We start from the raw sequence: 230,686 nt of genomic DNA on the forward strand, positions 1-230,686 counted from the left end.
GGCGGGGCGTCGCTGCCCTGCGCCACGCCCAGCAGCGCGCCGAAACCCAGTTCCTCCATGGCGGCGCGGTCCAGCACCTCGACCGTCACACCCAGATCGCGCAGGGCGAGGATACGCTGCTCGAATTCGGGCGGGCGGAGTTTGTTGGCCGGTTCGGACACCAGATCGCGGCACAGGTAGATACCCCGCGCCACCGCGCCCAGCGGCGTCCATGCCGCCCGCGCCGCCGCCGGATCGGTGGTGGCGACGCCCAGCGCCGTGAGTCGCTCCGGCTCCCCCTTGCGCGGCTCGGTGCGATACGAATCGAAGCGGTACGCCCCCAGCACCGCCCCCAGCGCCACATGGGCGGCCAGTTCCGGCGCAAGGGCGTCGGCCACGATCACACCCGTGGTCCCCCCGGCGGCCAGCGCGCGCGCCGCCGCCACGCCCGCCTTTTCAGCCACGGTGGCGTCAAGCGCCTGCGCATCGCCCAGCCCCACCAGGACCACGCGGTCATACCCCGCGCCCGGCGCCAGGACGACGCAGGTCTTCGACGCCTCGAAATCGAATCTGGCGGCCTTCGCCGCACGCTCCAGCGCCCCGTCCAGCGTGGTGTTCACGGTGGCGAACAGGCCGGCGGGGGATGTGCCGGATGTGGCAAGAATGGCGATCGCGCCGCCGTGGGGCGCAGTGGCGTCGGAAAAGGCGATGTCGAGCATATGGATCACGGGGCTCCGCTACGAAGGTTTTGGACGGACAGGATAAATTCCCTTGCCAGCCAGGCATGGCCATGACCGGAATATCCGTATCCGGAGCCATCATGACCGATAAGGGCATGACGGCGCGGCATGAGTAAGCTAATGCGAACAGCATGAATACACCATCCATACCCGTATATGAGGACGGATTCCTTCTGGATCTGGCCCTGCGCCTGGCCGATGAGGCCGCCGAGCTGATCCGCGCCATCCGCGCACGCGGGTTCGAGACCCGGATCAAGACCGACAGTTCCCCCGTGACGGAAGCCGACCACGCGGCGGAGGTTCATATCCTCAAGGGCCTGCGCGCCCACGCCCCGGCCATACCCGTGGTGGCGGAGGAGGAAATGGCCGCCGGCATCCACATTGATACGGGTAGCGAGTTCTGGCTGGTGGACCCGCTGGATGGCACACGCGAATTCGCCGCCGGGCGCGATGATTTTACCGTCAATATCGGCCTGGTGCGCCATGGCCGCCCGGTTCTGGGCGCGGTGGCGCTGCCCGCCTACCACCAGCTTTACGGCGCGGGCGCGGGGCGCGGGGCGGTACGCATCGACGCCAGCGGCGAACAGGCCATCCATGTCCGCCGCCCCCCGGCGGAAGGGCTGACGGTACTGGCCTCGCGCCATCATGCCGATGACGCGCGCCTGCGGGACTTCCTGGGTGGGCACGCGATCGCGCATCTGGGCAATATCGGCTCGGCCGCCAAGTTCATTCGCGTGGCCGAGGGCGTGGCCGACCTCTACCCCCGCCTTGGCCCCACCATGGAATGGGACACCGCCGCCCCGCAGGCGATCGTGGAAGCCGCCGGTGGCAGCATTACCACCATGGATGGCGCGCCGCTGGGCTATGGCAAGCCGGGCTGGCGCAACCCGCATTTCCTGTGTCGCGGCGCGACATAACCGCCCGGTCCCATGAACACACAACTGCTGCACGACGACCCGCAGGGTATCGAGACCGCCGCCGCCATCCTGCGCGCGGGCGGCCTCGTCGCGTTCGGGACGGAAACGGTGTACGGGCTGGGGGCGGATGCAGGCAATGACCGGGCGGTCAGCGCGATCTACACCGCCAAGGGCCGGCCGGGCATCAACCCGCTGATCAGCCATTTCGCCAGCGCGGATGCCGCCTTTACGCAGGTGGTGGCCACCCCGCTGGCCCACGCGCTGGCCGAACGGTTCTGGCCCGGCCCGCTCACACTTGTCCTGCCGCGCGCGCCTGCGTGCACCATTTCCCCCATCGCCACGGCGGGGCTGGCCACCGCGGCGGTGCGCGTGCCCGCAGGGCGCACCATCCATGCCCTGCTCGCGGCCTGCGGCTTTCCGGTGGTTGCCCCTTCGGCCAATCCATCGGGGGGGGTCAGCCCGTCGGACGCGGGGCATGTGCTGGCGGGGCTGGACGGGCGCATTGACGCCGTGCTGGATTGCGGGCCGTGCACTGTCGGAGTGGAAAGCACCATACTGGATCTGGGCGGCGCGCGCCCGGTGCTGCTGCGCCCCGGCGGCATCACGCTTGAAATGCTTGAAGATGCCTGCGGCATGCCGATCACCGCCATGGCGGGCAGCGATGATGCCCGCCCCAGCGCGCCGGGGCAGCTTTCCTCGCACTACGCGCCGGGGCTGCCGGTCCGGCTGGATGCGCAGACGGTCGCCGCCGATGAGGCGCTGCTGGCCTTCGGCCCCGAACTGGCGGGCAGCGGGCTGGTGTGGAACCTGAGCCCGCGCGGCGATTTGCACGAAGCGGCGGCGCGCCTCTTCGCGGGGCTGCGGTTTCTTGATATGGAGGGACACCGCCGGGGGCTGGTCAGGATCGCAGTACAGCATGTGCCCGGGCACGGGCTGGGCCGCGCGATCCGTGACCGGCTGATCCGCGCCGCCAGTCCGCGTTCCTAATGGTTATAACCGCATGATCCGACCCCGGTGCCATACATGAGCAACACAATCGATCCCAAGGAACTGAAAATCCTGTCGGATATCCTTGCACTTGTGCTGGAGGACCATGCGGGCCAGTCGGAAAACGCGCTGGCGGCCATTCGCGCGCGGGCCAGGAAAAACCAGGTCACGGGCGGGGCGCTGAAAAACCTGTTCTCCGCCATAGCCCCCAACCCGCCGCCCAAGGCGGCACCCAAGCCACGCGCGCCGCGCACCACCCGGACCAGCACGGCGGCGGCCAAGGAAATACAGGACTCGCACGCCCGCATTTCCATGCTGACGGACAGCATCCGCAAGCTCGACCTGGAACTGCGCGACAGCCGCGCCCATAACGCGGCCCTGCGTTCGGAACTGTACCAGACGCAGCAGGCCCGCGCCGAAACGCAGGTCGCGCTGTCCATCGTGCAGAAACAGACCCGCCAGCCCACACGCCGTTCGGGCCTGCTGGTGGCGATCGCGCTGGGGCTGCTGACCGGCGTCGCCCTGACCGAAGCATGGCACACGCTTGTATCGAGCAGCCCGGCGCAGGCCAGCGCCGCCTACCCGCCAGTGCACCATGGCGGGCAGGCGTGGCTCCTGCCCCCGCCCCATTCCCCCCATCATTCCGGAAATATGCTGTCATGACCGCATCCCCCTCACCCACACTGGCACGGCATGACCTGATCGCCCGCTTTACGGACATAGTGGGGCCGACCGGCATCCTGACCGAAGCAGTGGATACGGCCCCCTTCTGCACCGACTGGCGCGACCTGTACCATGGCCGCGTGCTGGCCGTGCTGCGCCCCGCCGATACCGAGGCGCTGGCCCGGATCGTGCGCCTGTGCGTGGAACACGACGTGCCCATGGTGCCGCAGGGCGGCAATACCAGCATGGTGGGAGGGGCGACACCCGACGGCAGCGGGCGCGAGGTTGTCATCTGCCTGTCGCGCATGAACCGTATCCGCAACATCGACCCCCATGACCTGACCATGGAGGTGGAAGCCGGCGTTACGCTGAAGGCGGCGCAGGAAGCCGCGTGGGAGGCAGGATTCATGCTGCCGCTGTCCATCTCGTCCGAAGGGTCGGCGCAGATCGGGGGCGTGCTGGCCACCAATGCGGGGGGCAACAACACGCTGCGCTACGGCAATGCGCGGGAACTGGTTCTCGGCCTTGAGGCGGTCATGCCCGATGGCGGCGTGTTCCACGGGCTGCGCCGCCTGCGCAAGGACAATACCGGCTACGCGCTGCGGCAGTTGCTGGTGGGTTCGGAGGGGACGCTCGGCTTCATCACCACCGCGATCATGCAGCTCTACCCCCAGCCGCGCGAAATCGTGGCCACCCTGTGCGCGGTGGAGGACGCCAGCGCGGCGCTGAAGCTGCTGGGCCTGCTGCGCGGGCGCGACCCCGCGCTGGTGCAGGCGTTCGAGTTCATGTCCGGCACGGGCATGGATCTGGTGACCAGCCTCATTCCCGCAGCCCCCCTGCCGCTGGAGGAACGCGCCCCCGCCTACGTGCTGGTCGAGCTGGCCACGCCGCGCCCGGATGCGGAACTGCGCGAATACGCGGAGGACCTGCTGGGCACCGCGCTGGAGGACGGACTCATCACCGACGCCGTCATCGCCGAAAGCGAGGGCCAGCGCGCGGGGCTGTGGAAACTGCGCGAGGAACATGCCGAAGCCCAGCGCCGCGCGGGCGCGAGCGTGAAGAACGACGTGTCCGTGCCCGTCAGCCACGTGCCCGAACTGATCACGCGCGCGACGGCCGCGTGCGAGGCGCTGATACCGGGCATCCGCCCCGCGCCGTTCGGCCATATGGGCGATGGCAACATCCACTTCAACCTCGTACAGCCCGAAGGCATGGCGCCGGAGGCCTTTCTGGCCCGCAGCCATGACATCATGGACACCGTGGCCGCGATCGTGAAGGAACTGGATGGCTCCTTCTCCGCCGAGCACGGGGTGGGCCAGCTCAAGCCCTACATGATGCCCGCATGGCGCGGCGGCGCGGAACTGGCCGCCATGCGCCACATCAAGGCCGCGCTTGACCCGCGCAACCTCATGAACCCCGGCAAGGTCCTGCCCCCCGCCACACAGGACGCATGACGCCACGGGCCGTGGCATGTAACGGACTGTTTGCACACCCATGCGCGGGGGGATCACCCCTTTTGCCCCGGCGGGAACGGGGCTAGACAGGGGCATGCCTGTCGTCCGCCCCGTTCCTGACCGCCTTGCGCCACGCCTGTCGATTCTGGACCGCTATGTCCTGCGCCAGCTCCTGCTGGCGCTTGTGGCCAGCACCGGCGCGCTGGCGACCCTGATCTGGCTGACCCAGTCCCTGCATTTCGTGTCGCTGGTGGTGGGCCGGGGGCTTTCGCTGCGTGTGTTCCTGGAACTGACCAGCCTGCTGATTCCCTCCTTCGTCGCGGTCATCCTGCCGATCACGACCTTCGTGGTGGTGCAGTTCATCTACCAGCGCCTCGGCACGGACCGGGAACTGACCGTGATGCAGGCGGCCGGGCTGTCCCCGCTCATGATGGCGCGGCCGGGGCTGTTATGCGCGACCATCGCCACGGGGCTGTGCCTGGTCCTGAATGTCTGGATCGTGCCGGTTTCCTACCATGCCTTCCGGCAGTACGAATTCCAGATCCGCAACCGCATGGCCGCCTTCCTGATACAGGACGGGGTCTTTACGCAGGTTTCGGACAACATGACCGTCTATATCCGCGACCGCGCCAAGGACGGCACGCTGCGCGGCATCATGGTGGAAGATGACTGCACCCCCGGCGCCGAAGCCACCATACTGGCGGAAGAAGGCAATCTGGTCATAAACGACGAACAGCCCCATGTGGTCCTGTTCAACGGTTCACGACAGGAGATCGACAGCCATACCGGGCGGCTCAACGTGCTGACCTTCGCACGCAACACCATCGACCTGTCCAGCCCGCACGGGTCGCATACCCGCCTGCCCGACGCCAACGAACTGTCGATCGCGCAGCTTCTGCACCCGGACATGCGCCAGTATTCCCGCCGCGATGAAAGCAAGATGTTCATCGAGGCCTGGCGCAGGCTCAGCACGCCGTTCTGCGCGTTTTCCTTCGCCATGATCGGACTGGTGGGGGCGATGGGCGGCAACTATTCCCGGCAGGCCAGCATCCTGCGCCCCGTGCTGGCCATACTGGCCATCGTGGCCGTGCAGGCGCTGACGCTGCTGGTGCAGAACCTGGCGTCGCGCAACCTGCACCTCATGCCGCTTATGTGGATCTGCACGCTGGGGCCGGGCATGATCTGCGCCTTTTTCCTGTTCGTGCCCGAATTCCGCGCGGACCGGGAGCCCCTGTCCCGCGTGGGCAGTCCGCGCGCATGAGGCCCGCCTTCACCCTGTCGGTCTATATCGCCCGGCAGTTCACCTTCGCCACGCTGGCCGTGATCTCCTTCCTGACCGGGCTGATCACGATGTTCGACTTCATCGACCTGCTGCGTCGTGTCTCGACCCGGCCCAACGTGCCCACGTCGCTGGTCAGCCAGATCGCGCTGCTGCACGTGCCCTTCGCCTGTCTTGAAATCCTGCCCTTTGGCGTGCTGCTGGGCGGTATCATCTGCTTCTGGCGGCTTGCGCGCTCATCCGAACTGGTGGTGGCGCGGGCGGCGGGCATCTCGGCATGGCAGTTCCTGGCGGGGCCGGTGATCTGCGCGGTGCTGATCGGGGCGACGGCGACGACGTGCATCTCGCCCCTGTCCTCCGTCATGTACCGCCGGGCGGAGGCGCTGGACCGGCAGTACCTGCGCGATAACAACGGCAAGTCGCTCAACCTGAGTGGGGGCACCCTGTGGCTGCGGCAGGGCGATAACGGGCTGGTGGACCATGGGGTGGACATCATCCATGCCCGGCGGGTCAGGCTTAGCGGGGGCGTGCTGCGCCTTGGCGCCATCACCATCTTCCGCATGGGCCCCGATGACGGGCTGATTACCCGGCTGGAGGCCGAAAACGGCTATCTGGGCAAGGGGCGGTGGATCCTGAACGCGACGCGCCAGCTCCGCCCCGACGAACTGCCCGAGGACATGGGACACGTCACCCTGCCCGCCGACCTGACGCTGGCGGGGGTGGAGGAGAGTTTCGCTTCGCCTGATACGCTGTCGGTCTGGGCGCTGCCGGGGTTCATCCGCCAGCTCAACCGCTCCGGCTTTTCCACCATCCGCCACCGGCTGCATTTCCAGACCCTGCTGACCCTGCCGGTGCTGTCGGGCACCATGGCGCTGGTGGCGGCGGGATTTTCCATGCGGCCCGCCCGGCGGGGCGGGGTCATACGCATGATCAGCTTTGGCGTGGCGGCCGGTTTCGCGCTGTTCGCCATATCCAAGATCGCGGCGCAGTTTGGTGAAACCGGGGCCCTTCCCCCCCTTCTGGCCGCGTGGGCCCCGACGGGGGCCGGGCTTTGTCTTGCGGTCACGCTACTTCTTCATCTAGAGGACGGTTAATGTCCCGTCCCCGTCCCCTCCCGCGCGCGCCGTCACCGCTACGGCCCAGCGCCGCCACGCGGCGGCTTCCGCGCGGGATGCTGCTTTGCGCGACCATGTGGGGCGGGATCGTGCTGGGGCTGGGGGCGCAGCTCCAGTCGGCCCGCGCGGACGCGCCAAAACGCAGCATGCCCATCCATGCCCCCAAAAGCCAGCCACAGGCGCCAGTACTGTTTTCGGGCACGGTGTCCAATACCGACCCGATGACCTTTCAGGCCGATCATGTTTCCTATGACAGCAGGAACGGCATCGCGACATGGACCGGCAATGTCCAGATCTGGCAGAATGACCAGATCATGCGGGCGGACAAGGTCATATACGACCGCAACACCGGCATTGCTTCCGCCCGTGGCAACGTGGCGATGGTGGAGCCGGACGGGACCGTGCTGTTCACGGATTATGCCGAACTGAGCAACGGCATGCGCGACGGCATCATGACGCGCATGTACGCCCAGATGTACGATAACGCCCGGCTGGCGGCGAACGGCGTGCGCCGCACGGGCGGCAAGGTGAGCGACCTGACCCGCGTGGTCTATACCGCGTGCGAGATCTGCGCCCGCCACCCCGAGCGCGCGCCCTTCTGGCAGATACGCGCCTATGACGCCACGCATGACATGCAGCACAAGCGTCTGGAATTCCGGGATGCGTTCGTGGATTTCTTCGGGGTGCCGATCTTCTACCTGCCCACCTTCTCCATGACCGACCCGTCCGTACGGCGGCAGAGCGGCTTTCTCACTCCCGGCTTCACGCCCCATAACCGTTACCTGGGCACGTATGTCACCATTCCCTATTACTGGGTGCTGGACAAACAGTCGGACATTACGCTGGAGGGATTGTTCTCCACCCGCACCGGCCCGCAGCTAAGCGCGAACTACCGCCGCTATTTCCGCAATGCGCGCCTCAACATCAACGCCGGCATCGCGTATGACACGCATCATGACATAAGCTACACCAACACCTTCGGCCAGCAGGTCGAAAGTGCGGACAACCATGGCGTGCAGGGCTATTTCTTCGGGAACGGCCAGGTCTCGCTCAACAAGACATGGCGCGCGGGCGCGAACATACGCTGGGCCAGTTCGCCCAACTACATGCGCGACTACCGCGTGACCGGCTACGGGCAGGACACGCTCAATTCCAACATCTACCTGGAAGGCTTCGGCACGGGCTCGTATTCGCGCATCGATGGCGAGGCGTATCAGGGCCTCAATCAGGGCGTCATCCACAACCATGACCTGCCATGGGTCCTGCCACGCTATACCTACAGCTATTTCGGCAGGCCCGACGCCTGGGGCGGGCGGTTCAGTCTGGATACGACGGACTTTTATGTCTACCGCAACAATGGCACGTCTGACCAGCGCGGGCAGCTCTCGCTCAACTGGGACCGGCCGTTCCATAACAAGCTGGGCCAGATCTGGGATCTGACGCTGCATGTCGAATCCGCCATTCACCGCGCCACCGAACTCAACCAGCAGCCCAATTACGCCGGCACCACGCGCACGCAGGTGGAAGGCCAGGTCCTGCCCACCATCGGGATGAAAATGAACTGGCCGTTCCTGCGCAGCTTCAACCACAATACCGGCACCCAGATCCTTGAACCGATCGTGCAGTTCCTGGCGGCCCCCAACACGGGCAACAGTTCATCCAGCAACATCCCCAACGAAGACAGCCTGACCTACGAATTCACGGACTCGACGCTGTTCGCCATCAACCGCTATCCGGGCACCGACCGGCTTGACGGGGGGCTGCGCGCCAATGTCGGCCTGCACAACAACTGGACATGGAACGGCCACCAGATCGACATGCTGATTGGCGAGAGCTTTCAGGAGCATGTCGATCATAACCGCATCCCCTATTCCGGCCTGAGCCATCACCTGTCGGATGTGGTGATGGGCACGCACATGGTGCCCAACCAGTTCTTCGACTTCGACGGCAAGATGCGGCTCGACCCCTATGCGGGCAAGGTTGACTTCGGCGATGCGCTGGGCAGCGCGGGGTTCCGGCATTTCCGCGTGACGGGTGGCTACCTGTTCGAGCCGGTGACGCCATATTACTATTATGCCGAAAGGTCATATTCCAACACGCCGCCCGCCATCTATTACAAGCCTGTCAGCGAACTGACGGTGGGCGCCGCCTCCAACTGGGACCACTGGCATCTGGCGGCCTATCTGCGCCGGAGCCTGTCGCGTAATGAAAGCGTATCGGTTGGTGGCGACGCCGGATTCCAGAATGACTGCTTCGGGCTGGATGTCATGTACCTCAAACAGTACACCACGATTGGTGGCCAACAGAGCAATTCGACCGTAATGTTCTCCCTTACGTTCAAAACCATCGGTACATTTGGTATGAATGGCTGACCTGATGCGTGAAAGACCGAGCCGGATGTCCTTCTTCCCCGCCACCCGTGGCGTCACCCCCCTTCCCGCACCGCGCCGTGGCCGCGCGCTGGCGCTCGCCCTGCTGGCAGGGATGGCGCTGGCGGGGCATGGAACGGATGCCGCCGCCCGCACGCCCCGCTCCATTGCCGAGCAGGCGCAGGCGGCGGAAGATCAGGACGCCATCATCGCCACCGTCAACGGTTCGGTGCTGACCAAGCGCGATGTCGATACGCGCGGGCGCCTGTTCGCCCTGTCGTCGGGCCTTGATGTCAGCGATGACATCATGCAGCGCCTGCGCCCGCAGATCGTGCGCCAGTTGATCGACGAACGGCTGCGCATGCAGGAAATGCTCGACCGCCACATCAACGTGCCGATCAAGCAGATCGCGGATGCCATATCCGGCATCGAACAGCGCAACGGCATGCCGGAAAACACGCTGCGCAACAAGCTGGCGGAAGATGGCGTGTCCCTGACCACGCTGATCGACCAGATCCGCGTGCAGCTTGGCTGGACGCAGGTACTCCGGCAGGAAACGGGCGAGCGCGGCCGCATTACCGCAGCCGAGATCGAACAGCGCGCGGCGGCGCTGAAGCGCGAGGACGGCAAGCCGGAATACATGATCAGCGAAATATTCGTGCCCGTTGAAGACCCGCGCCATACGGAAAACGAACTGAAATTCACCGAAACCATCATTCAGGAACTGCGTGAGGGCGCGCCGTTCCCCATCGTGGCCGCGCAGTTCTCACAGGGGCAGAGCGCGCTGGATGGCGGCATGATGGGCTGGATGCAGGAAGACGGGCTGGACCCGCAGGTTGTCGAAGTGGCGCGGCAGATGCCTGATGGCGCCATTTCCAACCCCATCCGCGTGGCGGGTGGCTACGTGATCGCCACCATCGCCGAACGGCGCACGGTGGGCCACCAGATGGCCACCATCATCTCCATGCGGCAGGCTTTCTTCCCCTTCGACGTTCCGCTCGATCCCGAAAACCCGACGGACCAGCAGAAGGCGGCGCTCGATCAGGCCACAAGCTTTTCCACCACCGTCAAGACCTGCGACCAGATGGAAGAGCAGAACAAGAAGCTGGGGGAAAAACACCCGAGCGACCCGGGCGAGCTGATGCTGAACCGGCTCAACCCCCGCATGCGTGAGGTCATCGAACCCCTCGCCCCCGGCCAGGCCAGCCACCCGCTGGTGTCACAGGACGGGATCGTGCTGCTGATGGTCTGCACGCGGGAAGAACGCAACATCGCCATCCAGACCCCCAGCGAAATTGCCGATCACCTGCTGAACGAACGTGTGGAACAGACATCGCGGCAGCTCAACCGTGACCTCAAGCGCCGCGCGATCATCGACATGCGTTCAAAGTCCTGATCCGGGCATGACCATACCGGAACGGCCGCAGGGCCTTGAACCACTGCGCGAGACCATTGCGCGGCACGGGCTGGACGCGCGCAAGGCGCTGGGCCAGCATTTCCTTCTCGATCCGGGCATTACCGCACGCATCGCCTCCCTTGCGGGTGACCTGTCCGGGCAGCATGTGGTGGAAGTCGGCCCCGGACCGGGGGGGCTGACCCGCGCGCTGCTGGATACGGACGCCACCAGCATCATCGCGGTGGAGGTGGACACAAGGGCCGTCGCCGTCATTTCGGAACTGGCGGCGCAGGCTCCCAACCGGCTGCGCGTGATCGAGGCCGACGCCATGCGCCGTGACCTGAGCACGCTATGCCCCCCGCCACGGCAGATCATCGCGAACCTGCCCTACAATGTCGGCACGCCGCTGCTTGTGGGCTGGCTGCGGCAGGCCAGCGCGTGGACGCGGCTGACACTCATGTTCCAGCAGGAAGTGGCCGAACGCATATGCGCGGCCCCCGGTTCCAGCCATTACGGGCGGCTGGGCGTGCTGGCGCAGTGGACCTGCCGCTGTGGCATGCTCATGCATATTCCGCCGGGGGCGTTTTCCCCCCCGCCCAAGGTCCATTCGGCCGTGGTGGGGCTGATCCCCCATGCCGAACAGCCCGATGCGGCCCTGTTCCGCGCGATGGAGCGGATTACGGCGGCGGCCTTTGGCCAACGGCGCAAGATGCTGCGCGGCGCGCTGAAATCCGTGGGGGGCGAGGCCCTGCTGTCCGAAGCCGGGATCGAGGGCAGCCGCCGGGCGGAAACACTGGAAATTGCGGAATTCGATCGTCTGGCCCGCATTCATGCCCATAATGCGGCCGCCCCGTAAAACGCGCTGGCTGCGCTGTCGCGGCGTGGGGTGGGCATGGGCTGCTGGCCCATCATGTAGTCGCGCGTCAGCGGCACGGCATCGATCTCACGCGTAAGCTGCAACTGGAAGTTCAGGTGCCCCTGCACGCGAAAGGCCAGTTCGGACACCACCAGATAGAACTCGAACATACGGCAGAAACGCGCATCATAAAGCCGGGCGATCAGATCCCGCCGCGCCGCGAACCGGCTGCGCCAGTGGGCGATGGTCCGGGCGTAATGCAGCCGCCAGATCTCGCAATCCGTCATCCATAATCCGGCGCGTTCCACAGCACCTACCGCCTCGCTCACCGCCGGGGAATAGCCACCGGGAAAGATGTAGCGGTCAATCCATGGATTGGTCACGCCCGGCCCCTCCACCCGCCCGATGGAATGCAGCACCATGACGCCCCCGGGCTTCAGGGCCTGGCGCATGGCGTCAAAGAACAGTCCGTAATGGGCTACGCCCACATGCTCGAACATGCCGATGGAAATGATCCGGTCGTACTGCCCCGCCACCGCGCGGTAATCCAGCAGGTCGAAGTTGACCCGTCCCTCCAGCCCGGCTTCCCGCGCGCGCTGGCGTGCGATGTGCAACTGCTCCACCGACAGGGTGATGCCGGTCACCCGCGCCCCGTAATCGCGCGCCAGTGTCAGGGCCATGCCCCCCCACCCGCACCCGATATCCAGAACGCTCATGCCGGGATGTATCAGGTGCAGCTTGGCGGCAAGATGATGTTTCTTGGCGGATTGCGCCTGTTCCAGCGTTTCATTACCCGTGGGAAAGTAACCGCAGGAATACTGCATGTCCTCATCAAGAAAAAGCCGGTAAAGTCCGCTGTCCAGATCGTAATGATGCGCGACGTTGCGTTGCGCGCGCCGCAGGGTGTTATTCTGCAGCCATGCCCGCGCCATATAGCGCAGGGAGGAGAAAAAACGCTCCCCCGCCGGGCTGCGCTCCATCACATTGAGCATGAGTACATGCAGCAGGTCATAAAGCGTGCAGTCCACCGGCTGGAGGTCGCCCGCCATATAGGCTTCCCCCACCTTTAGCGCCGGGTCGAGCAGCAGGGCGCGGGCGGTGGCGGGGCTGGCGATCCACATGGCGGCGCGGGGACCGGCCCGGCCGGTATAGACCCGCCTGTCACCACCTGGATAATAGACCTCCAGCCGCCCCATGGTAATGAAATGCATGAAGGCCCGGTCCAGCAGTACAGATGCCATTGACCTTCTCCCCTTGCCCGACCCCTCCACAGGCGCAACGCACCAGCCCCGAAAACGGCGAAAGCCCGGAAGAGTTTCCTCTTCCGGGCTTCCGTACCCCCGTCCGCCCCTGCGGGCGGCGTATCTGATCGCTCAGACGGCGGGCGCTTCCTCAATGGCGGTTTCTTCCGAAACCTCACCTTCGGTCACGACACCTTCATCGGCCACGGTCGGTTCATCGTCACGCTCGGCGCCGATTTCCTCACCGCGGGCCTGACGCTCCGCTTCTTCCTCGGAACGGGCGACATTCACGGTCACCTGCATCGCCACTTCCGGGTGCAGGGCGACGCGCACGTCATACAGGCCAAGCTGCTTGATCGGCTCGGGCAGGATGACCTGGTTGCGGGTAATGGTCAGACCCGCCTTGGTCGCCGCCTCGGCAATGTCACGGGTGGTGACGGAGCCATACAGGCTGCCGCTGTCGCCGGCCTGACGGATCAGGATGACGGACAGGCCGTGCATCCGCTCGGACAGGCGCTCGGCCTCCTCGCGGTTCTTGAGGTTCTGGGCCTCAAGCTGCACGCGCTCACGCTCGAAACGCTCGCGGTTATGTGCGTTGGCGCGGATCGCCTTGCCCTGGGGCAGCAGGAAGTTACGGGCATAACCCGGCTTCACCGTGACGATCTCGCCCATCTGGCCCAGCTTCTCGACGCGCTGGAGCAGAATGAGTTCTACTGCGGACATATTCCTGCCTCCCTCAGCTTACAATGTAGGGCAGCAAGGCCAGGAAACGGGCGCGCTTGATGGCCTGGGCCAGTTCGCGCTGCTTCTTGGCGGAGACTGCCGTGATGCGGCTGGGAACGATCTTGCCACGCTCGGACAGGAAGCGGCTCAGCAGGCGCACGTCCTTGTAGTCGATCTTCGGCGCGTTGGGGCCGGAGAACGGGCAGGACTTGCGACGACGGTAGAAGGGACGACGCGCGCCAACCGCAACGCGGCGGGCGGCGGGATTGATCTCGGTAGATTCGGACATCAGCTCTTACTCCGCTTCGGCGCTGACGCGCTGCTGTTCTTCACGCTCGTTACGGGCGCGGAACTCCTCGCGGTCATCGAAACTGCGGCGGGGACGGCCGCTTTCGAACCGGCCCGTGGGCTTGGGCCCACGGAAGCCACGCTCACGCTCATCGCCCTTGCGCGACAGGATGACGGACGGCGCCTCGTCAATCTCGTCCACACGCAGGGTCAGCACGCGCAGCACGTCTTCGTTCAGGCCGAGCTGGCGCTCGATTTCCTTGATGGCGGCGGGAGACGCGTCAAGACCCAGAAGCATGTAATGCCCCTTGCGGTTCTTCTTGATACGGTAGGCCAGCGTGCGCAGGCCCCAGTATTCGCGCTTCTTTACGGAGCCGGACTCCGCCTCAAGCTGGGTCGCGATGCCATCGGCAACGGCTTCGACCTGCTGCTGCGACACGTCATTACGTGCGATCAGCACGATTTCATACAACGGCATTGGTACTCCCTTCGGATCACTTCAACCCCGCATGCACGGACACGGTCCGCCATGTTGCCCCAAGGGCGCGGGTATAGCCGGGTATGATGCCACACACCCGGCAGGGAAGGAGCGGGTTGAACCACAAACCCGGCCATTAGACAAGGAAAAAGTACACACCCCACCCATCGGCCCGCGCGGGTTCAGGCCACCCGCAGCCGGGCGGGCAGCGGCAGGCCCAGCGTATCGGGGATGGCCCAGATCTCATTGATGGTCCGGACCTTGCGAAAGCCCGCGCGCAGATAGGTCGGCAGCGCGCGCGGATGGTCGGCCGAACAGGTATTGACCCGTACCGCCGCGGGCCGGGCCTGCCAGGCGCGCGCGACCATCTGGTGCAGGAAGACACGCCCGATCCCGCGCCCGATCCATGCGGGCAGCAGGCCGAAATAGGCGATGTTCACATCCGGCCCGTGCCGGCTGTCCAGTTCGCAGAACCCGGCGGGCACGCTGCCATCATAGAGTACATGCACGCCAATGCCGGGGCTGGACAGCAGGCCGGCAAGCTGCGTGTCCGGCATGACCCGGCGCAGCCACCAGCAGTAATCCCGACCGACCGCATCATACAGCCCACGATACCAGCCCACATCGGGCCGCGTGACCTGCCGGATCCCATAACCCACTGGCAGGGCGGGTGGCTGCGCGGGCGGCGGGCGGTCCATGCACAGGAACGTAATCTCCACCCCGATCCGTGTTCCACCGCCGTCCGGTTCATCCCGTACGGCGGCACATGGAACCTCAGTTATCATCAAGGAACGAGCGCAGCTTGCGGCTTCGGCTGGGGTGCTTGAGCTTGCGCAGCGCCTTGGCCTCGATCTGGCGGATACGTTCACGGGTCACGTTGAACTGCTGGCCGACTTCCTCAAGCGTATGGTCGGTATTCATGCCGATGCCAAAGCGCATGCGCAGCACGCGTTCCTCACGCGGGGTAAGGGACGACAGCACCCGCGTCGTGGCTTCGCGCAGGTTGGTCTGGATGGCGGCGTCAAGCGGGATGACCGCCGTCTTGTCCTCGATGAAATCACCAAGATGGCTGTCTTCCTCATCCCCGATCGGGGTTTCGAGGGAGATCGGCTCCTTGGCGATCTTGAGTACCTTGCGCACCTTTTCCAGCGGCATGCCCAGCTTTTCGGCCAGTTCCTCTGGCGCGGGTTCGCGCCCGATCTCATGCAGCATCTGGCGCGAGGTGCGGACCAGCTTGTTGATCGTCTCGATCATGTGGACCGGAATGCGGATGGTCCGCGCCTGATCCGCGATGGAACGGGTAATGGCCTGGCGGATCCACCATGTGGCGTAGGTGGAGAATTTGTAGCCACGGCGATATTCGAATTTGTCCACCGCCTTCATCAGGCCGATATTGCCTTCCTGAATCAGGTCAAGGAACTGAAGGCCGCGATTGGTGTATTTCTTGGCGATCGAGATCACCAGCCGCAGGTTGGCCTCGATCATTTCCTTCTTGGCGCGCGCCGAATCACGCTCCCCGCGCGATACGGTGGCATAGACGCGACGGAACTCACCCACCGGCAGGCCGGTTTCCTGTGTCAGTTCGGCAACCTGGTTGCGCAGGCGCACCACGGTCTCGCCATGCTTGGCGATGAAGTTCTTCCACGACTTGCCGGGCAGGGCGGAGGCCATGTCCATCCAGCCGGGATCGAGTTCGCGGCCGCGATATTTCAGCAGGAAGTCATCGCGCGAGACGCGCGTGCTTTCCGCCAGCCGCAGCATGCGCCCTTCCAGCCCGTTCAGGCGCTGGAATATCTCCTTCAGGTGCTCGACCAGCACCTCGATCCGGGCATTATGCAGATGAACCTGCTGCACCTTACCCACCAGTTCCAGGCGGAGCTGCTCGTAGCGGCTTTCATCCTCGGCGGAGATATCCGCGCCGGCGGTGAATTTTTCCAGCCGTTCGGCCTGCACCTTGTGCAGCGCCGCGTACAGGGCCTCGACTTCCTGGAACTGCTCAAGGATTTCAGGCTTCAGCTTTTCTTCCAGCGCGGACAGCGACAGGCCGGCGCCTTCGCCCTCCCCTTCGCCCTCGCCATCGGTTTCCTCAGGCTCGTCGTTTTCGGCGCTCTCCCCGCCATCAAAGGCGTCCTCGCCCTCGGTGGATTCAGCGGGGTCGTTGCCGCCGGACTGCATGGCCTCCAGATCGACGATGTCGCGCAACAGCATCTCACCGGCCTTGAGCCGTTCATGCCACGAAATGATGGCGCGGAAGGTCAGCGGGCTTTCGCACAGGCCGCCGATCATCTCGTCGCGACCGGCCTCGATGCGCTTGGCGATCGCGATCTCGCCCTCACGCGAGAGCAGTTCGACCGAGCCCATTTCGCGCAGGTACATCCGCACCGGGTCATCGGTCCGGCCCAGGCTTTCGGTATCGACATTACCGGCGGAGGCTTCCTCGGTCTCGCTTTCCTCCTCCTCGGTGCTGTCCTCGCTTTTGGCTTCGGCGGCGGGGGCGGCCTCGGTGTCGTCGTTATCCTCGTTCTCGACAACCTGCATGCCCATTTCCGACAGCGCGGCCATCACGTCCTCGATCTGCTCGGAAGACATCTGATCCTGCGGCAGGACGGCGTTCAGTTCGTCAAAAGTGATGTAACCGCGTTCCTTGCCGCGGGCGATCAGTTTCTTGACGGCGCCGGACCGGGTGTCCAGCAGGGTTGTATCGTTGTCCTGATCCCCTGAAGCCGTGTCCGTACCCGTGGCTGTCTTTGTCGCCATGCCCGATCAATCCCCACCAGCAAATCCGTTTACGCGCGCGTGCCCAACCTGCCCGCACACAGTTGGCGCCACCTTTTCACCTGTTGGTAAACAGGAGAACAGGATGCTGCCAATTATACCGTTTTCATCTGCATTTGTCTGGTGCAGGTGGTCGATAACATGGCCGAAGTCAAGGGCAGGCGCGGCGCATTTCGTGCAATCCACCTAAATTTTCCGCGCTATCCATCCTCTTCATTTCCACCCCGGCGCAGGGTATCGAGCGCCAGAAGGCGGGTACGCAGGCTCTGCCACGCCGCCTCGTTCACCTGCCCCGCGCACAGGCGTTCGGTATCGGCGCGGACTTCGGCGGCGAAGCGTTCGACATTGAGCAGCGCGTAGAAATGCCACCATTCATGGCGGGAATCGGTGCCGAAAACATCATCATCCGCCTGCCCCCGCGTGCGCCGCCCGCGCGTGGTGCGCACGCGCTGGCACACATCATCCAGCCCGGCGGCGGACAGGCTGGCCGCCAGTTCATCGGGGGCGGGCAGGCCGCCGCGCGCGTCGTACATCTCCAGCAGTTCCTCACGCAGGGCGGCAAGGTCGGCGGGCAGTTCAAGGCGGCAATAGGCGTCCTGCACCTCGGCCAGCACGGCGGGCTGTTCGAGTATGATGGCGCTGAGAATGCACTGGCGCTGCAGGTCGGCGTCCATCGCCGCCACCGGCGTGGTCGCGACCGGTCGGGCCGCATTCCCCCCGCGCGGGCCCGAGCGGCGGAATGTCTGGAAAAAACTGTCCAGCAGGGTGGAGCGGTATTCGGATGCCAGCGCCTTGTCCGGGATCAGGGCCGCGACCTCCACCAGCCTGCGGCGCAGGGCGGCGCGCTGTTCGGGGCCGGGATTACGCACGCCCTCGCTCAGCAGGCCGAACAGTACCTGCCCCATCGGGCACGCGCCCGCCACAAGCGCCGCCATGGACTCCGGGCCGTTGCGGCGCACGAGGCTGTCCGGATCCTCCCCTTCGGGCAGGACGCAAAAACGCAGCGTCCGGTCCACGGCCAGCAGGGGCAGCGCGGTTTCCGCCGCCTTCACCGCCGCGCGCTGGCCCGCGGCATCGCCATCGAAACACAGCACCGGGGCGGGGGCGAGATGCCACAGCGCCTCCATCTGCTCGGCCGTCAGGGCCGTGCCAAGGGGGGCCACCGCGCCGCCGAACCCGGCCTGGTGCAGGGCGATCACGTCCATGTACCCCTCGACCACCAGCAGTTCGGCGGCGGGGCCCCTGCCCCGCACGCCTTCGCGCGCGCGGTCGAGGCCGAACAGCACCCGGCGCTTGGAAAACAGGGCGGTCTCGGGGCCATTGAGGTATTTGGGCTGGCCATCCCCCAGAATACGCCCGCCAAAGGAAACCAGCCTGCCGCGCCGGTCGCGGATGGGAAAGGTCACACGGTTGAAGAACAGTTCACGCTGCGGGGCGCCGTTTTCATCCGCACGCATCACGCCCGCGTCGCGCAGCATGGCGGGCGTGATGTCCTGCGCCGCCATTTCCGCCACCAGCGCGCCGCGCCCCTCCCCCGACCAGCCAAGGCCGAAGGCCGCTATGGTCTCGTCCGTCAGGCCGCGGTTGCGCAGGTAGGCCAGCCCTTCGCGCCCCTCGGGCTGGTAGAGCCTGCGCTGCCATGACTGCTGCACCGCCTCCAGCACGTCCCCCAGCGTGCGCGCGCGTTCGGCCTGCTCGCGTCGCACGGGGTCGGGTTTTGGCATTTCCATGCCGGCGGCGGTGGCCAGTTCCTCCACCGCTTCGGGGAAGGAGCGGCCCTCGCTCTGCATGACGAAGGTGATGACATCCCCATGCGCCTGGCAGCCGAAGCAGTGATAATGGTCGTCATAGACATAGAACGAGGGCGTCTTTTCCCCATGGAAGGGGCAGCATCCCTTCCAGTTCCGTCCCGAACGCACCAGCTTCGTCCGCCGCCCGATAACCGGGGCGATGGGCGTGCGGGCACGCAGTTCGTCAAGGAACGCGGGGTCAAGCGCCATCGGCCAGTCTCTCCGGTGTCAGTTATACCGAAAGCTGCGCACGCACGACAGCACTTGCGCGCGACGGGTCGAGTGCCGCGCCAAACTGTTCCTTCAGCGCGGCCATGACCTTGCCCATATCCTTCATGGAGGTGGCGTCCGTACGGGTGATCGCCTCACGCACCGCGGCCTCGATGGTGGCGTCATCCAGGTCGGGGGGAAGATAGTCACGGATGATGGCGATTTCGGCCTCTTCCTTCTGCGCCAGTTCGGGGCGGCCGCCCTTGAGGTACAGCGCCGCCGATTCCGCACGCGACTTGACCATGCCGCGCAGCATGGAAATCACGGCTTCGTCGCTGACCTGATCGTCACCCCTGGCCCGCCCGGCGATATCGACATCCTTCAGTTTCGCGGTGATCATGCGGATGGTGCCGACCTTTTCGCTCTGGCCTGCCTTCATGGCGGTTTTCAGGTCATCCGTGAAACGTGCGCGCAGGGACATGACTGTCAACTCCTCTGCCCGGCGGGGGCACAACGCCCCTTCATGCCGGGAATAATTTTCCCATGGTCCTGATGTGCCGATGTGTGGGAATTTTCTTCCCAATCGGGCAGGACGCTGTTAGGCAATACTCCCGGAAGGGACATCATCCAATGCCGATGACGATAGAAAGTATTATCGAACGCCTCGGCGGCGCCGAACAGGCCGCGCGCCTGACCGGCGTCAGCACCGAGGCCATTCGCAAATGGCGGCAGGCGCGCGCCATACCGCCCAAGCACTGGACAACCGTGCTGCGCGCGACCGGCCTGTCACTGTCCGACCTGCAACCCGCCACAGAATCCGACCGACCGGAGCCCCCGATGAGCACGCCAAACCCGCCCGCACCGGCCGACAGGCCCAAAGCCGCGACAGCCGCCCTGATCCTGGCCGATGGCACCGTCCTGTGGGGGCGCGGATTCGGCGCGTATGGCACGGATGCGGCCATTGGCGAAATCTGTTTTTCCACCGGCATGACCGGCTATCAGGAAACCCTGACCGATCCGTCATTCGCGGGGCAGATCATCACCTTCACCTTCCCCCATGTCGGCAATACCGGCACCACGCCGGAAGATGATGAAGCCGCCCGCGTGCAGGCCCGCGCACTGGTGGTGAAGGAAGACCTGACCGCGCCCGCCAACTGGCGCGCTACCGAGTCGCTCGATACGTGGCTCAAGGCGCGCGGCATTCCAGGCATATGCGGCATCGACACCCGCGCCATCACCCGCCGCATCCGTGAGGGCGGACCGCAGACGGCGGTCATCGCCTACCCCGAGGACGGCAGCTTCGACCTGCCCGCCCTCCAGGCCCGCGCCCGCCAGTGGCCGGGGCTGGAAGGCATGGACCTTGCCCGCGAAGTCACCTGCCCCGCCCCCTATGCGTGGAACGAGGGCATATGGAAGTGGCCGCACGGCACCGAACCCCTGCCCGCGAAGCGGCGCAGGGTGGTGGCGGTCGATTACGGGGCCAAGCGCAACATCCTGCGCTGCCTTGCCAACGCCGGCTGCGACGTGACCGTCGTGCCCGCCACCGCCACGGCGGAGGAGATCCTCGCCCTCGACCCCGCGGGCGTGTTCCTGTCCAACGGGCCGGGCGACCCGGCGGCGACGGCCGAATACGCGGTGCCCGCCATCCGTGGCGTGCTGGAGGCGGGCAAGCCGCTGTTCGGCATCTGCCTGGGCCACCAGCTTCTGGCGCTGGCGCTGGGGGCGAGCACCTACAAGCTGGCGCGCGGCCACCGGGGGGCCAACCAGCCGGTCAAGGATCTGGTCACGGGCAAGGTGGAGATCACCAGTCAGAACCACGGCTTCGCGGTGGATGAAAAATCCCTGCCCGCCGATGTGCGCGCCACCCATGTCAGCCTGTTCGACGGGTCGAATGAAGGGATCACCACCAGCCGCTACCCGGCATTTTCGGTGCAGTACCACCCCGAGGCCAGCCCCGGCCCGTCCGACAGCCATTACCTGTTCCGCCGCTTTGTCGATCTGATCGACACCACAACCAAAGCCGCCTGAAAGCCGACCCGACATGCCAAAACGGACAGACATCAGCTCCATCCTGATTATCGGCGCCGGCCCGATCGTGATCGGCCAGGCGTGCGAATTCGACTATTCCGGCGCGCAGGCCTGCAAGGCCCTGAAGGAAGAGGGCTACCGCGTCATTCTGGTCAACTCCAACCCCGCCACGATCATGACCGATCCGGGGCTGGCGGATGCGACCTATATCGAGCCGATCACCCCGGAATTCGTCGAGCGCATCATCGAACGTGAAAAGCCCGACGCCGTGCTGCCCACCATGGGCGGCCAGACCGCGCTGAACACGGCCATGGCGCTGGACAAGTCGGGATTCCTGAAAAAGCACGGCGTCGAACTGATCGGCGCCAACGCCGAGGTGATCGACCGGGCCGAGGACAGGCAGAAATTCCGCGAGGCCATGGACGCCATCGGCATCGAAAGCCCGCGCAGCCTGATCGCCCACACGCTGGAGGAAGCCCGCGCCGCGCTGGAAAACGTGGGCCTGCCCGCGGTCATCCGCCCGTCCTTCACCATGGGCGGCTCGGGTGGCGGCATCGCCTATAACCGCGAGGAATTCGACCGTATCGTCACCTCCGGCCTCGACGCCTCCCCCACCACGGAAGTCCTGATCGAGGAATCCGTGCTGGGCTGGAAGGAGTACGAGATGGAGGTCGTGCGCGACACCGCGGACAACTGCATCATCATCTGCTCCATCGAGAATATCGACCCGATGGGCGTGCATACCGGTGATTCCATCACCGTGGCCCCGGCCCTGACCCTGACGGACAAGGAATACCAGCGCCTGCGCGACATGTCGCTGGCCTGCCTGCGCAAGATCGGGGTGGAAACGGGGGGCTCGAACGTGCAGTTCGGCATCAACCCCGTCGATGGCCGCGTGGTGGTGATCGAGATGAACCCGCGCGTGTCACGCTCCTCGGCCCTTGCATCGAAGGCGACGGGTTTTCCTATCGCCAAGGTCGCGGCCAAGCTGGCGGTGGGCTACACGCTCGATGAACTGACCAATGACATTACCGGCAGCACGCCGGCATCGTTCGAGCCGACGATCGATTATGTCGTGGTCAAGATCCCGCGCTTCACGTTCGAGAAATTCCCCGGCACGCCCGCCCTGCTGTCCACCAGCATGAAATCGGTGGGCGAGGCGATGGCCATTGGCCGCTCCTTCCCCGAGGCATTGCAGAAGGGCCTGCGCTCGATGGAAATCGGGCTGGCGGGCCTGGACCCGGTCGAAGTGCCTGGCGATGGCGGCCCCGACGCCTTCCGCGCCGCACTTTCGCAGCCCCGGCCCGAGCGTATCCTCATGGCCGCGCAGGCCCTGCGCGCCGGGCTGAGCGTGGAGGACATCCACGACACCTGCCGCTTCGAGCCATGGTTCCTGCGCGAACTGGCCAGGATTGTCGCGGCCGAACACACGATCATGCGCGACGGCCTGCCCGAGGACGCCGACAGCCTGCGCGCGCTCAAGGCCATGGGCTTTTCGGACATCCAGCTTGCCCGCCTGTCCGGCACCAGCACGGACGAGATCGCCCGCCTGCGCGAAAGCCGGGGCGTGCTGCCGGTCTACAAGCGCATCGACACCTGCGCGGGTGAGTTCGCATCCCCCACGCCGTACATGTATTCCACCTTTGAGGGCGGATACGGCGTGCCGGAGTGCGAAAGCAGGCCGACCGACCGCAGGAAGATCGTCATCCTGGGTGGCGGGCCGAACCGCATCGGCCAGGGGATCGAGTTCGATTACTGCTGCGTCCATGCCGCCTACGCCCTGCGTGAGGCCGGTTTCGAGACGATCATGGTCAACTGCAACCCCGAGACCGTCTCCACCGATTACGACACCTCGGACCGGCTGTATTTCGAGCCGCTGACGGCCGAGGACGTGATCGCCCTGATCCGGCGCGAGCAGGAAAACGGCACGGTGCTGGGCTGCATCGTGCAGTATGGCGGCCAGACGCCGCTCAAGCTGTCGCACGCGCTGGAGGCGGCGGACATCGCGCTGCTCGGCACGCCCGCCGATGCGATCGACCGGGCCGAGGACCGCGAACGCTTCCAGGCCATGCTGCACAGGCTGGGCCTGCGCCAGCCCGCCAACGGCATCGCCCGCAGCCCGACCGAAGCCGAGGACGTGGCCGAACGGATCGGCTACCCCGTGGTTGTCCGCCCGTCCTACGTGCTGGGTGGCCGCGCCATGGAAATCGTGCATGACCGCGCGAGCCTGCAGCGGTACATGCGCGTGGCCCTTCAGCTTGCCGGGCATGACATCGCCTCCGGCCCGGTGCTGATCGACCATTACCTCAACGACGCGATCGAGGCGGATGTGGACTGCATCGCCGATGGTGACGAGGTGTACGTGGCCGGCGTGATGGAACATATCGAGGAAGCGGGCATCCACTCCGGCGACAGCGCGTGTTCGCTCCCGCCCTACACGCTTTCCCCCGCCATCGTGACCGAACTCAAGGCCCAGACCGAAGCCATGGCGCGCGAGCTGGGCATTGTCGGCCTCATGAACGTGCAGTACGCGATCAAGGGGCAGGAAATCTTCGTGCTGGAGGTCAATCCGCGCGCCTCGCGCACCGTGCCGTTCGTGGCCAAGGCGACGGGCGTGCCGGTCGCGAAGATCGGGGCACGGGTCATGGCGGGGGCCAAGCTGGGCGAATTCCGGCTCGATGACCGCGCCGTCGCCCCGCATGTGGCGGTGAAGGAAGCGGTCTTCCCGTTCAACCGCTTCCCCAACGTGGACACCATCCTCGGCCCCGAAATGCGCTCCACGGGCGAAGTGATGGGCCTTGACGCCTCGTTCGAGCGCGCCTTCGCCAAGTCACAGCTTGCCGCGGGCGTGAAGCTGCCGCTGTCGGGCACGATCTTCCTGTCCGTGCGCGACAGCGACAAGGCGGCGGTGAAGTCGCTGGGCCGCCGCCTGTCGGACATGGGCTTCACCATCATGGCCACGCGCGGCACCGCCGCCTGCCTGCGCGAGGCCGGGGTGAACGTGCGCGTGGTCAACAAGGTGCTGGAAGGGCGGCCGAACTGCGTGGACGCCATCCGCTCGGGCGAAATCCAGATGGTCATCAACACGGCCCAGGGCGCGCAGGCGGTGACCGACAGCTTCGACATCCGCCGTTCGGCGCTGACGCATGGCGTTCCCCACTACACCACCATCGCCGGCGCGCGGGCGGCGACGCACGCCATTTCGGCCATGCGTGAGGGGGTTCTTGAAGTCGCGCCACTTCAATCCTATTTTAAAGGATCATTCTGAGCGTATCGCACTTGCGCGGGTACCCTGCCGGTCTGCACGCCGGTGGGGTGCCCGTGCGGGACCGCATGCGATATGCCGGGTACGGCAACCAACAGTCAGTTATGGAAACTGACCTTCACCTCGGGGACAAATCTTGCAGAAATTTCCGATGACAGGCCCCGGCCTGCAACGGCTTGAAGACGAACTGCGCAAGCTCAAGAGTGAAGAACGCCCCGCGATCATACGCGCGATTGCCGAGGCACGCAGCCACGGCGACCTGTCGGAAAACGCGGAATATCACGCAGCCCGCGAACGCCAGTCCTTTACCGAAGGCCGCATTCAGGAACTGGAGGAAATCGTCTCCTCCGCCGAGGTGATCGACCCGGCCAGCCTGTCGGGCGACCAGGTGAAATTCGGCGCCCGCGTCAAGCTGGTGGATGAAGAGACCGACAAGGAAGCCACCTACCAGATCGTGGGCGTGTACGAAGCCGACATCAAGCAGGGACTGCTGTCCATTTCCTCGCCATTGGCCAAGTCGCTGATCGGCAAGAGCATTGGTGACAGCGTGTCCGTGCCCGCCCCCGGCGGCGACCGGACTTACGAAATCCTGGAAGTCACCTACGGCTAGGCATACACCGTGATCACGTTTGATGATATCACCGCCGCCGCACGGCGGATAAAGGGGCGCGTACTCCATACGCCCACCGTCCCGTGCCAGACCCTTTCGCGCGCGACCGGCGCGGATATCGTGCTCAAGCTCGATAACCTCCAGGCCGTGGGCTCGTTCAAGGAGCGTGGGGCGGCCAACAAGCTGGCCCTCCTCACCCCGCGCGAGCGTGAACGCGGGGTCATTACCGTCTCGGCGGGCAACCACGCGCAGGGTGTCGCGCGCCATGCCTCGCTGCTGGGTATTGACGCGGTGATCGTCATGCCGCGCTTCACCCCCGTCGCCAAGGTCACGCGCACCGCCGCGTGGGGCGCGCGCGTGGTGCTGGAGGGCGACAGCTTCGCCGAGGCCACGGCCCATGCCAACGCCCTGTGCCAGCGCGAAGGCCGCGTGTTCGTCCACCCCTATGACGACCCCGAGGTCATGGCCGGACAGGGCACGTTCGCGCTTGAACTGTTCGAGGACGCGGGCCCGCTGGATACGTTCGTATGCCCCATCGGCGGGGGCGGCCTGCTGTCCGGCTGCGCCGTGGCCGCGCGCGCGCTGCGCCCGGAGATGGACATCATCGGGGTGCAGGTGGAAAATTTCTCGTCCCTGTCCGGCTTTCCGGGCGATGAGGTGATGCCGCCGGGTGGCGCTACCATCGCGGAAGGGATTGCGGTGCTCCAGATCGGCCGCCAGCCGCTGGAGGTCATTCGCGGCCATGTGTCCAACGTGCTGGTAGTGCCCGAAAGCGCGATCGAGACCGCGATCACCATGCTGGCCGAAGGGGCGAAACAGGTCAGTGAAGGGGCCGGGGCCACGGCGCTGGCGGCGGTGCTGACCTATCCCGAACTGTTCCGGGGCAAGCGCGTGGCGCTGCCGGTCACGGGCGGGAATATCGACAGCCGCATCCTGGCCAATACCCTGCTGCGCTCGCTTCTGCGCGACGGGCGGCTTTTGTGCCTGAAAATGGAAATACCCGACCGCCCCGGCGTGCTGGCCGATATTTCACGCAAGATCGGTGATGAAGGCGGCAATATCATCGAGGTCTCGCACCAGCGCCTGTTCACCACCCCCAGCGTGCAGGCCGCCGAACTGGAAGTGATGATCGAGGCGCGCGACCCCGAACACGCCCGCACGCTGGAAGCGGAACTGGCCAAGACCTACATCGTGCGCCGCGCCTGAACGGCGCGGACGCGGCGACCGCTTGCCCGCCTATCTGGTGCCGAACAGGCGGTCGCCCGCATCGCCCAGGCCGGGGCGGATATAGCCATGTTCATCCAGCCCGCGATCGATGGCGCAGGTCACGATCCGCACATCGGGGTGCGCCTTGCGCAGGCAGGCCACGCCCTCGGGCGCGGCAAGCAGGCAGACGAAGACCAGATGACCGCAGCCCGCCTGCTTGAGCCGGTCAATGGCCGCGACCGCGCTGTGCCCCGTCGCCAGCATGGGATCGACCACAAGGCAGACACGGTTATCCAGCTCATCGGGCAGCTTGAGGTAATATTCAACCGGCTCCAGCGTTTCGGGGTCGCGGTACAGCCCGACATACCCCACGCGCGCCGAGGGTACCAGATCCAGCAACCCGTCCAGAATCCCGTTCCCCGCCCGCAGGATGGAAATCAGGCACAGTTTCTTGCCCGCGAGACGGCGGGCCTGCATGTGTTCCAGCGGCGTGTCGATCTCCACCGTTTCCAGCGGCAGGTCACGCATGGCCTCATAACCGATCAGCAGGCTCAGCTCCCGCGCAAGATGGCGGAACACGCCTGTCGGGGTCTCACGCTCGCGCATGAGGGTCAGCTTGTGCTGGACCAGCGGGTGGGTGACGACAACAACACCATCGTCATGCACGCTTGCGGGTTCGGTCATATCGGTTCCTTGTCCTGGTAGGGAATACGGCGTTCAGCTTCCGCCATCGCGGGGGACGAAGCGCAGGGCCAGCCCGTTCATGCAGTAGCGCAGGCCGGTGGGGGGCGGCCCGTCGGGAAAGACATGGCCCAGATGGCCGTTGCACTGCGCGCAATGGACCTCCGTGCGGGTCATGCCATGGCTTGTGTCGGTCGTGGTGCCCAGCGCGCCGGGTATGGCATCGAAAAACGAAGGCCAGCCGCTGCCGCTCTCATATTTCGTGCCGGAGCGGAATAACGACGCGCCGCACCCGGCGCAACGATATTCACCGGCACGCTTTTCATCATTCAGCGGGCTTGAGCCGGGGCGCTCGGTGCCATGTTCGCGCAGGATGCGCACCTGTTCCGGGGTCAGGCTGCCGCACTGGGTGGCGCCTGACCGGGTGGCGCCTGTATCGACTGGATCGGACATGGATATTTTTCCTCCGTCACACGTGCATTTTACGCTGACCGCTTTTAGGGCATCATGCCATATAAAATAAAACAGGGAGATCCTACCCCATGAGCGACCATGAAACAGTGAACAAGGCGCGCCGCCCCGTGATGCTGGCGGTGCTGGATGGCTTTGGCTGGCGGGAAGACCCGTCCGACAATGCCGTGCGCGACGCCGATACGCCAGCCTTCGACCGGCTGTGGCGTTCGGGGCCGCACGCCTTTCTCAAAACCTGTGGGGAGGATGTCGGCCTGCCGCAAGGGCAGATGGGCAATTCGGAGGTCGGTCATCTCAATATCGGCGCGGGCCGGGTGGTCATGCAGGAACTGCCGCGCATTTCCACCGCGCTGCGGGATGGCTCGGTCGCGCGCAGCACGGTGATGGCGGACTTCATCGCCGCGCTGAAGGCCAGCGGGGGCACCTGTCACCTCATGGGTCTCGTCTCCCCCGGCGGGGTGCATGCCCATCAGGATCATGCCGTGGCCCTGGCCCATATCCTGCGCACGGCCGGCATTCCCGTCACCTTCCATATCTTTACCGATGGGCGCGACACCGCCCCGCAATCCGGGCACGGCTATGTCAGCCAGCTTCTTTCCGCCCTGCCCGAGGGGGTGAGGATCGGCACGGTTTCGGGTCGCTATTACGCCATGGACCGCGACCGCCGGTGGGACCGGGTGGAGAAGACCTATAACGCCATCGTCGCCGGTCAGGGCGAACAGGCGGGCGATGCGCTGCATGTGCTGGACAAGGCTTATGCCGCCGGGATCACGGACGAATTCATCGTGCCCACCGTGATTGGTGAATATGGCGGCATGCATGATGGTGATGGCGTGTTGAGCTTCAACTTCCGCGCCGACCGGATCCGCCAGTTGCTCGATGCGCTACTTGAGCCGGAATTCGATGGCTTCACCCGCATCCGGCTCGTCAGGTTCGCCGCCGTCATGGGCATGACACGCTATAGCGACCGGCTGGCCGAACGGATCACGGTGCTGTTCCCGCCCGAGGAACTGCATGACCTACTGGGCGATGTGGTCAGCGCCGCCGGGCTGAAGCAGATCCGCATGGCGGAGACCGAGAAATATCCGCACGTCACCTATTTCCTCAATGGCGGGCGCGAACGCCAGCTCCCCGGCGAGGACCGGGCCATGATCCCGTCCCCCAAGGTCGCGACCTACGACCTGCAACCCGAAATGTCGGCCCCCGAACTGACCCAGCGCGCGGTGGAAGCCATTGACAGTGGCAAATACGACCTGATCGTACTGAACTTCGCCAATGCGGACATGGTGGGCCATACCGGCGTGCTGCCTGCCGCGATCAAGGCTGTCGAGGCGGTGGATCGCGGCCTGGGCCGGATCGCGGACGCCATTGAGCGCGCGGGCGGCGTGCTGCTGGTCACCGCCGACCACGGCAACGCGGAAACCATGTTCGACCCGCAGACCAACGGCCCGCATACCGCCCACACGCTCAACGTGGTGCCCGTGGTGCTGAGCGGGGTCGGGAATGTCAGCCTGCATGACGGCCGGCTGGCCGACATCGCGCCGACCCTGCTGCAGATCATGGGCCTGCCCCAGCCCGCGGCCATGACCGGACATTCCCTTATCGACGGGTCCACGCCATCCTGACAGCACGCCCGAACCACCGGGCGGGCGCGCGGGCGGGCGGGCCTGTGCTCCCATGGTGCCTGGCATTTCTGGCATGGGGGCCGGTGGCCCATGCCCAGGCCCCGGATCCCGCGCCTGTCCACCATCACGCCATGACGGATGAGAGGCACATCCGCCAGCAGCTCGAGGCCGCCCGCACCGCGCATGAAAACCTGCTGGCGCGCGAGCAGCAGCAGGCCCGTGATCTGGCCGAGCGTCGCAAGGTGGAACAGGCCGCGCGCGAGCAGGCCCGCCTTGACGCGGAAAAGGCCGCCGCCCTGTCCGCCGCCACGGTGGACGCCACGGCCCGCCTGCAACGCACCGAGCAGCAGGCCGCCGACCTGGACAGCCGAATTGCCGACCTGCATACCGAACAGGCCGCCCTGCGCCCCCAACTGGCGCGCGAGGTCGCCCGCCTGTCCCCCCTGCTGCCGCTGGCCGAACGCCTGTCGCTTTACCCGGCGGATACGTTGCTGGCCGTTCCCCTGCCCGCCGACCGCGCGGTGACGGGGCTGCTGGTCGTGCATGGCATGATGGCCGACATCGCCAGCCAGACCCGCATCATCCATGACCGCCGCGCGCGCCTGCTCCAGCTTGATGACGAACTGGCCCAGCAGCAGCAGCAGATGCGCCATGTGGTGAACGAACGCGAAAGCCAGCGCGATACGGTCAACCGCGCCGCCCATGCGGCACTTGAGGCCCAGCAGCGCTCCAACGCCGCCGCCGCCAGCGCCACGCAGGCCGTGGAGGACGCGGCCCGCCGCGCGTCGAGCGTGCAGGACGCCATCACCCGCATCGAGGAAACCGAACAGCAGGCGGAAAAAAACCTGGAGGAAGCGGCCCGTGCCGCCGAACGCGCGCATAACATGCGCGAAGCCACCGCCGCCCGCCGCCAGGCGCAGGAAATGGCGACAGGCGCCGGCCCCGGCATTACACCCGCCAACAGCAGCGCGGGCGCTCCGGTGGCGGGCACGGTGCTGACCACATGGGGCCAGCAGACCGAAAGCGGGGCCGCGACGGGGCTGACCTACGCCCCGCCCTCACGCGCCAGCGTGCGCGCGCCATGCACGGGACGTATTGATTTTGCCGGCCCGTTTCGCACATACGGACAGATGATGATCCTTGATTGCGGCAAACATTACCGCTTCGTGCTGGCGGGCCTGGGTGAAATCGCGGTCGCGGCGGGCCAGCAGGTCAGCCACGGCGCGGCGGTGGGCCAGATGCCGCAATGGACAGGCGGGGGCAGCAGGCCGACGCTGTTCGTGCAGTTGCGCCACGGCGGCAGCGCCGTCAATCCGACCCCCTATCTCTAGATGTGGCGCGAGACGGTTTTATCCCCATGCAAGTTCGGTATATGCTGCCAGCCCGTGACGGATGGGGCGGACCACGCTACAACGCAACGCGAAGAATACATGCAGGCCAGCCGGACCAGGTCGGCGGGCATCCAGGAGACAACGACGCATGAAGTTCCGTAATGGCTTGCTGATCGGTTGCGCCTTTCTTGCAGGGCTCGCGGCGGCCCCGCAGATCGCTCACTACTCGGCAGGCAGGGGGGGAGCATTCGCCCCCATGGCCCATGCGGCGGATATTGTCCCCAAGGATGACAACACCCCGCGCGAGATCGAACAGCTCATGTTCCTGTTCGGCTATGTGCTGGAAAAGGTGAAGGCCAATTATGTCGAGCCCGTATCGACCCGTGACCTGATCACCAATTCCCTCAATGGCATGCTGAGCGGTCTGGACCCGCACAGTTCGTACATGACGGAAAAGCAGTTCTCCGACCTGCAGGTCCAGACCAAGGGCTCGTTCGGCGGGCTGGGGCTGGAAGTACAGGGCGAGGACGGGCATGTCCGCGTGGTCTCGCCCATCGACGACACCCCGGCCGCGCGCGCGGGAATCAAGCCCGGTGACTTCATTGTCGCGATCGACGGCAAGAACATCGACGGCCAGCCGCTGGACCAGGTGGTCACGCGCATGCGCGGCAAGCCCGATACCCGCATCACGCTGACGCTGATCCGTGAAAAAACGCCCAAGCCCGTTATCGTAACGCTGACGCGCGCGATCATTCCGCTCCAGGTGATCAAATCTTCGCTGTACGACACCATCGGCTATATCCGAATCGCGCAGTTCAACGAAGAAACGCAGTCCGGCCTGCTCTCCGCCTACAAGAAGCTGCAGGCCCAGACCCATAACAGGATGGCGGGCCTGATCATCGACCTGCGCTCCGATCCGGGCGGGCTGCTGACACAGGCCATCGATGTCGGTTCGGACTTCATCCGCAGTGGTGAAATCGTCTCCACCCGCGCGCGCCACCCGCAGGACAGCCAGCGATGGGACGCCCATAATACCGACATCACCGGCGGCTTACCCGTTGTGGTACTGATCAATGGCGGCTCCGCCTCCGCCAGCGAGATCGTGGCCGGTGCGCTCCAGGACCACCAGCGCGCCGTACTGCTGGGGGAAAAGACCTTTGGCAAGGGGTCGGTGCAGACCATCCTGCCCATCCCGGGCGAAGGCGCGATCCGCCTGACCACGGCGCGCTACTATACGCCGTCGGGCCGCTCCATCCAGGGGCTGGGCATCGTGCCAGACATTACCGTGCGCGAAGCGCGTGATGACCCCGCCTACAGCATTCATGAAGCCGACCTGGCCCATATCATCAAGAACCGGGGCGGCAACACGGCACAGCCGCCGTCGCGCACCGATCTGCCCGCCATAGCGAAGTCCATTCCCGCCCAGCCGCCCGCGAACTGGCCGGAATTCGACCCGCAGAAGCCCACAACCGATTTCCAGTTGCAAGAAGGGCTGAAGGTCGTGCGCGCGATGGCGGGCCTGCCCGTTGCGGCCGAGCCGCCCGCACCAACAGAGAAGACGCCTCCGGCCCCCGTCACCGCCGCCACGACGCCCACGCCGCCCAAGGCGGCCGAGCCCCCCACCCCGTCCATCCCGGCGGAAAAGCAGGCCGCGCCCGAAAGCCCACCGGCCGCGCCCGCACCGGCCACTCCCGCACCGGCCACATCCGCGCCCCCTGCCCCCGCGGCGCCTGCGGTACCCGCCACCCCACCGGCCCAGCCCTGACCCCACGGAACCCCGCGCGCATGACCGACCAGCCCGCCCTTCCCTATCGCCCCAATGTCGGGGCGCTCCTGTTCAACCGGCAGGGCATGGTGCTGGTCGCGCGCCGCACGGACATGCCCGGCGCGGGCGGCCCGCCGGACCAGGGCGTGTGGCAATGCCCACAGGGCGGCATTGATGAAGGGGAAACGCCCGAAACCGCTGTTCTACGCGAACTGGGTGAAGAAATCGGGACCGATGCCGCGCAGATCATCGCCGCCTACCCGCAATGGCTCAGCTACGACCTGCCTGCCCACCTGATTGGCAGGGCGCTGGGCGGGCGCTATCGCGGGCAGCGGCAGCAGTGGTTCGCCCTGCGCTTTACCGGGCAGGATACGGATATCCGGCTGGATACGCACCAGCCAGCCGAATTCGACCTGTGGAAATGGGTCGGCCTGGCGCAGCTTCCGCTGCTCAATGTCGGGATAAAGAAAGAAATCTACACCACGCTGGCCACTTACTTCGCCCCTTACGCCACGGCGGCCTGAGGCGGCATAAGCCCCGCCGCCACAAGGGCGGTGAGCGTGCGGCCCCGCAGCAGGGGGGCCAGCGTCAGCACGGGCAGGTCAGCCACCGTAAGCCAGCGCAGTTCGGCAATTTCGGCCGCCGCGACGGGCGTGCCGGTCAACCGGGCCACCCAGATGCGGGCCTGGACGGTATGGCCCGGCTCATTGGCGGCGGGCGCCGTGAAATCCCCCGCCAGTTCCGCATCCAGTGTCAGGCCGCAGCCCAGTTCCTCACGTATTTCGCGGTGCAGGGCCTGCTGCGGGGTTTCACCCGGCTCGGGCTTGCCGCCGGGCAGCATGAAGGCCGCCGTATTGCGCTTGCGCACGACCAGTACCTGCTCACGCACGATCACCGCCGCGCAGACAACCGTGATAAGACCCGCCATACCCTGTACCTTTGCTATTTATGGCCACCCTTGAGGGGTGACATGAGAAAACAGAAAGGTACGACAAGCAGCGAACCAACACCAAGGATCATGAAGACCTCGTTATAGGCCAGAATGGCGATCTGCCTCTGGAATTCCCTGTACAGCCGCCCCACCGCCACGTTGTTGACCGCCGTTTCGGCATATCCCCGCGCAATCGCCACCGCGCGGCTCTGGGCCAGATATTCCCTGAACGGCTGGTGGTAGGGCGTCATCCAGTGGACCATCTGGTTCTGGTGCGCCTGGCGTATTTCGGTCACCATCGCCGTCGCACCCGAAATGCTGAGCGAGCCGAGCACGTTACGCGCCATGCTGAACAGGGCCGAACCATCGGGGTTCAGTTCACGCGGTAATGTGGCATAGGTAATGGTCGAGATCGGCACGAACAGGAAGGCCAGCGTGGCCGTCTGGCTCATGCGGAACATTACCAGATGCCGGAAATCAAGCTGCGGCACCAGTTGCGCCGACCAGAACATGCTTGTTCCCATCAGGAAGAAACCGCATGCGATGATATAGCGTAGCTGCACGAACTTCATGGAGATGCCGACCAGCGGGATCAGCACGATCACCGCCAGCCCGCCGGGCGAAAGGATCAGCCCCGACAGCGTGGCCGTATAGCCCATGACCTGCTGGGAAAACTGCGGCACGATAATGGCGGAGGAATAGAGCAGCGCCCCCACGGCCCCCATGAGCCCGGTGCCCACGGCAAAGTTCCGGTCCCTGAACACCCGCAGGTCCACCGCCGGATGCTTGCACCGCAGCAGCCAGATGACCGCCCCCCCGATGCCCAGAACCGCGAGGATGGCCATGATCACGATAATGCGTGAACCGAACCAGTCCTCGTCCTCGCCCCGGTCGACCGCCACTTCAAGGCAGCCGAAACCGATGGTGATGAGGCCGATGCCGATAAAGTCGAGCGGCGCGCTCTGCTTGCGGGCCCATGGCGGGTCATCCACCACCATCGAGACCGCGATGGTGGCCAGGATGCCAACCGGCACGTTGATGAAGAATACCCAGCGCCACGAATAGTTATCCGTGATCCACCCCCCCAGCGACGGGCCGAGAACCGGGGCGACCACGGTTGCGATAGCCGTCAGGCCAAAGGCCGCCGCGCGCTTGCTGGGCGGGAATGTGTCCAGGATGATGGATTGCTGGTTGGGCTGCAATCCGCCGCCAAAAAACCCCTGCATCAGCCGGAACACGATCAGTTCGGGCAGGCTGGCCGAAACGCCGCACAGAAAGGACGAGAGCGAGAACATGGCGATGCAGATCAGGAAGTAGCGCTTGCGCCCGAACAGCTTGCCAAGCCAGCCCGAGATCGTCAGCACGATCCCGTTGGCCACGAGGTAGGAAGTCAGCGTCCATGTCGCATCGTCATAGGTGGAGGACAGGCTCCCCGCGATATGCGGCAGCGCCACGTTGACGATGGTGGTATCCAGAATTTCCATGAAGGCGGCCACCGTCACGATCACGGCGATCAGCCACGGATTGTGCTTCGGCTTCCAGTCCGCCCCATCAGCCGGAGCGGACGCTGCGGCGGACGCGCTCATTCTGTGTGGACCGTCGGCTCGACCGACAGGCCGAGCGACAGCGGCACGTCCTGGCGCAGCCCTTCGTCAATCAGGATCTTGACCGGCACGCGCTGGACGATCTTCACGTAATTCCCGGTCGCGTTCTCGGGCGGGAAGGCGCTGAAGGTGGCCCCGGTGCCAAGCTGGAGCGAATCCACATGCCCCTTCAGCCGCAGGAACGGATAGGCGTCCACCGCGATCTCCACCTTCTGGCCGGGGCGCATGTGGGTGAGCTGGGTTTCCTTGTAGTTGGCCACGACCCAGACTTCCGGCTCGACAATGGACAGCATGGTCTGGCCCGTGGAGACATAGGTGCCGCGCTCGATATTGCGCTGCGAGACCCATCCATCATGCGGGGCGCGGATGACGGTCCATTCCATGTTCAGTTCCGCCTCGCGCAGTTTCGCCTCGGCCTGCATCACCTGCGCTTCCTGCTGTGAGACGCGGGTGGCGGTGCTGGAAATGTTGGGAATGACCGGCAGCGCGATTTCAAGGTTACCCTGCGCCTGAAGCACCTGCGCCTTCGCCGCGTTCAGGGCGGCGGTGGCGTAGTCGATGTTCTGCTGGGATGTCGCCTCACGGGTGACGCCATGCTGGCGGCGGTAGTCGGTCTCCGCCCTGAACTGCTGCGCCTGTGCGGCCTGAAGCTGGCCCTGCGCCACCATGAGACGACCGGGGAAATCCTTCTTCGCCACTTCCAGCAAAAGCGTGGCGTTGCTTGCCTGCGCGCGTGCGATCTGGAGTGCCGCCGCCGCCTGGTCACGCTGGGCGCGCCAGTCCCGGTCATCGATACGGGCCAGGACATCGCCCGCATGCACGAACTGGTTGTCGTTCACCAGCAGTTCGGTCACGTAGCCATGCACATGCGCCGCCACGGGCACGGCGCGACCGGCGGTAAAGGCGTCGTCCGTTTCCACCTCGTTACGGTGCAGGAACCAGTAAATCCCGCCCAGCAGCAGGACCAGCACCACGCCGCCGATCAGGATCAGCTTGCGCCGGGGAGAGACCGCTTCCTTCTTTTCCTGTCCGCCATCGTGCGCGGCATGTCCGTCTTCGGGCGCCTTACCTTCGTCCACGGCCATCTGGTTCCCTCATCCTCACGTTGGTTGCAGCCCCTGATCCCGTCATGCCACATATTGACCGAACGGGTCGGTCAACCCATGGCACGAAGCCTGCCATACTTCAACCGCCATTACCGCCTTATCCGCACATTCCGCGTGGCTTAAAGCGTAAAGGCCTGGTTATGGACCATACGGGTATACAGGCCGTTTTCACGCATCAGGGCCTCATGCGTGCCGCATTCCACGGCACTCCCCTCCGCCATGACCACCACGAGATCGGCTGAACGCACGGTGGACAGGCGGTGCGCCACCACGATGGTGGTGCGACGATGGCGCAGGCGGGCCAGCGCCTGCTGTATGATGACCTCGCTCTCGCTATCGAGCGCACTGGTCGCCTCATCAAGCAGCAGCACGCGCGGGTTGCGCAACAGGGCGCGCGCCAGCGCCACGCGCTGCCTCTGGCCGCCCGAAAGCCGTCGCCCACCGGGGCCGACCCGCGTGGCGTATCCCTGCGGCAGTGCCTCGATGAACGTATCGGCGGCGGCGGCGCGGGCGGCATCGCGTACCTGCGCGTCGGTCGCCCGCGGGTCGCCCATGCGGATGTTGTCCATGACCGGCAGGTCGAACAGCAGCGTATCCTGGCTGACATAGGCGATCGCATCGCGCAGTTCGGCCACGATCAGGTGCCGCAGGTCCACGCCATCAAGCATGATCCGCCCGCCTGATACGTCATGCAGGCGCGGGATCAGGGACAGCGCGGTGGACTTGCCCGCCCCCGACGGGCCGACAAGGGCCACGGTCAGGCCGGAATGGGCCACGAAATCCAGCCCGTTCAGGCCCATCCGCCCATCAGGGTAGCGAAAGACCACTTTCTCGAAGCAGAGGTTACCCCCGCCAGGGGGAAGCGCGACCGCATCGGGCGCCTGCGCCACGGTGACGGGTTCATCAATCACGTCAAAGACCCGTTGCAGCCCCCCCAGACCTTCCTGCAGGGCGATATTGAGCGTGCCGAGCGCGCGCAGCGGGCGCGCGGCCAGCAGCAGCGCGGCCACGAAGCCGGAAAAGTCGCCCAGCGTCGCCCCCCCCTGCGTCGCGCGCCACCCGGCAAAACCCAGCACGGCGGCCACGGCGGCGCCGCCCAGCACCTCCAGCATCGGGTCCACGCGGGCGCGGCCCCGGGCGATACGCAGCAGGCGGTCATGCAATATGTCCAGAACCGTGGCCGCGCGCGCCTGTTCGGCGTGTTCCAGCCGATAGACACGGATGGTGCGTGACTGGCTGAAGCTTTCCGTCAGCATGGCGCTGGTCTCGCCAATCTGTTCATGCACGCCGCCGGATTCCCGCCGCAGGCGCTTGCCCAGCCTGCGCACCGGCATGGCGGCGAGCGGGTACAGCACGGCGGCGATCAGGCTGAGTTCCCAGTCCATGTACAGCATGGACGCGATCAGCCCCACCACCGTCACCGCGTCGCCCAGTGCGTTGGTGGCGCGGATCAGGGCCTCGCGAATCGATACGGCATCGGTGGTGAAGCGCGCCGCGATCTGGGCCGGGGCCTCCGTCTCGATACGGGAAATATCGGCCTGCACCAGATGGTGGAACATCCGCCCCTGCAACCCGCGAATGACCACCAGCACCAGCGACTGCACGGCAATCGACTGCCCGTACTGCGATACGGCCTTGGCCAGCGTGATCGCCACCACAAGGATCGGAACCTGGTACAGGATGCGCGGGTCATGATCGGCGAACATGTCCAGCGCGCGCTGGATCACCAGCGGGTACAGCGCGCTGAATACAGCCATGAGCGCCGTCAGCACCCCGACCGCCAGTATGCGCAGCTTGTGGCCCGACAGTTCATCGCGCCACAGCCGCCGTATCAGGCGGCGCGACGGCTCCATTCCCTCCGGCGTGGCGTGCCTGTCGGCCCCAGACGTTTGAATTACGTTCATCAGTCGGCCTATAGCCGCATGGCCGCGTAAAACAAAGCGTTACCACATATTGTTACAAATTATGTCGCTCGTGTTGCAAAATGGCCTGCATCCGCCCGATGCAGGCGGCATGACCGGCCGTACACCCCCCCTCCAGCCACCACTGCCGGACCTGCCCCAGCACGCGGCCCACGCTCACGCCGGGGCTGCATCCCGCCGCCACCAGATCGCGCCCCGTCAGCGGGAAGACGGGTTTTTCCATCCCGTCGAGTCTGGCGCGCAGGGCCGTCCACGCGGGATCGGGCGCGCCGGGACCGTCGGCCTGACACAGCCATGTACGCCACAGCAGGTCGCGCCGGTCATGGTCAGCCAGCATGGGGGCGAGCATGCCCGCATCCATGCCGGGCATGGGCATGACCGTGCCGCGTGTCTGCGCCAGCGCCGTACTGTCGGCGCGGGAAAGCCTGAGGCGCCGCGCCACCGCCCGCGTATCCCCCGCCACCAGCGCCGCCAGACGCAGCACGGCGTCCGCCGGCGCATCGCAGGCCAGCAGGCGCTCCAGCCGGGCGATGTCGCAGCCTTCGGGCAGGACATGCCCCAGCACGCCACAGCCGCGCATCTGCTCCAGTGTCGCCACCACCTGCGGGCCGACAAGGATACGCTTCAGTTCCAGCCATATCCGCTCGACCGAAAGGCGTTCGATCATACCGGCCAGCGCGGTTATGGCCGCTATCGCCTCTCCATCCGCCGCACCGCGCCCGTACCGGGCCTGAAAGCGGAAGAACCGCAGGATGCGCAGCGCATCTTCCGTAATGCGCAGGCGGGCGTTCCCCACGAAGCGCACCCGCCCCGCCGCCAGATCGGCCTGCCCGTTGAAATAATCATGCACCCTGCCCGTCCGGTCACAGGACATGGCGTTGATGGTGAAATCCCGGCGGGCCGCGTCCTCCCGCCAGTCATGGGTCCATGCCACGGTGGCGTGGCGGCCATCGGTTTGCTCATCACGGCGCAGGGTCGTGATCTCGAAGGGGCGCCCCTCCAGCACGGCCGTGACCGTGCCGTGCGAAAGGCCGGTCGGCACCACCCGTATCCCGGCGTGGCGGAGCCGCTCCATAACGGATTCGGGCGCATGCGGGCTAGCCAGATCCATGTCCGTCACCCTGCCCCCAAGCAGCAGGTCACGCACCGCGCCCCCCACCAGGCGGGCATCGGGCAGGATGGTCCACAGCATGTCGAGCTGCGCCATCACATCGGGCATGTCGCGGCGCAGGCGCGCCAGCGGCGGGTCAGTCGCGATCATGCACAGCCGTCATCGGGCATGGTGGACAGGGGGAAAAACACATTCCGGCTCCATACCCCCAGGCAGGGCACGCCCTGGTGGTGCCCCGCCACCGCCAGCGCCGCCAGTTCGTAATAGACCGCGCGCGCGATCCGCGCCTCGATCGGCCATGCGCCATCCCCGTCACGTATATGCAGGTAGGGCACCGGCCCCGTGCCGCAGCCATCGCAGGGCACATCCCATGCGCAGCGAATCGGATGCTCCGGCCCCGCGCAGATCACCTCATCGACATTGGTGCGAAAGGACAGCACCTGCGCGCGCCCGCAGCCGTGCCATTCCAGTTCGGTGGCGACGAAGGGGGCGTCCTCCACCTCGATCGTGCCCTGTTCGACCGGCGTCTGGAGCCGGTAGCCGCCCTGCGCGTCGCGCCGCAGGGTGGATGCGAACAGGCAGACCATCGGCTTGCGGCGGATGGGACTGCCGCGATACAGCCATGTTCCATCCCGCCTGATGACGAAGGGCAGCGCGCCGCATGTGGCCGCTGGCTTCAGGGCTGGGGGCGGCAGGGTCTCGCCTGCCTCGAAATCATCCATCAATTGCGTTAACCCGACACTATGGAAGCTGCTTGACTTGATATAGGGATCAACACCGGCTTGATGAAACCCCCGGACGTGTCAGACTGTTGGAATGATGACCATGGATGATAACTCTCCCCTCCATGCAGCGCCGCAGGCGGGCATGACATCCCCCCCCGCCCCGACGGGCGAGCAGATCGCCGCGCAGGCCGAAGCCATGAGCCAGCGCCTGGCCCGCGTGCGCACGGAAATCGGTCGTGTCATCCTGGGGCAGGACCGGGTGGTGGATCTGGTGCTGACCAGCCTGCTGGCGGGGGGGCACGCGCTGCTGGTCGGCGCGCCGGGGCTGGGCAAGACGCTGCTGGTCACGACGCTGGGCCGCGTCATGGGCATGGATGCGCGCCGTGTGCAGTTCACGCCCGACCTCATGCCATCGGACATTCTGGGCAGTGAAATCCTTGATGAGGATGAAAGCGGCCGCCGCAGCTTCCGCTTCGTGGCGGGGCCGGTCTTCTGCCAATTGCTGATGGCCGATGAGATCAACCGCGCCAGCCCGCGCACCCAGTCCGCCCTGCTTCAGGCCATGCAGGAGCGTGAAGTCGCCATTGCGGGCACCAACCATCTCCTGCCGCGCCCCTTCCATGTGCTGGCCACCCAGAACCCGATCGAGCAGGAAGGCACCTACCCCCTGCCCGAAGCCCAGCTTGACCGTTTCCTCATGCAGGTCACGCTGGATTTCCCCGATGCCGATGCCGAACGCAGCATGCTGCTGGCCACCACCGGCACCACCACGGCCACCGCCCAACCCGTGCTTACGGCAGGCGACGTCATGCAGGCGCAGGCCCTGGTGCGCGCCCTGCCGGTGGGCGAACAGGTAGTGGATGCGATCGTGCGCCTTGTGCGCGCTGCCCGCCCCGAAACCACGGATGACCCCGCCATCCGTGAAGCCGTGGCCTGGGGGCCGGGGCCACGGGCGGCGCAGGCGCTGATGCTGGCGACCCGGGCGCGCGCGCTGCTTGATGGTCGCCTTTCCCCCTCCATCGAGGACGTGGCCGCCCTCGCCCATCCCATCCTGCTCCACCGCATGGCGCTGTCCTTTACCGCGCGGGCGGAAAATATCCGCCTGCCCGCGCTGGTCGATACGCTGGTCGGGCGGATCGGCTGACATTGCCTTTTCCCCGATCCCTCCTCTCACGCCTGTCCGGCAGCGCGCGGCGGGTCGCGGGCCGGGCGGCGTCCGCGCCGGATGTGGCGCAGACCGCCTTCCTGCCCCGCAACGCGGTGGCCGCGACGGCGCTGGCGGATTCACTGGCCAGCAGGCTGCCCGCGCTGGTCGCCACCGCGCGCCGGATCGCGGAAAACATGGGACAGGGCACCCACCCCCGCCGCAAGGCCGGACAGGGTGACGAATTCTGGCAATACCGCCCCGCTGGCGCGGGCGAACCGGCCAGCCAGATCGACTGGCGACAATCCGCGCGGGGGGACCGCGCCTTCGTGCGGGAGCGGGAGGCGCAGACCCCCCACACCATCTGCATCTGGTGCGATAACAGCGCCTCCATGCGCTGGCATTCAGAGGAAAGCCTGCCGCTGAAGGCCGAACGCGCCTTCCTGCTTGCGCTGGCCTGCGCCGCGATGCTGTTGCGCCAGGGCGAGCATGTCCGGCTGCTCATGACCGATGGCGCGCCACCGCTGCGGCTGTACGGCCACCGCGCGCTGGAGCAGATGGCCCACAGCCTGATCGCCGCCCTGCGCGCGACCTCCGATACGCCCGGCCTGCCTCAGCCCGCCCCCATCCCCGCCCGCAGCCGCGTGCTGCTGTTTGGCGACGGGCTTTATGCACCGGGCGAACTGGCCGCTTTCCTGCGCGCGCTCACCGCCCGGCAGGCCACCTGCGTACTGGTGGAAACCGTGGACCCGGCGGAAACACGCCTGCCCTATGAGGGGCATGTACGCTTCACCGGGCTGGAGAACGAAGCGCCGCTGCTCCTGACCGGAAGCGCCGGATTGCGGCAAGATTATACCGCGATCTGGAAGCGCCATCAGGACGAACTGCGCGCCCTGTGCCAGGCGGCGGGAAGCCCGCCGGTGCTGCATATGACCGACCAGCCCCCACAAAGCGCCCTGCTGGCGCTGCACGCCCTGCCGGGCATGGGGGGCAGGCCATGATCCTGCTTGCGCCATGGATGCTGCTGGGGCTGCTGGCCCTGCCCGTGGTATGGTGGCTGCTGCATGCGCTGCCGCCCGCCCCGCGCGCGCAATCCTTTCCGCCCGTCACGCTGCTGGCCACCCTTGACACGCCACCGCCGGATGCGACCTCCGCCCCGCTATGGCGGCTGCTGTTGCGCTGCCTTGCGGTGCTGCTGCTGGTCCTGGGGCTGGCGCAGCCCATCTTTCCGCGCGGGCAGGCGGGCATGGCGGATGCCGACTGCCTGATCGTGCTGGATAATGGCTGGGCCGCCGCCGCCACGTGGCCTCAGCGCCTGCGCGCGCTGGACAGCGTGCTCGATCACCTTTCACGCGGGGGGCATACCGCCCGGCTGCTGCTGACAGCCCGCAATGACGCGCTGGATACCATTGCGGTCCAGCCCGCGCGGCAGGCAGGCATGCTGCGGGGCGTCATCGATCCCATGCTGCCACGCCCCTGGCCCGTGGACCGTGCGGCGGCGGGCCGCGCGCTGGCGCAACTGGCCGGGCAGAACTGGCACGGTCCCGTCATCTACATTGCCGACGGGCTGGCCACTCCCGCCGATGCCGCCTTTGACGCGGCACTGGCAAAAATCGGCCCCGTGCATGAAATGCTCCTGCCGGACGCGAACATTACCCTCCTCTCCCCCACCCCGGCGGGAGAGGGTGGGCTTGCCACCCGCCTGCGCGCGGTGCCACGCGCCGTTCCGCGTACATGGCAGCTACGCCTTGAAACCCCGACCGGCGGCACGCTGGGCCTGCTGCCGCTGGCCCTGCCCGCCGGTGCGGACCATGTGGATGTCACGCCCGACCTGCCGGCGGAGCTGCGCAACAAGGTCGATCACCTGTCGCTGGACGGTGTGGCCGGTCCCGCCGGCCTGCGGCTTCTTGATGAGCGTGAGCGCCAGCGCCCGGTGGGGCTGATTGCCGGGTCCACATCCGATACGCCGCTCATGGGCAGCCTGTTCTATCTGCGCCGCGCACTCCAGCCCACCGCCGAACTGCGTGAGGGGGATCTGGACACGCTGCTTTCCCGCCCGCTTTCGGTCATCATCGCCCCTGATGGCACGCTGGGCAGCCCTGACAGCCGCAAGAAGGTCGAGGCATGGATACGCGCGGGCGGCACGCTGATCCGCTTTGCGGGCCCCCTGCTCATTCAGGGGCCCGAAAAGAGTGTCGGCCAGGATCATGCCCCCGCCGATGCGCTCCTGCCTGTCCCGCTCATGGGGGGGGAGCGCGTGCTGGGGGGCGCCATGTCATGGAGCCGGCCGGAACGTCTGGCGGCCTTCCCGGCGGCCTCGCCGTTTCATGACCTTGATGTTCCCGCCGATGTCACTGTCTCACGGCAGGTGCTGGCGCAGCCTTCCACGGATCTGGAGGCGCATAGCTGGGCGCGGCTGACCGATGGCACGCCGCTCGTCACCCATGCCGCACTGGGCCGGGGGCAGGTCGTCCTGTTTCATGTCACCAGCACGGCGGAATGGTCGAACCTGCCGCTTTCGGGGCTGTTCGTGGGCATGTTGCAGCATCTGATCGACCAGGCATCGGGGATCGACACACCCGCGGGGACTACGTTGCTGGCCCCCTACATGGTGCTGGACGGGGATGGGACGCTGGTCTCCCCCCCCGCCGGGGCGCAGGCGCTGCGGGCCGACGCCTTTGGCCTGACCGCGCCCTCCGCCGAGCATCCGCCGGGACTGTACGGGCCACGCAACAGCCGCCGCGCGCTCAATCCGGGCGATGATCCCGCCCCGCTCGCCCCGCAGGCCACCATGGGCACGGTGTCGGATCTGGGCGGTCAGGTGGGCGATATCACCATCGGGCCGCTGCTCATGGTGCTTTCGGCCCTGCTGCTGCTGGTGGATGGCGTGGTGACGGTTCTCCAGCGCGGACGGAAATGGGCGCGCCGCCTGGCCGTCGGGCTGGTCGTATGCGCCTGCGCCCCGCATGGCCCGGCCCATGCGGCGGAACTGCCCGCCGACGTACCCGCCGCGGCCCTTGAAACCCGGCTGGCCTATATCGACACCGGCCATGCCGAAACCGACACCGTATCGCGCGAGGGGCTTCAGGGCCTGTCCGATTATGTCAACGCCCGGACATCCGCCGTGCTGGGCCACCCCGATGGCGTGGTGCCGGAGCGTGACGACCTGTCCTATTACCCGCTCATCTACTGGCCGGTCACGGCCGACGCCACGACCAGCCCCGCCCGCACGGCGGCGCTGAACACCTACATGCGCCATGGCGGCATCCTGCTGATCGACACGCAGGGGCAGGATCCCGCCACCGCGCCGGACACGGCCGATGGCTATACCGGCTCGGCCCCCGGCACGGCGGCGGCCCTGCGGCGGATGACGGCCGGGCTGGACATCCCGCCCCTGGCGCGGCTCGACAATCATCATGTGCTGGCCCATACCTTCTACCTGCTGCATGACTTTCCCGGCCGGTACGACGGCATGCCGGTATGGGTGGCGCAGGAAAGCGACAGCACGAACGATGGCGTCAGCCCCGTCATTATCGGCAGCAATGACTGGGCCCATGCCTGGGCCGTGGACGGTAGCGGCAATACCCCTTACGCCCCGGTGCCCGATGGCGCGGAGCAGCGGGTCACGGCCTACCGTTTCGGGGTCAACGCCGTCATTTACGCACTGACGGGTAACTACAAGGCGGATCAGGTGCATGTGCCCGCCCTGCTGAAACGGCTGGGGGAGTGATGGACATGCCCGACCTGTCACGCCACATGATGGCATTCAGCCCCCTCGTGCCCGTCTGGTGCCTTTACCTGCTGCTGGCCGCGGCCCTCCTGCTGGCGGTGCTTGGCCTGCTGCGCCGGGTGCGCGGCGGCATCTGGCGGCTGCTTGCGCTCATGGCGGTTACCGCATGGCTCCTGAACCCCCAGCGCATTACCGAAACATGGCGCCCCCTGCCCCAGACCGCGCTGATCGTGGTGGACCAGTCAGCCTCCATGTCCGAACGCGACCGGGCCGACATGGCCCGCAACGCGGCCGAGCGCGTGCAGGCGGAAATGGACCGCGTGCCGGGGCTGGTGCCCCGCATCGTGACCCTGCGCGAGGCCCATCATGGCGGCACGCGGCTGTTCGAGGCGCTCCAGCAGGCGGCGGCGGACATTCCGCCATCCCGCCTCGCGGGGGCGGTCATGATTACGGATGGCGAGGACCATGACGTCCCGGCCAGCGTGCCCGACATGCTCAACCCCGATGACGGGCACGGCCATCGCACCGCCCTGCCGCTGCATGTGCTGCTGACCGGCCGGGGGGAGGAAACCGACCGCCACCTGCGCGTGCTCCAGGCCCCGCCATTTGCCATCGTGGGCAAGGACGTGACCATCCGCGTGGAGATTGACGACCAGGGCGCGCCCCCCACCCCCGGCGCGACCACGCAGCTTACGCTTACGCAGGGAGATGGCGCCAGTTTCTCCCGCCCCGTCCGGATCGGCCAGCCGCAGGACATCACCCTGCCCGTCACCCATCCGGGTGAAATGCTGGTGGGCCTTTCCGCCCCGGAACTGCCGGGGGAAGTCTCGACGCGCAACAACCATGACGTCATCCGCATCAACGGCGTGCGCGACCGGCTGCGCGTCCTGCTGGTGTCCGGCACGCCGAACCAGGGCGAGCGCGTGTGGCGGCGGCTGCTGAAGGCCGACCCATCGGTCGATCTGGTACATTTCACCATCCTGCGGCCACCCGACCGCGATGACGGCACGCCGCTGTCCGATCTCGCGCTGATCGCCTTTCCGGTGAATGAACTGTTCCAGCAGAAGATCGGCCAGTTCGACCTCATCATTCTGGACGGGTTCGAGAACCGTGGCATCCTGCCTGAATCCTATCTGCGCAACATCGTCAACCATATCCGCGCGGGCGGCGGGCTGCTGCTGATCGGCGGGCCGGAATTCCTCACCCCCGGCTCGCTTCAGGATACGGCGCTGTCCGATGTTCTGCCCGCCCATGTCGCAACGGACGGGGGCATGGCCGTGCGCCGCTTCCGGCCTGACCTGACCGAGACCGGCCAGCGCCACCCCGTGACCTCCGGCCTGCCCGGCGCACCCGAACATGCGGGTGCGACGCCGGGATGGGGCCCGTGGTACCGCAGCCTGCGCACGGACGCCGTACGCGGCGAGGTGCTGATGACCGGACCGGACCACCAGCCCCTGCTGGTGCTTGACCATGCGGAAAAGGGGCGCGTCGCCTTCCTGCTGTCAGATCAGGCATGGCTGTGGTCGCATGGCGAAGGCGGCGGCGGCCCGCAGTCCGAACTGCTGCGGCGCATCTCGCACTGGCTGATGAAGGAGCCGGAACTGGAGGAAAACCAGCTTGAGGCCACCATCTCGGCCGGGCAGATGACGATCACCCGCCGCGCCATCACCGCCGGGCCGCCGCCGGTGATGCATGTGATCGCGCCCGATGGCACGACGCAGTCGGTCACGCTGGAGCCCGCGGGCAATACCGGCCTGACCCGCGCCCGCCTGCCCGCGCGGCAGGACGGGATATGGACCGTGCGCGATGACGCGGGCCATGAAGCCTTTGCCGCCCCCCGCGCGGAAGACCCGGTCGAATCCGCCGACCTGCGGGCGACCGCCTCCGTGCTTGCCCCGATCGTGGCCGCCACGGGCGGCGGCATGCACTGGCTGGGCGATGACGCCCGGCATCCCTCCCTGCCGCAGTTCGTGGTGGACAGCGGCGGGCATGCCTCCTCCGCCACGCGGTTCGCCTTTCCCGCGCGCGGCGCGCACAGCGTATCGGGCCAGCAGGCGCGCACGCTGCTGCCCGCGTGGGGCGTGGGGCTGTTCGTGATCCTCATGCTGCTTGTGGCATGGTGGCGGGAAAGCCGTTCATGACGCGGGGATGATTAGATATCGCATCCGCCGCCATTTTGCGCTAATCATCAGGCCAGTCTGGCAGCGTGGCGGTTGTCGCGCGCGGCGGGCCGAACGTTCACTCTCGGGACAGGACATGATTTCCAGATCCGGTATATATCTTCTTGTCACCGCCCTGTTCGCGGGTGTGCCCACCGTGTGCGTGCCCTTCCAGATGGCCCAGGCGCAGGAAGCCGAAGATGGCGAGGCGGAAGCCGAGGCCGCTGACGCCGCCAAGAAAGCCGAGGCCCGCCGCGCGGCGAAGGCAGCCGCCCCGCCCGCCGCCCTGCCCGGTGCTGAATCGCGCGAAGAAGAACACGGCCACGCCAATACCGACATGAACCCGACGGACGCGCTGTTCGACGCCATCAACCGTGGCAGTCTCGGCGCGGCGAAGGAAGCCCTGAACCGGGGCGCGGACATGACCGGCCATAACGTGCTGGGCCAGTCGCCGCTGGATATGGCGATCGACCTGAACCGCAACGACATCACCTTCCTGCTGCTGTCCATGCGCACGTTTTCTGATTCGGATCCGCATTTCGCCTCCAACAGCCTGGAGGAAGGGGGCGATGACATGCCGCCGCTCACCATGCCCCGGCACGGCTCGACCAACGCTTCCATCGACCGGCGCTACGATGCCTCGGGCGGGCATGCCGAACCCTCCATCGGGTTTCTGGGCTTCGGCGGCAGCTAGTCCGGCTGTGGGGCCGGGGGGTTCAGGCCGGCCTCGATGGTGGTGATTTCGTGCATGATTTCATCCACCCCCCGCGTGGCGGCGCGCCGGGTGTTGGTAAGCAGGATGAATTCGACCGTCATCGGACGGGGGGAATAACGCTGGCTGCTGACGCGATAGCGCTTGTAGCCACGCGTAAAGACCCTTACGTCGCCCCGCTCACAATTGGTGCGGATCATGTCCGCAAGCGGAATGAAGCCGTCCGTGCTGTAGCTGGTCGCGATCCAGCATGTGGGAAGCAGGGATAGCAGGCTGCGGTATGCCGCCAGCGCCTGCCTGCGGTAATTGTAGGGGCTGCGGCGCTGCGTGCGCCAGTCCTGCCTTATGGCCGCCTTGTCCCGCCCGGTAATCTTGGGGGGCGAGTTCCGGCCCGTCCCACAGGGCGATCGTGTTGAGTACGTGGTAGTTCGCGCCATATGGATGCTGGTTATAGGGGGGGTCGACATAGGCGATGGCGGCCTCCCCCACATAATCCGTCAGCTTCGCGGCCAGTTCCTGTGCATCCATGCGCAGGACGGGGTTGTCGCGCCCGTTATCGAGGAAGCAGGCCGGGCGCAGGCTCAGTTCAGCCGCGATACGGTAAAGCGCGGTGCCTGTCCGGCCACCCCAGCCCCGATGGAATCCCTTGAACAGGCCGCTGGTGTTGCTGTTGTAGCTGGCGCTGTACAATAACGGGGCCAGCAGGCAGGCTTTCCGCCCCGCATCGAGCAGGCCGTCATGTTCCCATTGCGCGATCCGGTCGCGGATGGCGTCGATGCGCATGCCGTTCTTGCGCATGTAGAACATGCGGTCGCGCGCCGTGTCGTAATGCACATCGTCATCAGGGCAGAGATGCCGCGTCACCCACCCCGCCACGGGCGGCAGGGCATTGAGTTCGGCAATAACCTGCCCATAACCGCGTCCGCCATGGAAAACCGGGGCGGACTGCATGCCCACATGGCAGCGGTTCAGCACTTCGCTATAGGGTTCCCAGTCATTGGACACCACGCGGAAGCCAAGGCTCTTGGCCAAGCGGGAGACGACACCCGTGCCGGCGAACAGATCCACGAAATCGGTCCGGTGCGGCACCGCGCCCGTCGCCGCGATGGCCTGCGCGATCAGGCCCAGCAGTTTGCGCTTGTTACCGATATAGGGGATGAGCTGGCTGAACAGATAGTCATCCGTCACCACGGCGGAATGCCGCGCGGCATTCCATTGCGTTGCGGGCATTTCGTACGGTCCGGCGGTTTCAGCCAGTCGCTTCATGCTGTCAGCCCCACCGGCCCCTTTTCCATGAGCCGCGATTACGCCATCAGGATGCGACGGCTGACTGCTCCGCCCGGATCTCGCCGCGCAGTTCGTCAAGCTGCACCATCGCGCCCCCGCGCTCGAAATACCAGAACGTCCACCCATTGCACGATGGCGCATTGGTCAATGTCGCGCCCATCTTGTGAATGGAGCCCCGGTTGCGCCCGCTGACCAGCGTGCCATCGGGCGAAACGGTGGCGCGCACGCGCTTCTGCCGGTCCATGAGCACCGTGCCCGCGGGCACCATCCCGCGTTCGACCAGCAGGCCAAAGGGCACGCGCGGGCTTTCACGCCGGGCCGGGGTGGTCAGCACGCTGTCCAGCGGCACGGGCTTTTCGCGCCGGGCGCGGCCGATCGCGGCCTCGGCATAGTCCGGGTGGCGCTCGATCCCGATAAAGCGCCGCCGCAGCCTGCGCGCCATGGCGGTGGTGGTGCCGGTGCCGGTAAAGGGATCCAGCACCACGTCATCCACATTGGTCGAGGCGACAAGCACGCGGTGCAGCAGGCTTTCGGGCTTCTGGGTCGGGTGCAGCTTCAGCCCATGCTCGTTACGCAGCCGTTCGCCGCCGGTGCATAGCGGCAGGTACCAGTCGGAGCGCATCTGCACGTCGTCATTGAGCGCCTTCATCGCCTGGTAATTGAAGCGGTAGCGGCTGTCCGGCCCACGCGCGGCCCAGATCAGCGTCTCATGCGCATTGGTAAACCGGCGGCCCCGGAAATTGGGCATCGGGTTGGATTTGCGCCAGATGACATCATTGAGGATCCAGAACCCCAGGTCCTGAAGGATCGCGCCGATACGGAAAATGTTATGGTAGGATCCGATCACCCATATCGTGCCGTCCTTGCGCAGCACGCGCCGGGCCTCGGTCAGCCAGGCGCGGGTGAAGGCGTCATACGCCTTGAGATCGGCGAACTTGTCCCAGTCGTCATCCACGCCGTCGACCACGCTGTCATCGGGGCGGCGCAGTTCGCCCCTGAGCTGAAGGTTATAGGGCGGATCGGCGAACACGCAGTCGATCGAGGCGGCGGGGAGCGTGCGCATCATCTCCACGCAGTCCCCCCGCAGCACCTGGTCCAGAGGCAATTCCATCATAACCGCACCGCTCATGATCTGTTCAGCATGATGGCTGCTCCGCGCTTGGGGGTGAAAACCGGGGAACGGAGGCCTGCACGATGCGGCGCACCGTACCGAAGGCGAGGCGATGATGCGGGCTGACCCCATCCACCTCCAGCGCCGCGCGGTGTATGGCGGTGCCATAGCCCGCGTTGCGTTCCCAGCCATAGGTGGGCCAGCGCCGTGAAAGCCGCGTCATCAGCCGGTCACGCACAACCTTGGCCACGACGGACGCGGCCGAGATGGACAGGCTGATCGCATCGCCGCCCACGACGCATTGCGCCGGACACCCGAAGCGGGGTGCGGCGTTTCCATCAACCAGGACCAGTTCGGGGCGGCGTGGCAGGCGCGCGACGGCGCGCTGCATGGCGATCCATGACGCGCGCAGGATATTATGCCGTTCGATTTCCGTAACCGAGGCAGCACCCACCCCGATCAGGATATCGGGCGTCTGGAGCAGGATATCGTAAAGCTGCTGGCGCGTGGCGGGTTTCAGTTTTTTTGAATCATCCAGCCGCTCGGCCAGTACGTCGGGCATGCCGGAGGAAAACATGACCGCCGCCGCGACGACGGGGCCAGCCAGCGGGCCGCGACCGACCTCGTCCACCCCGGCGACCAGCCCCCCATGCGCATGCTCAAGCGTATAATCCGGCATCCATTCCTTCCCGCCCAGATGCGAATCGAACCGTAAGTGCCCGATTCGCATCTGATTTCCGTTCTGAAAGGATGGAAACCATTTTTATGCGGGGTTGCGCAAGATGCTGAGGACTCTTCGAGTCCCTTAAAATGAAAAAAAACGACTCGGAGCCGTTTCAGCCCTTGCGGCGGGGAATGAAAATAAGCCCCAGAATGGTCCCGAGCCCGGCCGCGATCCCCAGCGAGAACAGCGGGCGTTCGCGCACGAAGGTCATGGCGCGCTCGATCCGGCCCTCGCCTTCCTCATACAGATCGGCGAATTCCTGGCGCGCCATACCGGCAAGCTGGTCAACCTTTCCTTCCGCCTGCAGCCCGGCATCGCCCGTCAGCCCGCCCGCGGCGTCCTTCAGCCGACCCACGCCCTGATCCACGGCGCCCGTGGCCTTTGTCTCGATTGTCTTGAGGTTGTCGTCCGACATTGTTCGCCTCCATGATAGCGTAGGTTTGTAACGTCGCCTTATAACGCGGCGATGGCGCATACGGTTCCGTACCGCCTATCATGCACCATCATGCCCCCCCCTGACGACCGCCTCCACCGCATTGCCCCAGCCCCCTGCGGGCATGCCCCTCCTGTCATCGCGGCACAAACGGCTCATGGCGCTGATCGTGGCCAGCCTCATGATGATGGAACAGATCGACGGGACCGCGCTGGTCACGGCGCTGCCCGCCATGGCGCGCGACTTCCATGTCGACATTCCACAGACCAGCATCGCCCTTACGGTGTACATGCTCGGGCTGGCCGCCCTCATTCCCGCCTCGGGCCATATGGCGGAACGGTTCGGCAGCCGGACGACGCTGCGCTGCGCCATCGTGCTGTTCCTGTCGGGGTCGCTGCTGTGCGCGTGGGCGCCCAGCCTGACGGTGCTGGCGCTGGCGCGCATGGTGCAGGGGGCGGGCGGCGCCATGATGGTGCCGGTCGGGCGGCTGGTCATCCTGCGCACCGTGCCCAAATCGGAACTGCTGTCCGTCATGGCATGGGTCATGCTGCCCGCCACGATCGGGCCCATGTCCGGGCCGGTGCTGGGGGGCATCCTGACCACGTGGCTGTCATGGCGGTGGATTTTCTACATCAACCTGCCGCTTGGCCTGCTGGCCATCGGGCTGGCGGGGCGCTTCATTCCGCAATCACGGACCCGTCGGCCACCGCCTTTCGACCTGAAGGGCAACATCCTGTCCGCCACCGCGCTGGCGGGGCTGATATTCGGCATGGAACTGCTCACCCATCCGGGCTTCGCGCGCCCGCTGGCGCTGGGGCTGCTGGGGCTGGCCCCCGTCTGCGCCGCGGCCTATCTACGCCACGCGCGCGGGCTGGCCCACCCGGTTCTCGACCTGGCGCTGCTCGGGATTCCGACCTTCCGCGTCTCGGTTCTGGCCGGGGGGCTGACGCGCATCGCCACCGCCGGGGTGATCTTTCTCCTGCCTTCCCTGCTCCAGACCCGGTTCGGGGCCAGCGCGGCGCAGAGCGGGCTGATCACCTTCATCGCGCCGGTAGGGGCGATCGTCATGCGCTCCGCCGCACCGGGCATCTATCGTGGCCGGGGGTTCCGCGCGGTGATGTGCGCCGCAAGCCTTGTGCTGCCGTGCATATGCGGGCTGCTGGCCCTGTTTCACCCCGGCGTGGGCATGGCGTGGCTACTGCTGCTGCTTGGCGTGAACGGGATGGGGCAGACGCTCCTGTTCACCGGCTACAATACCGTCGCCTATGCCGACATGCCCCCTGCCCGGATGAGTGCGGCCACCAGCCTGTATTCCACCTGCCAGCAGGTGATGCTGACGCTGGGCATATGCGTCGCGGCGGGCGCGCTGGCCATTTTCCACCTTGTCCTGCCCGTGCCGGAGCAGGCGCGTGATTACAGCCTGACATTCGTGATCTGCGGCGTGGTCGCGCTTCTGGCCCTGCCCATACTGCGCGGGCTTTCCGCCAATGCGGGCGCAGCCGTAAGCGGGCATGACATGACCGATACCCGAAAGGACGGGGACTGAAACATCAGGCGGATTTTCACTTACGTCCGGGGGCGGGAGTGTTACATTCATTAACCCAGTCCATCCACCGCCCATGGTAATACTATGGCAGAGTCGATCCGTGACCCTATTTTCGTGATGGCCCGGCCCTTCATACAGCAGGCAGAAAACCGACCGCATGGATACACCTTCCTCCCCGTCCCGCCCCCCGGCCAACGGCGCGCCCCCCGCCAGCCGCCCACCCCACAGGCGGCGCGTGCTCTATATCGTGGCCGGCATTCTGGCGGTTGTCCTGGCTGTCGCTTTTCTCCGCCCCCATACCCGCACGAACAAACATGCCCGCAGCGGCGACCAGCCCGTCGCGGTCGCGACGGTGGGCCGGGGCGACATGCCCGTGATCCTGACGGAACTGGGCACGGTTGTGCCCATCACCAACGTAACCGTGCAGTCGCGTATCGACGGCTATCTCATGCAGGTGCTGTTCACTGAAGGCCAGCATGTACACAAGGGCGACCTGCTGGCCCTGATCGACACCCGCCCCTATGACGTGCTGCTGGCGCAGTACCAGGGCCAGCTTGAACAGGATCAGGCCCAGCTTGCCGCCGCCCGCGTGGACAATGCCCGCTACCAGCGCCTGATCCGCCAGAACAGCGTGGCCGCCATGACGGCGAAGGACCAGCAGTACAAGGTCGAGCAGCTTGAAGGCACGGTCAAGTCCGACCAGGCGCTGGTCGATAATGAGAAACTCCAGATCACCTACTGCCACATCCTGGCCCCGGTGGATGGCCGCGTGGGCATCCGCCAGGTGGACATGGGCAACTACATCACCGCGGGCCAGACCAACGGGCTGGTGATCCTGACGCAGATGCAGCCGATCTCGGTCATCTTCACCCTGCCTGAAAACGACATTGGCCCGGTGGCCGAGCGCCTGCGCCAGGGCACGCCGCTGCCGGTGGAAGCATGGGACAGCGCCAACCTCAACAAAATCGCGACCGGGCAGGTCAGCGTGCTGGACAGCCAGATCGACACCTCCACCGGCACGGTGCGCATGCGCGCGATCTTCGCCAACACGCAGGAAGAACTTTTCCCCAACCAGTTCGTCAATGCGCGCCTGCTGGTCAGTACCGACCATAACGCCCTGCTGGTGCCCACCAATGCGCTCCAGACCGGGCCGAATGGCCAGTTCGTCTATGTCGTGAAGGCAGACAGCACGGTAGAGGTACGCAACGTCAAGGTCGGGCACGCCAATGACACCATGACCGTGCTGAGCGATGGCGTGAAGGAAGGCGAGCGCGTGGTGACCGATGGCGTCGATCACCTGCGCGACGGGGTGAAGGTCAGCATCCCGCAGGCGACCGGCAACGTGAATGGCAACGCGACCGATAACGCGGGTCGCACCCCGCAGGGGCGCAAGGGCTAGACGTGCGCGCCGCCACGCCCGCCCCCCCGCCTGACAACACGCCCCGCCCCCCGCCGGAGATTGCCGCGTGAACCCATCCCGCCTGTTCATTCACCGCCCGGTCGCCACCACGCTGCTCATGCTGGCCATCCTGCTGGCGGGACTTCTGGGCTACCACTTCCTGCCGGTCTCTGCCCTGCCGGAAGTGGAATACCCCACCATAACGGTGCAGACCTTCTACCCCGGCGCCAGCCCGGATGTGATGGCCACCTCCGTCACCGCGCCGCTGGAAACCCAGCTTGGCGAAATGTCGGGGCTGGAGCAGATGACCTCCCGCTCATCGGGCGGGGCGTCGGTCATTACGCTGCGCTTCGGCCTGGACATGACCATGGACATCGCCGAGCAGGAGGTGCAGGCCGCGATCAACCAGGCCAATTCCCTGCTGCCCACCGACCTGCCCGCCCCCCCGGTCTATGCCAAGGTCAACCCGGCCGACACGCCGGTCATGACGCTGGGCATTTCGTCGGCCACCATGCCGCTGACGGAGGTGGAGGATTACGTTGACACCCGCCTTGCCGAAAAGATCAGCCAGATTTCGGGCGTGGGGCTGGTGACGCTGTCCGGCGGCAACCGCAAGGCGCTGCGCGTGCGGGTGAACATTCCCAAGCTGACCTCGTTCGGCATCGACCTCGATACGCTGCGCACGACGATCGGCAATGTGAACGTCAATTCCCCCACCGGCACGTTCGATGGCCCCAAACGCGCGACCACCCTGCGCATCGACGGGCAGATCTCCGGCCCCGAACAGTTGCTCAACCAGGTCATCGCCTACCAGAACAACGGCCCCGTGCGCATCCGCGATATCGGCACGGTGGTGGAAGGCCCGGAGAACACCGAACTGGCCGCCTGGGCCAACCGCACGCCCGCGCTGGTCATGAACGTGCAGCGCCAGCCCGGCGCCAATGTCATCTCGGTGGTGGACAACATCAAATACGCCCTGCCGCGCCTGCAGCAGGCGCTGCCGCCGGGCATCACCATCACGCCGCTTACCGACCGGACCACGACCATCCGCGCCTCGGTCGAGGATGTGGAGTTCGAACTGGGGCTCGCCCTGGTCCTGGTGGTGGGGGTGATTTTCGTGTTCCTGCGCAATGTGCCGGCAACGCTCATCCCCAGCCTGTCGGTGCCGCTTTCGCTGGTGGGCACGCTGGCGGTCATGTACCTGCTGGGCTTTTCGCTCGACAACCTCTCGCTCATGTCACTGACCATCGCCACCGGCTTCGTGGTGGATGACGCCATCGTCATGATCGAGAACATCGCCCGCTACATCGAAATGGGCGACAGCCGCATGGAGGCGGCACTCAAGGGCGCGGGCGAGATCGGGTTCACCATCATCTCGCTCACCGTCTCGCTCATCGCGGTGCTGATCCCGCTGCTGTTCATGGGCGATGTGGTGGGCCGCCTGTTCCATGAATTCGCGATGACGCTGGCGGTGACGATCATCCTGTCCGCCGTGGTCTCGCTGACGCTGGTGCCGATGATGTGCGCCCGCCTGCTGCATGAACGCAGCGACGGCCAGGACGAACCGGCATGGTCGCGCGCCGTGGAACGGTGGACCAAGGCGACCATCGCGGGGTATGGCCGCGCGCTGGACGTGGTGCTGCGCCACCAGCGGCTGACGCTGGCGGTATTCGCCATGACCCTGGTGCTGACCGGCGTGATGGCAGTGATCATCCCCAAGGGCTTCTTTCCCGTGCAGGATACCGGCGTGATCCAGGGCATCTCGGTCACGGCGCAGTCAACATCCTTTGCCGCCATGAAGCGCCACCAGCAGGAACTGGCCGATCGTATCCTGCACGATCCCGATGTGAGCAGCCTGTCCTCCTTCGTGGGGGTGGACGGGCAGAACGTCACCCTCAACCAGGGGCGGTTCCTCATCAATCTCAGGCCACTAGGCACGCGCACCGCCACGGCGCGGCAGGTCGCCGACCGGCTGCGCGCGGAAACGGCCGACATCGCCGGGGCGGAGCTGTATGTCCAGCCGGTGCAGGATCTCTCGCTCGACACCTCGGTCGCGGCCACGCAGTACCAGTTCCTGCTGGAAAACCCGGACTACAACCAGTTCATTACATGGGTGCCGAAATTCATCGCCCGCCTGCAGCAGGAGCCTGCCCTGTCGGATGTGACTTCCGACCTGCAGGCGGCGGGACTGGTGGCGCATGTCGATCTCGACCGTACGACGGGCGCGCGGTATTCCATCACGCCGCAGACCATCGACAACGTCCTGTATGACAGTTTCGGCCAGCGCCAGATCTCGACCATCTTCACGCAGTCCAACCAGTACCGCGTGATTCTGGAGGCCGATCCCGCCTTCCAGCACGACATGGGCTCGCTCAACCAGATCTACCTGCCCGGTATCAGCGGCAATGCGGGGGAAAGCACCTCCGGGCCGACACGCGCACCAACATCGGGGCTGGTGCCGCTGGCCGCCGTCACCAGCGTCACGCGCGATACCGCGCCGCTGCTGATCACGCATGTGGGACAGTTCCCGGCCACCACGGTCTCGTTCAACGTAAAACCGGGTTACGCGCTGGGCGATGCGACGGACGAGATCGAGCAGGCGGCGGCGGACATTCACCTGCCCGCCAGTTTCCAGACCGCGTTCCAGGGCACGGCGGCGGCTTTCCGCAGTTCGCTTTCCAACGAGGCATGGCTGGTGCTGGCGGCGCTGGTGGCGGTCTATATCGTGCTGGGCATCCTGTATGAAAGCTTCGTCCATCCCATCACCATCCTGTCCACCCTGCCCTCGGCCGGGATTGGTGCGTTGCTGGCGCTGTGGATGACCGGGGCGGGGCTGGATGTCATGGGCATCATCGGCCTTGTGCTGCTGATCGGCATTGTCAAGAAAAACGCCATCATGATGATCGACTTCGCACTGGAGGCCGAACGGGTCGAAGGGATGTCGCCCATCGCCTCCATCCGCCATGCCGCCCTGCTGCGCTTCCGGCCCATCCTCATGACCACGCTGGCCGCCATGCTGGCGGCGGTGCCCATGGTCATTGGAACCGGCACCGGCTCGGAACTGCGCCGCCCGCTGGGCATCGCCATTGTGGGGGGGTTGCTGGTCAGCCAGTTGCTGACGCTGTTCACCACGCCGGTCATCTACCTGCTCATGGACGGGATCAGCCAGAAGCTGCGCGCAAGGTTCATCGGGGCGGATGGTGACCACACCGATGGCCTGCCCGGGCCGCAGGCCCCTGCATGAACATGAACCCGCTCGCCCTGTTCGTACGCAGGCCGGTGGCCACGATCCTGCTGACGGTGGCGCTGCTGCTGGGGGGCGTGATCGGCTTTGTCACGCTGCCGGTGGCCGACCTGCCCAATATCGACTTCCCGGTCATACAGGTGCAGGCGCGGCAGGCCGGCGGCTCGCCCGAGGAAATCGCAAGCTCGGTCGCCGCCCCGCTGGAGCGCCATCTGGGTGCGATCGCGGGGCTGACGGAAATGACGTCCCAGTCCTCCGCCAACCAGGCGCGGATCACGTTACAGTTCTCGCTGGACCGCGACATCAATGGCGCGGCCCGCGACGTGGAAGCCGCCCTTCAGGCCGCGCATGCCGACCTGCCCACATCGCTGCGGCAGAATCCCAGCTACTTCAAGGCCAACCCCAACGGCGCGCCGGTCATGATCCTGGCGCTGACATCCCGGACGCGCACGGCCCCGCAGTTATACGATCTGGCGTCGAACGTGCTGCAACAGCATCTCTCACAGATACAGGGGGTGGGGCAGGTCGAAATCGGCGGCAGTTCGCTGCCGGCGGTGCGGGTGGAAATGAACCCGCTGGCGCTGTACAAATTCGGCATCGGGTTCGAGGATATCCGCGCGGCCCTCGCCTCGGCCAACGCGCATACGCCCAAGGGCTTCATCGACCAGGGCGACAGCCGCTTCATACTCGCCACCAATGACCAGGTGCATAACGCGCAGGCCTACCGCGACCTGATCGTGGCCTACCATGACAGCCGCCCCGTGCGGCTGGCGGATGTGGCCTATGTGCGCGACAGCGTGGAGGACGTGCGCAACGCCGGGTATGTCGATGGCAAGCCCGCTGTCCTGGCCATCATCTTCGCGCAGGCCGGGGCCAACATCATCAGCACCAACGACCAGATCCGCGCCAAGCTGCCCACCCTGCGCGCGGCGCTGCCGGGGGATGTGGATCTTGGCGATCTCATGGACCGCTCCACCACCATCCGCGCGGCCCTGGCCGACACGCAGTTCACGCTTGTCCTGTCCGTCGTGCTGGTGGTGCTGGTAGTGCTGGTGTTCCTGCGTTCACCGCGTGTCACCATCATCCCGGCCATCGTGGTGCCGACCTCCATCATCACCACCTTTGGCGCCATGAAACTGATGGGGTATTCGCTCGATAACCTGTCGCTCATGGCGTTGACCATTTCCACGGGGTTCGTGGTGGATGACGCCATTGTGGTGGTGGAAAACATCAGCCGCCACATGGAGGCGGGCATGGACCGCCTGCAGGCCACGCTGCTGGGCGCGCGTGAAGTCGCGTTCACGGTCATGTCCATTACCGTATCGCTGATCGCGGTGTTCCTGCCCATCCTGCTGCTCAGCGGTGTGGCGGGGCGGCTGTTCCATGAATTCGCCATGACGATGTCCATCACCATCGTCATCTCCATGGTGCTGTCGCTCTCGCTGACCCCCATGATGACATCGCGCCTGCTGCGCCGCCATGAGGCCACGCCATCAAAGGGAATCATGGGGCGAATCGGGCGGTTGCTGGAGCATGCGCTCCATGCCGCCCAGCAGGGCTACGCGCAGTCGCTGGAATGGGCGATCACGCACCGGCGGCTGACCATCCTGTCGCTGCCGGTGACCATCGCCATCATGGTCGGCCTGTTCATCAAGATGCCCAAGGGCCTGTTTCCCGAATCCGATACGGGCATGCTGATGGGACACCTGCAGGGTGACCAGTCGATCTCGTTCCAGGCCATGCAGGGCAAGATCGCCACCGTGCAGAAGGCCATCATGGCCGACCGGGACGTGTCGCGCGTCATGGGGTTCATGGGCGGGCGCGGCACGTCCAACCAGGCCAACCTGTTCGTGGTGCTCAAGGACAAGTCCCTGCGCACCGACCCGCCCGCACTCACCATCGCGCGCATCTCGCGCCGATTGCGTGCGATGGTGGGCGCGCAGTTCTACGCCTCGGCGCCGGGGCAACTGCGCATCGGGGGGCGGCAGAGCAACGCGGCCTACCAGTATTCGCTCCAGTCCGATTCATCGCAGGATCTGTACAAATGGACCCCGCAGCTTGTCACCGCGCTCCAGAAACACCGTGAACTGTCCGACATCTCATCGGACGTGCTCCAGGGTGGATCGGCGCTGGACGTGGTGGTGGACCGCGATACGGCCAGCCGCCTCAACATCACGCCGCAGCTTGTGTCCAATACCCTGTTCGACGCCTATGGCCAGCGCGCGGCCTCGGTCATCTACAACCCGCTCAACCAGTACCGCGTGGTGATGGAGGTCGAACCCCGTTTCTGGCAGGATCCGGGAACGCTCAAGCAGGTCTGGGTCAGTGTGGCGGGGGGATCGGCCGGGGGGGGCACGCAGTCCAACACCATCCGGGTGCGTCCCGACACCGGCACCACCGCATCCCAGCTCAGCGCGCAGTCGTTTCGCAACCAGATCGCCAATACGCTGGCGGGCGGCAACAGCACCTCCAGCGGGTCAGCCGTTTCAACCAGTTCGGAAGGGATGGTGCCGCTGACGCTGGTCTCGGTCCTCAGGCCCGCGCTGACGGCGCTCAGCGTCAACCATGCGGGGCAGTCCGTTTCCAGCACCATCTCGTTCAACCTGGCCAATGGCGTCTCGCTCAGTCAGGCGGTGCAGATCATCAACGAGGAGGCCGTGCGCCTGCACATGCCCGCCAATATCCAGGGCAGCTTTGCCGGGAACGCCGCGCAGTTCCAGAAATCGGTCAATAATGAACCGTTACTGATCCTGGCGGCGCTGGCGGCGGTGTACATGACGCTGGGCATCCTGTATGAAAGCTATGTCCACCCGCTGACCATCCTGTCCACCCTGCCCTCGGCCGGGGTGGGGGCGCTGCTGGCCCTGCAGGTCTTTGGCGAGGAATTCTCGCTCATCGCCATGATCGGGGTGATCCTGCTGATCGGCATCGTCAAGAAAAACGCGATCATGCTGGTAGATTTCGCCCTGACCGCCGAACGCGATGAAGGGCATACGCCGCTCGACGCCATCCGCACCGCCTGCCTGCTGCGCTTCCGCCCGATCATGATGACCACCTTCGCCGCCGCCCTGGGGGCGCTGCCGCTCATTTTCGGCCACGGCTATGGTTCGGAACTGCGCCGCCCGCTGGGAATCGCGATCGTGGGGGGGCTGCTCGTCAGTCAGGCGCTGACACTTTATACAACGCCGGTGGTCTATCTTTACCTCGACCGGCTCGCGATTGTCTGCCGCACACGTTTCAACCGGCTGTACGGGCGGCTGTCCCGGCGCCATCGTCTCTCCCCCCAGCAGGATTCCTGAACCGGATGACCCCTTCCACGCCATCCCGCAGCCATGCCCGCATCCGCCCGCCCCACGCCCCGCGCGGGTCATGCCGCCTTGTGCTGGCGGCCCTGCCGCTCGTGGCACTGGCCGGCTGCATGGTCGGGCCGAAATACCACCGTCCTGCCGCGATCGTTTCCACCCATTTCAAGGAACTGCACCCCGAACCCGGCTGGGAAAAGGCGGACCCGCAGATGGCCGCCCTGCCCAAGCATGACTGGTGGACCATCTATAACGACCCCATACTCAACGGTCTGGAGGCGCAGGTCGCGATTTCCAACCAGAACATCAAGCAGTACGAAGCCAACTACCGCAACGCGCGCGCCATGATCGACAGCGTGCGCGCCCAGCTTTTCCCCACCATAAGCGGCAGCCTGGGCTTCAACCGCAACGGGCACGGGGCGGGATCGCTGTCCTCCTCCGGCAGCAACTACGCCCGGGCGGGCACCACCTACAACACCTATGACATCGGCCCGAGCGCGAGCTGGGACATTGACGTATGGGGCCGGATCCGCCGCCAGATACAGGAACAGGTTACCGCGGCGCAGGCCAGCGCGGCCGATCTGGCCAATGCCACCCTGTCCTATCAGGCGCAGCTCGCCACGGCCTATTTCAACCTGCGCTACCAGGACAGCCTGACCGACCTGTTGCAGCGTTACGTCCATTTCAACGAGCAGGCACTCGAGATCACCCAGAACCAGTTCGACGCCGGCACGGCGGACCCGACCGCCGTGCTTCAGGCCCGTACCACGCTGGAGCAGAACCGGGCCTCGCTGGTGCAGGCGGGCATCAACCGCGCGCAGTACGAACATGCGATCGCCGTGCTGATCGGCAAGCCTCCTGCCGATCTCACGCTTGCGCCCGCCGAACTGTCGCGCACCATTCCACCCATTCCGGTTACGGTCCCGGCCGACCTGCTGCAACGCCGCCCGGACATCGCGGCGGCGGAACGCGCGATGGAGGAATACAACGCCATGATCGGCGCGGACATGGCGGCGTTCTATCCGGACATCACCATCAACGCCAGCTATTCACAAAGCGGGGGCGACCCGGTGACATCGCTCATGCAGGCGATGAACCGCGTCTGGGCGCTGGGCGCATCCGCCACCGAAATCCTGTTTGAAGGCGGCTCGCGCACCGCCGCCGTGCATGAAGCCAACGCCCAGTATGACAGCGCCGTCGCCGCCTACCGCCAGACGGTGCTGACGGCATTGCAGAATACGGAAGACCAGCTTTCCAACCTGCGCATTCTGGCCCAGCAGGCGGTGCAGCAGGAAAAGGCGCTGGATTTCGCCAACCGCACGGTCGAGGTTTCGCTCAACCAGTACATGGCGGGCACCGAAATCTATACAACCGTCATCACCAACGAGAATTCCGCCCTGAGCGATGCCGAAACCCTGCTGGGCATCCAGCAGCAGCGCATGGTGGACAGCGTGGGCCTGGTGCAGGCGCTGGGGGGGGGATGGGAAGCCTCGCGCCTGCCATCCAAGAATTCACTTCAGAAGGACAATCCCCTGCTCCCGTCCTTCATCCAGAAGGACACCAACCAGTAGGCATGAAAAAACCCCCTGCGGCGTGGCCACAGGGGGTTCCGGCATGACCCGCCGCTAATTGAATAGCGACCTGGCCGAAAACAGGATGATCAACGCCACGATCACAAACGCCACAATGGCGATGAAGAACAGTATTTTTGCGATCCCGGCCGACGCGGCGGAAATACCACTGAAACCGAACAGCCCGGCCAGTAGCGAAACAATCAAAAAAAACAGCGCCAGTTTCAGCATGGCATTTTTCCCCGCAAATCACTCAAGACATTACCAACAACGCAACAGTACCAGTTACGTTGCCTTTAACGCCGCCGCCGGGAGATGAGGGTCAAGACAAAGCCCACGAACGAAGCCCCCAGCAGGGCGAATAGCGGGCGGTCGGCGGTAAAATCACGCACGGTGTCGCAAATCTCGCCCAGCCCCTGCTGCGCCAGCCCGCCGGCGTTACGCATACGGCCCGATAGCGGGGTGCCGGACTCCCCCGCAAAGCCATCCAGACCGTCCTGAAGGCGACCGATACCCGCCTCAAGATGTGCTTCAAGATTGGGGGGATTCGTCATGCTCTGTATTCCCTTGCTTGCCACCGGGGAAGAGAGACAGCCAGCCTTCCCCTTCCTACTCCCGTGCCTTCAGGCCCGCACGTGGCGGGTCAGGCCCTGGGGCAGACTTATCATATCTCGGATGCCTGCCAATAGGCCGCAACCACGCCCGGGTCCGCTTCCCCCGCGATGAGCATCTTCATCCGCTCGCCCATGGCGCGCATGGGCGGCGCGGAATGATCGCGCGGGCGGGGACCAACGGGAAAATCCCCGCGCACACCAGCCGGGCGCCCTTCAAGAATGATGATCCGGTCAGCCAGGGTCAGCGCTTCCTCAAGGTCATGGGTGACAAACAGCACGGTCGCCTGCGTGCGCTCATGGATACGCAGCAGTTCAAGCTGCAACGCGCTGCGGGTGATCGCATCCAGCGCGCCAAAGGGCTCATCCATAAGCAGCAGGTCCGGCTCCACCGTCAGGGCGCGGGCCACACCCACGCGCTGGCGCTGGCCACCGGAAAGCTGGCGGGGCCACCTGCCCGCCATATCCGCCAGGCCGACAAGCTCCAGCGCCGCCATGGCGCGCGCACGGCGCCGGGCTGCCGCCAGACCCAGCCCCTCCAGGCCCAGTTCCACATTACGCACCACGCTGCGCCACGGCATGAGCTTGGCATCCTGAAACACCATGGCCGTGGGCCGGTGCGCGGTGGCGGCGGGGGAGTTCAGGATGACCTGCCCCTCGCCCGGCGGTACGAGCCCCATGATGACGCGCAGCAATGTGGATTTGCCCACACCGGACGGGCCAAGCAGGGCCACGAATTCGCCGCGCCGTATTTCCAGGTTCACGTGGCGCAGGATAAAGCTGCGCCCCCCGTCATGCGACAGGCCGATATCATCCAGCCGCACGACGACATCCGCCTCCCGACCCGCTTGCGCGGTGGGGTCCGTCATGACCGTATTCATCCCTGCCAGCCCATCAACCGTTTGCGCACCATCATGAACAGCGTATCGGTCAGGGCGTATAGCAGGGCCATGGTCAGCATGTAGACCACCACCAGATCGGTCGCCAGCAGGCTGGAGGCCTGCATCATGCGCGCCCCGATACCCGGCACGCCAAACAGTTCCGCCGCCACGACCGACATCCACGCCTGCCCCAGCCCCGTGCGCAGCCCCGCCAGCAGGCCGGGGGCCGAGCCGGGGACCACCACGGTCCGCATCCGCGCCCAGAACCCGCCATGACCGAACGAGGCCGCCACCTCGTACAATTCCGGGTCGATGGCATGGACGGCCCCGTAGGCCGCATAGAAATTGATCCAGAAGACCGAAATGGCGATGACAAACGTGGCGCCCGCGGTATTCAGCCCGAACCACAGGATGGCGAAGGGCACCCATGCCAGCCCCGGAATGGGGCGCAATACCCGCACCACCCCCGAGAGCAGCGCATCGAGCACCGGCATCGCCCCGCAGAGCAGCCCGATCACCGCGCCCAGCACGGATCCGATCACCAGCCCGCTCAGGTAATGCGTCAGACTATCCCTGATCGCCTGTAGCCACGCCCCGTTACGCACCTCCTCCAGCCAGGCCGGGCCCAGGGTGGAGGGGGCAGGCAACAGCCCGAACGGCACCCATCCAAGCCGGATCGCGGCCTCCCAGCCCCCGAACAGCAGTATCAGGCCAACCGCCCCCAGCAGGGGGCGCAGCAGGACGGATCCCTTCAGGCTCACTGCGGGATCTGCCGGTAACTGTCCAGATCAAACAGGGCCGCGACCGGTTCCGCCTTGCGCAGCACGCCCATCTGGACCTGAAAATCCTGCAACTGGCCCACGGCGGTAACAATGGCGGCGGGATCGGACACGTAACCCGATGCGGATGCCTTCAGCGCCTCGATAATGATTTCGCGTGGCAGCATGCCACCGCCCAGCGCCTGCTGCACATAAGGCTCGACCTGCTCCGGATCAGTGGCCAGCAGATGCGTCGCCTTGACGAAACTGGCTATGAACGGGCCTTTCCACGCGGCCCGGTCGGGCGCGTTTTCATTCACGATCGCCAGCACGGAGCCGGGCTGGCCGGGCATCAGGTCATGGCCGGTCGCCAGCACCCGCATGCCCGGAATCCGGTGGCGGATAATGGTCAGCGCCGGTTCACGCAGGATCGCACCATCCACGGCGCCCGCCAAGAATGCCTGCTGGGCCGCATCGATATCAATCCCAATGATGTTGGCCACCCGCGCCGGGTCGAGTCCGTTGCGCGCCTTCAGCCAGTAGCGCAGCAGGGTATCGGGCACCGAGCCCTGCGGCTGGGCGGCAATCTTGGGCGTGCGGTCCGTTACGGACGCAAAATCGGCAAAGCGCTGCCGGAGGGCTTCCGGCGTCAGCGCCCTGGGCTGTTCGGGCAACCCCGAAGCCAGCGCGCCACGCGCCACGACCTCCAGCTCCTCGATCGCGGCGCTGGCCACGACCTTGACATTCACCCCATGCGCCCGCGCCTGCAAAAGCGGCAGGACCCCCGCCACGTACGCATCAATCTGGCCCGAAACCAGCGCCTGCACCGCCTGCGGCCCGGACTGGAAGCGGACCAGTTGCAGGTCGATACCCGCATCATGCGCCCAGTTCTTGCCCTGCATGACAAAAAGCGGCGCCGAACCGATGACGGGGATGTAACCCACCCGCACCGTTGCGGCCTGCGCGCCCCCACCCAGTCCAATCATGGCCACAAGAGCATAAAAGCCGCGACGGAATGCACGCCTGAAATTCGGTCCTGTCATGAATAAAGCCCTGTCGGAAATGCAGGATACGCCCTGCGTATTGATGCCCTTTTTAAACATACACAATATGGATTGAATATCTATATAACGATAGAAAAATGTTAGATTAAAAATGAACACAAAAAAACCCGGCCAAAGCCGGGCTTTTCAGGGAAAGACAATGTCTCTCAGGCAGCCAGATCAGCTTCCTGCGCCGTTTCCGGGCGCGGGCCGCTATCCTGCCCCTTGGCCGAGACATCGCGATCCACCAGTTCGATCACCGCCATATCGGCAGCGTCACCATGGCGCATGCCGGCACGCAGCACGCGGGTGTAACCACCCGAGCGCGTCTTGTACCGATCCGCCACCGTGGCGAACAGCTTGGACACGATCTTGTCGTCACGCAGCTGGGCGAAAGCCTGGCGGCGGGCATGCAGATCACCACGCTTGCCCAGCGTGATCAGCTTTTCCACAACCGGGCGCAGTTCCTTCGCCTTGGGCAGGGTGGTGGTGATCTGTTCGTGCTTGATCAGGGCGACAGCCATGTTGCGAAACATGGCCAGTCGATGGGACGAGGTAACGCCGAGCTTACGGCCGGCAACACCGTGACGCATGATGTAATTTCCTGTTTTTCCGGTTCAGAGGATCAGAACGGCTCGTCGAGCCTCTTTGCCAGATCTTCGATATTTTCCGGCGGCCAGGCCGGGACATTCATACCCAGTGAAAGCCCCATGGCGGTCAGGACTTCCTTGATCTCGTTCAGCGACTTGCGGCCGAAGTTCGGGGTGCGCAGCATCTCCTGCTCGGTCTTCTGAACCAGATCACCGATATAGACGATGTTGTCGTTCTTCAGGCAGTTCGCGCTACGGACCGACAGTTCAAGCTCATCAACCTTGCGCAGCAGGTTCCGGTTGAACGGCAGGTCATCCTGCGGTTCTTCCGTACGGACCGTGCGCGGTTCGTCGAAGTTGATGAAGAGCTGGAGCTGATCCTGCAGGATACGCGCGGCAAGCGCCACGGCATCTTCAGGCGTCACCGCGCCGTTCGTCTCAACCGTAAGCAGCAGACGGTCATAATCCGTCACCTGCCCCACGCGGGTCTGTTCGACCTTGTAGGACACACGCCGCACGGGTGAATAGATGGCGTCAACCGGGATCAGGCCAATCGGCGCATCTTCCGGGCGGTTCGCCGCAGCCGGAACATAGCCCTTGCCCATGTTCACGGTGAATTCCATCCCGAACTTCACCCCTTCATCAAGGGTGCAGATCACCAGGTCGGGGTTCATGACCTCGATGTCATGGCCGGTCTGGATCTGGCCCGCACGCACTTCGCCCGGCCCCGTGGCCGTCAGCACCATGCGCTTGGGTCCCTCACCATGCATGCGCAGGGCAAGCTGCTTGATGTTCAGGACGATATCGGTCACGTCTTCACGAACACCCGCCACCGACGAGAATTCATGCAGCACGCCGTCAATCTGGATTGCCGTAACCGCAGCCCCCTGCAGGGACGACAGCAGAACCCGACGGATCGCATTGCCCAGCGTCATGCCAAAGCCGCGTTCCAGCGGCTCGGCCACGACGGTGGCAACACGTGAAGGTTCCGCCCCCGGTTCGACTTCCAGCTTTTCCGGCTTGATCAGGGATTGCCAGTTTTTCTGGAGGACCAAGGTAATGGCCTTTCAAGACTGATCTGCCGCCCGCGAGGGCGACAGATGGTACCCCACATGGAGATACCGGAATGACAATCTTCCCCCGCATGCGGGGGAATACGACTTACAGATTGCGGATCAGACGCGACGGCGCTTGCGCGGACGGCAGCCGTTATGCGGGACTGGCGTCATGTCACGAATGGCCGTGATCGAAAAACCGACAGCCTGCAGGGCGCGCAGTGCGCTCTCACGCCCCGAACCCGGACCGGACACCTCGATTTCCAGCGTCTCCATGCCGTGCTCACGCGCCTTGCGGCCCGCGTCTTCCGCGGCAACCTGCGCCGCGTACGGCGTGGACTTGCGCGAACCCTTGAAGCCCTGGGCACCAGCGGAGGACCAGGCAATCGCATTGCCCTGGGCGTCCGAGATGGTGATCATGGTGTTGTTGAAGGTGGACAGCACATGCGCCACCCCGGAAATGATGTTTTTCCGCTCTTTCTTGCGAATACGCGGAGCCGCAGCTTTCGCCATAGTTTTCTCGATCCTGTCAGTTCAAACGGTGCATGGGACGCATACCGCCCCATGCATACCGGGCAATCCGCTGATTAGCGGGTAGCCTTCTTCTTGCCCGCAATAGCCACGGCCTTACCCTTGCGGGTACGGGCGTTGGTATGTGTCCGCTGACCATGGACAGGCAGCCCACGCCGATGACGCAGACCACGATAGCAACCCAGGTCCATCAGACGCTTGATGTTCATCGCCACTTCACGGCGAAGATCACCTTCAACGCGATACTCGCTGTCGATGAGTTCACGGATCTTGCCGATCTCGTCATCCGACAGTTCGTTCACGCGGCGCTCGGCCGGGATCGCCAGCTGATCGCAGATCGCCTGGGCCTTGGTAGCCCCGATACCATAGATATAGCGCAGGCCAATTGTAACCCGCTTGTTGGTTGGGATGTTCACGCCGGCAATACGCGCCACGCCACTTACTCCTCGTCCGCCCTTTCGGGGCACTAACATTCAGGCAGGGCTGCTTCACACCACCTGCCCTATCTGGCAGGAGCGCCGTGAACATACCGGCTTGAAACCGGCCAACCCCATCATCATTCATTCAGGCCGCACCTGCCGTGTCATCGTGACCGACTCATGCGACGCTCATACCTTGAGGGCGCGCAATATACCGGCGCCCCCTTCCGAGTCAATTATTTTGCATCACTTTTTAGTGATACGATCGATAACACCAAAGACTTCCCGGGTCACCGCATCAATATCCGCCATGCCATCCACACGGTACAGACGCTTCTCCGCCTCGTAATAAGGCAGGATCGGCGCCGTCTGTTCGCGGTAGGCCCGCAGCCTTGCGGCCACGGTATCGCGCCGGTCGTCCTCACGGCGGATGAATTCGTGGCCCCCGCACACATCGCAGGTACCGGCCACCTTCGGCCGCTTGAACAGGTCGTTGTACCCGGCGCCACACTTGGCGCAGGTATAGCGGCCCGCAATCCGGTCAGCGAGGGCGTTTTCATCCACGTCCAGCAGCAGCACGGCGTCGATATGCCGCCCGCTGCGTGCCAGCATGGTGTCCAGCGCCTCCGCCTGCGCCCGCGTGCGCGGGAAGCCATCCAGAATGAACCCGTGGGCACAGTCCGGCTGCTGGATGCGGCTCTCGATCATCGCAATGATCAGGTCGTCGGGCACCAGCCCGCCTTCCGCCATGATGCTCTTGACCTTCTGCCCCAGCGGGCTTCCCGCCGCGACTTCGGCCCGAAGCATGTCGCCCGTCGAAATCTGGGCGATTCCATACCGTTCTTCCAACCGCTTGGCCTGGGTGCCCTTTCCGGCGCCCGGCGGTCCAAGAAAAATAATATTCAACGCATTCTGCCCTTTCTGCCCCGTCCCCTGCGCATGAGTCCCTGATACTGGTGCGCGACGAGGTGAGACTGCACCTGGGTCACCGTATCGATCGTCACGGTCACGATAATGATCAGACTGGTGCCACCAAAATAGAATGGCACGTTGTAATGGCTGATCAGGATCTGCGGCAACAGGCAGACAGCGACAAGATACAGCGCGCCGATGGTGGTGATGCGCGTGAGAATCCTGTCAAAGAAGGTGGCCGTATTCGCACCCGGACGGATACCCGGCACGAACCCCCCCTGCTTGCGCAGGTTCTCCGCCGTTTCCTGCGGGTTGAAGGTCACCGCCGCATAGAAGTAGGAGAAGAATACGATCATCCCCGCATAGAACAGCATGTAAAGCGGCTGTCCCTGCCCCAGTTCCTGCCCCAGGAAGGACAGCCATCCCGGCAGCGAACTGTTATTCATGAAGCCGGAAATCGTGACCGGAATCAGCAGGACGGACGACGCGAAGATCGGTGGAATCGAGCCCGCCGTATTGACCTTCAGCGGCATGTGGGTCGAATCGCCACCGAACATCCGCTGGCCGACCTGCCGCTTGGGGTACTGGATGACCACGCGCCGCTGCGCCAGTTCCATGAAGACGATAAACGCAATGGTGACGGCGGCCAACACCAGAAAGACCATTACGAAGAAGGGCGAAAGCGCCCCGGTATAGCCAAGCTGGAAAAGGCTCACCATCGCATTGGGAAGATTGGCCACGATACCGGCGAAGATGATCAGCGAAATGCCGTTCCCCACCCCGCGAGACGTGATCTGCTCACCCAGCCACATCAGGAACATGGTCCCGCCCACAAGGGTCAGCACACACGAAACGATGAAGAATATGCCGGGCGACACGACGGCCGATCCAGCTTCCGTATGCATGTTCTCAAGCCCGATCGCGATACCGTAGGCCTGGAACAGCGCGATGATCACGGTCAGGTAGCGCGTATATTCATTCAGCTTGCGCCGACCGCCCTCACCTTCCTTTTTCAGCGCCTCAAGCGAGGGAATCGCCGCCGACATCAGCTGCACGATGATCGAGGCGCTGATGTAGGGCATGATATTCAACGCGAACACGGTCATGCGCCCCAGCGCACCACCCGTGAACATGTCGAACATGCCAAGTATGCCGCCCTGGTGCCGGGCCAGAAGCTGCCCCATGACCGTCGCATCGACGCCAGGAACGGGAATATAGGTGCCGATCCGATACACGATCAGCGCACCCAGCGTGAACCAGATGCGCTTCTTCAGTTCCGTCGCGTTGGCAAAGGAGCTGAAATTCAGATTGGCAGCCAACTGTTCGGCCGCGGAGGCCATGCGCCCATCCTTTCACAAGAACAGCGTCACCGCTGGAAACGGGACGCTGTCATGATAAAAAAAACCGCAGAAAGTAATAAAGCGATGCGCCCGCCAAGTGCAAGCAGCATCGCTTTTATTATGCTTCGGGGACAGAACGCGTCTGTGCCCGGAAACGGTCATTCTGCGGCAGGAGCCTGCTGCTTCTGCGCCTTGACCTGCACCTTGCCGCCCGCTTTTTCAACGGCGGCCACGGCACCGGCCGAAGCTCCAGCCACTTCGATCGTGACGGCATGGTTCAGTTCGCCATCCGCCAGAAGACGGATACCGGCAAAACGACCGGAGCCAACCAGACCCGCCTTGGCCAGGACTTCCTCGGTCACGAGGGCCTTGGCATCGAGCTTGCCCGCAGCAATCGCCTTGTCCAGCGCGCCCAGATTCACGACGGCATATTCCTTGCGGAAGATGTTCTTGAATCCACGCTTGGGCAGACGCCGGTAGATCGGCAGCTGACCGCCTTCAAAACCGTTCAGCGACACGCCGGAACGCGCCTTCTGGCCCTTCACGCCCTTGCCGGACGTCTTGCCCTTGCCGGAGCCGATACCACGACCAAGGCGCTTCTTGCTGTAACGCGCGCCTTCGTTGTCACGGAGTTCGTTCAGGTTCATTTCAATCCTCCACCCTGATCAGGTGGGACACCTTGCGGATCATGCCGCGAACTGAAGGCGTATCCTCCAGTTCACGCGTCCGACCGATCTTGTTCAGGCCGAGACCAACCAGCGTAGCCTGCTGGCCCGGCTTGCGCCCGTTCCCGGAATGCACCTGGGTGACGCGAACAGTAGCCTTGGTATCAGACATCAGCCGAAGCCTCCGTCGCTACCGCCGCCTCGCGACGCCCCAGAATGTCCGAAACCTTCTTGCCACGGCGGTTGGCGACCGAACGCGGGCTGGCGCAACGCTCCAGCGCGGCGAATGTCGCCTTGACCATGTTGTGCGGGTTACGGGTTCCAAGGGACTTGGCCACCACGTCGTTGATGCCCAGGCTCTCGAACACCGCGCGCATCGGACCACCGGCAATGATGCCCGTGCCCGCATCCGCGGACCGCAGCACGACCTTGCCCGCCCCGAAATGACCGGCCACATCGTGATGCAGCGTACGGCCTTCCTTCATCGGAACGCGGATCATCGCGCGCTTCGCACGGTCGGTTGCCTTGCGGATCGCTTCGGGAACCTCACGGGCCTTGCCCGCGCCAAACCCGACGCGTCCCTTCTGGTCACCAACCACGACCAGTGCCGCGAATGCAAAGCGACGACCGCCCTTTACAACCTTCGCAACACGATTGATCGTGACCAGCTTGTCGACCAGATCATCGCCCTCGCGGTCGCGATCGCGACCACCCCGGCCGCCTTCTCTCGGTTCACGTGCCATTATGCGTGACCCTTTCGTCAGAACGAGAGACCGCCCTCACGGGCAGCCTCCGCCAGGGCCTTGATACGCCCATGATAGAGATAAGCGCCGCGGTCGAAAACGACCTTCGACACACCGGCAGCCACCGCGCGTTCCGCCAGAAGCTTGCCAACCGCACCCGCCGCCTTGACGTCCGTGCCACCCGACAGGGTGGAGCGCAGATCCTTGTCCAGCGACGATGCCGCGGCCAGTGTACGGCCGGCAGCGTCGTCGATCACCTGGGCGTAGATGTTCTTGCCCGAACGGAACACCGACAGACGCGGACGGCCACCGCTCTTGCGGCGAAGCTGGAAACGGAGACGCTGGCGCCGCCGTTCCCGCAGATCCTTCTGCGTGCTCATTATTTCTTCTTGCCTTCCTTGCGACGGATGGTTTCCGTTTCATAACGGACACCCTTGCCCTTGTAGGGCTCGGGCTTGCGGAAGCTACGGATGTCAAGCGCAACCTGCCCGACACGCTGCTTGTCGATGCCTTCGACAGTGACAGCGGTCGGACGCGGCGTCGTGATCTTGATCCCTTCGGGAATCGCATAGACGATGTCATGCGAATAGCCGAGGTTCATGACCAGGTTCTTGCCCTGCACCGCCGCGCGATAACCCGTTCCGGTGATTTCCAGCGTCTTGGAAAACCCTTCGGACACGCCCTTGACCATTCCCGCGATCAGGGAACGGGTCGTTCCCCACATCATACGGGCCTGAGCCGCGGTATCGTTCGGCTTGACCGCGACCTTGCCGTCCGCAACGTCGACCGCAACATGACGGGACAGCGGCAGCTTGAGTTCGCCCAGCTTGCCCTTTGCCGTCAGCACGCCATCAGCAATGGAAACCTGCACACCCGACGGAACTTCGACGGGATATTTGCCCACTCGCGACATTTATCCCTCCTCAGAACACACGACAGAGGACTTCACCGCCAACATTGGCAGCGCGGGCCTCCGCATCGGACAGGACACCGCGCGGGGTCGACAGGATCGACACACCCAGCCCGGCATAGACACGCGGCAGTTCCTTGATCTTGGAATAGACGCGGCGCCCCGGCTTGGACACACGGTGGATTTCTTTAATGACCGGCTCGCCATCGAGATACTTCAGCTCGATACGCAGCTGGGCTACGCCCTTGCGCAGTTCCTCACGGGAGAAACCACGGATATATCCCTCACGGCGCAGGGCCTCCAGGACACTGGCGCGCAGCTTGGAAGCCGGCGCGACGCATGCGGCATGCCGTGCACGCTGCGCATTGCGGATCCGGGTGAGCAGATCACCCAAAGGATCAGAAAGTGACATCGTTCCCTGCCCTTACCAGCTCGATTTGACCATACCCGGGATCTGACCATTGGAGGCCAGGTCGCGCAGGGCGATACGGCAGAGTTCGAACTTTCTGTAATTGGCGCGCGGACGCCCCGTCAACTTGCAGCGCAGGCGCACGCGCACGCGCGACCCATTGCGAGGAAGTTCAGCAAGCTTGAGCGATGCATCGAAACGATCTTCAACCGGCAAAGACCGATCCATGATGATGTTCTTTAATGCTGTCCGCTTAGCCCGGTCCCGGGTTGCCATGCGCTCGCGCTTGACATTCCGGTTAACGGCGGAAATTTTGGCCATACCTTGTTTTACCCTCCGGAACCTGTCGGGCCATTCCCAACGGTTTTCCAAACAACGTGTCTATTAGGTCTTCTGGACTTCAGACGGAAGCCCTTTCGCTACATTTTTATGCAGCGAAGGGCAGATCAAACGCCTTGAGCAGAGCCTTTGCTTCCGCATCCGTCTTCGCGGTGGTCACGAAGATGATGTCCATGCCCCGGATTTCGTCTACCTTGTCGTATTCGATTTCCGGAAAGACGATCTGTTCCTTCAGGCCCATGGCGAAGTTGCCACGGCCGTCAAAACCCTTGTTCGCCGGCAGCCCACGGAAATCACGCACGCGCGGCAGGGCGATCGTGACAAAGCGGTCGAGGAATTCGAACATCTGCGTACGACGCAGCGTCACCTTGCACCCGATCGGCAGACCCTCGCGGATCTTGAACCCGGCAATCGCCTTCTTGGCAACCGTCTTGACCGGCTTCTGCCCTGCGATCAGGGTCATTTCCTTGACGGCGGCATCCAGCTTCTTCTGGTCGCCGGCGGCTTCGCCCACGCCCATGTTCAGGACGATCTTTTCGAGACGCGGAATCTGCATCTCGTTTTCGTACCCGAATTCCTCGCGCAGCTTCGCGCGCAGCTCGTTCCTGTAACGCTGCTGCATGCGCGGCGCAGGGCGGGCCTCTTTCACTTCAGACATACCCGCCTCCTCAGCCTTCGATAATTTCGCCAGTCGCCTTGGCGACGCGAACCTTGCGACCATCTTCCAGAACCCGGAAACCCACCTTGGTCGGGTCACCGCTCTTGGGATCGATCAGCTTCAGGTTGGACAGGTGCACGGGCATTTCCTTCTGGATAATGCCCCCCTGCTCACCCATGCGGGACGGACGGGTATGCCGCTTGGCGATTGCCACGCCACGGACGACAGCCTTGTTGGCCGCCGACAGGACTGTAACAACCTCGCCACGGATTCCCTTGGAACCACCAGTGGTGACCAGAACCTGGTCACCCTTCTTGATACGAGCAGCCATTACAGCACCTCCGGTGCCAGCGAGATGATCTTCATGAACTTGCGTGCACGCAGTTCGCGCACGACCGGGCCAAAGATACGCGTGCCAATCGGCTCCTGCTGCTTGTTGATCAGCACGGCCGCGTTGCGGTCAAACCGGATGGCGCTGCCATCCGCACGGCGCACGGGGTAGGAAGTACGGACGATCACCGCCTGGTGAACGTCGCCCTTCTTTACCTTCCCGCGGGGAATGGCCTCTTTGACGGACACGACAATCACGTCGCCGACCGAGGCAGTCTTCCGCTTGGAACCGCCCAGCACCTTGATGCACTGCACCTGACGGGCACCGGAATTGTCGGCCACGTCAAGGTTGGTCTCGGGATGGATCATGGTCTATGCCCTTCTTTACGCCTGCGTACCAGACGCGGCACCGGCGGCAGCCGCGAGCGGCTGACCATTCCGGACAACGACAGTCCAGGTCTTGCGGCGGGAAATCGGCCGGCATTCTTCAATGCGCACCATGTCCCCCACCTTGCATTCATTCAAGCCGTCATGCGCCGCGTATTTCTTCGAGCGACGAATGAACTTCTTATACAACGGATGGATAACGCGACGATCGACAAGAACCGTTACGGTCTTGTCCATCTTGTCGCTGGTTACCCTTCCGGTCAGGACGCGCCTTGGCATCGCCCGTCTCCCTTCAGGACTTTACTGCCGGCGCCTGGCCAGCGGAACTCTTCTTCACAACTTCGGTCGCAATCGTCTTCACACGCGCGATGTCACGACGGACCTCACGCATGCGGGACTGCCCCTCGGTCTGGCCGGTCGCGTGCTGAAACCGAAGATTGAACTGCTCGCGCTTCAGATCGACGAGAAGCGTATCCAGTTCTTCAACAGTCTTGGCACGCAGATCGGCCGGCTTTGTTGCCTTCGCCATCTCACGCCTCTCCGATACGGGTCACGAACTTTGTCTTGATCGGCAGCTTCGCCGCGCCCAGAGCCAGCGCTTCACGCGCGACTTCCGGCGGCACACCTTCGATCTCGAACAGAATTCGACCCGGCTTCACACGAGCCACCCAATATTCGGGCGACCCCTTGCCGGACCCCATACGCACTTCTGCGGGCTTTGTCGAGACCGGAAGATCAGGGAAGATCCGAATCCAGACACGACCCGCTCTTTTCATGGCGCGGGTAATGGCGCGACGGGCAGCTTCGATCTGGCGGGCCGTGATCCGTTCAGGCTGGAGAGCCTTCAGGCCAAAAGCCCCGAAATTCAGGGTTGTGCCACCCTTGGCCAACCCATGAATGCGCCCTTTGTGGGCCTTGCGGTACTTTGTCCGCTTGGGAGAAAGCATTTTCTAAATCCTCACGCGCCGCCTGGCGCATCTAGGTCCATTTGACCGCGCAGATCAGCGCTGCGGGGCCTGTTCGGCGGCGCGACGGTCCTGCGCCAGCGGATCATGGGCAAGAATCTCGCCCTTGAAGATCCAGACCTTCACACCACAGGTGCCATAGGTCGTCTTGGCGGTCGCCACACCATAATCGATGTCCGCACGCAGCGTATGCAGCGGCACCCGACCTTCGCGATACCACTCGATACGCGCGATTTCCGCGCCGCCCAGACGGCCCGAGCAGTTGATCCGGATACCCTGCGCGCCAAGGCGCATGGCGGACTGCACGGCGCGCTTCATGGCGCGACGGAACGCAACGCGACGTTCGAGCTGCTGCGCGATGTTCTCGGCCACGAGGGTCGCATCGATTTCCGGCTTGCGGATTTCGACGATGTTCAGCGCGACATCGGTCTTGGCCATACGGGCCAGATCCTTGCGCAGCACGTCGATATCCTGCCCCTTCTTGCCGATCACCACACCCGGACGGGCCGCGTAGATGGTGACGCGGGGCTTCTTGGCCGGACGCTCGATAACCACACGGGACACACCCGCACCAGACAGCTTGCGGCGCAGGTACGCGCGCAGCTTCAGGTCATCATGCAGCAGGCGCGCATAATCGGCATCAGCGTACCAGCGGCTGTCCCATGTCCGGTTAATACCGAGCCGCAGCCCGATCGGATTAACTTTATGTCCCATGGATCAGGCTGCCTTTTTTTCGGTTTCAGCTTCGGACTTCTTTTCAGCCACAACGATGGTCAGGTGGCTGAAAAACTTCTCGATGCGGGCCGAACGGCCACGACCACGTGCGTGGAAACGACGCATCACGATCGACTTGCCCACTTCTGCACGGGCCACAACCAGCTGGTCAACGTCCAGCTGATGGTTGTTCTCGGCGTTGGCGATCGCACTTTCCAGGGTCTTCTTAACCTGCTGGGCAATGCGCCGCTTGGAGAAAGTGAGCGTGGCGATCGCCTGCCCGGCCGGCTTGTTGCGGATCAGACCCGCAACAAGGTTCAGCTTGCGCGGGCTGATGCGGATGTTCCGCGTCATGGCCTGCGCTTCGGTTTCCGCGAGCGTGCGCGGATGCTTAGGCTTGCTCATGATCAGCCCCGCTTCGCTTTCTTGTCCGAAGAATGACCCGTGAAGGTACGGGTCGGCGAAAATTCACCGAACTTGTGCCCCACCATGTTCTCGGAGACCTGCACGGGCAGGAATTTGTGCCCGTTATAGACGCCGAACGTCAGCCCGACGAACTGCGGCAGGATGGTGGATCGACGCGACCAGATCTTGATCACTTCGTTACGGCCCGATGCGCGCGATGCATCGGCTTTGTTCAGCAGATACCCGTCCACGAACGGGCCCTTCCAGACGGAACGTGCCATCTTAAATGCCCCTTACTTGCCGGTCTTCCGGCGACGGATGATCAGACTGTCCGTACGCTTGTTGACCCTGGTCTTGTAACCCTTAGTCGGCTTGCCCCATGGCGTAACCGGATGACGCCCGCCCGAGGTGCGTCCCTCACCACCGCCATGCGGATGGTCAACCGGGTTCATGACAACACCACGGTTATGCGGACGGCGGCCCAGCCAGCGGCTGCGGCCGGCCTTGCCCATATGCTGGTTCATGTTGTCCGGGTTGGACACGGCGCCAATGGTCGCCATGCATTCCGCGCGGACAACACGCAGCTCACCGGACTGCAGCTTGATCTGGGCGTAACCCATATCCTTGCCGACCAGCTGAGCATAGGTGCCAGCGGAACGTGCGATCTTGCCACCACCACCGGCCTTGAGCTCGATGTTGTGGATGATCGTGCCCACCGGAACCGCGGACAGCGGCATCGCGTTGCCCGGCTTGATGTCGGCGCGCGCACCCGCGACAACCTGGTCACCCGCCTTCAGGCGCTGCGGCGCGATGATATAGGCCAGTTCACCGTCTTCATACTTGATGAGCGCGATGAACGCCGTACGGTTCGGATCATATTCCAGACGCTCCACCGTGCCGACCACGTCGAACTTGCGACGCTTGAAGTCAACATAGCGATAGGACTGCTTGTGTCCGCCACCGATGAAACGCGAGGTGGTGCGGCCGTGGTTGTTACGGCCGCCGCTCTTGTTCTTCCCCTCGGTCAGGCCCTTTACGGGCTTGCCCTTCCACAGCTCCTTGCGGTCGATCAGAACCGTTCCGCGCAGGCTGGGGGTAACTGGATTAAAGTGCTTCAATGCCATTTCTTGTCACCCCGCGTCAGACCAGCTTCGCGGTCAGGTCGATGGACTGACCTTCTGCAAGCTGGACAAACGCCTTCTTCACATCCGAACGCTGGCCGGGACGTCCCTTGAAGCGCTTGGCCTTCCCCTTCTGGATGAGTGTGTTCACACCCAGAACCTTCACACCGAACAGCGTCTCGACCGCTACCTTGATCTCCAGCTTCGTCGCGGTGATCGCGACCTTAAAACCGACCTGATTTTTCTCGGACAGGGCTGTCGCCTTTTCCGTGATCAGGGGGGAGCGGATGATGTCGTACATCGCTTCCCGGGACATACGCTCCGCCTTCTTGCGGATTGCCAGGATGTTGGTCATGCCAGACGCTCCTTCAGGCCTTCAACCCCGGCGCGGGTGATCGCCAGCACCTCGTGGTTGAGGATGTCATAGACATTCGCGCCCACTGTCGGAAGAATGTCGATCTTCGGCAGGTTGCGCGCGGCGCGGCCAAAGTTCTCTTCAACCGCCGCATCCACGATCAGCGCGGATGTCCAGCCCAGAACCTTCAGCTTCTTGGCCAGTTCAGCAGACTTGCCCGACGCGGTCGCCGCCTCGAGCACGACCAGCTTTCCTTCCGCCGCCTTCTGCGACAGGGCGGAAATCAGGCCCAGACGACGCACCTTCTTGGGCAGATCATAGCCATGGTCGCGCACGACCGGGCCATGGACCGCACCACCGGTACGATACTGCGGCGAACGCAGCGAGCCCTGACGGGCGCTACCCGTGCCCTTCTGGCGGTAGGGCTTCTTGGTCGTGCCGGAGACTTCCCCCATGCCCTTGACCTTGTGCGTCCCTGCCCGGCGCTTGGCCAGCTGCCAATGCACCACACGCGCCATGATATCCGTGCGCGGCGTTGCGGCGAAAATCTCGTCCGGAAGGCTGGCGGTACCTGCGCTCCCGTTATCGAGGGTTTTGATTTCGTAATCCATTGCCCTCTATCCTCAGCCCGCAGCCTCAACCAGGGCCGCCGGATACGGCGCCTCGGCATGACGGGCCTTCTTGATCGCATCACGAACCAGAACCACTTCATTCTTTCCGCCCGGCACGGAGCCACGGATCATGATGAGGTTCTTTTCGGCGTCGACAGCCGCTACCTCAAGGTTCAGCGTGGTCACACGCTCGGAACCGAGATGGCCAGCCATCTTCTTGTTCTTGAAGACCTTACCCGGATCCTGACGGTTACCCGTCGAACCGTGTGAACGGTGACTGATCGAGACACCGTGGGTGGCTTCGAGACCGGCAAAGTTCCAGCGCTTCATCGCGCCAGCGAAACCCTTACCTTTGCTTGTGCCGGTAACGTCCACCTTCTGCCCCGCCACGAAATGGGCGGCGGACAGAGAAGCCCCGACTTCCAGGACGGCGTCATCCGCAACGCGGAATTCAGCCAGCTTCTTCTTGGGCTCGACCTTGGCCGTGGCAAAATGGCCGCGGTTCGGCTTCGACACATTCTTGACCTTGGCCTTGCCCGCACCCAGCTGCACGGCCGTGTAGCCGTCGCGTTCGGTGGTACGGACATCAACCACCTGCAGATCATCAATCTGCAGGACAGTCACCGGCACATGTGTGCCGTCTTCCTTGAACAGCCGGGTCATACCCAGCTTTTTTGCGATCAATCCGGTGCGCATCGTCTGGACCTTAGAGTTTAATCTCGACGTCCACGCCAGCGGCGAGGTCGAGTTTCATGAGAGCGTCCACGGTCTGCGGGGTCGGCTCGACAATGTCGAGCAGCCGGCGATGGGTCCGAATTTCGAACTGCTCGCGGCTTTTCTTGTCCACGTGGGGGGAGCGGTTTACGGTAAACCGTTCAATATGCGTCGGCAGCGGGATAGGACCCCGAACCCGCGCACCCGTACGCTTCGCCGTATTGACGATCTCCTTCGTGCTGTTGTCTAGCACCCGATGATCGTACGCCTTCAGGCGAATGCGGATGTTCTGGTTGTCCATCTTTCTGTTTCAGTCCAACTTTACCTGATTCGGGGGAACCCGATCCGCAATGGAAACCCGGCCGGATTGCTCCGACCGGGATGCCACAGTTCAGCTACGTCCGATCACGCCGTGATGGAAGCAACAACACCTGCACCAACGGTACGGCCACCTTCGCGGATAGCGAAGCGCAGGCCTTCGTCCATGGCGATCGGAGCGATCAGCTCCACATCCATGGCGACGTTATCGCCCGGCATGACCATTTCCGTGCCTTCGGGCAGGTGCACAACACCCGTCACGTCGGTCGTGCGGAAATAGAACTGCGGACGATAGTTGGTGAAGAACGGCGTGTGACGGCCACCCTCTTCCTTCGTCAGGATGTAGGCTTCCGCCTTGAACTTGGTGTGCGGGGTGATCGAGCCCGGCTTCGCCAGCACCTGGCCACGCTCAACGTCTTCACGCTTCGTGCCACGCAGCAGCGCGCCGATGTTGTCACCCGCTTCACCGCGATCAAGCAGCTTGCGGAACATTTCAACGCCGGTCACGGTCGTCTTCTGCGTCGGACGCAGACCAACGATCTCGATTTCGTCGCCAACGTTCACCGCGCCACGCTCGACACGGCCCGTCACCACGGTGCCACGACCGGAGATCGAGAACACGTCTTCGATCGGCATCAGGAACGGACGGTCGATCGGGCGTTCCGGCTGCGGGATGTATTCGTCAACAGCGTTCATCAGGTCGAGAACGCGGTTTTCACCCACTTCCGGATCACCGTCTTCCAGCGTCACCAGGGCGGAACCCTTGATGATGGGGATATCGTCGCCGGGGAACTGGTAGGCGGACAGAAGCTCACGCACTTCCATCTCGACGAGTTCCAGCAGTTCCGGATCGTCAACCTGGTCAACCTTGTTCAGGAACACGACCAGGGCCGGCACGCCGACCTGACGGGCAAGCAGGATGTGCTCGCGGGTCTGGGGCATCGGGCCGTCGGCGGCGGACACAACCAGGATCGCACCGTCCATCTGCGCGGCGCCGGTGATCATGTTCTTCACATAGTCAGCATGGCCGGGGCAGTCGACATGCGCATAGTGACGCTTCGCAGTCTCGTACTCGACGTGGGCGGTCGAGATCGTGATGCCACGGGCGCGCTCTTCCGGCGCCGCGTCGATCATGTCATACGCCTTGAACTCGGCGCCGCCGGACTTGGCCAGCGTCTTGGTGATAGCAGCGGTCAGCGATGTCTTGCCATGATCGACGTGGCCGATCGTGCCAATGTTACAATGCGGCTTGTTCCGCTCAAATTTAGCCTTTGCCATCGTTTTCTCCGTTAACTCAGCCTCATGCCGAGAGTCGGGTTGGAAAGTTCCGTTTCGGAAGTCGAGCCGGTAGATAGACCGGCCAGACCGCCTTTACCAGCGGTAATGACTGAATGCCTTGTTGGCTTCCGCCATGCGGTGCGTGTCTTCGCGCTTCTTGACCGCGGCGCCACGATTGTTGACGGCGTCAAGAAGTTCGTTGGACAGGCGCTCCTGCATGGTGTTCTCGCCCCGCTTGCGCGAAGCGTCGATCAGCCAGCGGATGGCCAGCGCCTGACGGCGCTCGGCCCGGACTTCGACCGGAACCTGGTATGTCGCGCCGCCAACACGGCGGGAACGCACCTCGACAGCCGGCTTGACGTTGTCCAGCGCACCGTGGAACATCACCACAGGGTCCGCAGCTGCGCCACCCCGGCGACGCAGCACCTCAAGGGCGCCATAGACGATCCCTTCGGCAGTGGACTTCTTGCCGTCGTACATCAGGGCGTTCATGAAACGCGTAATGACGACGTCACCAAATTTCGGATCGGGAAGAATCTCACGCTTGACTGCGCGATGACGGCGACTCATGCCTCGTTATTCCTTTTACTTAGGACGCTTCGCGCCATAGAGCGAGCGACGCTGACGACGCTTGGCGATACCCTGGGTGTCCAGAACGCCGCGCAGGATGTGATAACGCACGCCAGGAAGATCCTTAACGCGACCACCACGGATCAGGACGACACTATGTTCCTGGAGGTTATGCCCCTCACCCGGAATATAGCTCACAACCTCATAACCGTTGGTCAGGCGTACTTTTGCCACCTTACGCAGAGCCGAGTTCGGCTTCTTCGGTGTGGTTGTGTAAACACGAGTACAAACGCCACGCTTCTGCGGACAGCCCTGCAGGGCAGGTACCTTGTTGCGTTTGGCTGCGGGCTCGCGACCTTTCGCGATCAACTGGTTGATGGTCGGCATACGCCTTTCCCGATCCTTACAAAATTCGGCCGGCCAACCGCATATCCGGTTACCGACTGTCGTTCACAACAAAACCCCAACGAATGACAACCATCCGTTCGGGCATCATATTTACATCCGGCCTTGGCAGCCCGATTCCCGGACTGCGGCACCGCATGCCTGCATGCTGCATTCGACGGCCAACAACGTCTTTCAGACAGGGCTAGCCGAGGGCGCGGAACCTACGGGCATAATGACAGAAAGTCAAGCCTTACGCAGGATTCGCTCTGGTCTGACGCAACGAATCCGTTCCGTCAGTCTGGAACACCATTCCGTCCGGCAGGAGATAGCGCCGGAATCGGATGGTGACAATAGTGCAGCACCGAATCATTCCGGATACCAGCTTCCCGGTATCCGGAGATGTGGTTCGTATGGTTACTCGGCAGCCTTGGTCGGGGGCACCGCAGCGCGGGCCTGAGCCAGACGCTGCTTGTCCTCCCCGGCCGCGACCGCACGGAGCTTGTTCATGACGCTACCCGTCCCCGCGGGGATCAGGCGACCGACAATCACGTTCTCCTTCAGGCCGTTCAGGGTATCCTTCTTCCCGGCCGTCGCGGCTTCCGTCAGGACACGTGTCGTCTCCTGGAAGGATGCGGCCGAGATGAAGGACTGCGTCTGGAGCGACGCCTTGGTGATGCCCTGCAGCACCGGCATGGCCACGGCCGGACGTTCACCCATGTTCAGCCGCTTGGTGTTTTCTTCCTCGTACTCGATGCGGTCCACCGTCTCACCGATCAGGTAGGTCGTATCACCGGGTTCAAGGATCTCCACCTTCTGCAGCATCTGCCGGACAATGACCTCGATGTGCTTGTCATTGATCTTCACGCCCTGCAGTCGATACACGTCCTGGATCTCGTTGACGAGATAGTCGGACAGCGCCTCGACGCCCAGAACCTTCAGGATGTCATGCGGCACGCGGGGTCCATCGACCAGCGGATCCCCGACCTGGACAAAGTCACCTTCCTGCACGGAAACATGCTTGCCCTTGGGGATCAGGTAATCCGTCTCCTCGCCCGTCTCGTCGTTCTTCACGATGACACGGCGCTTGGACTTGTAGTCCTTGCCGAACTCCACGCGTCCCTCGGTTTCCGAGATGATGGCGTGATCCTTCGGGCGACGGGCCTCGAACAGTTCGGCCACACGCGGCAGACCACCGGTAATGTCACGTGTCTTGGAACCTTCGCGCGGGATACGGGCCAGCACGTCACCCGCATTGACCTGCGCGCCGTTTTCCACCGACAGCAGCGAATCCGGGGAGAGGAAGTAACGGGCGTCGTTCCCGTTAGCCAGCTTCACCACATCGCCCTTGGCGTCCTTGAGCTGCAGACGGGGCCGCAGGTCAATCCCCTTGGAGGCCTGCTTGTAGTCCACAACCACCTTGGAGGTCAGGCCGGTCACCTCATCCATCCGCTCGACCAGCGTGATGGAGTCGATCAGGTCAAGGTATTCGACCTTACCGGGCTGCTCGGTGATGATCGGCAGGGTGTACGGATCCCACTCGGCCATTTTCTGGCCACGCGTCACCTCGGCGCCGTCCTCGACCAGCAGGCGTGCGCCATAGGGCACACGGAAGCGGGCGCGTTCGGTTCCCCGGTCGTCCGTCAGCAGGATTTCGCAGTTACGCGACATGACGATCGGCACGTTCTGGCTGTTCTGCACGACGTTCTTGTTACGGATCGTCACCTTGCCGTCGCGCGAGGCCTCGACCATCGACTGCTCCGCGCCACGCTGCGCTGCGCCACCGATATGGAAGGTACGCATGGTCAACTGCGTGCCCGGTTCACCGATGGACTGGGCGGCGATCACGCCGACCGCCTCGCCGATATTGACCGGTGTGCCGCGCGCCAGGTCACGCCCATAGCAGTGACCGCACACGCCAACGCGGCTGTCACAGGTCAGAACCGAGCGGATCAGCAGGCTTTCGACACCTGCCTTCTCGATCTGTTCGGCCTGGGCTTCCTCGATCAGCGTATTGCGCGGGAACAGGAGCTTGCCCGTGGCGGGGTCGATCACATCGGCCGCCAGCGTGCGCCCCAGCATCCGCTCGGACAGGGAGGCGATGACTTCGCCGCCATCCATGACCGCGCGCACGGTCAGGCCACGTTCGGTCCCGCAGTCTTCCTCGACGATGATGCTGTCCTGCGCCACGTCCACCAGGCGGCGGGTCAGGTAACCCGAGTTCGCCGTCTTGAGCGCGGTATCGGCCAGGCCCTTACGCGCGCCGTGGCTGGAGGTGAAGTAATCGAGAACCGACAGCCCTTCCTTGAAGTTGGCGATGATCGGCTGCTCGATGATCTCGCCCGACGGCTTGGCCATCAGGCCACGCATGCCGGCAAGCTGCTTCATCTGCGCTGGCGACCCACGGGCACCGGAATGGCTCATCATCCACACCGAGTTGGTCGGCTTGCCGATTTCCTGCTTGGAAATCTCCTTCATCATCGCCGCCTGGACTTCGTCCGTGCAGCGTGACCAGGCATCGACCACCTTGTTGTAGCGTTCGCCCGCGGTGATCAGGCCGTCCTGATATTGCTGCTCGAACTCCTTCACCTCGCCCGCGGTGCGATCGACCAGTTCCTTCTTCTCGACCGGGACGATCATGTCGTCCTTGCCAAACGAGATGCCGGACTTCGCGGCGTGACGGAAACCAAGCCCCATCAGCCGGTCACAGAAGATCACGCATTCCTTCTGGCCGCAGTGACGGTACACCGCGTCGATCACGTCGGACACGATCTTCTTGGTCAGCTGGCGGTTGATGAGCGAGAACGGCAGAGCCGCGTTGCGTGGCAGGATCTGGGACACGAGCATGCGGCCCGGTGTCGTCACGACCGTCGCCCGCGTGACCTTGCCATCGGCATCGAGGTTCTCGATACGCGCGCGGATCTTGTCATGCAGCTTCACCGCACCCGTGCTGAGCGCGTATTCCACTTCCCCCACGCTGGCGAAGGACGGTGCGCCCTCAACCGTGACCTGACCCTTGTCATCATAGCTGTTCTGGTCAGGTGTCGCGCGGAATTCCGGCGTTTCAAGGCTGAGATAGTACAGCCCCAGCACGATATCCTGTGACGGCACGATAATCGGCTTGCCGTTGGCCGGGCTGAGGATGTTGTTGGTGGACATCATCAGCACGCGCGCTTCCAGCTGCGCCTCGAGGCTCAGCGGCACGTGCACGGCCATCTGGTCACCGTCGAAGTCCGCGTTGAACGCGGTGCAGACCAGCGGGTGAAGCTGAATGGCCTTGCCTTCGATCAGGACCGGCTCGAACGCCTGGATGCCAAGGCGATGCAGCGTCGGCGCGCGGTTGAGCATAACCGGATGCTCACGGATCACTTCTTCCAGGATGTCCCAGACTTCGGGACGTTCCTTTTCCACCATCCGCTTGGCGGCCTTGATGGTGGTGGCGTGACCGTATTTTTCCAGCTTGGAATAGATGAACGGCTTGAACAGTTCGAGCGCCATCTTCTTCGGCAGGCCGCACTGGTGCAGCTTGAGTTCCGGACCCACGACGATGACCGAACGGCCGGAATAATCGACGCGCTTGCCCAGCAGGTTCTGACGGAAGCGGCCCTGCTTGCCCTTGAGCATGTCGGACAGCGACTTCAGCGGACGCTTGTTCGCACCCGTGATGGCGCGGCCACGGCGGCCGTTATCGAACAGCGCATCGACCGATTCCTGCAGCATGCGCTTTTCGTTGCGGACGATGATGTCCGGCGCACGCAGTTCGATCAGCCGCTTGAGGCGGTTGTTACGGTTGATGACGCGGCGGTACAGGTCGTTCAGGTCGGACGTGGCGAAACGGCCACCATCCAGCGGCACGAGCGGGCGCAGTTCCGGCGGGATGACCGGCACCAGGTCCAGGATCATCCATTCGGGGCGGGATTCGCTATCCGCGAACGCCTCGACCAGCTTCAGGCGCTTGACCAGCTTCTTGCGCTTGGCTTCGGACGTGGAGTCCTTCAGTTCCTGGCGCAGTTCTTCCTTTTCGAGCTTGCAGTCGATGCGCTCGAGAATCTTCTTGATTGCTTCCGCACCAATGCCGACCTCGATCCCCTCGTCGCCATGCTCGTCCATGACGTCAAGGTACTGGTCTTCCGTCAGCAGGCTGTACTGCTTGAGCGGCGACGTGCCGGGCTCAAGAACCACATAGCTTTCGAAATACAGGATCTTTTCCAGATCCTTCAGCGTCATGTCCACCATCAGGCCGATACGGCTGGGCAGTGACTTCAGGAACCAGATATGGGCGACGGGGCTGGCAAGCTCGATATGACCCATCCGCTCGCGGCGGACCTTGGCCAGCGTGACCTCGACACCGCATTTTTCACAGATGATGCCGCGGAACTTCATCCGCTTGTACTTGCCGCACAGACATTCGTAATCCTTGATCGGACCAAATATCCGCGCGCAGAACAGGCCATCACGTTCCGGTTTGAAGGTCCGGTAGTTGATGGTCTCGGGCTTCTTGATCTCGCCATATGACCACGACCGGATCTGCTCGGCCGAAGCGAGCTGGATCTTGATCTGGTCAAAAGTCATGGCCTGGCCGCCCTGACCAAGGATCTTCATGAGTTCATTCATGCGCCGCAAACCCCCTGAGGGAATGAAGCGGAAGCAGGCGCGTCACCTGCTTCCACTCCTGAAAGAAAAACGTATGGACTGATGTGCACCATGGGGCCGGGATCAGGAGCCGCTCTGTTCAAGGTCCACATTCAGCCCAAGGGACTTCAGTTCCTTGATCAGGACGTTGAAGCTTTCCGGAATACCGGCCTCGAAGTCATCCTGCTCGCGCACGATCGCCTCATACACCTTGGTACGACCGGAGACGTCATCCGACTTGACCGTCAGCATCTCCTGAAGCGTGTAGGCGGCGCCGTAAGCTTCCAGCGCCCACACTTCCATCTCACCAAAACGCTGCCCGCCGAACTGCGCCTTGCCGCCCAGCGGCTGCTGGGTCACCAGCGAATACGGACCGATGGAGCGGGCATGGATCTTGTCATCGACAAGATGATGCAGCTTGAGCATGTAGATGTAACCGACCGTGGTCCTGCGCTCGAAGGGTTCGCCCGTGCGTCCGTCGATCAGCTGCGACTGACCGGACTTGTTCACGCCCGCCTTCTGCAGCATCGCCTCGATATCGGGGATGGAGGCCCCATCGAACACGGGGGTCGCGATCGGCACGCCCTTGCGCAGGTTACCGCACAGTTCCACCAGCTGCGCATCCGTCATGTCACCGATCTGGTCATCATAGACCTTGTCGCCATAGACGGATTTCAGCTCATCGAGCAGTTCCTGCCGCTTCTCGCCATTGCGCTGATATTCATCGGCAAGCTGGCCGATCTGCCGCCCGATATTCGCGCAGGCCCAGCCAAGGTGCGTTTCCAGGATCTGGCCCACATTCATGCGCGACGGCACGCCCAGCGGGTTCAGCACCAGGTCAACGGATGTGCCATCCTCAAGGAACGGCATGTCCTCGACCGGCACCACGCGGGAAACCACACCCTTGTTCCCGTGGCGGCCGGCCATCTTGTCGCCCGGCTGGAGCTTGCGCTTCACCGCGACGAAGACCTTGACCATCTTCATCACGCCCGGGGGCAGTTCGTCGCCGCGCTGGAGCTTTTCCACCTTGTTGTCGAAGCGGGCCTGAATCCGGGCCACGGCGGTATCGAACTCGCGCCGCAGGGTCTCAAGCTCGGCCATGACCTCATCGGACATGACCGTCACGTTGCGCCATGCGCCGCGCGGATGCTCGGACAGGACCTCATCGGTGATGACCGTGCCCGAACGGATGCCCTTGAAGCCCGTGCCCGCCGTCCGCCCGATCAGGTGCTCGCGCAGGCGGTTGTAGAACGAACGCTCCTGAATGGCGCGCTCATCGTCGCGGTCCTTCGCAAGGCGTTCGATCTCGGCGCGCTCGATGGCCATCGCGCGCTCGTCCTTGTCCACGCCACGGCGGGAGAACACCCGCACGTCAACAATGGTGCCCGACGTGCCCGGCGGCAGCTTGAGCGAGGTGTCGCGAACGTCGGACGCCTTCTCACCGAAGATGGCGCGCAGGAGTTTTTCTTCCGGCGTCATCGGGCTTTCGCCCTTCGGCGTGACCTTGCCGATCAGGATATCACCCGGGTTCACTTCCGCGCCGACATAGACGATACCGGCTTCGTCGAGGTTGCGCAGGGCTTCCTCGCCGACATTGGGAATGTCGCGCGTGATTTCTTCCTGACCCAGCTTGGTGTCGCGGGCCATGACCTCGAATTCCTCGATATGGATCGAGGTGAACACGTCATCGCGCGCGATCCGTTCGGAAATCAGGATCGAGTCTTCGAAGTTGTAACCGTTCCAGGGCATGAACGCGACGAGCACGTTGCGGCCCAGCGCCAGTTCACCCAGTTCGGTGGACGGACCATCCGCGATGATCTCACCCGCGCGGACCTGATCGCCCACCCGGACCAGCGGACGCTGGTTGATGCAGGTGGACTGGTTGGAGCGCATGTACTTGCGCAGCCGGTAGATATCCACGCCCTGCGTCGCGCCACCTTCGTCCGTCGCACGGACAACGATACGCGCACCGTCGATCTGGTCCACGACGCCATGGCGGCGCGCCACGATCGCCGCACCCGAATCATGGGCCACGGCCGCTTCCATGCCGGTGCCGACCAGCGGTGCGTCGGAGCGCACCAGCGGCACGGCCTGACGCTGCATGTTCGAGCCCATCAGCGCGCGGTTCGCGTCATCGTTCTCAAGGAACGGAATGAGCGCCGCCGCGACGGAGACAAGCTGCTTGGGCGAAACGTCGCAGGCCGTCACTTCGGTAGGGGGAACCTGACGGAAGTCACCGCCACGACGCACCGAGACCAGTTCGTCTGTCAGGTGGCCCTGCGCGTCCTGCTTGGCGTCGGCCTGCGCGACGATCAGCTTTTCCTCTTCCATGGCGGAGAGGTATTTCCAGCCGTCCTGCAGGATGCCGTTCTCGACCATGCGGTACGGGGTTTCGATGAACCCGTACTTGTTCACCTTGGCATAGGTGGCGAGCGAGTTGATCAGGCCAATATTCGGGCCTTCCGGCGTCTCGATCGGGCAGATACGGCCATAATGCGTCGGATGCACGTCACGGACTTCAAAGCCCGCGCGCTCACGCGTCAGGCCGCCCGGGCCAAGCGCCGAGAGGCGACGCTTGTGGGTCACTTCCGAAAGCGGGTTGGTCTGGTCCATGAACTGGCTGAGCTGGGACGAGCCGAAGAACTCGCGCACCGCGGCCGCGGCCGGCTTGGCATTGATCAGGTCATGCGGCATGACCGTATCGATATCGACCGAGCCCATGCGCTCACGGATGGCGCGCTCCATGCGCAGCAGACCGACGCGATACTGGTTTTCCATCAGCTCGCCAACCGAGCGGACGCGACGGTTACCCAGATTGTCGATGTCGTCGATCGTGCCTCGGCCGTCCTTCAGCTCGCACATGATCTTGACGGTGCGCAGGATGTCTTCCTTGCGCAGCACGCGCACCGTATCGGGCACGTCCACGCCCAGGCGCATGTTCATCTTCACACGGCCAACGGCGGACAGGTCGTAGCGGTCCGGATCGAAGAACAGGCCGGAGAACATGGCTTCCGCCGTTTCCGGCGTCGGCGGCTCACCGGGGCGCATGACACGGTAGATGTCGGTCAGCGCATCCTCGCGGGAGGTGTTCTTGTCCACCGCCAGCGTATTGCGGATCCATGGGCCGTTCGTGGCGTCGATCGCCAGCGTGGTCAGCGTGGTCAGGCCATCGGCGTCGAGTTCCTCGAGCTTCTGCTCCGTCAGTTCGTCACCCGCCTCGGCATAGATCTCGCCGGTGTTTTCATTGACCATGTCGGACGCGATGAAACGCCCGATCAGGCCAGCCGGACCGACCAGCACTTCCTTGGTGGTTTCAGCGATCTTGCGCACCATGCGGGCGGTCAGCTTCGCATCGGCGGGGGCCACTTCCTCGCCCGTCTGGGCGTCGATCAGCGGTTCGAGCAGCTTCTGGCCACGGAAGGCTTCCGCGTCGAAGCGACGGGCCCAGCCCTTGGGCGTCTTGTTGAACTCGACCTTGTCGTAGAAGTAGCTCAGGATCTCGTCGGGATCCATGCCATGGATTTCCATGGCTTCCACATCCCCGCCCTCGGCGGCCTTGGCGGCGCGCGCGGCTTCGGATGCAGCGCCTTCCAGCGCGTACAGCAGCGTGGTGACCGGCAGCTTGCGCTTGCGGTCGATACGGACGTAGATCAGGTCCTTGCTGTCGAATTCGAAATCGAGCCAGGAACCACGATAGGGGATGACGCGCGCGGCGAACAGGAACTTGCCCGAGGAATGGGTCTTGCCCTTGTCATGATCGAAGAACACGCCCGGGCTGCGATGCATCTGGCTGACGATGACGCGCTCGGTGCCGTTGATGACGAAGGTGCCGTTATCGGTCATGAGCGGCATGTCGCCCATGTAAACCGGCTGTTCCTTGATGTCACGGATCGAGCGTGAGCCGGTATCCTCGTCCACGTCCCATACGATCAGGCGCAGGATCACCTTCAGCGGCGCGGCGAAAGTCAGGCCGCGCTGGATGCATTCCTCAACGTCGTATTTCGGTTCTTCCAGTTCGTAGCTGACGAATTCCAGTCGCCCGCGCCCGGCAAAATCATTGATCGGGAAGACGGAACGGAACACTTCCTGCAGGCCCGTTGACGTCCGGCTGTCGGGCGCCACATTCATCTGGAGGAATGTTTCGTAGCTGGCCCGCTGCACATCGATCAGATTGGGCATCGGAGCGACCTCGGGTATATGCCCGAAGCTCTTGCGGATGCGTTTGCGTCCCGTGAACGATTTTGTAACCGCGTTCATCGCCTATCCTGCCCCCATCCACACAGGTCCGCACGGTCATGACACGAATGTCACGTGGACTGCGCGGCCCTTGAAAATCCTTGGCGGGCCAGACCCGGCTTGCAACCGGCCCGACCCTATCTACCACCGAAGGCGCCCGAAGCCTCGCGGCCAGGGCGCCTGTAACGGCCAAGGGGGCGGAAACCTGATGGTTTCCACCCTCACCTGAATATCTCAACCCGGCTACGCCACCATGGACGCATCCAGATGGGCCGATTTATTTAACTTCGACAGAAGCACCGTTGTCTTCAAGGGTCTTCTTGATCTTTTCGGCTTCATCCTTGCTGGCGCCTTCCTTGATGGTCTTGGGCGCACCCTCGACCAGGTCCTTGGCTTCCTTCAGGCCCAGACCCGTGATCGCGCGGATTTCCTTGATCACGTTGATCTTCTTGTCGCCCGCCTTGGTCAGGACGACGTCGAATTCGGTCTTCTCTTCGGCCGGAGCAGCGGCAGCCGCACCCGGAGCAGCAGCAACGGCAACCGGAGCGGCGGCGGAAACGCCCCACTTCTCTTCCAGCAGCTTGGACAGTTCAGCAGCTTCCAGAACGGTCAGAGCGGACAGGTCTTCGACAATCTTGTTCAGATCGGCCATAATTCAGTCTTCCTAATTTATACACTGGTTGGCACAGCACAATCCCGTTTTTTCGGGAAAATGCCATTTTGTTGATGACCCGGCGGGCCGGGCCATGGGGTCTCAGGCGGCTTCGCCCGTCTTGGCATAGGCACCAAAAACCCGTGCAAGCTGTCCGGCCGGCGCCTGGAGCACGCCCGCGACGCGCGTTGCCGGCGTGGAGATCATCCCCACCAGCTTCGCCCGCAGGGCATCCAGCGACGGCAGTTCCGCAAGGGCCTTGACGCTATCGACATCGAGCGTCTGGGCACCAAGCGATCCACCGAGCAGAACAAGCTTGTCATTGGTTTTGGCGAACTCGACCAGCACCTTCGCCACGGCCACGGGTTCATCCGCCCACGACAACGCGGTCGGCCCCTTCAGCAGCGGCTTGATGCCTTCGAACTGGGTCCCTGCCAGGGCGAGAGAGGCCAGCCGGTTCTTCGCGACCTTGTGTGTAGCTCCAGCCGCACGCACGCGACGCCGAAGATCTGTCACATCGGCCACGCTCAGCCCGTCGTTACGGGTGACAATGACCATGGACGTCTCAGCGAACACGGCTGCGAGGGAGGCAACAAACTCCCGCTTCTCCGTACGGTCCAAATCCCGTCTCCATCATCATCCACCGGCATGAACCGGCGGATAGGGTTTACCCTTGGGGCGCCACGGCAGGCCGATGGCATCCCGGTTCGCCTGTCCTTTCAAACGGAACAACCAGTGTGGGCTTTCGCCCCGATCCGGCAATCCCCGTCTCCCGGTTGCAGCCCGCACGGGCAATCAAGGCTTTCGCCACATCCGGTCATGGACAGGTTCGGAAGATGGAAGGCGAGCCTCCCATCCCCTGTCCCCCACCCCTTGCGGGGCGAGGTCATTCTTCAGCCGATGTCAGCCCGCCGTGAAGGCGGACACATCAACCGTAACACCCGGCCCCATGGTGGAGGACAGGGCGATCTTCTTCACATACGTGCCCTTCGCACCCGTCGGGCGGGCCTTCTGGACGGCGTCCACGAACGCACGGATGTTCTCGGCCAGCTTGGATCCGTCAAACGAAGCCTTGCCAACGCCCGCATGCACGATACCGGCCTTCTCGGCGCGGTACTCGACCTGGCCGGACTTGGCGGCGGAAACCGCGCCCTTCACGTCCATGGTCACGGTGCCCAGCTTGGGGTTGGGCATGAGGCCACGCGGGCCGAGGATCTTGCCCAGACGACCGACCAGCGCCATCATGTCCGGCGTCGCGATGCAGCGGTCGAACGCGATTTCGCCAGCCTGCACCTTTTCGGCCAGGTCTTCGGCACCGACCACATCGGCACCGGCGGCCTTCGCTTCCTCGGCCTTGGGGCCACGGGCGAACACGCCAACGCGCAGGGTCTTGCCCGTGCCGTTGGGCAGGGACAGCAGGCCACGGACCATCTGGTCGGCATGACGCGGGTCGATGCCCAGGTTCATGGAGATCTCGACCGTCTCGTCGAACTTCGCCTTGGCGTTGTTCTTGACCAGGGTGATGGCCTCATCAAGGCCGTACTGCTTGCTGGTATCGACAGCGGCGCGGGCTGCGGTCAGACGCTTGTTCTTTGCCATTGTAATCAGCCCTCCACCACGTCGAGGCCCATGGAGCGGGCGGAACCCGCCAGCATGCGCACGGCACCGTCGATATCGTTGGCGTTCATGTCTTTCTGCTTCTGTTCCGCGATCTCGCGCAGCTGCGACAGCGTGACCTTGCCGACGGACGCGGCCTTGCCCACGGTGGAGCTACCCTTGGAGACCTTGGCCGCCTTCATCAGGAAGTATGTGTTCGGCGGGGTCTTGGTAATGAAGCTGAAGGTACGGTCGGCATACGCGGTGATGACGACGGGAATCGGCATACCGGGTTCGAGACCCTGTGTCTTTGCGTTGAACTCCTTGCAGAACTGCATGATGTTCAGGCCGCGCTGACCCAGTGCCGGACCAACCGGCGGGGACGGATTCGCCTTGCCGGCGGGGATTTGCAGCTTGATGTAGCCAACGATTTTTTTGGCCATATCCGGGGCTCCTGACTGTTTCACCCGGACCGCGGTTCTGGTGGCCGGCCCACGCCCCGGTGGGGCGCGGCGCGCGACCTCCCGCGTTCCGATAAGAGGCGCGCACCTACCGCTGTTTAGGGGTGCCTGTCAAGTCCCCGTCATGAAATCCCTTGCCCGACAGGTCACGGGATTCGGGTCCGTTATCCACGCTGACGCTCTTGACCGGCGTCGGCATGGACAGATGGGTGTACTGTAGCGGCGAGAACGGGCGGATCTGTTTGTTGTTCGGCAGTTGCGCCGTGGTCCAGCCCCCGCCGAGCGAGCGGATAAGCTCCACCTGCGCCTGCATGTAGCGGGTTTCCACCTGCACCTCGGCAATGCGGGCCTGAAGGGCGGCCACCTGCGCCACCACCACATCGAGGTAATTGGTCAGGCCGCCGGTATAGAGCTGCATGGTCATGTTCTGCGTGCGCATGGAGGCCTGCACCGCCTCGGCCTGCTGGCCTGCCTCCACGTCAAGGCCGCGCGTCATGCTCAGCCCGTCCTCCACGTCCTTGAAGGCATCGAGCACGGTGGCGCGGTACTGATCTTCCGACTGGCGGTACTGTGACCAGTTGCGTTGCAGTTCCGCGCGCCGCAACCCGCCCTGGAACAGGGGCAGGACCGCCTGCGCGGCATAATTGTACATGCCATTCGCGATTTTATCGAGCGTGAAGCCGTTATCCATGAAACCGGCTGTCGCGCTGAAGGTTACATGCGGATAGAAGGCCGCGCGTGAGACGCCGATGGCCCGGTTGGCCGCCGCCATGTGCCGCTCCGCGCTGGCGATGTCCGGGCGGCGTTCGAGCAGGGTGGAGGGAATGCCCACCGGAATCCTGACCTTGGGGAAGCTGATCTGTGACCGGGGCGTGATATGGAAGTCAGCCGGGGATACATTGACCAGAATGGCGATGGCATGCTCCATCACCGCGCGCCGGGCCTGAAGGTCGGTATCCGCCGCCTGGGTGGAGAAAAGCTGGGTCTGCGCGCGCGAGACGTCGATTCCCGCCGCGATCGCGCCTGCCTGCCGCATTTTCGTGATCTGCACCGCCGTCTCGTAATAATGGATCGAGTCGAGATAGACGGCATGCTGCGCGTCCATGCCGCGCAGTTGCATGTAGTCATTGGCCAGTTCGGACTGGATGCTCAGCCGCGCGGTCGCGAAATCAGCCGCCGCCGCCTGCGCCATGCGCTGCTGCACGCGCCTGCGGTTGCGGATGGAGGACCAGAAATCCGGTTCCCAGCGCGCGGTGGCGCTGTACTGCTCGGACGACATGTAGGTCGGCCCCTGCGACCCCGCGCCACGCCACAGCCGGTGCTGGGACGCCTGGTTCTGCGATGCCGATGACCCGCCGGTGATCTGCGGGTAGAGGTTGGACTGCGCCTCCGCCGCGATGTCGCGCGCCTGGGTGAAGGTTTCCGCATCCGCCTGCAGGTTGGGGTTCAGGCGGCTGGCGCGCTCTTCAAGTTCATCGAGGGTGGGATCATTGAACACGGCCCACCAGTCCCCCCTTGGCGCGGCGTCGCTGGGGTTGCCGTACTGCATGAGGCCATCGCCCTTCCAGTCATCGGACAGCAGGTAATGCTGGTGGCGATATCTGGGGGCAAGGTCCACGCACCCGCCAAGGCTGCCGGCCAGAACGGCGCAGCCAGCAAGCGAAACCATGCGACGGGACAAAGGGAGCAAGAACCGGCTACGCGGTGCTGCATTCATTGACGCACCCCCGCGTCATTCGCATTACTGTCTCCCGCTGGCATGGCCCGCACGTCGTCTCCCTTCTCGACACCGGGGGAGGCCGTGGCCCCGGCGTCGTTATATCCCGGCGTGGCCCCGACCAGATAGACCTTCTGGCCTTCCAGCAGCCCCGCTGACGGGTTGTTCACAATCCGGTCCTTCGGCCCGATCCCGGCCAGAATCTGCACCTTCGTACCCAGGTTGGTGCCCACCGTCACATTACGCAGGCGGATGCGGTTGTCCTCGTCCACCACAGCCACCTGCATGCCCTGCGCGCGGAACACCAGCGCGCCTTCGGGAACTATCAGGATATCCGGGTCTCCGGGTGCGACAAAATGTATATTGGCATAGGAATCCGGCCACAGCTCATGCTTGTCGTTATCCACCACCAGTTCGGTGGTCACGGTGCGGGTGCCCGCGTTGAACGCCCGCGCGGTGGCCAGGAACTTGGCCTGGAATATCCTGCCCGGATACTGCGGCACCGACACATCACCCGTCAGCTTGGGGCTGATGATGTCCGCGTAATCCTGCGGGATGGACACGAAGATACGCATGCGATGCACGTCGGCCACGCTGAACAGCTCGGTCGCCGTCCCGCGCGAAGACACATCCCCCCCGCCCGCGTTCACGTAATCGCCCACATCGGCCAGACGGGACGTGACCACCCCGTCGAATGGCGCGACAAGCTGCTTGAACCCGATCAGGGCGGCGTAGCGCGAGACCTCATGCCGCGCGGCCTCGACTTCCGCTTCCCTGACCTCGGCATCGGCGACCTGCACGTCCACTTCCTGCTGCGACACGGCCTGCGTGCCCTGCAACGCGCGCCAGCGCCGGGCCGTGATCTGGGCCAGGCGGTAGCGGGCCATGGCGACATCGAAATTCGCCTTCGACGCCGCGTACTGCGCATCCAGCCCCGGCGTGTCGATGGTGGCGAGGATTTCACCCGCCTTCACCTTGGCCCCGATATCCTTGTACCACATCTGCACATAACCGGAGACCTGCGCGTAAATGGGCGCCTGGTACCATGCGGAGATATTGCCCGGCAGGTCCAGCGTGCGGGTCTTCGGCCCCCTTTCGGGCATGATGACCTGCACACGGGGTATGGCCGCGTCCTGCGCCGCCGCCTTCAGGTGGGCAACATGGACCCGGCGCTCCACGATCCCGCCCACCACCACAGCGGCCAGTACAATCCCGCCAACAGCGACGTACAGCCGCCCACGCCCGGAGCGGCGCGGCGTCTGGTTTTCCCCTGAGGCGGTCATGCATGCTCTCCTTCACGGATGGCGGTCTTCTTGGATTTTCGGGAATGGATCAGCGCGAACACGCAGGGCACGAACAAAAGCGTGGCGCAGGTCGCCACCAGCAGCCCCCCCATGACGGCCCGGCCCAGCGGCGCGTTCTGCGAATTGCTCAGGGACATGGGCAGCATGCCGATGATCATGGCCGAGGCCGTCATCAGCACCGGGCGGATACGTTCGTAGCCCGCCTCCATCGCGGCGCGGACGGCGTCGCCATGCACATCCATCCGCTCACGCGCGAAGGAGACGACCAGGATCGAGTTGGCCGTCGCCGTGCCCATGCACATGATCGCCCCCGTCAGGGCCGGCACCGACAGGGCGGTATGCGTCAGGAACAGGCTCCATGCGATCCCGGCCAGCGCGCCGGGCAGCGCGGTGATGATGATGAAGGGGTCCATCCATGACTGAAAGTTGACCACGATGATGAGGTACACGAGCAGGATCGACATGGCGAGACCGCCGATAAGCTGCGCATAGGCCCCGTTCATGGTCGCGGCCTGCCCCTGCACCGCCAGGCTGGAACCCGCGGGCAGTTCCTTGCTGGCCGCATTGACCACGCGGTTGACCTCACGCGAGACCGCGCCGAGATCAAGCCCCTCGTTCGAGGCATAGATGTTGAATACCGGCATGATGTTGTAATGCGAGACCTCGCCCGGCGTGCCGGTCTGCACGATCTGGCTCAGCCCGCCCAGAATCTGGGGCGGCCGGTCGCCGGGGTTGCCATCCCCCTTGTCGATGGGAATGGTCTCCAGGTCGTTCATGGTCTGGAGGAACTGGAGCGGGGTCTGGATATCCACCAGATGCGAAACCCCCGTCTTGGGGTCCAGCCAGTAGGTGGGCGCCACCTGCCCGCTGCCCGACAGCACGGCCAGCGCGTTGTTCGCCACATCCGCTTCGGTCAGGCCGGTGCCCAGCGCGTAGGTACGCCGGGCGTTGACGCGCAGCGTGGGCGTGTTCAGCGGTTCCTGCACCGACACATCCGCGATGCCGGTCACGTGGCGCAGCTTTTCCGCCAGTTTCTGGGCAAAGTCGAAATTGGCGTACAGGTTGCGGCCCGAGACCTGTATGTCGAGCGGCGCGGGCAGGCCGAAATTCAGGATCTTCGCCGTCAGGTCGGCGGGCATGAAGGTGATTTCGGTGCCGGGGAACTTCTGGGCCAGACCCTTGCGCAGGATGCCACGGAACTCGGCCACCGGGGCTTCGTCATTCTTCAGCGTGACTGTCAGGTCGCAATCCTGCGCGCCGACGGTCGGCGTGGGAATGAAGGCCTGATTGAGCGGGCTGAACGGCAGGCCGCAGTTATTGACGATCCCCTCGACCTGGTTGGGCAGCAGGCGCTCGATCTCGTCATTCACCAGCATGGCGATCTTGCCTGCCTCGGCGATCTTGGTGCCCATGGGCGCGCGCATGTGGATGGCCAGCGCGTTGGAATTGATCTCGGGAAAGAAGTCCTGCCCGGCAAAGACCAGCAGCCCGAGCGAGCAGAACGCCGCCAGCGCGAAAACCGGCACGAAATGCCTGCGGATGGACAGCAGGTGCTCAAGCAGGGCGCGGTAGCGATTGCGGAACGTGACGAACCTGCTCTCGAATCCCTGCTGGAAGCGACCGAAGATGTTGCGCGGGGCGTGATGGCCGCCCTCCGCCTTTTCGCGGGCATGGGCCGCCACCTGGGCCGCGAGCATGTATTTCGCCATGGTGGGCACCAGCGTGCGCGACAGGATGAACGACGCGATCATGGCGAAGATGATGGCCTCGGCCATCGGCATGAACAGCCAGCCCGCGACGCCGGTCAACTGGAACAGCGGCATCCACACGATACAGATGCACAGCGTGGAGACGAAGGTGGGAATGACGATCTGGTTGGCGGCGTCGATGATGGCCGTTTCCAGATCCTTCTCCATTTCCAGATGCGCGTCGATATTCTCGATCATGACGGTCGCGTCATCGACCAGGATACCCACCGCCAGCGCCAGCCCGCCCAGCGTCATGACGTTGATGGTCTGCCCCGCCGCCCCCAGCCCGATGACCGAGCACAGCATGGCCAGCGGGATGGAGGTGGCGATGATGACGGTCGATCGCCATGACCCCAGGAACAGCAGCACCACCAGGCTGGTCAGCAGGGCGGCGGTGCCCATTTCCTGCACCACGTCGCGCACCGCCTCCTTCACGAAGGTCGAGGCGTCGCCCAGCACGGTGATGTCGACCCCCGGCGGCAGCGTCCTGACAATGGAGGGCAGCAGCCCCTTGATCCCGCTGACCACCGACAGCGTGGAGGCGTCGCCGCTTTTCATGATGACGATCAGGACCGCCTGATGCCCCTTGACCAGCACCATGTTGGTCTGTGGTGGCCCGCCGGCATGCACCCATGCCACATCGCGCAGATAGACGACGGAATTGCCTTCCTGCTTGATGGGCATGTTGTTGAACGTGTCGATCTCATCGGGCGAGGCATTGGTCTGGACCATCCAGTCGAACGCGCCGATCTGCTGGTCGCCCGCGGGCAGCACGATGTTCTGCTTGCCCAGCGCATTGCCGATATCGGTGGCCGAAAGCCCATGGGCCAGCAGCTTGCTCTGGTCCAGGTCCACCATGATATTGCCCGGCTGCCCCCCGTACGGATTGGGAATGGCCGCCCCCGCGACCGACACCAGCGCCGGACGGATCAGGTTGGAGGACATGTCGTAAATCTGTGACGCCGTCATGGAATCGGACGAGACCTGCAAGGTCAGCACCGGCACGGAGGAGGCGTTGTACGTCAGCACCAGCGGCGGCGTCATGCCCGCGGGCATCTGCTTGATGACGGTCTGGGAGACGGAGGTGATCTGGGTCTGCGCCACGGCGGTGTCGGTGCCGGGCTGGAAGAACACCTTGACGATGCCACGCCCGTAATAGGACTGGCTCTCGATATGTTCGATGTTGTTCACCGTGGCGGTGAGCGCGCGTTCGTAATAATAGACCACGCGGCCGGACATGTCCTCGGGCATGAGGCCGGTATAGGTCCAGCAGATCGCGACCACGGGGATGTTGATGCTGGGGAACACGTCCGTCGGCGTGCGCAGCAGGCCCCGCACACCGAACACGACAATCAGGATTGAAAGGACAACGAAAGTATAGGGCCGCTTGAGCGCGGTAACGACAATACCGTTCATGCGCGACCCGTCATCCTCCGCTGGAGCGGCCTACCCCTCGTCGCGGGCCGCGCGCCGCATGCCGGCCGCGCCCGGAACAGGTGGTCTTCTCGCATCTCTATCTCCCCGTCTGTCCTTTTGGTGTTAATGGCGGTGCAACGGGTGGCAAATGAAATTTCAATTTAGTTTCCCGGCGTCACCACGCTGCCCGGCGGGAAAACGATGCTCATGGTAGCCCCCGGCAGCGTGTCATGCACACGCGACTGCGTGATCTCGAGACGCGCGTGGTGCAGCGCCAGAATGGCCGACACCAGGCTCAGCCCCAGCCCGCTGCCGGGGATGTGGCGGCTCTTGTCCGAACGGTAGAAGCGCCCCGTCACCGCCTTGCGCTCCCCGGCGGGAATGCCGATGCCGGTATCGGCTATGCGGAGTATGGCGCACCCTTCGTTCATGCAGGTATGGATCTCCACCCGTCCGCGCTCGGGCGTGAACTTGATGGCGTTGTCCACGATATTGGCCAGCACCTCGATCAGCAGGTCACGGTCACCCTGCACGTGTATCGGCTCCCCACCCGTCTCATGGGAAAGGACTATACCCTTGGTCTCGGCTATGGGCTCATACAGATCGATGATATCCGCCACCAGCGCGGCGAGATCGACCACGCCAAACCCCGCCCGGCGCCGCCCGTTCTCGATCTCGCCTATGCGCAGCAGCGCGGTGATGATGGCGAATGACTGGTCAAGGTCGTCGATGGTGTGGGACATGACGTTGCGCAGCGCCTGGGCCGAATGGTCCGCGTTCAGCGCGCGGTCAAGGCGCGCGCGCACACGCGCCAGCGGCGTGCGCAGGTCGTGGGCGATGTCGTTGCCCACGTCACGTATTTCATCGAGCAACTGCTCCAGCCGTCCAGCATGCGGTTGACGCTGCCCGCCAGCCGCTGGAGGTCGTCGTTCTGCCTGCCCGCGGGCAGGCGTTCGTGCAGGTCGCCCTCCATGATGCGGTCGATCGCCTCATGCATGTCCTTGACGCGCGACAGGGCCCGGTGGCTCAGGACGATGCCGGTCATGAGCGCGAACAGGACGGTCGGCACGATCGAGACCAGCATGGAATGGCGCATCATGAGCCGCAGTTCGGTGCGCATGTGCCGGCTGCGCCCCAGCACCAGGTAACGCTCCCCCTGCACGGGTACGGCGACCATGCGCAGCGCGGTGGATGAACCGCCCTCCATCGCTTCGGGTTCGATGACATGGACATGCCCGTCCGCCACCAGCCCGGTGGGCCAGCTATGCAGGTCGCCCACGATATAGTGCTGGGCGGCGTCGAACAGGGTGGTGACGTTGAGCAGGATGCGCAGGTCATCAGTCGCGCGGTCGCGCACCTGCTGTTCAAGTTCCTGCGGGGTTTCATGTTGCAGGATGCTGGCCTCGCGCAGCAGCAGCATGTCCGAACGCCGGGCCTCGAACACATTGGCCTGGCTGTAGCCGAAAAAGAACTGCAACGCCGCCGATCCGATCATGGCCGCCACCACCGCCAGCGTCAGGCGGAAGGTGGCGGTGCGGAACAGCTCGTTACGAAACACGCAGCATGAACCCCGCGCCCCGGATGCTCTGGATCAGGGCGGGCCTGCCGCTTTCATCTATCTTGCGGCGCAGCTTGCCGATATGCACGTCCACAAGGTTGGTCTGGGGAATGAAGCGGTAATTCCACACATCCTCCAGCAGCATGTTGCGCGTCAGCACCTGGTTGGGGCGGCGCATGAGATATTCCAGCAGGCGGAATTCCCGTGGCAGCAGCTCGATCGGCACGCCCTCGCGCATGACCGTGCGCTCGATCAGGTCCATTTCCAGCGGTCCCGCGCGCAGCATGGTCTGGCGTGAATTGTCCGGGCGGCGCAGCAGGGCCTCGAGCCGGGCGGCCAGTTCCTCCATGGCGAAGGGCTTGGTCAGGTAGTCGTCGCCGCCCGCCTTCAGCCCGCTGACCCGGTCATCCACCGCCGACAGGGCGGACAGCACCAGCACCGGCACATGGACCTTGCGCTCGCGCAGGGTCTCGATCAGCGTCAGGCCATCGAGTTCGGGCAGCATGCGGTCCACGATCATGACATCGAAATGCATGCTCAGCCCCATCGACAGGCCCGCCGCCCCGGATGCTTCGTGCTGGACATGAAAGCCGCGGCTTTCCAGTTCCTCGATCACTTCCTGCGCGATCTTGCTGTCATCCTCGACCAGCAGGATGCGCGGCGCGGCCACGGGCCGGGGCGTGGGCGACGGCACGGGTTCAGGGGGGGTGATTTCGGATGGCGCGTTCATGGTCCCTTCACTTATGCCGCGCGGGCCGGAAGCGGGCCAATTAAAATCGTTTTCAGCCATGCCCGGCCTCCCGTGGCCCGTCATCTCCCCACTGGGGCATCATGTCCGTCTGGCGTGGTGGCGTGGTTCCACCATCCGGCGCGGGGGTGTCGGCGCGGGTGTCCACATCCAGTTCGCGCAGCCTGCGGGTGACGGCGCCGGTGCGCCTGCGCGCCTCGTCAATCGAGGAGGACATGGCGGACGCATTGCGGGCCAGCTTCTCCAGCACGCCGTCCATGCGCAGCATTTCCTGCCGCGTGGCCCCGAGCAGGCGGGCGATGTCATCGGTGCGCTTTTCCAGCGCGAGCGTCACGTAGCCCAGGTGGATCGTCCGCAGCATGGCGGGCATCAGCCCCGGCCCCATCACGATGACGCGATAGGCGCGGCCGATCTCATCCAGCAGGCCGGGAATCCGCGCCACCTCCGCGTACAGCCCGTCGGTGGGCAGATAGAGCACCGCGAACTCCACCGTCACGGGCGGGACGATGTATTTGGTCGCGATCTTGCGCGCCTCGATCCGCAGCGTGGTTTCCAGCGCACGGCGGGCCGCACGCTCGGCATCGGGGTTGCAGTCCTCCACCGCCTGCAAAAGCCGCTCATACGCTTCGGTCGGGAATTTGGAATCAATGGCCAGCACGGGGGCCACGGTGGCGCGCACCGGCATGCGGACCGCGAATTCCACCACTTCGCGGCTGTCATCGCGCAGGCGGCGGTTGGTTTCGTACGCGCCCTGGGGCAGCACGTCATCAAGGATGGTGCGCAACTGGGACTCCCCCCAGCCACCCCGGGTCTTCACGTTGGCGAACAGGCGCTTGAGATCGCCGATCTGCGCGGTCATGGCCGAGACCTCGCCCATTGCCTTCTGCATCGCCCCGATCTGCTCCAGCACACGCTGGAAGGAGGTCTGCATCTGCTTTTCCACCGCCTGGTGCAGGCGCTCGTTCACGGCGGCGCGCAGCTCATCGCCCTGCCGCCTGCCCTCCTCCGCCATTTCGCGCAGGGATTCAGCCTGGGTCACGCGCATTTCGGACAGGTCGCGGCCCATCATGCGGGCGATGCGGTTGAAGGTTTCCGTCATTTCCTGATGGCGCTGGTCCAGCCGGGTGGAAAGCGCGCGTTCCATCTCCGCCATGCGGGCGCGCTGCACGTCGTTTTCCGCCACGCGGGCGGCGGTCTCGCGCTCCATCATGATACACAGCCGCGCCAGCGCATCCCCATCCGCCTGCAGGCCCGCCAGTTGCGTGACACGGCGCAGCACGACCAGGGAAATCAGGCACGACACACCCGCGCACAGCATTGCGATCCAGACGACGGCAGATGCGGGCATATCGGACATGGCAGGATGTTTCCCATAAGAAAGAACAAATCAGGTCCGTGCCCTGTCATACCGACAATGTAAAGCCTTCATGTTTTTTTGGAATATATGGCAACCGTGATATGCACCGAGCGGACTACGCCGCATCCGACCCGATTGTGAGGTTCGCGCGGCGTCAAAACCGATTATCACGCAGGCGACACCCCACCCATGCCCCTGCCGCGTCCCGTCCATGGCGCGTGCAAACGAACCGTTCTTGAGGACCATCCACATGCCACAGGAAACACAGACCCGCCCGCAGGGCCAGCGCGCGCGTGGCGGTTCCCTGTTTCGCAGCCTGTACGCGCAGGTTGTCATCGCGGTGGTGGCGGGGATCGCGCTGGGGCATTTCTGCCCCCATACGGCGGTGGCGCTCAAGCCGCTGGGGGATGCGTTCATCCGGCTGGTCAAGATGGTGATCCCGCCGGTCATATTCCTGACGGTGGTGACCGGCGTGGCCAGCCTGTCCGACCTGGGGCAGGCGGGCAGGCTTGCGGCCAGGGCCATGGCGTATTTCCTTACCTTTTCGTCACTGGCGCTGGTGGTGGGCATGGTCATGGCCAACATCGTGCAGCCCGGCGCGCATATCCACGCCAGCCCCGCGACGCTGGACGCGCACGCGGTCGCCGCCTACACGGCAAAGGCGCAGGCGCATTCCTTCGGTGATTTCCTGCTCAACATCATTCCCGATACGATCGTGAGCGCCTTCGTCTCGGGTGACATCCTGCAGGTGCTGCTGGTGGCCATCCTGTTCAGCATCAGCCTCTCACGCATGGGCGCGCGCGGGCAGGCGATCCTGACGCTGCTGCGGCAGTTGACGCAGCTTGTATTCGGGGTGGTGCGGCTGGTCATGTATGCCGCCCCCATCGGCGCGCTGGGGGCCATGGCGTTCACCATCGGGCGGTTCGGCATCGGCTCCGTCGTGCATCTCGCCTTTCTTGTCGCCACGTTCTACGCCACGTCCGCGCTGTTCGTGCTGGTCATTCTGGGGGGTGTCGCGCGGTGGAACGGCTTTCGCATCCTGCCGCTGCTGGCCTACCTGCGTGAGGAACTGCTGATCGTCCTGGGCACCAGTTCGTCCGAATCAGCCCTGCCCAGCCTCATGACCCGTATGGAAAACGCGGGCTGCGCGCCCTCGGTCGTCGGGCTTGTGGTGCCGATGGGCTATTCCTTCAACCTGGATGGCACGAACATCTACATGTCGCTCTCGGCGCTGTTCATCGCGCAGGCGACGGATGTCCATCTGGGGCTGGGCCAGCAGCTCAGCCTGCTGCTGGTGGCCATGATCAGTTCCAAGGGGGCCGCGGGCGTGACCGGCGCGGGCTTTGTCACGCTGGCGGCGACGCTGGCGGTCGTGCCCGACGTGCCGGTGGCGGGCATGGCGCTGATCCTTGGCATCGACCGTTTCATGTCCGAATGCCGTTCGCTGACCAACATCATCGGCAACGCGGTGGCCACCGTCGTCCTGGCCCGCTGGGAAGGCGCGCTGGATACGGAACGCCTGGCCGCGGCCCTGTCCGGCCGCATCAGCGATACGCAAGCCCAGACACCCGTCATCACCAGTCTCGACACGCCCGCGCGCTCCCGCCCGGCGGGTTAGGCCGCCCTTTTCCTTTTCCGATCTCCCCTTGCGTCCATAGGTTTCCCATCATGCCTGTTTTCCAGCCGCAGATCGGCGCATTGACCACCGCCCAGAGAATACGAAGCATTATTGCGGGTTCAGCCGGAAATCTGATCGAATATTACGACTGGTACGTCTATGCCGCATTTTCCATGTATTTTGCCCATGCCTTCTTTCCCCCGGGCAACGCCACGACGGAGCTGCTGCGCAGCGCGGCGGTGTTCGCCATCGGCTTCCTCATGCGCCCGGTGGGCGGGTGGCTCATGGGTCTCATGGCGGACCGCCACGGCAGGCGGGCGGCGCTGAGCCTGTCGATCATGGCCATGTGCACGGGGTCGCTGGCCATCGCCCTGTGCCCGACCTATGAACGCATTGGCGTAGTCGCCCCCAGCGTGCTGCTGCTGGCGCGGCTGTTGCAAGGGCTGAGCCTGGGTGGCGAATACGGAGCCAGCGCCACCTACCTTTCGGAAATCGCACCCCCGGCGCAGCGCGGGTTCTATGCCAGTTTCCAGTACGTGACACTGGTGATGGGGCAGTTGCTGGCCCTCGTGGTGCTGCTGGTGTTGCAGTTCGTCATGCTCAGTTCGGCGCAGCTTGGGGCATGGGGCTGGCGGATCCCCTTTGGCATCGGGGCGTTGCTGGCGCTGTCGATCCTGTGGTTCCGCCGTGGCATGGCGGAAAGCGAGCAGTTCAGCACCGCCGCGCGCGACCGTACGGCCCATGGCGGGCTGCGCGTGCTGCTGCACCACCCGCGTGAGGTACTGGGCGTGTGCGGCCTGACGCTGGGGGGGACGGTCGCGTTCTATACCTTCACGATCTACATGCAGAAATACCTGGTCAACACCGTGGGGCTGAGCCGGGAGCAGTCCACCCTCATCTCCACCGCGTCGCTTGTGGTCTTCGCGCTGATCCAGCCTGCCTTTGGCGCGCTGTCCGACCGGGTGGGGCGGTGGCGGCTGCTGCTGTCCTTCGGTATTCTGGGCTGCCTGTTTACCGTACCGCTCATGCGGGCCATATCCACCGTGCAGTCACCGCTGGCCGCCTTCGTGCTGGTCACGGTCGCGCTGGTCGGCATTTCGGGCTACACATCCATCAATGCGGTCGTGAAGGCCGAACTGTTCCCCACCCGCGTACGCGCGCTGGGTGTCGCGCTGCCCTATGCGCTGACGGTTTCCATATTCGGCGGAACGGCGGAATATGTGGCGCTATGGTTCAAGCAGATCGGGCATGAGGACCTGTTCTACTGGTACGTGACGGGCTGCATCGCCTGCTCGCTGCTGACCGTGCTGTTCATCCTGCCGGGGCATGACCGTATCACGCAGGACAATAGCGCGCCCCGGCCATGACATTCCCGGTTCAATGAACATGCATGAGGTTGCGCAGGAAGCCCGGCAGCAGCATGGCGTAGGGGTTGACATGCACGGCGGGGTTATCCATCGGGCCCGTGACCTGATAGGTGGCTGACACGACGCCGCCATTCTTTTCGGGGCTGAACAGCCAGCCCAGCAGGCCGGGCAGGTGGCCGGGCGCGGCATTGACCGCGAAGGCCGGAATGATCGTGCCATCAAGGTTGAGCGTCTTCTTTTCCAGATTGACATCGCCCGATACCGTCGCCCCAAGGGACGCGTTGCTGACCAGCCCGTCGGAGATATGGATATCGCCTTCATCCATCTTGACCGGCGCGCTCAACTGCTCGATCTCCATGCTGGGCGCATGCGGCGCGCGCAGCCAGCCGTAAATGGAGGCATTATTGGCCAGCCGGACCACGGCGGGCACATTACGCAGCGTGAACGCGCCCATATTCACCGTGCCTGAGAAGGGTGCGGTGGCCACGCTGTCATCAAAGCTGCCCTTGATGTCGGTCACACCGCCCTGCATCTCGTCCGTCACCTTCATGTTGCGCAACAGGTCACCCAGACTGGCCAGATGCACGTCCAGCAGGCGGGTATTGCCCTGCGGCGTGATGCGCGCGCTCGCGGCGACCGGGCCTTCAACCGTCAGCACGCCGCGCATCAGCCGGCCGCCACTGGTTTCCATATGGCTGTGGACGTTGGTCAGCGTATCGGTCGGGCCGTAATACAGGGTGCGGGCATCGACATTGAGGTTCCAGTTCCGCCCCGGCTCGCCGCGGATGCGCCCGCTCGCCATTTCGGGCACGTGATAGCCGCCCTGCGTGGTTGCCGCGCCGGTGTTCGTCGCCCTTGCATCCGCCGTGGTCTGGAACGAGACGAGCGGCGACAGATCCAGCACCCGGGCCGCGACATTGACGCCGATCGGGTCATTCTCGCGCAGCGGCAGCAGGACCGAGGCATTGCCCACCGACCGGCCCACCCGGAAGCCACGCAGGATCAGCCTGCGCGCCATTCCGCCCGCTGTCTCGGCATGACCGTCGATCAGCAGGTCGGGACCAACGGCGCGGATATTCTCGATGCTGGTGATCCTGCCATGGTCCAGATCAAGCTCGACGGAGGCATTGGCCTCCTGCCCCGGCTTCTTGGACCAGATGGGTATGGCCAGCGCCGCGCGATCCAGATCCAGATCAATATCGACCTGCGCCCGACCGCCCGCATAGCGGTCATAATCGACATCCAGCAGCGCGCTGCCGGCAAAATGCTCACCCATCTCGAAACCCGCACGCTTCACCCCCTCCGGCGTGACGCGGCCCTGCAGGCTGGCGCTTTCCACCGCGTGGACCATCGGGCCGCTACGGAAATCCATGGTGTAGATCACGGTGGACGGGATGCCCGCCAGCACGCCCCTGCCCTGCAGCAGCAGCCCGTTCATGGTGGCGTCAATGCCAAGGCTGCCGTTATCCAGCGGTCGGCCCACCACCACATTGCCCAGATGCACCTGCCCCAGGTCGGCATGGCTGCGCAGGTCGATCTGGTCGGGTTTGACATGGGCGTCAAGCGGCAGCGCGATATGCAGCGACACATTGGCCCGGCCCGACGGGTGCGTAAACGACATGGGGTGGCGGGAGAGCACGTTCAGCCGTGGCTCGGCCAGCAGCGCCAGCACATCGCGCACATTGCCCATCAGGGTGACGTTGATGTCCCCCTGCTGCACCTTCTGGTTCAGGCCGGTGATGCGCATGGAGCCGGGGCCGACCTCGATCCGCCCCGTGCCCGTCGCATCGACATGCCGGTCGGCCAGGTCGGCAAGCTGGTAGGCATGGCCGAAATGGATCATCATCTCGTTCGGGCCATCGAACGTCAGGTGGGCGTCCATGTCGTGCATGGGCGGGATCGGCCGCAGCCAGTGCAGCTCCATCTGGTCGGCATCGATCGTCCCGCCCAGCGAGACGAGATCCAGCCCGTTCCACCCACCATGGCTGGCCAGCCCCATATTGACCTGCAACAGCGCCACATGGCCCTGGGTTATGTTCTGCGTGACCCAGCGACGCGCGCCCTTCATGGCGCGGGGGGGCCAGAAATCACCCAGCGACGCGAAATCCAGCGACTGCGCCCGCGCCGCCACGTTCAGCGCGACCGTGGCGGGGTGCAGCAGGGATGCGGAACCGAGATCCGCCGTCGCGTGCAGCGTCGGCCCGCTGCCATCATCGGTGGGGTGCCCCGGCGCGCGCAGGCGCAGGACGAGATTATGCAGCGCGACGTGCAGCGGACCATCAAAGGGCGCCTTCGCCGGGCCGGGCCCCAGCGTGCCCGACAGGTCGGCCTCCCCTTCCCCCACAAGGAACTGCCCGGCCTTGCGTGTCGTGACCTGCCCGTTGCCGGCATTGAGATGCAGCGTGAATTCACGCGGCATGAGGTAAGGCCAGTCAACCCCGCCATTGCGGAACGCCACATGCAGCCTGCCGCCCACCGGCAGGCCAAGCGGCGCGACCTCCTTCTGCCCCGGCGCGAAGGCGGCGGGGCTGATCGGATCCAGAAGCAGCGTCCAGTCCACATGCTGCGGGCTGACACGCTCGCCCGATCCATGCAGGACAAGCCGCTCCCCATTGCCTTCAAGCCCGAGGCGGATATCGCCCGTCACGCCCTTCTGCCCGGAATCGGTCACGATCTTCAGGCGGGCATCCGCTTCCCCCAACCGCCAGACCCGTCCACTCGCGCGGTCGGTCAGTGTGACCCGGGTGTCCGATATGACGGCCTGCCGGATCTCGGTCAGGTCCACGGGAGAGGGCTCCTGCGCCCCCGTTGAGGGATAGGGCGTGCCCGGCCCGAGATCGAGACCGAATTTGCCATCCAGCCCCCGGGCCAGCCGGAGCCTGCCATGCGCGGCGGAAAGTTCGATGATACGCACGCTGCCATGCACCAGCGCCGGGCTGTCCAGCGTGATGCGCCCCCGCCGCAGCGTATCGACCAGCGCGCCGTTGTTGCGCTGGATGCGCACATCCTCCACCCATATGACTAGCGGGGCGCGCAGCCCTTCATGCAGGGCGTTCCAGCCCACCCGCACATGCGCCGCCGAAAGCCCGCCCAGAATATCGTCATGCCTGAGCCCGTGCGCGACCGGGATGGGCATGAGCAGCCGCACGGCCGGGGTTACGTCAAGCGGCCCGGCGGAAAGACGCAGTGTCAGAACCAGCAGCGCGATGGCGGGCAGCGTGATACACAGCAGCACCAGCCAGACCACCACCCGTCCCGCCGCCATGACCGCGCGGCGCACGCGGGTCGCACGGGGGCGCGATGCTCCCCCCGGGGTGGGTTGACCTGTTTCCGTCATACCGTCCACGCTACACCATCGCATGGATATGCGTGACTTTCCAGAATTCTGCCGGACCCTTGCCCATGGACATGCCCGCGACACCCGTTTTCACGCTGCATCCGTCCTGGCGGGGCGGCACATGGCCCCACCCGGCCGACACCCGGGCGGCCCGCATCCTGCGCGAAAACCTGCATGATGCCTGCGCGCGCGCCAGCCTGCCCGACGTCACGGCCATGCCCGAGACCGTGGGCCTGATCGACGCGCTGGGCGGAAACAGCCCCTACCTGTCCGATCTGGCGCTGCGTGACACGCAGGCCTTCGTGGCGCTTCTGACCGATGGGGTGGACACGCACCTGCGGGCGATCCTGGCGGGGCTTGAGGCGCTGGCGCCCGATACGCCGCGCGCTGAAATCATGGCTGCCCTGCGCGTGGCCAAGCGGCAGGCGGGACTGGCCATCGCGCTGGCGGATATTGGCGGTGTATGGACGCTGGACCAGGTCACGCTGGCGCTGAGCCTGCTGGCCGAAAACGCCCTGGGGGCCGCGGTCAGGCATCTGCTGGCGCACGCGCATGAGACCGGGCGGCTGCGCCTGCGTAATCCCGAAACCCCGTGCCGTGGCAGCGGCTTCGTGGTTCTGGCAATGGGGAAGCTGGGCGCGCGGGAACTGAACTACTCCTCGGATATCGACCTGATCATCCTGTATGACCCGGACCGCCACCCCGCGAATACGGAATTGCGACATATCTTTGTGCGCATGACTAGCGATCTTGTCACCCTGATGGAAGCGCGGGATGCGAATGGCTACGTTTTCCGCATGGACCTGCGGCTGCGGCCGGACCCGGCGGCGACGCCCGCCGCCGTGTCCTTTCCCGCCGCCATCCAGTACTACGAAAGCATGGGCCGCACATGGGAACGCGCCGCCATGACCAAGGCGCGCCCCGTGGCGGGGGACATCACGGCGGGGCGCCGTTTTCTCAAAAGCATTCATCCGTTCATATGGCGGCGCCATCTTGATTTCGCGGTGATTGACGATCTCCATGACATGAAAGCACGAATAGACCGCCACCGTAACGCGGGCCATGCCGATCTGGACAGCCTGCCCCCCGAACATGTCCATGACCCCGAAGCCGCGACCCGCTGGCTGCTGGGGCAGAACGTCAAGCTGGGACAGGGCGGCATACGGGAGGTGGAATTCGTCGTGCAGGCGCTGCAACTGGTATGGGGCGGCAGGCGGCCCGAACTGCGCGATCCCACCACCATCGGCGCGCTGCGCAGGCTGCGCCGCGCCGGGCTGCTCGATCGTGCCCGGACCGCAACACTGGCCCGCAATTACCGCATGCTGCGTCAGGCCGAACACCGGCTCCAGATGCGCCTGGACCACCAGACCCACACCCTGCCCGACAGCCAGGACGGATTCGCGCGTTTCGCCACCTTCATGCTTGCCGCCGACCCCGGCGAACTCGCCTGCGGCATGCTGTCGGTCATGCAGTGTTCGCGCCGCATTTTCGACCAGCAATTCGCCGAAAGCGGCCCGCAGGACATTACCATCGCCCCCGAGGACGCCGATGCCGCCGACCGGCTGCGCGACCATGGCTTCCCCCCCGCCGACATTACCGACGCGCTGCAAATCCTGAACCGGTGGGAAGGCAACCGCCTGCGCGCGCTGCGCTCCGACCGGGCACGCAAGCTGCTGCGCAGGCTGCTGCCCACCATCATGACCGAAATCGGCGCGCGCCAGCAGCCACTGGCCGTGCTGCGCCGCTTCGACGCCCTGCTGGAACGGCAATGGGCGGGGGTGCAGTTCCTGTCGCTGCTGGAGCGCAACCCCGCGCTGATCCACCGCATCGTGACCGTGCTGGACTGCGCCCCGTTCCTGGCCGACCATCTGGCCCAGACCCCTTCGGCGCTGGACGGGCTGCTGGACATGGATGGCGGCCCCGGCACGCTGGGCACGACAACCGCGCTGGTGCGGCGGCATGTCATGAGCGCGCGCTCGGCCGAACAGGTGCTGCCGGTGCTGCGCGGACTGGTCTGTGGCGAGGAATTCCGCCTGTCCGTCGCCCGCCTCGAACACCGGATGAACGAGGATACCGCCGCCCGCGCGCGCAGCGCCATGGCCGAGACGGTGATGCGTGGCCTGCTGCGCGTGGTCAGCACCGAGCATAAACGCCGCCACGGTGTCGTGCCGGGGGGGGCGATGGCGGTCATGGCGCTGGGCAAGGCCGGATCGCATGAAATGATGCCCGGCTCCGACCTTGATCTCATGCTGGTCTTCGACCACCCGTCCGACGCGGGGGAAAGCGTCGTGCCCGCCACCGCGCCCGCGGACGGGCTGCGCGCGCGGCCCCTTGCGGCGGGAACCTATTTCGTGCGGCTGGCGCATGCCTTCATCGCGGCCCTGACCGCGCCGGGGCGCGAAGGCCCGCTGTATGAGGTGGACATGCGGCTGCGCCCCTCGGGGTCGAAGGGGCCGGTCGCGGTCTCGCTCTCCGCCTTTCGCCGCTACCATGCGGAATCCGCGTGGACATGGGAACGCATGGCCCTGACCCGCGCGCGCGTGGTGGCGGGGCCGCCACCGCTTGCGGCCGAACTGCGCCAGGCCATCGCCACCGCGCTCGACCATGGCCCGCTGACGGAACATGACCGCGCGCGGATCGTGCATGACGTGCGCCACATGCGCGAACGGCTGGCGCGGGAATATCCAGCCACCAGCCCGTGGGACATCAAGCGCCGCCGGGGCGGGTTGATGGATGTGGAATTCATCGCGCAGGGGCTGCAACTGACCGACGCCACGGCCGCCACCCGCAGCCAGTCCACCCGGCTTGCGCTGTTGCGCATGGCGCGGGCCGGTGTGCTCGACATGGCCGATGCCCGGCTGCTGCGCCGGGCGGACCTGTTCTGGCGTTCGTTGCAGGGGCTGATCCGGATCATATGCGGCAGCGACGTACCCGACACCATGCCCGCTGCCAGCCTTGAAATCCTGACCGGGGAATTTGGCGTAGGCGACGCCACCAGCCTGCTCGGGCTCATGGACCGGATGGCCGCGCGGGTCACCGCCGTATTCGACCGCCTGATCCCGCCCATTACGGACATATCCGCCCCCATGACGCCGCAGGGGAGTTCCCCACCACCCCAAAGCATTGCATGATCGCGCACCCCATAACCACGCATGCGGGGCCACGGGCCACACACCGCATGCGGACAGATCAGCAAGGCAGGTCATGAGTCAGGCCACTCCCCCTTTCCCCGAACCCGGCAGCGCCGTTCCCGATTTCACCATGCCCGCGAGCCATGGGCGCACGGTCAGCCTTGGCGCCCTGCGGGGCCAGCCCTTCGTGCTGTATTTCTACCCCAAGGCCAACACGTCGGGCTGCACCAAGGAAGCCTGCGAATTCCAGGCCGCGCTGGCCGACCTGCAGAAGGATGGCGTGAGTGTCATCGGTGTCTCACGCGACGGGATGCCCGCGATCGAGAAATTCGCCGCCGACCACGCGCTGACCTTTCCCCTTGCCTCGGACGCCGACGGCAAGGTGACGGAGGCCTATGGCGTGTGGGTGGAAAAATCCATGTACGGCCGCAAATACATGGGTATCGAACGCGCGACCTTCCTCATCGACGCGGCGGGCCGCCTTGTCGAATCATGGCGCAAGGTGAAGGTCACCAATCATGTCGCCGCCGTGCGCAAGGCCATCATGGCCCTGACGCTACGGGCGGGTACTACGGACTGAACTCAGTAATAGGGACGGCCCGGACCGCCATAGGGTCCGTAAACCACAACCGGCGGGGGTGGGGGCGGCGGCGCATAATAGGCGACCGGCGGCGGGGGACGGTAATAGACGGGCGGCGGCGGTGGGCCATAACTTTCGACCATCGCCCCGCCGATCACCCCGCCGACGAGCCCGCCCACCAGGCCGCCAACCAGCGCGTCGCCCCCGCCGCGACCATGGGCCTGCGCGCCCGGCGTGGTGGCCGCAAGCCCGGCCAGGACGGCAATTCCCGCTGCAATCCGCCCGATATTCCTCATGACCGTTTTCCTGCTCCTGTCTTGGTCCGGGCCGGTATCCGGCCCCTGCCGGAACAGGTTTAACAGGGCGGGCATGGCGATTTACGGGCAGGCATCGCCCTTTTCACGCCACAAAGCGGCAGGGCGCATCACGGATGGGCCGCGCGCAGTTCCTTCAGGCCGGAGGGAATGGCGAACACGCTGTCCGCCTGCGGCGCGCGGGTCAGGGATGTGGCTTCCACCATGGCCCTGCCATCGCGGATCACCTCCAGCATCACGCCATCATCGGTGTAGCAGATCTCGCTGGGGCGCTGGTCGGTATCCTGTGTCTGCCACAGGGTGCAGGGCGTTCCCGCCACGGTGGAGACACCCGTGCGCAGCCAGTTTCCCTGTGCGCGCTGCCCCATCTGCACATTGGCCGCGCCGGGGGCGGGAATGACGGTCCGTACCTTCTGGTCGGCATTGACGACCGTGAGCGTGCCCGCGTGGTAATCGGTAATCATGTAGGTGCTGGCGTTACCGGGATCGACACGCTGCATCATCCGCCCGCTGGACCAGCGCATGCGCTGTGTCATGACCTCACGCGTGTCATGGGGCGGATAGATGGTGTAGGTCACATCCACATCGTTCTGCGGGGTGACGTAGGGCGTCTCCTCCGTTGCGGCGCGCGCGTGGCGCGCGCCCCCCGCCAACAGGCAGGCCGCCAGCAGGGCGTGGGCGCCTGCATGCGCAAATCGTGTCACTTCATGCGATCCTTCAAATCATGCGGCGGGTTCAGCCGCCATTGGGGTCCGTGGCCTTTGGCGCGGCGGTGCGGGGCGCGCCGGGCGGTGGGGGCGGATCAATCCTGCGGTAACCCGCCGGGGGCTGGAACATGCTGTCGGGGATCGGGCCGTAAACCACCTTCGTCGCCTCCAGCCGCCCCCGCAGCCCGTCACCATCCACCCCGATTTCCTGCAGCACCACGCCGTCCTCGGTCACGCAGGCGGTGGCGCCGCCCTGGTCGGTGGTGACATCCCACTGCGTGCAGGCCACGCCCGCCACCGTGGCGCTTCCCTTGCGCGCGAATGTCATGGACAGGTCGAGCAGGAAGGGATTGCGGATGCCATAGCGAGCATCGAGCTGGCTGTACACCTTCTGTGTATTGATGATGATGGTGACCTGGCGGCTCATGCGGTTGAGAATCGTCTCGCCCATGCCCTGCGGGCTATCGATTCGCATGAGCCCGCCATTATACGCGAACCATGTGCGCACGGCCTTGGGTTCGGGCACGCCATCGGGCTGCACGTTGTAATCCACCTGCACATCGCGTGTGGGGGTAAGCGGCGGGTGGATGGTGGAGGCGTCCTGCGCCATGGCCGCGCCACATCCCGACGCCACGGCCAGCAGCGCCGCCATCATGCCCAACGGCCCCCTGCCCTTTCCTGTCCGCCTGTGTCCGGGCCGGGCCGTTGCATGCTTCATTACGTTCTTCCTCATACCTGCCCGTACGGAACCCTGCATCGGCGGGGCTGTCAACCGCCCGCGCCCTCCGCCGCGCGCAGGGCGCGGATCGCGCCATCCAGTTCCGTCGCGCTGTCATTTCCAATCCACCGGGCCTTTTGCTCCACCGCGTGGCGCAGCAGCCGCATGTACTGGCCTACCGGAATTTCGGTTCCGCCAAAACTGGCAAGATGCTCGGTGCCGAACTGCGTATCGAGCAGGGTAAACCCGCCCAGGCGCAGCCGGGCCACCAGATGCACCAGCGCCACCTTGGACGCATCGCGCATGCGGCTGAACATGCTCTCCCCAAAAAAGGCCTGCCCGATCGCCACGCCATACAGGCCGCCCACCAGCCTGCCCTCATGCCAGGATTCCACGCTATGGGCGCAGCCCATGGTGTGAAGCTGGCAGAACAGGTCACGTATGCGCGGGCTGATCCATGTCTTCTCGCGCCCCGGCGCGGGTTCGGCGCAGCCATCCATGACGGCGGGAAAATCCCGGTCCGTCACCACGGTAAAACGGGGGGAAAGCACGGTGCGCATAAGCCGCCGCGAAAGGTGGAAGCCATCCAGCGGCAGGATGCCGCGCCATTCGGGACAGAACCATTCCAGTTCATCGGAGCGCGCGTCGGGCGCCATGGGGAACAGGCCGCCCCTGTAGGCGGCCAGCATAAGTTCCGGCGTAAGGGGAACCGTCTCTTGACCCGTCATGTTCTTCGGATAACCCTTTCACATGCATTTTCAGCCATGGCCATCATGCCATGGCCCCGTTTCCCGGCAGGAGAAATCACCTTCCATGTCCCCTACGTCCCGTCCCCGCCTGCTGCTGGTCCAGCGCCAGACCGGCCCCGTCATGCAGCGCATCGAACAGAGTTTTAACATATCCCCCGTGCCGGACCACAAGCTGACGAGCCGCGAACTGCTGGACATGGCGCGCGCGTTCCAGCCGCAGGCCATCATGACCGCGACCGGCCTGCCACTGCGCGGCGATGACGTGGCCCAGTTGCCCGACAGCGTGAAGGTGGTGGCCACCGTCAGCGTCGGCACCGACCATCTGGATATTCCGGCCCTGCATGCCCGTGGCATCATCGTCACCAACACGCCCGATGTGCTGACCGAATGCAATGCCGACCTCGCGCTCCTGCTCATGCTGGCGGCCGCCCGGCGCGCGGGGGAATACACCACCCTCATGCGCGCGGGGTGGGGGCGTGGGCTGGCCATGGATGAAATGCTGGGCACGCGCATAAGCGGCAAGCGGCTGGGTATCGTGGGCATGGGCCGCATCGGCCGGGCCGTGGCCCGCCGCGCGCGCGGGTTCGATATGAAGGTGATGTATTCCAACCGCCGCCGCCTGCCCGCCGACCAGGAAGCGGGAGCGACCTATTTCGGCACCCTGACCGACATGCTGCCGCATTGCGATATCCTGACCCTGCACCTGCCCGCCAGCCCGCAGACGGATGGCATGATCAACGCCGACCTGCTGGGCCGCCTGCCGCGCGGAGCCATTTTCGTCAATGCGGCACGCGGCGCGCTGGTGGACGAGGACGCGCTGATCGCCGCCCTGCGTAGCGGCCAGCTTGGCGCGGCAGGGCTGGATGTCTTCCGCAACGAGCCCAATCCCGACCCGCGCTTCCTGGAACTGCCCAACGTGTTCCTGACCCCCCATGTGGGAAGCGCTACCGTCGAGACGCGCACCGACATGGGCATGCTGGCGGTCGATAACGTGGAAGCCGTGCTGAACGGTCGCGCGGCCCCCACCCCCGTCAGCGCCTGATCCGGCCAGAAGGAGTGACGGCCATGGGACCACCGGGTGTTTTCGCCCTGTTCGCGCTGACCACCCTCATCCTTCAGGGGGTGGCGCCCCATATGGGCGGCGCATGGCGCACGTTGACGGGATTTTACGTCATATTCGCGCTGGGCAGCGTGCTGCTTGAGTTCCTGAGCACCCTCAGGCCCGCGCGCCCCGTGCCGGGCGCGAAGGAATAGGGCCTGATCCGCAGGCAGGCAGGGATGGCAAAATCAATCCCTGCCGTGGCGTTCGTCAGCCTTCGCTGGCCTGTGCCGCCGCATGGGCCTTGAGATCCGCCGCCGTGCGGCGGACTTCCGGCCCGTATTCACGCTCAAGCCGCCGGATGGTGAAATGCGCCTGCGCCACGGCGCGGTAATGGGACAGGAACGCCGCGTTGAGCGAGGCCCCGCACAGCGCACCGGCCACCGGCATCATCTGCAATGCGAATTTGCGTGACAGGCCCAGCCCGTAATGGGTCGCGACCTCGCTGACCAGCATGATGACGGGGCGGCCACGCAGCATGGCGCGGGCCGAGAAATAACCAAGCTCGCTATCTTCCCCCGGCCCTGTGGCCTTGCCCCCGAACGGGAAGGCCCGCAGGGCGAAAACCTCCAGACAGGCGGCGCGCGCGTCTTCGCGTGAAAGATCCTCGCCCTGTTCACGGGCGATGCGGGCGATCTCCCGCATGATGGTCAGCGTGGTGAAGCTCACATCGGCCACCAGCCCGGGCAGGCCGGTAAAGCCGCCCACGGCGCCCGATACGGTCACCGCCGCCCTGACCGCCGGATCCCGCCACGTGGTCCCGCCGCCCGGCGTGGCCGAGACATCGTGCGGGCGGTCCATGCCGATGACGGCGATGTTGAACGCGCGCGAGATGGCCGTCTCCGTCGCGGATTGCAGGCGGGCCTGAAGGGCGGGCGCCAGACCGAGCGTGCGCATGCCCAGCATGGCCGCCTGCCCCACCGCGCCGCCCATGAGGTCGGCAAGGCGCACCAGCACGCCGCGCCCCGTCTCGACCCGTTCCAGCGCCTGCTGGAGTTCGGTAATACACGCGCTGTCCAGCGTCAGCGGTGCCAGTTCGTTTGAGGAACCTGCACTCATTACAATGCCCTTCGCCTGATCTTCCGTAACAGTCCGGACCGGCCCGCCCGCGCCCCGTCGTGACGGGATGCATGTGGGGGCCGGTCGCTACGCCCATGCGGCAGTTCCCACCGTTTCAGCACCATGATGCCCGTCTTGCAATGCGCATCACCGTACCTGCTGGCATGAAACGCCTGCCGCCATTAGCTGTTCCAGCCGCCCATCGCGCATAGATGCCGCCAGTGCGCGTCCGAAACCGGCACGACGGACAGCCGCGACTGACGGACCAGCGCCAGATCCGCCAGCGCGGGATCGGCCTTGATGGCCGCGAGCGTGACCGGGCGCGGCATGGGGCCGATGGCGCGTACATCCACGCAGACCCATCTGCCGTCATCCGCCGTGGGGTCCGGGTAGGCGGCGCACGCCACCTCGACCACACCCACGATCTCACGCCCCACATTGGAATGATAGAAAAAGGCCCGGTCCCCCACCGCCATGGCGGCGAGGTTCTTTTTCGCCTGGTGGTTGCGCACGCCCGTCCAGGGTTCCACGCCGTTTGCAACCTGCTCGGACCATGAAAAGGCGTCCGGCTCGGACTTGATCAGCCAGTAGGCCATGACCGTCTTTTTCACTCCACCCGCATGCAATCACGAAAAACTGAACGGAACGGGCGGATCACGACGCTCTCGAACAGTTCCACCTTGGCGTACGGGTCTTCCGCCGCGAAGCCCTCGGCCGCGGCGCGGTCGGCCACATCGACCACCAGCAGGCTGCCACAGGGGCGGTTTTCCGCGTCCAGCAGCGGGCCACCATGCACCAGATGCTGTTTCCACCGCTCAAGATAGGCCAGATGGCGTTCACGCGTGGCCTTGCGGGTTTCAAAGCAGCCGGGTTTATCCGTGCAAACGATGGCGAACAGCATGTTTTCTCCTCCTTGGGCGGGACCGTACCATGATGGGACAGGACTGGCCGTGTCTTTTTTAACGCGATAGTGTAGAGCAGCAAAACGCCAGCCCCTACCCGACAGCGGGCCATGGTATGATTTTTCTCGACCGTTTTCATCGCAGGGACACGACCCCCGGCACGGATGGATCAACCTTGAACGCAACGCAAAGCCTGACCGCACGAACCGGCAACCTTTTCCACCGCTATGCCAATCCGGGGCGTTTCCTGCGCATGGGGGCACGGCTGCAGCCATGGCTGACATGGCCCGCCCTGATCCTGTCCGCCGCCGGGATCGCGTGGGGGCTGTTCTTCTCCCCCGCCGACTGGCAGCAGGGCGACAGCGTGCGCATCATGTACGTGCATGTGCCGACCGCATGGCTGGCATCTTCCGGTTACATGGGCATTGCCATCTGCTCCGTGCTGTCGCTTGTCTGGCGGCACCCGCTGGCGGATCTGGCGGCGGTTGAGATCGGGCCGGTGGGCGCGGCCATCACGGCCGTATGCCTTGCCACCGGCTCGCTCTGGGGCAAGCCGATGTGGGGTACGTGGTGGGTATGGGATGCACGGCTGACCTCGGTCCTGGTGCTGTTTTTCCTGTATCTGGGCCATATCGCGCTGATCCGCGCGTTCGACGAACCGCAGCGTGGCTACCGGGCCGCCGCCATTCTGGGGCTGGCCGGGGCCATTGACCTGCCCATCATCAAATTCAGCGTGCAGTGGTGGAACACCCTGCACCAGCCCGACAGCATCACCGTGACCGGCGCGCCGACCATGTCCACCTCCATGCTGTGGCCGCTCGGGCTGACCACGCTGGGCTTCACGCTGGGCTTTGGCGCGATCGTGCTGGCCCGCCTGCGCGCCGCCGTGATGGAAAGCCGCGTGCGCACGATCCTGGCCGCCAACCGGGGCCGCCAGTCCGCCCCCCAGCATGACGGTACCGCCCGATGACCCATCTGCCCTATATCGTGGCCGCCTACGGCCTGACCATTGGCGTCGCCATGATCCTGTCGGTCAATGCCGCGCTCCGGCTGCGCCGGGCGCGCGCACGTCTGGCCGCCATTGAACAGCCCGGCCGGACACGCCAGCCGTCATGACCCGCAAGAGCCGACGCCTGTGGCTGGTGATTGCGTGCATGATCGGGCTTGGATCCGCCGCCGCCCTGACCCTCAATGCCTTTTCATCCAATATCGTGTTCTTTATGGCGCCCTCACAGGTGCGCGCGAAGGCGCCGCCGCCCGACCGCACGATCCGCCTTGGCGGCATGGTGGTGGCGGGCAGCGTGCGGCGTGAAACGGTCAAGAATTCTCCCGTCGCCATATTCGACGTGACCGACGGACAGGCCGCCGTGACCGTGCGTTACGAAGGTATCCTTCCCGACCTGTTCCGTGAGGGGCAGAGCGTGGTGGCCGTGGGCACCGTCAACCATGACGGCACGTTCCGCGCGAGTGAGGTCCTGGCCAAGCACGACGAGACCTACATGCCCAAGGAAGTGGCCGAGGAACTGCGCCGCAGCGGCAAGTGGGATCCCCGCTTCGGCAAGGCGCCCGACGCCGCGAGCTGGAACACCATGACCGCCGCGGACGCCGCGAAAAAACCGGCCACCCCGACACCTGACGGAAACTGACATCCGCGATGAACCCGGAACTTGGAAATTTTGCGCTGGCGCTGGCCTGCTGCATGGCCGCCGGACAGGCCACCCTGCCGCTGATCGGCGCGAACCGGCGTGACGCTCGCCTCATGGCGCTGGCCCCCGCGCTGGCGGTGGGGCAGATGCTGGCCCTGCTCACGTCGTTTGCCTGCCTGATCCACGCCGCCATCACCAACGATTTTTCGGTGCAGAACGTGGCCGCCAACAGCGCGGTCAGCAAGCCGCTGCTGTACAAGATCACGGGCGTATGGGGTAACCATGAAGGCTCGGTGCTGTTATGGGCGCTGATCCTGTCGGTATGTGGCGGCGCCGTGGCGCTGTTCGGGCGCAACCTGCCCACCGCCCTGCAGGCGCGCGTCATTGCCGTGCTGGGCGGCGTGGCGGCGGGGTTCGAACTGTTCTGCCTGACCACGTCCAACCCGTTCGCCCGCGTCTGGCCCGCGCCGCTGGATGGGCAGGGGATGAACCCGCTGCTGCAGGATCCCGGCCTCGCCTTCCACCCGCCCATTCTCTACACCGGCTATGTCGGCTTTGCCGTGCCCTTCGCCTTCGCCATCGCCGCCCTGATGGAGGGGCGGGTGGACGCGGCATGGGGCCGGTGGGTGCGGCCATGGGCGGTGGCGGCATGGTGCTTTCTGACCTGCGGCATCGCCATGGGGTCGTGGTGGTCGTACTACGTGCTGGGCTGGGGGGGCTACTGGTTCTGGGATCCGGTGGAAAACGCCTCCCTCATCCCGTGGCTGACGGGAACCGCGCTGGTGCATTCCGCCATCGTGGTGGAAAAGCGCGAGGCGCTGAAGATCTGGACCGTGCTGCTGGCCATCGGCACCTTCTCGTTCTCGCTTTCCGGCACCTTCCTGGTGCGTTCGGGCATTCTCAATTCCGTGCATGCCTTTGCCAATGATCCCGCGCGCGGCGTGTTCATACTGGGCCTGCTGGCGGTGGTGATTGGCGGTTCGCTGCTGCTGTTCGCCATCCGCGCGCCCCAGCTCACCACCGGCGGGCTGTTCGCCCCCCTCTCGCGGGAGGGGCTGCTGGTGCTGAACAACATCCTGCTGTGTTCCATCTGCGCGGTGGTGCTGACGGGCACGATGTATCCGCCCTTCATGTCGCTGCTGTTTGGCAAGACCATTTCCGTTGGCAAGCCCTTCTTCGACGCCACGACCATTCCGCTGGCCATCCCGCTTATGGTGTTCATGGGGTTTGGCCCGATGGTGCCGTGGAAACGCGCGCAGATGTGGCCGGTGCTGCGCCGCCTGTGGTGGGCGGCGTGCCTGTCACTGCTGGCGCTGGCCGTCGCGACCTTCCGGATGCGTGAAATCCTGCCGGCGCTGGCCAGTGCGGGGGCGGTGTGGGTGATCGCGAGCAGCGTGGCCGATATTGTCAATCGCCTGCGCCTGTTCCGCCAGCCGCTTGCGCAGAGCTGGCAGCGCGCCCGTGGCCTGCCGCGCGCGGTGTTTGGCGCAGCGATCGCCCATGCGGGTGTCGGCATTACGGTGCTGGGCATTGCGGGCATGTCGCAGGCCGCGCACCGCATTGTGGAGGTGCGCGTCGGCCAGAGCGAGATGCTGGCGGGCGATAGCTGGACCCTGACCGAGGTCCACCCCGCGCAGGGCCCCAATTACACCGCGCTGGTCGCCACCATCGAGGTACGCCACGATGGCAGGCTGGTCACCACGCTCCACCCATCCAAACGCACGTTTCCCAGCCAGCACCAGACCACGACGGAAGTGGCGATCCATACCAATCTCATGGCCGACATCTACGGCGTGCTGGGCGACAGGCATGGCAGCGATGCCGACCCCACCTATGTGCTGCGGCTGCATTACAACCCGCTGGCCCCGTGGATGTGGCTGGGGGGGCTGGTCATGGCGTTTGGCGGCGCGCTTTCCCTTTCCGACCGGCGGGTGCGCGTGGGCGCGCCGCGCCGGGCGAAGACGGCTGACATGATGGTGGCACGATGAACGCTCCGTCCCCTTCCTCCCCCACGCGGCGGCGTGTGCTCATGGCGGCCCCGCTGGTTGTCGCCGCCGGGGCTGGCGTCGGGTTCTGGCGTATGCTTTCGGGCATGTCGCACGGATCGTTCGACCCGCATGACATTCACGCCCCGGTGCTCGACCGCCCGGTGCCGGACTTCTCGCTGCCCGATCAGGCGCCGGGAACCGGGTTTTCCGCGCAGGACCTACGCGGGCTGAAAACGCCGGTTCTGGTCAATTATTTCGCATCGTGGTGCATTCCCTGCGTGGCGGAAATGCCGGTGCTGAACGGGCTGAAGGAGCGCCTGCCGATATGGGGCATCGCGTACAAGGACAAGCCCGAACATGCGCTGGGGTTCGTGCAGCGCGCGGGCAATCCCTATGCCCGCATCGCCGCCGACCATGACGGGCTGGCCGCGATCGACTGGGGGGTGTCCGGTGTGCCTGAAACCTTCCTGATCGGGCCGGGGGGCGTGATCCGCTGGCATACGGCCTCTCCCATTACCGAGGCCATGATTACCAATACGATCCTGCCGCTGGCGGACAGCCTGAAGCCATGACAACCCTGTTCTCCTTCCGCCGGGCCGGCGTGATGGCGGTGCTGGCCTGCCTGCTTTTCGCCCCCATGGTGGCGATGGCGGTGGATGACCCGTCCGAAATGCTGCCCGACCCGACGCAGGAACAGCGCGCCGAGGCCATTGGCGCCCAGTTGCGCTGTCTCGTCTGCCAGAACGAATCCATCGAGGACAGCAGCGCCGACCTGGCCCGTGACCTGCGCCATGTGGTGCGCGAGCATGTGGCGAAGGGGGAAAGCGACCACCAGATCATGGACTGGATGGTAAGCCGCTATGGCAACTTCATCCGCCTGCGCCCGCCGCTTACGCTGGGTACCCTGCTTTTGTGGGTCATGCCGCTGCTGGCGCTGGGTCTGGGCATCGGGGTGGCGTGGTGGACGCTGCGTAAATCCATTGTCCCCCCCCAGCCCCTGACGGATGAGGAACGCCGCCGCCTGTCCGACCTGACCCGAACACGCCGAGAGTGACATGATCTGGATTGGTATCTGCCTGCTTGGCGCGATCGCATTGCTGCCTGCCCTGCTTTCCCTGCGGCGCACCACGTTGCTGCGTGATGAACGTAAATCCGCGCTCGCGCTGCATCAGGCCCAGTTGGCGGAGCTGGAACGCGACCTGAACGAAGGCATGATCGCAGCATCCGAGCATGACAGCGCACGTCTGGAAATCCAGCGCCGCCTGCTGGGCGTGGACAGCCTGCCCACCCCCGAGGCGCGAAAAAAAGGTGCGTCCACGGGTACGATCATCGCCAGCCTGGCGGGCCTGCCCGTTGCCGCCATCGCGCTGTACCTGGCCGTGGGTCATCCTTCCCTGCCAGCCCAGCCGCTGGCCCCGCGCCTTGCGGCCATCCAGAAGGAGGATCATCGCAATGACGCGATCATCGACCGGCTGCGCGAACAGTTGAAACTGATCCCGCCGGGTGATCCCAGCCTGTTCCAGGGTTATGTGCTGCTGGGTCAGGCGGAAGCGGGCCGCGACCATTACGCCGCCGCCGCGCAGGCCTGGCGGAGTGCGATCGAACAGCGTTTCGACCCCGAAGTCGCCGCCCGTGCCGCCGAGGCGCAGATGATGGCCGAAGGGGGCCATATCTCGGCTGAAACGGCGGATCTGTACCGCCGCGCGCTGGACGCGGCCCCTGCGGATGCCCCATGGCGGATGACCGTGCAGCAGCGTATCGCGCAGTCCGAACATCAATAACGCGCTATCCGGCCGCCCACGGGGCTTTTGGGCTTGCCTGACGTTCCCGTGTGGGCGGAAACTGGATCCATGAGCACTGACAAGACCCCCTCCCCCACCCCGGCTGCCGAAACAGGGCAGCAGGACGCCGCGGCCCGGGAAGCCGCGCTGCTGAAACAGCCTGCCGAACCCGATGAGGTCGGTGGCCCCAAGGGACCGGAGCCGACCCGCTATGGCGACTGGACGGTCAAGGGACGCTGCGTGGATTTCTGATCCCGCGGCGCAGGCCGTTCAGCCAAGTTCGTTGGGCAGCGGCCCGCGCCCATAGGATTGCTGGCGGGCGCGATGGCCGGGCGGCGGCATGTTGCACGAGATGAGGTAAATCCCGGCCACGAAGACAAGCTGCGACAGGGAATTGAACCACAGCGCCAGTTCGTACACCCGTTCCGCCGTCAGCGCCTGATAGAAGGCATAGATCGCGAACGGGATGGAAATGGGCCGCATGCCGGCCAGCATGCCGCGCAGCGGGTTCAGGTGGCCCGGCCGCACCATACCGCGCAGGCGGTGGATGCCGATATAGAATATCACCTCGAAAAACCAGCCGAGCAGGTTGGTGATCACGTTGCTCAGCGTCATGCCCTCCAGCACCAGAAGGGCGGAAATGGACGCTGCGGAAAGCACGATCGAACCGACCTGAAAACTCATGCCCACCTCCATCGCGGGCAGGCGCTCAGGCAACGCATCGGCAAATGGCTGGAAAACCCGGTCCAGCAGCCAGACATCGAACTGGTTGACGCGTTCACCAAATGACATGACAGTTTCCAGCCTCTTCATATCCATCGCAGCGCATGCCCTGCCTTACCCGGCGCAGACCGCGGCGACAACCGCATCGGGGTAGGCCCCCGCCATGCCCGCCAGCGCCGTATTGCTCAGCATGACAATACTCAGGCCCCGCGCCCGGTCCACCGCCCATTGATGCCCGTACACGCCCCCCCATGTAAAACTGCCCGCGCAAAGCGGCGTGCCGGCGGCGGCGGGATCCATGATCACCGCGCCGCCATACCCGAAACGGCGGCCGCGCGCCTGCGCTCCCATATCCACATCCCCAATGGCGTTACGGCCAAACAGCATGGCCGATGCGGGGGAGAGAATCCCCTCACCGCCATTGCGCACGGCTTCGATAAACGCAAGGAACTCACCCGCCGTGCCCACCATGCCCGCCCCGCCCGAGGGATAGGATGCCGGGTTTAAAACCCGGTCGGGCGCAAAGCGGATTTCCCCCGTGCCGCCATCGGGCAGCAGGCGGGGCAGCACGTACTGCGCCCCCATGCGCAGGGGCACGGGCCGGGCATCGGCATAGCAGGCGGCAAGGTTTTCCGGTGTTTTGACCGCAAAGCCGCTTTCCCGCCATGCCAGCGGCGCGCCGACATGCTGCCGCACGGCATCGGACAGGGACAGGCCCGTGGCCTTTTCAATCACCCCGCCAATCACATCCAGCCCCAGTGAGTAACTCCAGCCCTGACCCGGTGGAAAGATCAGCCGCGTCGTGGCCAGACGGGCCAGGTTATCCGCAAGCGCCAGACCCGGCTCCGCAATCCCGTCCGAAACACCGGCACGGGTATAGGGGTTGTCATCACGCGGGAAGGAGAAGCCATAGGTCAGCCCGCTGGTATGGGTCAGCAACTGGTGCAGCGTGATTTCGCACGCCCCGCCATCAGGCAGGCAGGGCCGGAAATATGGCAGGTAGCGACTGACCGGCGCGTGCGGGTCCAGCACGCCGTCCTCCGCCAGCGCAAGGGTGACGGCGGTCACGACCGGCTTGGTCAGGGAAGCAAGGCGGAACACCGTATCGACCCGCATGGGGCGGCGGGATTCGCGATCAGCCAGCCCGGCGGCTTCCGCTACCACCACTTCGCCCTCCACCGCCACCAGCACCACGGCGCCGACAAGCCGGGACGTCCCCACCGCCCCATCCATGACATGACGGACCCGTTCACGCATGCGCGTCATTTCCAGTGGGGCAGGAGACATGTTTCCATCCTTTTATGCATAACCCTTGCGACAGGCCAGAACGCGGGAACTGGCCGCCACGGCCAAAGCAGCGTAATCTCGGGGCATGATAGCACGCCTGTTTTCCAAGACATTATGCCTCTCCCTTCTGTTATGTGGCAGTTGCCTCGGGGCCACCCTGCCGCCTACGCCGCTGGCGCAGCGGGAAATGCCGGTGCAGGCCACGCTTTCCAACGGGTTGCGGGTCGTGATCGTGCCCGACCGTCTGGCCCCCGTCGTCAGCACCGAAATCAGCTACCTTGCTGGCTCAGCCGCCGCCCCGGCGGGTTTTCCCGGCACGGCGCATGCGCTGGAACATATGATGTTCCGTGGCAGCCATGGGCTGGATCGTGACCAGATGGCCGCCATCGGGGCCAGGCTGGGCGGCAGTTACAATGCCGACACCACGGAAAACGTGACGCAATTCTTCTATACCGCGCCCGTGGAAAACCTGGATGTGCTGCTTCATATCGAGGCCCTGCGCATGAAGGGCCTGACCCTGGCGGCCGAAGACTGGACCCATGAACGCGGCGCGATCGAGCAGGAAGTCTCACGCGACCTGTCCAGCCCCGGCTATGTCTATCTGGCCCGGCTGCAATCCATCCTGTTCGCGGGCACGCCCTATGACCATGATGCGCTGGGCACGCGCGCATCCTTTGACCGGACCGACACGGCCATGCTGCGCCGCTTCTACCGGGACTGGTATGCGCCCAACAACGCGATTCTGGTCATAACCGGCGCCGTGGACCCGACCGAAACGCTGGACATGGTCCGTGCGGCCTTTGGCTCCATCCCGGCCCGCAGGCTACCGCCCCGGCCTGAAATCCACCCCGGTCCCGTCCATGCGCAGACCCTGCGTTTTCCTACCGATTACCCGGTCGGGCTGGTCGCCATCGCCAGCCGCATGCCGGGCCAGAACAGCCACGATTACGCCGCTGCGCGCATACTGGCCGATGTCCTGTCCAGCCAGCGCGGCGCATTGTATGAACTGGTGCCGCAGGGGCGTGCCCTGCTGGCCAGCTTCGATTTCGTGACCAAGGCGGATGCGGGCATCGGCATCGCCATCGCCGCGTTTCCCAACGGCGGCTCCCCCGCCCCGTTACAGGCGCGCATGAAGGAAATCCTGCGCACGCTGCGCGAAAATGGCGTGCCGTCCGATCTGGTCGAAGCCGCGAAGCGCAAGGAACTGGCCCAGCTTGGCTTTGCCGCCAACAGTATTTCGGGACTGGCGGAAAGCTGGTCGGAAGCACAGGCCATCATGGGCCTGCAATCGCCCGATGACGAAGCCGCCGCCTATGCCGCCGTCACGCCGGAAGATGTCAACCGCCTGGCGCGGCAGGTGCTTGACCCCCAGCAATCCGTCACCGCCATCCTGACCCCGCGTGATGGCGGCCATCCGGTCACGGACAAGGGGTTTGGCGGCTCGGAATCCTTTGCCAGCGCGCCGGACCATCCGGTCACCCTGCCGCAATGGGCCAATGACAGCCTGCTTGCGCTCCATCCCCCCGTGCCGGCGGGCGCGCCCGCCACCTTCACGCTGCCCAACGGGTTGCGGCTGATCGTGCGCCCTGCTTCGGTCAGCCATACCATCAACCTGTATGGCACGATCCGCCAGAACGAGGACATGCAGGAACCGCCGGGCAAGGAAGGCATAGCCGATATTACCGATGAGCTGTTCCGCTACGGCAGCACCACCCATGACCGGATCGGGCTGCAAAAGGCGTTTGATGATATTGCCGCCACCGAAAGCGCGGGGTCGGATTTCAGCCTGAGTGTGCTGACACCGGATTTTGCCCGGGGGCTGGACCTGCTGGCGGAAAACGAACTGCATCCCGCCCTGCCTGAAGCCGCGTTCAGGGTTGTGCGGGCCAATACCGCCGCCTCCATGTCCGGGCTGCTGCATTCACCCGATTACCTGTTCACGCGCGCCGTGCAGGCCGCCGTCTCGCCCCCAGGCGACCCGTCGCTCCGCAAGCCCGATCCCGCCCGGATCATGAAACTGACCTGGGCGGATTGCCGGGCCTTCTGGGCGGCGGCCTACCGGCCTGACCTGACGACAATCGTCATTACCGGCGATATTACGCCCGATGCCGCCTATGCAACGATCAGCCACGCATTTGGCGCGTGGCATGCCACCGGCCCGACCCCGGTGGTCGACCTGCCCCCCCGGCCCGACAGCCGTGCGCGGATGACGCGCGTGCCCGATCCGTCCAGCATGCAGGCCAGCGTATCCCTGCCCGAAAGCCTTGCCCTGACGGTCGCCAACCCCGACCATTTCGCGCTCAACATGGGCAACGAGATTCTGGGTTCCGGTTTTTCGTCCCGGCTTTATCGCGACCTGCGGGTGCGTACCGGCTATGTCTATACCGTGCGCAGCCACCTGACATGGAAGCGCCACCGCAGCGCCTACAGCATTTCCTTCGGCGCGGATCCGGACAAGGTCGCCGCCGCGCGCACGGCCGCCGTGCATGACATCATGGCGATGCAGGCCCAGCCGGTCAGCGAGGATGAACTGGCCATGGCGCGTGCGGGGATGCTGCGCAGCCTTGCCCTGCAGTCCGCAAGCCTCGACACCATTGCCGCGGCCTACCTGCATTTCACTGATCTCGACCTGCCGCTGGACCAGAACGACATTGCGGCACAGGCCTATTACACCATGAACGCCATCACGATACGTGACGCCATGCGCAAATGGATACGGCCCGCCGACCTGGCGCAGATCATCAAGGGACCGCCTGCGGCACCGTAATGCTGACCTGTTTTCCAGATAAACCGGCGTTTCCTGAAGCTTTTTGAAAAAAGCTTCACCGAAAACTTCTTGTGCCCTGCCGGGTGGTTATGGGCGTGCCTCTTTCCCTGGATGGCCCGGTTACCCCCTTCTTCCTGTGCGGCAAAGTTACAGGGTTGCGGGACGGTATTTTTTCACTCCGTCGCATCATGAAAAAAGGGACAATGCATTTCTGCATTGCCCCTTTGTGGCAGGACTTCCAGCCCGCATATGCAGGCTGGAGTTCCGGCTGGATCAGCTCTCGGCGTTACGGCGACGGATCGCGGCACCCAGAATATCACCCAGCGACGCACCGCTATCGGACGAACCGTAGTCGGAAATCGCCTGCTTGTCTTCCTCGACCTCACGGCCACGGATGGTCAGGGCCAGCTTGCGCGCGGCGCGATCAACCGAGACGATCTTCGCATCGACGCGTTCACCAACGGCGAAACGCTCCGGACGCTGGTCGGCCTTGTCACGGGCCAGTTCCGCACGGCGGATGAAGCCGGTCAGGACGTCGTCAACCTTCACCTCAATGCCGTTCGACTGAACAGCGGTGACGATGCAGGTCACGACCGCGCCCTTCTGCACCTTGCTCAGGGTATCAGCGGCCGGATCTTCCTGAAGCTGCTTGATACCGAGCGAGATGCGCTCCTTCTCCACGTCCACATCCAGAACCTTGGCCTTCACGACCTGGCCCTTTTCGTAGTGGCTCATGGCGACTTCGCCAGCCTCGTCCCAGGACAGGTCGGACATGTGGACCATGCCGTCGATGTCCGCGGACAGGCCGATGAACAGGCCGAACTCGGTGATGTTGCGGATCTCGCCTTCCACCACGGAACCAACCTTGTGTTCCTCGGCGAACTGCTCCCACGGGTTGCGCTGCACCTGCTTCAGGCCCAGCGAGATGCGGCGCTTCGCGCTGTCCACATCCAGGACCATCACATCGACTTCCTGCGAAGTGGCGACGATCTTGCCCGGATGGACGTTCTTCTTCGTCCAGGACATTTCGGAAACGTGCACCAGACCCTCGACACCCGGCTCCAGCTCCACGAACGCACCGTAATCGGTGATGTTCGTGACACGACCGGAATAGCGGGCGCCCGGCGGGTACTTGATCGCCACGTTCTCCCACGGGTCGGCCTCAAGCTGCTTCATGCCCAGCGAGATACGCTGCGTATCGGGGTTGAAGCGGATGACCTGCACGCGGACCGGCTGGCCGATCTGGAGCGCTTCGGAGGGGTGGTTGATGCGCTTCCATGCGATGTCGGTCACATGCAGCAGGCCATCGACGCCGCCCAGGTCCACGAACGCACCGTAATCGGTGATGTTCTTGACCACGCCGTCAAGGATCATGCCTTCCTTCAGGCCCTGGATCAGCTCGCTGCGCTGTTCCGCACGGGTCTCTTCCAGCACGGCGCGACGCGAGACGACAATGTTGCCACGCGCACGGTCCATCTTCAGGATCTGGAACGGCTGCGGCACGCCCATCAGCGGGGTCACGTCGCGCACGGGGCGGATATCGACCTGGCTGCCGGGCAGGAAGGCCATCGCGCCGCCGAGGTCAACGGTGAAGCCACCCTTGACGCGGCCATAGATGGTGCCGTTGACGCGCTGGTTGCCTTCGAACGCCTTTTCAAGGTTCGACCAGGCTTCCTCGCGGCGGGCCTTCTCGCGCGACAGGACGATGGAGCCGTCACGATCTTCGTACCGTTCGACGAACAGTTCGATCACGTCACCCGGCTTGACATCGGGGGCGACACCCGGCGGGCCGAATTCCTTCAGGGCGACGCGCCCTTCGCTTTTCAGGCCGACATCGACGATCGCGTATTCATCCGTCAGGCGGACAACGCGACCGGTGACGACGGAACCGTCAAATGCGGAATCCCGACCGAGAGTTTCCTCAAGAAGGGAGGCAAAGTCCTCGCCACCCCTGTAATCGGCGACGGGCTGTGTTGTGGCTGAAGCCATGGGCTACTCGTAAATCCTGTAACCACATCTCACCTGACAGGGAGATGATGGACAATCCTGCGCCCCCGCCAGCCCCGCGCATGCGGGGCATGGGAACGGCTTGCCCCGCGTAAACGCCACGACACGGTCGTGGCTCGCCAGACGGGCCAGTTGTTGATGTCATGCCCCGCAACACACGGATGCCGGGCATATACCGCTGTGCACAGACACCCTATGGGTGGCGTGTGTCAATAAAAACCATGCCCGGGGTGGATAGTTCCCGCACAAAAGCGCGCTAGCGCGTCATGTCGGCCACGATACGCAGGGCTTCGGACAGGACTTCGTCGGCGGTGAGGCTGTCCGTCTCGATGCGTATGGCGTCGCGCGCCACGCACAGGGGGGCGACGCTGCGGCTGGAATCCGCCGCGTCACGCGCGACGATCTCCTGCTCCACGCGGGTAATCTGCGCCTCGCGATCCGGTGCGTCGGGGTCGGTGGCGAGCTGTTCCCACCGCCGCTCGGCACGGGTGCGGGGGGACGCGGTGATGAACAGCTTGACCGAGGCATCGGGGAAGATGACCGTGCCGATGTCGCGCCCGTCCAGCACCGCGCCATGCACCCCGGCAAAGCGGCGTTGCAGGTCGACCAGCGCGCGCCGCACGGCGGGCTGGGCCGCGACAAGGCTGGCGGCGCGGTCCACTTCGGGCACGCGCAGGTCGGTGCGGCGCAGATCCTCCAGCCCGACGGTCGCGGCGAAGGCGTCGGCCGGGGCGTGCGCGGGGTCAAGCCCGGCGTCGATCATCCGCCGCCCGGTCGCGCGGTAGAGCAGCCCCGTATCCAGGTAAGGCAGGTCCAGCGCCGCCGCCAGCCGCTTGGCCAGCGTGCCCTTGCCCGCCGCGGCAGGGCCATCAACCGCAATGACCAGCCGCCGCGTCATGCCCCGAGCCCTGCGCCGATGCTGTTCATGAGGGTGACGAAACCGGGGAAGCTCGTATCGATGAACGCGGTGTCATCCACGCTGACCGGCCGGCCCGCGGCCAGGCCCATCACGATGGCGCTCATGGCCAGGCGGTGGTCCATGCGGGTCTTGACCAGACCGCCGCCGGGAATGGCGCCCCCCGTGCCATGCACGATCATGTCGTCCCCCACCACCTCGACACGGACGCCATTGGCTTCCAGCAGGGCGACGGTGGCGGAAAGACGGTCGCTTTCCTTCACGCGCAGTTCCTCCAGCCCGCGAAAGCGCGACTGCCCGGTGGCATGCGCCGCCGCGACCGCCAGAACGGGGTATTCATCGATCATGGAGGGCGCGCGCGTGGCCGGGACATCCACGCCATGCAGCGCGCCGGCGGTGGCGGTGATGTCGCCCACCGGCTCGCCACCTTCCACGCGTTCGTTGGTGATGACCAGATCGGCGCCCATTTCACGCAGCGAGGTGAACAGCCCGGTCCGCAGCGGGTTCAGGCCCACGCCCCGCACGCTTACCTTCGACCCCGGCACCAGCAGCGCCGCCACCAGCACGAAGGCGGCGGAAGACGGATCGCCCGGCACCACGATGTCGCGCGCCACCAGATCGGGACGCCCCTGGAGCGTGATGACCCGCCCCCCCGCGCCAAGGGGTTCCACCCGCACGTCCGCGCCAAAATGACGCAGCATGTTTTCGGTATGGTCACGAGTCGCGACCGGCTCCTCCACCCGCGTCTCCCCCACGGCGTTCAGGCCCGCCAGCAGCACCGCCGACTTGACCTGTGCTGACGCCACCGGCAGCCGGTAGGACAGCGGCGGCGGGTTGGCGTTCCCCGCGATGGCCAGCGGCAGGCGCCCGCCCTGGCGCGACAGGAAAGTGGCCCCCGTCGCGGCCAGCGGGTCCGTGACGCGCTTCATCGGGCGGCCACGCAGGCTGGCGTCGCCCGTCATGACGGAGGTGAAGCCATGGCTGGCCAGAATACCCGACAGCAGGCGCGCCGCCGTGCCGGAATTGCCCATGTCCAGCACATCCCCGGGTTCACGCAGGCCATCCAGGCCACAGCCCTCCACCGTCCATGCGCCCGCGCCGGTGCGGGTAATGGCCGCGCCCAGCGCACGCATGGCGTCGGCGGTGCGCAGTACGTCCTCGCCCTCCAGCAGGCCCGTGATCCGCGTGGTCCCGCGGGCAAGGGCCGCGAACATCAGGGAACGGTGGCTGATCGATTTGTCACCTGGCACATTGATCGAACCGGACAGGGGCGCACGCGGGGCATGAACCGTCAGCGCGCGGACGGAAGATTGGACATGATCGGTTTTCATAACGCATCCAATTCCGTATTCCGGGTGGCAAAGTCAATCTCGGATCGGCATGATTATGGCACCGGCGCGAACCCGGCGTTTGACATTATACGCGCAAACTGGCATGGGGCTGCGCCTTTTGCCACGTCCCGCTATTGTGGCTTCATTCATCATTATAACAGGATCGACAGGTTCAAGATGGCTCAGCCCAACCTCGGCACCAAGCGTGTCTGTGTCTCCTGCAGCGCCCGTTTCTACGATCTCAACCGCAATCCGGCCGTCTGCCCGAAATGCGGAGCGGAACAGCCGGTGGAAGCGCCCCGCGTGCGCCGCCCGGTGGAAGCTGCCCCCGAATCCAAGCCCAAGACGAGTGAAGACGCACTCGACAACGATGTCGATGTCGATCTGGACACGGATGAGGACGAGGACGCCGATGATGTCCTGCCCGATGACGCCGGGCTGGATGATGACGACGATGACGACATCAGCAGCGCCGATATCGACGTGAAAACCGACAAGGAAGATCACGACAACTGATACGCCCGGCCCGGACCCTGCGCCGGGCCGCCCGCATCAGGCGGCGGGATTGCGACGCTCGATCTCGACACCGACCGATTCGGCGTCGTCAAAAATATCGAGCTTCTCGACCCGTACGCGCGTGACGCGAATCCGCCGTTCCGCCAGCACGGCGGCGGCGATTCGCTCGGCCAGCGTTTCCACCAGCCCGACATGCCCCTGCGCCACCAGTTCACGGACCAGCAATACGACACGTTCGTAGGAAACCGTGCGCGCAAGCTCATCGGCCCCCACATCCCGCGTCAGGTCATCGGGCACCCCGAACGCGACGTTGACGCGGATGCGCTGTGTCACCCCCTGCTCATGCGCGAAGACGCCGATGCGGGCATCCAGCACCATGTTGCGCACGAACAGGCAGCGTAACGGCACGGGGTCGTTCCAGGGGGGCAGCATAAACATGGCGAATCCGGTGGTTTGAGGCCTTCAGGCCGGTGGGCGCGCGGGACTCCACTGCAGGTGCTGCCCCCCATCAAGGGCCAGCATCTGCCCGGTGACCGAAGGCAGGCAGAGCAGCGACAGCGCGGCGCGGGCGATTTCATCGGGTGTGGCGGCGTGACCGAGCGGCACCGCCGCGCATTGCCGCGCGAACTGTTCCGCCGTCTGCCTGGGTGTGGGCAGGACCGGGCCGGGGCCGATCGCATTGACGCGGATATTGCGCGGGGCAAGCGCCAGCGCCATGGTCTGCGTCAGGGTCCACAGCGCCGCCTTGGAAACCGTATAGCTGACAAAATGCGGGGTCAGCGACCACACCCGCTCATCAAGCATGTTCAGCACCATGCCACTTGCCTGCGGCGGAAGCTGATGGGCGAAGTCCTGCATCAGCACGAAGGGCGCGCGGGTATTGGGCTCCATATGGGCATCCCACCCTGCGCGCGTGGCGGTGTCCCATTCATCGCGCTGGAACACGCTGGCATTGTTCACCAGCACGCCCACCGCCCCCATGCGCCCTGTAACCGATGGCATGAGGGCACGTACCGCATGTTCATGCGACAGATCGGCCTGGAACAGTTCCGCCCGGCGGCCAAGGGCGCGGATTTCCGCCGCGGTTTCCGCCGCAGCCGGAGCGGATTCGTTATAATGGAGGGCGATGTCAAAACCCGCGCGGGCCAGTTCCAGTGCGATCGCCCGGCCCAGCCGCGCGGCCCCGCCCGTAACCAGCGCCACGCGCGGCATGGCGGCGGGCACGGGCCATGCCATGGTGGCCGTCATGCGGGCCTGCGGGCCATGATGGCAGCGGCAAGGGTTCCGTCATCCAGCACATCCAGCGCGCCCCCCACGGGCACGCCCTGCCCCACGCGGCTGACCTGCACGTCAAAACGCGCGAGCCTTTCGTGCAGCCAGTGCATGGTGGTGGCCCCCTCCACCGTCGTACCCAGCGCAAGGATCACTTCGCGCACGCCGCCCGCCGCGATGCGGTCGAACAGGGGCTGTACGTTCAGGTCATCCGGCCCGATGCCGGACAGGGCCGATAATGTCCCCCCCAGCACCTGATAGACGCCGCGATGCACCCCGGCGCGCTCCAGCGCCCAAAGGTCGCCCACGTTTTCCACCACGCAGACCAGCCCGTCATCACGGGCGGGATCGGCGCAGATGGCGCAGGGATCGGAGGTGTCCAGATTGCCGCAGCCCGAGCATGTGCGTACGGCGCGCGCCGCCTGCTCCATCGCCTCGGCCAATGGCAGCATGCGCGCATGGGGCTGGCGCAGCAGGGCCAGCGCCGCGCGGCGGGCCGAACGTGGCCCCAGCCCCGGCAGGCGCGCCAGCAGGGTCACCAGCCGGTCGATTTCACCCCTGCCGCTCATGGTTCCCCCGCGCGCTGGATCAGAACGGGAATTTCATCCCACCGGGCAGGCTCAGGCCGCCGGTAACCTTTTTCATTTCCTCGCTGGCGGTGGTGTCCAGCTTCTTGCGGGCATCGGCGCTGGCGGCAAGGATCAGATCCTGAAGCATTTCCATTTCCGCCGGGTCGGCCAGCTTCGGGTCGATCGTGATCGCCTTCATGTCGCCCTTGCCGTTCATGGTGATGGTGACCATGCCCGCGCCGGCACTGCCCTCGATCGTCATGGCTTCGAGCTTGGCCTGCATTTCCTCCATGCGGGCCTGCATCTGGGTGGCCTGCTTCATCAGGCCGGCAAGATTTTTCATGTTTCGTATTCCTCCTCAGGCAAAATCGTCGGTATCCAGATCGTCCTCATCAACCAGATCGGCATCGAGGGGCGCGAATTCGAGATCCGGGGCCAATGTGCCACCCGCCATTTCCTCGGGCGGCAGGCCGTAATCATCAAGCGCGTGATCCGTGACTTCTCCCAGCCGGGCGGTGGGGAAGACCTCCATCACCGCCTGCACCAGCGGGTGGGCCGCCGCCGCAGCACGGTGAAGCTGGATGATCTCCGCCCCCTGCTCGGCCAGGGTCGGCTCACCCTGCGCATCGGACAGGCGCACCTGCCAGGCCGGGTCACCCGTGCCCTCGCGCAGCAGGCTTTCCAGCCGCCGGGCAAGACCGGGCAGGCTGTTGCGCTCCACGCGAATCTCGATCAGCGGCGGCGCGAAGGCGACCAGATGCGTGGCGTGGCGCAGATGCCCATGCAGCATGGCGTCGCGACCGGACACGAACGCCACGGCTTCGCGCCATGTACGCGGCGGTACGACAGGCTGCGCTTCGGGTACGGTTTGCGGCGTGGCCTGCGGCGCCGGGCGGGGCACGTCCGCCACCCGCATGCCGCCATTGGCCACCATGCGGATGGAACGCTCCCCATCCCCGCCGCCAGAGGGCAGTGCGGGGGAAAGCGCCCCGGCGCCCTGCACGCCCGACGCTCCGTTCGGCGCAGGCGTGGAAACCGGCAGGGGCGCGGCTGCCGCGTCCTGGCCCATCACCTTGCGCACCAGATCGCCCGGCGGTGGCAGGTCCGCCACGTAGCACAGGCGGATCAGGATCATTTCGGCCGCCTGCCTGCGGTCGGGGGCCTGCTCGACCTCCGCCAGGCCCTTGAGCAGCATCTGCCATGTCCGCCCCAGCACCGGCACGGGCACCTGTTCGGCCAACGCCGCGCCGCGCTGGCGCTCGGCTTCGGGCAGTTCGGGATTGTCCCGCAGGGCCGGAATCGCCTTGATGCGGGAGACGGTATGCACCAGTTCAAGCATGTCGCCCAGCAGCACGCCCAGATCGCCACCGCGTTCGTACACATCCGTGGTGATGTCCAGCGCGCGGTCGGGCCTGCCCCCCAGCACGGCGTCGAGCAGGTCGAATACCAGCCCGCGATCGGCCAGGCCGAGCATGTCGGCCACCAGATCCATGCCGATGGGGGCGGCGTCCGTACCCCCCTCCCCATCCAGCGTGCCCTGCGCTATGGCCTGGTCCAGCAGCGACAGCCCGTCACGCACCGACCCGTCCGCCGCGCGCGCGATAAGCGACAGCGCATCGGGGGCGAAACGGACATGCTCGGCCTGCGCGACCCGGTCGAAATGCGCCGCCAGCATCACCTGCGGCACGCGGCGCAGGGCGAAGGTCTGGCACCGCGACAGGACGGTCACCGGCACCTTGCGCAGTTCGGTGGTCGCGAAGATGAAGGTGACCTGCGCGGGCGGTTCCTCCAGCGTCTTGAGCAGCGCGTTGAACGCGTTGCGCGAAAGCATGTGGACCTCATCGATGATGAAGACCTTCATGCGCCCCTGCATGGGGCGGAAACGCGTCGCCTCGATGATTTCGCGCACGTCGTCCACCCCGGTGCGCGAGGCGGCGTCCATTTCCAGCACATCGGGGTGCCGGTCGGCCAGGATGGCGACGCAGTTGGGGCAGACCCCGCACGGGTCGGCCGTGGGGCCGCCATTGCCGTCAGGGCCGGTGCAGTTGAGCGCGCGCGCGATGATGCGCGCCGTGGTGGTCTTGCCCACGCCACGCACGCCCGTCAGCATGAAGGCATGCGCGACACGGCCCAGCGCGAAGGCGTTGCGCAGGATACGGACGGTGGTTTCCTGACCGATCAGGTCATCGAATGTGGTGGGGCGGTATTTGCGGGCCAGCACACGGTAGGGCGTGGCGGACGCCACGGATGGCTGCGGTGCGTCACCAAACAGGCCGGGGCCATCTGCGGGCGGCGCAGGCAGCCCGGCCTCCTCGGAACGATCCTGATCCGACGGGACGGTCATTGATGCATCCGGGCTGGAGAAGTGGCCATCGCGCCAGACGCGGTGGCGACACGGAAACTGTGGGTGGAAGACCGGCCATAACCCGGACGAAACTCACTATGGCTGCTTCCTTCCGGACCTGACCAGGTTAGCAAGGTATCCGTCTACAACCGATCTCCCGAGCGGGTTCTAACACATACACCCGCCCCATGCACAAGGGGGCCGGACAAAAAATCGCATCCCCCCGCTGGGGACCGGACGGGGATGTCCCATGCATGGCGATTCGCCCCCTATTCCCCCACCGCCGCGCCGGAGCGGTGGCGCATGTCGGCCCCGCCATAATAGCGCATGGTGCTGGCCTGCCCGATACGCGGGCCACCTGCCAGAATGCTTTCCGCCAGCCCCCACGGCGCGTGTTCGCGTATGGTGTATCCTTCATGCGTGAGCGTATGGGTGACGGCGGGCGACAGCGCGCCGTGCTCCACCTCCACCACATCGGGCTGCCACTGTTCATGGATGCGGGGCAGGTCGACCGCCTGCTGCACATCCAGCCCGTAATCGACAACCCCCATCAGGACGGACAGGATGATGGTGGGAATGCGCGACCCACCCGGACTGCCCAGAACCATGACCGGCCGCCCCCCGCGCGAGACGATGGTCGGCGCCATGGACGAAAGCGGCGTCTTGCCCGGGGCGATCGCATTGGCCGCGCTTCCCACGATCCCGAACATGTTCGGCGCACCGGGACGGGTGGAGAAGTCGTCCATCTCGTCATTCATCACGATGCCGGTGCGCCCCGCCACGACACCGGCGCCAAACCAGCCATTGAGGGTATAGGTCACGGCCACGGCCATGCCGTTTGCGTCCGCGATGGAATAATGGGTGGTTTCCTCCTTTTCCGGGGCGGGCGCACCGGGGCGCAGGCTGGCGGAGGGAAGCGCGTGACCAGGGGGCAGGTACCGGCGGATCTCGCGCGCGTAGGCCGGGTCGTTCAGGTGCTGCACCGGATTGCTGACAAAGGCCGGATCACCCAGCGCCTGCCGGTCGGCATAGGCATGGCGCATGGCCTCGAGCATGCGCTGCACGCTGGCGGCCGTATGCAGGCCAAGGGCGTGCATATCGTAACCCGACAGGATGTTCAGCATCTCGCACAGCGCGATGCCGCCGCCACTGGGCGGCGGCGCGGTATCTATGTGGTAGCCGTGATAGTCACACGCCAGCGGCGTCATGACACGGGTATGGTAGTCGGCAAAATCCCGGCGGGCGAGAATGCCGCCGCCCTTCGTGCTGGCCCGGACAATTTCGCGCGCGATGGGCCCCGTGTAGAAGGCGCGGGTTCCACGGCGTGAAATCCGCTCCAGCGTGCGGGCCAGATCCGCCTGTACCAGCCGGTCCCCCGCCACGAGGGGCGAGCCATCGGGATGCAGGAAGATTTTGCGCGCATAGGGATCGCGCGCAAAAGCCGCCGTGGAGGTATGAAGCAGATCCACATCGCTCTGCTTGAGGACAAAGCCATCGCGCGCCAGTGCTATGGCCGGGGCCATCACCGTCGCGCGCGGCAGGCTGCCCCAGCGGTCATGCACCTGCTCGATGCCCGCCACGGTGCCGGGAACGGCCACGGCCCGCCACCCCGTGACGGAAGCCCCGGCAATGACATTCCCCGCCGCGTCCTGATACATGGTGGGCGTTGCCGCGCCGGGGGCATGTTCGCGAAAATCCACGAAGCTGACCTGCCCGTCCGGCGTGCGCAGCGTCATGAAGCCCCCACCGCCGATATTGCCCGCAGCGGGGTAAACCACCGCCAGCGCGTAGGCGACCGCCGCCGCCGCATCCACCGCGTTGCCGCCACGGGCCAGAATACCCGCCCCCACGTGGGAGGCGATGTCCTGCGCGCTGACCACCATGCCATTGCGGCCCGGCACGGGGGCCAGGGCGACGGGCTGGCCGGCGGCGGTCGTCTCGAACGCCAGCGGGTCCGGTGGCGCCGCCGCCCGAACGCCACCGGGCAGGCTCAGGCCAAGGATGGCGAGAAAGAGGGTTCGATAACGCAAAAGCTCCGGCCCCGCTGGTCTCAGGCCACCGGAGGATAGGGCGGGCAGGTCAAGCCCGCGGGGGAAAGGGTGAAGACCTCGCACCCTTCTTCCGTGACACCCAGCATGTGCTCGAACTGGGCCGAGAGGGAACGGTCGCGGGTGACGGCTGTCCACCCGTCATCAAGGATCTTCACATCGGGACGGCCGATGTTGAGCATGGGCTCGATGGTGAAGAACATGCCCGGGCGCAGCACCAGCCCCTCACCGGGGCGGCCATAATGCAGCACGTTGGGCGGCGCGTGGAAGGTGCGGCCGATTCCATGGCCGCAGAAATCCCGCACCACCGAAAAACGGCGTGCTTCGGCATAGGTCTGGATCACATGCCCGATGTCACCCAGCGTGGCGCCGGGCCGCACGGCCTCGATGGACAGCATGAGCGCCCGGTATGTCGCCTCGATCAGCTTCTGCGCCTTGATGGAAATATTGCCGACCGTGTACATGCGGCTGGTATCGCCATACCAGCCGTCCAGGATGACGGTGACGTCGATATTCAGGATATCGCCATCCTTCAGCGCCCGGTCGCCCGGAATGCCATGGCAGACGACATGGTTGATCGAGATGCAGCTTGATGCCGGATAGCCACGATAGCCCAGCGTTGCCGGGACCGCGCCATTGGCCAGCATGAAGTCATGGATCAGCCTGTCGAGTTCGCCCGTGGTCACCCCTTCACGCACATGCGGCGTGATCATGTCCAGCGTGCGGGCGGCAAGCTGCCCGGCCGCACGCATACCGGCAAAATCTTCCGGGGCGTGAAGCTGCACCCCGCCGCCGTGCATATCGCCTTCCATGCCGTTATCCTTTCCTGTACTCGACACATGACCATCCGCCCGCGGTCATGCAAGGGACGCCAGGAACCTGCCTGACCCGCCCGTCAGCCGCGCCGGATGGATAACGGGCTTCCTATACAGCGCCGGATAGCGGCTGTCAGCTTCGGGCCTTCGCATGGCTGTGCACGCCATGGGCCACACGCCCCATACCCACCAGATGCACATGCGCCCGCACCGGGGCCGGATGCGCATGCACGACCGCCCCATGCCCGCGCCGGAGCCGCGCATAGGCCGCCGGAATGGCCGGGAAGGCCGCGACCTGGTCCGCGCCACCATGCAGCCGGGCGGAGGCAAGGCGCAGCCCATGGCGCGCCGAAGCGGACGACGTCGTGGCGCGCGCCAGCAGCAGCGGGCGCATCGCGGGCCGGCCGGCGGGAACCGGGGCCACGCCTTCCGCCTGGAAGCTGCTGTCCAGCAGGGACGCCATGGTCCTGTTGCGGCGGTTGTTGGAGGTCGCCCCCATGACCACGCCGATCAGCCGGACATTATCGCGCATGGCCGAGGTGACCAGGTTATGCCCGGCTTCGTCGGTATAACCCGTCTTCAGCCCGTCGGCGCCGGGATAGGCGCCCAGCATGGGGTCATGATTGGGCACGGTCCGGCCATGGAAATAGAATCCGGGCACCGCGAAGTAGTGATAATACTCGCCATAATCCACGATCAGGTGCCGCGCCAGCGTGGCGAGGTCGCGCGCCGATGTCATCTGTTCCGGATTCGGCAGGCCCGACGCATTGCGGAACACGGTGTCGTACATGCCAAGGCGACCGGCCTCGCGCGTCATCATCGCGGCGAAGCGGGTCTCGTCCCCGCCGCCCAGGAATTCACCCAGCGCGCAGGCGGCGTCATTGGCCGATTTGGTGACGAGCGCCAGCACAGCCTGCTCCACCGTCAGGTGCGAACCCGGGCGCAGGCCCAGTTTGGAGGGTTCCATGGCGGCCGCATGGACCGAAACCGGCATGACCTGATCGAACGAGACCTGCCCCGTCCGCACGGCCTTGAACGCCAGGTAAAGCGTCATAAGTTTCGTAAGGCTGGCGGGATAGCGCCGCAGGTCGGCATCCTGCTGGGACAGGACGGCCCCGCTGCGGGCATCGACCACGATGGTGCTGACCTGCCCGACATACTGGGCGCGGGCGGCCTGCATGCCACCGCACCCGATCACCAGCCCGACAGCGGCTGTAACCTTCATGCGCGCAAGGCAGGCGGCGAAGACACGGCTCATGGAATGGTGAAACCTGCGCGTGCAATAATCATCATACGGCTTCCGGGCGCGCGGTGATTATCCGGCACCCCTCCATCCAGTCATGGGTTGCGTGGCTGCAACCATACTAAAAGAAAGGTTTTATGTCCGTCCAGAGCGTATTTGATGTTCCGCCCGCGTTAACGCCAGCACGGGGTGCTGGCGGGCAGGGTGCAAAAAATCCTTCCGCCACCCCATGCGCCCCCTTTCAACCAGCGGCAAAGTTCCAATATGGTAACTGTCATGTCTGCTATTGCTCGACCCTCCCTGCCCCACCCCGTGCCGCAGCCCGGCATGGACAGCTTCCGTCCGCGCGGACATGGGGGCAATACGCCGCCACGCCGCAATGGCGGGCAGGATTCGCCACCCGGCAATGATGACGGCATGATCGATGTTGTCATCCGCACCCGCCCACAGACCCGTAAACCGGCGATGTACAAGGTGCTGATGCTGAACGATGACTACACGCCCATGGAATTCGTGGTGCATGTGCTGGAGCGTTTTTTCCAGAAAAACCGCGAGGAGGCGACGGACATCATGCTGCATGTTCACAAACGCGGCGTTGGAGTCTGTGGGGTCTTTACGTACGAGGTGGCGGAAACCAAAGTAACGCAGGTGATGGATCTGGCCCGCCAGAACCAGCACCCGCTGCAATGCACGATAGAGAAGGACTGAAACACCACGGACACGTCCCACTCACAGCCCCCGTCGCGATGCGATCGCGTTCCATGGCATTTTGTGCTGGCATTTCCACCACAACAGGGCAAGGATTGTCCTGACCTACCGGTTATGATCTCCGGGGCCACGATGGCCCCTCTTGGAAAAGGAGCGTCTCGGCATGTTGTCACGTAATCTTGAACAGACGCTTCACCGTGCGCTGACATTGGCCGGCGATCGTCGGCATGAATATGCAACACTTGAGCACCTCCTCCTCGCACTGATTGATGACCCGGATGCCGTAACGGTGTTCCGCGCCTGCGGGGTGGACCTGAACAAGGTGCGCACTGACCTCACCGACTTCCTTGACAAGGATCTGGCGGGACTCGCCGCGGACCGCACGGTCGATCCCAAGCCGACGGCGGCTTTCCAGCGCGTGATCCAGCGCGCCGCCATTCACGTCCAGTCCACCGGGCGCGATGAGGTGACGGGGGCGAACGTACTCGTCGCCCTGTTTGCCGAACGCGAGAGCCATGCCGTCTATTTCCTGCAACTGCAGGACATGACGCGGCTGGATGCGGTGAACTTCATCTCCCACGGCATCGCCAAGGCCCCGGACCGCTCCACGCGCCGCCCCGTTGCCGGAAGCACGCCCGACGGCGCGGAAAGCGAGGAACGCGGCAAGGCCAGCCAGAAGAACCAGGATGCGCTGTCCACCTACTGCACCAACCTCAACGAGAAGGCGCTGGACGGCAAGGTCGACCCCCTGATCGGTCGCGACTCCGAAATCGAGCGCACCATCCAGATCCTGTGCCGCCGCACCAAGAACAACCCGCTTTATGTGGGGGATCCGGGCGTGGGCAAGACCGCCATCGCCGAAGGGCTGGCCAAGCGCATTGTCGAAGGCGACGTGCCGGAGGTGCTGCTCAACGCCACCATCTATTCACTGGACATGGGCGCGCTGCTGGCGGGCACCCGCTACCGTGGTGATTTCGAGGAACGGCTGAAGGCGGTCGTGACCGAACTGGACAACAACCCCGGCAGCATCCTGTTCATTGACGAGATCCACACCGTCATCGGCGCGGGGGCGACATCGGGCGGCGCGATGGACGCGTCCAACCTGCTCAAGCCCGCGCTGGCGGCGGGCACCCTGCGCTGCATGGGATCGACCACCTACAAGGAATACCGCCAGCACTTCGAGAAGGACCGCGCACTGGTACGCCGGTTCCAGAAAATCGACGTGGCGGAACCCTCGGTCGATGATGCGGTCAAGATCCTGCGCGGGCTCAAGATCAATTACGAAAAGCACCACAAGGTGCGCTACACCGATGACGCGATCCGGGGTGCGGTGGAACTTTCCGCCAAATACATCCATGACCGCAAGCTGCCCGACAAGGCCATCGACGTCATTGATGAAGTCGGGGCCTCGCGCATGCTGGTGCCTGAAAACCGCCGCCGCAAGACCGTGACCCTGAAGGATGTGGAAGATATCGTGGCGAAGATCGCCCGTATTCCGCCCAAGAGCGTTTCCACCGATGACAAGGAAACCCTGCGTTCGCTCGAACGTGACCTCAAGGGCATGGTTTACGGGCAGGACAAGGCGATCGAGACCCTTACGGCCGCGATCAAGCTGTCCCGCGCCGGGCTGCGCGATCCGGAAAAGCCGATTGGCAACTACCTGTTCTCCGGCCCCACGGGTGTCGGCAAGACGGAAGTGGCCAAGCAGCTTGCCAGCACGCTGGGTATCGAGCTGATCCGCTTCGACATGTCGGAATACATGGAGCGCCATTCGATTTCCCGCCTGATCGGCGCGCCGCCGGGCTATGTCGGTTTCGATCAGGGTGGACTGCTGACGGACGCCATCGACCAGCACCCGCATGCGGTCCTGCTGCTTGATGAAATCGAGAAGGCGCATCAGGATCTGTACAATGTGCTGTTGCAGGTCATGGACCATGGGCGGCTAACCGACCATAACGGCAAGACGGTCGATTTCCGCAATGTCGTGCTGATCATGACGACAAACGCGGGCGCTGCCGACCTGAGCAAGGAAGCGATCGGGTTTGGCCGGACATCGCGCGAGGGCGATGATGAAGACGCCATCAAGCGCATCTTCACGCCCGAGTTCCGCAACCGGCTCGATGCGATCATTCCCTTCGCCAACCTGTCGCCCGAAGTGGTGGACCGGGTGGTGGAGAAGTTCATCTTCCAGCTTGAAGCACAGTTGGCGGACCGGAACGTGATGATCGAAATCTCGTCCGCCGCGCGCGAATGGCTGGCGGAACGTGGATATGACCGCCTGTATGGCGCACGCCCGCTGGGCCGGGTCATACAGGAACACATCAAGAAGCCGCTGGCCGAGGAACTGCTGTTTGGCAAGCTGACCAAAGGGGGAGTCGCCAAGATTTCGCTCAAGGATGGCAAGCTTGACTTCGAATATATCTCGCAGGCGGAAAATGCATCCGCCGAAGGGGATGAAGGAGACAGCACCCGCGAGGCGGAAGCCGCCGACTGACGGAAACATCCATCGGAACAATGAAGCAGGGGTCAGAAATGACCCCTGTTTTCTTATGGTGTTCCCTATTCCATGGCCTGAAGGATTCCATGCTTACCGCCGCCATTTATATTCCTGCCGCTTTTGCTGAAATTGGTGGCTGTTTCTGTTTCTGGGCCTGGATGCGTCTGGGGCGGCCGGCGCTTATATTGGTGCCGGGCTGTCTCTCCCTTGTGCTGTTCGCGTGGTTGCTGACCTTCAGCCCGGCGGATAACGCGGGCCGGGCTTATGCCATCTATGGCGGCGTCTATATCGCGGCCAGCCTGATCTGGTCATGGCTGGTGGAAGGACAGCCGCCCGACCGGTGGGACATGACCGGCGCCGTGATCTGTATCATAGGGGCCGCGATTATCCTGCTGGGCCCGCGCGGATAGAAGCCGCTTTTTTTCAAAAGACCGCCTACTGGTATCGGTTTGCGTTGATCACGACGTAACCCTCCACCGGCCAGTTACGGCCCGTGCCATGGTGGGTCCAGTCGATGCCCTGACTTCGCGGGCTGTCGTAGTAGTACCGTCCCAGCACATCGGCCCGGTCCCCTTTGGCCACCCATGGCCATGCGGGGGCCGACATCCGGTCCAGATCGGATACGATGCGGATGGAAACACCGCTGCCGGTATCGACATAGAAATATCCATGCCAGCCGCTACGTGTGCGCCGCGCCTGCGAGACCGCGATGACGCGGCCACACACATGTTCCACCCGGTCGGCATGGTAGCCGGTCGTGCTTTCCGCCATCTCCACATCGGACAAGAATTTAGGGTTGTCGCATTGCAACGGGACGTGGCCGACGTCGGGTTGCCCGTGCTGCGCTTCACCCCGCGCATGGCTCCGGCTCCGGGCCTGAGCGGCTGATGGCGGCATCGCCTGCGCGGCCATGACCGCCATCAGTCCCATCACGCCATATCGCCACAACCGCCTTGCCGCCATCGGACCATTCCCCCTGTGTATCGGATCACAGTCTTTTGGGGGGTGTGGCGGAAGCCGTCAATGAAGCGGGCCGTGGGTGGGGCCATGCGCTGTGGGGGGCGCTTCGGCCAGAAGCTGCTGGCGGGCTTTTTCCATCTCCGCCTTCATGGCGGGGTCCACCTTGGGCACCTTCAGGTCCATCTTTTCCAGCGCATCGATAATGGCTTCGATCACCACCAGCCGTTCAAACCATTTCTGGTCCGCCGGCACGACAAACCACGGCGCGTCAGGGTGGGCCGTGCGGCGGATCGCGTCCTCATATGCCCGCTGGTAATCATCCCAGTAATGGCGTTCGTGAATATCGGCGGCGGAGAACTTCCAGTTCTTGGAATGGTGGTCGATACGGCGCAGGAAACGCTGGCGCTGTTCCTCCTTGGAAATATGGAGGAAGAATTTGAGTACGACCGTACCCTGCCGCGCCATGTACCGTTCAAAATGGCTGATGTCCTGATAACGGTCTTCCCAGAATGAAGGCTGTTTACGCAGCTTTGGCGGCAGGCATTCATGGTCCAGCAGTTCGGGATGTACGCGGGTGACCAGTACTTCCTCGTAATGACTGCGGTTGAAAATCCCGATCCGGCCCGCCAGCGGGGCGGCAAGATGCTCGCGCCACAGATAGCCATGCGCCAGTTCAACCGGGCCGGGCTGCTTGAAGGACGTGACACTGACCCCCTGCGGGTTGATGCCGGACATCACGTGTTTGATCACGCCATCCTTGCCGCCCGAATCCAGCGCCTGCAGCACCACCAGCAGGGACCATGTCCCCTCGGCGTAAAGCAGTTCCTGCAGGCGGGACAGGTCGTTTATGCGTGTCCTGAGCAGTTGCTTGCCGGTTTTCTTGTCCAGACCGCAGGCTTCCGCCGCACGGGTGGGACAGGCGGAAAGGGAAAAGTCCTGTCCGTTCGTGACCTGGAATCTGCGCGCCAGTTTCCGGCCGGGATCATTGCTGGCCATGTTCACTCCTTCATGCCACGTGCGACCGCAAGCCCGCCTGCCGCCTGGCAGGTCGGCATCATTTCAATCTCGTTGATGTTGACGTGGCGGGGCAGTGAGAGAACCCATGCCACCGTCTCGGCTATGTCGACGGGCAGAAGCGGCTTTGTTCCTTCATAAACCGCCGCCGCCTTCGCATCATCGCGCAGGCGGACATTGCTGAACTCGCTGCCGCCGCACAGGCCGGGTTCAAGGTTGGTCACCCGCACGTTATGGCCCAGCAGGTCGCAGCGCAGGTTGCGCATGAACTGCCCGACGAAGGCCTTGGTCGCGCCGTACACATTGCCACCCGTGTAGGGATAGATCCCCGCCGTGCTGCCCAGTGAGACGATATGCCCACGGTCACGCGCCACCATGCCGGGCAGCAGCACGCGCGTCAGTTCGACCATGCCGGTCACGTTGGTGGAGATCATGGTCCGCCAGTTGGTGATGTCCGCCTCCTGCGCCTTGTCCATGCCCAGCGCCAGACCGGCGTTGTTGACCAGCACGTCCACCTCCCGCCACGCTTCGGGCAGGCTGTCCGGTACGGCCGCGATCGCCGCCGTGTCATCCATGTCCAGCCGGAAGGGAAGCAGGCCGGGGCCAAGGCGGGCGGCCAGGGCATCAAGGCGTTCCTGCCTGCGGCCCGTTGCAATCACGCGGTAGCCGTCATGTACGAGGCGTTCCGCGATCGCCTGGCCGAATCCGGCCGTGGCGCCTGTGACCAATGCAATCTGCGTCATCGGAATTCTCCTTCCTGCATGGATGGGGTCAGGGGCCAGCCTTGCATACCGACCGCATGCCTGATAGGGGCAATCGCCAATCCGTGTAGTACCTGAAACAGTTGCAAATCAGGACAAATCAGGTTCTATGCTGGTACATGGTTTCGTTCACGACAACTCCTGGCTGCAGCCTGACCGGCCACCTGCTGGTGGCGACCCCGGCGCTTACCGATCCCGCGTTCGCGCGCAGTGTCGTCTATTTATGCGCCCACACCCCCGAAGACGGGGCCATGGGCCTTGTGGTCAACCGCCGCCTGTCACAACCCGTTCTGGATGATGTGTTTGAACAGCTTGGCATCGCCCCCGTGCCGCCACGCCGCCGCATCAACCTGTGCGCGGGCGGGCCGATGGATAACGGGCGCGGCTTCGTGCTGCATACATCGGACTGGAGCGGCGATGGCAGCCTGCCGGTGGACCGCACCACCACCCTGACCGCAAGCCTAGACGTGCTGCGTGACATAGCCGATGGCAATGGCCCGGCCCATGCGCTGCTGGCCATGGGCCATGCAAGCTGGGATGCGGGCCAGCTTGAGGATGAAATGCTGCATCACAATGCGTGGATCACCGCGCCCGCGACCGAAAACATCGTTTTCGGCCCCGATCATGACACTAAATGGCGGCAGGCGCTGGCCAGCGTGCGGATCGACCCGGCATGGTACAGCGCCGCCGCGGGTCACGCCTGAACGGCGACCCTGCCGTCCCTACCAGCGTAGCGAGGGCATGCAGGCCACCGGGGCCAGTCCCGCCGCGGCGACTTCCGCCACCGCGAGGTCATAATCGGGATTGCGCCCCTGCTGCCAGTTCCCGCCCAGCATTTCCTGATGGATACCCCCCAGCACCCAGCATCCATCAATCCCTACCGTTGCGGCCCCGCGCATGTCGGTCGCCAGCGCATCACCCAGCGCCAGCACCCGGTTGCGCGGCACGTCCAGAAGCGACAGCGCCAGTGCATAGACTTCCGGATGGGGCTTGCCGATCCAGCGCACCGCGCCGTCATGTTCCTCGTACCAGCTTGCCATCGCCCCGGCGCAGATCAGGCGCTGGGCGCCGCGAATGACCTGCTGGTCCGGATTCGCGCAGATCATGGGCAGCTTATGGGCCACGCATTTTTCAAGCAGCGGCAGGTAGGGGGTCATGTCTTCTTCCCCCAGATCGGCGTCCGGCCCGGTATTGAGTACGAAATCAGCCCGGGCGGGGTCCGTGACCACATCAAGGTCCAGCCCCGTATAGACATCCACATCCTTGTCCGGCCCCAGATGCACCATCCGGCGGCCAAGCCCCGCGAACCACGGATCCGTGCGCGCCGCCAGCATGCGGTGCGTACATTCGCCACTGGTCATGATGGCGTCATACAGATCCGCGCCAACCCCCATGCGGTGCAGGCCCGGTTCCACCGTGGCGGTGCGCCGTGGCGCGTTGGACAGCAGCACGATCCGCTGTCCCCTGCCGCGCAGACGCTTCAGGCAGTCCAGAACGCCCGGATAGGGCGCGACACCGTTATGCACCACCCCCCACAGGTCCAGGATGAAGCCGTCATATCCATCCGCGAGGTCGGCCAGCCCGTCATGCCATTTCATTTAAGCGCCGTGCCTTTCGCATCGGCCAGCATCTCGAAGCCTTCCGCCCGCATGGCGCGCAGGGTCTCCGCCTTGAGGCGGCTGATAATGCCCGGTCCCTCATAGACATAGGACGTATAGATCTGCACCAGATCCGCGCCAGCGCGCACGCGGTCGAGAATATCCGCCCCGGTTTCGATCCCGCCGCAGGCCACCAGCGCCACGCGCCCATCGACCACACGGGCCACCCGCGCCAGCATGTCCTGCGCCAGCGCGCGCAGCGGGCGACCGGACAGGCCGCCACTTTCCGCCGCGTGCGGGCTGCGCAGCCCGGCGGGGCGGGAAATGGTGGTGTTGGACACGATCAGCCCCTGCACGCCCCCTGCAATCGCGGCCTCGACCACGCCGGGCACATCGTCGGGCGCGATATCGGGCGAGAGCTTGACCAGCAGCGGGGGCCGTTCGGGATGGGCGGTATTGATCGCGTCCAGAATCCCCTTCAGCCGCGTGGCCTCCAGCAGGTCGCGCAGGCCCGGCGTATTGGGCGATGACAGGTTGATGACGATATAATCGACATAATGCTTAACCCGCCCGACCAGCATGGGGTAATCGCGCTCCGGGTTGGCGCCGGTCTTGTTGATGCCCAGATTGGCCCCGACCGGCACATGCGCGCCCGGCGCGCGCCGGGGTGAGGACACCCGGTGCAGCCGCGCAAGGCGCACGGCAAACCGGTCGATACCCTGGTTGTTGAACCCCATGCGGTTGATGATGGCGCGGTCTTCCGTCAGCCGGAACAGGCGCGGCTGCGGGTTGCCGGGCTGCGGGCGCGGCGTGACGGTCCCCGCCTCGACCAGCCCGAAGCCGGAGCGCGCCAGCGGGCGGACCACGAGCGCGTTCTTGTCAAACCCGGCCGCCATGCCGATAGGGTTGGGAAACCGCAGCCCCATGGCCCGCACGGACAGGGCCGGGTCGTCCGCGCCGGGACACGATACGCCACCAAGACCGAGTTGCAGGGCGTCAAGGGCGATACGATGGGCATCCTCTGGGTCCAGACGCCGCATCAGGGGCAGGATCATACGCGACATAATATTCATGGGGGGAATTGTTGCCGCAATTCCGTCGCGGGGGAAAGAGGCAACTAGCCGGGCGTCACCATCGCGTCGACCGCCGCCGGGGCGTCCGTGGGGAAACGGATCAGGTAATAGGGCGGCACGCGCAGGTCATGGCCGCCATTGAACCCGGCAAGACGGTTCCATTGCCCCAGCGTGCAATAGACCATGTTCCCATCGACAAAGATTCCATCGGGCGAGAGAACGCGCGGGTCATGGACCATGGTGTCGAACGAGCCATCCGTGTTGCGGCGGAAAATGGCGTCGTGCTCGAAATTGGTGGTGTAGATGCGGCCCTTCGCATCGGTGGCCAGACCATCCGCCACGCCCTTTTCCCCCAGATCGCGGATATTGCGGGCAAGCTGGGCGTCGGTTGTGGAGAAATCGGCGACAAGTGCCGTGGGAATGGCGTAGAGCCGCCTGCTGGTCAGGGGGCTGTAATACAGCAGGCCGCTATCGGGCGAGAGGGTGATGCCATCCACCCCGCCCGATACGAAGGCGGGCGGATGCGCGGGGGGGGCGAACACCAGTGGCCGCCCCTCCACCACCGCCATGAATCCACGCTCGGCCTGGGTGGAGGGATGGGTGGCCAGTACACGACGCTGCCGGCCCGTCGCCACATCCACCACCACAAGGGCGGGTGACAGCCCGAAGGAGGAATCGGTCACGTAAACCGTGCCCTCCGCGCCATGGGTCAGGTCCACACGCAGGTCGTTCATGTGGCTGTCAGGCAGGAGGGTGGGCGCATGCAGGATGATGCGGGCGAAGACACGATCGGTCGCGGGGTCGATGCCGATAATCTTGGCGGCCCCCGGCGCCAGCGGCTGGCCCGCGAGCTTGCCGTCATCGATCATCCATAACCGCCCGCGTGCATCGGTGGTCATGCCATGCACCGACATGAGGCGCGTGGCCGGCGGGCGGTCAGATGGCAGGCTTTGGGCGGCATCGGGATAGGCGTGAAGCCGGCCATCCTTCAGTTCCGCCAGGGTCGCGCCCTTGTGATTGATCGCATGGCGGGGAAAGCCCACGAAAATACGTCCCTGCGTCACCGCGATGCCCGATGGGCCGGGACCGTCGAACCGGGCCACGATCTCGAACGGGCCGGACGATGCGATCCCGTGGTCGCGATTGGTGGCCTCCCGCGCGGGCTGGGCCGCATGGGCGCGGCCGCCCACGACCAGCGCGGGCGCTGCAAGCAGCAGGTCACGCCTGTGCATGGACATTCTCATCTCTCCCCTTGTGCTGCGGCCCCAATTCATGCCCGTCCCCACGGCAGGGGCAATCAGGCGATGGGCACGCATCCTTCACAATCAGTTCATGGGCAGTGAGAGGGGCGGATGCTCTGATGAAAGCGTGCGGCGGATTTTGTCCACGTCTTCCGCCGTTACGGCGGGCGCGTTGTTACCCCATGCCGCGCGGATGAAGGTTACGGTATCCGCCACCGCGCCATTATCCATGCGCGTGGCGAATCCGGGCATGACGAAGGCGGAAGGCGTCTGGCGTGTCGCCCGCAGGATATTTCCCGCCAGCACGATACGGATAAGCGAATCCGGCGTGGGATCCATGACCACCGGATTGCCCGCCAGCGGCGGGAAGGTGGTGGGATACCCGCGCCCGTCCGTCCGGTGGCAGGCGGCGCAACTGTCCACATACTGCCGCGCGCCACGGGCGGACACATCGCCCGCGCGCAGGGCCGCTGTGGCAGCGGGGTCGTACTGCCACCCTTGCGCCGCCGGGGTCTGGGGTGAAAGCGTTTTCAGGAAGCGGGCGATCGCCAGTTGGTCCATGGGCGTCAGGTGCTGGGTGCCATGGGCGATGGCGTCGGTCATGCCGCCGAAGGCCGCGCCAAGCGGCATGCGCCCGGTGGCCAGGAAGCGCACGATATCCTGCTCGTTCCACCGCCCCAGCCCGGTGCGGTTATCCCCACGCAGGCTGACGGGCCGCCAGCCATCAACCGGCGCGCCACCGGACAGGTACGGCGTCCCGTCCAGTGCCGTCAGCGCCTTTTCCTGCATGGTCACGGCGCGCGGGGTATGGCAGGCACCGCAATGTCCCGGCCCTTCGACCAGATAGCTGCCACGGGCCACGAGTGGGTCGGGGAACGTGCGCTCACGCATCTGGCGCTGTGCCTCGGCCGGGTCGGGCGCGTACAGCCTGCGCCACAGAACCAGCGGCCAGCGCATGGAAAACGGCCATGTCATGCCGGTCTGCGCCACGCGGTGGGCTACCGGCTTCACCCCCTGCATGAAATAGGCGTAAAGCGCATGCAGATCCTCATCCGTCATGCGCGCGTAGGATGGATAGGGCATGGCGGGATACAGCGTAGCGCCATCACGCCGGATGCCCTGCCGGACGGCGCGGGTGAACGCGGCCTCCGAATACTGTCCTATGCCGGTCTGGGCATCGGGGGTGATGTTGGGTGCGTACAGCGTGCCCATGGGCAGGTGAAACGCCACCCCCCCGGCAAAGGGCGCGCCACCCGGCGCGGTATGACAGGCCCCGCAATCCGCCACATGGGCCATATACGCGCCCCGCGCGAGCAGGCCGTCATCCGCCGCATACGCCGTGCCCGTGACCAGAAGCGCCAGCAGCAGGCCCGCGAGCCAGCCCCATTTTGTCCACCACATCCCCCTTACCCCGCCAGTGGGCCGGGATGGGCGAGATAGGTGGCGCGGATATGATGCGCGGCCCAGTAGGCCAGCGCCGCGACCATGCCGGTCGGGTTGTAGCCCGTTCCCTGCGGAAAGGCGTTCGCCCCGATCACGAACACATTATGCACATCCCATGACTGCATGTAACGGTTGAGCGCGCTGGTGCCCGGGTCTTCGCCCATGACCGCGCCGCCACCCAGATGGGTTGTCTGGTACTGCCGCGTATCGAACGGGCTGCCGAATTCACGCCGGACAAGGTTGACCTGGCGCGCATCCATGGCTTTCGCCACATCCCCGATCCGGTCCACGACATAGCGGTTCATGCGGATGTCGTTGTCTTTCCAGTCGAATGTCATGCGCAGCAGGGGCTGGCCGTAAGTATCCTTCCATGTCGGGTCGAGATCGAGGTACACATCCCGATAGGCCATGTTGGCCCCATGGGCATCGATGCGCAGGGAATGACGGTAGGTGTCGATCACCCCGGCCTTCCATGCGCTGCCCCAGCGCGGGGTGCCGGGTGGCCCACCGGCATGGGCGGCGGCTATGGCCTTGACCCCGGCCTGATTGACCCATACCGGCGAGCCCCCCACGAAGCCGAGCGGCCCGTGGTCGAAGTTCTCGCTGTTGAAATCATCAAACGCCACGCCGCCGCCGCCCGCGCCGACAAACTGGTTGGCCTCGACCGCGCGGTCGAGCCAGACCGTGCTGGTCGTCACGTTCTGGTAGACGAAATTACGCCCCACCACCCCTTCGTTACGGACGGGATCATACGGCCTGCCAATGCCGGACAGCAGCATGAGCCGCACGTTATGGAACTGGAACGCGGCCAGAATGACCATTTCCGCGGGCTGGGTGCATTCCCTGCCCGCGGCGTCGAGATAGGTCACGCCGGTTGCGCGCCGCCCATCGGCATCGAGTTCCACCTTCAGCACATGGCTGTCGGGGCGCAGTTCGAACAGGGGGTGCCGCCGCAGCACCGGCAGGATGTTCACATTGGGCGATGCCTTGGAATACATGTAACAGGCATACCCGCTGCAATAACCGCAGAAATTGCACGGCCCCATCTGCACGCCATACGGATTGACATATTGCTGCGAAGCATTGGCGGCTGGCAGGGAATAGGGGTGGAAGCCCACGGCCTGCGCCGCCTTGCGGAACAGGTGGGCGGTATAGACATCCTTCAGCGCGGGCAGCGGAAAATGGTCCGAGCGCGAGGGCGAAAAGACATTTCCCGCGCCCACGACCTGCCCATTGACCTTATAGGCCTCGCCCGATGTGCCGAATACCTTCTCCGCCTTGTCGAAAAAGGGTTCGAGTTCCTCGTACGTGACGCCGTAATCCTGAAGGTTCATCCCCTCCGGGATGAAGGCACGACCGTATTTCTCGATCACGCGCGAACGCAGGCGCAGGTCATCGGGCGGGATGCGGAAATGCACGCCGGACCAGTGCAGCCCCGCGCCGCCCACGCCCTCACCAGGCAGGAAGGCCGCCATACGCCGGTAAGGCAGGGCCGTCTGCTGGCTGTTATTGCGGATCGTGACCGTATTCTTGGACAGATCCTGAAACAGCCGGTAGCGGAAATTGCCCTCCAGTTCATCAAGGGAGGTGGGATAAGCGCCCTCCGCCGCCGTACTGCGGTCCGGCCCGCGCTCCAGCATGACAACCGAACGCCCGGCCTCCGTCATTTCCTTGGCCATGATGGACCCGGCCCAGCCGCCACCCACGATCACCACGTCAACCGGGCTGAGCCTGCGTGCGTCCCCGCTCATGCCCGCTCCCCCGAAATCGAGATGCTTCCCAGCGGGTAATGCGCGCCGTAACGGTCCACCCAGTCCATGAAATCCGCCCGCGCGCCGGGAAAGCCCAGCATTGTCCAGCCGCCAAGGCCCGTATTGCCGCCATGCATGGGGTCGCTAAAAGCGCCCTCCATCACATTGGCCAGCAACTGTTCGAAAAACACCGCCGAAGGCACGTCGTCAAACACCAGCCTGCCCTGCTCTGCCGCGTGTAGCAGGCCGTCCTGCACCGCGGGCTGCAGGGCCGCGAAGGGCCTGCCATGGCGGGTGGCGGCGTGGGCGTTCATGCCCGCTATGCCACGCTGGTACAGCTCACGCGGGGCATAGGGCAACTGGTAGCCCAGATTGGCCGCCCCCTGCACGAAGGGGCCAGCCCTGTACCAGCCTGCCCCGTGCCCGTAGGGGGTTTCCATCTGCATGTCGATAAAACGGGGCACATCCAGCGCCAGCGCACCGGGGCCATGAACATCCGCCGGGATCAGGCGGTCACAGGCCGCGATCAGGAAATCCCACTGCGGGGCATTGAAAAAACGTGGCGCATAGGGGGGCCGCATGGCGGCAGATGCACCAGAAGCGGGAACCGTGCCGCATGCCGCCACCCCCGCAAGCCCCTGCATGAAACGCCGCCGTGACGGCATGAGCCGTAAACTGCCAGTACCCAAAAAATGCCTTCCCGCCATGCCCTGCGTCTATGTGCCGAACCGTTTCCATTTATCCGTAGGCAACGGATTGATGCCGGGTCGATTCTTCCGATAATTTTATTAATAGCAAGAAAATATGGTGCGCGGGCAAGCGGGGAGCAATCCGGCGCGCCTTTGGTGGAGATGGCGGCACGGCTGTAGCGACAGTGCTGGCCAGGAACACATAATCAAATGGGAACCATTCATAAACTGGAAATTTTATATTATTGCAGCCGGATATACTTATATTATTCAATGAATAGAATAAATATTCGTCCACCTCTCCTTGACGTGCCACATTCACCGCAATATCCACACTGGCATGCGCATCGCCCTTTTTACATGCCGGAGCGTAGGGATCGCCTGCGTCGCATCCGTAACCGATGCGGCCATTGGCTATCCACAGGCGCTCGTGCGCCGGATCGGGCATCCGGTCATATGGATCGGTCGCCTGATCGACCGGCTCGATACGAACCTCAACCGCCCCGATCTGTCCCCCGCGCGCCGCAGGGCGAATGGCTTTGTCGCGGCGGGCCTGATCGTGGCGTTACCAACCCTGTCGGCCATGGTGCTGGAGCGACTTGTCAAGCGTATGCTGCCCCGGTGGCTTGCCCTGCCGGTTACGGCGCTGCTGGCCAGCACGCTGGTCGCGCAGCGTTCACTCCATGACCACGTACTGGCGGTGGCACGATCGGCGGAGGAAAGCCTGCCCGCCGCGCGCCATGCGGTCTCCCATATAGTAGGGCGCGATCCCGAACTGCTGGATGAAGCGGGAGTCCTGCGCGCGGCGACCGAGACGCTGGCGGAAAATTTCTCCGATGGCATCGTGGCCCCCCTGTTCTGGATGGCGGCGGGCGGACTGCCGGGCGCGGTATTTTATAAATCCGCCAATACGGCGGATAGCATGATCGGTCATCGCACGCCGAAGCATGAAGCCTTCGGTTATGCGGCCGCCAGGCTGGATGATCTGGTCAACCTGCCCGCTTCCCGCCTTTCCGCCCTGTGGATCATCCTTGCGGCAGCGACCATGCGCGGCATGGATGCGGGCGGGGCGCTGCGCATCCTGCGGCGGGACGCCACGACCCATCGTTCGCCCAATGCGGGATGGCCCGAAGCCGCGATGGCGGGCGCGCTGGGCATACGCCTGTCCGGCCCACGCGCCTATAACGGTGTAAATGTTGATGAACCATGGGTTGGTGATGGACCCGCCACGCTTCGCCCACAGGCGCTGTACCGTGCGCTGGCGCTGTACCGCCGCGCATGCCTGATCCAGACCCTGGCCGGGCTTGCCGGGCTGGGGCTGCTCGCACGCGGCTTACGACGGCATTAAGGGTGCTGTTTCAAAATAACCAAAAACGTCCTTATGATTTATGGCATGCCGAAGCAGTGCGGGGAAAAAGACGACCATTTATAGGATATTCATCTCTATGGATGGTGAATTATATTAGGGGTGTCCAGGTACGTGAGTGAGAAAAAATGGCCATAAAGCCAGATATTTCCTTAATAATATGTACTTTCAACCGCCCGGAGGGGCTAAGGCGTATTCTGGACTGTTGCATCCGGCAGATAAGCAACGGCGCATTATCGTGTGAAATCATTGTTTCGGATAACAGCCCGCCTGGTTATGCAAACTCCATTATAGATTCACTAGAAACCCACGACGTTTCCATTCACTGTGTACAATCTGCTTCGGGAAATATCTCGCTGGCAAGAAATAAGGGCATTTCCGCATCATCTTCAGATATTATAATTTTTCTGGATGATGACATGACCATCTGCGACAACTGGATTTCCATCATGCATGCGGCCCTGGAGGATCATGGGGCCGATTGCGCCCTTTCCTCCCTGCTTCCGATGTCCGAAAATAAATTACCTGTTCAGGGAATGAGCGCCGCTTTCTTTTCCCGTCTTCTTGCCATGCCGGATGGAACCTGTATCAGCCCCGGAAAGAAATCCGGCATGGCCTATGTCTCGGTCGCGACAAGCGGTACGATCTGGCGCCGCGAAACATGCTTTACGGATGCCCTGCCATTCGACCCCGAATTCGGGGCATCCGGTGGTGAGGACTGTGACCTGTTTTTACGGCTGGAAAACCGCCAGAGGAAAATCATCTGGTGTGGATCCGCCATTTCCTATGAATGGGTTCCGCCGGGCAGGATGACCTTCCGCTACCTGCTCATGCGGGCGTTTGGGGGTGGACAGATATTTGTGGGCGCATTGGTCAAAAATGCACGATATCCTTATCTTGCATCCTTGAAATGGATCGTTATTGGCCTGCTCCAGTTTATCGGCGGAGGTATTCTGTTAAGTGGTGCAGGTATATTAGCCTTACTGTTCCCCTCAAAATTCAGGAATATGTTTGTTTCGCTGGCCTTCAAGGAAGCAGCCGCCATGGGAAAAATAACGTGGTTCTACAAATTCCCGACCTATAAAGTAGAAAGCAAAATGGGGAAAAAATAGTCTCCTTGCTACAGCAATGATTTTCAGAGCAGCCGAACAGTAATCCGGGCACATTCCTGCCCCTGTTACAGTATCCAGCCGGACACCTCCCGCCCTGCGCAGGGTTTCGTCTCCCGGTTCCATGGGGTGAAACCGAAGCTGGGAAGCAGCCTGAAACCATGTAATAAGCAGGCGCCCGGAGCGCCTTATGCGGCCCGCACCGGGCGCGCCATGGCCAGCAGGCCGTTGATGTCGAGATGGGCTTCCATATGATCGGCCAGCGCATCCAGTGCGGTATCGACCGTCCTGTCATGGTCATGCCCGCTGGAACGCCCCCCCAGCCGCGCCAGCAGCGTCGTGCGTGCCGCGCCATCGGCCAGCAGGCCATGGACATAGCTGCCCCATACCCGGCCCGACGGGCTGACCGCGCCATCATACCCGCCCCCCAGATCAATCAGCGGGCGGTTGGTATGGTCGGGGCCGGTGGTACGGCCGATATGCATTTCATAGCCGCGTACTGGCGCGCGTTCAGGCAGCAGATAGCCGCTTACATCCTCAAGGCGCTTGCTGCCTTCCAGCACGGTCGTGACATCCAGCAGCCCCAGGCCGTCCACCGCGCCGGGTGGCCCCTCGATCCCGGCGGGGTCGGCAATGCCGCGGCCCAGCATCTGGTAGCCGCCGCATATGCCCATTACATACCCGCCACGGCGCACATGGGCATGGATGTCGATATCCCAGCCTTCGCGCCGCAGAACCGCCAGATCGGCAATCGTGGCCTTGGCGCCGGGCAGGATAACCAGATCGCATTGCGGCAGCACGCGCCCGCGTGGCACCATGGTCAGGGAGACCTCCGCCTCCGCCGCCAGCGGGTCCAGATCATCGAAATTGGCGATCATGGGCAGGCAGGGCACGGCTATACGCACGGTGTGTTTTCCTGACCCGCCCTTTGTCGCGCCGGGGGTGAGATCGGCGGCGTCCTCGGCGGGGAGATCGCGCACGCGGTCCAGAAAGGGCAGCAGCCCCACGGAACGCCAGCCCGTCATGCGCGCGATTTCGGTCATGCCCGTGGCGAACAGGGCCGGATCCCCGCGCATACGATTGACGATAAAGCCCTTTATGCGTCGCGCGTCCTGCGCCGCCACCACATGCGCGGTGCCCACGAGGCTCGCGATCACCCCGCCACGGTCGATATCTCCCACCAGCACGACATCGATATCCGCCGCCTGCGCGAAGCCCATATTGGCGATATCATCCGCACGCAGATTGATCTCGGAGGCGGAACCGGCCCCTTCCACCAGCACGATATCGGCCTGTGACGCGAGTTCATGGAAACTCGCCAGCACTTCGGGCATCAGGCCCCGCTTGAAGCTCTGGAAATCACGTGCGCGTACATGCCCGCGCATCTGGCCGCGTACCACCAGTTGCGATCCCGTCATGCCCTGCGGCTTGAGCAGGACCGGGTTCATGTCCACCGACAGCGGCACCCCGCAGGCCCGTGCCTGCAGGGCCTGCGCACGGCCGATTTCACCGCCATCGGCTGTCACGGCGGCGTTGTTGGACATGTTCTGCGGCTTGAAGGGGCGCACCCGCAGGCCCCGGCGGGTCAACGCGCGGGCAAGCCCCGCGACCAGCACGGACTTGCCCACGCTGGAGCCCGTGCCCTGGAACATGAGGGCTTTCGCCACCATCAGAACTCGATCCCGGCCTGCGCCTTCACCCCGTTGCGGAAATGATGGGCCACCTGCGTCATTTCCGTGACCAGATCGGCGGCCTCGATCATGGCGGGGCGCGCGTTGCGGCCCGTCACCACCACGTGCTGCATGGGGGGGCGGGCGGCGATATCGGCCAGTACCTCCACCATGGGCAGGTAATCATAGCGCAGGGCGATATTGAGTTCGTCCAGTATCACCATCGCCACATCCGTCCGCCCAAGCGCGTTGCGCGCCTGTTCCCACGCGATGCGGCAGTTGGCCATGTCCCGCGTGCGGTCCTGCGTGTTCCATGTAAACCCCTCGCCCAGGGCATGCCATTCCACCTGGTCGCCAAAACGCTCAAGCGCCTTGCGCTCGCCCGTATTCCACGCCCCCTTGATGAACTGGATCACCACGATCCGACCGCCATGGGCCAGCGTGCGCAGCGCCATGCCAAAGGCGGCGGTGGATTTTCCCTTGCCCGCGCCGGTATGGACCGCCAGCAGCCCTTTCTCGATGGATTTGCCGCTGACCTCCCGGTCCTGCACTTCCTTGCGCTTTGCCATTTTCTCGCGGTGGCGGATTTCTTCGGGGGTAAGGGTCATTTCAACTCCATCGGCAGGCCAGCCACCACAAAAACAACACGCGCCACCTCATGCGCAACAGCCTGATGCAGCAGGCCCGCCTCATCCCGGAACCGGCGCGCAAGCGCATTGTCCGGCACGATCCCCTGCCCCACCTCGCTCGAGACCAGGACCGTTGGTCCCGACCTGCGCGCCAGTGCCGCAAGCAGGCCCCGTGTCGCCTGCGCGATGTCATGCCCGCCCAGCATGAGGTTGGTCAGCCACAGGGTCAGGCAGTCCACCAGCACCGGGCCGGGACCGGCGATGTCAAGCACCCCGGCCACATCCAGCGGGGCCTCGAACGTACGCCACCCATCACCACGCCGGGTCTGGTGCGCCGCCACGCGCCCCGCCATTTCCGCGTCATGGGGCTGGCAGGTGGCGATATAGTTCCACGGGGTCGGCCAACGGGTGAACAGCCCCTCGGCAAAGCGGCTTTTGCCCGATCGCGCGCCACCCAGAACGAGCGTGCACGCCTTCATGCCGGTCAGCGCATCGCGCGGGGGGGGCGCTTTCATTTTATTCTCCACCATCTTGCATCGGGGCGCATAAGACCACACAACACCGTGTATGCCATCCCGTCTTTCCTTTCCATGCAACATGCACGCCCTGCGCGCGTTGTGTCACGACCTGCCGCCACCCGACATGGCGGCAGACACCGCCATTGCCCACCATGACAGCCAGTTGACCAAACCCCCCGGCAGCCTTGGGCAGCTCGAAGCCCTGGCCCGATGGGCGGGACGGTGGCAGCATACCGACCACCCGCGCGCCGAGCGGGTGGATATCATCGTCTTCGCAGGCAATCACGGCGTAACCGCGCAGGGTGTGACACCATGGCCGACCGATGTCACGCGCCAGATGGTCATGAATTTTCGCAATGGCGGGGCCGCCATCAACCAGATCGCCCGCGTGGCCGGCGCCCGTCTGCGCGTGGCCGAAGTGATGGATCTGCGCCCCACGGCCGATTTCACGCAGGAACCGGCCATGGATGAAGCCACCTTCCTCCATGCCGTCACGACCGGCATGCGGGCCGTGCGGCCCGGAACCGACCTGCTCTGCCTTGGCGAAATGGGCATTGGCAATACCACCCCCGCCGCCGCCATGGCCGCGGCCCTGTTTGGCGGGGGTGGCGCGAAATGGGCGGGGCGCGGCACGGGACTGGATGATGCGGGCGTGCGCCACAAGGCGGAGGTCATCGACCGCGCGCTGGCCCGCCACGCGACGGCCCTTACGGATCCGCTGGCCATTGCCCGCCATGTGGGGGGGCATGAACTGGCGGCCATAATGGGCGCGGCCATTGCCGCGCGGTATCTGGACATTCCGGTGCTGGTGGATGGCTATATCTGCACGGCGGCGCTGGCGCCGCTGCACCTGCTGCACCCGACGGGGCTGGCCCATACCTGGCTGGCCCATTGTTCGGCGGAAGGGGGGCATGCCCATCTGGCCCGTGAACTGGGCATGCAGCCCCTGCTGGATCTGGGGCTGCGGCTGGGCGAGGGTTCCGGCGCGGGACTGGCCATTCCGTTGGTGCGCGCGGCCATTGGCTGCCTGTGTGGCATGGCGACCTTCGCCCAGGCCGAGGTGAGTGCCCGGGAATGAGCGCGCCCGCCCGCCTGCGCGCCGACCTGGTCTGTGGCATCGGCCTGCTGACCCGCCTGCCCACGGGGTGGCTGGCGCGCGCCGGGCTGCCCTATTCCATGGCGCGCAGCATATGGTGCTGGCCGCTGGTTGGCGCGGGGCTGGGGGCCGCCGCCGCATGGCTTTATGCCAGCCTGCTGTGGCTGGGTATCCGCCCGCTTCCCGCGGCGGGATGGAGCGTGGCCATGCTGCTGCTGCTGTGCGGCGGGCTGCATGAGGACGGCCTGGCCGACATGGCCGATGGCTGTGGCGGGGGCGTGGAGCGCGCGCGCAAGCTTGAGATCATGCGCGACAGCCGGGTTGGCAGTTATGGGGTGATGGCGCTGGTCGTGGCCCTGCTGGTGCGGATTACGGCGGTGGCGTCCATGCCGGGGCCTGCCGCCATGCTGGCCCTGCCGGTGGCGGGCGCGCTGGCGCGCGCCAGCATGGTCGCGCTGCTATGGCGCCTGCCGCCCGCGCGCGGCGATGGGCTGGCCAGCACCATGCCCACCCTGCCCCGCGCCGCACTGGTGGCCTGCCTGTGCCTTGCGGCCAGCGTGACGGCGCTGCTGCTGCACGGCCCGCGCATGCTTGCCGCCGGGGCGGTGGCGGTCATGGCGACGCTCGTCATGTGCGCGTTGGCGCGATGGCAGATCGGTGGCCAGACCGGAGATGTTCTTGGTGCAACGGCAGTCGTGACGGAATGTGCGGTTCTGACAGCCCTGTGCTGAACACGCCATCTTCCTGTTCCACGACCCGGACCGACCCCATGGGCGGCGAGGGGGCGAGCAGGCTGCCAGGCATGCCATGGATCATGCCCTGCATGAGACGCAGCGGCCCCCCATGGGTTATGACCGCGCAGGATTGCCCGCACCGCTGCATGTCCGCCCAGAAACACCCCACCCGCGCCCGCAGGTCGAGACCGCTTTCCCCCCCCGGCGGGGTGAAGCCGCTGACATCGGCCGCCCAGGCATCGAGCGCGGTACGGGGGATATGCGCCCACGGGCGTCCCTCCCATTCCCCGAAGCTGATTTCACGCAGACGTGAATCGATCCTCAGATCCACATCCATGAATTGCGCCACGCGCTCCGCTACCATCTGGCAACGGCGGGCGGGGGATGAGAACAGGACCCGGCACCCCACGCCCTGCATGACGGTGCGCAGGCCATCGGCCATACGTTCCCAGCCATGGGCCAGGGTCACGTCGCGCTGGCCGTAACACAGGCCCTCCACGCCGGTGACGGCGGGATGGCGTGCCAGCACGATTGCAAAACGCTCAGTCATCCGCACCTGCCTTCCAACATGACCCGATGAACATCCGCGAAGTTCATGAACATCACCATAAGATGGATATGGGGGCAGCTACCCGGCAGGAACATGCCGCCTTTCGCCGCCCGACCGTTACACCACACCGGAACGGAGCATACAGGACCAGATAAAGCGTGTTTACAAAAAGAGATGCATTCTGCATATCGGCGCCTGCACCTCATATCTCTCGGTTTTCCGAAACCCCGGGTCTGCACCAGCCAACTCCCAGACCGGAAGGATAAAGATTACCATGCGCGTATGGGCCACTGCCTGTCTGCTCATGTGCCTGTCGGCCAGCGCGAACGCCGCGGGCCTGTTTGGCGCCACCCATCCCACGCTGGCCTGCGGGGATGACGCGGTCCTGCGCGCCCTGTCCGCGCCCGCCCCTGCCGGCATGCAGACGCCCACGGCCCGCGCTACGCTGATCCGGCAGGGCAACTGCCATACGGTCACGCCCGACACGCGGTGGGAAAAGATTGCCAACCGCAACGGCCTGCCGCTCATGCGCCGGGTACCCCCCGAACCGGGGCTGCCGCCGCTCTATTTCATGACCGGGGAGATCGCCCCCCTGCCCGCCGCACCGGCCGGTCCAACCCTGCCCGCCAGCGCGCGTGACGCGGGCCGCGCCCCCTTGCCGGACACCGAAGCCCCCTCCCCCGATGCCACCGCGCATGGAGAAGAAACCCGGGCCATCACGCCGCCGGTCATTGTGCAACCGGTGGAGACGCCGCTGTCGAGCGACATATTTTTCAAGACATGGGGGTTCCAGAAGCTGGGGTCGCTGATCCTGACCCTCATGCTGGCTGGCGCTGGGGCATGGGTGCTTGTGGTGATCGTGCGGGCCTGCCGCCGCATGATCCAGCGACGCCGGGCGGCGAAGATATGCCTGGAGCAGGTGGACCGCCACCGCCCCATGCTGGCGCGCTGGCACGCCCAGGCGCAAGGCATGACTGCCCGGACCGCGTGGGACGCACAGATGGCCCATTTTGCGCGCATGACCCTTGTGCCCGCGCTGGACCGGCACGGCCTGGCCCTGCTGTGGCCCGCCATCCGCAAAGGCGTTGAGGCCCATATGACCACGCAGGCCGCGCGCGGCGCGCGAAAGCCGCCCGCCACCCCCGTCACGCCCGAATTCTACCATCCGGACATGAATCAGGCCCAATACGCGGCCTTCTGTTCACAATGGATCGAAAAAGCCGGCTGGGAAACGCACCCTCCCCTCGCCACGGGTCTGGGCTCGGTCATTCATTGCAGGCGGAACGGGCTGAAAATGCTGGCGCATTGCTGGATTGACCGCAAACCCGTGGCCGATGACGTGATCTTGCAGGGAATCAGGGAAAAGACCGACAGCCGCGACAGTATCGGCATCATCATTTCCAACGCGCCCTATACGCAGGACGCCCTGCTGCTGGGCAGGAAGCACCATATTTTCCTGCTGCATCATGAGGACGTATTCCAGTTCGCCTCCGGCATAGAGGTGCCGGACGTGGCGTAAGGCGGCGCTACGGGCTAGTCGCGCGCCTGCTGGGCCGCCAGTGCGTTGAAGCACAGCGCCACCCCCCGCGCCTGGGGGGGGCTGGCATCGAAAAAGCGCGTGTCATCCTGCCGTTTCTGGCCGGTGATACGCAGGCTGCAGTAATCGAACACCGCACGGCTGTCGCGCAGGCGCGTGCAGTCAAGCAGGTGGGCAAAGCTGACATAGCCGGTATGGTCATGCCGGGCGGTCACATAGGCCGCGCACTGCCTGAGCAGCGGCGGCGGCACCTGGCGCGCCATGATGGTGGCGTAGGCGGTTTCCTCCTGCCGGGTGCAGGCCGCCATGCGCGCCGGGTCATGGGCCGTGGCGCAGTACTGCGCCATCGCGCCGTGCAGGTAGCCGCCTTCCGTCGCGCTATGGGCCCATAGCGTATCGGTCGCGCGGCGATAATGGAACACAGCCGCGCTGCGGGTGGGGGAAATGGCGCTGAACGGCACGGGACGCGAACCGCAATACAGGGTCATCTGATAGCTGTCGGGCTGATCGGGCAGGGTGCTGAAGTCCAGATACAGCGGATTGAGCGGCGGTGGGCACAGACGCCGCCCCGAGGGCATGATCGGGTTCTGTCCGTAATCCACCTTATAGACAAGATGGCCGCCGCCATTGCCCTGTTCCAGCATGACGTCAAGCAGTTCGCCATTGGTCAGGTCGATTCCATTTTCCGACAGGCGCAGCTCACCCGTTCCATCGGTCGTCTGCGGGTCTTCGGGCAACAGGACGAAATATTGCGGGGCATCGCGCGCCAGTTCGCTGGCGTCAAAACGTTCGTTATCGGCATGGGCGGAAGCGATGGCCAGGACGAGGGCCACCAGCACGGTCACGACCATGGCCGGCCAGCCGCGCACGTATGCGCCAGCCCCGATGAAGCGGTCCCCGGAGCCATGGGGAGCGCAGCGGAGAGCATGCCTATCCGCTCGCCCGGGGCGGGAGTGTGGAAACGGACTGTCGGGCGTATCGGCTTCAGACATGCGGGGGCGGCTCTTCATACGATTAAACAGGGAGCATTAACTGATTAATTTCTGATATTCATGGCTAATATTGAGGCAAAATACCTTATTTAAGGCAGATATGCTTGCCAGTCGCCATGCTGTCTGACACTGTTCGCGGCAGAACAACCGCCTGATGCTGCATGATTTTTATTTCCGTCCCTTTCCCGTCACATGCCTGGGGCTACAGGGTGCCGATTTTTCCACATCCCCGGCAGAACCGCCCACGTTTCCACCCGGCGATGCCCGGCCTGTGTACAGCACCTGCCCCAACCGCGACAATGCCCGCATCCGCCAGCGCGCAAGGGGGACGAACCCGGCCCCGCGGGTGGCGCCCCCTTCCCACCCCATCTGCGACCATCATGGCGGAGACCCCAGCATGAGCATACCGGACCCCGTGGCCGAAGACAGCACGCCCCTGCTGCCCGAACATGATGAGGGCTACCACAAGGGGCTGGGCAGCCGCCAGATCCAGATGATCGCCATTGGCGGCGCGATCGGGACCGGGCTTTTCCTTGGCGCGGGCTCGCGGTTGCAGATGGCCGGGCCCTCCCTTGCGCTGGTCTATCTGGTATGCGGCGCGTTCTCGTTCCTGATCATGCGCGCCCTGGGCGAACTGGTGATGTACCGCCCCACCTGCGGCAGCTTCGTATCCTATGCGCGCGAATTCCTGGGGGAAAAGGCGGCCTTCGTGGCCGGATGGCTGTCGTTCCTGAACTGGGCCATGACCGGCATTGTCGATATTACCGCCGTGGCGCTGTACATGCATTTCTGGGGCACGTTCGCCAGTGTGCCGCAATGGGCGTTCGCCCTTATGGCGCTGTGCATCGTCACCGCGCTGAACATGGTGGGGGTAAAATGGTTCGGGGAGATCGAATTCTGGTTTTCCCTCATCAAGATCGTGGCGCTGTGCCTGTTCCTGGTTGTGGGCAGCGTCATACTGGGCGTGCGCGTGCCGGTGGCGGGGCACCAGACCGGGCTGCATCTCATTGCCGATAACGGCGGCATTTTCCCGCACGGGCTGCTGCCCTGCCTGCTGCTGGTGCAGGGGGTGGTGTTCGCCTATTCCGGCATAGAACTGATCGGCACGGCGGCGGGGGAATGCGCCGATGTGCGTACCGTGCTACCCCGCAGCATCAACAGCGTCATCTGGCGTATCGGGCTGTTTTACGTGCTGTCGGTCGTGCTGCTGGTCAACCTGCTGCCATGGACGGCCTATCACGCGGGGACCAGCCCGTTCGTCACGTTCTTTCAGGCCCTTGGCGTGCCGGGGGTCGATACGGTCATGAATATCGTGGTGCTGACGGCGGCGCTGTCCAGCCTCAATTCGGGGCTGTATTCCACCGGCCGCGTCCTGCGCGCCATGGCGCTGGGGGGGGCCGCGCCGGAGCGGCTGGCGCGGCTGAACTCCAGTTCGGTCCCCGCCAACGGCATCCTGCTTACGGTCGCGGTCTATCTTGTCGGGGTCATGCTGAACTATGTCGTGCCCTCGCAGGTTTTCGAGATCGTGCTCAACATGGCGGCACTGGGCATTATCAGCACATGGGCCTTTATCCTGCTCAGCCAGATCAGGCTGCGCCGGGCCGTGCGCGGCGGGCGCATCCCCTCCGCCGGGTTTGAAATGCCGGGCGCGCCCTTTACCTCGTGGCTGACGCTGGGCTTCCTGGGCTGCGTGATCGTACTGATGGCGCTGGACTACCCCAATGGCACGGCCACCGTGGCCAGTGCGCCCGCGGTGGGGATACTGTTGATGCTGGGCTGGAAATACATGAACCGTGACCGGCGTCCCGCGCCGCCCCGTATTCCCGTGTCATAACACGGCTGCGCGATCAGGGCGGCGGGGTCTTGATGTCCTGATCCGCCATGGGGCATATCACCGTGTCACATCCCGCCCCCGATACGCGGGCCCCGTGCCGCACAGCCAGGCGTGACGCGGGACATCCACCAGGAAATGGCCGTCCACCATGCTTGCCCTACGGCGCGCCCACGCGATCACGCGCGCGGGCCGCGCATCTTTTGTCAATGCCCCTTCGGCCCCCAGCAGGACGATCACGCGAACACTGCCCTGCCTTGTTATGTCCGGTCTCCTCACGCTTGCCTGCATGGCGACCGGCCGGGCGGAAAACACCGGCAATGGCAGGATGGGCGGATCACAGGGACCGCATGAAAATTTCGACCAGTGGTACACCGGCTCCCTGATCTCACCCTCCGGCGCGCTGACCGAAAAGGGGACCTTCGCGTGGGAGCCATATTTCTACTACAGCCAGCCGTTCGGCTATCTGGACCAGGCGGGCCGGAGCCAGCCGCTGGGGGACAGGGCGCACAGTGTGTCGAGCCTGACGCTGTACAAATATTCAATCACCGATTCGATCAGCCTGCAGATGACACCCACCATATCCTATGGCTGGCGCAGGGGGCATGGCACGACCAGCGGCCTGAAGATGGGCGACCTGCCGGTGGATGTGATGTGGCGCTATCTCGACGCCGACCCCGAACGCCATATCCCCGCCCTCAGCCTGTTCGCGGGGGTTGCGTTCCCGACAGGGGATTACAGCAGGCTGGGCCGTGATGAAGATGGCGTGGGCACGGGCGCCTATACCTTCCGCGTGGCGATGACGGAGCAGTCCACCTACATCCTGCCCGGCCACCACGCCCTGCGGCTGCGCATGTGGGGCACGTTCCGCCGCGCGCTGACGCAGGCCCGTATTGCCGATACCAGCAGTTATGGCACCTCGGCCGGGTTTCGCGGGCTGGCGCATCCGGGCATGTATGGAGAGAGCGGCTTTTCGCTGGAATACGGCATCAGCCAGAAATGGGTCATCGCCATGGATCTGGCCCGTGACTGGGCCAATGGCGCCGTCGTGCGGGGTTATACCGCGCAGGGCAAATACCAGCACATGGTGGGAGACGCATCGGGGGACTGGGTGATCGCGCCTGCCGTCGAATATAACTGGTCGCCCCGCTTTGGTGTGATCGTGGGGGTGACGGCCATGTTCGCGGGGCATGATACCGGGCGGGTCATTTCCCCACAGGTGGCTTTCAACAGCATGTTCTGAGAACGTGCTCAGGGCATGTCGAACAGTGCCTGAATGGCGTTGCCATCCAGTCCGGCCATCAGGGCCAGCGCAAGCAGAATGCGCGCCTGTTTCGGGCGCATGTGGCCCGCCGCCAGAATACCGCGCTGGCACAGCTCACGCCGCCGGACCACACCGCCGCTATAGCCGCTACTGGCCTGCACGACCACCACGCCACCAGCCACCGCCGCGTCAAACGCCGCATTTTCCGCGGGCGTGCACATGCCCGGCAACATACCCGCCGAGACAAGGCCACGCGCGCCCGCCCCCACGAATGCCCGCACCGCCGCCCCATCCGCCCCCGCGTGGCTGTAGCAGATATCCACGCGCGGAATATCAGCGTCCGCACGGTACTCCAGTGTTCCGACATGCCTGCGGTAACCCGTGCCGCGCCCGAAGAAGACCCGGTTCGCCTCAACCATGCCAAGGGGGCCGAAATCGGGGGAGCGGAAGGTTTCAAGCTGGTAGGTCGCGGCCTTGGTCACTTCCTGGGCCGCATGGATTTCGTTATTGGCCACCACCAGAACGCCCCGCCCCACGGACCGGGGGGCCGAGGCCACCAGCAGGGCCGCATACAGGTTGGCTGGCCCATCCGCGCTGATCGCACTCGCGGGTCGCTGCGCGCCGACAATCACGACGGGACAGGGCACATCCAGCACAAGGTCAAGAAAACACGCCGCCTCCTCCAGTGAGGAGGTACCATGCGTGATGACAATGCCCGCCAGATCCGGCTGTGCGGCGACCGTCGCGCGGACAAGGTCGGCCAGGGCAAACCAGCGTGGCAGGGTCATCTCCACACTGTCGCAACTTGAAAACGCGATGCCCCGCACCGCAAAACGCGCGCGCGCATCCGCCGGCAGCGCGGCCAGCAGGTCGCTCCCGCCAAGGCTGGTGCCAATTTCGGCATAATTGACCGTATCGCGCGGGTCCGTGGCCTGCCGGGCGATGGTGCCGCCGGTTGCGATAACGGCTATGGCGGGTCGATGCATGGCTGTATCCATATCGTTCAGGGTTACGGCCCGTCAGGCCGCCTACTGGTACAGGCCGGGTTCCGGCGCCCAGCCCGTCAGCAGGTGGCGGCCGACTTCCGCGTTTTTCCAGTCCACGGGATCATGCACGGACAGCGTGCGGGCATCGCGCCAGTAGCGGTCCAGCCCATTGGCCGCATCCGTGCCCCGCGCGCCAGCCGCCGCCGGGGCATCGGTCGTGGCGCGAAGCGCCGCGCGCGTGGCAACCGAACGCGCGGCACTTGCCGCCATCGCCACCGCGTTACGCGGCACGTCGCCCTGTTCATGGCCATCCAGCATCCGCCCCGCCTGCATGACGCTGCAATAGGCGGCGAACAGATCCGTCCCGATCTCCCCCAACTGGCGGCGGATATAGGGGTCCTCATCGGCGCGCGCAACGCCGGCGGCTCCCCACGGACGGGCGTGCTCAGGCACGAACGCGCAGACCGCCCGCAGCACCGCAATGCCGATGCCGGTCAGGATCGCGCTAAATCCGGCCTGAAACCGCAGGCTGACATGCAGGGGCAAAACGGCATCGGGGGACAGGGCGTTCCATCGGTCATCCACCCTGACATGTTCCAGCGTCACGGTGCCGGAATCCGTCGCGCGCTGGCCCATCCGGTTCCAGTCGTGGTGAAAGACAAGGCCCGGCGTATCGCGGGGGACCAGATCCATGCGTACGCCGTCGCGCAGGTTGCCAGTCTGTTGCGCCCGCACCGGGTCGAAGGAGGAAATGGCGACCAGATCCGCCCCCGATGCGCCGGTTGCATAGATTTTGCGGCCCGAGACAAGGTATCCGCCCGCCGGTCCGGGCCGCGCCAGCGTCTGCAGGAAACTGTCCGCCGTGCGTCCGTTCTCGGCAACCGCCATGCCCAGAATAACATGCCCATCCACAATACGCCGCGCCAGCGGACCGCGCAGGGCGGGCGGTGAATAGACGAATATTTCACGCACCAGATCGTCATGCACCTTGTAGATCTGGGCCACGGCCGGATCGGCCACGGCCATGCGCAGCATGAGTTCGAGCGAGAGTTCCTGGCTTATCCCCATCCCGCCCCACGCGCATGGCAGGGCGAGGGCGAGAACCCCGGTCCGCTTCAGCGCGGCGATGGCCTGATGCGGGTAGCCACCGGCGCGGTCGCGCTGCGCCGCCGTGGGGGCGATTTCGGTATCCAGCACATGCTGCACCCGTTGCAGGACGTCGCCCGCCCGCCCCGCCACCCGCCGGGCGGGGAACAGGTCACGTAACAGGGGGGGCAGGTCGTGCCCTTCAGCCGGTGCGCTGGTCATGCGCCACGATAGAAAGGATGGGACAGCGCATCAAGCGCCCTGCCCCACCCGCCTATCCGCCAGCCTGCCTGCGGGCGGCGGCGCGGATATCGCTCAGTGTCAGCAGCCACATCATGAACCCGCCCATGGCAAGGCAGGCCCCCACCCAGCCCACGGATTCCCAGCCCAGGCCAAAGCTGATCGCCATGCCCCCCAGCCAGGGGCCGATCGCGTTGGCCATGTTGAACGCGCTCTGGTTCAGGGCCGCGGCAAGGGCCTGCGCATCCACCGCCACGCTGAGCAGCCGGGACTGGATGACGGTGCCAAGCCCCCCGCCACAGCCGATCATGAACACGATGGGCATCATGCCCCATACGGAATGCACCGAGCCGGGAAAACCGGCCAGCGCCGCCGCATTGACCAGCAGCGTGCCGCCGATGGTGGGCATCATCTTGCGGTCGGCCGCCCAGGCGCAGGCCATGGTGCCCACGGTCATGCCCACGCCGAACACCGCCAGCATGACAGGCGTCATGTAGGCCGGCGCCCGCGTCACTTCCTGCAAGATGGAGGCAAGGTAGGTATAGACGCAGAAAATACCCCCGAAACCGACAACGCCGATCCCCAGCGTCAGCCAGACCTGCCGGTTGCGCAGCGCGCGTATTTCCGTCATGGCGCTTGCATGGGGGCGCGGCGGATCGGTGGGGACGAACCATGCGATCAGCACCATGGTGCACAAGGCCAGCCCCGCGATCAGCACGAACGCCCAGCGCCACCCCACGACAAGGCCCAGCCCGTTCGCCATCGGCACCCCGCCGATCGTGGCGACGGTCAGCCCCAGCACGACCCGCGCCACCGCCTGCGTGCGCCGTTTTTCGGACACCAGCGAGGACGCGACGATACCCGCCGTGCCGAAATAGGCGCCATGCGGCAGCCCGCTTATGAAACGGCACAGCAGAAGGCATACGTAATTGGGAGCCAGCGCGGTCAGGCCATTGCCCAGCACATAGAGCAGCATCATCCCGATCAGCAGGTATTTGCGGCTCTGCCTCGCCCCCAGCATGGCAATCAGCGGCGCGCCCACGCACACGCCCGCGGCATAGGCCTCAATGGCGTGACCCGCCTGCGGCACGCTGACATGCATACCCACCGAAATCATGGGCACAAGGCTCATGGCCGCGAATTCGGCCGTGCCGATGGCAAAGGCCCCCAGCGCCAGGATAAAGAAAATCAGGCCGGTATGAACGGAATGGGGAACAGGCGCGGCCGCCCCTTTCCGATGGTGGGTCTTTCTATCTGTCATGCGCATGCTCTGGACAAAAATAAAAAAGGCGCACCTGTGTACGCCGTTACATTTTTGGCCGATACACCCATGCTGGCCCGCCTACAAGACTGTCAGGCTCATAGAGTCCACCGTATCGTGAATATATGCCCCCAAGTGCCGGAAAATGTTTCTTCCCGTGCCTGTTTCACGTTTTATCGAACTGACTGTTCATTCGTTACGGAGGGGATCCGCATGCCCTGCCGGATCCGGAACACCGGGCATAAAAAAAGACGCTGCCGCGCCTGTTGCTTCCGATTGTCCTGCCGCTGCCCGCCGGCCATTCCCACATGGCGTGGGAAGTCCGGCTGCACGGGTGTCAGGACAGACCCCGTGGCTCAGGCGGCGCGATCTGACATGATCGTGGCGATCATCAGGGCGGCGATCATGGGCAGGAAGGCAACCATGGTCAGCGAGGACATGGTGTTCACGGAGTGGGCGATCATGGTGCTGATGTTTTCGATAGACATGTTTCTGTTTCCTGGGTGTTGATTTGGTAAGCGGACACAACACCAGAACAAAAATACTATCAATAAAAATCCTCGGCCACGGGTCTATACTTCCCTGTTGATTGCAATTTGCCAACGAAACGGGTGACGATTAAATAATCAGTGCTCGGGCATAGCGTTCCATCATCTTTATACAATACGATGGAGTGCCGATAAAAATAGCAGAATGCGGTATCGGCATTTTTGGGGGCAAAATGAATGATTAAATATTGCGCAAATGCACAATTTATAACCATCAATTATCACGATTTTGTGAGTCCTGTTTCCCCGCCCCTTCGCCAGGACCTGAAGGGCGCAGACGGCATGCAGATGGCGATCTGTCGCCCTGCCTGAAAAACATCCGTATTTTCAATAGACTGCGCCAGCCCCGCCGTCCAGCCTAAAAACAGGCCAGTGCGCATTCAGCGCCAGAAGTGAACGGCGCGCGGCCCAAATGGGCGCTCAGGGGGCATCCGGGGTGTCGAATCCATAATCGTAGCGGCGCACGGCCTGCCCCATCGCGGCCATTCCCGCCGGGGCGTCCATGGGTGCGAAGCGGACCTCCACAAAGGCCGGTCCCTCATGCCCGGCCACACGCGCCAGGGCCGCCTCAAGCTCATCCCCCCTGTCCACCCGCACGGATAATGGGGCCGGATCGCCCGCCAGCGCGGCAGGCAGGGCCGCGTAATCCCAGTTGGCGATGTCATTATACGCCGCCTGCGGGCCAAGGATCATCCGCTCGATGGTGTAGCCGCCATTATTGATCAGGAATACCACGACATTGCAGCGATGCCGCAGCAGGGTGGAAAGTTCCTGCGCCGTCATCTGGAATGACCCATCCCCGATGAACAGGACATGCCGCCGCAGGGGCGTGGCCAGACAGGCCCCAAGGGTGGCGGGCAGTGAATAACCGATTGCCGCCCACACCGGCTGGACCAGCAGGCTGCACCGCGCGGGCAGGCGGGCATGCAGCATGGCCACCATGGAGGAGCCATTATCCGCCACCACCACGTCATCAGGCTGCAGGAACTGTTCCATCCGCTGCCAGAACGCGGCCTGTGTCCATGCCGCCCCATCAGGGGGTGACACCGCCGCGCCATCTGGCCGGGCCTGCCGTTCGGGGCGGGCAGGCGGCTGGTCGCCCCCACGGCGCAGCATGGCGTCAAGCAGGTCGGCGGCGGTTATGCCCTGAATGTCTTGCCCATCGCAGGTCAGGCTAAAGGGCTGCATATCCACCAGCGCGCCGGGCCGGATCCGTTGGGAGAAATAACCCGATGTAGAATCCACGAAGCGCACACCCAGCCCGACCACGCAGTCCGATGCGTGTACATAATCCGCCACGCTGGCGGCGGAGGCCATGCCACCGTACTGCCCCAGCCACAGGGGGCCGGATTCCGCCACCAATGTGCGCCCGGTGGACAGCGCGGCGTAGGGAATGCCGTAGCATTCACAAAACTGCCGGACCTGTGCCTGCAAACCGTATTGCCGCACCATGGCGTCAACCAGCACGACCGGGCGGGAGGCCTGCGTGATCCGCTGCATGAGGCACGTCGCCGCTTTTTCCAACAGCGCGGGGTCCGACCCCTGCGGGACGGGAACAGGCGGCGGTATCTCGATTTCAACGTAACAGATGTCGGAAGGGAACTGGATATAAACCGGGCGTCTGGCCACCCGCACCGCGTGCAGCACCCGGTCCGTTTCCGTTACGGCGCTGGCGGGGTGCAGGCGGGTGGCGGCGGCGGTAAACTGCCGGTAGCAGGTCATGACATTGTCATAATCACCATCGGCCAGCGTGTGGTGCACCAGCGCGCGCGACTGCACGGCATGGAGCGGCGGCATGCCGGAAATCACCACAAGCGGCACGCCTTCGGCACAGGCCCCCGCCACGGCGGACAGGGCCGACAGGTCGCCCACCCCGTAGGTGACCAGCACCGCCCCGATCCCGCTCAGCCGTGCATCGCCATCCGCCGCGTAGGCGGCGTTGAGTTCGTTGCATGTGCCGATAAACCGGATATCCGGCGTGCGTTCGACCAGTTCAAGGAATTCCAGATTATAGTCACCCGGAACCCCGTAAATGCGCGACACACCACACTGCCGGAGCCGATCGAGCAGCATGGCGCCGATTGAGTCGCGCATATCCGTTCCCCTGCCTATGTCCCATACGGGCCGGAAGCGGCCCGACGGGTATCAATAGATATCAAAGTCATTGTTCCCGGTAGAGGAAAAGGCCATGCGCCGTTCCGTCATGTTCAGAATCCATGTCGCCATTTCCGAGCGCGTACGCGGGAAAGGCAGGCGATGCACCATGGAACGCATGCTGTAGAACTTGCGGTACATCCCCTGAATACGTTCCTCCATCTGGCCCGGCGTGCAGTTCTTGGGGAAGATGTGGCAGACCTGCCCCGGCCAGCGGTCAATATCCTCGGGGTCGATGATCCGGCCAGCCTTCTTCATCCGCTCGAACAGGGCAGTGCCCTTGGTGGGGGTCAGGATATTGAAATAGGCGGCCGGTACCTTGTGCGCCTGAAGAAAGGAGAGGGTGGCGTCATAGACATCCGGGTGTTCGTTATCGAAACCAAAAATGAAATTGAGCGAGTAGCTGATGTCGCGCTTGCGCAGGTTCTCGAACATCTCGCCATAACGGCTGGCCTTGTTCCAGCCTTTCTTCATGTCCTGCAGCATCTCGGCATCAATGCTTTCAATGCCGATATTGACGTGCATCACACCGCTGCGCCGCGCCAGATCCAGAAATTCGGTATCGAGGCACAGATTGGACGACCATAGCGTGGACCAGCGAATTTTGAGCGGCACCAGCCCTTCCATCAGCTCCATCGCGCGGCTTTTCTTGCCGCCAAAATTGCTTTCCCCAAAGAAGAAGTGGCTGCTCTTGTTCTTGATCCGCTCCAGTTCACTGACCATCTGGTCCACGGGCCGCCAGCGGAAACGCCCCCCCAGATAGAACCGTTCGGAACAGAAATCACATACGAACGGGCAGCCACGCGAAGACTGCACGGCGAAGGTACGGAAAGGCCCGAATTTTTTCAGATCCAGCAGGTCGTAACGCGGGGCCGGCAGGTTGTTCAGTTCCTTGAGCGGTGCGGCACGATAGATTTTCTGCAACCTGCCCGCGGCGGCATCTTCCAGCATGGTGCGCCAGATGGGTTCGGCCTCGCCCACGCCGACCGCATCGCAGTGTTCGGCGGCTTCATCGGCATAGAAGAACACATGCGGCCCCCCCATGATCACCTTGACGCCACGCCTGCGGAATTCGGCGGCGATGTCGTACGCACGCGGCGAATGCAGTGTCCACGCACTCAGGGCGACGACATCAACCGGCGTATCGAAATCGATATCCTCCAGCTGCTCATCAAGCAGCGTGACGGTCCATTCGGGCGGGGTCAGCGCGGCAAGGTACGGCAGGGCAAGGGGCACCATCTGTCGTCGTCTGGTTTTGAAAATGGTCCTGTCGGTCTTGGACCGGTAATGCGAAGGCTGGATGATCAGCAGCTTGAGATCTGTCTTGGACATGCTTCAGCTCTATAGACCCGACTGTGGAAAAATACATGGGATAAGTAACACTTTGTCATATCGTACGGTTTCTGTCCCACTTGTCCACTGCCGGAAGGTGAAGCCATGCCGGATGGCAGTCTTCCGCATAATTTTCAGAATGACTTATATCAAAATTTTTTATCATTATTTATTTAATAGGACTGTTTTTTATTATTTAATTAGCTTTTATTTACTGATCGTAATTATATACAGGGGAATACAGATAAATGCAGCACATATCTGACTTAAGCCTGCTGCATGCCTGCGGGCAGCGAAATCCGGAGTCATGCATGCTCCCCTACCCGACTCAGCAGGATTCCCGCATGCGACAGACTGCGTAGCCGCACGGAACAGACCCGCATGAAAGCACATGGCCCGATGGCTCCGGCCCCGTGCTGGCGGGTCAATGAGCAACGATAAAAGTTTCTGGATGCCGCCTTCTTTCAAAAAGGCGGCGTTTCCTGAAGCTTTTTGAAAAAAGCTTCACCAAAAACTTCCTCCTGTCTGGAAAACGCGCTCCGGATCCATATCAGGGGTATGAGACCGGCTTACGTATCATGTTCCGGCAGTTTATGACCCGTGCCGTCATGCTCGAGTATGTCGATAATGGCCGCCGCCGTTTCTTCCACCGAACGGTGGGTGACATTGATGACCGGCCATTTATGCCGCGCGCATAAACGTCGCGCCCAGTGCAGTTCTTCATGCACACTCTCAGGGTCGATATAAGGTTTTACCGAGGTTTCGGACATGCCGGGCATCGCCATGGAACGTCCCGGCAGCATCATGCCCACGCGGGAGCGGCGGATTTCCAGCAATGTATGCGGATCAATCGTAAGACCCACCACAAGGCCGGGAAAATCTTCAAGCCCGGCGGGCAACGGGGCATGCGGCACCAGCGGAATATTGGCGGCCCGGATCCCGCGATTGGCCAGATAGAAGCAGGTGGGTGTTTTCGATGTGCGCGACACTCCCACCAGAATCACATCCGCTTTTGTAAGATCCGTCGCTTTCTGGCCGTCATCATGCGCAATGACGTACTGCATCGCGTCGATGCGCCGCCGATAGGTGTTATCCATGACATACTGGCCGCCCGGATGGCGCTCCGCCACGATTCCGGTCTGCTGTTCCAGGAAATGGATCGTTCCATCAAGAATATTCTTGACCTGCACCCCCACCCGTCCACATCCCTCACGCAGCATGGCCTGCAGGTCGGGCGAGGTGAGCGAGGAGAGTACCGGCCCCGGTTCCGCCCTGATCCCGGCCAGCACGCGGGCCACCTGCATGCGGGTCCGGATCAGGTTCCAGTTGCGCGGCGAAAATTCAGTATCCTGGAACTGGGCGCCGCAGGCGCGCATGACCGCTTCCAGCGCCTGCCCCGTCGCCTCGGACACCAGATGCAGGATAATCGGCTCTGCTTCACTCATGGTACTGCCCAACATGATAACGCCCCGTCATGATGACGGGGCGTTATGTCTATACAGTGTTGCGTCTGTTCGTATTCGCGGCTTCAGGCCGGGGAGCCGACCCGCTGCCTTGCCGCCAGCGCCGCCTGGGCGGCCGCAAGGCGCGCGACCGGCACGCGGAAGGGGGAACACGAAACATAGTCCAGCCCCACCTCATCAAAGAACGCGATGGAATCAGGGTCACCGCCATGTTCCCCGCAGATGCCCAGCTTCAGGTCCGGCTGGGTCTGCCGCCCACGTTCCACACCGATCCGGACAAGCGCGCCCACGCCATCACGGTCAATGGACACGAACGGGTCGCGCGGGAGCAGCCCCTGATCGACGTAATAAGGCAGGAACGATCCCGCATCATCACGCGACAGACCAAATGTAGTCTGGGTCAGGTCATTGGTACCGAATGAGAAGAAATCGGCATATTCCGCGATACGGTCGGCCTGAAGGGCGGCACGGGGCAGCTCGATCATGGTGCCGATGTCGTAATCGAGGTTCGTGCCTTCTTCCTTCAGCACGCGCGCGATCTCGTCCTCCGCCGCGCGGCGGGTGGCGGCGAGTTCGGCCTGTGTCGCCACCAGCGGGATCATGATTTCCGGCCGGATGGGCTTGCCCGTCTCCTTTTCCACCAGCACGGCGGCCTGGATCAGGGCCCGGACCTGCATGGCGTAGATTTCCGGGCTGGTCAGGCCCAGGCGGCAGCCACGATGGCCCAGCATCGGGTTGGTCTCGGCCAGCGCCGCGCAACGGGCGCGGATTTCGTCCACGCTCCTGCCCAGCGCGGTTGCGACCTCGGCCATTTCAGCATCGGCATGCGGCAGGAATTCATGCAGCGGCGGATCCAGCAGGCGCACCGTTACCGGCAGCCCGGCCATGATGCGGAACAGGCTGGCGAAGTCGTCGCGCTGGAACGGCAGCAGCGCCGCGATGGCCTTCTGGCGCACGTCCTCGGCATCGGCAATGATCATCTGGCGGACAAAGCCGATGCGGTCCGGACCGAAGAACATGTGCTCGGTACGTGCAAGGCCGATACCCTCCGCCCCGAAGCGGCGCGCGGTGCGGGCGTCTTCCGGGGTTTCGGCATTGGCGCGCACGCCAAGGCGGCGCACGCCGTCCGCCCAGCCCATGAGCGTATTGAAGTCATCGGACAGCGTGGGCGGAATGGTCGGCACACGCCCCGCAAAGACCGCGCCCGTGCCGCCATCGAGCGTGATCCACTCACCCTGCGCGATGGTGTGGGTTCCCACGCTCATGGTGCCCGCCGCGTAATCGACATGAATGCTGCCCGCGCCCGCCACGCACACACGCCCCATTCCACGCGCTACGACAGCAGCGTGCGAGGTCATGCCGCCACGGGTGGTCAGCACGCCACGGGCGGCATGCATGCCATGCACGTCCTCGGGCGAGGTTTCGATACGGACGAGGATCACGTCCTCCCCCTTCGCCGCGCGGGCCTCACATTCCTCCGCCGAGAAGACGACTGCCCCCGCCGCCGCACCCGGTGAGGCCGGGAGGCCACGGGTCAGCTGCACGCGCTCGGCCTTGGGGTCGAGGGTGGGATGCAGAAGCTGGTCGAGCGAGGAGGCCGGCACCCTGCGGATGGCGTCTTCCTGCGTAATCAGCCCCTCACGCGCCATGTCGATGGCGATTTTCAGCGCGGCGGCGGCGGTGCGCTTGCCGCTGCGGGTCTGGAGAATGTACAGGACGTTGCGCTGGACGGTGAATTCGATGTCCTGCATGTCCTTGTAATGCGTCTCCAGTATGGAGCGCACGCGCATGAGTTCGCCATAGGCTTCCGGCAGCACGGTTTCCATCGGGTTCTGACCCGCTTCGGCGCGCGCGCAGGCCATGGGCTGGGGTGTGCGGATGCCCGCCACCACGTCCTCGCCCTGCGCGTTGATCAGGTATTCGCCGTAGAACACGTTTTCCCCGGTGGAGGGGTCGCGGGTAAAGCAGACGCCCGTGGCGCAGTCATCGCCCATGTTGCCGAACACCATGGACTGCACATTGACCGCCGTGCCCCATGAGGCCGGGATTTCATGCAGCCTGCGATAGGTGTTGGCGCGCGGGTTCATCCATGACCCGAACACCGCCCCGATCGCCCCCCAGAGCTGGTCCTGCGGGTCGTTGGGAAAATCCGCGCCCGCGTGGGTGCTGATGATCAGGCGGTAATCCGCCACGATGGTGCGCCACTGCTCCGCCGTGACGGCCGTATCGTCCTCCACGCCATTGGCGCGCTTGAAATGCTCCAGCACATCCTCGAAATGATGGTGGGCCACGCCCATCACGACCGAGCCGTACATCTGGATGAACCGCCGGTAGCTGTCCCATGCAAAACGCGCATCGCCCGATGAGCGGGCGAGCCCTTCCACCGTCTGGTCGTTCAGGCCAAGGTTCAGCACGGTATCCATCATGCCGGGCATGGACACCCGCGCGCCGGAACGGACCGAGACCAGAAGCGGCGCATCCGCATCGCCAAAGCGCAGGCCCATCGATTTCTCGACCCGGCGCAGGGCGTCCGCCACCTGCGCCTGCAGCGCGTCGGGATATTTCCGGCCATTGTCATAAAAGGCCGAACAGACTTCCGTCGTAATGGTAAAGCCGGGCGGCACGGGCAGCCCGATCGATGCCATCTCCGCCAGGTTGGCGCCCTTGCCGCCCAGAAGGTTGCGCATCTCCGCGCGTCCCTCGTTCAGGCCATCTCCGAAGCTGTAAACCCATTTGGTCATGTCTGTTCGTTCCTACGCGCGTTCGTCCGTCAGAAAATGACGCCTGCTCCGGAACAGGTCAAAAAAACAGGCGACAGCGCTTTAATATTGTTTGTTGTTGGCAGGTCCGGGCAATGAATTTAGCCGCCCCGCCCCTGCGCAGGCAATCACTATTTTCACGGACAATGCAACGTATCATGCATGAATTCATATTCCGCAACAAAATAACCACGGAGCTGATAAGGAATAATATGTTTATTTACAAAAACTTATTTTTATAAATCACGATATGGTCCAATAGATATGCCCCTGAAAGGCGCAGTCATTATCGTCGCATTATAAATAACAGTTATGTGATTATATTTTAAATCACGGGCAGAATTTTCACAACCCCACCCGATAATTCATTGTGCAATGCAACAAAAACATTGCGCGCCGCACAATAAAAAATACACAACAACTGAAATAACACGTTATTACCAAAAAAAATACTTCGGATATACATTAATTCTGTTGACACAGACCTTCATATTCCAGAAACATCCGTGCCGGCCACACCAGAAAAACAAGAAGTACGGTCACATGAAAAAAGCCATATGCCTCCTGCTGCCCTTTGCCGGGCTCCTGTGGGTGCCGCTCTATAACCGGCATGATCCGGTGCTGTTCGGTTTCCCGTTCTTTTATTGGTACCAGCTTGCCTGGGTCCCCGTAACATCCGTCCTGATCTGGGCAGCGTGGAAGTCGGAACGGCAGTCATGAACACATCCACATTACCGGACAATGCCGCCATTGCCGTGTTCGTCCTGTGCTTCCTGGCCACCATCGTGCTGGGCAGCACGGTCCGGCTGTGGCGTCCGCTTCTCGCACGCCGCAAAGCCACCGCCCACCATACGGAAGGTGAGGAATGGGGACTGGGAGGGCGCGAATTCGGCGCCTGGGTCACGTGGTTCCTGGTCGGGGGGGATTTCTATACCGCCTATACGGTCATCGCCGTGCCGGCGCTGGTCTATTCAACCGGGGGCTTCGGCTTTTTCGCGCTGCCGTACACCATTATCGTCTATCCCTTCATATTCGCCGTCATGCCCCGGCTGTGGACCATCGCGCGCGATGGGGGGCACGCCACGGCGGCGGATATCGTACGCGCGCGCTTCGGCAGCCGCACGCTTGAAATGGCCGTGGCGCTTAGTGGCCTGATTGCCGTGCTGCCCTATATCGCACTCCAGCTTATCGGTATCCGCACCGTGATCGAGGCGCTGGGCTTTACCGGCATGCTGCCGCTCCTGATCGCCTTCTTCTCCCTTGCCGGGTACACATGGCTTGGGGGGCTGCATGCGCCGGCGCTGACCGCCTTCATCAAGGATGTAATGATCTATATCGCGGTACTGGCGGCGGTCATTATCGTGCCGATCCATCTGGGCGGGTACGGGGCCATGTTCCACACCGCCGCACAGCATCTGCCCGATGCGCCGGGCGGGCATATTCTTGGGCAGGGGCAGATTGTGCCCTACGCCACGCTTGCGCTTTCCTCCGCCTTCGCGGCGTTCCTTTACCCCCATACGCTGACCGGCATCCTTGCGGCGAAGTCAGCCGATACGATCCGGCAGAACGCCGTATTCCTGCCTGTCTATACCATCGTGCTGGGGCTGATCGCGCTGCTTGGTCTCATGGCGCATGCGGCGGGGATTGTGACAACGTCTTCCTCTCAGGTGGTGCCGCAGCTTTTCCTGGCCATTTTCCCTTCATGGTTCGCCGGGTTCTGCTTCGCCGCAATCGCGATTGGTGCGCTGGTGCCCGCCTCCGTCATGGCGATCGGGGCGGCCAATCTGATCATGCACAATATCCTGCCCAGCCGGGCGGATTCGGTCACGGGCTCGCGCATTGCCGGGTTTGCGGTGAAAGTGGGCGCGCTGGGCTGTGTGGTGTTCCTGAACGCCAAATTCGCAATTGACCTGCAATTGCTGGGCGGCGTCATTATCCTGCAGACATTTCCCGCCCTGATCATGGGCCTGCTGCCGCTGCGGCTGCCCGCGCGCGCGCTGATCACCGGCTGGATTGTCGGGTCCGTATCGGGACTGGCGCTATGCTGGGTGGATGGGCTGAAGCCGGTGCACCCCGTCGCCTTTGCCGGTTTCTCGGCTTCCGTTTCAACCGGACTGCTGGCGCTGGGCATCAACATGACCGTGACATTCGCACTGGCGGCGGCCATGCGTCTCGCCACGGGGGCCTCCCCCGCCACCCTGCAGACACAGGAGGGAGCGCGGCGGTAGCCTCTTCATATCAGTCCGCGCGGCTGGCAGGCCGCGCATGGGGGTGGATAATCCCGGCCCCGATATGAGACCATTCCAGACGGCGCCCTTCATCGGGCGCCGTTTTTTATTGCCTGAAGCCGAAATCGGCTCCCTGCCGGTTCAGGTTGGCTGCAGGTCACCGGACAGGTGCGCGCCCTCCGTCACGGCCATGCATCCCTGCCGGGCAAGCTGGCGCAGGATGCACACCACCCCCGGCACGCAGTTGCCGCACTGCGCGCGGCAGCCCTTGGATTCATAGACCTCTTTCGGCCTGACCGCGCCGTTACGCACGGCCGTCTCCACATCCGCATCCGTCAGCATATTACAAGAGCAGACAAACATTTATCCATCTCACCCATAAAATGTGAACCCAGCATAAACACGAATGAGAACAAATCGCAATGCAATTTATAAACTGATCCGATCCGTCCCCATTCGCCGCGACGTGGATGTCAGGTTACATCCACCCATTTACAACTTTATCACGAGCGATAACATTCATGCCTGTCATATAGCGCCATCCCTTGGGCTTTCGCCCCATTCACGCCCGTTTATGACAACAATCCTTCCGCACCCGCCGAGGGGGCCTGCCCTTTGCAGGACCGCCCGGTTTGTGCATCCGGACCCTGTCGTATCGTGGTTCGACGCAAGGAATGTGCCATGTTCCGCATGCTGCTGCGCCGCCCCAATCCGGCGTGAGCACAAGGCATGATGACTCACGCCACAAGGTGAAGCTTTTTCCAAAAAGCTTCAGAAAACGCCGCCTGCGCCATACGCTTTACTAAACCAGCCAGATCGCAGACCGCTTTCGTGTCGGATGTCTGAAAACTCACAATAAAGACCAAGCCCGGTGCAGCACCTGCGCACGAAGCCGCTCCAGGCCCGATCGCGCCCCAATCTCATGCGTCGTAATTACATACCGCCATAAAAATGCGCCAATTCCGTGCCGTCATAACCGGATGTGCCATAATTTCCGCATATCCTTCCCGGCTTTCGCCACCAGCCACGGTGGTTATTAAATAATGTGTTATATCCAGTGCGGCGATCTTGCGGCTTTCATCCCACCGACAAGACGGACCACCAGAAAAACGGCAAAAAGGACGGGTTTTCTCCCGTATATGGGGTATTTACGCCCCCTGTGTTCAAATGAACTTTTGCACGTTATGCCCGTTGGTGGTACCAAAAACGATTCTTGCACGCCCACGCGCGAAATATATACTTGACCAAACGATACAGGAACAGACCCGTCCATGGCTTATACAACAACAAACCCCTATACCGGCGAGAAGCTGAAGACCTTCCCCGAAGCAACGGATCAGGAAGTCCAGACCGCCCTGACCGATGCGTATGAAGCGTTCAAGGCATGGCGTCATGTCTCCTTTGCCGAACGTGCGAAGGTCATGACGAACGCCGCGGCCATCCTGCGTCGCGATATCGACAAATACGCCCGGCTGCTCACCCTTGAAATGGGCAAGCTTTATGGGGAAGCGAAGCTGGAAACCGAACTTTCGGCGGAAATCTTTGAATATTACGCCGCGAATGCCGAACGCCTGCTGACCCCCGAAACACTGCCCGTCGCCGACCCGAAGGAAGGCAAGGCGGTTCTGGTCCACCAGCCGCAGGGCATCGTTTTCGCGATCGAACCGTGGAACTTCCCCTACTACCAGATCGCCCGCATCATCGCGCCACAGCTTTCCGCCGGGAACACGGTGCTGCTCAAGCATGCATCCAACGTGCCGCAGTGCGCCGGAGCCTTTGACGCCCTGATGCAGGAAGCCGGCCTGCCCAAGGGCGCGTTCCGTAACCTGTACGCCGCCCGCCATCATACCGAGGTGATCCTGAGCGACCCGCGCGTGTGTGGTGTGGCGCTGACCGGCTCCGAAGGGGCCGGGGCGATCGTGGCCGGTGTCGCGGCCAAGGCGCTCAAGAAATCCACGATGGAACTGGGCGGTTCGGACGCCTTCATCGTGCTGGAAGACGCGGACCTGGAAAAGACGGTGAAGTGGGCGGTGTTCGGCCGCCACTGGAATGCCGGTCAGGTCTGTGTCTCGGCCAAGCGGATGATCGTGGTGGACGCGGTCTATGACAGGTTCGTCGACCTGTACAAAAAGGGCGTGGCCGAACTGAAGGCCGGCGACCCGATGGACCCGGCCACGACGCTGGCGCCCCTGTCCTCGCAGAAGGCGGCTGATGAACTGGCGGCGCAGGTTGAGGAAGCCAAGAAGCACGGTGCGGTTGTGGAGACCATCGGTGCGCCGGTGCCCAATGACGGGGCTTTCTTCCGTCCGCTGCTCATGACCAACCTGCACAAGGACAATGAAGCCCGCCTGTGGGAATTCTTTGGTCCCGTCACGCAGCTTTACCGCGCCAAGGACGAGGCGGACGCCATCCGTATCGCCAATGACTCCCCGTTCGGGCTGGGTGGCTCCGTCTTTACGAAGGACACCAAGCGCGGCGTGAAGGTGGCCGAACAGATCTATACCGGCATGGTCTATGTAAACCACCCGACCATGGTGAAGGCGGATCTGCCGTTTGGTGGCGTGGCCCGTTCCGGCTATGGCCGTGAACTGATTGGCCTTGGCATCAAGGAATTCGTCAATCACAAACTGATCGACGTGGTGGATATCGACGCGCCGTTCTAAATCCCTGCCATGGGTTGATCCCATCGTGATCAACCCGGGCCTGCCCCTCTTCCGCTCCCGCATTGTCGTGCAGCGGAAGAGGGTTTCGGGGGATGAAGACTGCCTGTGTTGAGACGTAACGCTCGTGCCTGCGGCGCATCGCGTGGCCTATGCCGCCTCGACTTCGCCACTGCTGCATGGCGTTGGCAAGATGCGGCTCTGTTTGCGTGCACATGCACGCCCTTTATTATTGAGCTATTCTTAGAAGCTTTTTGAAAAAAGCTTCACCAAAAACTTCTTTATGATTTAGGAAAGATATTACTTATTCCATAAAAGACTAGACAAGCATTCTGTACACGAAGTGACTTACCGAACTTCCCTCGGACAGAACCAGATGCCTGATGGCGACCTCCGCCCCCAGGTGCCGCCCATGGAACAGGAAGGCGCTCCCGACCACGGCGGGCAGCAGGTAAAGCCATAACGCCTTCGGCACCGGGCCGCATTTGAAGCCCAGCACCACAGCGGCTATTGATCCGATCATGGCGCCCGTTATGACCTCGGACACCGAATGGGCGTGTAATACAAGCCGGGTATAGGCCATGACGGCCGCCACGAACATCAGGGGCACCATCGTCAGGGTGGGAAGACCGATAAACGCCTCCCGTCCCATCATGATCAACAGGCTGCCATATACAAGGCAGGCCGATGCCACATGGCCACTGGGACTGAAAACGGGCGCCTGCATGGACACGGCGTAACACAGGCCCACGATTTTCAGGACCAGCATGAGCGCCAGTGTCAGGACAACCGTGCCAAGCCAGACGGAGGCGCCACGCCGCCATTCCCGCCAGACCATAACGGCCGTGACCGTAGCCACGACCGGCAGAATATCGCCCTGATCGGCAAAATCGGTGATGAAACGTATCATAACGAGACGTATTTTCCTGCCACCTGCCTGCCCCGCATACCATATGACCGGCACCCTCGCCAGCAATACTCCCTAACGCATGACAGGAGCAGGGGTTACATACCCCGGCGGGAAAGATGGCCCGGACCGCTTCACCCACGCAGGCCCCGGCAGGACACCCCCGGCCGCAAGGCGGCGGCCGACCTGTCGGGCATGGGGCAACAGGGCGGTGGTTCAGGGCGTTTTGGGCGTTTCCCCGCGCTGGGTCGCGACCTGTTCGGGCGTGACACCGTGATCGCCACTGCCGAAGGTCCGGGTCACATAATTGACCACGGCCGCGATTTCCGCATTGCTCAGGCGCTGCACATCGGAATTCTGGCCAAAGCCGGGCATATAGGCATGAACGCCGTTCGCAGTCCGGTTCACGCCCTCCAGAACGGTCATGATCAGGTTATCCGGGCGCCCGGATCCGACAACGGCATTATGAAACAGGGAAGGTACGTAGCGGTTGCTGGTACCCACCCCGTTATCACCATGACAGGACGCGCAGTTGGCGTCGTACACGCCCTTGCCATCCATCGGGTCGAGGTTGTCGATGCGGGTGAGTTCGCCCGTGCGGATATCGGGGGCATTCAGGGCCTGACCGATACGTGCGCGCGGCGCGTGTTCGGCATCGTCCTCCATGGCCGGAACCTGAAGGATATAGGCGGCCAGGGCATGCAGGTCCGTATCGGTCAGGTGGCTGGTGCTATGTTCAACCACCTCCCCCATCGGTCCGGCCGCCTGACTTAGCCCGTCGATATGGCCGGTGCGCAGATAGGCCACCAGATCATCCTCGCTCCAGTCCCCGATACCGCTGGTCTTGCTGGATGTAATATCGGGCGCGTACCAACCCAGCAGGGATGCCCCGGCCAGATAACTATCCGCTTTCTCACTCAGCATGACGTTGCGCGGGGTATGGCACGTGCCGCAATGAGCCAGCGCATGGGCGATGTATTTGCCCCGGCGCAGCTTGTCAAACGTCGTGGCATCGCCTGTTTCCGGCTCACTTTCCCCCGCCACCAGATTCCACACCGCCATGGTGATGCGCAGGTTGGCCGGGAAATTCAGCGCCGTCGCGGGCGGGGTTTCGGCCACGGGTTTCACATCATGCATGAACCACGCATACAACGCCGTGACATCATCATCCGTCATGCCGGAATAGGAGACATAAGGCATGGCGGGGTACAGACGGCTACCATCACGGCGGATGCCGTGGCGCACGCTCTTCTCGAAATCCTGTAGCGTATATTTGCCGATCCCGTGGTCGGGATCGGGGGTGATATTGGTTGAAATGACATCACCCATCGGGGTCGTGATGCTCAACCCACCCGCGAAGGGCTGGCCGCCGGGCCGGGTATGGCAGGCAACGCAGTCCCCCGCCGTAGCGATATATTTACCGTGCGCCAGAAGGTCGGCCGAAGGCTCATCCGCGTGGGCGGGTTCCGTGGACACAACGGCAAGCGCCGCCCCCGCCCCCAGAACCGACCACAGGATTTTGCGTGCAACATCAGGCATGGGAAAGTTCTTTTTTCAGCGTGTCGGCAACACGCAATGCGAGTGCTGCGACGGTCAGGGTGATATTGCCGGTTCCGACCGAGGAGAAGACGGACGAACTTGCGATGAACATGTTCTCGTGGTCATGCGTGCGGCAGAAGCCATCCACCACGGAATCCTTCGGGTCGGTTCCCATGATGGTGCTGCCGGCGGGATGGTCCTGCGGGAAATAGCCCGGCGTCCACTGCTCGTCCGTGCCGTGCATGAGACCGATCAGTTCCCGGAACAGGCCCCGCGTATGTTCGCAGCTTTTCACGGTATATTCGGGAAGCTTGTAAAACACTTCCGGATGCGGGATACCCAGCGCGTCCTTGTAATTACTGCTCAGCGTCAGACGGTTCTGCGGGTCGGCCAGCCCTTCATTATGGCTGAACAGCCGGACGGTATGGGAAGCGAGATAGCGGATCTGCTCCTCCAGCTCCCGGCCGACATACCCCTTGGAAATCGCAAGGGACGTGGCCAGGTCAACCTGGTTGTCGTCCACCATGTGCACGAGATAGGCGCCACGCTCGTTACGCCAGTTTCCATCACGGAAATTGTCGATCACGTTGGTTTCAAGCGGCCCCCTGCCCGGCCACAGCGCCTTGTCACCACTGATGAAGGTGACCTGCACCCCCGTATGGTCCATCATGTTCCGCCCGACATGGCCGGAACTGTTGGCGATGCCATCGGGGCTCTGCTCATCGGCTGAAACCAGCAGGAGCTTCGCCGTTTCGATACAATGCGCGGCGATAACGAAATATTTGCCGGTGACGCGATGCGATCCCTTGTCGGGGTCATAATAATGTACCGCGGTGACACGCTTGTTGGCGCTGTCACGCTCGATTTTGTACACCACCGCATTGGGAACGAAGCGCGCGCCCGCCGCCTCGGCATGATAGACGGAGTAGCTGCCATTATACATGGCCCCGATGGGGCAGATCGGCATGCAGTTGTTGTGCCCCTCGCAGGTGGGGCGATTATCGTAGGGGCGGGTGTTGCGCGCCTGCGGTTCATGCACCACGCGATAGGGTGTCTTTTCGCTGATCAGCTTGCGGAACTGCTGCGCCGCGTACGAAATGGGCAGCGCCTCCATCGGGTAGGGCTGGCGGCGGGGGGAGCCGAGATCCTCCTTCGCCGCATCCGGCCCGCATACCCCCATCATGACTTCCGCCTGATAGTAGAACGGTTCCAGATCATCGTATTTCAGCGCCCAGTCGCGCCCCTGCCCGTAGCGGGTTTTCAGTTCGAAATCCGATGGCAGGTACCGCCACGCGCACCCCGCCCAATGCCATGTCGTGCCCCCCATCATGCGCAGATAGACCTGCTGATAGGCTTCCGCATCCGGCCCGGTGGTATGCAGGTAGTCGTTCGGCGTGATCTGGTTGGGGGGGTGTTCCGCCCATGGCACGGAGGGAAAGGGCCCCTGATAGGACGGCTTGTTTTCAAGGTTACGGAAATTCTCGACAAAATGCTGCCGATCGACACGCGGCCCCGCCTCCAGCACGATGACGGAAATACCCGCCCGCGCCAGTTCGTTGGCAATGGAACTGCCCGCGACGCCAGAGCCGACGATCACGACATCGGCTGAAAGATCCTGTTCAGATGGCATGGAGGACGCTCCGGATTCAGGTGGGTTCTACAACGAATTTTGAAGGCGAAAGGGCTGGCTCGCCCGTTGGAACCGCCACTTCCGGCGGGGTCTGGGTCCAGTAGAACGGACCACCCGCAGCATAGGTCTTGGGATAGACGGCATCGCTGGTGATGTCGAACATCAGGGCAGAGCGGTACACCACGACCTTCTGGTCGGCAACGCCACGGTACCAGCCGGTCATGATATCGTGAATCACGTCCTTGAACACCGGATCCGCATGTTCGGCGGCGCGCGCCAGCGCGCTGGCGCTGCTGAAACTTCCGCCCGCCATGAGCCCGTGAAGTTTCTGGATCTGCTCACGCCGGTCCGGTACCGCGCGGATGATACCGGCGTACAGGGCGTGACCGACCTGCGGGTCCAGCGTGTCGCGATCCGTCAGGCGTTGGGAAAGGGCCAGAAACAGCGGCGCCACCGGGTCATCATCAACCGTGGCGGCCAGACCCCGGTTGGCGCCCATGGCCACGGTGGCCAGGCCCATGGCCCCAAGCAGCATGTCACGGCGTGACATGCGCAATGCCTGGGCCATCCGTATGCTGTTAGGAGCGGTCAGATGCACACTGGTGGAAAAACACGACCGGTCTACAGCCATATGGTGTCGCCTCTCATGCCTGTCTGTCCAGCCGGGATGCCGGAAGAAACAGGCATGGCTGAGCGGAATGCGGTGGTTGAATGTTACGGATACCGCCACGTAACGGGATACCGCAACCTCTGCGGCCCCTATATTAGCGAATGGCAGGTTCACGTCTGGTGTACGACAACACAGAATGGCGTGCGGAAATATTACGTAATACTGCGGCCACTGATACACGGCTCCGTGAAGTGATGAAATCCACCTTCGGGTCAATAGCGACAGTATCCTCCCTTCAAAAAAACGGCATGACGTTCTTGATAATACCTTGAGGGGGTATAAAATCAGCGGTGAATACGCAAGGAGCGTGGCAGTGTCCCAGACCTTTGGCTTCCCTGTCGGCGGTATGAGCTGCGCCGCCTGCGCCACGCGTATCGAAAAAATCCTGAACCGTCAGGAAGGGGTGAAGGCTGCGGTCAACTTCGCCGCCGGGCGCGCGCAGGTCTTGCTGGACAGCCCCACGGCTTCCATCGCCAATGTCATCGCGTCCGTGCGCAAGGCCGGTTTTACGGTGGCGGAAAAGAGCGTTGACCTGTCCCTGACCGGCATGAGCTGCGCCAGTTGCGCCGCGCGTATCGAGAAGATTCTCAACCGGCTTCCCCTGACACAGGCCAGCGTGAATTTCGCGGCCCAAAGGGCGCATGTCGTTTTCGTTCCCGGCGTTGTCGGGCCGGACACCTTTATCGCCCGGATCGAAAAAGCCGGTTTTGGCGCGACCGTGCTGGATGACAGCCTGCCCGTGGACGAACATGCCCAGCGCGAACGGGCATGGCGGACGGAGCGCAACGGCTTCCTGCTGACACTGGCCCTGTCGCTTCCCTTCTTCGCGCAGATGATGGCGATGTTCATGGGTCTCACGTCCATGATGCCCGACTGGCTGCAATGCGCGCTCGCGACGGTGGTGCAGTTCTACTGCGCGCGCCACCTGTACCAGCGCGCATGGAATGCGGTGCGTAATGGTTCGGCCAACATGGATGTACTGGTGGTGCTGGGCACTGGCATCACCTATTTTTTCAGCACCGCCGTTATCGTTCTGGGCCTGAAGCAGCCTGTCTATTTTGAGGCGGATGTCGCCATCATCACGCTGATCTCGCTGGGCCGGCTGATGGAAAGCCGCGCGCGGGACAAAACCAGCGCGGGAATTGAAAGGCTGCTCCAGTTGCAGCCCCAGATCGCGCATGTGGAAAGTGAGGGCGCGGTCATTGACCGCCCGGTTGCGGATGTACGGGTAAACGATATCCTGATTGTCCGGCCGGGGGAAAGTATCGCGGTTGACGGCGAAGTCGTGGATGGCGCGTCCGATGTCAATGAAGCCATGCTGACGGGGGAAAGCGTACCCGTACTGAAAAAGAACGCGGACAGGGTTTTTGGCGGCACGATGAACACCACCGGCGTCCTGCGCATCCGGGCCACCGGCGTGGGCGCGGATACGGCGCTGGCGCATATCGTGAACATGGTGGAGCAGGCCCAGGGTTCGAAGGCCAGCGTGCAGCGACTGGCCGACAGGGTCGCGGCCATTTTCGTCCCCGCCGTGCTGATACTCGCGCTCCTGACGTTCCTGATCGGGTGGATGGTGACAGGCAGCCCGACATGGAGCCTTGTCTCCGCCGTGTCCGTTCTGGTCATCGCCTGCCCATGCTCGCTTGGCCTGGCCACCCCCACGGCCATCATGGTCGGCACGGGACTGGGCGCGCGTGCGGGTATCCTGTTCCGTAACGCCAATGCGCTGGAACAGGCGGAAAAACTGACCACCATCATCATGGACAAGACCGGCACCCTGACCGAAGGCCAGCCGGGTGTAAGCGATGTGCGGGCGGCACCGGGCACTGACCCCGCGCACCTGCTGGCCGTCGCCTGCGCACTGGAAAAGGATTCCGAACACCCGCTGGCCCGCGCCATTGTCAGTTACGCCGTGGACGCAGGGATCCCGGCCCGGCCCGTTACGGATTTTCAGGCGCTGCCGGGTCTGGGCGTTACGGCACGGATGGAGGGTGAACTGATCCGTCTCGGCGCGCCCCGCTTCCTTGATGAAGCCGGGATTACGCTGGATGCCCCGCTCATCACCCGGCTGGAGCAGGAAGGCAAGACCGTCATCGCGGTGGCCGCGGATACGCGCGCCCTGGGCTATATCGCCCTGTCCGACCGCCTGCGCGCCGATGCGGTTGAAACCGTTGCGGCGCTGCACAAGGCGGGAATCAGGGTCGTGATGCTGACTGGCGACAACCAGCACGCGGCGGCGGTTGTGGCGCGACAGGTTGGCGTGGATGACTATCTGGCTGGCGTGCTGCCCGGCGACAAGGCGCGGGGCGTGGAGAAATACCGGGCCGGAGGGAAGGTCGTGGGCATGGTGGGCGACGGCATAAATGACGCCCCGGCGCTGGCGGCGGCGGATGTCGGTTTTGCCATAGGGGCGGGGGCCGCCATCGCGCTGGATACGGCGGATGTGGTGCTGATGAAAAGCGAACTGGGCAGCGTGCTGGACGCCATTTCACTTTCCCGCGCGACGCTGGCCAAAATCCGTCAAAATCTCTTTTTCGCTTTCATCTATAACATTCTCGGCCTGCCACTGGCCGCATTCGGCATGCTCAACCCGGTTGTGGCGGGCGCGGCCATGGCCATGAGTTCCGTATCCGTTGTGAGCAACTCGCTCCTGCTCAACCGCTGGAAAGCGCCATCCATCCATCGTGGCTAGGCGCGGGGATGCGGCGCACGAAATCCCGGTTACAATAAATTTACCGCACCTGAACCCATGACCTGAACACAACCACCGCAGGTGGCATGAATATTGCTTTTAATTCTGAGCACGTAACAAAAAAATTGATCCGTATAATATTCACGCAATGATAACATGGCCTGCTTATCTGAAACTTCCCCATGCCCGCGACAGCAGCACCCGACTGACAGGCAGGCCGACAGACATTTGTGCACATGCGTAAATCCTGACCAATGAGGATCAGACATGCTTGATAATCCATTCAAATCCGACGCCGATTACAAAGAGGCCGCCGAACGTAAGGAAACTGATTCTCAGGCATGGAAACTTTATGCCAGACGGCTGGAAAAACGGCTGCTGGAAGTTACGCAGAAACTGACCATCATGACCGCATCCGATACCGGCCACCGCGCACAGGTTCGTGCGATGAGCGAAATGCACCCGCTCAGTCCGCTGCTGGCCCCAACAGACGACACATTTGAAAACGGCAGGCCAAAGCCCCGTATCCGTCTCGTATTTGAAAAGTCGTTCGATAACATGCTGCAGACCTACGGCATTCCCGACCCGCAATCACATCGCCTGAACTGATCGTGGCGATGCACGGGCAAACGCCACGGTTGCACGCCAACCGGTAACGCAGGCCCCTGCCCTCTCTCCCGTAGCGGCACGAAGCGGAAAATATGGGAAACCATATGTTTCCATCATCGTTGTTTTTCAGGTCCGATCGCCCCGATAATGATGGCGCCAGCAGACTGGCCGAGGGCAGTTCCGGCACGAAACCGGGCGGACGCGTATGTTGATTGCAGTTCCATCCATCCGATCATGCCAGACCTCCGGCCCTGATACCGAAATGCATCCTGACCGGAGTATCATAGCGTGAAATACGGCACCTTTTCCTTGCCTGTGGCGATTATTGCCCTGTCCCTGTCCTCCTCCGGCCCGGCTGCGGCACAGGTCGTAACCAATCCTGCACAGGTGCGCTCAGGCACCTATGGTGTCGAACCCGGACACACGCAGGTTACATTCACGGTGCTGCATCTGGGGTTTACGAATTACCTGGGTATTTTCTCCAATGCCTCCGGCACGCTGGAACTTGACGCCCGCACCCCGTCCCGCTCGAAACTGTCCGTCACCATTCCGGTGGCTTCCGTGCAGACCACCAGCAGCAGGCTGACCGAGGAACTGAAGGGCGAGCAGTGGTTTGACGCAGCCAGGTTCCCTGCCGCAACCTTCGTTTCCACCACGGTGCGCCTGACGGGACAGAACGAGGCGCTCGTTACTGGTAACCTGACGCTGCATGGCGTGACGAAAGCCGAAACACTGAAGGTGCACTTCATCGGTGCGGGCATAAACGCGATGGACAAGAAATATACCACCGGCTTCGAAGCCACAGCCATGATCAGGCGCAGCGACTTCGGGGTAAAAATGTATGTGCCTTATGTCAGTGATGATGTGCAACTACGCATTGCCGGGGCTTTTGAGCAGCAGGACTGAAACAGGGACGTTTTTGGTGAAGCTCTTTTCTAAAAAGCTTCAGGAAACGCCGCTTTTTTGAAAAAAGGCGGCACCCAAAAACTTTTATTATTTTCTTGTCTCTCCGTTATTTCCAAACAGCTTTTCCCCGTGTCTCCATCAAAGGGGGAAAGTCCGCATTGCCACATGCGCGCGGTTCTGAATGTCTGGCCCGGACATAAGGCCGAATTACAAATTACATATTAATTTGTATATTTTATAATTTAACATATCCATGCAACGTTTGCAGGATTCAGGCGCTGAATTCATACTGCACATCCTGCCTTCCGGTTATTCCATCTGGGCACGGCAGGATAGAAGGCATAACATCCTGTCCATAAGGATGAACTTCATAACTATTTGTTATTTAACTTCATTATGTAGGTTTCCTCAGATGAAAGTCAGGAATTTTCTAAAATTAACTTAATTTTTTGAAAAATAAATTATCACACATTTTTTTAGTTATTATGGTTGACGCGATATAATCAGGGCGTATGATCCCCGCCGAACACCCTATTCGGCATTATGGAGCAGAGTGAATTCACATGATCCAGACAACCGGACGAACCTGTCACATTGACCGATGTACTACACTTTCTGTCGCCCCCATGGTGAAGGTGGGCATTCAGTAAAACAACCGGCGGAAATACTGCCGGAGCAACACCCGCAACATATTACGCGGGCAAGTTAAAGGCAGCACTCCCATGCTTGAATCTTATATCGTTGAAATCGACGGCACCTTCCTTGGCACGGTTATTCTGGAAGCGGACCGTGAAACACGGCGCTTCTATGCCACGCATGACAGCGTACGTGCCTTTCATAACCAGACCCTGCGCGGGCAGGATGACCTGACCCATCAGGTTACGCGCCTTTACCGCCGCGCACATGCGGGCATGCAGGCCTTTACCGGCAGCAAATAATCCCATCATTCCATCGCATCAGTCCGCCTGTCTTAGGCTCAGGACTCATTCTTTAAGATAGAAGATGAAGCTTGCTGCGATGTGGATTGCAGACATGAATGTATCAGCGCAGCGGTCGTATCTGGTCGCAACACGCCGCCAGTCTTTCAGCCTTGCGAACATGTTTTCGATCAGATGACGCTTTTTATACAGATGCCAGTTGTAAGGCGGCTTTGACTTCCGGTTCTTTTTCGGGGGAATACAGGCAGTGATATTGCGTTCTGCAAGCGATAACCTGATCCGGTTGCTGTCATAGCCTCTGTCCCCGATGACTTCTTCCGTCTCGTCGGGGAGAACTGCCAGAAGCACATCTGCGCCTCTGAACTCACTGACCTGTCCCGCAGTCAGATGAAGGCGGACAGGCCGGCCCAGACCATCGCACACGGCATGGAGTTTTGAGTTCAGGCCGCCTTTTGTCCGTCCGATATGGCGGGGCAAAGCCCTTTTTTGAGCAGAGACGCGGATGTCCGGTGCGCCTTGAGATGTGTTGCATCGATCATCAGGCGCTTTGAACGGCCTGCCTGTTCAGTCAGGGCGACAAGGATCCTGTCAAAGACGCCCAGGCGGCTCCACCGGATGAAGCGATTATACAAAGTCTTGTGCGGGCCATACGCTTTCGGAGCATCTTTCCACTGAAGACCGTTGCGGATCACATAAACGATTCCGCTCAGAACACGCCGGTCATCCACGCGTGGGACTCCGTGAGCCAGAGGAAAATACGGGTAATTCTCTCCATCTGGCTCTCAGACAGCAAAAACACATCACTCACAGGCTCATCCTCCCGAATGCCTGTGAATCATGAAACTCAGCTCAATTCAACAAATTAATAGGTCCTGAGCCTAAAACGCTCAGATGACCGGCACAAAACCGTTACAAGTCCAAGGCTGACAGACGACGCGGTGCTCATGTTCGAGCGTCTGTTCGGTCATGGTACGCTTAGGACGCGACAGCAGCGCATGGCGGCAGATCGGTCACTGAGCGTCTTGCAGGTCGAGATGATACTGATAGATCAAGCGTAAGATCATGAGTTCATCGAGTACGTCTGGAAAATACCCCAACGCGCTTTCGTCCGAGGCAGGACGAAAATCATACAGGCGCGATCCTTCCCGGCGCTGTACCAGCTCCATGCCGACGCTTTCGCCGCCTCGGCGGGATGGCAGCAATTGAACCGCTAGGAGTTCGGCGTTTGGAGACTGTGCCATGAGGAGGTCCACCAACGGTCCAAAATGCCATCCGATCGGGATAGACGCGCGCGAAACCATCACGAACAGCGTTGCGTCGCGGCTGGCGAGTATCCTCCGGAAACGCGCAATCCGCCGATTAAAGGTAGTCCGGGTTTCGTTCGACGTGAGATCGACATGAGGAAACACGTCGTTCAGTCCGAAGCGGTCTCGATAGACAGCATGCTCCTGGCCGGCCGGAGGGATGAAATCGGCGAAGTCGCTCTCAAGGACATGCTGGATCATTCCCGGTGTTGAGAAGGCCCAGTCAAATGGTAAGGCGCAGCGACGTAGTTGCGCGTCTCGCAGGATGCCGGCAGCCAGACAGTGAGTTCCAAGCGGGACAATATGCCGCACTTTCTTCCCGTTGACGGTGCGCGTGCCGTAATCGGGCATCTTGCCCGAACGCCGGTGCTGATACCTCGTAAGGGAGGTTCGCATGGAAAGCAGCCATGCTGGGGTTAAGCGGTACGTCCCGCGCTTCACACGGGTTTCCGCCTTATCGTCGCTGCTGAGCCAACTCATTGGGCACTGTACAGATGGAGTGTGCTGAAACCGTAATCGCCGTACCACATTTGCTCAATATTCATGTCTGTCGTGCCCACGGGGCAAATGTATCTGCCAGTAATGGCATTCGGGCGATCGTATAGAGTCCATTCCCGGCGCGCAAGGACGCTAGGCTCAGGACCCATTATTTGAGATAGAAGATGAAGCTTGCTGCGATGTGGATTGCAGACATGAATGTATGAGCACAGCGGTCGTATCTGGTCGCAATACGTCGCCAGTCTTTCAGTTTTGCGAACATATTTTCGATCAGATGGCGCTTTTTATACAGATGCCAGTTGTAAGGCGGTTTTGATTTCCGGTTCTTTTTCGGGGGAATACAGGCAGTGATATTGCGTTCTGCAAGCGATAACCTGATCCGGTTGCTGTCATAGCCTCTGTCCCCGATGACTTCTTCTGTCTCGTCGGAGAGAACTGCCAGAAGCACGTCTGCGCCTCTGAAGTCACTGACCTGTCCCGCAGTCAGATGAAGGCGGACAGGCCGGCCCAGACCATCGCACACGGCATGGAGTTTTGAGTTCAGGCCGCCTTTTGTCCGTCCGATATAGCGGGGAAAAGCCCTTTTTTGAGCAGGGACGCCGATGTCCGGTGCGCTTTGAGATGTGTCGCATCGATCATCAGGCGCTTTGAACGGCCTGCCTGTTCAGTCAGGGCGACGAAGATCCTGTCAAAGACGCCCAGGCGGCTCCACCGGATGAAGCGATTATACAAAGTCTTGTGCGGACCATACGCTTTCGGGGTGTCTTTCCACTGAAGACCGTTGCGGATCACATAAACGATCCCGCTCAGAACACGCCGGTCATCCACGCGTGGGACTCCGTGTGCCAGAGGGAAAAATGGCGCAATCCGCTCCATCTGGCTCTCAGATAGCAAAAATACCTCACTCACAGCCTCACCTCCTTCGGTAAGCCTGTGAATCACAATATCCCACTCAGTTCATTAAATTAATAGGTCCTGAGCCTAGAAATCTACACACGACATCAAACCGACATTTTCCGGGAAAGAGGATTATCCCCTCTCACCATATACACGTGCAGTGCCAGCCCGTCGGACAGACGCGGACATACCGTCCCCGCAGGGCACGGATATTTCCATCTGGTCGTTAAAGAAGATTAAAAATATCTGTGCAACACTGCCTGATTTTGCACGTTTACGCTGGACTGTGGCAGCCGGGCCCTACTGGCTTTCCGCTCCACCGAATTTACAACTCCGTTGTAGCGTTCACACTCTTCCTAAAATTCCCGGATAGAGGAGAACAGAAAATGAGCACGTCTCCCGAAACATCCCGTTCCAGCCCGCCGACCGATCGGTCGGCCACGACCGGAGCAAACGCCTCTCCTCCCCCCAAGGCCGTGCTGCCGCCCGTACGCACGGGTGCGCCACCACGCCCGCACGGAAATGGCGCGTCCCTGGTGTCGCGGCCCGACACTACATCCCCGCAGCAACCACGAAAAAGCCTGTTCCGTAAATAAAACAGCATCCGGACCAGCCTTCGCTGTTCCCGTGCGCCTGTAAGTGGAGCAGAGAATGGACGGGAACACCGCATCATCCCTACAGGCCGGTTACATGTTCCGGACGAAACGACGCTCCTGGGTGGCGCGCCTGCTGGGGCATCCGCCGCAACTGACATGGCTGGAAGATTCCGCGCCGGTTCGAAGCGAGATTTTTGGCATGGAACGGCTCGAAGCCCATGCCCGAAGCCTTGCCAGCGCCCAGACGGTTACATCCCATCCCGGTGGTTACGGACAGCCTCTGTCAAAACGTCTGGCGGAAAACAGCGCCTTCCTGCGCGCGGCCGACATACGGATTGCCGATGCCATTCAGGCCGGGAAACAGTTGACGCCCGCCGCCCAGTGGCTGGCCGACAATTACGCCCTGATCGACATGCAGATACGCGAGACGGATCTGGATCTGCCGCCACGTTATTATGCGCGCCTGCCCAAGCTGGCCAACGGCCCGTTCACCGGGCTGCCACGGGTATTTGGCGTTACATGGGCGCTGGTGGCCCATACGGACAGCAACCTCCAGCCTGACGTGCTGTACAATTACCTGATGGCGTACCAGAGCGTGGTTCCGCTGACCATTGGTGAACTCTGGGCGGTGCCGATCACGTTGCGGATTGTCCTGATCGAGAACCTGCGGCGTGTTGTCGCGGCAATCATGGCCAACAACGCCAGCAGGCGGGACGCCGACAGGCTGGCGGACAGGCTCGATACCTACCGCAAGGAACATGAGGCCGCCATTCCCGCCTTTCTTGCCACGGTGGACCCCACCATTCTCAACAATGCCTTTACCGCGCAGCTTGCCTATCGTTCGCGCGGGCTGGACCCGGAGAAGGATTCCGCCCTTGTCTGGCTTGAACAGCGCCTTGTCGATCGCGGCACCACGATTGATAACGCCGTGCGCGATGACCTGCAGGAACAGGGCATGTTCAACGCCACCATCCGCAACATCATCACCAGCCTGCGGCTGATTGCCGGTTTTGACTGGACGGAAGCATTTGATCGCGTCTGTCTCATCAACGGGGTATTTGCCGGTTACGACAGCTTCACGCAGGCTGATTTTGCCAGCCGCGACCTGTACCACAAGGCCATCGAGGATCTGGCGCGCGGCAGCAACCATAGTGAAATGGCCATAGCCGAACAGGCCGTGGCCATGGCGCGCCGGGCGCAGGACACCACGGGTTCCGATATACGGCATGCCGACCCCGGCTATTACCTGCTTATGGCCGGGCGCAGGATGCTGGAAGCCGAAATCCGCTTCCGCCCCTCATTCTCACGCAAGCTGGGCCGTGGTTTCCGTGCGTACGGGATTACGGCGTACAGCCTGATGGTCACCCTGCTGACCGCGCTTTTCCTCGCCGTGCCCCTGTGGCTGACCTACGGGACGGGCGTGGATGACCTGTGGCTGCTGGCGGTACTGGCCTTCCTGCCGGTTTCGGAAGCCGCGGTCGCCTGCGTCAACCGCCTGGCGCTGGAGGCGGTCCATGCGACGGCGCTGCCGGGACTGGAACTGCTGGACGGTATTCCCACCCGGCTGCGCACCATGGTTGTGGTACCCGCGCTGCTGACCACGGATGAAACGGTCAACGCCCTGCTGGCGCGGCTGGAAGTACACTATCTCGCCACCCGCGATGACTCCGTCCATTTCGCGTTGCTGACCGACTGGACCGATCACACGGAGTCCGAAGGGCCGGACGACCAGCGGCTGCTGGAACGCGCGCTGGCGGGTATGGAAACACTCAACCGCAAATATGCCCCCCTGCCCGGTGGCATGCGCTTCTACCTGCTGCACCGCAGGCGCGTATGGAGCCAGAGCGAGGGGGTCTGGATGGGGTGGGAGCGCAAGCGCGGCAAGCTCCATGAACTCAACCGCCTGTTGCGCGGGGCGACGGATACGACGTTTCTGCCGCCCACCCATGCCCTGCCCGCTCACGTCAGATACGTCATTACACTGGACGCCGATACGCGCCTGCCACTGGAAACCGTGCGCCGCCTGATCGGCAAAATGGCGCACCCCCTCAACGCCCCCACCTTCGACCCGGTATCGGGCCGGGTGCGCGAGGGGTATGGCGTGCTCCAGCCCCGGGTGACGCCCGCCCTGCCCGTTGGGCACCAGAGCACGCTGTTCCAGCGCATCTTCTCCAGCGCCAGCGGGATTGACGCCTATTCCGCCGCCGTGTCCGACCTGTACCAGGACATGTTTGGCGAAGGGTCTTACGCGGGCAAGGGCATATACGATATCGACGCCTTCGAGGCCGCCCTTGCCAACCGCGTGCCTGAATCCACGCTGCTCAGCCACGACCTGTTCGAAGGGATATTCGCCCGCGCCGGACTTGCGACGGATGTGGAGGTGGTGGAGGATTTCCCGACCGACTATCTCGTCGCGGCCCAGAGGCTGCACCGCTGGACACGCGGCGACTGGCAACTGCTGCCATGGATCGTATCGGGTATCCTGCGCCGGAATACATCCGCGCGCACCCGGATTTCGGGCACGGGCCTGTGGAAAATGCTCGATAACCTGCGCCGTACGCTCAGCACGCCGCTTGCGCTGCTGACACTGGTTGCGGGCTGGTTCCTGCCGCTCCACGCCGCCCTTGTGTGGACAGGGTTCATCCTGCTGGCCATCGCCACGCCAGCCTTCCTGCCCATCGTGCCCGACATCGTCCCGCGCCGTGAATGGATCACGCTGCGCAGTTACCTCAGCGTCATTGGCGCCGCCAGCGCCGAGGCGGCAATTACCACATTCCTCAACATCACCTTTCTGGCGCATCAGGCCTTTCTCATGACCGATGCGATCACGCGCACACTGGTACGCATGTGCATCACCCGCCGCCACATGCTCCAGTGGGTGCCCGCCGCCCAGATCGCGGGGCTGCTGCGTTCGGGTCTTGCGGGGTATTATGGCCGGATGCTGACCGCACCGCTGCTGGCGGGGGGGATTACGCTATGCGTGGCCATGTGGGCGCCGTGGAGCCTGTTTCTGGAAGCGCCGGTGGCCCTGCTGTGGTGCCTGTCACCCGCCGTGGCCATGTGGGCCAGCCGCACGCCGGTTATCGCCGCACGCTCGCGGCCCTCGCGCACCGACATCCGCATCCTGCGCATGACGGCGCGCCGCACATGGCGCTTTTTTGAAACATTCACCACCCAGGCGGACCATATGCTGCCGCCCGATAACTTTCAGGAAGATCCCTCCCCGGTTCTGGCGCGCCGTACGTCACCCACCAATATCGGCCTCTACCTGCTCTGCACCGCCAGCGCGCATGATTTTGGCTGGACCGGCCTGGCCGACACGGTGGCCCGGCTGGAGGCCACCTTCGCCACGTTGGAAAGCATGGCCCGCTACCGGGGCCATTTCTACAACTGGTACGCGACGGACGATCTCAGCCCGCTTGAACCGGTCTATGTTTCCAGCGTGGATAGCGGCAATCTGGCGGGGCACCTGATCGCGCTGGCCAGTACCTGCCAGAAATGGCGCGATAATGTCCCGCAGGCCGACGCATGGCGTGAAGGGATTACGGACGCGCTGAACATCGCCATTACCGACCTGACATTTCACAACGGCGCGCGCCTGACCAATACGGTGGCCGAACGGCAGTTGCTCCGGCTGCTGACGGGACTGAAAAACGCCGTCCTGTCCACCCGGGGCGGATCCGAGGCGCAACTGTCCGGCCTGCACCGGCACGCGGCCATGGCGGCGGAACATGCCGGACAGATGCACCCCACCGCGCCCGATGGCAACAGCGACACCATTACCGACCGGCTGTTCTGGGTATCGGCCCCGCTACGCACGCTGGAAAGCCACCTGCGCGACCTTGATGGCGATCTGTACGGGACCCTGGCCGCCCGCCTCGATACGCTGGCGCGCAAGGCGCGGGCCATGGCGCAGGAAATGGATTTCGGTTTCCTGTGCAATAAATCACGTAAACTGCTGTCCATCGGCTACCTGGTGGCGGAGGATACGCAGGATTCCAACTGTTATGACCTGCTGGCTTCCGAAGCGCGTCTGGCCGTGTTCTTCGCCATAGCCAAGGGGGACATGCCCGCGCATGACTGGTTCCGGCTGGGGCGCTCGATCACACCGGTCAGGAATGGCGCGGCACTCGTTTCATGGTCGGGGTCGATGTTCGAGTATCTCATGCCCTCGCTCGTCATGCGCGCGCCGATGGGCAGCCTGCTGCAACAGACCAACGCCCTGATCGTGCAGCGCCAGATCGCCTATGGGCAGGCACGTGGCATTCCGTGGGGCATTTCGGAATCCGCCTATAATGTGCGTGATCTCGATTATACCTATCAGTATTCCAACTTCGGGGTACCGGGGCTGGGGCTCAAGCGCGGGCTGGGGCTGGATACGGTGGTGGCTCCCTACGCCACCATGCTCGCGGCCATGGTCGACCCGCAAAAGGCGGTGGACAATCTGTACGCACTGGACAAAATCGGCGCGCTTGGCCGCTACGGACTGTACGAATCCCTTGACTACACGCCCGACCGCGTGCCCGACCACGGCACCGTCGCGATCGTGCGGGCCTATATGGCGCATCATCAGGGCATGTCCATCCTGGCCGTGGCGGACGCCATCATGAACGGGATCATGCGCACCCGCTTTCATGATGATCCGGTCATCGCCTCGGCCGAACTGCTGTTGCAGGAGCGCGCGCCCCGCACCGGGGCCGTCGCCCGCCCGCTTCCATCCGAGGATGACATCCAGCCCGTCACCCGCCCCCTGCCCACACCGGCGGGGCGGTATCTGGAACGCGCGGATACGGCGGAACCGATTACGCACCTGCTCTCCAACGGGCGCTATACGGTCATGCTGACGGCGGCGGGTTCAGGCTACAGCCGATGGAACGGGCTGGCGCTCACGCGCTGGCGCGAGGATGCCACATGCGATGAGTACGGATCCTATATCTACCTGAAAAACCGCAGGACGGGACAGGTCTGGTCCGCCGGGGCGCAGCCTGACGGCAACGCGCCCGATGAATATGCCGTCGCCTTTCACGAAGACCGCGCCGAGTTCGGCCGCCGCGACGGTTCGCTGACCACGACGCTGGACGTGCTCGTCTCGGCGGAGGATGACGCCGAAGTCCGCCAGCTTTCCCTGTACAACAGCGGCAGTGACGTGGTGGATGTCGAGATCACGTCCTATGCCGAACTGGCGCTGCTGGCGCAGAATGCCGACCTGGCGCATCCGGCCTTTACCAAGCTGTTCGTCCAGACCGAATATCTGCCCGCCTTTCGCGCCCTGATCGCGACCCGCCGCCGCCGCACCCCCGATGAGGCGGAAATCTGGGTGGCCCATCTGGCGGTGTGCGATGGTGAAGTCGAGATCGAAACCGACCGCGCCTGCTTTATCGGCCGCAGGCAGACCATCCACCGGCCCGCGGCCATAGCGGGCACGACACCCCTTTCGGGCCATACCGGCACCGTGCTGGATCCCGTCTTTTCCATCCGGGTTCCCGCATCCATCCGCCCCGGCGCGAGGGTCCGCGTTGCGTTCTGGACGATGGCCGCCCCCAGCCGCGCGCTGCTGCTGGACATGATCGACAGGCACAAGGACCATACCGCCTTTGAACGCGTGCGCACGCTGGCATGGACACAGGCGCAGGTCCAGTTGCGCCATCTGGACATTCCCGCCGCCACGGCGGATCTGTTCCAGCGTCTGGCGGGGCATATCGTATTTGCCGGGCCTGCCCTGCGCGCGGGGTCCGCCGCCATCGCCAAGGGGGCGGGCGCGCAGCCCCTGTTGTGGGAGCAGAGCATTTCGGGCGACCTGCCCATTCTCGTGCTGCGCATACGCGAGACTTCGGATACCGGCATCGTGCGCCTGCTGCTGCTGGCGCATGAATATTTCCGGCTCAAGCAACTGGCGGTGGATTTCGTTATCCTGAACGAACATCCCTCGTCCTATCTGCAGGAACTGCAGGTCACGCTCGACCATATGGTGCATGCCGTTCCACGCGGGGCCGGCAATGCGGGTTCCGTACGCGTGCTGCGCGCCGACCTGCTGACCCCGGTCGTGCGTAATCTGATCGTATCCATTGCCCGTGTCGTTCTGGTGGCCGATCACGGGCTGGCGGAGCAGCTTGACCATGCGCAGGTACCCGTGACGCGAACCTTTCTGCCTGTCCTGGGTCCGACCCATGTGGCCGCTTCGGCCTTTTCCGTGCCGCCGGTGCCGGAACTCGAATTCTTCAATGGCCATGGGGGCTTTGCCGAAAAGGGGCAGGAATATGTGGTTGTCCTCGGCCCGGGGCAGAATACGCCCGCGCCGTGGATCAATGTCATCACCAACGCGACATTCGGTTTTCAGGTCTCGGCGGAAGGCAGCGGCTATACATGGTCCGTCAACAGCCGTGAACACCAGATCACGCCATGGTCGAATGATCCGATCAGTGACCATGCCGGCGAGATCTTCTATTTCCACGATGAAACCACCGGCGCCCTGTGGTGTCCCACCGCGGCGGTACGCCGCGACCGCGCCGCGACCTACGTGGCGCGCCATGGCCGGGGGTATTCGCGGCTGGACCGCATAGCCCACGGAATCGCCAGCAGCCTGCTCCAGTACGTGCCTGTGACGGATCCGGTCAAGATAACCCGTATCCAGCTTCACAACCTGTCCGACCAGCCCCGCACATTGTCCATTACCGCCTATGTGGAATGGGTGCTGGGGTCGGCGCGGAGTACGGCCGCCCCCTTCGTTTTCACCGAAATGGACACCGAAACCGGCGCGCTCTTCGCCCGTAACCGATGGAATACCGAATATGGCAACCGGGTCGCATTCGCGGATATCGGCGGGTATCTCACCGCCTGTTCCGGTGACCGCGCAGCCTTTATCGGCCGTAACGGCACGGCGGACCATCCGCTGGCCTTCACCCACGCCAATGGCGTGCAGGGCCGGACGGGGGCCGGTCTGGATCCGTGCGGGGTGGTGCAGACGATCGTGACCCTGCCACCGGGGGGAAAGGCTGAGATCACGTTCCTGCTGGGTGAAGGCGAAGGCGAGGACGAAGCCCGCAACCTTGTCACCCGCTACCGTACGGCCAATCTGGATCAGGTGCTTGAAGCGGTCCGGCAGCACTGGGATCGCGTGACCGGGACCATACAGGTCCGGACCCCGGACCGGAGCATGGATATCATGCTCAATGGCTGGCTGCTTTATCAGGCGCTGGCCAGCCGCGTGCAGGCGCGGGCCGGTTTCTATCAGGCCAGCGGGGCCTATGGCTTCCGGGACCAGTTGCAAGATGGCATGGCGCTGGCCCTGTCCTGCCCGGAGCTTGTGCGCGGGCACCTGCTGCGCGCGGCGTCGCGGCAGTTCGTGGAAGGGGATGTGCAGCACTGGTGGCTTCCCCAGACCGGGGCGGGGGTGCGCACCCATATTTCCGATGACTGCGCGTGGCTTGCCTATACGGTGGCGCATTACGTCGCCACATCGGGCGATACGGGCGTGCTGGACGAACGTATCGACTTCCTGCAGGCCCCGCCCCTGCCCATGAGCGAGCATGACCGTTTCATGATTCCCGCCACCGCCCCCGAGAGCGGGTCGCTGTTCGAGCACTGCGCCCGCGCGCTGGATCACAGCATGGCCTCGGGCGTGCATGGCCTGCCGCTCATGGGTACGGGCGACTGGAATGACGGCATGAACCATGTGGGCGCGGAAGGCAGGGGGGAGAGTGTATGGCTTGGCTGGTTCCTGCACACCACGCTCACGACCTTCATTCCCCTGGCCCGCGCGCGCGGCGATCACACCCGCGCGGAGCGGTGGGAGGCCCATGCGCGTGCCCTTGCCATGGCGCTGGAAGAAACATGGGATGGGGACTGGTACCTGCGCGCCTATTTCGATGATGGCACGCCACTGGGTTCGCATACGGCCGCGGAGTGCCAGATTGACGCCATTTCCCAGTCATGGGCGGTACTGTCGGGCGTGGCGTCGCTGGAACGGGCGGAACATGCCATGCGCTCCGTCATGACCCGGCTCGTGCGCCCGCATGACGGGCTGGTCCTTGTCCTGACCCCCCCATTCGACACCATGGAGCCTGATCCGGGCTATATTCGCGGCTATCCGCCCGGCATACGTGAAAATGGTGGCCAGTACACCCATGCCGCCCTATGGACGGTCATGGCCATGGCCGCACTGGGTGAAGGGGACCGGGCGCACGCCCTGTTCCACATGCTCAACCCCATCAACCATGCCCGCGACCCCGATGACGTGGCCCGTTACCGGCTGGAACCCTATGTGGTCGCGGCGGATGTCTATTCCTGCCCGCCCCATGTGGGGCGTGGGGGATGGTCATGGTACACCGGGTCGGCTGGGTGGATGCAGCGTGTCGGGGTGGAGACCATACTGGGTATCCGTATCCACGGGACACAGTTGCTGATCGACCCGTGCATACCGCGTGACTGGCCGGAATTCACGCTGACCGTTCGCTGGCGTACCGCAACCTACGGTATTACCGTACGGAACCCGAACCAGGCCTGCCGTGGCATAAGCCATGTCAGCGTGGATGGTGCTTCCATCACCCCCACCACGATCCTTGACATGGTGGATGATGGCGCTCGCCACGAAATAACCGTCACGCTGGGCTGACCACCCCAGCCTTGCTGGCATGAAGGGGCAAAGGCCCGGCCCATCCATGAAAATTCACGCGCAGAAAACAAAAAACTCTTTCCCCCATGCTCCGTTAACTGCTGCGTGCTGAAAACAGGCCCATTCTCGTGACCTCTTCTATACCAGGGAGAAAGACGATGACTTGCCGCACATATGTTCATATCGAGGCCTATCCCCTTCCCCCGGCCTTTGCCGGAAATCCCGATATCGGGCAGGAGCATCGGGAAAGTGGAATAGGAAAACCCCGCAAGGGAGAGGACGAGCCGGACTCCACCCTCGATAACGACGAAAAAATCGAGACGACCAGCCATAAAGGCACCGAACAGAACCCTGAAACCTGTAACGGCCACCCGCCGCCGGGCAGGCAGGACTGACACGGGCGGTCGGCGCGCCGATGTCGCGGTACTTCGCGTTTTTGTGGCCCCGTACCCCTTCGCACCCCCTATAGAACGCATGCAACCTTCAGACTTTCCGGAACTTTAGTTCTGGAAGGAAGGGAGACAGAAACATGGTAAAAACACTTCATTCAACCCTGCTGGCGGCCGTCATGTTCGGTGTTCCGGCAATGGCCATGGCACAGACCGGCCCGATGGACGAACCGGCCCCCACGGCGAATTCGGCGGCGTCGGAAGTGGGTAAAAACCCGCCCTCCGCCACATCGCGCAGCGGCAAGCGGGTGGAACCGTCCGACAAGCTGTGGAACAACCCCCGCACCGTGAGCGAACAGCCCGGCACGCAGCCGCCGCCCAATGACACTTCCATGCATCACCATGAACATGGCAGTGAGGGACGCAGTTCGCGCGGTGGCGACAAGACCCCCTCCCCCGCCGACAGGGGCGATTGACACGTCACGGCGGCAATACGCCGCAATAACCCCGCCGGGAAACCGACATTCCATACAAGGCACCCCGACCATGCAGGACAACGCCAAGCCCGGGAAGGACAAGCCACCCACGCCTGAGGAAAAGCAGGCGGATGAAGGGCGCGACGAGGCTCTGGACGAAAGCTTCCCCGCCAGTGACCCCCCATCACAGGGGCGGACCACCGGACCGAACAAATGAACCGCGCGACCGAAAGGTTCATGCGCACACCCCCACCACAAGCTTCAGGATGGCGATGCCCCGCAGGACGGGTGCGCGCCATCCTGTTCTGATGAACACGGATGCAAAGGCAATACGGTGTCGGGGCGCACTCAGTCGTCGCTCACCTTCTGCTTTTTGCGTTCCGCATCCACGCTCATGCGCTGGAACGCACCCAGGGCCAGCACGATCAGGGTCGCGACCACCAGCAGGCTGGCGGGATAGAGAATATCGGAGGGTTCGCCGGTATTGGTCTCGAACACCCCGACCAGCCCCTCGATGAAAACCGCAATGATAATGGTGGTGATGAATTTGGTGAGGCTTGCACGCGCCTCGCCAAGGCTTTTCTTGCCGCTGGTCTGGATGACCTCCTCCTCTACAAAATATTTCGCCACGTCGAATACCGCGACCGCGATCACCACGTAGCTGATCGCCTGAAGGAGCGCGTTGCGCCCCGCATGCGCCGAATGGGCAAAGGCCGCGATCAGATCCATCATCCCGAATACCAGAAGCATGAGCGCAAGCAGCATGAGCATGACGCTGGCCGCCGCGAAAGCAAGACGTGACAGGTACTGCATTCTTGTCGCTCCCCATTTCCATGCGAACCATATTATGTACAGGCCGATACCCACCCCGGACATTTTATCGCCACAGGTGGCGCAAAGAGGAATAGATGGTCCCCTTTTTTACAAGACCATGTGGGCAGGACGTTATTTTTGGACCATATGGAAGAATATACTGTTAACCGTTTATCGCAATGCAACAAATCTATATTTATTATATTATGAATTCGATACATATTTCATGAAATCCATAATATTTATTTTTTATTTTCTCCAAAAACCGGAAACCTCACCCCCGATGCTCCGTTGAACCCTGCGCAACGTGCATTACCGGGATCGCTTCCCCATCACAGCTTCACAGGCGGATGGGGAATAACAAGGATCCCCTGTAGCCGCTGCAATCCAGAAAGGTGAACGATCATGGTTTATCGTATCTACCCGCACGAAGGTGCCAGCATTCCCGCAACCGCGCCTGCCGATACACGCGGCAGCGGCAGCCATGGCGGCCACGGCAGCCATAGCGGTGGCGCCGAACATAACCCGGGCAACTTTGCCCAGGATCCCGAAAGGGCGGCCGAAGCAGGACGCAAGGGCGGCCAGCAAAGCGGCGGCAATTTCGCCAAGGATCCGCAGCGGGCATCCGAAGCTGGTCACAAGGGTGGGCAGCACAGCTCGGGCAACTTTGCCCAGGACCCGCAGCGCGCCGCCGAAGCGGGGCGCAAGGGGGGACAGCACAGCCACGATCATGACCACGACAAGGGCTGACTTCCGGTGGGCGGAACCTGCAAAGGTTCCGCCCTACCGCAATGCAGGACAATTGAAAAAAGAAAACTGCTTTACGCAGGCATTCCGCCGGATACCATGAATAAAATTTGCATAGGAAATGAAAATATAATTCCGGGCACCCCTGTAGCGGATTATGTATTCGTGCATGTTTTTATGGTGTCCAGCTTCCTGTTAATGCAACCATCACGCATGGGGAGTAATAACAAATGAATAAAAGCATAATTGCAATACTGGGGCTGGCAGCCTGCATGTCCGTACCCGCCATGGCGCAGTCGATCCCGGAAAAGAGTGGCATCAACTCCCTTATGGGTGTTGCGTCCCGCACGGCTGATTTTATCAAGATCGCCACGATCAGCGATATGTTTGAAATCCAGTCCAGTGAAATCGCGCAGCAGAACCATGACCCGGCGCTAACCGCGTTCGCGGCGCGGATGATCGAGGATCACAAGAAAACCTCCGCATCGCTCAAGGATATCGTCCAGAGCAACAACCTGCAGGCGGACCAGCCCACCAACCTCGATACAAACCATCAGGACATGCTGGATAAACTCAAAACGCTGCATGGGCATGATTTTAGCCTGCAATACCGCTCGGACCAGATTTCAGGCCATGAAGACGCCGTATCCCTGTTCCGCCGTTACGCCGAAGGGGGCGACAACGCGGCATTGAAAAGCTGGGCCGCCCATACCCTTCCCACACTTGAAAACCATCTGAAAATGGCGCGTTCGCTGCCACAGTAAGAGGGTGCTTCAAAAGTTCCGGACCCGGGCATACGCAGCCCCCGGCCACGACCGACGTGTGTTTTGAAGCACCGAAGCAAAGCGCCCCGGCGGGCGTAACGGGGTGGAAAAACGCACGTCGGATCGCCACACGGGCAGGCTTTTGAAACAGTCTCCGATCCGTCCTTCATGGTGCATGGCGCCCGGACATGGCCATCATGTCCGCAGCACGGACGCCGCGACCGGCTGCGGCCAGACATCATCACGTGCGATACGCCCGGCCGATATGTCGAGCGCGCAGTTCATGACAATAGGCGCCGCACCCTCCGGTATCACCGTTTCAAAACGCAGGCCCTGCGTGCCGGTACCTGTCATGAAATCATATGTGCCAAGCTTCCCGCGCGTCTGGCGCAACCATGCCATGGCGCCCCCACGGTCGGGCAGGAGGCGAATGTCGGATGGGCGTATGAGAACATCTGCCCCGCCATCGGGCACGGGGGTGGCAAAGGCGTGAATATCCGGCAGATCGGCAATGAACAGCCCGTGTTCGACCCGGCCGGGAATGCGGATTACATCCCCCGTGAATTCCATGACAAAGGGACTGGCCGGTTTTTCCTCCAGTTGCTGCACCGTGCCGGCCTGCACAATGCGCCCGTGGCGCATCAGCGCGATCGTATCCGCCAGTTCGGTCGCTTCCTGGCGGTCATGGGTCACAAGGATGGTGGTCAGCCCGAGACGTTCATGCAGGTCGCGCAGCCAGCCCCTGATCTGCCTGCGCACAAGCGGGTCAAGCGCGCCAAAGGGTTCATCCAGCAGCAGCACGCGCGGCCCTGTTGCCAGGGCGCGCGCCAGTGCGACACGCTGGCGCTGCCCGCCGGAAAGCTGGTGCGGGTAGCGCCCGCCCACCCCCGGAAGCTGCATGAGTTCCAGAAGTTCTTCAACCCGGCTGGAAATTTCCGCCCTGCCCGGCCGGGTGCGCCGTGGCCGGATGGACAGGCCGAAACCGATATTGTCCGCCACATTCATATGCGCGAACAGCGCATAATGCTGGAACACGAACCCGATGTTACGCACCCGCGCCTCCATCTGGTCCACGCGCGCGCCATCAATGGCTACCTGCCCGCCCTGATGCGCGTCCAGCCCCGCGATGATACGCAGCAGTGATGTCTTGCCCGCACCCGATGGGCCAACCAGCGCGGTAAAGCTGCCATCCGCCACCGTAAGGGAGACATCATCGACAATAGGCCGCCCGTTCTGCGGGCTGACACGGGTGATATGGTCCAGTTTCACGCTCATGCGACCGTTTCCATTCCGCCATGACGGCGTTCGACAATATTGCGGGCAATCACGACTGTAATGGCCATAAGGGCCAGAAGCGCGGCCATCGTGAACGCGGCGACCGTCTGGTAGCCATTATACAGGGTCTCGATATGCAGCGGCATGGTTTCCGTCAGGCCGGGAATATGACCCGATACAACCGAAACGGCGCCGAATTCACCCATCGCGCGCGCGGTGGTCAGCAACACCCCCGATACAAGCGCCATCCGCGCGCCGGGCAGTGTCACATGCCACAGGACCTGCCACAGCCCCGCACCCAGCATGACCGCCGCTTCCTCGGCTTCGCGCCCGTTATGGGCCAGCATCGGCATAAGGGTGCGCGTGACATAGGGAAAGGTGACGAACAGCGTGGCCAGCACCATACCCGGCGGCGCGAACATGATGGGATAACCCCACTGCTCCAATATTTTACCCCACCATCCCTGTGTCCCGAAAACCAGCAGCCAGATCAGGCCACTCACGACAGGCGAGACGCTGAGTGGCAGTTCAATCAGTACGATCAGCACCCCCCGGCCGGGAAAGCGGAACTGTGACAGCGTCCATGCCGCCATGATCCCGAACCCCGTATTGATCAGAACGGTCAGCCCCGTCACCATAATGGTAAGCCGTATGGCCGACAGCGCATCCGGGTCGGCAAACGTGGCCAGCGTGGCACCCGGCCCATGGGAAAGCGCCATGACAAAAACCAGCACCGGCGGCGGAATGACCATGATCCCGACAAGCAGGTAAACGGCGCTGGCGAACATGAAGCGTGTCATCGTGGTTTCCCCCTTCATGCCCTGCCGTGCGACAGGTGACGGCGCAGCATGCTGATGACGGCAAGTGAAAGCAGCGAGAGCATGACAAGCGCCAGCCCGATCAGCGTGGCCCCGCGCGTGTCATATTCCTGCAGGCGGATGACAATCAGCAACGGTGCGATTTCGGTATGAAAGGGCTGGTTCCCCGCAATGAAGATGACGGAACCATATTCCCCCATGCCCCGGGCGAAGGCCATGCCGAAAGCCGTGACCAACGCCGGATAGAGTGCGGGCAGGATCACACGCCCCACCACCTGCATGCGGCTGGCCCCCAGTACCTCGGCGGCTTCTTCCACATCACGCGGCAGGTTGCGCAGCACGGGCGCGACCGTACGCACCACAAAGGGCAGACCGATAAACATGAGGGCAAGAATGATCCCCGCCCGTGTATAGGCCACGTGCAGCCCCACCCATGCCAGCGGCCCCCCGATCCATCCGTTGGTGGCGTACAGTGTCGCCATGGCGATGCCGACCACGGCGGTTGGCAGGGCGAAGGGCAGTTCGACCAGCATGTCGATCACGCGCCGCCCCGGAATGTCGGACCGCACCAGCGCCCACGCAATCAGCAGCCCCGGCGCGAGATCCCCCAGCGCGGCGATCAGGGCCGAGCAGAAACTGACACGCAGGGCGGCCAGTATCCGCCCGTCATGCACCGCATTGACAATGGCGCGCATCCCTTCATGCACGCCCTCGCTCCATGGACGGGCCAGCAGGGCTGTCAGCGGGAGCACGACCATCACGCCAAGCCAGAACAGGGTCAGCCCCAGCCCGGGCGCGAAGCCCGGCAGCGCATCACGCCGTCGGCGCCGGACCAGACGCCCGGACAAGGCACGCAGGGCCGTCATTTTGTATAGATGCTGTCAAAGATGCCGCCATCGGCGAAGTGGTCTTTCTGTACTTTGGTCCACCCCCCGAGACTGGCAATGTCAAATGTATTCACATCCGGGAAGCGATCGCGGTTCTGCGCCAGAATGGCGGGGTCAACCGGACGGAAGTAGTGGCGTGCGCCGATCTCCTGCCCTGCCGGGCTGAACAGGAATTCCACATAGGCCCGTGCGATCTCCGTCGTGCCATGCGCGCTGGCGTTTCGGTCAACCACCGCGACGGGTGGCTCCGCCAGGATCGTGACAGGCGGCACCACGATATCGAATTTGTCCGGCCCGATCTCACGCGCGGCCAGCAGGGCTTCGTCCTCCCACGCCAGCAGGACGTCCCCCAGCCCGCGCTGGACAAAACTGTTCGTGGCGCCACGCGCGCCCGTATCCAGCACCGGCACATGCCCGAACAGGGATTTGAGGTACGCGCGCGCGCTGTCCGGCGTGCCGCCGGGCTGCCTGAGCGCCCAGCCCCAGGCCGCGAGATAGTTCCAGCGCGCACCGCCCGATGTCTTGGGGTTGGGGGTGATGACCTGCACCCCGTCACGCAGCAGGTCGGGCCAGTCGCGGATGTTTTTGGGGTTCCCCTTGCGCACCAGAAACACGATGGTGCTGGTGAACGGGGTTGAATTATGCGGCAGGCGTTTTTGCCAGTCCAATGACAACAGCCCGTTTTGCGCCAGGATATCAATATCGTAAGCCAGACCAAGGGTTACGATATCCGCGGGCGCGCCCTCCAGCACCGAACGCGCCTGAGCACCCGACCCACCATGGGATGTACGGATCTGGACCGGGCCGCCCCCATGCGCCTGCGCCCATGCGCGGGAAAAATCGCGGTCGATTTCCTGATAGAGTTCGCGCGTCGGGTCATAGGAAACATTCAGCAGCGTGGTGGCCGCCCATGCCCGCATCGGGTGCAGGAACGAGGCGGCCCCGGCTGCGAACGTCAACTTGAATAACTGGCGGCGGGTGGAAGAAAATATTTCAGACATGGAATATCGTCCCTGATTTTGTAAATACTGGCCCCGCATGGGGCAGGATATGGCAGTAAAGGTTCAGAAAGACGCCTGGATACGCCCGACGACAGCATTGCCGTCCCGGCCCAGCACGTTGATGGCCTGGTTCGACCCGCCGGTGGTCCGGCTGATGATGAAGCGTTCATAATCGAGCATGAATCTGACATGCCGGTTGGGATACCAGTTCAGGCCTGCTTCCCATGCCGTCTGCTGGTTCCCGTTAATGCCGGGGCCACCCTGGCCGGGAACGTCATTCAGGTCCGTCACACTCCACCGGCCGGACAGTTCCAGCGCGCCCCAATGGTTATGCGCGGGGTCAAAGTCCTTTTCGACACCCGGCGTCGTGAAGGCAGCGATCTTTGAGTTATATCCACGCGGTTTGCCGAACAGCGTGTAATTGGCCGCTACGTACCAGCCATCAAACCCAAGGGAGGGCAACGGATCCACGCCGGAATGATCGCGCTGGACACCAACATGGTAGTACTGCCCCTTCAGCAGGAAACGCCGCCAGCGAAGCGCCAGTTCCGGCCCCGCGGCCCAGATCTGCGCCACATTGGTCAAGGCCCCGGAGCTTAGCAGCGAAGTCTCACCCAGCGGTACCTCGGTGTTATCGCTGAAGGTGTACTGGCGGCCCTTGGAGTTTTCATTGACCTTGAACGCGGTGGTGGCGCTTCCGCCTACGTAAAGGTCAATGTCCCTGCTGACATACGGACGGCCCGCCACACGCAGCACCCCGCCGGTCTGGCTGTCCGTGATCGTCGTGTCCTTGCTGCGATCCCCGAATTTCTGCCCGGTGAAGTAACCGGCCACAAGCCAGCGATCCTCGTAATGTTCGCCGCCGATGCTGAAGCGCGCCACGCCACCGGCAATGTTACGCACCAGATCCACGATGGTGGGGCGTTCTAGGAATTCGAAAGCCCCCGAACGTTCGGCGCTTTCTTCATCCCCACGCGGCTGGAAGTAACCAACCGTCAGCGTTGTATGCTTCAGCCCCGTATAATTCAGGTTGGCCTCGAACAGCCCGACCGTGCCATCGACGGAACTGGAGCCGAAATCAGGCGTCACGTTCGCGACCCAGTCCTTGTAACGCCAGGTGAAATACAACCGCAGCCTGCGGGCATTTTCCGTCAGGTTGTTGAAATTGCCCTTGGTCTCGCCCGGTTTCGGGCCGCTTCCCATGAAGCCGCCAATATCCTCCTGCGCCAGCAGGCCGACGGAGAAGCTGTAGGCCTGGTCATCGGATGCGATGGTGGGGCGACCGGACGGGAAGCCGATGCGCATACCGCCGATATGCACGCTCTCATCCTTTTCCGACGCCGCCTTGAATTCGGCCCAGGACGGGATCGGCCCCTCGGAAAGGGCGGTGCGTGTTTCGGAATCGGTGCGCGGACCGTGCGGCTGGGATGCGCCTTCAACGTCACCGATAACAGGCAGCGGACCCGTCCACGGGGCAGGCTGCGCGGCTGCGCGGGCAACCTGCTGGCGCCGTGTGGCCAGGGCGGATGTGCGCAGCGCGCCCGGTCCCTCGTCACGCAGGACCCGGGCCCTGAGCTGCTGGATTTCGCCCGTCATCTGGCGTCGCATCTCCAGCATTTCGCGACGCAGGGCGATGATCGACTCATCCTGCGAAGCGGCCATGGCCAGGGAGGGGCAGATGGTCGCGGAAACCACGGCGCTGAATGCCAGAATGCGTCGACTGCCAAATTTCACGACCATTTTTCTTTTTCCCACTTATGGCACGCTCATAAACCACAGCAAATCATGTTTAATTACACATTAACTGCGTGACATCGTGGTTAATTCATCAGAAACCACTCAGTCAATGGGTGGTTCGGTCCTATTTTATCTCCGCGATAAGTTTAATATTCATTTTGCGAAAGTGAGTCGTATGTACCACACCATATTCAACGAGAATTTCGTTATTTTAAAAAAAATCCTATATATTATTAATATTTTCAGATAGTTGTGTGACTATACGCCATTCCGCGCCGCTTGATATGCTGCGGGGCACACCTGATGTGTTCGGACCCGTTTCACGACTGGCGAGCGGGGTATTTCACGTCAAATCGTGATATATTAATTACTACATCACATGCCGTTATTTTAATAACGAATATATATCGTGAAATGCAGGGATATCGGCCAACCGCTTCCACCCGGGCCATGACAGGGATGTTTTCTGCACGGATCGCACGGAAATCCCTCCTCAACCGGGGGATATGCGTGATACGCTGCGCCCGGCATGACGACCCAGATAATGATCGAACTGATCGCTGTCCTGACCGCGGCGCGGGATGACAGCCCGCAGGTCATGACAATTGACCACGGCCGCTCATTGCCGTCCGGGCCGCTTGAAAGCACGCACCGTTCCCTTCAGGCCGGGGTGCGCGCATGGGTGGAACGCCAGACCGGCCACCCGATCGGCCATGTCGAACAGCTCTATACCTTTGCCGATCACGACCGCACGCTGGCCATGGCGCAGGGGCGGATGATCGCCATTTCCTATCTCGCCCTGACCCGAAGCCATGCGGGGGAAACCGGCTGGCGGGACTGGTACGACTATTTCCCATGGGAAAATTACAAGGCGGAGGAAGGCCGGGCCTGTCGCGCCCTGATCGAGCAGCGGCTGCGGCAATGGGTGGCGGGAATGGAGAACACTACCATCCGCGTGCGGCAGTGGCAGCGCTGCACGACGCTGTTCGCCATTGGCAACCTGTCGGCATGGAATGACGAACTGGTGCTTCAGCGTTACGAACTGCTGTATGAAGCCGGGCTGGTGGTGGAAGCCGGTTGCCCCCCCGAACATGCGGTGCCCGGGCAGGCGATGTATCATGACCACCGCCGCATCCTGGCCACCGGCATGGCGCGGCTGCGTGCAAAGATACGTTACCGCCCGGTCGTGTTTGAACTGATGGCGGAAGAATTCACGCTTCTGCAACTACAGCGTATGGTGGAAAGCCTGTCGGGTGTCCATATACACAAGCAGAACTTCCGGCGGCTGATCATGCAGCAGCAACTGATTGAAGAAACAGGCGCGATGGAGGAACGGACCGGCGGCAGGCCCGCCCGGCTGTTCCGTTTCTGTGGGGAAGTCAGGCAGGCGCGACAGATTACGGGCACCAAGGTTCCCCTCGCCCTGCCATAGGCACCGGGTAGCAGACCCCACGAAAATCCTGATTGACAAACAGGCTGTTTCGCTTTGGAAGTGTCGGGTCGGCCCCTGTCAGGCGGCTTATACTCAATATGAGCATAAACCTCTGGCGGGAATGGGAAGGAAGAATGACCATGAACCAGATCGCGTTGCAGGACGGAACGGATGGGCTGTATGACCGGGTGCGTCATCTGGTCCCCGAAATGGAATGGGAGACCTTTGTCGAGGATATCCGGGCGATAGAAGTCCTGAAGCGGGAGCGCAACGCCGTCATCCTGGCGCATAATTACCAGACGCCGGAAATCTTCCATTGCGTGGCCGACATCCGGGGCGACAGCCTTGCCCTCGCCCGTGAAGCACAGGAAACGGAGGCCGATGTCATTGTCATGGCCGGTGTCCATTTCATGGCGGAAACGGCCAAGATGCTCAACCCGCACAGCACGGTCCTGATACCGGACCTGCATGCGGGCTGTTCACTGGCGGATTCCATTACCGCGCGGGATGTCCGCGCACTGCGCGAACAGTATCCGGGCGTGCCGGTGGTCTCCTACGTCAATACCTCGGCGGAGGTGAAGGCCGAGACCGATGTCTGCTGCACATCGGGCAATGCGAAACGGGTGGTGGAAAGTCTGGGCACCGACCGGGTCATCATGATTCCCGACGAATATCTTGCCCGCAATATCGAAGCCGAAACCGGCATCCGGATGATTACGTGGCCCGGTCACTGCGAGGTGCATGAACGCTTCACGCCCGAGGAAATCGCCCGCATGCGCGCCGACCATCCCGGCCTGATCGTCATCGCGCACCCCGAATGCCCGCCGGAAGTCGTCGCCGCGTCCGACTTCAGCGGCTCGACCGCCATGATGGGTGATTTCGTGCGCGCGCATGCCGGCAGCCGCATCCTGCTGGTGACCGAATGTTCCATGAGCGACAATCTCGCGGTGAAATATCCCCAGACTTCCTTCGTGCGCCCGTGCAACCTCTGCCCGCACATGAAACGCATCACGTTGTCCAACATCCGCCAGGCGCTGGAAACCATGACGCATGAAGTCACGCTGGACCCGGAGCTTGCCAGCCGCGGCCGGCGCGCCGTTGAACGCATGCTGGCGATATGACCACCAGCCCCCCCCCGCTAGAACAGCTTGCCGGTCAACCGCTTGTTGTCGGTGCGGGGCTGGCGGGGGTCATGACGGCGCTGTCCACGACGCGCCGCTGCGTCCTGTTCTGTACGGGGCGACTGGAAGATGTGACACCCCCACCCGGCGCGAGCGTACTGGCGCAAGGGGGCATGGCCGCCGCCGTAGGCCCTGATGATTCGCCTGCACTACATGCGGCGGACACGCTCGAAGCCGGGGCCGGACTGTGCGACCGACAGGTTGTTGAGCGCATTACCCGCGAGGGGCCATCCATCATCGCCCGCCTGACGGATCTGGGTGTGGAATGGGACCGGCAGGCTGACGGAAGCCTGCAACCGGGGCTGGAAGCCGCGCATTCACGCCGCCGCATCGTCCATGCGGGGGAAGACGCCACCGGGGCCATGATCATGCGCGCGCTGGTCGCCCGCGTGCGCCAGACCCCGCGCATCACCGTGGTCGAACATGCCTGCGCGCGTGATGTCGTGGTCCAGGATGGCGCGGTGGCGGGCCTGCGGCTGACCATTTCAGGGCAGCTACTGACCCTGCCCAGCACGGCGGTTGTGCTGGCGACGGGCGGGGTGGGCAGCCTGTTCGCCGATACGACCAATCCCGTAGGTGCGACCGGCAGCGGTCTGGCCATTGCCGCCCGCGCGGGGGCCGTTCTGGGCAATATGGAATTCGTGCAGTTCCACCCCACCGCCCTGTCCGCCGGGAAAGAGGGGCAGCGCCTGTGCCTGATCAGCGAGGCCGTGCGTGGCGAAGGCGCCATTCTGGTGGATGAGACCGGTGCCCGTTTTACCCATGAACTGGCCACGCGCGACACCGTATCACGTGCCGTATGGCGGCATATGATGCAGGGGCACAAAATATACCTTGATGCCCGCACGGCGATCGGCGCTGATTTTCCCCGGCATTTCCCGGCCATCTCGGCACTGTGCCAGGCGCATGGGGTCAACCCGGTCACGCAGCCCATACCCATCCGGCCCGCCGCCCATTACCACATGGGCGGCGTGGTGGTGGACATACAGGGGCGCACCAATGTTACGGGCCTGTGGGCGGCGGGGGAAGTCGCCTGTACCGGCCTGCATGGGGCAAACCGGCTGGCCAGCAATTCCCTGCTTGAAGCAGCGGCGTTCGGTTCATGGATAGGGCAGGCGCTTGATGGCTGCGCAATGCCCGCCCCCCCATCCGTCATGCCGGCTTCGGGGGGGGAAACCGTGCAGTCTTCCCCATCACAGCCCTACCGCCGGATCATGAGCCGTCATGCGGGCGTCATCCGCACGGGCGCCAGCCTGCAGGAAGGGTTACGGCAGATGCTGCCTGATATACAGACCGATGCCGGGCTGGTCTGCGCTGCCATCCTGTACGCAGCACTACAACGCCATGAAAGCCGGGGCGCGCACTTCCGCAGCGATTTCCCCACAGCCCCTGCGGCTGGTACATCATCCGGCTTCACCCTGCCGGAACTGCTCGGGGGGATCGCCAGCACGATGGAAACCGGCAGGACGCCCAGCCTTCCAGAACATGAGAGAACACCCACATGATTCATCCCCTGCCCGACATCATGCTTGAACCGCTTGTGCGCGCCGGGCTTCTGGAAGATCTGGGCCGTGCGGGCGATCTGACCACCGATGCCGTCATAGCGGATGCCGATGCGCCTGTACGGGCGGCTTTTATTGCCCGGCAGGACGGCGTTATCGCGGGCCTGGCCATGGCCCGGCTCTCCTTTGCGCTTATGGATCCGCGCATCGTGTTCGAACCCCATGTTACCGATGGGCAGGCCGTCAGCGCCGGAACCTGCCTTGCCACGGTGAAGGGGCCTGCCCGTGGCATCCTGTCCGGGGAGCGGGTCGGGCTGAATTTCCTCTCGCATCTCAGCGGTATCGCCACCGCCACCGCGCAACTGGTTGATCTGGTGCGTCCGTACCGCGCCAATATCACCTGCACGCGCAAGACCATGCCCGGCCTGCGCGCGATCCAGAAATACGCGGTGCGAGCGGGCGGTGGGAACAATCATCGCTTTGGGCTGGATGATGCCATTTTGATAAAAGACAACCATCTGGCTTTTGCTGGCGGCATCCGGCCCGCGGTTGAACGCGCCCGCGCCACAGCGGGTCATCTGGTCCGCATCGAGCTTGAAGTCGATACGCTGGAACAGTTGGCCGAAGGGCTGGACGTGGGTGGGGTCGATGTCTTCCTGCTCGATAACATGCCACCTGACATGCTGCGCGAGGCCGTGCGGCTGGTGGATGGTCGGGCCGTAACCGAGGCATCGGGCGGTATCACACCGGAAACCGTCCTGGCCGTGGCGCGGACCGGCGTTGACCTGATTTCACTCGGCTGGCTTACGCATACCGTGCGGGTTCTGGATATCGGGCTGGATTATCAGTCCTGATACAGACGCAGTAAAGGACAATCCCCGCTTCATGTATGGGCTGTTTTAGAAGCTTTTTGAAAAATATCCCCACCCATGAAGTGACACAGGTGGGGATGTTTTCTTTTACACGCCGACCATAACGTCAGATGCCTTGATAATGGCGGTTGCGTGTTCACCCACCTTGAGCTTCATGTCCGCCACGGATTCATTGGTGATGGAAGCCGTGATGACCTTGCCGCCAATATCAATGCCGACATGAGATGTCGTCGCACCCTTGACGATTTCAACGATCTTGCCGGCGATCTGGTTACGTGCACTGATTTTCATTTTTAACCCTTTCTAAGTATTTATATAATATCCTGAAATTCTGAACGGATATTATGCATGCAGTTGTCAATTACGTGCAGGTTACATTCTATCAATACAAGTTTCACAAAACAATTCAGCTTCGATGAAATTTTGGATACTTGGTCCGGCCATGATGCATAGCCTATTGATAATAATAATTTATTCTGGAAATCACAATTGAATACAGGTTAATGAAATTTATCAACACGCAGCATTATGCCGGTCTGATTTCAACCTGCACATCACGTGGTTTCGCCGCATAGGGCGCGGAAGTCACGATAATATCGGCCCCAGCCTTTACATACTCGCCTACATTCCGGGCATTGATACCGCCTGCGGCCACAATGCGCGGGGACAGACCGGCGGTGGCCAGACTGGCGCGAAGCTGCGACAGTTCTTCCGGTGTGAATTTTTCCAGTTGCAGGGCCTCGGCCCCCGCACGGGCCGCCGCCATGGCGGTGTCCGGATTACAGACTTCAATCACGATCCGCCGTTCCGGCGCATTGGCCCGCAACCGGGAAATCGCCTGATCCAGCCCGCTACAGGGATCCATGAAGGCCAGATGTTCCGCGAAGACAAGAATGGTGTCGGACAGCCCGGTCCGGTGCATGATCCCGCCACCGGCCTGAACCGCACGTACCGCTACGGCCCGTGTCAGCGGCGGCGCCTTGCGCGAACAGGCAATGGCCACACCGGGTGCGGGCGCATTGCCCGCCGCCCGCGCGGCCAGGACGATGTCATTCGTTTCCGTCGCGATGCCCGCCGCCCATTCCAGCAGTGTCTGGGTAACTTTCCACCCAAGATGCAGCGCGCCAGCGGGGCCGGACGCCCGGAGCAGAAGCTGCCCGGGCGCCACACGCGTACCGCTTCTTGTCACAATTTCGGCATCCGCCCCCAGGCGCGTCAGGAGTGCGGCCACATCTTCCGTGCAGCACACAACCTGCTCATGCCTGGCGGCAAATGTCATGACCCCGGGATTCTTTCCAATACCCAGCGCCCGCGTTGTCAGATCACCAAAAGGCACATCTTCCGCAAGCAGCGTATCAAGCAGGGTATTGGTCAGCGGGGCCAGACACTCATCCGAACTTGAACAGGACGCCATAACCGCCTCGCGGATAGTTCCATTCAATGTCGCCCGACTTGGAGCAGACGACACGGCAGGTTCCGCATTCCATGCAGCCATCCGCCGTGATCTCGACCTGACCCTGTTCGTTCTGGCTGTAGCAGCCCGCCGGACAGACCCGCGTCATGGCCACCAGCTCGCGCGAAGGAACCTCGTGCGGGCGCACCTCGATATGCGGACGCCCCACATCCACGACATATCTGTTCTGGAACAGACGGTTTTCTACCCGATCGTCGCTCATCGCCATGCCCTCGCCAGTTTGAATGCATCACCCAGCAGCCCGGTCACCCCGCGGGCCTGCCGCGCACTACGCAGAATATCGGATTCCTTGGACTTCTTGTCCTTCCCGTCGACACGGAACCATGTCTGTGCCGAGCGGTTCAGCAACCGCGGATACAGGTCCATGATATGGCGGCCACCCTGTTCCAGCATCCGTGGCACGTTCTTGTATTTCTTCATATCCTTCATCACGAAGGAGTCTTCAAGCAGCTTGACGTAAGTCTGCAGGTTTTCACGCGTGCAGGTCATGCACGAGCCAAGAATGTTCGCCACGACTTCCCCGGCCAGGCGGCCAGTGGTCATCGCCAGGTTGGAGCCTTCACGATGCACCGCATTGACGAAATGCCCCGCGTCACCCACCACGATCCAGCCATCCCCGACCAGTTCGGGTACGGCGCGGAAGCCGCCTTCGGGGATCAGATGCGCGGCATATTCCTTGATCTCGGAGCCTTCCAGCAGGGCCTTGATGCTGGGGTGGCTCTTGAAACGGTCAAGAATGCCGTGGGGTGTCGCCTCGCCACTTTTCGCGAACTCGCTGACCAGACAGCCCACACCCACCGAAATCGATTCCCGGTTGGTGTAAAGGAAGGCCGTGCCGACCATGCCATCCGTGATCGTGCCCATGGCCTCGATCACCACGCCTTCCTCGCCCTTGAGGTTGAAGCGCGCGTCGATCACATCCTGCGGAAGGAAGTGCATTTCCTTGACCGCCAGCGCCACATCCTCGGGGCGCAGTTCCTTGCGCAATCCCGAACGCTGGCCGACAAGCCCGTTCACGCCTTCGGCAAGGACCACCACATCGGCAAAGATACCGTTGCCGTCGCGATCCGTCTGCACGCCGATGACCCGCTTGTTCTCATCGGTGATCAGGCTGGTGACCGTTGTCTCGAACAGGACGGTCACGCCCATCTCACGCACGCACCGATTGAACCATTTATCAAACTGCGCGCGGATGATCGTGTAGCGGTTGGGCTTGTCCTCGTTATAGTCGTCACTGCGATGGTGCATGCCGGTATGCCCGGTGTCGTCCATCATCCAGATCCGCTGTTCGATCACGTGCCGCTCCAGCGGCGCTTCCTCGCGGAAGTCGGGGATGATCTTTTCCAGCGCATCGGAATACAGGATCGCGCCCTGCACGTTCTTGGAGCCGGAATACTCCCCGCGCTCGATCTGCAGGACCTTCAGGCCCCGCTGCGCCATGGTATAGGCCGCAGCATTACCTGACGGGCCCGCACCGACGACGATGGCGTCAAAATGCTCGTGAGTCATCGCTCTCTCCTCAACCCGCCATCCGGTTTACGCTCAGGCGCTGCCTGAATGCACGGGTCAGTGCCGGCAGCAGCGTAATTGCATCGGCCGTAATTCCCACATGCGCGAAATCAAAAATCGGCGCGCGCGGGTCGGTATTGATTGCAACAATAAGATCCGCCCCTTCCACGCCAACACGGTGCTGGATCGCACCCGAAATCCCGGCCGCGATATACAGCCGTGGCCGAATGGTCTTTCCGGTCTGGCCGATCTGCCGTTCCGCGGGGATCCAGCCCTTCTGCACCAGCGGGCGCGAACCGCCCCAGTCCCCGCCCAGCGCATCGGCCAGATCACGCACGAGCTGCACGTTCTCGCTTGTGCGCAGCCCGATCCCGCCGGCCACCACGATGTCGGCAAAGGCAAGCTGGGCGGCTTCATTCGCGGTGTCGGGCAGGAAGTCGAGCACCTTGGTGATGATGTCTTCTTCCTTCAGGTCGACCTTGAAATCGACGATACGCCCGGTGCGCCCTTCCTGCGCGACCGGCATCGCCATGACGCGGGGCCGGACGGTCGCCATCTGCGGGCGGTAGTTCAGCGTATGGATCGTGCACAGGAGCGACCCGCCAAATGTCGGCCGAGTGGCCGCAAGCGAACGCTCGCCATCAATTGCAAGCTCGGTGCAATCCGCTGTCAGGCCGGTCTTGAGGGTTGTCGCCACCGCGCCCGCCAGATCGCGCCCCAGGACCGTCGCGCCCAGAAGCATGATTTCAGGCTGGTACTTTTCCACCAGCGCCGTCATGACCCGCGTGTAGGGTTCGTTACGGTAATCCGCCAGGACGGGATCATCGATGATATAGGCCAGGTCGGCACCGTAGGAAAAAGAGGTCTTGGCCACTTCTTCCAGCGCATCGTGCCCGCTTCCCGCGATTACGGCCGCCAGTTCGACTTCCAGCTTGTCAGCGAGCTTGCGCCCTTCCCCAAGCAGTTCCAGCGAGACGGGATGAATCCGGCCGTGTTCGAATTCGATAAAAACCCATACATGCTTGTAGGAGCGGAAATGTTCCGGCAGCTCCCGCTTCATGTTGGCGCGGCCGCTTCCTGCTGGCCGTGAAGTTTGATTACTCATGCCAGTCTTTCCTTCAGTGTCCGGCCGCCTGCCGGAGCAGATCGTCCTGCAGTGCGGGTTGGCGGGTAAAGATCTGATCGATCAGCGCGTCCGCCATTGCGGCCGGGGACGAGTCCGTCGTGGGGACCATCTCGGCCGTTTCCTCGCGGGCGGTCGGGGCGAAGACCTTCTTTACGACCGTGGGCGAGCCACGCAGGCCGCACAGACCGATATCGGGTATGCCGACCGTGGCGGCGTTCCACTGCACCACTTCGGCACGGGCCGCGCGCAATGCGTCCGCCTGCGTTCCGCGACGGATTTCGTTCGAGCCTTCCATCATCGTAACCATGACGGGCAACTGTGACCGCAGGACCTGCACCCCATGGTCGCCACGGCGGCGCACCAGTATCTGCCGGTCCGTCAGGTCCATGTCGTCAATACCCGACACGTAGGTCAGCTGCGACAGGCCCAGACGGCGGGCGATGCCGGGACCAACCTGCGCGGTATCGCCATCGATGGTCTGCTTGCCGCAGAACACGATGTCAGGCGCGCCCCAGGTCTCGCCCGCCTTCAGGATCAGGTTGGACAGCGCATAACTGGTCGCCAGGGTATCGGACCCGGCGAAAACGCGGTCCGTCAGCAGGACAGCGCGATCCGCCCCATAGGTCAGGGCCTTGCGCAGGCTGTCCACGGCCATCGGCGGACCCATTGTCATCACCGTGACCTCACCGCCGAACCTGTCACGCAGGCGCAGCGCCTGCTCCAGCCCGAACAGATCGTAGGGGTTGATGATTGTCGGCACACCTTGCCGCATGATCGTATTGGTCACAGGGTGAACGCGGATCTGCCCGCTGTCCGGAACCTGTTTGATACAGACAAATATTTGCATTTCCACGAGCTCCCTCGGCGTGCCATGCACGTCCTGTCCCCCAAGCCGCAAAATACGTGCCAACTGCCGGACCTGCTGCGAACTACGGGCAATCGCATCAAGATGCCGGCCCACCGGACAGGGACGACACGATTACGTCGGGTTTTAGTCCTCGCTTTGTGTCAACTCCGACAGGCTGACAAAACCGCCTGATGGCCGGATGGCGTCACGATGCACCTTGAACACCCGTTCCGTAATGGGTGTCGAGCGGGTGAAATCGTCATAGGCGCGCTCAAGCTGGGCGCGGCACAGCGCACGGCGGGCCTCATCGTCCTCACCCTGCTCGAGGTCATTGGCATTCAGGTAGGTGCCCATGCGGCGCAGAATATGCAGCCGCGCGACATTGAGCACCTGCGGGTCGTACGGCACGTCCAGTACGCGAAAAAAATCTTCAGCCGCTGAAAGCTGGCGCAGTTCGTCCAGTATTCCCATCGTCTTGTTCCCCTGTGGGTCCTGCCCCGTATAGGTTCATCTCACCGTGTCCGGGCACAGCCCGACATGGCGGCATATAGTTCCGCGACTTCGTTCAGCGCGACGTTGCGCTTGGCGACCGAGGCCCGTTCCCGCACCGACGCCAGCATACCGACAACAAGCGCGTCATCCGCCTCAAGCCCCAGCGTTTCCAGCGCATGGCGCATGGCGGCCCGGCCGGAATGCTTCCCCAGCACGATTTCCCGCCGCCGCCCGAACTGCATGGGATCCAGCGCTTCATAGGTTCCCGCATCGCGCAGCAGGCCCGAGACATGAATGCCGGATTCATGACGGAACACACTGTCGCCCACAATTGCCTTGTCCACCGGAATTGCACGACCCGAAGCCTGGGCGACCAGTGACGCAAGCTCAGGCAACTGCGCGGGATTGACACTGCTCTGGCACCCGACCAGACGCGGCGCCCCGACCACGACTTCCTCCAGCGCGGCGTTTCCCGCCCGCTCCCCCAGCCCCAGCACGGTTACGCTGGCGCTATGGGCGCCACCGCGGATGGCGGCCAGTGTATTGGCGGTCGCCAGACCCAGATCATCATGACCATGGAATTCGATCTGGAGCCTGCAACTCTCGCGCAGCCGGGTCATGATTTCATAGACCCCAAACGGCTCCATGATCCCCAGCGTATCGGCATAGCGGAACCGGAAAGCCCCGGCCTGCTGCGCGACACCGATCAGATCCAGCAAAAAGGGTATATCCGCGCGGCTGGCATCCTCCCCCCCGACCGACACGGCAAGACCGCAATCGCTGGCATGCGACACCACATCATGGACCATATCCAGTACGCGACGTGGAGAGGTGCGGTACTTGGCCATGATCTGGCGCATGGAGGTTGAAACCGACAGATGGATGCTGTCCAGCCCGGTACGTCGGACGGCCAGGATGTCTTCATGGCGCATCCGGCACCATGGGATGACACGCGCGCGCTGCACCGTGTCACCAATGGCGGCGATGACGGCTATCTCGTCATCGCCCATTGCGGGCACGCCCGCCTCGATATCGTCCACGCCCGCCTGATCCAGGGCACGGGCGATTTCGAGCTTTTCCGCAGCGGTGAACGCAACACCGGGTGCCTGTTCACCGTCCCTGAGGGTGGTGTCATTTATGATCAGGCGTGTGCAGTCTGACATATGGCGTCCCCTCTCTTGCCCTGCAAAATGCAGGATCAGGCATAGGTCGGCGCAAAACCGGACTGGCCGGCGTTCTTGCCGTCCCAGAATGGGGACATTTCCCGCAACTTGGCAATAATGGATGGCATGACTTCCAGCACATGATCCACGTCCTCATCCGTGTTCTCACGCGAGAACGAGAAGCGGATGGCACCATGCGCCGCGGTGTACGGCACTTTCATCGCACGCAGGACATGCGACGGCTCAAGCGAGCCGGACGTGCAGGCCGACCCGGACGACGCCGCGATGCCCGCCTTGTTCATGAGCAGCAGGATGGCTTCACCCTCGATATACTCGAACGCGACATTGGCCGTGTTGGGCAGGCGGTTGTCCACATCCCCCGCCACGAACGAATTGCCGATCCGCTGCAGCAGTCCCTGCTCCAGCCGGTCGCGCATGGCCCGCACGCGGGTGTTTTCATCCTCGATATGCTGCTGCGCCAGTTCCGCCGCGACACCAAGGGCGACAATGCCGGGCGCGTTCTCCGTGCCCGCGCGCCGCCCACGTTCCTGATGTCCGCCACGGATCAGTGGCCGCAGCCGCACGCCGCGCCTTACATACAGCGCCCCGATACCCTTGGGCGCGTGCAGCTTGTGCCCGGACAGGGACAGCATGTCGATCGCCGTCTCCTTCAGGTTCATCGGGATCTTGCCTACGGCCTGTACCGCGTCGGTATGGAACAGGGCCCCGGCTTCATGGGCGAGTTCGGCCAGCATTTCCACGGGGAAAATCGTGCCGGTTTCGTTATTCGCCCACATGATGGAGGCTATGGCGGTGCGCGGTGACAGCGCCTTGCGATACGCCTCGACATCCAGCCGGCCGCGCGCGTCCACGCCGATATAATGCACCTTGATGCCACGGGATTTTTCCAGCCACGCGCACAGGGCCAGCACGGCGGGATGTTCCACGGCGCTTGTCACAATCTCGTTACGCGCGCCCTGCGTTTCCAGCGCGGAAAGGATCGCCGTATTGTCGGATTCGGTACCGCCGCCGGTAAAGACGATTTCATGGTCGAACTGCGCGCCCAGCAGCGCCTGAAGCTGCCGCCGCCCCTTCAGCACCGCGCCGCCCACTTCCGAACCGAAGGCATGCATGGATGATGCATTACCGAACTGTTCGGTGAAGAAGGGCAGCATTGCGGCAACCGCAGCCGGATCGACACGGGTGGTTGCATTATTGTCGAGATAAACCGCCTTCATCTTGCCCACTCCCTTATTTTCCAGCCGGAACCGGAATAACGCGTACCGGCATGCCCAGCCGTTCGGCCAGACGCGCCTGAATGCCCTGCACCGTCACCGCCGCAAGCTGGCAGTTGACGCACGCGCCGGTCATGCGGACCATCACGCGGTTGTCTTCCACATCCACCAGTTCGCAATCGCCGCCATCGTTGCGCAACGCGGGGCGCAGTTCCTCCAGAACTTCCTCGATCACGCGGATCTTCTGCACGGTCGTCATCTTGGAGCTGGCGGGCGCGGGCGGCGCGACCGGGGATTTGCGCTGCTGGCGCCCCGGAACAACCGGAACCGCGCCCATGACAAAGGCCTGGGCCGGGTCGAGCAGACCTTCGGCCACCATCTCGGCATTGGTCTTTTCCAGAACGGCTTCCACCCCTTCGACACAGGTGCCGCAGCTTCCCGTCGCCTTGGTGAAATGAGCCACCTGCTCCATGCTCGTCAGGCCGTTGTTACGGACCGCGCGCTCGATCATGCCTTCGTCAATGCCGAAGCACTTGCACAGCAGCGCGCCTTCCTCGTGGTCATCTTCCCAGACCTCGCCACGGTAGTTGGCCACCGCCGCGCGCAACGCCTCATACCCCATGACCGAGCAGTGCATCTTTTCAGGGGGAAGGCCGCCGAGGAAATCGGCAATGTCCTGATTGGTGATCTTCAGCGCCTCATCGAGCGTCTTGCCGATAATGATCTCCGTCAGGGCGGAGGAGGACGCAATCGCCGAACCGCATCCAAACGTCTGGAAGCGTGCATCGGTAATCCGTTCCGATTCCGGATCAACCTTGATCATGAGCTTCAGCGCGTCGCCACAGGCAATGGCGCCCACTTCCCCAACGCCGCTGGCGTCGTCCAGCGTTCCCGCGTTTTTCGGGTTGAAGAAGTATTCCTGTACTTTATCAGAGTATTCCCACATGGGGCACGCCTCCCGTTACCTGGTGAAATCGCCTGGTACGCGTATTAACTGAAGGATTTTCCGCAAGAGCATTTGGATGCCGCGTTCGGATTGTCGAACGAGAAACCGGACTGTTCCAGCGTCACGACAAAATCGACAGTCGTGCCGTCCAGATGCGGCATGCTTTCCGCATCGACA

Annotated in this window: 207 protein-coding genes, 1 other RNA gene and 2 pseudogenes (2 of these 210 only partly in view); 72 read left to right on the forward strand and 138 right to left on the reverse strand. The window is 63.9% G+C overall.

Going from position 1 to position 230,686, the window contains the following annotated elements:
• Window positions 1–698: the 5' portion of a leucyl aminopeptidase gene (locus LDL28_RS05480; protein WP_233057569.1), read on the reverse strand. Its footprint begins 772 nt before the window's first position; the window shows 698 of its 1,470 coding nt (coding positions 1–698); its start codon is at window positions 696–698; its stop codon lies off the left edge, out of view.
• Window positions 699–850: 152 nt separating this feature from the next.
• Here LDL28_RS05480 and cysQ point away from each other — a divergent pair, with 152 nt between their 5' ends.
• The 9 genes from cysQ (at window position 851) to rsmA (ending at window position 11,755) form a co-directional block, all read left to right on the forward strand.
• Complete coding sequence (gene cysQ, locus LDL28_RS05485; protein WP_233057570.1) at window positions 851–1,636, forward strand: 3'(2'),5'-bisphosphate nucleotidase CysQ; 786 nt, start codon at window positions 851–853, stop codon at window positions 1,634–1,636.
• Between the two features lie 12 nt (window positions 1,637–1,648).
• Window positions 1,649–2,623, forward strand: coding sequence for an L-threonylcarbamoyladenylate synthase (locus LDL28_RS05490; protein ID WP_233057571.1), 975 nt, complete (start codon window positions 1,649–1,651; stop codon window positions 2,621–2,623).
• A 36-nt stretch (window positions 2,624–2,659) separates the two neighbouring features.
• Entirely contained in the window at window positions 2,660–3,286 is a 627-nt protein-coding gene (locus LDL28_RS05495) for a hypothetical protein (protein WP_233057572.1), read from the forward strand.
• Window positions 3,283–4,740 (forward strand): FAD-binding oxidoreductase, encoded by a 1,458-nt coding sequence (locus tag LDL28_RS05500; RefSeq protein ID WP_233057573.1) that lies wholly within the window; start codon window positions 3,283–3,285, stop codon window positions 4,738–4,740. The genes LDL28_RS05495 and LDL28_RS05500 overlap by 4 nt, the downstream gene beginning before the upstream one ends.
• Window positions 4,741–4,834: 94 nt before the next feature.
• A complete protein-coding gene (lptF, locus tag LDL28_RS05505; RefSeq protein ID WP_233057574.1) occupies window positions 4,835–6,001 on the forward strand; it encodes an LPS export ABC transporter permease LptF in 1,167 nt (388 codons plus the stop codon).
• A complete protein-coding gene (gene lptG / locus LDL28_RS05510; protein WP_233057575.1) occupies window positions 5,998–7,113 on the forward strand; it encodes an LPS export ABC transporter permease LptG in 1,116 nt (371 codons plus the stop codon). The genes lptF and lptG overlap by 4 nt, the downstream gene beginning before the upstream one ends.
• Window positions 7,113–9,506 carry an LPS-assembly protein LptD gene (locus tag LDL28_RS05515; RefSeq protein ID WP_233057576.1) on the forward strand — a complete coding sequence of 798 codons (2,394 nt, stop codon included), beginning with the start codon at window positions 7,113–7,115 and terminating at the stop codon, window positions 9,504–9,506. The genes lptG and LDL28_RS05515 overlap by 1 nt, the downstream gene beginning before the upstream one ends.
• A 4-nt stretch (window positions 9,507–9,510) precedes the next feature.
• Entirely contained in the window at window positions 9,511–10,899 is a 1,389-nt protein-coding gene (locus LDL28_RS05520; protein WP_370636239.1) for a peptidylprolyl isomerase, read from the forward strand.
• A 7-nt stretch (window positions 10,900–10,906) separates the two neighbouring features.
• The gene (gene rsmA, locus LDL28_RS05525; RefSeq protein WP_233057577.1) at window positions 10,907–11,755 is read left to right on the forward strand and encodes a 16S rRNA (adenine(1518)-N(6)/adenine(1519)-N(6))-dimethyltransferase RsmA; all 849 of its coding nucleotides are present in this window, start codon (window positions 10,907–10,909) and stop codon (window positions 11,753–11,755) included.
• On the opposite strand, the gene LDL28_RS05530 is transcribed toward rsmA, so the two are convergent.
• The 8 genes from LDL28_RS05530 to LDL28_RS05565 all read right to left on the reverse strand — a co-directional run bounded on the left by LDL28_RS05530 (window position 11,728) and on the right by LDL28_RS05565 (window position 19,741).
• Complete coding sequence (locus tag LDL28_RS05530; protein WP_233057578.1) at window positions 11,728–12,996, reverse strand: cyclopropane-fatty-acyl-phospholipid synthase family protein; 1,269 nt, start codon at window positions 12,994–12,996, stop codon at window positions 11,728–11,730. The genes rsmA and LDL28_RS05530 overlap by 28 nt on opposite strands.
• Before the next feature lie 132 nt (window positions 12,997–13,128).
• Window positions 13,129–13,719 carry a 50S ribosomal protein L9 gene (gene rplI, locus LDL28_RS05535; protein WP_233057579.1) on the reverse strand — a complete coding sequence of 197 codons (591 nt, stop codon included), beginning with the start codon at window positions 13,717–13,719 and terminating at the stop codon, window positions 13,129–13,131.
• 13 nt (window positions 13,720–13,732) lie between these two features.
• Window positions 13,733–14,008, reverse strand: coding sequence for a 30S ribosomal protein S18 (rpsR, locus tag LDL28_RS05540; RefSeq protein ID WP_007399693.1), 276 nt, complete (start codon window positions 14,006–14,008; stop codon window positions 13,733–13,735).
• Window positions 14,009–14,014: 6 nt separating this feature from the next.
• Entirely contained in the window at window positions 14,015–14,485 is a 471-nt protein-coding gene (gene rpsF / locus LDL28_RS05545) for a 30S ribosomal protein S6 (RefSeq protein ID WP_025812675.1), read from the reverse strand.
• 182 nt (window positions 14,486–14,667) lie between these two features.
• Window positions 14,668–15,270: a GNAT family N-acetyltransferase gene (locus LDL28_RS05550; RefSeq protein WP_233057580.1), complete on the reverse strand. Its 603-nt coding sequence runs from the start codon at window positions 15,268–15,270 to the stop codon at window positions 14,668–14,670.
• The gene (rpoD, locus tag LDL28_RS05555; RefSeq protein ID WP_233057581.1) at window positions 15,260–17,242 is read right to left on the reverse strand and encodes an RNA polymerase sigma factor RpoD; all 1,983 of its coding nucleotides are present in this window, start codon (window positions 17,240–17,242) and stop codon (window positions 15,260–15,262) included. The genes LDL28_RS05550 and rpoD overlap by 11 nt, the downstream gene beginning before the upstream one ends.
• Before the next feature lie 218 nt (window positions 17,243–17,460).
• Window positions 17,461–19,260, reverse strand: a complete 1,800-nt coding sequence (gene dnaG, locus LDL28_RS05560; RefSeq protein ID WP_233057582.1) for a DNA primase — start codon at window positions 19,258–19,260, stop codon at window positions 17,461–17,463.
• Window positions 19,261–19,282: 22 nt separating this feature from the next.
• The gene (locus LDL28_RS05565; RefSeq protein WP_233057583.1) at window positions 19,283–19,741 is read right to left on the reverse strand and encodes a GatB/YqeY domain-containing protein; all 459 of its coding nucleotides are present in this window, start codon (window positions 19,739–19,741) and stop codon (window positions 19,283–19,285) included.
• Between the two features lie 149 nt (window positions 19,742–19,890).
• Here LDL28_RS05565 and carA point away from each other — a divergent pair, with 149 nt between their 5' ends.
• The 4 genes from carA (at window position 19,891) to LDL28_RS05585 (ending at window position 26,369) form a co-directional block, all read left to right on the forward strand.
• On the forward strand, window positions 19,891–21,288 hold the full coding sequence (gene carA / locus LDL28_RS05570) for a glutamine-hydrolyzing carbamoyl-phosphate synthase small subunit (protein ID WP_233057584.1): 1,398 nt from the start codon (window positions 19,891–19,893) through the stop codon (window positions 21,286–21,288).
• A gap of 13 nt (window positions 21,289–21,301) precedes the next feature.
• Entirely contained in the window at window positions 21,302–24,556 is a 3,255-nt protein-coding gene (gene carB, locus LDL28_RS05575) for a carbamoyl-phosphate synthase large subunit (RefSeq protein ID WP_233057585.1), read from the forward strand.
• 133 nt (window positions 24,557–24,689) lie between these two features.
• The gene (gene greA / locus LDL28_RS05580; RefSeq protein WP_233057586.1) at window positions 24,690–25,163 is read left to right on the forward strand and encodes a transcription elongation factor GreA; all 474 of its coding nucleotides are present in this window, start codon (window positions 24,690–24,692) and stop codon (window positions 25,161–25,163) included.
• A 9-nt stretch (window positions 25,164–25,172) separates the two neighbouring features.
• On the forward strand, window positions 25,173–26,369 hold the full coding sequence (locus LDL28_RS05585) for a threonine ammonia-lyase (RefSeq protein WP_233057587.1): 1,197 nt from the start codon (window positions 25,173–25,175) through the stop codon (window positions 26,367–26,369).
• A gap of 30 nt (window positions 26,370–26,399) precedes the next feature.
• On the opposite strand, the gene upp is transcribed toward LDL28_RS05585, so the two are convergent.
• Together upp and msrB are read right to left on the reverse strand one after the other, a co-directional pair.
• Complete coding sequence (gene upp, locus LDL28_RS05590) at window positions 26,400–27,053, reverse strand: uracil phosphoribosyltransferase (RefSeq protein ID WP_233057588.1); 654 nt, start codon at window positions 27,051–27,053, stop codon at window positions 26,400–26,402.
• Between the two features lie 33 nt (window positions 27,054–27,086).
• Window positions 27,087–27,503 carry a peptide-methionine (R)-S-oxide reductase MsrB gene (gene msrB, locus LDL28_RS05595; RefSeq protein WP_233057589.1) on the reverse strand — a complete coding sequence of 139 codons (417 nt, stop codon included), beginning with the start codon at window positions 27,501–27,503 and terminating at the stop codon, window positions 27,087–27,089.
• An 89-nt stretch (window positions 27,504–27,592) separates the two neighbouring features.
• Between msrB and gpmI the strand changes: the two genes are divergently transcribed.
• The 4 genes from gpmI (at window position 27,593) to LDL28_RS05615 (ending at window position 32,766) form a co-directional block, all read left to right on the forward strand.
• Window positions 27,593–29,146, forward strand: coding sequence for a 2,3-bisphosphoglycerate-independent phosphoglycerate mutase (gpmI, locus tag LDL28_RS05600; RefSeq protein WP_233057590.1), 1,554 nt, complete (start codon window positions 27,593–27,595; stop codon window positions 29,144–29,146).
• A gap of 44 nt (window positions 29,147–29,190) precedes the next feature.
• The gene (locus tag LDL28_RS05605; RefSeq protein WP_370636241.1) at window positions 29,191–30,477 is read left to right on the forward strand and encodes a murein hydrolase activator EnvC; all 1,287 of its coding nucleotides are present in this window, start codon (window positions 29,191–29,193) and stop codon (window positions 30,475–30,477) included.
• Between the two features lie 148 nt (window positions 30,478–30,625).
• Entirely contained in the window at window positions 30,626–32,242 is a 1,617-nt protein-coding gene (locus tag LDL28_RS05610) for a S41 family peptidase (protein WP_233057591.1), read from the forward strand.
• Window positions 32,243–32,262: 20 nt separating this feature from the next.
• Window positions 32,263–32,766, forward strand: coding sequence for an RNA pyrophosphohydrolase (locus LDL28_RS05615; protein ID WP_233057592.1), 504 nt, complete (start codon window positions 32,263–32,265; stop codon window positions 32,764–32,766).
• Here the strand turns inward: LDL28_RS05615 and LDL28_RS05620 are convergent.
• The 6 genes from LDL28_RS05620 to LDL28_RS05645 form a co-directional block, all read right to left on the reverse strand.
• A complete protein-coding gene (locus LDL28_RS05620; RefSeq protein ID WP_233057593.1) occupies window positions 32,748–33,170 on the reverse strand; it encodes an NUDIX domain-containing protein in 423 nt (140 codons plus the stop codon). The two genes, LDL28_RS05615 and LDL28_RS05620, sit on opposite strands and share 19 nt — an antisense overlap.
• A 14-nt stretch (window positions 33,171–33,184) precedes the next feature.
• Window positions 33,185–34,759, reverse strand: a complete 1,575-nt coding sequence (locus LDL28_RS05625) for a DHA2 family efflux MFS transporter permease subunit (protein WP_233057594.1) — start codon at window positions 34,757–34,759, stop codon at window positions 33,185–33,187.
• The gene (locus tag LDL28_RS05630; RefSeq protein WP_233057595.1) at window positions 34,756–35,862 is read right to left on the reverse strand and encodes an HlyD family secretion protein; all 1,107 of its coding nucleotides are present in this window, start codon (window positions 35,860–35,862) and stop codon (window positions 34,756–34,758) included. Before LDL28_RS05630 ends, LDL28_RS05625 begins: the two co-directional genes overlap by 4 nt.
• Before the next feature lie 140 nt (window positions 35,863–36,002).
• Window positions 36,003–37,787 (reverse strand): ABC transporter ATP-binding protein, encoded by a 1,785-nt coding sequence (locus tag LDL28_RS05635; protein ID WP_233057596.1) that lies wholly within the window; start codon window positions 37,785–37,787, stop codon window positions 36,003–36,005.
• A 52-nt stretch (window positions 37,788–37,839) separates the two neighbouring features.
• The gene (locus LDL28_RS05640; protein WP_370636242.1) at window positions 37,840–39,066 is read right to left on the reverse strand and encodes a CCA tRNA nucleotidyltransferase; all 1,227 of its coding nucleotides are present in this window, start codon (window positions 39,064–39,066) and stop codon (window positions 37,840–37,842) included.
• On the reverse strand, window positions 39,063–39,638 hold the full coding sequence (locus tag LDL28_RS05645; protein WP_233057597.1) for a DUF1285 domain-containing protein: 576 nt from the start codon (window positions 39,636–39,638) through the stop codon (window positions 39,063–39,065). The genes LDL28_RS05640 and LDL28_RS05645 overlap by 4 nt, the downstream gene beginning before the upstream one ends.
• A 94-nt stretch (window positions 39,639–39,732) precedes the next feature.
• On the opposite strand from LDL28_RS05645, the gene LDL28_RS05650 reads away from it, so the two are divergent.
• The 5 genes from LDL28_RS05650 (at window position 39,733) to LDL28_RS05670 (ending at window position 47,368) form a co-directional block, all read left to right on the forward strand.
• A complete protein-coding gene (locus LDL28_RS05650) occupies window positions 39,733–40,785 on the forward strand; it encodes a MoxR family ATPase (RefSeq protein ID WP_233057598.1) in 1,053 nt (350 codons plus the stop codon).
• Window positions 40,786–40,787: 2 nt separating this feature from the next.
• Window positions 40,788–41,786 carry a DUF58 domain-containing protein gene (locus LDL28_RS05655; RefSeq protein WP_233057599.1) on the forward strand — a complete coding sequence of 333 codons (999 nt, stop codon included), beginning with the start codon at window positions 40,788–40,790 and terminating at the stop codon, window positions 41,784–41,786.
• Entirely contained in the window at window positions 41,783–44,515 is a 2,733-nt protein-coding gene (locus LDL28_RS05660; RefSeq protein WP_233057600.1) for a DUF4159 domain-containing protein, read from the forward strand. Before LDL28_RS05655 ends, LDL28_RS05660 begins: the two co-directional genes overlap by 4 nt.
• Before the next feature lie 5 nt (window positions 44,516–44,520).
• Window positions 44,521–46,656, forward strand: a complete 2,136-nt coding sequence (locus tag LDL28_RS05665; RefSeq protein WP_233057601.1) for a VWA domain-containing protein — start codon at window positions 44,521–44,523, stop codon at window positions 46,654–46,656.
• Between the two features lie 115 nt (window positions 46,657–46,771).
• Window positions 46,772–47,368: an ankyrin repeat domain-containing protein gene (locus LDL28_RS05670; RefSeq protein WP_233057602.1), complete on the forward strand. Its 597-nt coding sequence runs from the start codon at window positions 46,772–46,774 to the stop codon at window positions 47,366–47,368.
• Here the strand turns inward: LDL28_RS05670 and LDL28_RS05675 are convergent.
• The 5 genes from LDL28_RS05675 to LDL28_RS05695 all read right to left on the reverse strand — a co-directional run bounded on the left by LDL28_RS05675 (window position 47,365) and on the right by LDL28_RS05695 (window position 50,923).
• The gene (locus LDL28_RS05675) at window positions 47,365–47,586 is read right to left on the reverse strand and encodes a hypothetical protein (protein WP_233057603.1); all 222 of its coding nucleotides are present in this window, start codon (window positions 47,584–47,586) and stop codon (window positions 47,365–47,367) included. The genes LDL28_RS05670 and LDL28_RS05675 overlap by 4 nt on opposite strands.
• On the reverse strand, window positions 47,567–48,652 hold the full coding sequence (locus LDL28_RS05680; RefSeq protein WP_233057604.1) for a DNA adenine methylase: 1,086 nt from the start codon (window positions 48,650–48,652) through the stop codon (window positions 47,567–47,569). The genes LDL28_RS05675 and LDL28_RS05680 overlap by 20 nt, the downstream gene beginning before the upstream one ends.
• Window positions 48,653–48,698: 46 nt before the next feature.
• Entirely contained in the window at window positions 48,699–49,802 is a 1,104-nt protein-coding gene (locus tag LDL28_RS05685) for a site-specific DNA-methyltransferase (RefSeq protein WP_233057605.1), read from the reverse strand.
• A gap of 7 nt (window positions 49,803–49,809) precedes the next feature.
• Entirely contained in the window at window positions 49,810–50,463 is a 654-nt protein-coding gene (locus LDL28_RS05690) for a ribonuclease HII (RefSeq protein ID WP_233059203.1), read from the reverse strand.
• 157 nt (window positions 50,464–50,620) lie between these two features.
• Entirely contained in the window at window positions 50,621–50,923 is a 303-nt protein-coding gene (locus tag LDL28_RS05695) for a CsbD family protein (protein WP_233057606.1), read from the reverse strand.
• A gap of 175 nt (window positions 50,924–51,098) precedes the next feature.
• Here LDL28_RS05695 and LDL28_RS05700 point away from each other — a divergent pair, with 175 nt between their 5' ends.
• From LDL28_RS05700 to LDL28_RS05720, 5 genes are all read left to right on the forward strand, one after another.
• On the forward strand, window positions 51,099–52,487 hold the full coding sequence (locus LDL28_RS05700) for an MFS transporter (RefSeq protein WP_233059204.1): 1,389 nt from the start codon (window positions 51,099–51,101) through the stop codon (window positions 52,485–52,487).
• 157 nt (window positions 52,488–52,644) lie between these two features.
• Complete coding sequence (locus LDL28_RS05705) at window positions 52,645–53,886, forward strand: MdtA/MuxA family multidrug efflux RND transporter periplasmic adaptor subunit (protein WP_233057607.1); 1,242 nt, start codon at window positions 52,645–52,647, stop codon at window positions 53,884–53,886.
• 67 nt (window positions 53,887–53,953) lie between these two features.
• Window positions 53,954–57,130, forward strand: coding sequence for an efflux RND transporter permease subunit (locus tag LDL28_RS05710; RefSeq protein WP_370636243.1), 3,177 nt, complete (start codon window positions 53,954–53,956; stop codon window positions 57,128–57,130).
• 2 nt (window positions 57,131–57,132) lie between these two features.
• The gene (locus LDL28_RS05715; protein ID WP_233059206.1) at window positions 57,133–60,429 is read left to right on the forward strand and encodes an efflux RND transporter permease subunit; all 3,297 of its coding nucleotides are present in this window, start codon (window positions 57,133–57,135) and stop codon (window positions 60,427–60,429) included.
• Window positions 60,430–60,434: 5 nt separating this feature from the next.
• Window positions 60,435–62,003, forward strand: a complete 1,569-nt coding sequence (locus LDL28_RS05720) for an efflux transporter outer membrane subunit (protein WP_255663097.1) — start codon at window positions 60,435–60,437, stop codon at window positions 62,001–62,003.
• Between the two features lie 54 nt (window positions 62,004–62,057).
• On the opposite strand, the gene LDL28_RS05725 is transcribed toward LDL28_RS05720, so the two are convergent.
• The 47 genes and pseudogenes from LDL28_RS05725 to LDL28_RS05955 form a co-directional block, all read right to left on the reverse strand.
• The gene (locus LDL28_RS05725; RefSeq protein ID WP_233057608.1) at window positions 62,058–62,234 is read right to left on the reverse strand and encodes a DUF1328 domain-containing protein; all 177 of its coding nucleotides are present in this window, start codon (window positions 62,232–62,234) and stop codon (window positions 62,058–62,060) included.
• Window positions 62,235–62,299: 65 nt separating this feature from the next.
• Window positions 62,300–62,557, reverse strand: coding sequence for a hypothetical protein (locus LDL28_RS05730; protein ID WP_233057609.1), 258 nt, complete (start codon window positions 62,555–62,557; stop codon window positions 62,300–62,302).
• Between the two features lie 110 nt (window positions 62,558–62,667).
• The gene (locus LDL28_RS05735; RefSeq protein WP_370636245.1) at window positions 62,668–63,495 is read right to left on the reverse strand and encodes an ABC transporter ATP-binding protein; all 828 of its coding nucleotides are present in this window, start codon (window positions 63,493–63,495) and stop codon (window positions 62,668–62,670) included.
• Window positions 63,492–64,256, reverse strand: a complete 765-nt coding sequence (locus LDL28_RS05740; protein ID WP_233057611.1) for an ABC transporter permease — start codon at window positions 64,254–64,256, stop codon at window positions 63,492–63,494. The genes LDL28_RS05735 and LDL28_RS05740 overlap by 4 nt, the downstream gene beginning before the upstream one ends.
• A complete protein-coding gene (locus LDL28_RS05745) occupies window positions 64,253–65,296 on the reverse strand; it encodes an ABC transporter substrate-binding protein (RefSeq protein WP_233057612.1) in 1,044 nt (347 codons plus the stop codon). The genes LDL28_RS05740 and LDL28_RS05745 overlap by 4 nt, the downstream gene beginning before the upstream one ends.
• Before the next feature lie 167 nt (window positions 65,297–65,463).
• Entirely contained in the window at window positions 65,464–65,889 is a 426-nt protein-coding gene (gene rplQ / locus LDL28_RS05750; protein ID WP_025811595.1) for a 50S ribosomal protein L17, read from the reverse strand.
• Between the two features lie 32 nt (window positions 65,890–65,921).
• Window positions 65,922–66,941 (reverse strand): DNA-directed RNA polymerase subunit alpha, encoded by a 1,020-nt coding sequence (locus LDL28_RS05755; protein ID WP_025811597.1) that lies wholly within the window; start codon window positions 66,939–66,941, stop codon window positions 65,922–65,924.
• Window positions 66,942–67,061: 120 nt separating this feature from the next.
• The gene (gene rpsK, locus LDL28_RS05760) at window positions 67,062–67,454 is read right to left on the reverse strand and encodes a 30S ribosomal protein S11 (protein ID WP_003621069.1); all 393 of its coding nucleotides are present in this window, start codon (window positions 67,452–67,454) and stop codon (window positions 67,062–67,064) included.
• 74 nt (window positions 67,455–67,528) lie between these two features.
• On the reverse strand, window positions 67,529–67,906 hold the full coding sequence (gene rpsM / locus LDL28_RS05765) for a 30S ribosomal protein S13 (protein ID WP_025811600.1): 378 nt from the start codon (window positions 67,904–67,906) through the stop codon (window positions 67,529–67,531).
• A 231-nt stretch (window positions 67,907–68,137) separates the two neighbouring features.
• The gene (locus LDL28_RS05770) at window positions 68,138–68,797 is read right to left on the reverse strand and encodes an adenylate kinase (protein WP_233057614.1); all 660 of its coding nucleotides are present in this window, start codon (window positions 68,795–68,797) and stop codon (window positions 68,138–68,140) included.
• The gene (secY, locus tag LDL28_RS05775) at window positions 68,794–70,143 is read right to left on the reverse strand and encodes a preprotein translocase subunit SecY (protein ID WP_233057616.1); all 1,350 of its coding nucleotides are present in this window, start codon (window positions 70,141–70,143) and stop codon (window positions 68,794–68,796) included. Before secY ends, LDL28_RS05770 begins: the two co-directional genes overlap by 4 nt.
• A gap of 158 nt (window positions 70,144–70,301) precedes the next feature.
• Window positions 70,302–70,790: a 50S ribosomal protein L15 gene (gene rplO / locus LDL28_RS05780; protein WP_233057618.1), complete on the reverse strand. Its 489-nt coding sequence runs from the start codon at window positions 70,788–70,790 to the stop codon at window positions 70,302–70,304.
• Window position 70,791: 1 nt separating this feature from the next.
• Window positions 70,792–70,980, reverse strand: coding sequence for a 50S ribosomal protein L30 (gene rpmD, locus LDL28_RS05785; protein WP_233057620.1), 189 nt, complete (start codon window positions 70,978–70,980; stop codon window positions 70,792–70,794).
• On the reverse strand, window positions 70,973–71,551 hold the full coding sequence (gene rpsE / locus LDL28_RS05790; RefSeq protein ID WP_025811604.1) for a 30S ribosomal protein S5: 579 nt from the start codon (window positions 71,549–71,551) through the stop codon (window positions 70,973–70,975). The genes rpmD and rpsE overlap by 8 nt, the downstream gene beginning before the upstream one ends.
• A 17-nt stretch (window positions 71,552–71,568) precedes the next feature.
• Entirely contained in the window at window positions 71,569–71,931 is a 363-nt protein-coding gene (rplR, locus tag LDL28_RS05795; RefSeq protein WP_116702299.1) for a 50S ribosomal protein L18, read from the reverse strand.
• Window positions 71,931–72,464 carry a 50S ribosomal protein L6 gene (gene rplF / locus LDL28_RS05800; protein WP_233057622.1) on the reverse strand — a complete coding sequence of 178 codons (534 nt, stop codon included), beginning with the start codon at window positions 72,462–72,464 and terminating at the stop codon, window positions 71,931–71,933. The genes rplR and rplF overlap by 1 nt, the downstream gene beginning before the upstream one ends.
• Before the next feature lie 10 nt (window positions 72,465–72,474).
• Window positions 72,475–72,873 (reverse strand): 30S ribosomal protein S8, encoded by a 399-nt coding sequence (gene rpsH, locus LDL28_RS05805; protein ID WP_010506719.1) that lies wholly within the window; start codon window positions 72,871–72,873, stop codon window positions 72,475–72,477.
• 12 nt (window positions 72,874–72,885) lie between these two features.
• Window positions 72,886–73,191: a 30S ribosomal protein S14 gene (rpsN, locus tag LDL28_RS05810; RefSeq protein ID WP_007399632.1), complete on the reverse strand. Its 306-nt coding sequence runs from the start codon at window positions 73,189–73,191 to the stop codon at window positions 72,886–72,888.
• 106 nt (window positions 73,192–73,297) lie between these two features.
• Entirely contained in the window at window positions 73,298–73,867 is a 570-nt protein-coding gene (gene rplE, locus LDL28_RS05815; RefSeq protein WP_233057624.1) for a 50S ribosomal protein L5, read from the reverse strand.
• Window positions 73,868–73,877: 10 nt separating this feature from the next.
• Window positions 73,878–74,198 (reverse strand): 50S ribosomal protein L24, encoded by a 321-nt coding sequence (gene rplX / locus LDL28_RS05820; RefSeq protein WP_233057626.1) that lies wholly within the window; start codon window positions 74,196–74,198, stop codon window positions 73,878–73,880.
• A complete protein-coding gene (gene rplN, locus LDL28_RS05825) occupies window positions 74,198–74,566 on the reverse strand; it encodes a 50S ribosomal protein L14 (protein WP_007399629.1) in 369 nt (122 codons plus the stop codon). The genes rplX and rplN overlap by 1 nt, the downstream gene beginning before the upstream one ends.
• A 15-nt stretch (window positions 74,567–74,581) precedes the next feature.
• Window positions 74,582–74,863: a 30S ribosomal protein S17 gene (gene rpsQ, locus LDL28_RS05830; RefSeq protein ID WP_025811618.1), complete on the reverse strand. Its 282-nt coding sequence runs from the start codon at window positions 74,861–74,863 to the stop codon at window positions 74,582–74,584.
• A 13-nt stretch (window positions 74,864–74,876) separates the two neighbouring features.
• Window positions 74,877–75,113, reverse strand: a complete 237-nt coding sequence (rpmC, locus tag LDL28_RS05835; RefSeq protein ID WP_025811620.1) for a 50S ribosomal protein L29 — start codon at window positions 75,111–75,113, stop codon at window positions 74,877–74,879.
• A 1-nt stretch (window position 75,114) separates the two neighbouring features.
• Window positions 75,115–75,531, reverse strand: a complete 417-nt coding sequence (gene rplP / locus LDL28_RS05840; protein WP_007399626.1) for a 50S ribosomal protein L16 — start codon at window positions 75,529–75,531, stop codon at window positions 75,115–75,117.
• A 54-nt stretch (window positions 75,532–75,585) separates the two neighbouring features.
• Window positions 75,586–76,263, reverse strand: a complete 678-nt coding sequence (gene rpsC, locus LDL28_RS05845; protein WP_007399625.1) for a 30S ribosomal protein S3 — start codon at window positions 76,261–76,263, stop codon at window positions 75,586–75,588.
• A 3-nt stretch (window positions 76,264–76,266) separates the two neighbouring features.
• Window positions 76,267–76,668: a 50S ribosomal protein L22 gene (gene rplV, locus LDL28_RS05850; protein WP_025811622.1), complete on the reverse strand. Its 402-nt coding sequence runs from the start codon at window positions 76,666–76,668 to the stop codon at window positions 76,267–76,269.
• 2 nt (window positions 76,669–76,670) lie between these two features.
• Window positions 76,671–76,949, reverse strand: a complete 279-nt coding sequence (gene rpsS, locus LDL28_RS05855; RefSeq protein WP_007399623.1) for a 30S ribosomal protein S19 — start codon at window positions 76,947–76,949, stop codon at window positions 76,671–76,673.
• Between the two features lie 12 nt (window positions 76,950–76,961).
• Window positions 76,962–77,792, reverse strand: coding sequence for a 50S ribosomal protein L2 (gene rplB, locus LDL28_RS05860; RefSeq protein ID WP_025811624.1), 831 nt, complete (start codon window positions 77,790–77,792; stop codon window positions 76,962–76,964).
• Between the two features lie 16 nt (window positions 77,793–77,808).
• On the reverse strand, window positions 77,809–78,105 hold the full coding sequence (locus LDL28_RS05865) for a 50S ribosomal protein L23 (protein ID WP_233059208.1): 297 nt from the start codon (window positions 78,103–78,105) through the stop codon (window positions 77,809–77,811).
• A gap of 35 nt (window positions 78,106–78,140) precedes the next feature.
• Window positions 78,141–78,755 carry a 50S ribosomal protein L4 gene (gene rplD / locus LDL28_RS05870; RefSeq protein WP_233057628.1) on the reverse strand — a complete coding sequence of 205 codons (615 nt, stop codon included), beginning with the start codon at window positions 78,753–78,755 and terminating at the stop codon, window positions 78,141–78,143.
• A 12-nt stretch (window positions 78,756–78,767) separates the two neighbouring features.
• Window positions 78,768–79,451, reverse strand: a complete 684-nt coding sequence (gene rplC / locus LDL28_RS05875) for a 50S ribosomal protein L3 (protein ID WP_233057632.1) — start codon at window positions 79,449–79,451, stop codon at window positions 78,768–78,770.
• Between the two features lie 10 nt (window positions 79,452–79,461).
• Entirely contained in the window at window positions 79,462–79,770 is a 309-nt protein-coding gene (gene rpsJ, locus LDL28_RS05880; RefSeq protein WP_007282720.1) for a 30S ribosomal protein S10, read from the reverse strand.
• Between the two features lie 104 nt (window positions 79,771–79,874).
• Window positions 79,875–81,065 (reverse strand): elongation factor Tu, encoded by a 1,191-nt coding sequence (gene tuf, locus LDL28_RS05885; RefSeq protein WP_007399618.1) that lies wholly within the window; start codon window positions 81,063–81,065, stop codon window positions 79,875–79,877.
• Between the two features lie 93 nt (window positions 81,066–81,158).
• A complete protein-coding gene (gene rpsG / locus LDL28_RS05890) occupies window positions 81,159–81,635 on the reverse strand; it encodes a 30S ribosomal protein S7 (RefSeq protein ID WP_025811641.1) in 477 nt (158 codons plus the stop codon).
• 15 nt (window positions 81,636–81,650) lie between these two features.
• A complete protein-coding gene (gene rpsL, locus LDL28_RS05895) occupies window positions 81,651–82,022 on the reverse strand; it encodes a 30S ribosomal protein S12 (RefSeq protein WP_003621118.1) in 372 nt (123 codons plus the stop codon).
• A gap of 414 nt (window positions 82,023–82,436) precedes the next feature.
• Complete coding sequence (gene rpoC, locus LDL28_RS05900) at window positions 82,437–86,633, reverse strand: DNA-directed RNA polymerase subunit beta' (RefSeq protein ID WP_233057633.1); 4,197 nt, start codon at window positions 86,631–86,633, stop codon at window positions 82,437–82,439.
• 102 nt (window positions 86,634–86,735) lie between these two features.
• Complete coding sequence (rpoB, locus tag LDL28_RS05905; protein ID WP_233057634.1) at window positions 86,736–90,908, reverse strand: DNA-directed RNA polymerase subunit beta; 4,173 nt, start codon at window positions 90,906–90,908, stop codon at window positions 86,736–86,738.
• Window positions 90,909–91,164: 256 nt separating this feature from the next.
• On the reverse strand, window positions 91,165–91,539 hold the full coding sequence (gene rplL, locus LDL28_RS05910; protein ID WP_233057635.1) for a 50S ribosomal protein L7/L12: 375 nt from the start codon (window positions 91,537–91,539) through the stop codon (window positions 91,165–91,167).
• 102 nt (window positions 91,540–91,641) lie between these two features.
• Entirely contained in the window at window positions 91,642–92,160 is a 519-nt protein-coding gene (rplJ, locus tag LDL28_RS05915) for a 50S ribosomal protein L10 (protein WP_233057637.1), read from the reverse strand.
• A gap of 282 nt (window positions 92,161–92,442) precedes the next feature.
• Window positions 92,443–93,138 (reverse strand): 50S ribosomal protein L1, encoded by a 696-nt coding sequence (rplA, locus tag LDL28_RS05920; protein ID WP_233057638.1) that lies wholly within the window; start codon window positions 93,136–93,138, stop codon window positions 92,443–92,445.
• Window positions 93,139–93,143: 5 nt separating this feature from the next.
• A complete protein-coding gene (rplK, locus tag LDL28_RS05925) occupies window positions 93,144–93,578 on the reverse strand; it encodes a 50S ribosomal protein L11 (protein WP_233057640.1) in 435 nt (144 codons plus the stop codon).
• A 106-nt stretch (window positions 93,579–93,684) separates the two neighbouring features.
• A complete protein-coding gene (locus LDL28_RS05930) occupies window positions 93,685–95,313 on the reverse strand; it encodes an efflux transporter outer membrane subunit (RefSeq protein ID WP_370636248.1) in 1,629 nt (542 codons plus the stop codon).
• The gene (locus LDL28_RS05935; protein WP_233057642.1) at window positions 95,310–96,596 is read right to left on the reverse strand and encodes an efflux RND transporter periplasmic adaptor subunit; all 1,287 of its coding nucleotides are present in this window, start codon (window positions 96,594–96,596) and stop codon (window positions 95,310–95,312) included. The genes LDL28_RS05930 and LDL28_RS05935 overlap by 4 nt, the downstream gene beginning before the upstream one ends.
• Window positions 96,593–99,781 (reverse strand): efflux RND transporter permease subunit, encoded by a 3,189-nt coding sequence (locus tag LDL28_RS05940; RefSeq protein ID WP_233057643.1) that lies wholly within the window; start codon window positions 99,779–99,781, stop codon window positions 96,593–96,595. The genes LDL28_RS05935 and LDL28_RS05940 overlap by 4 nt, the downstream gene beginning before the upstream one ends.
• Before the next feature lie 161 nt (window positions 99,782–99,942).
• Window positions 99,943–101,339 (reverse strand): annotated as a pseudogene (locus LDL28_RS05945) (sensor histidine kinase).
• Complete coding sequence (locus LDL28_RS05950) at window positions 101,329–102,069, reverse strand: response regulator transcription factor (protein WP_233057645.1); 741 nt, start codon at window positions 102,067–102,069, stop codon at window positions 101,329–101,331. The pseudogene LDL28_RS05945 and the gene LDL28_RS05950 overlap by 11 nt, the downstream one beginning before the upstream one ends.
• Window positions 102,070–102,121: 52 nt before the next feature.
• Window positions 102,122–103,444: a DNA recombination protein RmuC gene (locus LDL28_RS05955; protein WP_233057647.1), complete on the reverse strand. Its 1,323-nt coding sequence runs from the start codon at window positions 103,442–103,444 to the stop codon at window positions 102,122–102,124.
• A gap of 250 nt (window positions 103,445–103,694) precedes the next feature.
• On the opposite strand from LDL28_RS05955, the gene dctA reads away from it, so the two are divergent.
• Both dctA and LDL28_RS05965 read left to right on the forward strand, forming a co-directional pair.
• Entirely contained in the window at window positions 103,695–105,062 is a 1,368-nt protein-coding gene (dctA, locus tag LDL28_RS05960) for a C4-dicarboxylate transporter DctA (RefSeq protein WP_233057648.1), read from the forward strand.
• Window positions 105,063–105,112: 50 nt separating this feature from the next.
• Complete coding sequence (locus LDL28_RS05965; protein ID WP_233057650.1) at window positions 105,113–106,429, forward strand: MFS transporter; 1,317 nt, start codon at window positions 105,113–105,115, stop codon at window positions 106,427–106,429.
• Between the two features lie 10 nt (window positions 106,430–106,439).
• On the opposite strand, the gene LDL28_RS05970 is transcribed toward LDL28_RS05965, so the two are convergent.
• Window positions 106,440–109,766: a DUF3971 domain-containing protein gene (locus LDL28_RS05970; protein ID WP_233057652.1), complete on the reverse strand. Its 3,327-nt coding sequence runs from the start codon at window positions 109,764–109,766 to the stop codon at window positions 106,440–106,442.
• Window positions 109,767–109,831: 65 nt separating this feature from the next.
• Here LDL28_RS05970 and LDL28_RS05975 point away from each other — a divergent pair, with 65 nt between their 5' ends.
• Together LDL28_RS05975 and LDL28_RS05980 are read left to right on the forward strand one after the other, a co-directional pair.
• Window positions 109,832–112,897, forward strand: a complete 3,066-nt coding sequence (locus LDL28_RS05975; protein WP_233057654.1) for a bifunctional [glutamine synthetase] adenylyltransferase/[glutamine synthetase]-adenylyl-L-tyrosine phosphorylase — start codon at window positions 109,832–109,834, stop codon at window positions 112,895–112,897.
• Between the two features lie 73 nt (window positions 112,898–112,970).
• Complete coding sequence (locus LDL28_RS05980; protein WP_233057656.1) at window positions 112,971–113,477, forward strand: peroxiredoxin; 507 nt, start codon at window positions 112,971–112,973, stop codon at window positions 113,475–113,477.
• 2 nt (window positions 113,478–113,479) lie between these two features.
• Here LDL28_RS05980 and LDL28_RS05985 read toward each other — a convergent pair whose 3' ends face one another.
• The 4 genes from LDL28_RS05985 to aat form a co-directional block, all read right to left on the reverse strand.
• Window positions 113,480–113,773, reverse strand: coding sequence for a hypothetical protein (locus LDL28_RS05985; protein ID WP_233057657.1), 294 nt, complete (start codon window positions 113,771–113,773; stop codon window positions 113,480–113,482).
• Between the two features lie 128 nt (window positions 113,774–113,901).
• Entirely contained in the window at window positions 113,902–114,495 is a 594-nt protein-coding gene (locus LDL28_RS05990; RefSeq protein WP_233057659.1) for a hypothetical protein, read from the reverse strand.
• Between the two features lie 31 nt (window positions 114,496–114,526).
• Window positions 114,527–115,216, reverse strand: coding sequence for a DUF4412 domain-containing protein (locus tag LDL28_RS05995; RefSeq protein ID WP_233057661.1), 690 nt, complete (start codon window positions 115,214–115,216; stop codon window positions 114,527–114,529).
• 50 nt (window positions 115,217–115,266) lie between these two features.
• On the reverse strand, window positions 115,267–115,944 hold the full coding sequence (aat, locus tag LDL28_RS06000) for a leucyl/phenylalanyl-tRNA--protein transferase (protein WP_233057663.1): 678 nt from the start codon (window positions 115,942–115,944) through the stop codon (window positions 115,267–115,269).
• A gap of 85 nt (window positions 115,945–116,029) precedes the next feature.
• Between aat and LDL28_RS06005 the strand changes: the two genes are divergently transcribed.
• Together LDL28_RS06005 and LDL28_RS06010 are read left to right on the forward strand one after the other, a co-directional pair.
• Window positions 116,030–117,007 carry a D-glycerate dehydrogenase gene (locus LDL28_RS06005; protein ID WP_233057665.1) on the forward strand — a complete coding sequence of 326 codons (978 nt, stop codon included), beginning with the start codon at window positions 116,030–116,032 and terminating at the stop codon, window positions 117,005–117,007.
• Between the two features lie 23 nt (window positions 117,008–117,030).
• On the forward strand, window positions 117,031–117,219 hold the full coding sequence (locus LDL28_RS06010; RefSeq protein ID WP_233057667.1) for a hypothetical protein: 189 nt from the start codon (window positions 117,031–117,033) through the stop codon (window positions 117,217–117,219).
• 55 nt (window positions 117,220–117,274) lie between these two features.
• Here LDL28_RS06010 and LDL28_RS06015 read toward each other — a convergent pair whose 3' ends face one another.
• The 3 genes from LDL28_RS06015 to LDL28_RS06025 form a co-directional block, all read right to left on the reverse strand.
• On the reverse strand, window positions 117,275–118,123 hold the full coding sequence (locus tag LDL28_RS06015; protein ID WP_233057669.1) for an EcsC family protein: 849 nt from the start codon (window positions 118,121–118,123) through the stop codon (window positions 117,275–117,277).
• 182 nt (window positions 118,124–118,305) lie between these two features.
• On the reverse strand, window positions 118,306–118,719 hold the full coding sequence (locus tag LDL28_RS06020; protein WP_233059209.1) for an EVE domain-containing protein: 414 nt from the start codon (window positions 118,717–118,719) through the stop codon (window positions 118,306–118,308).
• A gap of 11 nt (window positions 118,720–118,730) precedes the next feature.
• A complete protein-coding gene (locus LDL28_RS06025; protein ID WP_233057671.1) occupies window positions 118,731–119,024 on the reverse strand; it encodes a YciI family protein in 294 nt (97 codons plus the stop codon).
• A gap of 176 nt (window positions 119,025–119,200) precedes the next feature.
• On the opposite strand from LDL28_RS06025, the gene LDL28_RS06030 reads away from it, so the two are divergent.
• The 8 genes from LDL28_RS06030 to LDL28_RS06065 all read left to right on the forward strand — a co-directional run bounded on the left by LDL28_RS06030 (window position 119,201) and on the right by LDL28_RS06065 (window position 124,692).
• Window positions 119,201–119,995, forward strand: coding sequence for a heme ABC transporter permease (locus tag LDL28_RS06030; protein ID WP_233057672.1), 795 nt, complete (start codon window positions 119,201–119,203; stop codon window positions 119,993–119,995).
• Window positions 119,992–120,141 (forward strand): heme exporter protein CcmD, encoded by a 150-nt coding sequence (ccmD, locus tag LDL28_RS06035; RefSeq protein ID WP_233057673.1) that lies wholly within the window; start codon window positions 119,992–119,994, stop codon window positions 120,139–120,141. Before LDL28_RS06030 ends, ccmD begins: the two co-directional genes overlap by 4 nt.
• On the forward strand, window positions 120,138–120,671 hold the full coding sequence (gene ccmE, locus LDL28_RS06040; protein WP_233057675.1) for a cytochrome c maturation protein CcmE: 534 nt from the start codon (window positions 120,138–120,140) through the stop codon (window positions 120,669–120,671). Before ccmD ends, ccmE begins: the two co-directional genes overlap by 4 nt.
• Window positions 120,672–120,679: 8 nt before the next feature.
• Window positions 120,680–122,659 (forward strand): heme lyase CcmF/NrfE family subunit, encoded by a 1,980-nt coding sequence (locus tag LDL28_RS06045; RefSeq protein WP_233057677.1) that lies wholly within the window; start codon window positions 120,680–120,682, stop codon window positions 122,657–122,659.
• Complete coding sequence (locus tag LDL28_RS06050) at window positions 122,656–123,231, forward strand: DsbE family thiol:disulfide interchange protein (protein WP_233057679.1); 576 nt, start codon at window positions 122,656–122,658, stop codon at window positions 123,229–123,231. Before LDL28_RS06045 ends, LDL28_RS06050 begins: the two co-directional genes overlap by 4 nt.
• On the forward strand, window positions 123,228–123,713 hold the full coding sequence (locus LDL28_RS06055; RefSeq protein WP_233057681.1) for a cytochrome c-type biogenesis protein: 486 nt from the start codon (window positions 123,228–123,230) through the stop codon (window positions 123,711–123,713). Before LDL28_RS06050 ends, LDL28_RS06055 begins: the two co-directional genes overlap by 4 nt.
• 1 nt (window position 123,714) lies before the next feature.
• A complete protein-coding gene (gene ccmI / locus LDL28_RS06060) occupies window positions 123,715–124,440 on the forward strand; it encodes a c-type cytochrome biogenesis protein CcmI (RefSeq protein WP_233057683.1) in 726 nt (241 codons plus the stop codon).
• 69 nt (window positions 124,441–124,509) lie between these two features.
• A complete protein-coding gene (locus LDL28_RS06065; RefSeq protein ID WP_025813579.1) occupies window positions 124,510–124,692 on the forward strand; it encodes a DUF1674 domain-containing protein in 183 nt (60 codons plus the stop codon).
• An 18-nt stretch (window positions 124,693–124,710) separates the two neighbouring features.
• Here the strand turns inward: LDL28_RS06065 and LDL28_RS06070 are convergent, their stop codons facing one another.
• Window positions 124,711–125,232: a hypothetical protein gene (locus LDL28_RS06070; protein ID WP_233057685.1), complete on the reverse strand. Its 522-nt coding sequence runs from the start codon at window positions 125,230–125,232 to the stop codon at window positions 124,711–124,713.
• Between the two features lie 45 nt (window positions 125,233–125,277).
• On the reverse strand, window positions 125,278–126,450 hold the full coding sequence (locus tag LDL28_RS06075; RefSeq protein WP_233057687.1) for a serine hydrolase: 1,173 nt from the start codon (window positions 126,448–126,450) through the stop codon (window positions 125,278–125,280).
• Window positions 126,451–126,535: 85 nt separating this feature from the next.
• Between LDL28_RS06075 and LDL28_RS06080 the strand changes: the two genes are divergently transcribed.
• Window positions 126,536–129,217: a pitrilysin family protein gene (locus LDL28_RS06080; protein WP_233057689.1), complete on the forward strand. Its 2,682-nt coding sequence runs from the start codon at window positions 126,536–126,538 to the stop codon at window positions 129,215–129,217.
• 273 nt (window positions 129,218–129,490) lie between these two features.
• Here LDL28_RS06080 and rpsA read toward each other — a convergent pair whose 3' ends face one another.
• The 3 genes from rpsA to aroA form a co-directional block, all read right to left on the reverse strand.
• Window positions 129,491–131,206 (reverse strand): 30S ribosomal protein S1, encoded by a 1,716-nt coding sequence (gene rpsA / locus LDL28_RS06085; protein ID WP_233057690.1) that lies wholly within the window; start codon window positions 131,204–131,206, stop codon window positions 129,491–129,493.
• A gap of 274 nt (window positions 131,207–131,480) precedes the next feature.
• Window positions 131,481–132,122, reverse strand: a complete 642-nt coding sequence (locus tag LDL28_RS06090) for a d(CMP) kinase (protein ID WP_233057692.1) — start codon at window positions 132,120–132,122, stop codon at window positions 131,481–131,483.
• On the reverse strand, window positions 132,119–133,471 hold the full coding sequence (gene aroA, locus LDL28_RS06095; RefSeq protein ID WP_233057694.1) for a 3-phosphoshikimate 1-carboxyvinyltransferase: 1,353 nt from the start codon (window positions 133,469–133,471) through the stop codon (window positions 132,119–132,121). The genes LDL28_RS06090 and aroA overlap by 4 nt, the downstream gene beginning before the upstream one ends.
• Window positions 133,472–133,648: 177 nt before the next feature.
• Between aroA and LDL28_RS06100 the strand changes: the two genes are divergently transcribed.
• Window positions 133,649–133,987, forward strand: coding sequence for a TIGR02300 family protein (locus tag LDL28_RS06100; protein ID WP_233057696.1), 339 nt, complete (start codon window positions 133,649–133,651; stop codon window positions 133,985–133,987).
• Between the two features lie 36 nt (window positions 133,988–134,023).
• Here LDL28_RS06100 and folB read toward each other — a convergent pair whose 3' ends face one another.
• The 9 genes from folB to LDL28_RS06145 all read right to left on the reverse strand — a co-directional run bounded on the left by folB (window position 134,024) and on the right by LDL28_RS06145 (window position 142,293).
• Window positions 134,024–134,425 (reverse strand): dihydroneopterin aldolase, encoded by a 402-nt coding sequence (gene folB / locus LDL28_RS06105; protein ID WP_233057698.1) that lies wholly within the window; start codon window positions 134,423–134,425, stop codon window positions 134,024–134,026.
• A gap of 24 nt (window positions 134,426–134,449) precedes the next feature.
• Window positions 134,450–135,235, reverse strand: a complete 786-nt coding sequence (locus LDL28_RS06110) for an SDR family oxidoreductase (protein ID WP_233057700.1) — start codon at window positions 135,233–135,235, stop codon at window positions 134,450–134,452.
• Window positions 135,232–135,828 carry a recombination mediator RecR gene (gene recR / locus LDL28_RS06115; protein ID WP_233057712.1) on the reverse strand — a complete coding sequence of 199 codons (597 nt, stop codon included), beginning with the start codon at window positions 135,826–135,828 and terminating at the stop codon, window positions 135,232–135,234. Before recR ends, LDL28_RS06110 begins: the two co-directional genes overlap by 4 nt.
• A gap of 19 nt (window positions 135,829–135,847) precedes the next feature.
• Entirely contained in the window at window positions 135,848–136,171 is a 324-nt protein-coding gene (locus LDL28_RS06120; RefSeq protein ID WP_233057714.1) for a YbaB/EbfC family nucleoid-associated protein, read from the reverse strand.
• A gap of 15 nt (window positions 136,172–136,186) precedes the next feature.
• Complete coding sequence (locus tag LDL28_RS06125) at window positions 136,187–138,172, reverse strand: DNA polymerase III subunit gamma/tau (RefSeq protein ID WP_233057716.1); 1,986 nt, start codon at window positions 138,170–138,172, stop codon at window positions 136,187–136,189.
• Between the two features lie 63 nt (window positions 138,173–138,235).
• Window positions 138,236–138,330, reverse strand: an RNA gene (gene ffs, locus LDL28_RS06130) — signal recognition particle sRNA small type.
• A gap of 111 nt (window positions 138,331–138,441) precedes the next feature.
• Complete coding sequence (ggt, locus tag LDL28_RS06135) at window positions 138,442–140,202, reverse strand: gamma-glutamyltransferase (protein ID WP_233057718.1); 1,761 nt, start codon at window positions 140,200–140,202, stop codon at window positions 138,442–138,444.
• Window positions 140,203–140,222: 20 nt separating this feature from the next.
• Window positions 140,223–141,032: a type I methionyl aminopeptidase gene (map, locus tag LDL28_RS06140; RefSeq protein WP_233059210.1), complete on the reverse strand. Its 810-nt coding sequence runs from the start codon at window positions 141,030–141,032 to the stop codon at window positions 140,223–140,225.
• A gap of 136 nt (window positions 141,033–141,168) precedes the next feature.
• A complete protein-coding gene (locus tag LDL28_RS06145) occupies window positions 141,169–142,293 on the reverse strand; it encodes a D-alanyl-D-alanine carboxypeptidase family protein (RefSeq protein ID WP_233057720.1) in 1,125 nt (374 codons plus the stop codon).
• 312 nt (window positions 142,294–142,605) lie between these two features.
• Between LDL28_RS06145 and clpS the strand changes: the two genes are divergently transcribed.
• From clpS to LDL28_RS06160, 3 genes are all read left to right on the forward strand, one after another.
• Window positions 142,606–142,986, forward strand: coding sequence for an ATP-dependent Clp protease adapter ClpS (clpS, locus tag LDL28_RS06150; protein ID WP_025812526.1), 381 nt, complete (start codon window positions 142,606–142,608; stop codon window positions 142,984–142,986).
• 163 nt (window positions 142,987–143,149) lie between these two features.
• A complete protein-coding gene (clpA, locus tag LDL28_RS06155) occupies window positions 143,150–145,480 on the forward strand; it encodes an ATP-dependent Clp protease ATP-binding subunit ClpA (RefSeq protein WP_233057722.1) in 2,331 nt (776 codons plus the stop codon).
• 89 nt (window positions 145,481–145,569) lie between these two features.
• Entirely contained in the window at window positions 145,570–145,893 is a 324-nt protein-coding gene (locus LDL28_RS06160) for a YnfA family protein (RefSeq protein ID WP_233059211.1), read from the forward strand.
• A gap of 25 nt (window positions 145,894–145,918) precedes the next feature.
• Here the strand turns inward: LDL28_RS06160 and LDL28_RS06165 are convergent, their stop codons facing one another.
• From LDL28_RS06165 to LDL28_RS06175, 3 genes are read right to left on the reverse strand one after another with little or no spacing between them, the layout of a single operon-like run.
• Window positions 145,919–146,446: a hypothetical protein gene (locus tag LDL28_RS06165; RefSeq protein ID WP_233057724.1), complete on the reverse strand. Its 528-nt coding sequence runs from the start codon at window positions 146,444–146,446 to the stop codon at window positions 145,919–145,921.
• Between the two features lie 57 nt (window positions 146,447–146,503).
• Window positions 146,504–147,439 (reverse strand): polyphosphate kinase 2 family protein, encoded by a 936-nt coding sequence (locus LDL28_RS06170; RefSeq protein WP_233057726.1) that lies wholly within the window; start codon window positions 147,437–147,439, stop codon window positions 146,504–146,506.
• Window positions 147,440–147,441: 2 nt separating this feature from the next.
• Window positions 147,442–148,200: an SDR family NAD(P)-dependent oxidoreductase gene (locus tag LDL28_RS06175; protein WP_233057727.1), complete on the reverse strand. Its 759-nt coding sequence runs from the start codon at window positions 148,198–148,200 to the stop codon at window positions 147,442–147,444.
• Window positions 148,201–148,337: 137 nt separating this feature from the next.
• Between LDL28_RS06175 and LDL28_RS06180 the strand changes: the two genes are divergently transcribed.
• The gene (locus LDL28_RS06180) at window positions 148,338–148,922 is read left to right on the forward strand and encodes a YqgE/AlgH family protein (protein WP_233057731.1); all 585 of its coding nucleotides are present in this window, start codon (window positions 148,338–148,340) and stop codon (window positions 148,920–148,922) included.
• An 18-nt stretch (window positions 148,923–148,940) separates the two neighbouring features.
• Here LDL28_RS06180 and LDL28_RS06185 read toward each other — a convergent pair whose 3' ends face one another.
• The 6 genes from LDL28_RS06185 to LDL28_RS06210 form a co-directional block, all read right to left on the reverse strand.
• Window positions 148,941–149,816 (reverse strand): TIGR01459 family HAD-type hydrolase, encoded by an 876-nt coding sequence (locus LDL28_RS06185; RefSeq protein ID WP_233057733.1) that lies wholly within the window; start codon window positions 149,814–149,816, stop codon window positions 148,941–148,943.
• Entirely contained in the window at window positions 149,813–150,889 is a 1,077-nt protein-coding gene (locus tag LDL28_RS06190) for a quinone-dependent dihydroorotate dehydrogenase (protein WP_233057734.1), read from the reverse strand. Before LDL28_RS06190 ends, LDL28_RS06185 begins: the two co-directional genes overlap by 4 nt.
• Before the next feature lie 44 nt (window positions 150,890–150,933).
• A complete protein-coding gene (locus LDL28_RS06195; protein WP_233057736.1) occupies window positions 150,934–152,133 on the reverse strand; it encodes a major royal jelly family protein in 1,200 nt (399 codons plus the stop codon).
• 81 nt (window positions 152,134–152,214) lie between these two features.
• Window positions 152,215–153,531 (reverse strand): cytochrome c, encoded by a 1,317-nt coding sequence (locus LDL28_RS06200; protein ID WP_233057737.1) that lies wholly within the window; start codon window positions 153,529–153,531, stop codon window positions 152,215–152,217.
• A gap of 5 nt (window positions 153,532–153,536) precedes the next feature.
• Window positions 153,537–155,324, reverse strand: a complete 1,788-nt coding sequence (locus tag LDL28_RS06205) for a GMC family oxidoreductase (protein ID WP_233057739.1) — start codon at window positions 155,322–155,324, stop codon at window positions 153,537–153,539.
• Window positions 155,321–155,968 (reverse strand): gluconate 2-dehydrogenase subunit 3 family protein, encoded by a 648-nt coding sequence (locus tag LDL28_RS06210; protein ID WP_233057740.1) that lies wholly within the window; start codon window positions 155,966–155,968, stop codon window positions 155,321–155,323. The genes LDL28_RS06205 and LDL28_RS06210 overlap by 4 nt, the downstream gene beginning before the upstream one ends.
• Window positions 155,969–156,353: 385 nt before the next feature.
• Here LDL28_RS06210 and cbiB point away from each other — a divergent pair, with 385 nt between their 5' ends.
• A complete protein-coding gene (gene cbiB / locus LDL28_RS06215) occupies window positions 156,354–157,361 on the forward strand; it encodes an adenosylcobinamide-phosphate synthase CbiB (RefSeq protein WP_233057742.1) in 1,008 nt (335 codons plus the stop codon).
• A gap of 146 nt (window positions 157,362–157,507) precedes the next feature.
• Window positions 157,508–158,491, forward strand: a complete 984-nt coding sequence (locus LDL28_RS06220) for a glycosyltransferase (RefSeq protein WP_233057743.1) — start codon at window positions 157,508–157,510, stop codon at window positions 158,489–158,491.
• A 185-nt stretch (window positions 158,492–158,676) separates the two neighbouring features.
• Here LDL28_RS06220 and LDL28_RS06225 read toward each other — a convergent pair whose 3' ends face one another.
• Genes LDL28_RS06225 through cobU form a run of 3 tightly spaced genes read right to left on the reverse strand, consistent with a single transcriptional unit; the run spans window position 158,677 to window position 161,302 of the window.
• Window positions 158,677–160,158 carry a cobyric acid synthase gene (locus LDL28_RS06225; RefSeq protein WP_233057745.1) on the reverse strand — a complete coding sequence of 494 codons (1,482 nt, stop codon included), beginning with the start codon at window positions 160,156–160,158 and terminating at the stop codon, window positions 158,677–158,679.
• Entirely contained in the window at window positions 160,158–160,766 is a 609-nt protein-coding gene (cobO, locus tag LDL28_RS06230; protein WP_233057747.1) for a cob(I)yrinic acid a,c-diamide adenosyltransferase, read from the reverse strand. The genes LDL28_RS06225 and cobO overlap by 1 nt, the downstream gene beginning before the upstream one ends.
• Window positions 160,763–161,302 carry a bifunctional adenosylcobinamide kinase/adenosylcobinamide-phosphate guanylyltransferase gene (gene cobU, locus LDL28_RS06235; protein ID WP_233057748.1) on the reverse strand — a complete coding sequence of 180 codons (540 nt, stop codon included), beginning with the start codon at window positions 161,300–161,302 and terminating at the stop codon, window positions 160,763–160,765. Before cobU ends, cobO begins: the two co-directional genes overlap by 4 nt.
• Window positions 161,303–161,354: 52 nt before the next feature.
• Between cobU and cobT the strand changes: the two genes are divergently transcribed.
• Both cobT and cobS read left to right on the forward strand, forming a co-directional pair.
• Entirely contained in the window at window positions 161,355–162,383 is a 1,029-nt protein-coding gene (gene cobT, locus LDL28_RS06240) for a nicotinate-nucleotide--dimethylbenzimidazole phosphoribosyltransferase (protein ID WP_233057750.1), read from the forward strand.
• Window positions 162,380–163,132 carry an adenosylcobinamide-GDP ribazoletransferase gene (gene cobS, locus LDL28_RS06245; RefSeq protein ID WP_233057752.1) on the forward strand — a complete coding sequence of 251 codons (753 nt, stop codon included), beginning with the start codon at window positions 162,380–162,382 and terminating at the stop codon, window positions 163,130–163,132. Before cobT ends, cobS begins: the two co-directional genes overlap by 4 nt.
• On the opposite strand, the gene LDL28_RS06250 is transcribed toward cobS, so the two are convergent.
• Entirely contained in the window at window positions 163,029–163,685 is a 657-nt protein-coding gene (locus LDL28_RS06250; protein ID WP_233057754.1) for a histidine phosphatase family protein, read from the reverse strand. The two genes, cobS and LDL28_RS06250, sit on opposite strands and share 104 nt — an antisense overlap.
• 274 nt (window positions 163,686–163,959) lie before the next feature.
• On the opposite strand from LDL28_RS06250, the gene LDL28_RS06255 reads away from it, so the two are divergent.
• Window positions 163,960–165,204: a restriction endonuclease gene (locus LDL28_RS06255; RefSeq protein ID WP_233057756.1), complete on the forward strand. Its 1,245-nt coding sequence runs from the start codon at window positions 163,960–163,962 to the stop codon at window positions 165,202–165,204.
• Between the two features lie 14 nt (window positions 165,205–165,218).
• Here LDL28_RS06255 and LDL28_RS06260 read toward each other — a convergent pair whose 3' ends face one another.
• On the reverse strand, window positions 165,219–166,091 hold the full coding sequence (locus LDL28_RS06260; protein WP_370636251.1) for a hypothetical protein: 873 nt from the start codon (window positions 166,089–166,091) through the stop codon (window positions 165,219–165,221).
• 520 nt (window positions 166,092–166,611) lie between these two features.
• Here LDL28_RS06260 and LDL28_RS06265 point away from each other — a divergent pair.
• Both LDL28_RS06265 and LDL28_RS06270 read left to right on the forward strand, forming a co-directional pair.
• Complete coding sequence (locus LDL28_RS06265) at window positions 166,612–168,048, forward strand: amino acid permease (protein ID WP_233059213.1); 1,437 nt, start codon at window positions 166,612–166,614, stop codon at window positions 168,046–168,048.
• A gap of 259 nt (window positions 168,049–168,307) precedes the next feature.
• A complete protein-coding gene (locus LDL28_RS06270; RefSeq protein ID WP_233059214.1) occupies window positions 168,308–169,288 on the forward strand; it encodes a hypothetical protein in 981 nt (326 codons plus the stop codon).
• 8 nt (window positions 169,289–169,296) lie between these two features.
• Here the strand turns inward: LDL28_RS06270 and LDL28_RS06275 are convergent, their stop codons facing one another.
• The 8 genes from LDL28_RS06275 to ppdK form a co-directional block, all read right to left on the reverse strand.
• On the reverse strand, window positions 169,297–170,295 hold the full coding sequence (locus LDL28_RS06275; protein WP_233057758.1) for an asparaginase: 999 nt from the start codon (window positions 170,293–170,295) through the stop codon (window positions 169,297–169,299).
• Window positions 170,296–170,337: 42 nt separating this feature from the next.
• Window positions 170,338–171,603, reverse strand: a complete 1,266-nt coding sequence (locus LDL28_RS06280; protein ID WP_233057760.1) for an acyl-CoA dehydrogenase family protein — start codon at window positions 171,601–171,603, stop codon at window positions 170,338–170,340.
• A 52-nt stretch (window positions 171,604–171,655) separates the two neighbouring features.
• Window positions 171,656–172,882: an MFS transporter gene (locus tag LDL28_RS06285; protein WP_233057762.1), complete on the reverse strand. Its 1,227-nt coding sequence runs from the start codon at window positions 172,880–172,882 to the stop codon at window positions 171,656–171,658.
• Window positions 172,883–173,238: 356 nt separating this feature from the next.
• A complete protein-coding gene (locus LDL28_RS15595) occupies window positions 173,239–173,370 on the reverse strand; it encodes a hypothetical protein (RefSeq protein ID WP_255663100.1) in 132 nt (43 codons plus the stop codon).
• A gap of 480 nt (window positions 173,371–173,850) precedes the next feature.
• A complete protein-coding gene (locus LDL28_RS06290; RefSeq protein WP_305069282.1) occupies window positions 173,851–175,524 on the reverse strand; it encodes an alpha-keto acid decarboxylase family protein in 1,674 nt (557 codons plus the stop codon).
• A 51-nt stretch (window positions 175,525–175,575) separates the two neighbouring features.
• Window positions 175,576–176,916, reverse strand: coding sequence for a B12-binding domain-containing radical SAM protein (locus LDL28_RS06295; protein ID WP_233057764.1), 1,341 nt, complete (start codon window positions 176,914–176,916; stop codon window positions 175,576–175,578).
• 569 nt (window positions 176,917–177,485) lie between these two features.
• Window positions 177,486–178,361 (reverse strand): pyruvate, water dikinase regulatory protein, encoded by an 876-nt coding sequence (locus tag LDL28_RS06300; protein ID WP_233057765.1) that lies wholly within the window; start codon window positions 178,359–178,361, stop codon window positions 177,486–177,488.
• Window positions 178,362–178,444: 83 nt separating this feature from the next.
• Window positions 178,445–181,120 (reverse strand): pyruvate, phosphate dikinase, encoded by a 2,676-nt coding sequence (ppdK, locus tag LDL28_RS06305; protein WP_233057767.1) that lies wholly within the window; start codon window positions 181,118–181,120, stop codon window positions 178,445–178,447.
• A 561-nt stretch (window positions 181,121–181,681) separates the two neighbouring features.
• On the opposite strand from ppdK, the gene LDL28_RS06310 reads away from it, so the two are divergent.
• Both LDL28_RS06310 and LDL28_RS06315 read left to right on the forward strand, forming a co-directional pair.
• Window positions 181,682–181,858, forward strand: a complete 177-nt coding sequence (locus LDL28_RS06310; protein WP_233057768.1) for a DUF3311 domain-containing protein — start codon at window positions 181,682–181,684, stop codon at window positions 181,856–181,858.
• Complete coding sequence (locus LDL28_RS06315; protein ID WP_233057769.1) at window positions 181,855–183,366, forward strand: sodium:solute symporter; 1,512 nt, start codon at window positions 181,855–181,857, stop codon at window positions 183,364–183,366. The genes LDL28_RS06310 and LDL28_RS06315 overlap by 4 nt, the downstream gene beginning before the upstream one ends.
• Window positions 183,367–183,507: 141 nt before the next feature.
• On the opposite strand, the gene LDL28_RS06320 is transcribed toward LDL28_RS06315, so the two are convergent.
• Window positions 183,508–183,729 (reverse strand): bacterioferritin-associated ferredoxin, encoded by a 222-nt coding sequence (locus LDL28_RS06320; RefSeq protein ID WP_233057771.1) that lies wholly within the window; start codon window positions 183,727–183,729, stop codon window positions 183,508–183,510.
• A gap of 908 nt (window positions 183,730–184,637) precedes the next feature.
• Between LDL28_RS06320 and LDL28_RS06325 the strand changes: the two genes are divergently transcribed.
• A complete protein-coding gene (locus LDL28_RS06325) occupies window positions 184,638–186,029 on the forward strand; it encodes an NAD-dependent succinate-semialdehyde dehydrogenase (RefSeq protein WP_233057773.1) in 1,392 nt (463 codons plus the stop codon).
• 316 nt (window positions 186,030–186,345) lie between these two features.
• Here LDL28_RS06325 and LDL28_RS06330 read toward each other — a convergent pair whose 3' ends face one another.
• The 4 genes from LDL28_RS06330 to LDL28_RS06345 form a co-directional block, all read right to left on the reverse strand.
• A complete protein-coding gene (locus LDL28_RS06330) occupies window positions 186,346–186,936 on the reverse strand; it encodes a phosphatase PAP2 family protein (RefSeq protein ID WP_233057775.1) in 591 nt (196 codons plus the stop codon).
• Between the two features lie 213 nt (window positions 186,937–187,149).
• Window positions 187,150–188,472, reverse strand: coding sequence for a cytochrome c (locus tag LDL28_RS06335; RefSeq protein WP_233057776.1), 1,323 nt, complete (start codon window positions 188,470–188,472; stop codon window positions 187,150–187,152).
• Window positions 188,465–190,102, reverse strand: coding sequence for a GMC family oxidoreductase (locus LDL28_RS06340; RefSeq protein ID WP_233057778.1), 1,638 nt, complete (start codon window positions 190,100–190,102; stop codon window positions 188,465–188,467). The genes LDL28_RS06335 and LDL28_RS06340 overlap by 8 nt, the downstream gene beginning before the upstream one ends.
• 16 nt (window positions 190,103–190,118) lie before the next feature.
• A complete protein-coding gene (locus tag LDL28_RS06345) occupies window positions 190,119–190,733 on the reverse strand; it encodes a sugar dehydrogenase complex small subunit (RefSeq protein WP_370636253.1) in 615 nt (204 codons plus the stop codon).
• Window positions 190,734–191,085: 352 nt separating this feature from the next.
• Between LDL28_RS06345 and LDL28_RS06350 the strand changes: the two genes are divergently transcribed.
• The 4 genes from LDL28_RS06350 to LDL28_RS06365 all read left to right on the forward strand — a co-directional run bounded on the left by LDL28_RS06350 (window position 191,086) and on the right by LDL28_RS06365 (window position 195,917).
• Window positions 191,086–193,464 (forward strand): heavy metal translocating P-type ATPase, encoded by a 2,379-nt coding sequence (locus LDL28_RS06350; protein WP_233057781.1) that lies wholly within the window; start codon window positions 191,086–191,088, stop codon window positions 193,462–193,464.
• Between the two features lie 267 nt (window positions 193,465–193,731).
• Window positions 193,732–194,073 carry a hypothetical protein gene (locus tag LDL28_RS06355; protein ID WP_233057783.1) on the forward strand — a complete coding sequence of 114 codons (342 nt, stop codon included), beginning with the start codon at window positions 193,732–193,734 and terminating at the stop codon, window positions 194,071–194,073.
• A 288-nt stretch (window positions 194,074–194,361) separates the two neighbouring features.
• Window positions 194,362–194,979: a YceI family protein gene (locus tag LDL28_RS06360; protein ID WP_233057785.1), complete on the forward strand. Its 618-nt coding sequence runs from the start codon at window positions 194,362–194,364 to the stop codon at window positions 194,977–194,979.
• Window positions 194,980–195,701: 722 nt separating this feature from the next.
• Complete coding sequence (locus LDL28_RS06365; protein WP_233057786.1) at window positions 195,702–195,917, forward strand: hypothetical protein; 216 nt, start codon at window positions 195,702–195,704, stop codon at window positions 195,915–195,917.
• A gap of 45 nt (window positions 195,918–195,962) precedes the next feature.
• Here the strand turns inward: LDL28_RS06365 and LDL28_RS06370 are convergent.
• The 3 genes and pseudogenes from LDL28_RS06370 to LDL28_RS06380 all read right to left on the reverse strand — a co-directional run bounded on the left by LDL28_RS06370 (window position 195,963) and on the right by LDL28_RS06380 (window position 198,628).
• Window positions 195,963–196,725 (reverse strand): annotated as a pseudogene (locus tag LDL28_RS06370) (IS5 family transposase).
• Window positions 196,726–196,927: 202 nt separating this feature from the next.
• Window positions 196,928–197,572 carry a DUF1796 family putative cysteine peptidase gene (locus LDL28_RS06375; protein ID WP_233057788.1) on the reverse strand — a complete coding sequence of 215 codons (645 nt, stop codon included), beginning with the start codon at window positions 197,570–197,572 and terminating at the stop codon, window positions 196,928–196,930.
• Window positions 197,573–197,867: 295 nt separating this feature from the next.
• Window positions 197,868–198,628 (reverse strand): IS5 family transposase gene (locus LDL28_RS06380; protein ID WP_233057790.1). Its coding sequence is split into 2 segments (ribosomal slippage): window positions 197,868–198,295 and window positions 198,295–198,628, totalling 762 coding nucleotides; the frame shifts between segments, so codons are not numbered across the junction.
• Window positions 198,629–199,002: 374 nt separating this feature from the next.
• Here LDL28_RS06380 and LDL28_RS06385 point away from each other — a divergent pair.
• The 5 genes from LDL28_RS06385 to LDL28_RS06405 all read left to right on the forward strand — a co-directional run bounded on the left by LDL28_RS06385 (window position 199,003) and on the right by LDL28_RS06405 (window position 208,905).
• Entirely contained in the window at window positions 199,003–199,212 is a 210-nt protein-coding gene (locus LDL28_RS06385) for a hypothetical protein (RefSeq protein WP_233057791.1), read from the forward strand.
• A 55-nt stretch (window positions 199,213–199,267) separates the two neighbouring features.
• Window positions 199,268–207,823 (forward strand): GH36-type glycosyl hydrolase domain-containing protein, encoded by an 8,556-nt coding sequence (locus LDL28_RS06390; RefSeq protein WP_233057792.1) that lies wholly within the window; start codon window positions 199,268–199,270, stop codon window positions 207,821–207,823.
• A 158-nt stretch (window positions 207,824–207,981) separates the two neighbouring features.
• Window positions 207,982–208,218: a hypothetical protein gene (locus LDL28_RS06395; protein ID WP_233057793.1), complete on the forward strand. Its 237-nt coding sequence runs from the start codon at window positions 207,982–207,984 to the stop codon at window positions 208,216–208,218.
• A gap of 134 nt (window positions 208,219–208,352) precedes the next feature.
• Complete coding sequence (locus tag LDL28_RS06400; RefSeq protein ID WP_233057795.1) at window positions 208,353–208,688, forward strand: hypothetical protein; 336 nt, start codon at window positions 208,353–208,355, stop codon at window positions 208,686–208,688.
• 70 nt (window positions 208,689–208,758) lie between these two features.
• Window positions 208,759–208,905: a hypothetical protein gene (locus tag LDL28_RS06405; protein ID WP_233057796.1), complete on the forward strand. Its 147-nt coding sequence runs from the start codon at window positions 208,759–208,761 to the stop codon at window positions 208,903–208,905.
• A 131-nt stretch (window positions 208,906–209,036) separates the two neighbouring features.
• On the opposite strand, the gene LDL28_RS06410 is transcribed toward LDL28_RS06405, so the two are convergent.
• Entirely contained in the window at window positions 209,037–209,501 is a 465-nt protein-coding gene (locus tag LDL28_RS06410) for a hypothetical protein (RefSeq protein WP_233057798.1), read from the reverse strand.
• A 405-nt stretch (window positions 209,502–209,906) separates the two neighbouring features.
• Between LDL28_RS06410 and LDL28_RS06415 the strand changes: the two genes are divergently transcribed.
• Both LDL28_RS06415 and LDL28_RS06420 read left to right on the forward strand, forming a co-directional pair.
• The gene (locus LDL28_RS06415) at window positions 209,907–210,251 is read left to right on the forward strand and encodes a general stress protein (protein WP_233057799.1); all 345 of its coding nucleotides are present in this window, start codon (window positions 209,907–209,909) and stop codon (window positions 210,249–210,251) included.
• A 227-nt stretch (window positions 210,252–210,478) separates the two neighbouring features.
• Window positions 210,479–211,012 carry a DUF4142 domain-containing protein gene (locus tag LDL28_RS06420; protein WP_233057801.1) on the forward strand — a complete coding sequence of 178 codons (534 nt, stop codon included), beginning with the start codon at window positions 210,479–210,481 and terminating at the stop codon, window positions 211,010–211,012.
• Window positions 211,013–211,207: 195 nt separating this feature from the next.
• Here the strand turns inward: LDL28_RS06420 and LDL28_RS06425 are convergent, their stop codons facing one another.
• The 5 genes from LDL28_RS06425 to LDL28_RS06445 form a co-directional block, all read right to left on the reverse strand.
• A complete protein-coding gene (locus tag LDL28_RS06425) occupies window positions 211,208–212,287 on the reverse strand; it encodes a sulfate/molybdate ABC transporter ATP-binding protein (protein WP_233057803.1) in 1,080 nt (359 codons plus the stop codon).
• Window positions 212,284–213,087, reverse strand: a complete 804-nt coding sequence (locus LDL28_RS06430; protein ID WP_233057805.1) for a sulfate ABC transporter permease — start codon at window positions 213,085–213,087, stop codon at window positions 212,284–212,286. Before LDL28_RS06430 ends, LDL28_RS06425 begins: the two co-directional genes overlap by 4 nt.
• Window positions 213,088–213,101: 14 nt before the next feature.
• On the reverse strand, window positions 213,102–213,971 hold the full coding sequence (gene cysT, locus LDL28_RS06435) for a sulfate ABC transporter permease subunit CysT (RefSeq protein ID WP_233057807.1): 870 nt from the start codon (window positions 213,969–213,971) through the stop codon (window positions 213,102–213,104).
• Window positions 213,968–214,993, reverse strand: a complete 1,026-nt coding sequence (locus LDL28_RS06440) for a sulfate ABC transporter substrate-binding protein (protein WP_233057809.1) — start codon at window positions 214,991–214,993, stop codon at window positions 213,968–213,970. The genes cysT and LDL28_RS06440 overlap by 4 nt, the downstream gene beginning before the upstream one ends.
• 63 nt (window positions 214,994–215,056) lie before the next feature.
• Window positions 215,057–216,733, reverse strand: a complete 1,677-nt coding sequence (locus LDL28_RS06445; protein ID WP_255663102.1) for an OprO/OprP family phosphate-selective porin — start codon at window positions 216,731–216,733, stop codon at window positions 215,057–215,059.
• 526 nt (window positions 216,734–217,259) lie between these two features.
• Between LDL28_RS06445 and LDL28_RS06450 the strand changes: the two genes are divergently transcribed.
• The 4 genes from LDL28_RS06450 to nadC all read left to right on the forward strand — a co-directional run bounded on the left by LDL28_RS06450 (window position 217,260) and on the right by nadC (window position 221,699).
• A complete protein-coding gene (locus LDL28_RS06450; protein ID WP_233057810.1) occupies window positions 217,260–218,162 on the forward strand; it encodes an NrtR DNA-binding winged helix domain-containing protein in 903 nt (300 codons plus the stop codon).
• Window positions 218,163–218,302: 140 nt separating this feature from the next.
• Window positions 218,303–219,283, forward strand: coding sequence for a quinolinate synthase NadA (nadA, locus tag LDL28_RS06455; RefSeq protein ID WP_233059216.1), 981 nt, complete (start codon window positions 218,303–218,305; stop codon window positions 219,281–219,283).
• Window positions 219,280–220,848, forward strand: a complete 1,569-nt coding sequence (locus LDL28_RS06460) for an L-aspartate oxidase (RefSeq protein WP_233057811.1) — start codon at window positions 219,280–219,282, stop codon at window positions 220,846–220,848. Before nadA ends, LDL28_RS06460 begins: the two co-directional genes overlap by 4 nt.
• Window positions 220,845–221,699, forward strand: coding sequence for a carboxylating nicotinate-nucleotide diphosphorylase (gene nadC / locus LDL28_RS06465; protein ID WP_233057812.1), 855 nt, complete (start codon window positions 220,845–220,847; stop codon window positions 221,697–221,699). Before LDL28_RS06460 ends, nadC begins: the two co-directional genes overlap by 4 nt.
• A 105-nt stretch (window positions 221,700–221,804) precedes the next feature.
• On the opposite strand, the gene LDL28_RS06470 is transcribed toward nadC, so the two are convergent.
• The 11 genes from LDL28_RS06470 to LDL28_RS06520 all read right to left on the reverse strand — a co-directional run.
• Entirely contained in the window at window positions 221,805–222,008 is a 204-nt protein-coding gene (locus tag LDL28_RS06470; RefSeq protein WP_233057813.1) for a molybdopterin-binding protein, read from the reverse strand.
• A 235-nt stretch (window positions 222,009–222,243) separates the two neighbouring features.
• Window positions 222,244–223,131 carry a ModD protein gene (gene modD / locus LDL28_RS06475; protein WP_233057814.1) on the reverse strand — a complete coding sequence of 296 codons (888 nt, stop codon included), beginning with the start codon at window positions 223,129–223,131 and terminating at the stop codon, window positions 222,244–222,246.
• The gene (locus LDL28_RS06480) at window positions 223,106–223,399 is read right to left on the reverse strand and encodes a ferredoxin family protein (RefSeq protein WP_233057815.1); all 294 of its coding nucleotides are present in this window, start codon (window positions 223,397–223,399) and stop codon (window positions 223,106–223,108) included. The genes modD and LDL28_RS06480 overlap by 26 nt, the downstream gene beginning before the upstream one ends.
• Window positions 223,390–224,700, reverse strand: a complete 1,311-nt coding sequence (locus LDL28_RS06485) for an FAD-dependent oxidoreductase (RefSeq protein ID WP_233057816.1) — start codon at window positions 224,698–224,700, stop codon at window positions 223,390–223,392. The genes LDL28_RS06480 and LDL28_RS06485 overlap by 10 nt, the downstream gene beginning before the upstream one ends.
• 10 nt (window positions 224,701–224,710) lie before the next feature.
• Window positions 224,711–225,805, reverse strand: coding sequence for an electron transfer flavoprotein subunit alpha/FixB family protein (locus tag LDL28_RS06490; RefSeq protein WP_233057817.1), 1,095 nt, complete (start codon window positions 225,803–225,805; stop codon window positions 224,711–224,713).
• 13 nt (window positions 225,806–225,818) lie between these two features.
• A complete protein-coding gene (locus tag LDL28_RS06495) occupies window positions 225,819–226,673 on the reverse strand; it encodes an electron transfer flavoprotein subunit beta/FixA family protein (protein WP_255663103.1) in 855 nt (284 codons plus the stop codon).
• 144 nt (window positions 226,674–226,817) lie between these two features.
• Entirely contained in the window at window positions 226,818–227,144 is a 327-nt protein-coding gene (gene nifW / locus LDL28_RS06500; RefSeq protein ID WP_233057819.1) for a nitrogenase stabilizing/protective protein NifW, read from the reverse strand.
• 41 nt (window positions 227,145–227,185) lie between these two features.
• Window positions 227,186–228,328 (reverse strand): homocitrate synthase, encoded by a 1,143-nt coding sequence (gene nifV / locus LDL28_RS06505; protein ID WP_233057820.1) that lies wholly within the window; start codon window positions 228,326–228,328, stop codon window positions 227,186–227,188.
• Window positions 228,329–228,363: 35 nt separating this feature from the next.
• A complete protein-coding gene (nifS, locus tag LDL28_RS06510) occupies window positions 228,364–229,566 on the reverse strand; it encodes a cysteine desulfurase NifS (protein ID WP_233057821.1) in 1,203 nt (400 codons plus the stop codon).
• Between the two features lie 13 nt (window positions 229,567–229,579).
• The gene (nifU, locus tag LDL28_RS06515; RefSeq protein ID WP_233057822.1) at window positions 229,580–230,509 is read right to left on the reverse strand and encodes a Fe-S cluster assembly protein NifU; all 930 of its coding nucleotides are present in this window, start codon (window positions 230,507–230,509) and stop codon (window positions 229,580–229,582) included.
• Window positions 230,510–230,553: 44 nt separating this feature from the next.
• On the reverse strand, window positions 230,554–230,686 hold the final stretch of the coding sequence (locus LDL28_RS06520) for an iron-sulfur cluster assembly accessory protein (RefSeq protein WP_025812239.1). 188 nt of this gene lie beyond the right edge of the window; the window shows 133 of its 321 coding nt (coding positions 189–321); its start codon lies off the right edge, out of view — the gene reads right to left on this strand; it ends in the stop codon at window positions 230,554–230,556.

The organism is Komagataeibacter sp. FNDCR2 (assembly GCF_021295395.1).
GTDB lineage: Bacteria > Pseudomonadota > Alphaproteobacteria > Acetobacterales > Acetobacteraceae > Komagataeibacter.

Bases quoted from the DNA above. Each gene is read 5' to 3' on its own strand.
- cysQ (WP_233057570.1), top strand. From the start codon at position 851: ATGAATACACCATCCATACCCGTATATGAGGACGGATTCCTTCTGGAT.
- LDL28_RS05490 (WP_233057571.1), top strand. From the start codon at position 1,649: ATGAACACACAACTGCTGCACGACGACCCGCAGGGTATCGAGACCGCC.
- LDL28_RS05495 (WP_233057572.1), top strand. From the start codon at position 2,660: ATGAGCAACACAATCGATCCCAAGGAACTGAAAATCCTGTCGGATATC.
- LDL28_RS05500 (WP_233057573.1), top strand. From the start codon at position 3,283: ATGACCGCATCCCCCTCACCCACACTGGCACGGCATGACCTGATCGCC.
- lptF (WP_233057574.1), top strand. From the start codon at position 4,835: ATGCCTGTCGTCCGCCCCGTTCCTGACCGCCTTGCGCCACGCCTGTCG.
- lptG (WP_233057575.1), top strand. From the start codon at position 5,998: ATGAGGCCCGCCTTCACCCTGTCGGTCTATATCGCCCGGCAGTTCACC.
- LDL28_RS05515 (WP_233057576.1), top strand. From the start codon at position 7,113: ATGTCCCGTCCCCGTCCCCTCCCGCGCGCGCCGTCACCGCTACGGCCC.
- LDL28_RS05520 (WP_370636239.1), top strand. From the start codon at position 9,511: ATGCGTGAAAGACCGAGCCGGATGTCCTTCTTCCCCGCCACCCGTGGC.
- rsmA (WP_233057577.1), top strand. From the start codon at position 10,907: ATGACCATACCGGAACGGCCGCAGGGCCTTGAACCACTGCGCGAGACC.
- LDL28_RS05530 (WP_233057578.1), bottom strand. From the start codon at position 12,996: ATGGCATCTGTACTGCTGGACCGGGCCTTCATGCATTTCATTACCATG.
- rplI (WP_233057579.1), bottom strand. From the start codon at position 13,719: ATGTCCGCAGTAGAACTCATTCTGCTCCAGCGCGTCGAGAAGCTGGGC.
- rpsR (WP_007399693.1), bottom strand. From the start codon at position 14,008: ATGTCCGAATCTACCGAGATCAATCCCGCCGCCCGCCGCGTTGCGGTT.
- rpsF (WP_025812675.1), bottom strand. From the start codon at position 14,485: ATGCCGTTGTATGAAATCGTGCTGATCGCACGTAATGACGTGTCGCAG.
- LDL28_RS05550 (WP_233057580.1), bottom strand. From the start codon at position 15,270: ATGATAACTGAGGTTCCATGTGCCGCCGTACGGGATGAACCGGACGGC.
- rpoD (WP_233057581.1), bottom strand. From the start codon at position 17,242: ATGGCGACAAAGACAGCCACGGGTACGGACACGGCTTCAGGGGATCAG.
- dnaG (WP_233057582.1), bottom strand. From the start codon at position 19,260: ATGGCGCTTGACCCCGCGTTCCTTGACGAACTGCGTGCCCGCACGCCC.
- LDL28_RS05565 (WP_233057583.1), bottom strand. From the start codon at position 19,741: ATGTCCCTGCGCGCACGTTTCACGGATGACCTGAAAACCGCCATGAAG.
- carA (WP_233057584.1), top strand. From the start codon at position 19,891: ATGCCGATGACGATAGAAAGTATTATCGAACGCCTCGGCGGCGCCGAA.
- carB (WP_233057585.1), top strand. From the start codon at position 21,302: ATGCCAAAACGGACAGACATCAGCTCCATCCTGATTATCGGCGCCGGC.
- upp (WP_233057588.1), bottom strand. From the start codon at position 27,053: ATGACCGAACCCGCAAGCGTGCATGACGATGGTGTTGTTGTCGTCACC.
- msrB (WP_233057589.1), bottom strand. From the start codon at position 27,503: ATGTCCGATCCAGTCGATACAGGCGCCACCCGGTCAGGCGCCACCCAG.
- gpmI (WP_233057590.1), top strand. From the start codon at position 27,593: ATGAGCGACCATGAAACAGTGAACAAGGCGCGCCGCCCCGTGATGCTG.
- LDL28_RS05610 (WP_233057591.1), top strand. From the start codon at position 30,626: ATGAAGTTCCGTAATGGCTTGCTGATCGGTTGCGCCTTTCTTGCAGGG.
- LDL28_RS05615 (WP_233057592.1), top strand. From the start codon at position 32,263: ATGACCGACCAGCCCGCCCTTCCCTATCGCCCCAATGTCGGGGCGCTC.
- LDL28_RS05620 (WP_233057593.1), bottom strand. From the start codon at position 33,170: ATGGCGGGTCTTATCACGGTTGTCTGCGCGGCGGTGATCGTGCGTGAG.
- LDL28_RS05625 (WP_233057594.1), bottom strand. From the start codon at position 34,759: ATGAGCGCGTCCGCCGCAGCGTCCGCTCCGGCTGATGGGGCGGACTGG.
- LDL28_RS05630 (WP_233057595.1), bottom strand. From the start codon at position 35,862: ATGGCCGTGGACGAAGGTAAGGCGCCCGAAGACGGACATGCCGCGCAC.
- LDL28_RS05635 (WP_233057596.1), bottom strand. From the start codon at position 37,787: ATGAACGTAATTCAAACGTCTGGGGCCGACAGGCACGCCACGCCGGAG.
- LDL28_RS05640 (WP_370636242.1), bottom strand. From the start codon at position 39,066: ATGATCGCGACTGACCCGCCGCTGGCGCGCCTGCGCCGCGACATGCCC.
- LDL28_RS05645 (WP_233057597.1), bottom strand. From the start codon at position 39,638: ATGGATGATTTCGAGGCAGGCGAGACCCTGCCGCCCCCAGCCCTGAAG.
- LDL28_RS05650 (WP_233057598.1), top strand. From the start codon at position 39,733: ATGATGACCATGGATGATAACTCTCCCCTCCATGCAGCGCCGCAGGCG.
- LDL28_RS05660 (WP_233057600.1), top strand. From the start codon at position 41,783: ATGATCCTGCTTGCGCCATGGATGCTGCTGGGGCTGCTGGCCCTGCCC.
- LDL28_RS05665 (WP_233057601.1), top strand. From the start codon at position 44,521: ATGCCCGACCTGTCACGCCACATGATGGCATTCAGCCCCCTCGTGCCC.
- LDL28_RS05670 (WP_233057602.1), top strand. From the start codon at position 46,772: ATGATTTCCAGATCCGGTATATATCTTCTTGTCACCGCCCTGTTCGCG.
- LDL28_RS05675 (WP_233057603.1), bottom strand. From the start codon at position 47,586: ATGATCCGCACCAATTGTGAGCGGGGCGACGTAAGGGTCTTTACGCGT.
- LDL28_RS05680 (WP_233057604.1), bottom strand. From the start codon at position 48,652: ATGAAGCGACTGGCTGAAACCGCCGGACCGTACGAAATGCCCGCAACG.
- LDL28_RS05685 (WP_233057605.1), bottom strand. From the start codon at position 49,802: ATGAGCGGTGCGGTTATGATGGAATTGCCTCTGGACCAGGTGCTGCGG.
- LDL28_RS05690 (WP_233059203.1), bottom strand. From the start codon at position 50,463: ATGCCGGATTATACGCTTGAGCATGCGCATGGGGGGCTGGTCGCCGGG.
- LDL28_RS05695 (WP_233057606.1), bottom strand. From the start codon at position 50,923: ATGTCGGACGACAACCTCAAGACAATCGAGACAAAGGCCACGGGCGCC.
- LDL28_RS05700 (WP_233059204.1), top strand. From the start codon at position 51,099: ATGGCGCTGATCGTGGCCAGCCTCATGATGATGGAACAGATCGACGGG.
- LDL28_RS05705 (WP_233057607.1), top strand. From the start codon at position 52,645: ATGGATACACCTTCCTCCCCGTCCCGCCCCCCGGCCAACGGCGCGCCC.
- LDL28_RS05715 (WP_233059206.1), top strand. From the start codon at position 57,133: ATGAACCCGCTCGCCCTGTTCGTACGCAGGCCGGTGGCCACGATCCTG.
- LDL28_RS05720 (WP_255663097.1), top strand. From the start codon at position 60,435: ATGACCCCTTCCACGCCATCCCGCAGCCATGCCCGCATCCGCCCGCCC.
- LDL28_RS05725 (WP_233057608.1), bottom strand. From the start codon at position 62,234: ATGCTGAAACTGGCGCTGTTTTTTTTGATTGTTTCGCTACTGGCCGGG.
- LDL28_RS05730 (WP_233057609.1), bottom strand. From the start codon at position 62,557: ATGACGAATCCCCCCAATCTTGAAGCACATCTTGAGGCGGGTATCGGT.
- LDL28_RS05735 (WP_370636245.1), bottom strand. From the start codon at position 63,495: ATGAATACGGTCATGACGGACCCCACCGCGCAAGCGGGTCGGGAGGCG.
- LDL28_RS05745 (WP_233057612.1), bottom strand. From the start codon at position 65,296: ATGACAGGACCGAATTTCAGGCGTGCATTCCGTCGCGGCTTTTATGCT.
- rplQ (WP_025811595.1), bottom strand. From the start codon at position 65,889: ATGCGTCACGGTGTTGCCGGCCGTAAGCTCGGCGTTACCTCGTCCCAT.
- rpsK (WP_003621069.1), bottom strand. From the start codon at position 67,454: ATGGCGAAAGCTGCGGCTCCGCGTATTCGCAAGAAAGAGCGGAAAAAC.
- secY (WP_233057616.1), bottom strand. From the start codon at position 70,143: ATGGCCTCCGCGGCCGAACAGTTGGCTGCCAATCTGAATTTCAGCTCC.
- rplO (WP_233057618.1), bottom strand. From the start codon at position 70,790: ATGAACCTGAACGAACTCCGTGACAACGAAGGCGCGCGTTACAGCAAG.
- rpmD (WP_233057620.1), bottom strand. From the start codon at position 70,980: ATGTCTGATACCAAGGCTACTGTTCGCGTCACCCAGGTGCATTCCGGG.
- rpsE (WP_025811604.1), bottom strand. From the start codon at position 71,551: ATGGCACGTGAACCGAGAGAAGGCGGCCGGGGTGGTCGCGATCGCGAC.
- rplR (WP_116702299.1), bottom strand. From the start codon at position 71,931: ATGAGCACGCAGAAGGATCTGCGGGAACGGCGGCGCCAGCGTCTCCGT.
- rplF (WP_233057622.1), bottom strand. From the start codon at position 72,464: ATGTCGCGAGTGGGCAAATATCCCGTCGAAGTTCCGTCGGGTGTGCAG.
- rpsH (WP_010506719.1), bottom strand. From the start codon at position 72,873: ATGTCACTTTCTGATCCTTTGGGTGATCTGCTCACCCGGATCCGCAAT.
- rpsN (WP_007399632.1), bottom strand. From the start codon at position 73,191: ATGGCCAAAATTTCCGCCGTTAACCGGAATGTCAAGCGCGAGCGCATG.
- rplE (WP_233057624.1), bottom strand. From the start codon at position 73,867: ATGTCTGAAGTGAAAGAGGCCCGCCCTGCGCCGCGCATGCAGCAGCGT.
- rplX (WP_233057626.1), bottom strand. From the start codon at position 74,198: ATGGCTGCTCGTATCAAGAAGGGTGACCAGGTTCTGGTCACCACTGGT.
- rplN (WP_007399629.1), bottom strand. From the start codon at position 74,566: ATGATCCATCCCGAGACCAACCTTGACGTGGCCGACAATTCCGGTGCC.
- rpsQ (WP_025811618.1), bottom strand. From the start codon at position 74,863: ATGCCAAGGCGCGTCCTGACCGGAAGGGTAACCAGCGACAAGATGGAC.
- rpmC (WP_025811620.1), bottom strand. From the start codon at position 75,113: ATGGCGAAGGCAACAAAGCCGGCCGATCTGCGTGCCAAGACTGTTGAA.
- rplP (WP_007399626.1), bottom strand. From the start codon at position 75,531: ATGCTTTCTCCCAAGCGGACAAAGTACCGCAAGGCCCACAAAGGGCGC.
- rpsC (WP_007399625.1), bottom strand. From the start codon at position 76,263: ATGGGACATAAAGTTAATCCGATCGGGCTGCGGCTCGGTATTAACCGG.
- rplV (WP_025811622.1), bottom strand. From the start codon at position 76,668: ATGAGCAAGCCTAAGCATCCGCGCACGCTCGCGGAAACCGAAGCGCAG.
- rpsS (WP_007399623.1), bottom strand. From the start codon at position 76,949: ATGGCACGTTCCGTCTGGAAGGGCCCGTTCGTGGACGGGTATCTGCTG.
- rplB (WP_025811624.1), bottom strand. From the start codon at position 77,792: ATGGCATTGAAGCACTTTAATCCAGTTACCCCCAGCCTGCGCGGAACG.
- LDL28_RS05865 (WP_233059208.1), bottom strand. From the start codon at position 78,105: ATGTCCCGGGAAGCGATGTACGACATCATCCGCTCCCCCCTGATCACG.
- rplD (WP_233057628.1), bottom strand. From the start codon at position 78,755: ATGGATTACGAAATCAAAACCCTCGATAACGGGAGCGCAGGTACCGCC.
- rplC (WP_233057632.1), bottom strand. From the start codon at position 79,451: ATGCGCACCGGATTGATCGCAAAAAAGCTGGGTATGACCCGGCTGTTC.
- rpsJ (WP_007282720.1), bottom strand. From the start codon at position 79,770: ATGGACAACCAGAACATCCGCATTCGCCTGAAGGCGTACGATCATCGG.
- tuf (WP_007399618.1), bottom strand. From the start codon at position 81,065: ATGGCAAAGGCTAAATTTGAGCGGAACAAGCCGCATTGTAACATTGGC.
- rpsG (WP_025811641.1), bottom strand. From the start codon at position 81,635: ATGAGTCGCCGTCATCGCGCAGTCAAGCGTGAGATTCTTCCCGATCCG.
- rpsL (WP_003621118.1), bottom strand. From the start codon at position 82,022: ATGCCGACCATCAACCAGTTGATCGCGAAAGGTCGCGAGCCCGCAGCC.
- rpoC (WP_233057633.1), bottom strand. From the start codon at position 86,633: ATGAATGAACTCATGAAGATCCTTGGTCAGGGCGGCCAGGCCATGACT.
- rpoB (WP_233057634.1), bottom strand. From the start codon at position 90,908: ATGAACGCGGTTACAAAATCGTTCACGGGACGCAAACGCATCCGCAAG.
- rplL (WP_233057635.1), bottom strand. From the start codon at position 91,539: ATGGCCGATCTGAACAAGATTGTCGAAGACCTGTCCGCTCTGACCGTT.
- rplA (WP_233057638.1), bottom strand. From the start codon at position 93,138: ATGGCAAAGAACAAGCGTCTGACCGCAGCCCGCGCCGCTGTCGATACC.
- rplK (WP_233057640.1), bottom strand. From the start codon at position 93,578: ATGGCCAAAAAAATCGTTGGCTACATCAAGCTGCAAATCCCCGCCGGC.
- LDL28_RS05930 (WP_370636248.1), bottom strand. From the start codon at position 95,313: ATGAATGCAGCACCGCGTAGCCGGTTCTTGCTCCCTTTGTCCCGTCGC.
- LDL28_RS05935 (WP_233057642.1), bottom strand. From the start codon at position 96,596: ATGACCGCCTCAGGGGAAAACCAGACGCCGCGCCGCTCCGGGCGTGGG.
- LDL28_RS05940 (WP_233057643.1), bottom strand. From the start codon at position 99,781: ATGAACGGTATTGTCGTTACCGCGCTCAAGCGGCCCTATACTTTCGTT.
- LDL28_RS05950 (WP_233057645.1), bottom strand. From the start codon at position 102,069: ATGAACGCGCCATCCGAAATCACCCCCCCTGAACCCGTGCCGTCGCCC.
- LDL28_RS05955 (WP_233057647.1), bottom strand. From the start codon at position 103,444: ATGTCCGATATGCCCGCATCTGCCGTCGTCTGGATCGCAATGCTGTGC.
- dctA (WP_233057648.1), top strand. From the start codon at position 103,695: ATGCCACAGGAAACACAGACCCGCCCGCAGGGCCAGCGCGCGCGTGGC.
- LDL28_RS05965 (WP_233057650.1), top strand. From the start codon at position 105,113: ATGCCTGTTTTCCAGCCGCAGATCGGCGCATTGACCACCGCCCAGAGA.
- LDL28_RS05970 (WP_233057652.1), bottom strand. From the start codon at position 109,766: ATGACGGAAACAGGTCAACCCACCCCGGGGGGAGCATCGCGCCCCCGT.
- LDL28_RS05975 (WP_233057654.1), top strand. From the start codon at position 109,832: ATGGACATGCCCGCGACACCCGTTTTCACGCTGCATCCGTCCTGGCGG.
- LDL28_RS05980 (WP_233057656.1), top strand. From the start codon at position 112,971: ATGAGTCAGGCCACTCCCCCTTTCCCCGAACCCGGCAGCGCCGTTCCC.
- LDL28_RS05985 (WP_233057657.1), bottom strand. From the start codon at position 113,773: ATGAGGAATATCGGGCGGATTGCAGCGGGAATTGCCGTCCTGGCCGGG.
- LDL28_RS05995 (WP_233057661.1), bottom strand. From the start codon at position 115,216: ATGAAGCATGCAACGGCCCGGCCCGGACACAGGCGGACAGGAAAGGGC.
- aat (WP_233057663.1), bottom strand. From the start codon at position 115,944: ATGACGGGTCAAGAGACGGTTCCCCTTACGCCGGAACTTATGCTGGCC.
- LDL28_RS06005 (WP_233057665.1), top strand. From the start codon at position 116,030: ATGTCCCCTACGTCCCGTCCCCGCCTGCTGCTGGTCCAGCGCCAGACC.
- LDL28_RS06010 (WP_233057667.1), top strand. From the start codon at position 117,031: ATGGGACCACCGGGTGTTTTCGCCCTGTTCGCGCTGACCACCCTCATC.
- LDL28_RS06015 (WP_233057669.1), bottom strand. From the start codon at position 118,123: ATGAGTGCAGGTTCCTCAAACGAACTGGCACCGCTGACGCTGGACAGC.
- LDL28_RS06020 (WP_233059209.1), bottom strand. From the start codon at position 118,719: ATGGCCTACTGGCTGATCAAGTCCGAGCCGGACGCCTTTTCATGGTCC.
- LDL28_RS06025 (WP_233057671.1), bottom strand. From the start codon at position 119,024: ATGCTGTTCGCCATCGTTTGCACGGATAAACCCGGCTGCTTTGAAACC.
- ccmD (WP_233057673.1), top strand. From the start codon at position 119,992: ATGACCCATCTGCCCTATATCGTGGCCGCCTACGGCCTGACCATTGGC.
- ccmE (WP_233057675.1), top strand. From the start codon at position 120,138: ATGACCCGCAAGAGCCGACGCCTGTGGCTGGTGATTGCGTGCATGATC.
- LDL28_RS06045 (WP_233057677.1), top strand. From the start codon at position 120,680: ATGAACCCGGAACTTGGAAATTTTGCGCTGGCGCTGGCCTGCTGCATG.
- LDL28_RS06050 (WP_233057679.1), top strand. From the start codon at position 122,656: ATGAACGCTCCGTCCCCTTCCTCCCCCACGCGGCGGCGTGTGCTCATG.
- LDL28_RS06055 (WP_233057681.1), top strand. From the start codon at position 123,228: ATGACAACCCTGTTCTCCTTCCGCCGGGCCGGCGTGATGGCGGTGCTG.
- ccmI (WP_233057683.1), top strand. From the start codon at position 123,715: ATGATCTGGATTGGTATCTGCCTGCTTGGCGCGATCGCATTGCTGCCT.
- LDL28_RS06065 (WP_025813579.1), top strand. From the start codon at position 124,510: ATGAGCACTGACAAGACCCCCTCCCCCACCCCGGCTGCCGAAACAGGG.
- LDL28_RS06070 (WP_233057685.1), bottom strand. From the start codon at position 125,232: ATGTCATTTGGTGAACGCGTCAACCAGTTCGATGTCTGGCTGCTGGAC.
- LDL28_RS06075 (WP_233057687.1), bottom strand. From the start codon at position 126,450: ATGTCTCCTGCCCCACTGGAAATGACGCGCATGCGTGAACGGGTCCGT.
- LDL28_RS06080 (WP_233057689.1), top strand. From the start codon at position 126,536: ATGATAGCACGCCTGTTTTCCAAGACATTATGCCTCTCCCTTCTGTTA.
- rpsA (WP_233057690.1), bottom strand. From the start codon at position 131,206: ATGGCTTCAGCCACAACACAGCCCGTCGCCGATTACAGGGGTGGCGAG.
- LDL28_RS06090 (WP_233057692.1), bottom strand. From the start codon at position 132,122: ATGACGCGGCGGCTGGTCATTGCGGTTGATGGCCCTGCCGCGGCGGGC.
- aroA (WP_233057694.1), bottom strand. From the start codon at position 133,471: ATGAAAACCGATCATGTCCAATCTTCCGTCCGCGCGCTGACGGTTCAT.
- LDL28_RS06100 (WP_233057696.1), top strand. From the start codon at position 133,649: ATGGCTCAGCCCAACCTCGGCACCAAGCGTGTCTGTGTCTCCTGCAGC.
- folB (WP_233057698.1), bottom strand. From the start codon at position 134,425: ATGTTTATGCTGCCCCCCTGGAACGACCCCGTGCCGTTACGCTGCCTG.
- LDL28_RS06110 (WP_233057700.1), bottom strand. From the start codon at position 135,235: ATGACGGCCACCATGGCATGGCCCGTGCCCGCCGCCATGCCGCGCGTG.
- recR (WP_233057712.1), bottom strand. From the start codon at position 135,828: ATGAGCGGCAGGGGTGAAATCGACCGGCTGGTGACCCTGCTGGCGCGC.
- LDL28_RS06120 (WP_233057714.1), bottom strand. From the start codon at position 136,171: ATGAAAAATCTTGCCGGCCTGATGAAGCAGGCCACCCAGATGCAGGCC.
- LDL28_RS06125 (WP_233057716.1), bottom strand. From the start codon at position 138,172: ATGACCGTCCCGTCGGATCAGGATCGTTCCGAGGAGGCCGGGCTGCCT.
- map (WP_233059210.1), bottom strand. From the start codon at position 141,032: ATGGAAGGCGATATGCACGGCGGCGGGGTGCAGCTTCACGCCCCGGAA.
- LDL28_RS06145 (WP_233057720.1), bottom strand. From the start codon at position 142,293: ATGAGCCGTGTCTTCGCCGCCTGCCTTGCGCGCATGAAGGTTACAGCC.
- clpS (WP_025812526.1), top strand. From the start codon at position 142,606: ATGGACAGCTTCCGTCCGCGCGGACATGGGGGCAATACGCCGCCACGC.
- clpA (WP_233057722.1), top strand. From the start codon at position 143,150: ATGTTGTCACGTAATCTTGAACAGACGCTTCACCGTGCGCTGACATTG.
- LDL28_RS06160 (WP_233059211.1), top strand. From the start codon at position 145,570: ATGCTTACCGCCGCCATTTATATTCCTGCCGCTTTTGCTGAAATTGGT.
- LDL28_RS06165 (WP_233057724.1), bottom strand. From the start codon at position 146,446: ATGGCGGCAAGGCGGTTGTGGCGATATGGCGTGATGGGACTGATGGCG.
- LDL28_RS06170 (WP_233057726.1), bottom strand. From the start codon at position 147,439: ATGGCCAGCAATGATCCCGGCCGGAAACTGGCGCGCAGATTCCAGGTC.
- LDL28_RS06175 (WP_233057727.1), bottom strand. From the start codon at position 148,200: ATGACGCAGATTGCATTGGTCACAGGCGCCACGGCCGGATTCGGCCAG.
- LDL28_RS06180 (WP_233057731.1), top strand. From the start codon at position 148,338: ATGGTTTCGTTCACGACAACTCCTGGCTGCAGCCTGACCGGCCACCTG.
- LDL28_RS06185 (WP_233057733.1), bottom strand. From the start codon at position 149,816: ATGAAATGGCATGACGGGCTGGCCGACCTCGCGGATGGATATGACGGC.
- LDL28_RS06190 (WP_233057734.1), bottom strand. From the start codon at position 150,889: ATGAATATTATGTCGCGTATGATCCTGCCCCTGATGCGGCGTCTGGAC.
- LDL28_RS06195 (WP_233057736.1), bottom strand. From the start codon at position 152,133: ATGAGAATGTCCATGCACAGGCGTGACCTGCTGCTTGCAGCGCCCGCG.
- LDL28_RS06200 (WP_233057737.1), bottom strand. From the start codon at position 153,531: ATGTGGTGGACAAAATGGGGCTGGCTCGCGGGCCTGCTGCTGGCGCTT.
- LDL28_RS06205 (WP_233057739.1), bottom strand. From the start codon at position 155,324: ATGAGCGGGGACGCACGCAGGCTCAGCCCGGTTGACGTGGTGATCGTG.
- LDL28_RS06210 (WP_233057740.1), bottom strand. From the start codon at position 155,968: ATGCAGGGGCTTGCGGGGGTGGCGGCATGCGGCACGGTTCCCGCTTCT.
- cbiB (WP_233057742.1), top strand. From the start codon at position 156,354: ATGCGCATCGCCCTTTTTACATGCCGGAGCGTAGGGATCGCCTGCGTC.
- LDL28_RS06220 (WP_233057743.1), top strand. From the start codon at position 157,508: ATGGCCATAAAGCCAGATATTTCCTTAATAATATGTACTTTCAACCGC.
- LDL28_RS06225 (WP_233057745.1), bottom strand. From the start codon at position 160,158: ATGGTGGCGAAAGCCCTCATGTTCCAGGGCACGGGCTCCAGCGTGGGC.
- cobO (WP_233057747.1), bottom strand. From the start codon at position 160,766: ATGACCCTTACCCCCGAAGAAATCCGCCACCGCGAGAAAATGGCAAAG.
- cobU (WP_233057748.1), bottom strand. From the start codon at position 161,302: ATGAAAGCGCCCCCCCCGCGCGATGCGCTGACCGGCATGAAGGCGTGC.
- cobT (WP_233057750.1), top strand. From the start codon at position 161,355: ATGCCATCCCGTCTTTCCTTTCCATGCAACATGCACGCCCTGCGCGCG.
- cobS (WP_233057752.1), top strand. From the start codon at position 162,380: ATGAGCGCGCCCGCCCGCCTGCGCGCCGACCTGGTCTGTGGCATCGGC.
- LDL28_RS06250 (WP_233057754.1), bottom strand. From the start codon at position 163,685: ATGACTGAGCGTTTTGCAATCGTGCTGGCACGCCATCCCGCCGTCACC.
- LDL28_RS06255 (WP_233057756.1), top strand. From the start codon at position 163,960: ATGCGCGTATGGGCCACTGCCTGTCTGCTCATGTGCCTGTCGGCCAGC.
- LDL28_RS06265 (WP_233059213.1), top strand. From the start codon at position 166,612: ATGAGCATACCGGACCCCGTGGCCGAAGACAGCACGCCCCTGCTGCCC.
- LDL28_RS06270 (WP_233059214.1), top strand. From the start codon at position 168,308: ATGTCCGGTCTCCTCACGCTTGCCTGCATGGCGACCGGCCGGGCGGAA.
- LDL28_RS06275 (WP_233057758.1), bottom strand. From the start codon at position 170,295: ATGCATCGACCCGCCATAGCCGTTATCGCAACCGGCGGCACCATCGCC.
- LDL28_RS06280 (WP_233057760.1), bottom strand. From the start codon at position 171,603: ATGACCAGCGCACCGGCTGAAGGGCACGACCTGCCCCCCCTGTTACGT.
- LDL28_RS06285 (WP_233057762.1), bottom strand. From the start codon at position 172,882: ATGACAGATAGAAAGACCCACCATCGGAAAGGGGCGGCCGCGCCTGTT.
- LDL28_RS15595 (WP_255663100.1), bottom strand. From the start codon at position 173,370: ATGTCTATCGAAAACATCAGCACCATGATCGCCCACTCCGTGAACACC.
- LDL28_RS06290 (WP_305069282.1), bottom strand. From the start codon at position 175,524: ATGCGCGACTCAATCGGCGCCATGCTGCTCGATCGGCTCCGGCAGTGT.
- LDL28_RS06295 (WP_233057764.1), bottom strand. From the start codon at position 176,916: ATGTCCAAGACAGATCTCAAGCTGCTGATCATCCAGCCTTCGCATTAC.
- LDL28_RS06300 (WP_233057765.1), bottom strand. From the start codon at position 178,361: ATGAGTGAAGCAGAGCCGATTATCCTGCATCTGGTGTCCGAGGCGACG.
- ppdK (WP_233057767.1), bottom strand. From the start codon at position 181,120: ATGACCAAATGGGTTTACAGCTTCGGAGATGGCCTGAACGAGGGACGC.
- LDL28_RS06310 (WP_233057768.1), top strand. From the start codon at position 181,682: ATGAAAAAAGCCATATGCCTCCTGCTGCCCTTTGCCGGGCTCCTGTGG.
- LDL28_RS06315 (WP_233057769.1), top strand. From the start codon at position 181,855: ATGAACACATCCACATTACCGGACAATGCCGCCATTGCCGTGTTCGTC.
- LDL28_RS06320 (WP_233057771.1), bottom strand. From the start codon at position 183,729: ATGTTTGTCTGCTCTTGTAATATGCTGACGGATGCGGATGTGGAGACG.
- LDL28_RS06325 (WP_233057773.1), top strand. From the start codon at position 184,638: ATGGCTTATACAACAACAAACCCCTATACCGGCGAGAAGCTGAAGACC.
- LDL28_RS06330 (WP_233057775.1), bottom strand. From the start codon at position 186,936: ATGATACGTTTCATCACCGATTTTGCCGATCAGGGCGATATTCTGCCG.
- LDL28_RS06335 (WP_233057776.1), bottom strand. From the start codon at position 188,472: ATGCCTGATGTTGCACGCAAAATCCTGTGGTCGGTTCTGGGGGCGGGG.
- LDL28_RS06340 (WP_233057778.1), bottom strand. From the start codon at position 190,102: ATGCCATCTGAACAGGATCTTTCAGCCGATGTCGTGATCGTCGGCTCT.
- LDL28_RS06345 (WP_370636253.1), bottom strand. From the start codon at position 190,733: ATGGCTGTAGACCGGTCGTGTTTTTCCACCAGTGTGCATCTGACCGCT.
- LDL28_RS06355 (WP_233057783.1), top strand. From the start codon at position 193,732: ATGCTTGATAATCCATTCAAATCCGACGCCGATTACAAAGAGGCCGCC.
- LDL28_RS06365 (WP_233057786.1), top strand. From the start codon at position 195,702: ATGCTTGAATCTTATATCGTTGAAATCGACGGCACCTTCCTTGGCACG.
- LDL28_RS06375 (WP_233057788.1), bottom strand. From the start codon at position 197,572: ATGCCCGATTACGGCACGCGCACCGTCAACGGGAAGAAAGTGCGGCAT.
- LDL28_RS06385 (WP_233057791.1), top strand. From the start codon at position 199,003: ATGAGCACGTCTCCCGAAACATCCCGTTCCAGCCCGCCGACCGATCGG.
- LDL28_RS06390 (WP_233057792.1), top strand. From the start codon at position 199,268: ATGGACGGGAACACCGCATCATCCCTACAGGCCGGTTACATGTTCCGG.
- LDL28_RS06395 (WP_233057793.1), top strand. From the start codon at position 207,982: ATGACTTGCCGCACATATGTTCATATCGAGGCCTATCCCCTTCCCCCG.
- LDL28_RS06400 (WP_233057795.1), top strand. From the start codon at position 208,353: ATGGTAAAAACACTTCATTCAACCCTGCTGGCGGCCGTCATGTTCGGT.
- LDL28_RS06405 (WP_233057796.1), top strand. From the start codon at position 208,759: ATGCAGGACAACGCCAAGCCCGGGAAGGACAAGCCACCCACGCCTGAG.
- LDL28_RS06410 (WP_233057798.1), bottom strand. From the start codon at position 209,501: ATGCAGTACCTGTCACGTCTTGCTTTCGCGGCGGCCAGCGTCATGCTC.
- LDL28_RS06415 (WP_233057799.1), top strand. From the start codon at position 209,907: ATGGTTTATCGTATCTACCCGCACGAAGGTGCCAGCATTCCCGCAACC.
- LDL28_RS06420 (WP_233057801.1), top strand. From the start codon at position 210,479: ATGAATAAAAGCATAATTGCAATACTGGGGCTGGCAGCCTGCATGTCC.
- LDL28_RS06425 (WP_233057803.1), bottom strand. From the start codon at position 212,287: ATGAGCGTGAAACTGGACCATATCACCCGTGTCAGCCCGCAGAACGGG.
- LDL28_RS06430 (WP_233057805.1), bottom strand. From the start codon at position 213,087: ATGACACGCTTCATGTTCGCCAGCGCCGTTTACCTGCTTGTCGGGATC.
- cysT (WP_233057807.1), bottom strand. From the start codon at position 213,971: ATGACGGCCCTGCGTGCCTTGTCCGGGCGTCTGGTCCGGCGCCGACGG.
- LDL28_RS06440 (WP_233057809.1), bottom strand. From the start codon at position 214,993: ATGTCTGAAATATTTTCTTCCACCCGCCGCCAGTTATTCAAGTTGACG.
- LDL28_RS06445 (WP_255663102.1), bottom strand. From the start codon at position 216,733: ATGGTCGTGAAATTTGGCAGTCGACGCATTCTGGCATTCAGCGCCGTG.
- LDL28_RS06450 (WP_233057810.1), top strand. From the start codon at position 217,260: ATGACGACCCAGATAATGATCGAACTGATCGCTGTCCTGACCGCGGCG.
- nadA (WP_233059216.1), top strand. From the start codon at position 218,303: ATGAACCAGATCGCGTTGCAGGACGGAACGGATGGGCTGTATGACCGG.
- LDL28_RS06460 (WP_233057811.1), top strand. From the start codon at position 219,280: ATGACCACCAGCCCCCCCCCGCTAGAACAGCTTGCCGGTCAACCGCTT.
- nadC (WP_233057812.1), top strand. From the start codon at position 220,845: ATGATTCATCCCCTGCCCGACATCATGCTTGAACCGCTTGTGCGCGCC.
- LDL28_RS06470 (WP_233057813.1), bottom strand. From the start codon at position 222,008: ATGAAAATCAGTGCACGTAACCAGATCGCCGGCAAGATCGTTGAAATC.
- modD (WP_233057814.1), bottom strand. From the start codon at position 223,131: ATGGCGTCCTGTTCAAGTTCGGATGAGTGTCTGGCCCCGCTGACCAAT.
- LDL28_RS06480 (WP_233057815.1), bottom strand. From the start codon at position 223,399: ATGGCGATGAGCGACGATCGGGTAGAAAACCGTCTGTTCCAGAACAGA.
- LDL28_RS06485 (WP_233057816.1), bottom strand. From the start codon at position 224,700: ATGACTCACGAGCATTTTGACGCCATCGTCGTCGGTGCGGGCCCGTCA.
- LDL28_RS06490 (WP_233057817.1), bottom strand. From the start codon at position 225,805: ATGAGTAATCAAACTTCACGGCCAGCAGGAAGCGGCCGCGCCAACATG.
- LDL28_RS06495 (WP_255663103.1), bottom strand. From the start codon at position 226,673: ATGCAAATATTTGTCTGTATCAAACAGGTTCCGGACAGCGGGCAGATC.
- nifW (WP_233057819.1), bottom strand. From the start codon at position 227,144: ATGGGAATACTGGACGAACTGCGCCAGCTTTCAGCGGCTGAAGATTTT.
- nifV (WP_233057820.1), bottom strand. From the start codon at position 228,328: ATGTCAGACTGCACACGCCTGATCATAAATGACACCACCCTCAGGGAC.
- nifS (WP_233057821.1), bottom strand. From the start codon at position 229,566: ATGAAGGCGGTTTATCTCGACAATAATGCAACCACCCGTGTCGATCCG.
- nifU (WP_233057822.1), bottom strand. From the start codon at position 230,509: ATGTGGGAATACTCTGATAAAGTACAGGAATACTTCTTCAACCCGAAA.